Source organism: Microbacterium sp. ZW CA_36, from assembly GCF_044987475.1.
Classification (GTDB): Bacteria; Actinomycetota; Actinomycetes; order Actinomycetales; family Microbacteriaceae; genus Microbacterium.
The window spans coordinates 56,248-283,474 of sequence record NZ_JBJDRL010000001.1 but is presented as its reverse complement, the minus strand read 5'-3'; the positions used below and the strand labels follow the sequence as shown (position 1 = coordinate 283,474).

General features: G+C 68.3%; 203 protein-coding genes, 4 tRNA genes and 1 pseudogene (2 of these 208 running past the window's edge). 112 read left to right on the top strand and 96 right to left on the bottom strand.

Annotation, left to right across the window (positions count from 1 at the left end; translation table 11 throughout):
* The 3 genes in view from ACI3KX_RS01305 to ACI3KX_RS01295 are tightly spaced (each overlapping or abutting the next) and all read right to left on the bottom strand, a layout consistent with a single transcriptional unit that may run on beyond the window.
* On the bottom strand, positions 1 to 774 hold the 5' portion of the coding sequence (locus tag ACI3KX_RS01305; RefSeq protein WP_404907226.1) for an extracellular solute-binding protein. The gene continues 747 nt to the left of window position 1, outside the view; only the first 774 of its 1,521 coding nucleotides appear in the window; it begins with the start codon at positions 772 to 774; its stop codon lies off the left edge, out of view.
* Positions 771 to 1,499, bottom strand: a complete 729-nt coding sequence (locus ACI3KX_RS01300; RefSeq protein ID WP_363353446.1) for a DUF624 domain-containing protein — start codon at positions 1,497 to 1,499, stop codon at positions 771 to 773. Before ACI3KX_RS01300 ends, ACI3KX_RS01305 begins: the two co-directional genes overlap by 4 nt.
* Positions 1,499 to 2,473, bottom strand: coding sequence for an ABC transporter permease (locus ACI3KX_RS01295; protein WP_404907224.1), 975 nt, complete (start codon positions 2,471 to 2,473; stop codon positions 1,499 to 1,501). The genes ACI3KX_RS01300 and ACI3KX_RS01295 overlap by 1 nt, the downstream gene beginning before the upstream one ends.
* Before the next feature lie 346 nt (positions 2,474 to 2,819).
* On the opposite strand from ACI3KX_RS01295, the gene ACI3KX_RS01290 reads away from it, so the two are divergent.
* A complete protein-coding gene (locus tag ACI3KX_RS01290; RefSeq protein ID WP_363353442.1) occupies positions 2,820 to 3,215 on the top strand; it encodes a hypothetical protein in 396 nt (131 codons plus the stop codon).
* 24 nt (positions 3,216 to 3,239) lie between these two features.
* Here ACI3KX_RS01290 and ACI3KX_RS01285 read toward each other — a convergent pair whose 3' ends face one another.
* Positions 3,240 to 4,193, bottom strand: a complete 954-nt coding sequence (locus tag ACI3KX_RS01285; RefSeq protein ID WP_404907222.1) for an EamA family transporter — start codon at positions 4,191 to 4,193, stop codon at positions 3,240 to 3,242.
* Between the two features lie 89 nt (positions 4,194 to 4,282).
* Between ACI3KX_RS01285 and ACI3KX_RS01280 the strand changes: the two genes are divergently transcribed.
* The 5 genes from ACI3KX_RS01280 to ACI3KX_RS01260 are packed head-to-tail and all read left to right on the top strand — an operon-like array spanning position 4,283 to position 8,652.
* Complete coding sequence (locus tag ACI3KX_RS01280) at positions 4,283 to 6,619, top strand: MMPL family transporter (protein WP_404907220.1); 2,337 nt, start codon at positions 4,283 to 4,285, stop codon at positions 6,617 to 6,619.
* Complete coding sequence (locus tag ACI3KX_RS01275; RefSeq protein WP_404907218.1) at positions 6,616 to 7,206, top strand: isochorismatase family protein; 591 nt, start codon at positions 6,616 to 6,618, stop codon at positions 7,204 to 7,206. The genes ACI3KX_RS01280 and ACI3KX_RS01275 overlap by 4 nt, the downstream gene beginning before the upstream one ends.
* Positions 7,199 to 7,870: a DNA alkylation repair protein gene (locus ACI3KX_RS01270; RefSeq protein WP_404907216.1), complete on the top strand. Its 672-nt coding sequence runs from the start codon at positions 7,199 to 7,201 to the stop codon at positions 7,868 to 7,870. The genes ACI3KX_RS01275 and ACI3KX_RS01270 overlap by 8 nt, the downstream gene beginning before the upstream one ends.
* Before the next feature lie 27 nt (positions 7,871 to 7,897).
* Entirely contained in the window at positions 7,898 to 8,347 is a 450-nt protein-coding gene (locus ACI3KX_RS01265; protein ID WP_404907214.1) for a GNAT family N-acetyltransferase, read from the top strand.
* A complete protein-coding gene (locus ACI3KX_RS01260; protein ID WP_349428205.1) occupies positions 8,344 to 8,652 on the top strand; it encodes a hypothetical protein in 309 nt (102 codons plus the stop codon). The genes ACI3KX_RS01265 and ACI3KX_RS01260 overlap by 4 nt, the downstream gene beginning before the upstream one ends.
* Positions 8,653 to 8,703: 51 nt before the next feature.
* Here the strand turns inward: ACI3KX_RS01260 and ACI3KX_RS01255 are convergent.
* The 3 genes from ACI3KX_RS01255 to ACI3KX_RS01245 all read right to left on the bottom strand — a co-directional run bounded on the left by ACI3KX_RS01255 (position 8,704) and on the right by ACI3KX_RS01245 (position 11,101).
* Positions 8,704 to 8,776, bottom strand: a tRNA-Lys gene (locus ACI3KX_RS01255).
* Between the two features lie 46 nt (positions 8,777 to 8,822).
* Positions 8,823 to 10,244, bottom strand: coding sequence for a protein kinase domain-containing protein (locus ACI3KX_RS01250; RefSeq protein WP_404907212.1), 1,422 nt, complete (start codon positions 10,242 to 10,244; stop codon positions 8,823 to 8,825).
* A gap of 194 nt (positions 10,245 to 10,438) precedes the next feature.
* Entirely contained in the window at positions 10,439 to 11,101 is a 663-nt protein-coding gene (locus ACI3KX_RS01245; protein ID WP_363353427.1) for a fasciclin domain-containing protein, read from the bottom strand.
* A gap of 211 nt (positions 11,102 to 11,312) precedes the next feature.
* Between ACI3KX_RS01245 and ACI3KX_RS01240 the strand changes: the two are divergent.
* The 7 genes and pseudogenes from ACI3KX_RS01240 to ACI3KX_RS01210 all read left to right on the top strand — a co-directional run.
* Positions 11,313 to 13,025, top strand: a pseudogene (locus ACI3KX_RS01240) (cytochrome c biogenesis protein DipZ); the annotation flags it as partial.
* Between the two features lie 52 nt (positions 13,026 to 13,077).
* Positions 13,078 to 13,680 carry an ECF RNA polymerase sigma factor SigK gene (gene sigK / locus ACI3KX_RS01235; protein ID WP_363353423.1) on the top strand — a complete coding sequence of 201 codons (603 nt, stop codon included), beginning with the start codon at positions 13,078 to 13,080 and terminating at the stop codon, positions 13,678 to 13,680.
* Entirely contained in the window at positions 13,680 to 14,489 is an 810-nt protein-coding gene (locus tag ACI3KX_RS01230; RefSeq protein ID WP_363355707.1) for an anti-sigma factor, read from the top strand. The genes sigK and ACI3KX_RS01230 overlap by 1 nt, the downstream gene beginning before the upstream one ends.
* Before the next feature lie 47 nt (positions 14,490 to 14,536).
* Entirely contained in the window at positions 14,537 to 14,944 is a 408-nt protein-coding gene (locus ACI3KX_RS01225; RefSeq protein ID WP_349428198.1) for a helix-turn-helix transcriptional regulator, read from the top strand.
* 94 nt (positions 14,945 to 15,038) lie between these two features.
* Positions 15,039 to 15,446, top strand: coding sequence for a VOC family protein (locus ACI3KX_RS01220; RefSeq protein WP_349428197.1), 408 nt, complete (start codon positions 15,039 to 15,041; stop codon positions 15,444 to 15,446).
* A 79-nt stretch (positions 15,447 to 15,525) separates the two neighbouring features.
* A complete protein-coding gene (locus ACI3KX_RS01215) occupies positions 15,526 to 16,164 on the top strand; it encodes a DNA-directed RNA polymerase subunit beta (RefSeq protein WP_363353419.1) in 639 nt (212 codons plus the stop codon).
* A gap of 285 nt (positions 16,165 to 16,449) precedes the next feature.
* Positions 16,450 to 17,337, top strand: coding sequence for an aminodeoxychorismate lyase (locus ACI3KX_RS01210; protein WP_404907209.1), 888 nt, complete (start codon positions 16,450 to 16,452; stop codon positions 17,335 to 17,337).
* Between the two features lie 91 nt (positions 17,338 to 17,428).
* Here ACI3KX_RS01210 and pstB read toward each other — a convergent pair whose 3' ends face one another.
* The 7 genes from pstB to ACI3KX_RS01175 all read right to left on the bottom strand — a co-directional run bounded on the left by pstB (position 17,429) and on the right by ACI3KX_RS01175 (position 25,588).
* The gene (gene pstB / locus ACI3KX_RS01205) at positions 17,429 to 18,208 is read right to left on the bottom strand and encodes a phosphate ABC transporter ATP-binding protein PstB (RefSeq protein ID WP_331912250.1); all 780 of its coding nucleotides are present in this window, start codon (positions 18,206 to 18,208) and stop codon (positions 17,429 to 17,431) included.
* A gap of 33 nt (positions 18,209 to 18,241) precedes the next feature.
* Positions 18,242 to 19,348, bottom strand: a complete 1,107-nt coding sequence (pstA, locus tag ACI3KX_RS01200) for a phosphate ABC transporter permease PstA (RefSeq protein ID WP_404907207.1) — start codon at positions 19,346 to 19,348, stop codon at positions 18,242 to 18,244.
* A gap of 1 nt (position 19,349) precedes the next feature.
* Positions 19,350 to 20,294, bottom strand: coding sequence for a phosphate ABC transporter permease subunit PstC (pstC, locus tag ACI3KX_RS01195; RefSeq protein ID WP_363353414.1), 945 nt, complete (start codon positions 20,292 to 20,294; stop codon positions 19,350 to 19,352).
* A 75-nt stretch (positions 20,295 to 20,369) separates the two neighbouring features.
* Positions 20,370 to 21,479, bottom strand: coding sequence for a phosphate ABC transporter substrate-binding protein PstS (gene pstS / locus ACI3KX_RS01190; protein WP_349428191.1), 1,110 nt, complete (start codon positions 21,477 to 21,479; stop codon positions 20,370 to 20,372).
* A 239-nt stretch (positions 21,480 to 21,718) separates the two neighbouring features.
* Positions 21,719 to 22,657 carry an NUDIX domain-containing protein gene (locus ACI3KX_RS01185; RefSeq protein ID WP_363353412.1) on the bottom strand — a complete coding sequence of 313 codons (939 nt, stop codon included), beginning with the start codon at positions 22,655 to 22,657 and terminating at the stop codon, positions 21,719 to 21,721.
* Complete coding sequence (locus tag ACI3KX_RS01180; protein WP_404907205.1) at positions 22,654 to 24,816, bottom strand: RNA degradosome polyphosphate kinase; 2,163 nt, start codon at positions 24,814 to 24,816, stop codon at positions 22,654 to 22,656. Before ACI3KX_RS01180 ends, ACI3KX_RS01185 begins: the two co-directional genes overlap by 4 nt.
* Before the next feature lie 73 nt (positions 24,817 to 24,889).
* A complete protein-coding gene (locus ACI3KX_RS01175; protein ID WP_159842741.1) occupies positions 24,890 to 25,588 on the bottom strand; it encodes a response regulator transcription factor in 699 nt (232 codons plus the stop codon).
* Positions 25,589 to 25,725: 137 nt separating this feature from the next.
* On the opposite strand from ACI3KX_RS01175, the gene ACI3KX_RS01170 reads away from it, so the two are divergent.
* The 4 genes from ACI3KX_RS01170 to ACI3KX_RS01155 all read left to right on the top strand — a co-directional run bounded on the left by ACI3KX_RS01170 (position 25,726) and on the right by ACI3KX_RS01155 (position 29,025).
* Positions 25,726 to 26,016 carry a hypothetical protein gene (locus tag ACI3KX_RS01170; RefSeq protein ID WP_349428188.1) on the top strand — a complete coding sequence of 97 codons (291 nt, stop codon included), beginning with the start codon at positions 25,726 to 25,728 and terminating at the stop codon, positions 26,014 to 26,016.
* A gap of 135 nt (positions 26,017 to 26,151) precedes the next feature.
* Positions 26,152 to 26,754: an FABP family protein gene (locus tag ACI3KX_RS01165; RefSeq protein ID WP_404907203.1), complete on the top strand. Its 603-nt coding sequence runs from the start codon at positions 26,152 to 26,154 to the stop codon at positions 26,752 to 26,754.
* A gap of 40 nt (positions 26,755 to 26,794) precedes the next feature.
* Positions 26,795 to 27,901 (top strand): glycine cleavage T C-terminal barrel domain-containing protein, encoded by a 1,107-nt coding sequence (locus ACI3KX_RS01160; RefSeq protein WP_363353407.1) that lies wholly within the window; start codon positions 26,795 to 26,797, stop codon positions 27,899 to 27,901.
* Positions 27,902 to 27,912: 11 nt separating this feature from the next.
* A complete protein-coding gene (locus ACI3KX_RS01155) occupies positions 27,913 to 29,025 on the top strand; it encodes an FUSC family protein (RefSeq protein ID WP_404907201.1) in 1,113 nt (370 codons plus the stop codon).
* Between the two features lie 10 nt (positions 29,026 to 29,035).
* Here ACI3KX_RS01155 and ACI3KX_RS01150 read toward each other — a convergent pair whose 3' ends face one another.
* Positions 29,036 to 29,854, bottom strand: a complete 819-nt coding sequence (locus ACI3KX_RS01150; RefSeq protein WP_363353405.1) for a class I SAM-dependent methyltransferase — start codon at positions 29,852 to 29,854, stop codon at positions 29,036 to 29,038.
* Between the two features lie 99 nt (positions 29,855 to 29,953).
* On the opposite strand from ACI3KX_RS01150, the gene ACI3KX_RS01145 reads away from it, so the two are divergent.
* Positions 29,954 to 30,703 carry a phosphoglyceromutase gene (locus tag ACI3KX_RS01145; RefSeq protein ID WP_404907200.1) on the top strand — a complete coding sequence of 250 codons (750 nt, stop codon included), beginning with the start codon at positions 29,954 to 29,956 and terminating at the stop codon, positions 30,701 to 30,703.
* Positions 30,704 to 30,782: 79 nt separating this feature from the next.
* On the opposite strand, the gene phoU is transcribed toward ACI3KX_RS01145, so the two are convergent.
* The gene (gene phoU / locus ACI3KX_RS01140) at positions 30,783 to 31,460 is read right to left on the bottom strand and encodes a phosphate signaling complex protein PhoU (RefSeq protein ID WP_308869915.1); all 678 of its coding nucleotides are present in this window, start codon (positions 31,458 to 31,460) and stop codon (positions 30,783 to 30,785) included.
* A 171-nt stretch (positions 31,461 to 31,631) separates the two neighbouring features.
* Between phoU and ACI3KX_RS01135 the strand changes: the two genes are divergently transcribed.
* Positions 31,632 to 32,951: a sensor histidine kinase gene (locus ACI3KX_RS01135; protein ID WP_404907198.1), complete on the top strand. Its 1,320-nt coding sequence runs from the start codon at positions 31,632 to 31,634 to the stop codon at positions 32,949 to 32,951.
* On the top strand, positions 32,948 to 33,631 hold the full coding sequence (locus ACI3KX_RS01130) for a response regulator transcription factor (protein WP_308869912.1): 684 nt from the start codon (positions 32,948 to 32,950) through the stop codon (positions 33,629 to 33,631). The genes ACI3KX_RS01135 and ACI3KX_RS01130 overlap by 4 nt, the downstream gene beginning before the upstream one ends.
* Before the next feature lie 69 nt (positions 33,632 to 33,700).
* On the opposite strand, the gene ACI3KX_RS01125 is transcribed toward ACI3KX_RS01130, so the two are convergent.
* Positions 33,701 to 34,231, bottom strand: a complete 531-nt coding sequence (locus ACI3KX_RS01125; RefSeq protein ID WP_363353400.1) for a DNA modification methylase — start codon at positions 34,229 to 34,231, stop codon at positions 33,701 to 33,703.
* A 176-nt stretch (positions 34,232 to 34,407) separates the two neighbouring features.
* Here ACI3KX_RS01125 and ACI3KX_RS01120 point away from each other — a divergent pair, with 176 nt between their 5' ends.
* Complete coding sequence (locus ACI3KX_RS01120) at positions 34,408 to 34,890, top strand: CarD family transcriptional regulator (RefSeq protein ID WP_045298114.1); 483 nt, start codon at positions 34,408 to 34,410, stop codon at positions 34,888 to 34,890.
* 115 nt (positions 34,891 to 35,005) lie between these two features.
* Positions 35,006 to 36,208 carry a 2-C-methyl-D-erythritol 4-phosphate cytidylyltransferase gene (ispD, locus tag ACI3KX_RS01115; RefSeq protein ID WP_404907195.1) on the top strand — a complete coding sequence of 401 codons (1,203 nt, stop codon included), beginning with the start codon at positions 35,006 to 35,008 and terminating at the stop codon, positions 36,206 to 36,208.
* A 68-nt stretch (positions 36,209 to 36,276) separates the two neighbouring features.
* Here ispD and ACI3KX_RS01110 read toward each other — a convergent pair whose 3' ends face one another.
* Together ACI3KX_RS01110 and ACI3KX_RS01105 are read right to left on the bottom strand one after the other, a co-directional pair.
* Complete coding sequence (locus tag ACI3KX_RS01110; RefSeq protein WP_404907193.1) at positions 36,277 to 36,750, bottom strand: GNAT family N-acetyltransferase; 474 nt, start codon at positions 36,748 to 36,750, stop codon at positions 36,277 to 36,279.
* Positions 36,751 to 36,805: 55 nt separating this feature from the next.
* Complete coding sequence (locus ACI3KX_RS01105) at positions 36,806 to 37,756, bottom strand: DMT family transporter (RefSeq protein WP_404907191.1); 951 nt, start codon at positions 37,754 to 37,756, stop codon at positions 36,806 to 36,808.
* A gap of 92 nt (positions 37,757 to 37,848) precedes the next feature.
* Between ACI3KX_RS01105 and cysS the strand changes: the two genes are divergently transcribed.
* From cysS to ACI3KX_RS01090, 3 genes are all read left to right on the top strand, one after another.
* Positions 37,849 to 39,306, top strand: coding sequence for a cysteine--tRNA ligase (gene cysS, locus ACI3KX_RS01100; protein ID WP_404907189.1), 1,458 nt, complete (start codon positions 37,849 to 37,851; stop codon positions 39,304 to 39,306).
* 30 nt (positions 39,307 to 39,336) lie between these two features.
* The gene (rlmB, locus tag ACI3KX_RS01095; protein WP_349428174.1) at positions 39,337 to 40,329 is read left to right on the top strand and encodes a 23S rRNA (guanosine(2251)-2'-O)-methyltransferase RlmB; all 993 of its coding nucleotides are present in this window, start codon (positions 39,337 to 39,339) and stop codon (positions 40,327 to 40,329) included.
* 102 nt (positions 40,330 to 40,431) lie between these two features.
* The gene (locus ACI3KX_RS01090) at positions 40,432 to 41,073 is read left to right on the top strand and encodes an NAD(P)H-binding protein (RefSeq protein WP_349428173.1); all 642 of its coding nucleotides are present in this window, start codon (positions 40,432 to 40,434) and stop codon (positions 41,071 to 41,073) included.
* 66 nt (positions 41,074 to 41,139) lie between these two features.
* Here ACI3KX_RS01090 and ACI3KX_RS01085 read toward each other — a convergent pair whose 3' ends face one another.
* Together ACI3KX_RS01085 and ACI3KX_RS01080 are read right to left on the bottom strand one after the other, a co-directional pair.
* Positions 41,140 to 42,447, bottom strand: coding sequence for a DUF4032 domain-containing protein (locus tag ACI3KX_RS01085; RefSeq protein ID WP_308869903.1), 1,308 nt, complete (start codon positions 42,445 to 42,447; stop codon positions 41,140 to 41,142).
* A gap of 74 nt (positions 42,448 to 42,521) precedes the next feature.
* Complete coding sequence (locus ACI3KX_RS01080) at positions 42,522 to 43,625, bottom strand: sn-glycerol-3-phosphate ABC transporter ATP-binding protein UgpC (RefSeq protein WP_308869902.1); 1,104 nt, start codon at positions 43,623 to 43,625, stop codon at positions 42,522 to 42,524.
* Positions 43,626 to 43,847: 222 nt separating this feature from the next.
* Here ACI3KX_RS01080 and ACI3KX_RS01075 point away from each other — a divergent pair, with 222 nt between their 5' ends.
* The 5 genes from ACI3KX_RS01075 to bcp all read left to right on the top strand — a co-directional run bounded on the left by ACI3KX_RS01075 (position 43,848) and on the right by bcp (position 47,650).
* Positions 43,848 to 44,804 carry a thioredoxin domain-containing protein gene (locus ACI3KX_RS01075; protein ID WP_349428172.1) on the top strand — a complete coding sequence of 319 codons (957 nt, stop codon included), beginning with the start codon at positions 43,848 to 43,850 and terminating at the stop codon, positions 44,802 to 44,804.
* A 38-nt stretch (positions 44,805 to 44,842) separates the two neighbouring features.
* Positions 44,843 to 44,918 (top strand) — tRNA-Thr (locus ACI3KX_RS01070).
* 19 nt (positions 44,919 to 44,937) lie between these two features.
* The gene (locus ACI3KX_RS01065; RefSeq protein ID WP_404907186.1) at positions 44,938 to 45,894 is read left to right on the top strand and encodes a DMT family transporter; all 957 of its coding nucleotides are present in this window, start codon (positions 44,938 to 44,940) and stop codon (positions 45,892 to 45,894) included.
* Between the two features lie 392 nt (positions 45,895 to 46,286).
* Positions 46,287 to 47,138 (top strand): HpcH/HpaI aldolase/citrate lyase family protein, encoded by an 852-nt coding sequence (locus ACI3KX_RS01060; RefSeq protein ID WP_404907265.1) that lies wholly within the window; start codon positions 46,287 to 46,289, stop codon positions 47,136 to 47,138.
* Between the two features lie 38 nt (positions 47,139 to 47,176).
* Entirely contained in the window at positions 47,177 to 47,650 is a 474-nt protein-coding gene (gene bcp / locus ACI3KX_RS01055) for a thioredoxin-dependent thiol peroxidase (protein ID WP_404907184.1), read from the top strand.
* A 117-nt stretch (positions 47,651 to 47,767) separates the two neighbouring features.
* On the opposite strand, the gene ACI3KX_RS01050 is transcribed toward bcp, so the two are convergent.
* Both ACI3KX_RS01050 and msrB read right to left on the bottom strand, forming a co-directional pair.
* Positions 47,768 to 48,304: a nitroreductase family protein gene (locus ACI3KX_RS01050; RefSeq protein WP_363353382.1), complete on the bottom strand. Its 537-nt coding sequence runs from the start codon at positions 48,302 to 48,304 to the stop codon at positions 47,768 to 47,770.
* Complete coding sequence (msrB, locus tag ACI3KX_RS01045) at positions 48,304 to 48,720, bottom strand: peptide-methionine (R)-S-oxide reductase MsrB (RefSeq protein WP_363353380.1); 417 nt, start codon at positions 48,718 to 48,720, stop codon at positions 48,304 to 48,306. The genes ACI3KX_RS01050 and msrB overlap by 1 nt, the downstream gene beginning before the upstream one ends.
* A gap of 191 nt (positions 48,721 to 48,911) precedes the next feature.
* On the opposite strand from msrB, the gene ACI3KX_RS01040 reads away from it, so the two are divergent.
* The 5 genes from ACI3KX_RS01040 (at position 48,912) to groL (ending at position 52,967) form a co-directional block, all read left to right on the top strand.
* A complete protein-coding gene (locus ACI3KX_RS01040) occupies positions 48,912 to 49,931 on the top strand; it encodes a DUF2332 family protein (protein ID WP_404907182.1) in 1,020 nt (339 codons plus the stop codon).
* 9 nt (positions 49,932 to 49,940) lie between these two features.
* Complete coding sequence (locus ACI3KX_RS01035) at positions 49,941 to 50,189, top strand: DUF3263 domain-containing protein (RefSeq protein WP_404907180.1); 249 nt, start codon at positions 49,941 to 49,943, stop codon at positions 50,187 to 50,189.
* A gap of 68 nt (positions 50,190 to 50,257) precedes the next feature.
* A complete protein-coding gene (locus ACI3KX_RS01030) occupies positions 50,258 to 50,827 on the top strand; it encodes a LytR C-terminal domain-containing protein (protein ID WP_363353375.1) in 570 nt (189 codons plus the stop codon).
* 130 nt (positions 50,828 to 50,957) lie between these two features.
* A complete protein-coding gene (locus tag ACI3KX_RS01025; RefSeq protein ID WP_045298154.1) occupies positions 50,958 to 51,158 on the top strand; it encodes a cold-shock protein in 201 nt (66 codons plus the stop codon).
* 189 nt (positions 51,159 to 51,347) lie between these two features.
* Positions 51,348 to 52,967, top strand: coding sequence for a chaperonin GroEL (gene groL, locus ACI3KX_RS01020; RefSeq protein ID WP_349428163.1), 1,620 nt, complete (start codon positions 51,348 to 51,350; stop codon positions 52,965 to 52,967).
* Between the two features lie 84 nt (positions 52,968 to 53,051).
* On the opposite strand, the gene ACI3KX_RS01015 is transcribed toward groL, so the two are convergent.
* From ACI3KX_RS01015 to ACI3KX_RS01005, 3 genes are all read right to left on the bottom strand, one after another.
* Complete coding sequence (locus ACI3KX_RS01015) at positions 53,052 to 53,339, bottom strand: WXG100 family type VII secretion target (protein ID WP_349428162.1); 288 nt, start codon at positions 53,337 to 53,339, stop codon at positions 53,052 to 53,054.
* Positions 53,340 to 53,480: 141 nt separating this feature from the next.
* The gene (locus tag ACI3KX_RS01010) at positions 53,481 to 55,064 is read right to left on the bottom strand and encodes a sensor histidine kinase (RefSeq protein ID WP_404907178.1); all 1,584 of its coding nucleotides are present in this window, start codon (positions 55,062 to 55,064) and stop codon (positions 53,481 to 53,483) included.
* 188 nt (positions 55,065 to 55,252) lie between these two features.
* On the bottom strand, positions 55,253 to 55,945 hold the full coding sequence (locus tag ACI3KX_RS01005; protein ID WP_308869889.1) for a response regulator transcription factor: 693 nt from the start codon (positions 55,943 to 55,945) through the stop codon (positions 55,253 to 55,255).
* Between the two features lie 229 nt (positions 55,946 to 56,174).
* On the opposite strand from ACI3KX_RS01005, the gene ACI3KX_RS01000 reads away from it, so the two are divergent.
* Genes ACI3KX_RS01000 through ACI3KX_RS00990 form a run of 3 tightly spaced genes read left to right on the top strand, consistent with a single transcriptional unit; the run spans position 56,175 to position 59,025 of the window.
* Positions 56,175 to 57,413: an NAD(P)/FAD-dependent oxidoreductase gene (locus ACI3KX_RS01000; RefSeq protein ID WP_404907176.1), complete on the top strand. Its 1,239-nt coding sequence runs from the start codon at positions 56,175 to 56,177 to the stop codon at positions 57,411 to 57,413.
* Positions 57,410 to 58,318 carry a dihydropteroate synthase gene (gene folP / locus ACI3KX_RS00995; protein WP_404907174.1) on the top strand — a complete coding sequence of 303 codons (909 nt, stop codon included), beginning with the start codon at positions 57,410 to 57,412 and terminating at the stop codon, positions 58,316 to 58,318. The genes ACI3KX_RS01000 and folP overlap by 4 nt, the downstream gene beginning before the upstream one ends.
* Positions 58,318 to 59,025: a pyrimidine reductase family protein gene (locus tag ACI3KX_RS00990; protein ID WP_404907172.1), complete on the top strand. Its 708-nt coding sequence runs from the start codon at positions 58,318 to 58,320 to the stop codon at positions 59,023 to 59,025. The genes folP and ACI3KX_RS00990 overlap by 1 nt, the downstream gene beginning before the upstream one ends.
* Before the next feature lie 26 nt (positions 59,026 to 59,051).
* On the opposite strand, the gene ACI3KX_RS00985 is transcribed toward ACI3KX_RS00990, so the two are convergent.
* Both ACI3KX_RS00985 and ACI3KX_RS00980 read right to left on the bottom strand, forming a co-directional pair.
* Positions 59,052 to 59,600 (bottom strand): TetR/AcrR family transcriptional regulator, encoded by a 549-nt coding sequence (locus tag ACI3KX_RS00985; RefSeq protein WP_404907170.1) that lies wholly within the window; start codon positions 59,598 to 59,600, stop codon positions 59,052 to 59,054.
* Positions 59,601 to 59,660: 60 nt separating this feature from the next.
* Positions 59,661 to 60,488 carry an SDR family oxidoreductase gene (locus tag ACI3KX_RS00980; RefSeq protein ID WP_404907169.1) on the bottom strand — a complete coding sequence of 276 codons (828 nt, stop codon included), beginning with the start codon at positions 60,486 to 60,488 and terminating at the stop codon, positions 59,661 to 59,663.
* A gap of 282 nt (positions 60,489 to 60,770) precedes the next feature.
* Between ACI3KX_RS00980 and ACI3KX_RS00975 the strand changes: the two genes are divergently transcribed.
* Complete coding sequence (locus ACI3KX_RS00975) at positions 60,771 to 62,564, top strand: bifunctional metallophosphatase/5'-nucleotidase (protein ID WP_363353362.1); 1,794 nt, start codon at positions 60,771 to 60,773, stop codon at positions 62,562 to 62,564.
* Positions 62,565 to 62,624: 60 nt separating this feature from the next.
* Here ACI3KX_RS00975 and ACI3KX_RS00970 read toward each other — a convergent pair whose 3' ends face one another.
* The 3 genes from ACI3KX_RS00970 to ACI3KX_RS00960 are packed head-to-tail and all read right to left on the bottom strand — an operon-like array spanning position 62,625 to position 66,307.
* The gene (locus ACI3KX_RS00970; protein WP_363353360.1) at positions 62,625 to 64,265 is read right to left on the bottom strand and encodes a DNA repair helicase XPB; all 1,641 of its coding nucleotides are present in this window, start codon (positions 64,263 to 64,265) and stop codon (positions 62,625 to 62,627) included.
* A gap of 51 nt (positions 64,266 to 64,316) precedes the next feature.
* Entirely contained in the window at positions 64,317 to 66,038 is a 1,722-nt protein-coding gene (locus ACI3KX_RS00965; protein WP_404907166.1) for a helicase-associated domain-containing protein, read from the bottom strand.
* 5 nt (positions 66,039 to 66,043) lie between these two features.
* On the bottom strand, positions 66,044 to 66,307 hold the full coding sequence (locus ACI3KX_RS00960; RefSeq protein ID WP_331910384.1) for a multidrug ABC transporter ATPase: 264 nt from the start codon (positions 66,305 to 66,307) through the stop codon (positions 66,044 to 66,046).
* A 144-nt stretch (positions 66,308 to 66,451) separates the two neighbouring features.
* Here ACI3KX_RS00960 and ACI3KX_RS00955 point away from each other — a divergent pair, with 144 nt between their 5' ends.
* Together ACI3KX_RS00955 and ACI3KX_RS00950 are read left to right on the top strand one after the other, a co-directional pair.
* Positions 66,452 to 66,835, top strand: coding sequence for a cold-shock protein (locus tag ACI3KX_RS00955; RefSeq protein ID WP_194413393.1), 384 nt, complete (start codon positions 66,452 to 66,454; stop codon positions 66,833 to 66,835).
* Positions 66,819 to 67,715, top strand: a complete 897-nt coding sequence (locus ACI3KX_RS00950) for a DUF3027 domain-containing protein (RefSeq protein ID WP_404907164.1) — start codon at positions 66,819 to 66,821, stop codon at positions 67,713 to 67,715. Before ACI3KX_RS00955 ends, ACI3KX_RS00950 begins: the two co-directional genes overlap by 17 nt.
* Before the next feature lie 81 nt (positions 67,716 to 67,796).
* Here the strand turns inward: ACI3KX_RS00950 and ACI3KX_RS00945 are convergent, their stop codons facing one another.
* The 6 genes from ACI3KX_RS00945 to ACI3KX_RS00920 all read right to left on the bottom strand — a co-directional run bounded on the left by ACI3KX_RS00945 (position 67,797) and on the right by ACI3KX_RS00920 (position 75,625).
* Positions 67,797 to 70,139, bottom strand: a complete 2,343-nt coding sequence (locus ACI3KX_RS00945) for a glycoside hydrolase family 3 N-terminal domain-containing protein (RefSeq protein WP_404907162.1) — start codon at positions 70,137 to 70,139, stop codon at positions 67,797 to 67,799.
* Positions 70,136 to 71,188 carry an ABC transporter permease gene (locus tag ACI3KX_RS00940; protein WP_404907160.1) on the bottom strand — a complete coding sequence of 351 codons (1,053 nt, stop codon included), beginning with the start codon at positions 71,186 to 71,188 and terminating at the stop codon, positions 70,136 to 70,138. Before ACI3KX_RS00940 ends, ACI3KX_RS00945 begins: the two co-directional genes overlap by 4 nt.
* A gap of 2 nt (positions 71,189 to 71,190) precedes the next feature.
* Positions 71,191 to 72,270: an ABC transporter permease gene (locus ACI3KX_RS00935; RefSeq protein ID WP_404907158.1), complete on the bottom strand. Its 1,080-nt coding sequence runs from the start codon at positions 72,268 to 72,270 to the stop codon at positions 71,191 to 71,193.
* Entirely contained in the window at positions 72,267 to 73,076 is an 810-nt protein-coding gene (locus ACI3KX_RS00930) for an ABC transporter ATP-binding protein (RefSeq protein WP_404907157.1), read from the bottom strand. The genes ACI3KX_RS00935 and ACI3KX_RS00930 overlap by 4 nt, the downstream gene beginning before the upstream one ends.
* Positions 73,073 to 73,897: an ABC transporter ATP-binding protein gene (locus ACI3KX_RS00925; RefSeq protein WP_404907155.1), complete on the bottom strand. Its 825-nt coding sequence runs from the start codon at positions 73,895 to 73,897 to the stop codon at positions 73,073 to 73,075. Before ACI3KX_RS00925 ends, ACI3KX_RS00930 begins: the two co-directional genes overlap by 4 nt.
* Positions 73,898 to 73,972: 75 nt before the next feature.
* The gene (locus ACI3KX_RS00920) at positions 73,973 to 75,625 is read right to left on the bottom strand and encodes an ABC transporter substrate-binding protein (protein WP_404907153.1); all 1,653 of its coding nucleotides are present in this window, start codon (positions 75,623 to 75,625) and stop codon (positions 73,973 to 73,975) included.
* Between the two features lie 200 nt (positions 75,626 to 75,825).
* Here ACI3KX_RS00920 and ACI3KX_RS00915 point away from each other — a divergent pair, with 200 nt between their 5' ends.
* Positions 75,826 to 76,503 carry a TetR/AcrR family transcriptional regulator gene (locus ACI3KX_RS00915; protein WP_363353342.1) on the top strand — a complete coding sequence of 226 codons (678 nt, stop codon included), beginning with the start codon at positions 75,826 to 75,828 and terminating at the stop codon, positions 76,501 to 76,503.
* Here the strand turns inward: ACI3KX_RS00915 and serC are convergent.
* Complete coding sequence (serC, locus tag ACI3KX_RS00910) at positions 76,479 to 77,594, bottom strand: phosphoserine transaminase (protein WP_404907151.1); 1,116 nt, start codon at positions 77,592 to 77,594, stop codon at positions 76,479 to 76,481. The genes ACI3KX_RS00915 and serC overlap by 25 nt on opposite strands.
* 686 nt (positions 77,595 to 78,280) lie before the next feature.
* Between serC and ACI3KX_RS00905 the strand changes: the two genes are divergently transcribed.
* Complete coding sequence (locus ACI3KX_RS00905) at positions 78,281 to 79,114, top strand: endonuclease domain-containing protein (protein ID WP_404907149.1); 834 nt, start codon at positions 78,281 to 78,283, stop codon at positions 79,112 to 79,114.
* A 421-nt stretch (positions 79,115 to 79,535) separates the two neighbouring features.
* On the opposite strand, the gene ACI3KX_RS00900 is transcribed toward ACI3KX_RS00905, so the two are convergent.
* Entirely contained in the window at positions 79,536 to 79,898 is a 363-nt protein-coding gene (locus ACI3KX_RS00900) for a DUF5655 domain-containing protein (RefSeq protein WP_363353336.1), read from the bottom strand.
* 140 nt (positions 79,899 to 80,038) lie between these two features.
* Here ACI3KX_RS00900 and ACI3KX_RS00895 point away from each other — a divergent pair, with 140 nt between their 5' ends.
* The 3 genes from ACI3KX_RS00895 to ACI3KX_RS00885 all read left to right on the top strand — a co-directional run bounded on the left by ACI3KX_RS00895 (position 80,039) and on the right by ACI3KX_RS00885 (position 82,857).
* Entirely contained in the window at positions 80,039 to 80,740 is a 702-nt protein-coding gene (locus tag ACI3KX_RS00895) for a metal-dependent transcriptional regulator (RefSeq protein WP_308869867.1), read from the top strand.
* 453 nt (positions 80,741 to 81,193) lie between these two features.
* Entirely contained in the window at positions 81,194 to 82,000 is an 807-nt protein-coding gene (locus ACI3KX_RS00890; protein ID WP_363353334.1) for a M23 family metallopeptidase, read from the top strand.
* A gap of 359 nt (positions 82,001 to 82,359) precedes the next feature.
* On the top strand, positions 82,360 to 82,857 hold the full coding sequence (locus ACI3KX_RS00885) for an HNH endonuclease (RefSeq protein ID WP_331910360.1): 498 nt from the start codon (positions 82,360 to 82,362) through the stop codon (positions 82,855 to 82,857).
* 51 nt (positions 82,858 to 82,908) lie between these two features.
* On the opposite strand, the gene ppk2 is transcribed toward ACI3KX_RS00885, so the two are convergent.
* Entirely contained in the window at positions 82,909 to 83,715 is an 807-nt protein-coding gene (gene ppk2, locus ACI3KX_RS00880; protein ID WP_404907147.1) for a polyphosphate kinase 2, read from the bottom strand.
* 126 nt (positions 83,716 to 83,841) lie between these two features.
* Between ppk2 and ACI3KX_RS00875 the strand changes: the two genes are divergently transcribed.
* From ACI3KX_RS00875 to ACI3KX_RS00860, 4 genes are all read left to right on the top strand, one after another.
* Complete coding sequence (locus ACI3KX_RS00875; RefSeq protein ID WP_404907145.1) at positions 83,842 to 84,684, top strand: hypothetical protein; 843 nt, start codon at positions 83,842 to 83,844, stop codon at positions 84,682 to 84,684.
* Complete coding sequence (locus tag ACI3KX_RS00870; RefSeq protein WP_404907143.1) at positions 84,566 to 86,677, top strand: DNA polymerase Y family protein; 2,112 nt, start codon at positions 84,566 to 84,568, stop codon at positions 86,675 to 86,677. The genes ACI3KX_RS00875 and ACI3KX_RS00870 overlap by 119 nt, the downstream gene beginning before the upstream one ends.
* A gap of 664 nt (positions 86,678 to 87,341) precedes the next feature.
* Positions 87,342 to 91,055, top strand: coding sequence for an error-prone DNA polymerase (locus ACI3KX_RS00865; RefSeq protein ID WP_404907141.1), 3,714 nt, complete (start codon positions 87,342 to 87,344; stop codon positions 91,053 to 91,055).
* 68 nt (positions 91,056 to 91,123) lie between these two features.
* Positions 91,124 to 91,552: a VOC family protein gene (locus ACI3KX_RS00860; RefSeq protein WP_363353326.1), complete on the top strand. Its 429-nt coding sequence runs from the start codon at positions 91,124 to 91,126 to the stop codon at positions 91,550 to 91,552.
* A 114-nt stretch (positions 91,553 to 91,666) separates the two neighbouring features.
* Here the strand turns inward: ACI3KX_RS00860 and ACI3KX_RS00855 are convergent, their stop codons facing one another.
* Positions 91,667 to 92,020 carry a hypothetical protein gene (locus tag ACI3KX_RS00855; RefSeq protein ID WP_404907139.1) on the bottom strand — a complete coding sequence of 118 codons (354 nt, stop codon included), beginning with the start codon at positions 92,018 to 92,020 and terminating at the stop codon, positions 91,667 to 91,669.
* Between the two features lie 139 nt (positions 92,021 to 92,159).
* Positions 92,160 to 93,893: an L-aspartate oxidase gene (locus tag ACI3KX_RS00850; protein WP_404907137.1), complete on the bottom strand. Its 1,734-nt coding sequence runs from the start codon at positions 93,891 to 93,893 to the stop codon at positions 92,160 to 92,162.
* Positions 93,894 to 93,970: 77 nt separating this feature from the next.
* Between ACI3KX_RS00850 and ACI3KX_RS00845 the strand changes: the two genes are divergently transcribed.
* Positions 93,971 to 94,894, top strand: a complete 924-nt coding sequence (locus ACI3KX_RS00845) for a LysR family transcriptional regulator (protein ID WP_404907135.1) — start codon at positions 93,971 to 93,973, stop codon at positions 94,892 to 94,894.
* Positions 94,895 to 95,405: 511 nt separating this feature from the next.
* On the opposite strand, the gene ACI3KX_RS00840 is transcribed toward ACI3KX_RS00845, so the two are convergent.
* A complete protein-coding gene (locus tag ACI3KX_RS00840; RefSeq protein WP_404907133.1) occupies positions 95,406 to 96,431 on the bottom strand; it encodes a CPBP family intramembrane glutamic endopeptidase in 1,026 nt (341 codons plus the stop codon).
* Positions 96,432 to 96,511: 80 nt separating this feature from the next.
* Positions 96,512 to 97,036: a flavodoxin family protein gene (locus ACI3KX_RS00835; RefSeq protein WP_404907131.1), complete on the bottom strand. Its 525-nt coding sequence runs from the start codon at positions 97,034 to 97,036 to the stop codon at positions 96,512 to 96,514.
* Between the two features lie 228 nt (positions 97,037 to 97,264).
* On the opposite strand from ACI3KX_RS00835, the gene ppsA reads away from it, so the two are divergent.
* Complete coding sequence (ppsA, locus tag ACI3KX_RS00830; protein ID WP_404907129.1) at positions 97,265 to 99,649, top strand: phosphoenolpyruvate synthase; 2,385 nt, start codon at positions 97,265 to 97,267, stop codon at positions 99,647 to 99,649.
* 71 nt (positions 99,650 to 99,720) lie between these two features.
* Here ppsA and ACI3KX_RS00825 read toward each other — a convergent pair whose 3' ends face one another.
* On the bottom strand, positions 99,721 to 100,473 hold the full coding sequence (locus tag ACI3KX_RS00825; RefSeq protein WP_363353314.1) for an SDR family NAD(P)-dependent oxidoreductase: 753 nt from the start codon (positions 100,471 to 100,473) through the stop codon (positions 99,721 to 99,723).
* A gap of 178 nt (positions 100,474 to 100,651) precedes the next feature.
* Between ACI3KX_RS00825 and ACI3KX_RS00820 the strand changes: the two genes are divergently transcribed.
* Positions 100,652 to 101,551 (top strand): universal stress protein, encoded by a 900-nt coding sequence (locus ACI3KX_RS00820; protein WP_404907127.1) that lies wholly within the window; start codon positions 100,652 to 100,654, stop codon positions 101,549 to 101,551.
* A 39-nt stretch (positions 101,552 to 101,590) separates the two neighbouring features.
* On the opposite strand, the gene ACI3KX_RS00815 is transcribed toward ACI3KX_RS00820, so the two are convergent.
* Positions 101,591 to 102,226: a response regulator transcription factor gene (locus ACI3KX_RS00815; RefSeq protein WP_363353310.1), complete on the bottom strand. Its 636-nt coding sequence runs from the start codon at positions 102,224 to 102,226 to the stop codon at positions 101,591 to 101,593.
* Positions 102,223 to 103,950 (bottom strand): GAF domain-containing protein, encoded by a 1,728-nt coding sequence (locus ACI3KX_RS00810; protein ID WP_404907124.1) that lies wholly within the window; start codon positions 103,948 to 103,950, stop codon positions 102,223 to 102,225. Before ACI3KX_RS00810 ends, ACI3KX_RS00815 begins: the two co-directional genes overlap by 4 nt.
* 182 nt (positions 103,951 to 104,132) lie before the next feature.
* Here ACI3KX_RS00810 and ACI3KX_RS00805 point away from each other — a divergent pair, with 182 nt between their 5' ends.
* On the top strand, positions 104,133 to 104,672 hold the full coding sequence (locus tag ACI3KX_RS00805) for a pyridoxamine 5'-phosphate oxidase family protein (RefSeq protein ID WP_404907122.1): 540 nt from the start codon (positions 104,133 to 104,135) through the stop codon (positions 104,670 to 104,672).
* A gap of 19 nt (positions 104,673 to 104,691) precedes the next feature.
* Here ACI3KX_RS00805 and ACI3KX_RS00800 read toward each other — a convergent pair whose 3' ends face one another.
* Complete coding sequence (locus tag ACI3KX_RS00800; protein ID WP_404907121.1) at positions 104,692 to 105,144, bottom strand: pyridoxamine 5'-phosphate oxidase family protein; 453 nt, start codon at positions 105,142 to 105,144, stop codon at positions 104,692 to 104,694.
* Positions 105,145 to 105,298: 154 nt separating this feature from the next.
* On the bottom strand, positions 105,299 to 106,693 hold the full coding sequence (locus tag ACI3KX_RS00795) for a glutamate decarboxylase (protein ID WP_349428122.1): 1,395 nt from the start codon (positions 106,691 to 106,693) through the stop codon (positions 105,299 to 105,301).
* Between the two features lie 84 nt (positions 106,694 to 106,777).
* Between ACI3KX_RS00795 and ACI3KX_RS00790 the strand changes: the two genes are divergently transcribed.
* A complete protein-coding gene (locus ACI3KX_RS00790) occupies positions 106,778 to 107,671 on the top strand; it encodes a GAP family protein (RefSeq protein WP_404907119.1) in 894 nt (297 codons plus the stop codon).
* A 131-nt stretch (positions 107,672 to 107,802) separates the two neighbouring features.
* Positions 107,803 to 108,864 (top strand): alcohol dehydrogenase AdhP, encoded by a 1,062-nt coding sequence (adhP, locus tag ACI3KX_RS00785; RefSeq protein WP_404907117.1) that lies wholly within the window; start codon positions 107,803 to 107,805, stop codon positions 108,862 to 108,864.
* 59 nt (positions 108,865 to 108,923) lie between these two features.
* Here the strand turns inward: adhP and ACI3KX_RS00780 are convergent, their stop codons facing one another.
* Positions 108,924 to 109,127 carry a hypothetical protein gene (locus ACI3KX_RS00780; RefSeq protein ID WP_331910334.1) on the bottom strand — a complete coding sequence of 68 codons (204 nt, stop codon included), beginning with the start codon at positions 109,125 to 109,127 and terminating at the stop codon, positions 108,924 to 108,926.
* A gap of 1 nt (position 109,128) precedes the next feature.
* On the bottom strand, positions 109,129 to 109,587 hold the full coding sequence (locus ACI3KX_RS00775; protein WP_404907115.1) for a DUF6325 family protein: 459 nt from the start codon (positions 109,585 to 109,587) through the stop codon (positions 109,129 to 109,131).
* A gap of 190 nt (positions 109,588 to 109,777) precedes the next feature.
* Between ACI3KX_RS00775 and ACI3KX_RS00770 the strand changes: the two genes are divergently transcribed.
* The gene (locus ACI3KX_RS00770; RefSeq protein WP_404907113.1) at positions 109,778 to 110,143 is read left to right on the top strand and encodes a hypothetical protein; all 366 of its coding nucleotides are present in this window, start codon (positions 109,778 to 109,780) and stop codon (positions 110,141 to 110,143) included.
* Positions 110,144 to 110,162: 19 nt separating this feature from the next.
* Here ACI3KX_RS00770 and ACI3KX_RS00765 read toward each other — a convergent pair whose 3' ends face one another.
* The 5 genes from ACI3KX_RS00765 to ACI3KX_RS00745 form a co-directional block, all read right to left on the bottom strand.
* Positions 110,163 to 112,400: a LuxR C-terminal-related transcriptional regulator gene (locus ACI3KX_RS00765; RefSeq protein WP_404907112.1), complete on the bottom strand. Its 2,238-nt coding sequence runs from the start codon at positions 112,398 to 112,400 to the stop codon at positions 110,163 to 110,165.
* 108 nt (positions 112,401 to 112,508) lie between these two features.
* Positions 112,509 to 113,984, bottom strand: coding sequence for a DUF1254 domain-containing protein (locus tag ACI3KX_RS00760; protein ID WP_404907110.1), 1,476 nt, complete (start codon positions 113,982 to 113,984; stop codon positions 112,509 to 112,511).
* Between the two features lie 79 nt (positions 113,985 to 114,063).
* A complete protein-coding gene (locus ACI3KX_RS00755; RefSeq protein WP_404907108.1) occupies positions 114,064 to 114,669 on the bottom strand; it encodes a hypothetical protein in 606 nt (201 codons plus the stop codon).
* Positions 114,670 to 114,880: 211 nt separating this feature from the next.
* The gene (locus tag ACI3KX_RS00750; RefSeq protein ID WP_404907106.1) at positions 114,881 to 115,258 is read right to left on the bottom strand and encodes a YciI family protein; all 378 of its coding nucleotides are present in this window, start codon (positions 115,256 to 115,258) and stop codon (positions 114,881 to 114,883) included.
* 185 nt (positions 115,259 to 115,443) lie between these two features.
* A complete protein-coding gene (locus tag ACI3KX_RS00745; protein WP_404907104.1) occupies positions 115,444 to 116,247 on the bottom strand; it encodes an alpha/beta fold hydrolase in 804 nt (267 codons plus the stop codon).
* A 297-nt stretch (positions 116,248 to 116,544) separates the two neighbouring features.
* Here ACI3KX_RS00745 and ACI3KX_RS00740 point away from each other — a divergent pair, with 297 nt between their 5' ends.
* Together ACI3KX_RS00740 and ACI3KX_RS00735 are read left to right on the top strand one after the other, a co-directional pair.
* Positions 116,545 to 117,147 carry a DUF998 domain-containing protein gene (locus ACI3KX_RS00740; protein ID WP_404907102.1) on the top strand — a complete coding sequence of 201 codons (603 nt, stop codon included), beginning with the start codon at positions 116,545 to 116,547 and terminating at the stop codon, positions 117,145 to 117,147.
* Positions 117,148 to 117,521: 374 nt separating this feature from the next.
* Positions 117,522 to 119,237, top strand: coding sequence for a PKD domain-containing protein (locus ACI3KX_RS00735; RefSeq protein WP_404907100.1), 1,716 nt, complete (start codon positions 117,522 to 117,524; stop codon positions 119,235 to 119,237).
* A gap of 53 nt (positions 119,238 to 119,290) precedes the next feature.
* Here ACI3KX_RS00735 and ACI3KX_RS00730 read toward each other — a convergent pair whose 3' ends face one another.
* Complete coding sequence (locus tag ACI3KX_RS00730) at positions 119,291 to 120,331, bottom strand: LacI family DNA-binding transcriptional regulator (RefSeq protein ID WP_363353276.1); 1,041 nt, start codon at positions 120,329 to 120,331, stop codon at positions 119,291 to 119,293.
* Between the two features lie 446 nt (positions 120,332 to 120,777).
* Here ACI3KX_RS00730 and ACI3KX_RS00725 point away from each other — a divergent pair, with 446 nt between their 5' ends.
* Genes ACI3KX_RS00725 through ACI3KX_RS00695 form a run of 7 tightly spaced genes read left to right on the top strand, consistent with a single transcriptional unit; the run spans position 120,778 to position 131,920 of the window.
* Positions 120,778 to 122,169, top strand: a complete 1,392-nt coding sequence (locus tag ACI3KX_RS00725; RefSeq protein WP_404907097.1) for an ABC transporter substrate-binding protein — start codon at positions 120,778 to 120,780, stop codon at positions 122,167 to 122,169.
* A 6-nt stretch (positions 122,170 to 122,175) separates the two neighbouring features.
* Positions 122,176 to 123,129 (top strand): ABC transporter permease, encoded by a 954-nt coding sequence (locus ACI3KX_RS00720; protein ID WP_310292677.1) that lies wholly within the window; start codon positions 122,176 to 122,178, stop codon positions 123,127 to 123,129.
* Positions 123,126 to 124,922 (top strand): dipeptide/oligopeptide/nickel ABC transporter permease/ATP-binding protein, encoded by a 1,797-nt coding sequence (locus ACI3KX_RS00715; protein ID WP_363353270.1) that lies wholly within the window; start codon positions 123,126 to 123,128, stop codon positions 124,920 to 124,922. The genes ACI3KX_RS00720 and ACI3KX_RS00715 overlap by 4 nt, the downstream gene beginning before the upstream one ends.
* Entirely contained in the window at positions 124,915 to 125,769 is an 855-nt protein-coding gene (locus ACI3KX_RS00710; RefSeq protein WP_363353268.1) for an ATP-binding cassette domain-containing protein, read from the top strand. Before ACI3KX_RS00715 ends, ACI3KX_RS00710 begins: the two co-directional genes overlap by 8 nt.
* Positions 125,770 to 125,807: 38 nt before the next feature.
* Positions 125,808 to 128,663 carry a family 78 glycoside hydrolase catalytic domain gene (locus ACI3KX_RS00705; protein WP_404907096.1) on the top strand — a complete coding sequence of 952 codons (2,856 nt, stop codon included), beginning with the start codon at positions 125,808 to 125,810 and terminating at the stop codon, positions 128,661 to 128,663.
* Positions 128,656 to 130,167 carry a glycoside hydrolase family 43 protein gene (locus tag ACI3KX_RS00700; protein ID WP_404907094.1) on the top strand — a complete coding sequence of 504 codons (1,512 nt, stop codon included), beginning with the start codon at positions 128,656 to 128,658 and terminating at the stop codon, positions 130,165 to 130,167. Before ACI3KX_RS00705 ends, ACI3KX_RS00700 begins: the two co-directional genes overlap by 8 nt.
* 16 nt (positions 130,168 to 130,183) lie before the next feature.
* Positions 130,184 to 131,920 carry a DUF5605 domain-containing protein gene (locus ACI3KX_RS00695; protein WP_404907092.1) on the top strand — a complete coding sequence of 579 codons (1,737 nt, stop codon included), beginning with the start codon at positions 130,184 to 130,186 and terminating at the stop codon, positions 131,918 to 131,920.
* 33 nt (positions 131,921 to 131,953) lie between these two features.
* Here the strand turns inward: ACI3KX_RS00695 and ACI3KX_RS00690 are convergent, their stop codons facing one another.
* Positions 131,954 to 134,392 carry a glycoside hydrolase family 2 TIM barrel-domain containing protein gene (locus ACI3KX_RS00690; protein ID WP_404907091.1) on the bottom strand — a complete coding sequence of 813 codons (2,439 nt, stop codon included), beginning with the start codon at positions 134,390 to 134,392 and terminating at the stop codon, positions 131,954 to 131,956.
* Between the two features lie 278 nt (positions 134,393 to 134,670).
* Between ACI3KX_RS00690 and ACI3KX_RS00685 the strand changes: the two genes are divergently transcribed.
* The 10 genes from ACI3KX_RS00685 (at position 134,671) to ACI3KX_RS00640 (ending at position 150,421) form a co-directional block, all read left to right on the top strand.
* Positions 134,671 to 135,984: an MFS transporter gene (locus tag ACI3KX_RS00685; protein WP_363353260.1), complete on the top strand. Its 1,314-nt coding sequence runs from the start codon at positions 134,671 to 134,673 to the stop codon at positions 135,982 to 135,984.
* Positions 135,974 to 136,540 carry a glycoside hydrolase family 3 N-terminal domain-containing protein gene (locus ACI3KX_RS00680; protein ID WP_404907088.1) on the top strand — a complete coding sequence of 189 codons (567 nt, stop codon included), beginning with the start codon at positions 135,974 to 135,976 and terminating at the stop codon, positions 136,538 to 136,540. Before ACI3KX_RS00685 ends, ACI3KX_RS00680 begins: the two co-directional genes overlap by 11 nt.
* Entirely contained in the window at positions 136,446 to 138,389 is a 1,944-nt protein-coding gene (locus tag ACI3KX_RS00675) for a glycoside hydrolase family 3 C-terminal domain-containing protein (protein WP_404907263.1), read from the top strand. The genes ACI3KX_RS00680 and ACI3KX_RS00675 overlap by 95 nt, the downstream gene beginning before the upstream one ends.
* Complete coding sequence (locus ACI3KX_RS00670) at positions 138,386 to 139,921, top strand: DUF5597 domain-containing protein (protein WP_363353256.1); 1,536 nt, start codon at positions 138,386 to 138,388, stop codon at positions 139,919 to 139,921. The genes ACI3KX_RS00675 and ACI3KX_RS00670 overlap by 4 nt, the downstream gene beginning before the upstream one ends.
* 950 nt (positions 139,922 to 140,871) lie before the next feature.
* Positions 140,872 to 142,098, top strand: coding sequence for a polysaccharide pyruvyl transferase family protein (locus ACI3KX_RS00665; protein WP_404907086.1), 1,227 nt, complete (start codon positions 140,872 to 140,874; stop codon positions 142,096 to 142,098).
* Positions 142,099 to 142,142: 44 nt separating this feature from the next.
* Positions 142,143 to 143,441, top strand: coding sequence for an ABC transporter substrate-binding protein (locus ACI3KX_RS00660; protein ID WP_404907084.1), 1,299 nt, complete (start codon positions 142,143 to 142,145; stop codon positions 143,439 to 143,441).
* Positions 143,442 to 143,534: 93 nt separating this feature from the next.
* Positions 143,535 to 144,494, top strand: a complete 960-nt coding sequence (locus ACI3KX_RS00655; RefSeq protein WP_363353250.1) for a sugar ABC transporter permease — start codon at positions 143,535 to 143,537, stop codon at positions 144,492 to 144,494.
* A 73-nt stretch (positions 144,495 to 144,567) separates the two neighbouring features.
* Positions 144,568 to 145,431, top strand: coding sequence for a carbohydrate ABC transporter permease (locus ACI3KX_RS00650; protein ID WP_363355697.1), 864 nt, complete (start codon positions 144,568 to 144,570; stop codon positions 145,429 to 145,431).
* Positions 145,432 to 145,477: 46 nt separating this feature from the next.
* Positions 145,478 to 146,482 carry a LacI family DNA-binding transcriptional regulator gene (locus tag ACI3KX_RS00645; protein WP_363353248.1) on the top strand — a complete coding sequence of 335 codons (1,005 nt, stop codon included), beginning with the start codon at positions 145,478 to 145,480 and terminating at the stop codon, positions 146,480 to 146,482.
* 210 nt (positions 146,483 to 146,692) lie between these two features.
* Entirely contained in the window at positions 146,693 to 150,421 is a 3,729-nt protein-coding gene (locus ACI3KX_RS00640; RefSeq protein WP_404907082.1) for a heparinase II/III family protein, read from the top strand.
* A gap of 769 nt (positions 150,422 to 151,190) precedes the next feature.
* Here ACI3KX_RS00640 and ACI3KX_RS00635 read toward each other — a convergent pair.
* Both ACI3KX_RS00635 and ACI3KX_RS00630 read right to left on the bottom strand, forming a co-directional pair.
* A complete protein-coding gene (locus ACI3KX_RS00635) occupies positions 151,191 to 152,423 on the bottom strand; it encodes an amidohydrolase (protein WP_404907080.1) in 1,233 nt (410 codons plus the stop codon).
* Positions 152,420 to 153,886: an MFS transporter gene (locus ACI3KX_RS00630; protein ID WP_404907078.1), complete on the bottom strand. Its 1,467-nt coding sequence runs from the start codon at positions 153,884 to 153,886 to the stop codon at positions 152,420 to 152,422. The genes ACI3KX_RS00635 and ACI3KX_RS00630 overlap by 4 nt, the downstream gene beginning before the upstream one ends.
* 28 nt (positions 153,887 to 153,914) lie before the next feature.
* On the opposite strand from ACI3KX_RS00630, the gene ACI3KX_RS00625 reads away from it, so the two are divergent.
* The 3 genes from ACI3KX_RS00625 to ACI3KX_RS00615 all read left to right on the top strand — a co-directional run bounded on the left by ACI3KX_RS00625 (position 153,915) and on the right by ACI3KX_RS00615 (position 157,705).
* Positions 153,915 to 155,006, top strand: coding sequence for an Lrp/AsnC family transcriptional regulator (locus ACI3KX_RS00625; protein WP_404907076.1), 1,092 nt, complete (start codon positions 153,915 to 153,917; stop codon positions 155,004 to 155,006).
* Positions 155,007 to 155,073: 67 nt separating this feature from the next.
* On the top strand, positions 155,074 to 156,477 hold the full coding sequence (locus ACI3KX_RS00620; protein WP_404907074.1) for an L-serine ammonia-lyase: 1,404 nt from the start codon (positions 155,074 to 155,076) through the stop codon (positions 156,475 to 156,477).
* A 16-nt stretch (positions 156,478 to 156,493) separates the two neighbouring features.
* On the top strand, positions 156,494 to 157,705 hold the full coding sequence (locus tag ACI3KX_RS00615) for an amidohydrolase family protein (RefSeq protein WP_404907073.1): 1,212 nt from the start codon (positions 156,494 to 156,496) through the stop codon (positions 157,703 to 157,705).
* Positions 157,706 to 157,740: 35 nt separating this feature from the next.
* Here the strand turns inward: ACI3KX_RS00615 and ACI3KX_RS00610 are convergent, their stop codons facing one another.
* The 3 genes from ACI3KX_RS00610 to ACI3KX_RS00600 all read right to left on the bottom strand — a co-directional run bounded on the left by ACI3KX_RS00610 (position 157,741) and on the right by ACI3KX_RS00600 (position 160,130).
* The gene (locus ACI3KX_RS00610) at positions 157,741 to 158,490 is read right to left on the bottom strand and encodes an alpha/beta fold hydrolase (protein WP_404907071.1); all 750 of its coding nucleotides are present in this window, start codon (positions 158,488 to 158,490) and stop codon (positions 157,741 to 157,743) included.
* A 47-nt stretch (positions 158,491 to 158,537) separates the two neighbouring features.
* Complete coding sequence (locus ACI3KX_RS00605; RefSeq protein WP_404907070.1) at positions 158,538 to 159,392, bottom strand: enoyl-CoA hydratase/isomerase family protein; 855 nt, start codon at positions 159,390 to 159,392, stop codon at positions 158,538 to 158,540.
* Positions 159,393 to 159,503: 111 nt separating this feature from the next.
* A complete protein-coding gene (locus tag ACI3KX_RS00600; RefSeq protein ID WP_404907068.1) occupies positions 159,504 to 160,130 on the bottom strand; it encodes a TetR/AcrR family transcriptional regulator in 627 nt (208 codons plus the stop codon).
* On the opposite strand from ACI3KX_RS00600, the gene ACI3KX_RS00595 reads away from it, so the two are divergent.
* Both ACI3KX_RS00595 and ACI3KX_RS00590 read left to right on the top strand, forming a co-directional pair.
* Positions 160,114 to 161,799, top strand: a complete 1,686-nt coding sequence (locus ACI3KX_RS00595; RefSeq protein ID WP_404907066.1) for an MFS transporter — start codon at positions 160,114 to 160,116, stop codon at positions 161,797 to 161,799. The two genes, ACI3KX_RS00600 and ACI3KX_RS00595, sit on opposite strands and share 17 nt — an antisense overlap.
* A gap of 40 nt (positions 161,800 to 161,839) precedes the next feature.
* Positions 161,840 to 162,181 (top strand): ArsR/SmtB family transcription factor, encoded by a 342-nt coding sequence (locus ACI3KX_RS00590; protein WP_404907064.1) that lies wholly within the window; start codon positions 161,840 to 161,842, stop codon positions 162,179 to 162,181.
* Positions 162,182 to 162,341: 160 nt separating this feature from the next.
* Here the strand turns inward: ACI3KX_RS00590 and ACI3KX_RS00585 are convergent, their stop codons facing one another.
* A complete protein-coding gene (locus ACI3KX_RS00585) occupies positions 162,342 to 163,118 on the bottom strand; it encodes a hypothetical protein (RefSeq protein WP_404907063.1) in 777 nt (258 codons plus the stop codon).
* Here ACI3KX_RS00585 and ACI3KX_RS00580 point away from each other — a divergent pair.
* Positions 163,106 to 163,285 (top strand): helix-turn-helix domain-containing protein, encoded by a 180-nt coding sequence (locus tag ACI3KX_RS00580; RefSeq protein WP_239453273.1) that lies wholly within the window; start codon positions 163,106 to 163,108, stop codon positions 163,283 to 163,285. The genes ACI3KX_RS00585 and ACI3KX_RS00580 overlap by 13 nt on opposite strands.
* 133 nt (positions 163,286 to 163,418) lie before the next feature.
* On the opposite strand, the gene ACI3KX_RS00575 is transcribed toward ACI3KX_RS00580, so the two are convergent.
* On the bottom strand, positions 163,419 to 164,225 hold the full coding sequence (locus ACI3KX_RS00575; RefSeq protein WP_404907061.1) for a nuclease-related domain-containing protein: 807 nt from the start codon (positions 164,223 to 164,225) through the stop codon (positions 163,419 to 163,421).
* Between the two features lie 197 nt (positions 164,226 to 164,422).
* On the opposite strand from ACI3KX_RS00575, the gene ACI3KX_RS00570 reads away from it, so the two are divergent.
* Positions 164,423 to 165,613, top strand: coding sequence for a hypothetical protein (locus tag ACI3KX_RS00570; RefSeq protein WP_404907059.1), 1,191 nt, complete (start codon positions 164,423 to 164,425; stop codon positions 165,611 to 165,613).
* A gap of 93 nt (positions 165,614 to 165,706) precedes the next feature.
* Here ACI3KX_RS00570 and ACI3KX_RS00565 read toward each other — a convergent pair whose 3' ends face one another.
* Both ACI3KX_RS00565 and ACI3KX_RS00560 read right to left on the bottom strand, forming a co-directional pair.
* Positions 165,707 to 166,441, bottom strand: coding sequence for a TIGR02391 family protein (locus ACI3KX_RS00565; protein ID WP_404907057.1), 735 nt, complete (start codon positions 166,439 to 166,441; stop codon positions 165,707 to 165,709).
* A 352-nt stretch (positions 166,442 to 166,793) separates the two neighbouring features.
* Positions 166,794 to 167,897 carry a DUF2510 domain-containing protein gene (locus ACI3KX_RS00560; protein ID WP_404907055.1) on the bottom strand — a complete coding sequence of 368 codons (1,104 nt, stop codon included), beginning with the start codon at positions 167,895 to 167,897 and terminating at the stop codon, positions 166,794 to 166,796.
* Between the two features lie 439 nt (positions 167,898 to 168,336).
* Here ACI3KX_RS00560 and ACI3KX_RS00555 point away from each other — a divergent pair, with 439 nt between their 5' ends.
* The 3 genes from ACI3KX_RS00555 to ACI3KX_RS00545 are packed head-to-tail and all read left to right on the top strand — an operon-like array spanning position 168,337 to position 169,703.
* Positions 168,337 to 168,789 (top strand): hypothetical protein, encoded by a 453-nt coding sequence (locus ACI3KX_RS00555; protein ID WP_404907053.1) that lies wholly within the window; start codon positions 168,337 to 168,339, stop codon positions 168,787 to 168,789.
* Between the two features lie 5 nt (positions 168,790 to 168,794).
* Complete coding sequence (locus tag ACI3KX_RS00550) at positions 168,795 to 169,277, top strand: hypothetical protein (RefSeq protein ID WP_404907051.1); 483 nt, start codon at positions 168,795 to 168,797, stop codon at positions 169,275 to 169,277.
* An 18-nt stretch (positions 169,278 to 169,295) separates the two neighbouring features.
* Positions 169,296 to 169,703, top strand: coding sequence for a hypothetical protein (locus ACI3KX_RS00545; protein WP_404907050.1), 408 nt, complete (start codon positions 169,296 to 169,298; stop codon positions 169,701 to 169,703).
* A gap of 75 nt (positions 169,704 to 169,778) precedes the next feature.
* Here ACI3KX_RS00545 and ACI3KX_RS00540 read toward each other — a convergent pair whose 3' ends face one another.
* The 4 genes from ACI3KX_RS00540 to ACI3KX_RS00525 all read right to left on the bottom strand — a co-directional run bounded on the left by ACI3KX_RS00540 (position 169,779) and on the right by ACI3KX_RS00525 (position 173,701).
* On the bottom strand, positions 169,779 to 170,303 hold the full coding sequence (locus ACI3KX_RS00540) for a hypothetical protein (RefSeq protein WP_404907048.1): 525 nt from the start codon (positions 170,301 to 170,303) through the stop codon (positions 169,779 to 169,781).
* Positions 170,304 to 170,511: 208 nt separating this feature from the next.
* Positions 170,512 to 171,348 (bottom strand): hypothetical protein, encoded by an 837-nt coding sequence (locus ACI3KX_RS00535; RefSeq protein WP_404907046.1) that lies wholly within the window; start codon positions 171,346 to 171,348, stop codon positions 170,512 to 170,514.
* A 352-nt stretch (positions 171,349 to 171,700) separates the two neighbouring features.
* On the bottom strand, positions 171,701 to 172,417 hold the full coding sequence (locus ACI3KX_RS00530; protein WP_404907044.1) for a hypothetical protein: 717 nt from the start codon (positions 172,415 to 172,417) through the stop codon (positions 171,701 to 171,703).
* A 108-nt stretch (positions 172,418 to 172,525) separates the two neighbouring features.
* Entirely contained in the window at positions 172,526 to 173,701 is a 1,176-nt protein-coding gene (locus ACI3KX_RS00525; protein WP_404907043.1) for a hypothetical protein, read from the bottom strand.
* 536 nt (positions 173,702 to 174,237) lie between these two features.
* Here ACI3KX_RS00525 and ACI3KX_RS00520 point away from each other — a divergent pair.
* Entirely contained in the window at positions 174,238 to 174,522 is a 285-nt protein-coding gene (locus ACI3KX_RS00520; protein WP_404907041.1) for a hypothetical protein, read from the top strand.
* A 238-nt stretch (positions 174,523 to 174,760) separates the two neighbouring features.
* On the opposite strand, the gene ACI3KX_RS00515 is transcribed toward ACI3KX_RS00520, so the two are convergent.
* Positions 174,761 to 178,501, bottom strand: a complete 3,741-nt coding sequence (locus ACI3KX_RS00515) for a P-loop NTPase fold protein (RefSeq protein WP_404907039.1) — start codon at positions 178,499 to 178,501, stop codon at positions 174,761 to 174,763.
* A gap of 234 nt (positions 178,502 to 178,735) precedes the next feature.
* Positions 178,736 to 181,306 carry an AAA family ATPase gene (locus tag ACI3KX_RS00510; protein WP_404907037.1) on the bottom strand — a complete coding sequence of 857 codons (2,571 nt, stop codon included), beginning with the start codon at positions 181,304 to 181,306 and terminating at the stop codon, positions 178,736 to 178,738.
* Positions 181,307 to 182,034: 728 nt separating this feature from the next.
* Here ACI3KX_RS00510 and ACI3KX_RS00505 point away from each other — a divergent pair.
* The 3 genes from ACI3KX_RS00505 to ACI3KX_RS00495 all read left to right on the top strand — a co-directional run bounded on the left by ACI3KX_RS00505 (position 182,035) and on the right by ACI3KX_RS00495 (position 184,832).
* Entirely contained in the window at positions 182,035 to 183,060 is a 1,026-nt protein-coding gene (locus tag ACI3KX_RS00505) for a DUF3800 domain-containing protein (protein WP_404907036.1), read from the top strand.
* A gap of 70 nt (positions 183,061 to 183,130) precedes the next feature.
* The gene (locus tag ACI3KX_RS00500) at positions 183,131 to 183,874 is read left to right on the top strand and encodes a hypothetical protein (RefSeq protein ID WP_404907035.1); all 744 of its coding nucleotides are present in this window, start codon (positions 183,131 to 183,133) and stop codon (positions 183,872 to 183,874) included.
* 172 nt (positions 183,875 to 184,046) lie between these two features.
* Positions 184,047 to 184,832 (top strand): hypothetical protein, encoded by a 786-nt coding sequence (locus ACI3KX_RS00495; RefSeq protein ID WP_404907034.1) that lies wholly within the window; start codon positions 184,047 to 184,049, stop codon positions 184,830 to 184,832.
* Between the two features lie 257 nt (positions 184,833 to 185,089).
* Here ACI3KX_RS00495 and ACI3KX_RS00490 read toward each other — a convergent pair whose 3' ends face one another.
* Positions 185,090 to 185,488, bottom strand: a complete 399-nt coding sequence (locus ACI3KX_RS00490; RefSeq protein ID WP_404907032.1) for a hypothetical protein — start codon at positions 185,486 to 185,488, stop codon at positions 185,090 to 185,092.
* A gap of 170 nt (positions 185,489 to 185,658) precedes the next feature.
* Here ACI3KX_RS00490 and ACI3KX_RS00485 point away from each other — a divergent pair, with 170 nt between their 5' ends.
* The 5 genes from ACI3KX_RS00485 (at position 185,659) to ACI3KX_RS00465 (ending at position 190,175) form a co-directional block, all read left to right on the top strand.
* On the top strand, positions 185,659 to 186,033 hold the full coding sequence (locus tag ACI3KX_RS00485) for a hypothetical protein (protein WP_404907030.1): 375 nt from the start codon (positions 185,659 to 185,661) through the stop codon (positions 186,031 to 186,033).
* Positions 186,034 to 186,294: 261 nt separating this feature from the next.
* On the top strand, positions 186,295 to 187,209 hold the full coding sequence (locus ACI3KX_RS00480) for a hypothetical protein (RefSeq protein ID WP_404907028.1): 915 nt from the start codon (positions 186,295 to 186,297) through the stop codon (positions 187,207 to 187,209).
* 64 nt (positions 187,210 to 187,273) lie between these two features.
* Complete coding sequence (locus ACI3KX_RS00475; RefSeq protein ID WP_404907027.1) at positions 187,274 to 187,798, top strand: hypothetical protein; 525 nt, start codon at positions 187,274 to 187,276, stop codon at positions 187,796 to 187,798.
* 10 nt (positions 187,799 to 187,808) lie between these two features.
* Positions 187,809 to 188,318: a hypothetical protein gene (locus ACI3KX_RS00470; protein ID WP_404907025.1), complete on the top strand. Its 510-nt coding sequence runs from the start codon at positions 187,809 to 187,811 to the stop codon at positions 188,316 to 188,318.
* A 387-nt stretch (positions 188,319 to 188,705) separates the two neighbouring features.
* Positions 188,706 to 190,175, top strand: coding sequence for a HEPN domain-containing protein (locus ACI3KX_RS00465; protein WP_404907023.1), 1,470 nt, complete (start codon positions 188,706 to 188,708; stop codon positions 190,173 to 190,175).
* A 335-nt stretch (positions 190,176 to 190,510) separates the two neighbouring features.
* Here the strand turns inward: ACI3KX_RS00465 and ACI3KX_RS00460 are convergent, their stop codons facing one another.
* Positions 190,511 to 190,768: a hypothetical protein gene (locus ACI3KX_RS00460; RefSeq protein WP_404907021.1), complete on the bottom strand. Its 258-nt coding sequence runs from the start codon at positions 190,766 to 190,768 to the stop codon at positions 190,511 to 190,513.
* Positions 190,769 to 190,850: 82 nt separating this feature from the next.
* On the opposite strand from ACI3KX_RS00460, the gene ACI3KX_RS00455 reads away from it, so the two are divergent.
* From ACI3KX_RS00455 to ACI3KX_RS00445, 3 genes are all read left to right on the top strand, one after another.
* Complete coding sequence (locus ACI3KX_RS00455; protein WP_404907019.1) at positions 190,851 to 191,165, top strand: DUF6998 domain-containing protein; 315 nt, start codon at positions 190,851 to 190,853, stop codon at positions 191,163 to 191,165.
* A 236-nt stretch (positions 191,166 to 191,401) separates the two neighbouring features.
* On the top strand, positions 191,402 to 191,554 hold the full coding sequence (locus ACI3KX_RS00450; protein WP_404907018.1) for a hypothetical protein: 153 nt from the start codon (positions 191,402 to 191,404) through the stop codon (positions 191,552 to 191,554).
* A gap of 20 nt (positions 191,555 to 191,574) precedes the next feature.
* A complete protein-coding gene (locus ACI3KX_RS00445; protein ID WP_404907016.1) occupies positions 191,575 to 191,880 on the top strand; it encodes a hypothetical protein in 306 nt (101 codons plus the stop codon).
* 70 nt (positions 191,881 to 191,950) lie between these two features.
* Here the strand turns inward: ACI3KX_RS00445 and ACI3KX_RS00440 are convergent, their stop codons facing one another.
* Complete coding sequence (locus ACI3KX_RS00440; protein ID WP_404907014.1) at positions 191,951 to 192,751, bottom strand: hypothetical protein; 801 nt, start codon at positions 192,749 to 192,751, stop codon at positions 191,951 to 191,953.
* A 323-nt stretch (positions 192,752 to 193,074) separates the two neighbouring features.
* On the opposite strand from ACI3KX_RS00440, the gene ACI3KX_RS00435 reads away from it, so the two are divergent.
* Complete coding sequence (locus ACI3KX_RS00435; RefSeq protein WP_404907012.1) at positions 193,075 to 193,554, top strand: hypothetical protein; 480 nt, start codon at positions 193,075 to 193,077, stop codon at positions 193,552 to 193,554.
* Positions 193,555 to 193,676: 122 nt separating this feature from the next.
* Here the strand turns inward: ACI3KX_RS00435 and ACI3KX_RS00430 are convergent, their stop codons facing one another.
* Positions 193,677 to 194,423 (bottom strand): HNH endonuclease, encoded by a 747-nt coding sequence (locus ACI3KX_RS00430; protein ID WP_404907011.1) that lies wholly within the window; start codon positions 194,421 to 194,423, stop codon positions 193,677 to 193,679.
* Positions 194,424 to 194,662: 239 nt separating this feature from the next.
* On the opposite strand from ACI3KX_RS00430, the gene ACI3KX_RS00425 reads away from it, so the two are divergent.
* A complete protein-coding gene (locus ACI3KX_RS00425) occupies positions 194,663 to 195,322 on the top strand; it encodes an HNH endonuclease (protein WP_404907009.1) in 660 nt (219 codons plus the stop codon).
* A 98-nt stretch (positions 195,323 to 195,420) separates the two neighbouring features.
* Here the strand turns inward: ACI3KX_RS00425 and ACI3KX_RS00420 are convergent, their stop codons facing one another.
* Complete coding sequence (locus ACI3KX_RS00420; protein ID WP_404907007.1) at positions 195,421 to 197,058, bottom strand: exonuclease domain-containing protein; 1,638 nt, start codon at positions 197,056 to 197,058, stop codon at positions 195,421 to 195,423.
* A gap of 374 nt (positions 197,059 to 197,432) precedes the next feature.
* Between ACI3KX_RS00420 and ACI3KX_RS00415 the strand changes: the two genes are divergently transcribed.
* The gene (locus tag ACI3KX_RS00415; protein WP_404907005.1) at positions 197,433 to 198,962 is read left to right on the top strand and encodes an McrB family protein; all 1,530 of its coding nucleotides are present in this window, start codon (positions 197,433 to 197,435) and stop codon (positions 198,960 to 198,962) included.
* Positions 198,959 to 200,197 (top strand): 5-methylcytosine restriction system specificity protein McrC, encoded by a 1,239-nt coding sequence (locus ACI3KX_RS00410; RefSeq protein WP_404907003.1) that lies wholly within the window; start codon positions 198,959 to 198,961, stop codon positions 200,195 to 200,197. Before ACI3KX_RS00415 ends, ACI3KX_RS00410 begins: the two co-directional genes overlap by 4 nt.
* A 32-nt stretch (positions 200,198 to 200,229) precedes the next feature.
* Here the strand turns inward: ACI3KX_RS00410 and ACI3KX_RS00405 are convergent, their stop codons facing one another.
* Both ACI3KX_RS00405 and ACI3KX_RS00400 read right to left on the bottom strand, forming a co-directional pair.
* Complete coding sequence (locus tag ACI3KX_RS00405) at positions 200,230 to 201,990, bottom strand: DNA/RNA helicase domain-containing protein (RefSeq protein ID WP_404907001.1); 1,761 nt, start codon at positions 201,988 to 201,990, stop codon at positions 200,230 to 200,232.
* Positions 201,977 to 202,297: a nucleotide pyrophosphohydrolase gene (locus ACI3KX_RS00400; protein ID WP_404906999.1), complete on the bottom strand. Its 321-nt coding sequence runs from the start codon at positions 202,295 to 202,297 to the stop codon at positions 201,977 to 201,979. Before ACI3KX_RS00400 ends, ACI3KX_RS00405 begins: the two co-directional genes overlap by 14 nt.
* Before the next feature lie 320 nt (positions 202,298 to 202,617).
* Between ACI3KX_RS00400 and ACI3KX_RS00395 the strand changes: the two genes are divergently transcribed.
* A complete protein-coding gene (locus ACI3KX_RS00395) occupies positions 202,618 to 203,748 on the top strand; it encodes a tyrosine-type recombinase/integrase (RefSeq protein ID WP_404906997.1) in 1,131 nt (376 codons plus the stop codon).
* A gap of 219 nt (positions 203,749 to 203,967) precedes the next feature.
* On the opposite strand, the gene ACI3KX_RS00390 is transcribed toward ACI3KX_RS00395, so the two are convergent.
* The 8 genes from ACI3KX_RS00390 to ACI3KX_RS00355 all read right to left on the bottom strand — a co-directional run bounded on the left by ACI3KX_RS00390 (position 203,968) and on the right by ACI3KX_RS00355 (position 210,645).
* Positions 203,968 to 204,039 (bottom strand) — tRNA-Arg (locus ACI3KX_RS00390).
* A gap of 64 nt (positions 204,040 to 204,103) precedes the next feature.
* Positions 204,104 to 204,730 carry a hypothetical protein gene (locus ACI3KX_RS00385; RefSeq protein ID WP_404906995.1) on the bottom strand — a complete coding sequence of 209 codons (627 nt, stop codon included), beginning with the start codon at positions 204,728 to 204,730 and terminating at the stop codon, positions 204,104 to 204,106.
* Between the two features lie 75 nt (positions 204,731 to 204,805).
* Positions 204,806 to 205,087 (bottom strand): Fe-S cluster assembly protein HesB, encoded by a 282-nt coding sequence (locus ACI3KX_RS00380; protein WP_404906993.1) that lies wholly within the window; start codon positions 205,085 to 205,087, stop codon positions 204,806 to 204,808.
* Positions 205,088 to 205,241: 154 nt separating this feature from the next.
* Positions 205,242 to 206,993 (bottom strand): carbohydrate-binding domain-containing protein, encoded by a 1,752-nt coding sequence (locus tag ACI3KX_RS00375; RefSeq protein ID WP_404906991.1) that lies wholly within the window; start codon positions 206,991 to 206,993, stop codon positions 205,242 to 205,244.
* The gene (locus ACI3KX_RS00370; protein ID WP_404906990.1) at positions 206,960 to 207,856 is read right to left on the bottom strand and encodes a polyphosphate polymerase domain-containing protein; all 897 of its coding nucleotides are present in this window, start codon (positions 207,854 to 207,856) and stop codon (positions 206,960 to 206,962) included. Before ACI3KX_RS00370 ends, ACI3KX_RS00375 begins: the two co-directional genes overlap by 34 nt.
* Positions 207,853 to 208,494: a DUF4956 domain-containing protein gene (locus ACI3KX_RS00365; RefSeq protein ID WP_404906988.1), complete on the bottom strand. Its 642-nt coding sequence runs from the start codon at positions 208,492 to 208,494 to the stop codon at positions 207,853 to 207,855. The genes ACI3KX_RS00370 and ACI3KX_RS00365 overlap by 4 nt, the downstream gene beginning before the upstream one ends.
* On the bottom strand, positions 208,491 to 209,627 hold the full coding sequence (locus ACI3KX_RS00360) for a glycosyltransferase (RefSeq protein ID WP_404906986.1): 1,137 nt from the start codon (positions 209,625 to 209,627) through the stop codon (positions 208,491 to 208,493). Before ACI3KX_RS00360 ends, ACI3KX_RS00365 begins: the two co-directional genes overlap by 4 nt.
* A gap of 4 nt (positions 209,628 to 209,631) precedes the next feature.
* Positions 209,632 to 210,645 carry a phosphodiester glycosidase family protein gene (locus ACI3KX_RS00355; RefSeq protein WP_404906984.1) on the bottom strand — a complete coding sequence of 338 codons (1,014 nt, stop codon included), beginning with the start codon at positions 210,643 to 210,645 and terminating at the stop codon, positions 209,632 to 209,634.
* 293 nt (positions 210,646 to 210,938) lie between these two features.
* On the opposite strand from ACI3KX_RS00355, the gene ACI3KX_RS00350 reads away from it, so the two are divergent.
* On the top strand, positions 210,939 to 212,483 hold the full coding sequence (locus ACI3KX_RS00350; RefSeq protein ID WP_363353184.1) for a Re/Si-specific NAD(P)(+) transhydrogenase subunit alpha: 1,545 nt from the start codon (positions 210,939 to 210,941) through the stop codon (positions 212,481 to 212,483).
* Entirely contained in the window at positions 212,480 to 213,922 is a 1,443-nt protein-coding gene (gene pntB / locus ACI3KX_RS00345; protein ID WP_404906982.1) for a Re/Si-specific NAD(P)(+) transhydrogenase subunit beta, read from the top strand. The genes ACI3KX_RS00350 and pntB overlap by 4 nt, the downstream gene beginning before the upstream one ends.
* Before the next feature lie 28 nt (positions 213,923 to 213,950).
* Here pntB and ACI3KX_RS00340 read toward each other — a convergent pair whose 3' ends face one another.
* From ACI3KX_RS00340 to ACI3KX_RS00330, 3 genes are all read right to left on the bottom strand, one after another.
* Positions 213,951 to 214,304, bottom strand: coding sequence for an Lsr2 family protein (locus tag ACI3KX_RS00340; RefSeq protein ID WP_363353180.1), 354 nt, complete (start codon positions 214,302 to 214,304; stop codon positions 213,951 to 213,953).
* Between the two features lie 166 nt (positions 214,305 to 214,470).
* The gene (locus ACI3KX_RS00335) at positions 214,471 to 215,394 is read right to left on the bottom strand and encodes a LuxR C-terminal-related transcriptional regulator (RefSeq protein ID WP_404906980.1); all 924 of its coding nucleotides are present in this window, start codon (positions 215,392 to 215,394) and stop codon (positions 214,471 to 214,473) included.
* Between the two features lie 277 nt (positions 215,395 to 215,671).
* Positions 215,672 to 216,433, bottom strand: a complete 762-nt coding sequence (locus tag ACI3KX_RS00330) for a methylated-DNA--[protein]-cysteine S-methyltransferase (RefSeq protein WP_404906979.1) — start codon at positions 216,431 to 216,433, stop codon at positions 215,672 to 215,674.
* A 209-nt stretch (positions 216,434 to 216,642) separates the two neighbouring features.
* Between ACI3KX_RS00330 and ACI3KX_RS00325 the strand changes: the two genes are divergently transcribed.
* Positions 216,643 to 220,407: an AAA family ATPase gene (locus ACI3KX_RS00325; RefSeq protein WP_363355695.1), complete on the top strand. Its 3,765-nt coding sequence runs from the start codon at positions 216,643 to 216,645 to the stop codon at positions 220,405 to 220,407.
* Positions 220,394 to 220,594, top strand: coding sequence for a hypothetical protein (locus ACI3KX_RS00320; RefSeq protein ID WP_404906977.1), 201 nt, complete (start codon positions 220,394 to 220,396; stop codon positions 220,592 to 220,594). Before ACI3KX_RS00325 ends, ACI3KX_RS00320 begins: the two co-directional genes overlap by 14 nt.
* Positions 220,595 to 220,894: 300 nt before the next feature.
* On the opposite strand, the gene mscL is transcribed toward ACI3KX_RS00320, so the two are convergent.
* The 3 genes from mscL to ACI3KX_RS00305 are packed head-to-tail and all read right to left on the bottom strand — an operon-like array spanning position 220,895 to position 222,262.
* Entirely contained in the window at positions 220,895 to 221,305 is a 411-nt protein-coding gene (gene mscL, locus ACI3KX_RS00315; protein ID WP_404906975.1) for a large conductance mechanosensitive channel protein MscL, read from the bottom strand.
* A 43-nt stretch (positions 221,306 to 221,348) separates the two neighbouring features.
* Positions 221,349 to 221,648: an FmdB family zinc ribbon protein gene (locus ACI3KX_RS00310; protein WP_404906973.1), complete on the bottom strand. Its 300-nt coding sequence runs from the start codon at positions 221,646 to 221,648 to the stop codon at positions 221,349 to 221,351.
* Positions 221,649 to 221,665: 17 nt separating this feature from the next.
* Positions 221,666 to 222,262 (bottom strand): 5-formyltetrahydrofolate cyclo-ligase, encoded by a 597-nt coding sequence (locus ACI3KX_RS00305; protein ID WP_363353168.1) that lies wholly within the window; start codon positions 222,260 to 222,262, stop codon positions 221,666 to 221,668.
* Positions 222,263 to 222,340: 78 nt separating this feature from the next.
* Here ACI3KX_RS00305 and galU point away from each other — a divergent pair, with 78 nt between their 5' ends.
* The 5 genes from galU (at position 222,341) to ACI3KX_RS00280 (ending at position 225,158) form a co-directional block, all read left to right on the top strand.
* Complete coding sequence (galU, locus tag ACI3KX_RS00300; RefSeq protein ID WP_349428090.1) at positions 222,341 to 223,228, top strand: UTP--glucose-1-phosphate uridylyltransferase GalU; 888 nt, start codon at positions 222,341 to 222,343, stop codon at positions 223,226 to 223,228.
* A gap of 23 nt (positions 223,229 to 223,251) precedes the next feature.
* A complete protein-coding gene (locus tag ACI3KX_RS00295) occupies positions 223,252 to 223,881 on the top strand; it encodes a GNAT family protein (protein ID WP_349428089.1) in 630 nt (209 codons plus the stop codon).
* A gap of 122 nt (positions 223,882 to 224,003) precedes the next feature.
* On the top strand, positions 224,004 to 224,606 hold the full coding sequence (locus ACI3KX_RS00290) for a hypothetical protein (protein WP_404906971.1): 603 nt from the start codon (positions 224,004 to 224,006) through the stop codon (positions 224,604 to 224,606).
* Positions 224,546 to 225,016, top strand: coding sequence for a hypothetical protein (locus ACI3KX_RS00285; RefSeq protein ID WP_404906969.1), 471 nt, complete (start codon positions 224,546 to 224,548; stop codon positions 225,014 to 225,016). The genes ACI3KX_RS00290 and ACI3KX_RS00285 overlap by 61 nt, the downstream gene beginning before the upstream one ends.
* Before the next feature lie 66 nt (positions 225,017 to 225,082).
* Positions 225,083 to 225,158, top strand: a tRNA-Ala gene (locus ACI3KX_RS00280).
* Between the two features lie 87 nt (positions 225,159 to 225,245).
* On the opposite strand, the gene ACI3KX_RS00275 is transcribed toward ACI3KX_RS00280, so the two are convergent.
* Both ACI3KX_RS00275 and ACI3KX_RS00270 read right to left on the bottom strand, forming a co-directional pair.
* Complete coding sequence (locus tag ACI3KX_RS00275) at positions 225,246 to 226,160, bottom strand: macro domain-containing protein (protein WP_404906967.1); 915 nt, start codon at positions 226,158 to 226,160, stop codon at positions 225,246 to 225,248.
* A gap of 148 nt (positions 226,161 to 226,308) precedes the next feature.
* Positions 226,309 to 227,227: the 3' portion of a glutamate-1-semialdehyde 2,1-aminomutase gene (locus ACI3KX_RS00270; protein WP_404906965.1), read on the bottom strand. 608 nt of this gene lie beyond the right edge of the window; only the last 919 of its 1,527 coding nucleotides appear in the window; its start codon lies off the right edge, out of view; the stop codon is at positions 226,309 to 226,311.

Sequence of the window (227,227 nt, the reverse complement as noted above, 5' to 3'; positions counted from 1 at the left end):
GTCTCGGTACCACTCCATCGCCTCTTTGAACGCGTCCGTCTGGAAGGACGGGACCACTTGGTCATCGTCGTCGAGTTCGAAGACGTTCCCCGCACCGAAGTAGCCCGCCAGTGACTTGAAGCCGACCTGGAAGCTCTCCGCGCGATCGATGAACCCGGTGGTGTCGTTCACGCCGTTGCCATCGGGGTCGTCGTTGGTGAAGGCGAGAGCGACCTCGGACAGCTCCTCGATGGTGTGCGGTGCATCCAGTCCGAGGTTGTCGAGCCAGTCCTGCCGCACGAGGACTCCGTAGCGGGCCACCGGCTTCTGGATGGGCACGCCGTACAGCTTTCCGCCGACACGTGCCGAGGCGATCGTCTGCTCGTTGATCTCGGCGAGGTTCGGGTAATCCTCGAGATACTGCTCGACGTCCCAGAACTGCCCGGACTTCATGGCCTGACGCACCGCGGTGTTGGCCGGGTTGTTCAGGACGGTGATGTCGGCCAGCGAGTCCGACGCCAGCGCGGCACTCATCTTGTCGTCGGACGAGGCGGCCGGCACCCACTGGAAGTCCACCTCGGTGCCGGTGTACTCCTCGAGCGCTGCATGGACGGGACCACCGGCCTCCGGTGTCGTCGGCGTGTGCAGCACCGTCATCCAGGTGAGGCTGTCCGGCGTCCCGCTGGTGCCGCCGCTCGCGGTCGGTTCGTCTCCCGAACCGCCGCATCCGGTCAGCGCCAGCGATACGACGGCGACGGAAGCGACGGCGATCCCGAGCCTGGTGTGGTGCCTCATTGTGATGTTCCTCTCGCAAGGTGGATGTGGACGCGCGAGGTCTCGCGTGCCCGGGGGGATGAGGTCTGGGTCGCCGCAGTCGCGGCGGGCGCGGCATCCGCCGCTGCGCTGTCCGCGCTCGCGGCCTCGGCGGACAACCGGCCGAAGACGATCCGGGTGACGTACCCGGCGGCGGTCGCTGGGATGCCGACGCCGAAGAGAACAAGCAGCGGCGCGCCGAACGCAGCGAGCAGCCAGACGACCCCGGCGACGGCGGCACCGGCGACGATCGTCCAGTGGAGGGAACCGAAGCCGATGAGCGCCGCGGCGGCGATCTGGCGGTGGATGCCGCGCACATCGGTCGCGGCCATCACGGGGAACACGTACGAGGCGATGATCGCGATGATCACGAGTGCGAGCACGTTGGCGAACCGGAGGGTCCAGGTGGAGGCGGTGAAGATGTTCGTGATGACGATGGCAGCGGCCGCGAGCAGGATCCACCCCATCGCGGTGGCCCGCCAGTACTGTGCGCGCAGGAGCGCGATGAACGTCCGGGTCACCGGCGGGGTCTCGCCGAGCCGGAACCAGCGGTCGATGTATGCGGCGAGGGCGAAAGAAGCGGGGCCGATGCCGAAGATCACGAGCCCTAGCGCCGTCGCGGCGATCCAGAGCAGGTTCAGGTAGGCGATGCGATAGACGCCGCGAAGGAACATGCTGATGCGGACGAAGCCCTCGAAGGAGAACATCAGAAGACCCCCTCTTCGCCGAACCGCTTGGCAAGCCGGTTGGCGGCGATGACGAGGATCAGTCCGACAAGGCCCTTGAACAGGCCGACGGCCGTGGCGTAGCTCAGCTGCCCGTTCTGGATGCCGGCCGTGTAGACGTACGTGTCGAAGATCTCGCCGACCTCGCGGTTGAGGGAGTTGAGCATCAGGAACATGTGCTCGAAGCCGAGCTCGAGGAAGTCGCCGATCGCAAGGACGAACATCACGATGATGGTTGGCCGGATGGCGGGCAGGGTGATGTGCCAGCTCTGTCGCCAGCGTCCCGCGCCGTCGATCTCGGAGGCCTCGTACAGCTGCATGTCGACCGCCGTCATCGCCGCGAGGTAGATGATCGTGCCCCAGCCGGCAGTCTTCCAGATTTCCTGCATGACGTAGAGCGGGCGGAGCCAGGCGGGGTCGGTGAGGAAGGGAATCGGCTCCAGGCCCCACGAGACGAGGAGGTTGTTCACGCCTCCGCCGTCCGTGGTCAGCAGGACGTAGAACAGCGACACCACGATCACCCACGACATGAAGTGCGGGAGGTAGATCACCGTCTGGATGCTCCGCTGGAACAGCTTGAGGCGCAGCTCGTTCAGCATCAGCGCGAGGATGATGGGCACCGGGAACGAGAAGATCAGCAGCAGCAGCGAGAGGATGATCGTGTTCGTCATCAGGAGCGGGAAGGCGTCTTGGGTGAAGAACCGGATGAAGTGCTCGAATCCCACCCAGGGACTGCCGAAGATGCCCAGGAACGCCGAGTAGTCCTGGAAGGCGATCACCAGTCCGCCCATCGGCACGTACTTGAAGACGAGGAAGTACACGATGCCGGGCAACGCCATCAGATACAGCGCCCGATGTCGCCAGATGTGCTGCCACCAGGTTCGCTTCCGCTCCGCCGGGGGGAGGGACTGGACGACTTCCGTCTGCACGTGAGGCGATGCCTCGAGCGCCGTCATGAGTGCGTCCGCATCTTCGCCAGAACCATGCGCATCGGTATGTCACTTCCTGTGCTCGTCGTCGAGTTCGGGGTGGGCCTCGGGAAAACGCTTGTCGAGTAACCGGTTTCTGACCCTAGCACGGCACTTCGTCGTCGACAACAGGCGTCGAGAGACGACGCTTCACGGCGTCCACAGCCACCCGTCCGGCAGCGCAGCGGGGCCACGGGCCACTCGAATCGACGGCGGACATCGCTGCGTCGCTGGTGACGGTGCCGAGCCGTATCGGGTGATCGGGTAATGTGGCTTCACGCCGGAAACGGCCGCGGGCAGCGGCCGTTTTCCGTATGTGAAGGACGGTGGAGAGGTGTCCCAGGCGATCGACGCCCTCGCCGAGATCTTCTCGTGGATCGGGTTCGGCGTGGGCGCACTGCTCGCCGGGGTCGCGCTGATCATGTACCTGTTCGACGGCACGTGGGTGCCGGTGCGAGCCGTCGTCGAGTCATCGGCCCACGGCCGTCTGGTCCGCTGGTTCGATGAGGACGGCGGCGTGGGGGAGGCGCACCTCACCCATGAGCAGGAGCACCACATCGGCGACGCCGACATGGCCGACATCTTCGTCCGTCGCGGATCCCTCAACCGGATGCGGTTGACGCAGGGCTCGCCGGCGGTGCGGGCCGTCGCGCTCCTTGCCGGCGGGATGCTCGCACTCGGCGTGGTCGCACTGGTGACCTCGCTCGTGATGCTCTTCGCCCGCGGCTGAGCGCTCGGGCGTCCCGGCGGCCGCCTATGCGACGGCGAGCATGCCTCCGGCGGTGACGGCCAGACCGAGGCCTACCCACTGGATCGCGGCGACGCGCTCTCGCAGGACGATCGCGGCCAGCAGGATCGTGCCGGCGGGGTACAGCGCTGTGAGCGCCGAGACCACCGCGAGGTCGCCGATGCGCAGCGCGATCAGCAGGAGCGCGTTGGCGGCGGCATCCGCGATCCCGCATACGGCGGCGAGCGTCCACGCCCGCCGTGCCGTCATCGTCATGCCTCCCGGCTCCGCCGCGTGCTCCAGATCGGCGTGTCCGCTCGGCATCGCCCCGAGCGGCGGACCTGCGACGGCGAGCACGGAGCGCGCCGATGCGCCGCGGCGCATCGCCATGAGGGAGAGGATGCCGACCACGGCCATCGTGACGACGCTGCTCGTGGCGCGGCCGGTCACGAGGGGCACGAGGCCGCTGTCGGCGGAGGTCTGGTCGACGATGATGAGGAAGGCGCCGATCGCGAGTCCGGCGCCGACCGCCATTGCGAGTCCACGGGGGTTCGGCCGCACGATCTTCTCGCCCGGGATGAAGCCGACCAGGACGACGGCGACCAGGGCCACCGCCAGCCCGGCGTAGCCTATGGGCGCCAGCGCATCGCCCTTGACGAGCAGACCCCACAGCATCGGGGCGATCGCCGAGACGACCGCGGTGAGCGGCGACAGGATGCTCATCGGTCCGATCGCGAGACAGGCGTACAGCAGGGCGATGGCGACGACGCCGACGATGCCGGCGAGGACGCCCCACCCGACGTCCGCGGCCGTCCATACGCCGCCCACCAGCGGCTGCACGAGCGCGAGCGCGACGAGTCCTGACAGAGCCGCCGCGGCGGTGACGACGATGGAGCGCAGCCGCCGCGCGGCCAGGCCGCCGAGGAAGTCGGCGGAGCCGTAGATGACGGCGCCGACGAGGGCGAGGGCGGCGGAGAGCATCGCGACCCAGCATAGGAGGCGTGCCGAGACCCTCGGGGGGCATCCGGATTCCGTTTCACGAAACGCAGTTCGCTAGATAAGCTAGCGATATGTCCTCGCCTCACCACGCGAACCGCCGCCCCTCCGGGTGGCTGCGCATCGGCATCCCCGCCCTGCTCGTGCTGATCTGGCTCGCGGCAGGATCCATCGGCGGACCCTACTTCGGCAAGGTCGACGAGGTGTCGACCAACGACCGGTCCAGCTTCCTGCCAGAGGGTGCCGACGCCACGCAGGTCAACGAGCGGCTGGCCGACTTCCTCGGCGAGGACAGCATCCCCGCTGTCGTGGTCGTCACCGGCGACGGCGAACTGTCGGAGGAGGACGTCGCCGACGTCCAGGCGCTGGCCGATGACATCGCCGGCATCGAGGGCGTGCAGGAGGATGTCTCGCCGCCGATCCTGTCGGAGGACGGCGAGGCGGTGCAGATCTTCGTCCCGATCGATGCCTCCGGCGAGGTGGGCGAGACGGTGGAGGCCATCCGGACCCTGGTGGCCGACGAGCTTCCGGACGGCTTCGAGGCGTGGGTCACCGGGCCGGCCGGCTTCACGGCGGACCTCGTCGAGGGCTTCCTCGGCATCGACGGACTTCTGCTCGGCGTGGCGCTGATCGCGGTGTTCCTGATCCTCGTGATCGTCTACCGTTCGCCGCTGCTGCCGGTCCTCGTGCTCCTGACGTCGCTCTTCGCCCTCTGCGCGGCGCTGCTCACCGTGTGGTGGCTCGCCTTCGCCGGCATCGTCGTGCTCAACGGGCAGGTGCAGGGCATCCTCTTCATCCTCGTCATCGGCGCCGCGACGGACTACGCGCTGCTGTACGTCGCCCGATTCCGAGAATCCATCGCGACCGGCGCGTCGAAATGGGACGCGACGCTCTCGGCGTGGCGCGGAGCGTTCGAGCCGATCCTCGCGTCCGGCGGCACCGTGATCGCGGGCCTGTTGTGTCTGCTGCTCTCGGACCTCGCGACCAACCGCGCCCTCGGACCGATTGCGTCCATCGGCATCGCGTTCTCCGTGCTCTCCGCGCTGACGTTCCTGCCGGCGCTCCTGGCGCTCTGCGGCCGGGCGGCCTTCTGGCCCTTCATCCCGAAGCAGCCGCTCGCCATGATCCCCGACGATCTGACGCAGCCGGTCAAGGGCGTGTGGCCGCGACAGGCGCGGTTCGTGGCGCGCAATGCCCGCGTCGTGTGGATCGCGTGCACGATCGTCCTGCTCGCCGGCGCGATCGGCATCACGCAGCTCAAGGCGGACGGCGTGCCCACGAGCGACCTCGTGCTCGGAGCGTCCGAGGCCCGCGACGGCCAGGAGGTGCTCGCCGAGCACTTCCCGGCGGGGTCGGGATCGCCGGCGTACGTGATCATTCCCGAAGAGAACCTCGCCGGCACGGTCGAGGTGCTCGAGGCGTCGGACGGCATCGAATCGGTGGCCGTCGCCTCTGAGGACTCCCCGACCGGACAGGCCGCCGTCGAGGTCCAAGACGGCGAGCCGGTGCTCACGGCGGTCGGCCCGCCCGGCACGCCTGCTCCCGAGGCGACCGTCGCCGACGGCGACGTCCTCGTCGTCGGGACGCTCACGGATGCCGCCGACTCGCTCGCCGCTGAGGACACCGTCCGGCAGCTCCGCGCGGATCTCGACGACACGCTCGGCGCGGGGACCGCGGTCGTCGGCGGCGAGACGGCGACCGACATCGACACCAACGACACGTCGACGCGCGACCGGACCGTCATCATCCCGGTCATCCTGCTGGTGATCCTGCTGATCCTCATGCTGCTGCTGCGGTCGATCCTGGCGCCGGTGCTGCTCATCGCGACGGTGATCCTGTCGTTCGCGACGGCGCTCGGTGTGAGCGCGCTCGTGTTCAACGAGGTGTTCGGGTTCCCCGGCGCCGATCCCGCGGTACCGCTGTACGGGTTCGTCTTCCTGGTGGCGCTCGGTGTGGACTACAACATCTTCCTGATGTCGCGCGTGCGCGAGGAGTCCCTCGTGCACGGCACCAGGCCCGGCATCCTGCGGGGTCTGGTCGCGACCGGCGGCGTCATCACCTCGGCGGGTCTGGTGCTGGCGGCGACCTTCGCGGCTCTCGGTGTCATTCCGATCCTGTTCCTGGTGCAGCTCGCCTTCATCGTGGCCTTCGGCGTGCTGCTCGACACCTTCGTCGTACGGTCTCTTCTCGTGCCGGCGCTGTCGTACGACATCGGCCGGGCGATCTGGTGGCCGTCGAAGCTGGCGAGACGCGACGGGGCAGCATCGGCCGGCCGCGACCCCGGCTCTTCCGAGGGCTCTCCCGCTGAGCCGGTCGACGAGCCCCTGCCCGCGGAGCCGGAGGCCGCGCTTGTCGCAGACGACGGACACCCCCTCACTCGCGAGGAGTACAGGCGTACGCTCGAATCATGACCAAGGCGCTGTTCATCGTCGATGTCCAGAACGACTTCACCGAGGGCGGTGCGCTCGGCGTGGAGGGCGGGGATGCCGTCGCGCAGCGCATCACGGAGTACCTGGTCACGCACGCCGAGGAGTACGCCGTGATCGTGGCCTCGCGCGACTGGCATCACGGCGAGGGCGACAACGGTGGGCACTTCAGCGCAGAACCCGACTTCGTCGATACGTGGCCGGTGCACTGCGTGGGCGGCACCGAGGGCGCGGAGTACGACGCCGGCCTCGACACCTCGGCGGTGACGCACCACGTCAAGAAGGGCCAGGGCGCGCCGGCATACTCGCTGTTCGAGGGCACCACCGACGACGGTGTCACCGTGGCGCACCTGCTCGAAGAGCACGGGGTGGTGGACGTCGACGTCGCGGGCATCGCGACGGACTACTGCGTGCGCGCGTCGGCCCTCGACGCCATCGAGCACGGGCGGCACGTGCGGATCCTCACCGACCTCGTCGCGGGCGTCGCGCCGGAATCGAGCGACGCCGCACTGGCCGAGCTCGCGCACGCCGGAGCCGAGCTGAGCCACTCCGGTCTCTCCGGCGGTGATTGAGCCCGCAGGCACGCCACCGACGGCCGAGGGCGTCCGCGCGGCGCTCGAGGCCGCGGCATCCGCTGAAGAGCGGGCCAAGACCCAGCGGCGCATGGCAGATGCGCGCACCGAGGTGATCGGCGTGCGCATGGGCACTGTCTTCGACATCGCGAAGACGAATGCACGGATGCCGCTGGCCGAGGTCGACCGGCTCCTCGACGCGGATGCCTACGAGATGCGGATGGTGGCGGTCTCGATCCTCGACTTCCAGGCGCGCACGAAGGACGCCGACCGCGCCGCTCTGTACGAGCTCTGGATGCGGCGGATGGACCGCATCGACGCCTGGGACTTCATCGACCGGGCCGCTCCCCGCGTGCTGGGCGGGTATCTGCTCGACCGGCCGCGGGATGTGCTGTTCGACCTCGCGCGCTCTGATGACTGGCCGCGGCGTCGTACGGCGATCACCGCGGCGTTCTGGATCATCCGCGCGCGCGACCTCGAGGACCCTCTCGCGCTTTGCGAAATCCTCGCGGACGACCCGGAGCACCTGGTGCAGACGAACGTCGGCGTGGCGCTGCGCGAGATCGGGCGGGTCGATCGTGCGCGCCTGGAGGAATTCCTCGCGCGTCGCAGCGCCGATCTCAGCGCGCACGCGCGACGCACGGCGCGCACCGCACTCACCTGACGCCCGCGACCCGCTAGCGTCTGTCCTGTGACCGACATCCGCCCGCTCGCCACCGGCGACCACGACGCATGGCTGCCGCTCTGGCGCGGCTACCTGGAGTTCTACGAGTCCGAGCTCTCCGACGAGCAGACCGAGCTGACATGGAACCGCCTCCTCGATCCCCAGTTCCCGATCCACGGCGCGATCGCAATCGACGGCCGGGGCCACGCGGTCGGACTCGTCCACTGGCTGACGCATGCGGCCACGTGGTCCGCGACACCGTACGTCTACCTCGAAGACCTCTTCGTCGCCCCCGATACCCGCGGCACGGGTGCGGGTCGAGCACTCATCGACCACGTGACCGAGTGGGCGCACACGCACGATGCGGCGAAGGTCTACTGGCTCACGCATGAGACGAACGGGACGGCCCGCACGCTCTACGACCGGGTGGCGAGCCACACCGGGTTCGTGCACTACGAGATAGGACTGAACCGATGATGACGACCGACGCCGCGCCCGCCGAGCGCTCCACCGGCGACATGGTCGCCACACTGCTGCTGATCGGGTTCTCGGTCGGCGCCGCGGTGGTGTTGTTCTTCGTCTCGCTCGCCTGGGCCATCGGCAGCTACGACAACACGCTCGCCATCGTGCTGGGCGGCTACATGCCGCTTGCTCTCGCGGTCATCGGGGGAGTTGCAGGCATCATCGCGCTCTCGCGCAAGCACACGGCGTTCTGGTATCCGCTGATCGCGCTCGTGCTGAGCATCGTGGTCTGGCTCATCGCCGCCGCGATCGCCCGCTGAAGGGGAGATGGCGGGGGAACGCAGCCGCAGGCGGCACTTCGACGCTGTGAGTGGGCCCCGTGGGGCTCGAACCCACGACCCGCGGATTAAAAGTCCGATGCTCTACCGACTGAGCTAGAGGCCCTCGGATACCAGCCTACTTGCCGACAGGTGTGGTTCCGTTCTCAGGCTCAGCCCTTCCCATTCCCGTTCCCGCGCCCGCTGTTGCCGTTGCCGTTTCCGTTGCCGTTGTTGTTCCCTGGGCCGCTGTTGTCGTTGACGTCGCCTCCGCCGCCGGTGTCTGCCGGCGGCACGTCCTCGGCCGGGAGCTGCTCAGCGGGCACGTTCGCCGGCGCATCCTCGACCGGAGCCTCCTCCGTCGGTACCGGCGGAGCCTGCTCCTCTGCGGGGGGAGTGGATGCGGGGTCCGGTTCTGGGGACCAGCTGTTCGCGAGCAGCAGCGACCCGAGCGCGAGTCCGAGCACCAGCAGCGCCGCGATGACAGCACCGATCACCAGGACTCGACGGGAGGGTCGGCGCTGCTCGTCCGGAACGGATGGGACGACCACAGCCGCGCTGTCCGTGCTGGCGGAAGCTCCCGAGGCGAGCGCGGCCATGCGCGCATCGCGGCGGAGCGCGCCGCGCTCGACCGGGCCTGGGGGATGAGCCACGAGCGTCGGCCCGGGAAAGACCTGGGTAGGGCCGGTGACGGGCGCCGCGACGGGCGCCGTCGCGGGGTCGGCCCGCTCGCGGGCGATGGTGTTCTCCATCGCCGCCAGGCGGGACGCCGCCGTCACGACCTCGAGCGCGGTGGGTCGGTCGTCCGGGCGGATCGCGGTCATCCCGCGCAGCAGACCCTGCCACGACGGGTGGAGCGACTCCGGGATCTCGGGCGCCGACGTCAGACGTGCCACGACGGTTCCGATGCCTTCGGCATCGCCGAACGGGCGTTCGCCGGTCAGCGCCTCGATGAGCAGGAGACCGAACGCGTAGATGTCGGCGGCCGGCGCCGGCGGCACACCTCGCGCCTGCTCCGGAGCGACGTACGCCATCGTGCCGACGATCACTCCGGGGGTCGTCACGCGCGCCGTGTCTATCAAGTAGGCGATGCCGAAGTCCGCGAGCTTCGCCCGCCACTCCCATCCCGGCCGCGGAGATGACCACAGGAGCACGTTCGAGGGCTTGATGTCGCGATGCACGACCCCGTGCTCGTGCGCGACGTGCAGCCCCTCCGCGATGTCGATCGCGATCGATGCGACGATCCGCGGATCGACAGGCCCGCGCGCGATGAGATCGCGCAGGGTGATGCCGTCGACGTGCTCCATGACCAGATAGCTGGGCTCACCCGTGCCCACGCGGGCATCGAACACGGTGACCAGGGAATGGTGACTCAGAGAGGCGAGGAGCGTCGTCTCCGACAGCGCACGCTCGACGGAGTCGATGCCGTCGGTGGGCTCTCGGAACACCTTCACCGCCACCGAGCGCTGGAGGTGGGTGTCTTCGGCGCGATAGACGCGCGCCATTCCACCCTCGCCGATCCGCTCATGCAGGACGTAGCGATCGTCCAAGATCTCGCCGGTGGACAACTCCGCCGACTCGCGCAGGTCTGTCACGTCTCCTCCCACCCGGTGTCCGCACCCCTCCGGCACAACCCCAGGCCGAGGATAAGGCTAGACAGCACAACTGATCAGGCCCACACCCTTGACTCTCCCGCGACCGCGTGCATGTGGACACCACGAGACCGCCGGCGACCTCGCTTCGCCGGCGGCCTCGTGCCCCCCTGCGTGCCGGCCGAAGCCGGCGTCGGTCACTGTGCCGGAGGCATCAGGACCGAGTCGATGAGATACACGGTGGCGTTGGCCGTCTGCACGCCGCCGCAGATCACGTTCGCGTCGTTGACCATCCAGGCGTCGCCGCTGCCTGTCACCTCGAGATCGGCGCCCTGCACGGTGGTGTGCATGCCGGCGATGTCGGCGGGCTCGATCCGGCCGGGCACCACGTGGTAGGTGAGGATCGACGTCAGCGTCGCGGTGTCGGTCTTGAGCGACTCGATCGTGGCGGGGTCGATCGCCGCGAACGCTTCGTCGACCGGCGCGAAGACCGTGAACTCGTCACCGTTGAGAGTGTCGACGAGGTCCACCTCAGGGTTCAGCTGGGCGCTCACCGCAGCGGTGAGGGTCGTCAGCATCGGATTGTTGGATGCCGCCACCGCGACCGGGTCCGCCGACATGCCCTCGATCGAGCCGGCGCCGTCCGGCACGGCCTCGGCGTAGGCGGCGCAGCCCGGGCCGACGAGGTCTGCGGCGGGGTCGGCCGCCATCGGCTCCTCGCTCGATTCCATGGCGGGTGCGGACGGTTCGGTGGAAGGTTCGGCGGCCGAGCCGCCCATCGAACAGGCGGACAGCGCGAAGGTCGCGGCGACGGCGAGAGCGAGCCCGGCCGACAGACGCTTCCTGGTGATGCGAGACATGTCTTCCTCCTCCATGCGGTCGTGCGACCGCGGTCTGGTGGCCCCCGGTGCGGGGAGCGTGCCGCAGGAGCGGCTACACGGACTGTTCGGAGGGCTCGCCGGAACGGATTGGAAGAATCGGATGCCGATCCCGAGCACGCCCGCATGACACTCGTCCGACCAATCCGAACCGGGCTCCGGAGCGAACAACCCGCAACACCTAGGGGGACGCATGGAGCTCGTCATCATCGGTCTGCTCGGCGGACTCATCACGGGGATCTCGCCGTGCATCCTGCCGGTGCTGCCGGTCATCTTCCTGACCGGGGGCGCGCAGTCCGCCCGGCTCGACGACGCGGCAGGCCGCGCGGCGCCCGTGTCGCGATGGCGGCCCTATCTCGTGATCGCGGGTCTCATCACGAGCTTCACCCTCGTGACGCTGCTCGGCTCCCTCGTGCTCGGAGCACTCGGGCTTCCCCAGGACGTGCTGCGCTGGGCGGGTATCGCCGTGCTCGTGCTCATCGGCATCGGGCTGCTCGTGCCGCGATTCGAGCAGCTGCTCGAGAAGCCTTTCCAGAAGCTCGCTCGTCGCTCGGAGGTGCAGAACCGGGGAAGCGGGTACGGCGTGGGGCTCGCATTGGGAACCGTCTTCGTGCCGTGCGCGGGACCGGTGCTCGCGGCGATCATCGTCGCCGGATCCACGGGACGCATCGACGCCGGCACGGTCGTGCTGACGGTCTCGTTCGCGGTGGGGGTCGCCATCCCGCTCCTGTTCTTCGCACTGGCGGGCCGTGGGCTCGTCGAGCGCATCCGCGCGTTCCGCAAGCGCGAGCGCGGCCTGCGCGTCGCCGCGGGCGTCGCGATGCTCGCCCTCGCCGTGGGCCTCGTCTTCAACGTGCCGCAGGCGCTGCAGCGCCTCGTGCCCGACTACACCGCAGGCGTCCAGCGGGAGCTCACCGACAACCCCGAGGCCCGGCGGGCGCTCGACCTCGGCGGTCTCGTCACCGACGAGAATCGCGAGCTCGACCAGTGCACGAACGGCGCGTCCGAGCTCGAGTCGTGCGGTACGGCGCCGAGCATCCGCGGCATCGAGGCGTGGCTGAACACGCAGGGCGGCGCGGCGCTCGACCTCGAAGACCTTCGCGGCCAGGTCGTCCTGATCGACTTCTGGGCGTACTCCTGCATCAACTGTCAGCGCAGCATCCCGCACGTCGTCGCGTGGGACCAGGCGTACCGCGACGCGGGGCTGCAGGTGATCGGCATCCACTCTCCCGAGTACGCGTTCGAGAAGGATGCCGGCAACGTCGCCGCCGGCGCGCGCGACTTCGGCATCACCTACCCGGTGGCCCTCGACAACAGCCTGTCGACGTGGACGAACTACCGGAACCGCTATTGGCCCGCGCACTATCTGATCGACGCGGACGGCACGGTCCGGCACATCGCGCTCGGCGAGGGCAACTACGCCGCGACCGAGAAGCTCATCCGCGAGCTGCTGGAGGATGCCGATCCCGGTGTGGCGCTGCCCGATCCGACCGACGTCGCCGATGACACTCCGGACGCCGGCACCCGCACGCGCGAGACGTTCCTCGGGTCGGCGAAGGACGTCAACTACGGCGGTGAGCCCGTGTATCGGGCGGGCGAATCCGAGTACCGGCTGCCCGACGACCAGCCGGCCGATTCGTTCGCCCTGGACGGCGCGTGGCGGGTCGAGACGCAGTACGCGGCTCCGTCGGGGACCGCGGGCGGCGGCATCCGTCTGCAGTTCCATGCCGAGGAGGTGCGCATGGTGCTCGCCGGCGAGGGGGAGGTGCGCGTGCGCCTGGACAACGGCCGCGAGCAGACCCTGGCCGTGTCGGGGACGCCGCGTTCGTATGCCGTGGCGGAGACCGACGATGCGGCCGCGCACGTGCTCGACGTGCGCGTCTCGCCGGGAGTCGACGTCTACTCGTTCACGTTCGGGACACCGGGTGCGATCAGGTCCCGGGGAGGTGACGTAAGGCATGCTGGTGGACATGGTGATCGACGGGATCGACGTGCCGGAGGACGGCACGGAGCCGGTCGACCGCATCGGAGAGCTGCTGCTGCGGGTGGCGGCCGGCGATCAGGCGGCCTTCGCGCGCGTCTACGACCTGCTCTCGCCGCGCGTCTTCGGTCTGATCCTGCGGGTGCTCGTCGACCGGGCGCAGAGCGAGGAGGTGCTGCAGGAGGTCTTCCTCGAGGTGTGGCAATCCGCGTCGCGGTTCGCTCCGAACAGAGGTCAGGGGAGATCGTGGGTGCTCACGATCGCGCACCGCCGGGCTGTGGACCGTGTGCGGGCCTCGCAGTCGAGCACGGATCGCGACGTGCGCGCGGGATTCCGCGACCTCGGGGTAGCCCATGACGAGGTGGCGGAACAGGTCGAGCTGCGCATCGAGGGGGAGAGGGTGGCGACCGCGCTGTCGGCACTGCCGGACGCCCAGAAGGAAGCGCTGACCCTCGCGTATTACGGGGGCTACAGTCAGAGCGAGATCGCGGCCCTGGTGGGAGCGCCGCTGGGGACGATCAAGACGAGGATGCGGGACGGTCTGTCCCGCCTGAGAGCAGAGATGGGGGTGACCGCGTGATGAACGAGGAGGAGTTCGCCGAGCTCGCCGCAGGCGCTGCGCTGAACGCGCTGTCGCCCGCCGACCGCGAGGCGTTCGAGGCTGCGCGCCGCCGGCACCCCGAGTGGGAGGAGCGAGTGGACGCGGATGCCGCGACCGCCGCCGCCCTCGCCGACACCGTCGCCGATGCCGTGCCCCCGCTGACGCTGCGGTCCACGCTGCTGTCGCGGGTCGCCGCGACCCCTCAGCTGCCTGCCATGGACGCGTCCGCCGCCGCGGTCGCCGAACCGGTCACCGCGTGGTCCGAGAGCAGCGATCGGCCGGCCTCTGAGCCGCCGCCCGCCACCGCGGTCATCCAGGCCGTCTCCCGGCGTCGCTGGACCCGCGGCATCGTCGCGCTCGCGGCATCGTTGGTGCTGCTCGTCGCGCTGGGGCTCGGCGCGGCCATGATCAACGACTACCTGTACCGGCCGGCCGAGGTCGTCGCGCTACAGCAGATCGAGGATGCCCCCGACGCGCAGTCGGCCACGGTCGAGGTCACCGACGGCGGCACCGCGACCGCGCACTGGTCGGAATCGCTCGGCACGGTCGTGCTCGTCTCGCAAGGGCTCCCGCAGATCGCCGACGACGAGAGCTTCGAGCTGTGGTTCGTACGCGACGGAGGCGCTGTCTCGGCGGGCACTTTCGACTCCGCTGAGGGCGAGGCGACGGCACTGCTCGACGGTGCGCTGGAGCCGGGCGATGTCATCGCGGTGACGATCGAGCCGCAGGGCGGGTCGCCTACCGGCGAGCCGTCGACGGTTCCGATCGTCACGATCCCGACGGCGTGAACCTGATCCGAGGCGCGCGCAGTCGTCACCCCGGTAGCGTGAAGTCCGTGGTTTCCGCTCCGCAGACGACCCAGACGCTCGCACACCTGCGCCGCGCGCGCGACCTCATCGACCGCGACTACGCCCAGCCACTCGACGTGCCGACGATGGCGACCCGGGCCCTGATGTCGCCCGCGCACTTCTCCCGGGAGTTCAAGGCCGCCTACGGCGAGACGCCGTACGCGTACCTCATGACGCGGCGCATCGAGCGGGCGATGGCGCTGCTCCGCGAGGGTGTCTCGGTGACGGATGCCTGCACTGCCGTCGGTGCGACATCGCTCGGCTCGTTCAGCTCGACGTTCTCCGAGATCGTGGGGGAGACCCCGAGCTCATACCGCTCGCGCCCGCACGATGCCGCCGAGGCCATGCCGCTGTGCGTCGCGAAGATCCTCACGCGGCCGACCCGGTACGTCTGACGCGGAGCGGCTCGGCGCAGTGCCCGGCTCGCCGCTCGTGAACCGAGCAGGATCGGAGAAGCGCGGGTTCGCGAGGGATCGTAGCGTGGCATGCATGACGAACATCGCCCTGGCATACAGCCCCATCACCGTCGACGACGTCGACGCCGCCATCCCCTTCTACCGCGACGGTCTCGGCCTCGAGGTCGTCAACGACGTCTCGTACGACGGTCACCGCTGGGTGAGCTTCGGCTTCCCCGGCCAGCCCGGCCTCTCGCTCGTGGTGTCGGATCCGTCTGCGGGCCGTTCGCCCGACGACGGCGAGGCGCTCCAGCGTCTGATCGTGAAGGGTTCCGGCCCCGGACCCTACGTCTTCACGACCAGCGACCTCGACGCGACGTTCGAGAAGCTGCGCGCCTTCGGCGCGGAGGTGCTCCAGGAGCCCAAGGAGCAGGGGTGGGGTCCGCGCGACTGCGCCTTCCGCGACCTCGCCGGCAACCACATCCGCATCAACCAGGTCTGAGCGCCGGGTCATGTGCCTGCCCTGGGCGGCCGCGATGCAGCGCGAGCCGGTTCTCGTGGCGGCGAGTAGCCTGGACCGAATGAGCGATTCGTCCAGGGAGTTCCACAAGCCCGTCCGGCGCCCGGCCGAGGTCTTCGACCGGGCGTTCGCTGCCGAGGACCCGGCTGAGGTCTCGCGCGTCGCGCACACCACCGCGCACGCCCTGCTCGCCAGGGTCCGCGCCGACCCTGACGGCCGCGTCGTCGACCGGCTCGTCTCGTTCACCGACGAGAACGGCATCGACGACCTCGCCGAGCTGTGGTCGCGTTCGCCCGCGAAGACGCTGCCCGGCGCGCTGTGGCGGCTGTACCTCGTGCAGCTCATGATCCACGACGACCCGCGCACGGCCGCGCTCCTGTACGAGCGCGGCCGTGCCGAGCTCGCCTCCGTCGACGACGTCGTGGCCGGCGCGCCGTCGCCCGCCGGTCCCGACGAGCTCGTCGCCCTGGTCGACACCATCCTGCGCGGGCTCTTCGAGGGCGACTTCGCGGTGGCCCTCGACCGCGCCGCGGCGTTCTGCCGCGTCCAGGCATCGGGCGCGACACACCTCGCAGACGACTACGAGACGACCGAACCCGAGCGCGCGTCGGCGTTCACCACGCGGGCGCTGCGCCTCTCGGACTATGGCGCCGACCTGTCGGCCTGCGCAGCCCTCTGGCGCCGCGACGCCCTGACCTGAGATCCGCTGGCGCTTCGCTCACAGCCCTGGCGGTGAGACTGCAGCCGGCTGCCGAGACTGCGGGTGAAACCCACGGTCTCGGCGGTCAGTTGAGGTCTCACGGAGCACGGCGCGAAGGAAGCGCCCGGACGAATGCCGGGTACGAAAGTGCCGGGCCGCAGAACGCCTCTCGGCGCGGCGCCGCTCGTAGCGGCAAAAGTTGGAGCCCGGGGTTACTGCGGCCCGGCCGATCCAGTGTAACCGAGACGAGGGGCCGGGCATTCCCGAGCACTTAGGCTCGGGGACATGGCATTGCTCTTCGCGCTCGTCATCGACCCCGCGGCATCCGATGATCCTCGGTCCGATTTCGCCGGCACGTTCCGGGTCATCGACCCGTCGGCGCCGGCCCTGAGCGTCGGCGAGCTGAGCACGCAGCGCGGCGACGGCATCTTCGAGTCGATCGGGGTCGTCGACGGCCACGCGCAGGAGACGCAGGCCCACCTCGAGCGGCTCGCACACTCCGCGCGCATCTGCGACCTGGCCGCTCCGCACCTCGAGCAGTGGCGCCAGGCCGTCGACGCCGCCGCGCAGCACGCGCCGCGCCAGGGCGAGGGCGTCATCAAGCTCATCCTGAGCCGCGGCGTCGAGCACGGCCCCGCACCGACGGCGTGGGTGACGGTGGCTGCCGCCGCCGACAACACCGCCGTGCGCGAGCACGGCATCCGGGTCGTCACGCTCGATCGCGGCTACGGCATCGACACCCCTGCGAAGGCGCCGTGGCTGCTGCTCGGCGCGAAGACCCTGTCGTACGCGGTCAACATGGCTGCGATCCGCGAGGCCAAGCGCCGAGGGGCCGACGACGCCGTCTTCGTCACCTCGGACGGCTTCGTGCTCGAGGCGCCCACCGCCTCTCTCATCCTCCGCATCGACGGCCGCTTCGTCACGCCCGCGCCGAACGGCGGCATCCTCCACGGCACGACGCAGCTGAGCCTCTTCGCCCACCTCGAGGAGGAGGGGCACGAGACCGGTTACGCCACGCTGCCGACGAGCGCGCTGACGGACGCGGATGCCGCGTGGCTGGTGTCGAGCGTGCGACTGGCGGCGCCCATCACAGCCATCGACGGCGCCGCGGTGCCGAAGGATGCCGAGCTCACGGCATCCTTCAACCGCTACCTGCTGAGCCCGCGCGACTGAGCCCGACCGACTGAGTCCGCCTGCACGACTGAGCCGACCGACGACGAAGCCCCCGCCGATCGGCGAGGGCTTCGTGCAGCGATCGGGCGGTTCAGCCGAATCGACCGGAGACGTAGTCCTCGGTCGCCTGCACCGACGGAGTCGTGAAGATCGAGCGCGTGTCGTTGTACTCGATGAGCTTGCCGGGCTTGCCGGTGCCCGCGATGTTGAAGAACGCCGTCTTGTCGCTCACCCGTGACGCCTGCTGCATGTTGTGCGTCACGATGACGACCGTGTAGTCGTTCTTGAGTTCGCCGATCAGCTCCTCGATCGCGTAGGTCGAGATCGGGTCGAGGGCGGAGCAGGGCTCGTCCATGAGGATCACCTCGGGCGAGACCGCGATGGCGCGTGCGATGCACAGACGCTGCTGCTGGCCGCCCGACAGGCCCGATCCGGGCTTGTCGAGGCGGTCCTTGACCTCGTTCCACAGGTTCGCGCCACGCAGCGACTTCTCGACGAGAGCATCCGAGTCGGACTTCGACATCTTCTTGTTGTTGAGCTTGACCCCCGCCAGCACGTTCTCCTTGATCGACATCGTGGGGAACGGGTTGGGGCGCTGGAAGACCATGCCGACCTGGCGGCGCACGAGCACCGGGTCGACGTTCGCGCCGTAGAGGTTGTTGCCGTCCAGGAGCACCTCGCCCTCCACGCGCGCGCCGGGGATCACTTCGTGCATGCGGTTGAGCGTGCGCAGGAACGTCGACTTGCCGCAGCCCGACGGGCCGATGAAGGCGGTGACGCTGCGCGGCTCGATGCCGAGGGAGACGCCTTCGACGGCCTTGAAGTCGCCGTAGTAGACGTTGAGGTCGTTGACTTCGATGCTCTTGGACATGATTCCTGTCAGTGCTTTCGGGTGGAGGCTGCCTCAGCGGCCCAGCTTGGGGGAGAACACCTTCGCGACGAGGCGCGCGATGAGGTTGAGGAGCATCACGATGACGATGAGGACGAGAGCGCACGCCCACGCGCGGTCGATGTAGGCCTGGGCGGGGATGCCCTGGTTCATGTACTGCGAGTAGGCCATGACCGGCAGCGTCATCATGCGGCCCTCGAAGAGGTTGTAGTTCATCGACGTCGCGACGCCCGCCGTGAGAAGCAGCGGGGCGGTCTCGCCGATCACGCGGGAGATCGAGAGCATGACGCCCGTGGTGATGCCGGCGAGCGAGGTCGGCAGGACGATCTTCGCGATCGTGCGCCACTTGGGCACGCCGAGCGCGTACGACGCTTCGCGGAGCTCGTTGGGCACGAGGCGCAGCATCTCCTCCGTCGAACGCACGACCACCGGGATCATCAGCACCGCCAGTGCGACCGAGCCCATGATGCCCATGCGGATGCCAGGCCCGAGGAACAGCGCGAACAGGGCGTACGCGAACAGACCGGCGACGATCGACGGGATGCCGGTCATGACGTCCACGAGGAACGTGATGCCGCGGCTCAGGCGTCCGCCCTGCCCGTACTCGACGAGGTAGATGGCGGTGAAGATGCCGATCGGGATCGAGATCACGGCGGCTGCGAACGTGATGAGGACGGTGCCGACGATCGCGTGGAGCGCGCCGCCGCCTTCGCCCACGACGTTGCGCATCGAGGAGGTGAAGAACTCGGCCGAGATGCCGGCGACGCCGTTGACGACGACCGTGATCGCCACCGAGACCAGCGGGACCATGGCGATGAGGAATGCGATCGTCACGACGCCGGTCACAAGGCGATCCATGCCCTTGCGGCCGCCCTCGACGAGGGACGACGTCGTCGTGATCAGCGCGAGGTACACCAGCGCCGCCACGACCGCCCAGCCGGCGACGTTGAAGCCGTCTCCGGAGCCCATCGCGACGATCGCGAAGAGGATGGCGCTGATGACGAGGCTGCCGACGAGGATGGCCCATGGCGCCCAGGAGGGGAGGTGGCCGCTGGTAAGCCGCGGGGTCTCGCGCACGGGCGCCGACTGCGGAGCCCGGGGTGGAGCGGTCGTCACGGTCATGTCAGTTCGCTCCCGAGAATTCCTTGCGGCGGCTGACGATCCATCGGGCGATGGCGTTGACCGCGAAGGTGACGATGAAGAGGATGAGGCCGGTGGCGATGAGGACGTTGATGTTGACGCCGTACGCCTCGGGGAAGGTCAGGGCGATGTTGGCGGGGATCGTGCCGGGGTTCTCGGCCGTGAACAGCTGGAAGGTCACCACGTTCGCGACGGAGAGCACCATGGCGACCGCCATCGTCTCGCCGAGCGCGCGGCCGAGGCCCAGCATCGAGGCCGAGACGATGCCGCTGCGGCCGAACGGGAAGACGGCCATCTTGATCATCTCCCACCGCGTGGCGCCGAGCGCCAGGGCCGCCTCCTCATGCAGGACCGGGGTCTGCAGGAAGATCTCGCGGCAGATGGCGGTGATGATCGGGACGACCATCACCGCGAGGACGATCGCGGCGGTGAAGATGGTGCGGCCGGTGCTGGAGACGGTGCCCGAGAAGAGCGGGAACCATCCCATGTTGGCGTTGAGCCATGCGTAGATCGGCTGGACGGCGGGGGCGAGCACGAGGATGCCCCACAGGCCGAAGACCACCGACGGAACGGCGGCGAGCAGGTCGACGATGTAGCCGAGCCCCTGCGCGAGTCGACGCGGTGCATAGTGCGAGATGAAGAGGGCGACCGAGACCGCCAGAGGGACGGCCATCAGAAGGGCCAGGAAGGAGGCCCACACGGTGCCGAAGGCGAGCGGCCAGACGTACTCCCAGAAGTTTCCCGAAAGGATGCTGGCGGTCTCCGACGTGGCGGTCAGACCGGGCACGGACTGGATGAGGAGGAAGATGGCGACCGCGGCCAGCGTGACGAGGATCATCACGCCGGCGCCGAGCGCGGTTCCCGAGAACCAGCGGTCGCCCGGCCGCTGCTTGACCTTGCCCGAGGCGGGGGCGGTCGTCGTGGTCATGGTGTCCTTCTGGATTCGGGTTCTCTCAGGGTGATACCCGGCCCGATCGCGAGGACCGGGCCGGGCATCGGGGTCTTACGGGGTGACGATCAGGTCGATCGCGGCGTTGACCTGCTCACGCAGGGAGTCCGAGATCGGCGCGCTGCCGGCGGCGGCAGCAGCGGCATCCTGGCCCTCAGCGCTGGCCACGTACTGCAGGTAGCCCTTGACGATCGGCGCCGCGGCCGCGTCGGCGTACTCCTGGCACGCGATCATGTAGCTCACGAGCACGATCGGGTAGACGCCCGCGACATCGGAGGTGCGGTTCAGCTCGATGGCGAGATCGCCCTCGCCGCGGCCCTCCTCGAACGGCGACTCGTCGACGATGGCGGCAGCCGCCTCCGGCGAGTACTCGACGAACTCGTCGCCGACCTTCACCGCAGCGGTCGAGAGGCCCTCCTCAGCGGCACGCGACGCGTCGGCGTAGCCGATGGTGCCGTTGCCGCCCGCGACGGCGGAGACGACACCCGAGGTGCCCTGGGCGGCCTCACCGCTGGACAGCGGCCACACGCCGTCGGCCTCGTTCGTCCACACGTCGCCGGCCGCCTGGTAGAGGTAGTCGGTGAAGTTCTCGGTGGTGCCCGAGTCGTCGGCGCGGTGCACCGGCGTCACGGCCAGGTCGGGGAAGGTCACGTCGGGGTTGAGAGCGGCGATCGCCGGGTCGTTCCAGTTCGTGATCGTGCCGGCGAACAGGCCGGCCATCGTCGCCGCGTCGAGGTTGAGCGAGTCGACGCCCTCGACGTTGAAGATGACGGCGATCGGCGAGATGTACGTCGGCAGCTCGATGATGCCCGACTCCTCGACGCAGCCGTCGAACGGACCGGCCTCGACCTCTTCGATCGTGAACGCGCGGTCGGAGCCCGCGAACGGGAAGGCGCCCGCCTGGAACGACTCGCGGCCGGCGCCGGAACCCGACGGGTCGTACGTGATCGTCACGTCGGGGTTGGCGGTCTGGAAGCCGGCGGTCCACGCCTGGACGGCGACCTCCTGAGCCGAGGAGCCGCCGCCGGCGATCTCGCCGGAGAGGTTCGACTCGGGTGCGTCGGTGGTCTCGCCCGAGGGGGTCTCGTTGGAGGCGCAGCCTGCGAGGGCGAGGGCCGCGATTGCGGCGACAGCGCCCACCTGGGCGATGCGAGAGATCTTCACTGTGTGAATCCTTCACGTGTCAGGGAAAGAGGCCCGGGAAGGCCTTCGGGTTCGAACCCGGTGCGGGGTTCGTTCTGAAACGTAGGCTCGGACTCTTAAGAGAGTGCGCTGCGCGGGTGAACGGAAGGTGAACGGGATGCCGACATCCATGCGCCGGCATCGAGGTCGCACGGCGTCCCGCCGCGGGAATCCGCGGCATCCGGTGGCTGCTGTTCACTCGCCCGGCTGGGGCGCGCGGGTCAGACCTTCGGGATGTGGGTCTCGATGGCGACGATGCCCGAGCCGGGATTGTCCACCGACATGTGCACGACCGAGAACGCCGCCGGCTCGAGCGCCGACGCGCTGCCGAGGTACGACCCGCGCAGTGTTCCCGTCGCGAGTGCGAGCTCACTGAGGATGTCGGGCAGCACCGGCCCATGGCTGCACAGCACGGAGGGCTTGCGGGCGCGGACGCGTTCGCCGACGACGGTGCGCGCGTCGGAGGTGCCTTCCTCCCACGCGTCCTGGCCGATCAACCCGGTGGTGTCGATCTTGCGACCGAGAGCGGCCGACAGCGGCGCAACCGTCTTGACGCAGCGCACCGCCGGGCTCGACACGATCTTGCGGACGCCGAACGCGACCAGCGGGCCGACGATCGAGTTCGCCTGCTTGCGGCCGCGCGCCGCGAGCGGACGCGCGGCATCGCTGCCGTCCCACTCCTCGCGGGCGACCGCCTTGGCGTGCCGCAGCGCGACGATGGGGAAGGTGCGCAGCACGCCCTCGTCGATCAGCCGGACGAAGTACTCCAGGATCTCGGCGTCGACGGGATAGCTGAGCCGGCGGAGGGCCTTCTTCGGCGAGACCCACTCGATCGCGGCGATCTCCTTGTTCGGGACGAACGCGGAGGTGCGGATCGCCGTCTCCGTCGCCTCCGCCGCCCAGTAGTGCACGATCTTGGTGCGCTTGCTGGGCAGCCGGTAGCGCGAGACGCCGACGGGCACGCCGAGAGCGACACGGATGCCCGTCTCTTCGTGGATCTCGCGGACGGCGGTCTCGGCGAGCATCTCGCCGGGGTCGACCTTGCCCTTGGGCAGCGTCACATCGCGATACTTCGTGCGGTGGATCAGGAGCACGCGCAGCTTGCCGTCGACGACACGCCAGACGACGCCCCCGGCCGCGTAGACGGCCGTCTCGGTCATCGCACCGCCCGTGCCCGCCGGCGGCGCTGCACGTTGATCATGGTCCGGTCCTGGAGGTCCAGGAGCAGCTTGCCGTCCTCGCCGACGTTGTGGCGCACCCATTCGCCGTCGGGTCCCAGATGCCACGAGCTGGTGGTGTCGCTCATGGACAGCGTGAAGAGGTCGTTGAGCTCCTTGACGTGGGCGGGCATCGACACGCGCACGAGCGCCTCGACCCGGCGGTCGAGGTTGCGGTGCATCATGTCGGCGCTGCCGATGTACACCACCGGGTCGCCATCGTTGTGGAACGCGAAGATGCGCGAGTGCTCCAGGTAGCGGCCGAGGATGGAGCGAACGGTGATGTTCTCGCTCATGCCCACCACGCCCGGTTTCAGCGAGCAGATGCCCCGCACCCACACCTCGACCTTCACGCCGGCCTGGCTGGCCCGGTACAACGCGTCGATGATCTGTTCGTCGACCATGGAGTTGACCTTGATGCGTACACTCGCGGACTTGCCGGCGAGCGCATTGCGGCGCTCCTTGTCGATGAGGCGCAGCAGGCCCTTGCGCAGGTGGAGCGGTGCGACCAGGAGGCGCTTGAACTTCTTCTCGATCGCGTAGCCGCTCAGCTCGTTGAAGAGGCGGGTGAGGTCGCGGCCCACGACGTCGTCAGCCGTGAACAGGCCGAAGTCCTCGTAGACGCGGCTGGTCTTCGGGTTGTAGTTGCCGGTGCCGACGTGGCTGTAGCTGCGCAGCACGCCGTTCTCCTCGCGGATCACGAGCGCCAGCTTGCAGTGGGTCTTCAGGCCCACCAGGCCGTACACGACGTGGACGCCCGCCTTCTCGAGCTTGCGCGCCCAGACGATGTTGTTCGCCTCGTCGAAGCGCGCCTTGATCTCGACGAGGGCCAGGACCTGCTTGCCGGCCTCGGCGGCGTCGATGAGCGCCTCCACGATGGGGCTGTCACCCGACGTGCGGTAGAGGGTCTGCTTGATGGCGAGGACGTGGGGGTCCTTCGCCGCCTGCTCGAGGAAGGCCTGCACGCTGGTCGCGAAGGACTCGTAGGGGTGGTGCACGAGCACGTCGCCCTTGCGGATGGACGCGAAGATGTCGGGCCGCTCGTTGTTGTCGCCGGGCTGGAAGGCGACCGCGGTCGTCGGCAGATGCGGCGTGAAGCGCAGGTCCGGGCGATCGATGCGCAGATCGAACAGGCCGCGCAGGTCGAGCGGACCGGGGAGGCGGTAGACCTCCTGCTCGGTGACGTCGAGCTCCTTGACGAGGAGGTCGAGCGTCACGTCGTCCATGTCGTCCGTGATCTCGAGCCGGATCGGCGGGCCGAAGCGGCGCCGCAGCAGCTCCGCCTCGAGCGCCTGGATGAGGTTCTCGGTCTCGTCCTCCTCGATCGCGACGTCCTCGTTGCGTGTGAGGCGGAACGCGTGGTGGTCCAGCACCTCCATGCCCGGGAACAGATCGTCGAGGTGGTTGGAGATGAGGTCTTCGAGCGGCAGGTAGCGCACCGTGCCCGCGGCGGCGGGCAGCTCGACGAACCGGGGGAGCATCGGCGGCACCTTCAGACGCGCGAACTCCTGACGACCGGTGCGGGCGCTGCGGATGCGGATCGCGAGGTTCAGCGACAGCCCGGAGATGTAGGGGAACGGGTGTGCGGGGTCGACCGCGAGTGGCATCAGGACGGGGAAGACCTGCGCCTGGAAGTAGTCGTAGAGCCGTGCGCGTTCGTCCTCGTCGAGGGTGTCGTACGAGACGATCTGGATGCCGGCGTCGGCGAGCGCCGGTTTGACGAGCGACGTCCACGCCTCGGCGTGACGCAGCTGCAGGCGGCGCACCTCCGCCGAGATGTCGGCGAGGACGTCCGCGGGGGAGCGGCCGATGTTCGTCGGGAGCGCCAGACCGGTGACGATGCGGCGCTTGAGGCCCGCGACGCGCACCATGAAGAACTCGTCGAGGTTGTTCGCGAAGATCGCCAGGAAGTTCGCCCGCTCCAGCGTGGGCAGGTTCGGATCCTCGGCGAGTTCGAGCACGCGCTGGTTGAAGGCGAGCCAGCTGAGCTCGCGGTCCAGGTAGCGATGGTCGGGAAGCTGCGAGTCGAAGACCTCCGAGAGGTCGAAGTCGTCGTCGTCCGCATCGCCCAGGCCGGCGTCGAGCACCTCGGGTTCGATCATCCCCTCATCATTGCAGGGTCACGTGACGAGAGTGTGAACGGGGTGACGGATGCCGCGGGTCGAGCCCGGTCGCCTACGCCTCGGTGCGCTCGCGAGGAGCGGGCTCGGGCTCGTCCTCGTACACGTTGAAGCGGTAGCCCACGTTGCGGACGGTGCCGATGAGCTGCTCCATGTCGCCGAGCTTGGCCCGCAGCCGCCGGACATGCACGTCCACCGTGCGGGTGCCGCCGAAGTAGTCGTAGCCCCAGACCTCGCTCAGCAGCTGCTCGCGCGTGAACACCCGTGACGGGTGCGTGGCGAAGAAGTGCAGGAGCTGGAACTCCTTGTAGGTGAGGTCGAGCGGCCGGCCGTGCACCTTCGCGGAGTACGACGACTCGTCGATCGTGATGCCCGACGTCTGGATGCGGGTCGACACCTGCTCGGCCGACTGGCGTCCGACCGCCAGCCGGATGCGCGCGTCCACCTCGGCCGGGCCCGCGGTGAAGAGGATCACGTCGTCGACGCCCCAGTCCGGCGAGACGGCGGTGAGACCGCCCTCCGTGACGATCAGCAGGAGCGGCGCATCCAGACCCGTCGTGTTGAGGATCTTGCACAGCGACTTCGCTCCGACGAGGTCCACACGGGCGTCGACGAAGATGATGTCGGCGCTGGGGGCGTTGACCAGCTGGGCGGGCTCGGCGGGGATCAGGCGCACGCGGTGGCTCAGCAACTCGAGCGAGGGCAGCACGGGGCCGCCTCCGTGAGTGGAACTGAGAACCAGGAGCTGTGCCAATGGATCGCCTTCCCGGCGCGTGGGGGCGCGCCGCGAACCCCAGTGTAGGGCGTGGCCGGGTTGCGGTTCGCTCTCATGACTTCGTGGACGCCGTCTGGACGCGTGCGCCGAGCGACCCGATGGGCGATGATGGAGGCGTGGCCGTGCCTGAACTCGCCCCTCGTCGCACCTTCGGGGGCATCGTCGCCGTGTGGGTGCTGGCGGCGCTGATCGCGATCGTCGTCGGCGTCTTCGCGACGCCGGACTGGCGCGCGGCCTGGCTGGGCGTCGGCTTGGGCGGATGCCTCATCGTCGCGTTCGCCACCCAGCTCTGGTCGGGCCGCTCCCAGGGGTTCACCGAGCGGGTGGCGGCGAGCGTCCTCGGTGCGGCGCTGGTGATGGGGGTCATCAGTCTCGGCTTCGGTCTGGCCGCCCTCGTTCCCGGCTAGACTCGGTCTCATGGATCTCGTCGCGCTCGAACTGTTCTTCGTGGGCCTGCTCGGTCTGGCGTCGCTCGCGATCGTCTTCGTCTCCGCGGTCGTCGTCAAGAACCTGTACCGCGGCCAGCGCTGACGGGTCGCGTCGTGCTCGAGATTCCGACCGACCTTCCCGCAGAGCTCGTCCCGCTGTCGTGGCTCATCGGCGTGTGGGAGGGAACCGGCGTCATCGACTACGGTGACCACGCCTACACGGGCGAGTTCACGCACCGCGTGAGCTTCAGCCACGACGGCGGCGACTACCTGAACTACTCCGCCGAGGCATGGCTGCACGACGCCGACGATCCCGAGGCGCGCACGCGACTGGTGGCCGAGCTCGGCTACTGGCGTCTCACCCTCTCTGCGACCGACGCGGACGCCGGACCCGGCCTGCTTCCCGCCGTCTCGGCTCCGGTCACCCGCACCGCCGACGACATCGAGGGGCTGCGCAACAGCGACGGCGGGTTCGACCTCGAGGTGGCCCTCGTGCACGCCGACGGCGTGAGCGAGCTGTACCTCGGCCAGATCAAAGGCCCCCGCATCGACATCGCCACGGACGCCGTGGTGCGTCCGGCGAGCGCCAAGGCCTACGCCGCGGCGACCCGCATGTTCGGCCTCGTCGACGGCCACCTGCTGTGGGCGTGGGACATCGCCGCACTCGGCTTCGAACTCGGCGCGCATGCCTCAGCCCGCCTCGCGAAGCTGGAATGAGCGCTGGAATGAACACGTCTCGAAGTGAGCAGAGTGATCGATGACTGACCCGTTCGCCGCCGTCCCCGGCGCCGTCGTCGACGACGCCGGCCTGCAGCACGTGGGCAGCCCCCTCGTCGAGCAGCGTCGTCTCGCCGCCGGCGCCGCGATCGCGCCGCGCCGCGACCGCGCGGTCATCGCGGTTCCCGGCGAGGACCGGCTGACCTGGCTCGACTCGCTGTCGTCGCAGGCGCTGGCGCGCCTTCAGCCCGGCGTGAGCACGGAGCTTCTCATCCTCGATCCGCAAGGACACGTCGAGCATGCGGCATCCGTCCTCGATGACGGCGAGACCACGTGGCTGATCGCCGATCGCGCTGATGTCGACGGCCTCTTCGACTGGCTGCGCAAGATGCGCTTCCGGCTGCGCGTCGACCCGCGCATCGCCGACGACGAGTACGCGGTGGTCGGCGGCACCGCCGCGGCGCTCGAGCGCATCTCGCCCGCCGCGCCGTCGGGCATGCCCGTCGTGTGGCGCGACCCGTGGCCGTCCGTCACGCCCGGCGGGCACGCGTACGCCCCGGTCGACCCGCATCCCGGTGCCGATCGCGACTGGGCCGAGGCGATCGTGACGCGTGACGAGGAGCAGCGGATTGCGGATGCCGCGGCCGCCGGTGATCTCGAGCTCGCCGGGCTCGCAGCGGTCGACGCGCTCCGCGTCGCGGCATGGCGCCCCCGGTGGACCGCTGATGTCGACGAGCGCGCTCTGCCGCACGAGCTCGACTGGCTGCGCACCGCCGTCCACCTCGACAAGGGGTGCTACCGCGGCCAGGAGACCATCGCGAAGGTGCACAATCTCGGCCACCCGCCGCGACGGCTCGTCGCCCTGCAGCTCGACGGCTCGGACAGCGTCCTGCCCGAGCACGGTGCTGCGGTGCGGGTGGGCGACGACGCGGTCGGCATCGTGACGTCCGCGGCGCTTCACTACGAGGAGGGGCCCATCGCCCTGGCGGTCGTGCGCCGCACCACTCCGGTCGACGCGCCGCTCACGGTGGATACCGCCGACGGCCGCATCGCCGCGGCGCAAGAGGTCGTCGTGCCGCCCGATGCCGGCGCCACGGCGAACGTCCCCCGGATCACCCGGCTGTCGCGGCGCGCGGCAGCGCAGTAGGAGCGGCGGCGGTGAGCGGCGACGGCGACACCGCCGCGATCACCCAGACCGTGCCCACGGGCTGGCGCGCCCGGCTCGATCTGCGGCCGCAGCTGGCGCGCGTCCGCGGATCCGCGATCGCGATCGTGCAGATCACGGTGGCCGCGACCGCAGCGTGGGCCTTCGCGCACTACGTGGTGGGGCATCCGGCGCCGCTGCTCGCGGCGACCGTCACGATCTCGAGCCTCGGCCTCGTGCGCGACGCCCGTCCTCGCCGCGTGCTGGAGACCGTCGTCGGGATGCTGGTGGGCATCCTCGTCGCCGAGGGCTTCGTCGTGGTCGTCGGGCCGGGGTGGTGGCAGCTCGCGCTCGCGCTGGGTGTCACGCTGCTCGTCGCCCGGTTCCTGTCGCCGTATCCGCCGTTCGCGATCATGGCCGGGATCCAGGCGTCGATCGTGATGTCGCTGCCGGCATCGCAGCCCTTCTCCCGGCTCATCGACGGGATCGTGGGCGGTGTGGCCGCCCTCGTCGTGACCGCGCTCATCCCGCGCAACCCCCGTAGCGAAGAGGCGAGAGACGGACACGCCGTGTTCGCGGCGGCCGATGCCGCCGCGCGCACCATCGTGCAGGCGCTCCGCCGCGGCGATGCGCTGCGGGCGACACGAGGGCTCGAGAAGGCGCGGGCGATCGGCCCCCGGATCGACGAATGGCGCGCGTCGCTGGAGTCGGGACTCGCGGTGGCCGGATTCTCGCCGTGGCTGCGTCCCCAGCGCGCCGAGCTGCGGCGCCACCAGACGGTGCTGCAGGCCATGGACTTCGCCACGCGCAATCTTCGCGTGGTCGCCCGCCGGGCGGTGTACCTGTGCGACGACGGCCAGCGCCGTCCGGTGCCGGCGGAGCTCCTGGCCGAGCTGATGCGAGGCGCCGCCCTCGTCGGCGAGAGCCTCGACGACATCTCGTTCCAGCCCGCGGCCCAGGAGGCGGTGCGGGCGGTGGCGACCCGTCTCGACCCGGCGCAGATCCTGCCCGACGGCTCGCAGGGCGAGCAGTACCTCATCACGGCGCTGCGCCCTCTCGCGGTCGACCTGCTCACCGCCACCGGCATGCCGTCGGCCGAGGCGCGCGCCCTGCTGCCGCGGGTGTGAGGAGCAGGGGTCAGCGCGGCGCGACGGCCTCCCAGGGGACGGTGACCTCACCCAGGCGCCACCGCGACCGCTCGAGGACCGGCCATCCGCCCTCGACGAGCGCGGAAAGCGACGTGCGCCAGCGATGCACCGGCCCGAACGGCGAGACGCTCGCCGCGCGCTCCCACTCGGCGTCGAGGGCGGCCAGGAACGCGTGCACGCGCTCGCCGGGGACGTTCCGGTGGATGAGGGCTTTCGGAAGCCGCTCCGCGGCGACGGACGGATGCTGCAGCCCGGCCAGCCGCAGTGACACCGTGAGGGTCCGCGGTGCCGCGTCGGGGCCGATCGCGGCCCAGGTCGCGATCCGCCCGATCTCGTCGCAGGTGCCTTCGACGAGAAGCCCGTCGGAGGCGAGACGCGCGGCCATCGTCCCCCAGGCCTCGGCGACCTCGGCCTCGTCGTACTGGCGCAGGACGTTGAATGCCCGCACGACGGCCGGCCGGCGGCCGCCGGCCACGGGCACCTCGAACCCGCCGCGCGCGAACGAGACCCGCGCATCCCGTGCGAACGAGGTGCCGCCGCTGCGCACCTGCTCGAGCTGCGCGCGGGCGCGCGTCACACGCGCCGGATCGATCTCGAGACCCAGCACCTCGACGTCCGGGCGGACGCGCGCGAGCCGGGAGTGCAGCTCCAGCGCGGTGACGCCGCTCGCGCCGTAGCCGAGATCGACCACGAGCGGATCCGCGGCCCGGCGGAGAGCGGGCTGCCGCGCGATCCAGCGATCCACGCGGCGCAGCCGATTGGTCCCGGTCGTGCCGCGCGTGATCTGCCCGACCGGTCCCCGCACCATCCCCCCATGATGCCAGGCCGTCTCCCCGGTCGAGCTGACGGGTCCCGCCCGCCGACACAGCGCCGGGGCGGGCGGCATCGCCCGGATATCATGGGGCGCATGACCGCGCCCTATACGCTGATCCTCCTCCGTCACGGCCAGAGCGAGTGGAACAAGACCAACCAGTTCACGGGCTGGGTCGACGTCCGCCTCACCGACCAGGGCAAGGCCGAGGCCGCGCGCGGCGGCGAGATGCTCGCCGAGTCCGGCATCCTGCCCGACGTCCTGCACACCTCGGTGCTGAGCCGCGCCATCCAGACCGCCGACATCGCCCTCGACGCGGCCGACCGCCTCTGGATCCCGGTGAAGCGCTCCTGGCGCCTGAACGAGCGGCACTACGGCGCTCTCCAGGGCAAGGACAAGGCGCAGACCCTCGAGGAGTTCGGCAACGAGCAGTTCATGCTGTGGCGCCGCTCGTTCGACGTGCCGCCGCCGCCGCTGGCTGCCGACGACCAGTACAGCCAGGTCGGCGACCCGCGCTACGTGGGCATCGACGGCGAGGTGCCCGACACCGAGTCGCTGAAGATCGTGATCGACCGCATGCTGCCGTACTGGCACAGCGACATCGTCCCCGACCTCAAGGCCGGCAAGACCGTCCTCGTGACGGCGCACGGCAACTCCCTGCGCGGGCTGGTCAAGCACCTCGACGGCATCAGCGACGCCGACATCTCGGAGCTCAACATCCCCACCGGCATCCCGCTGGTGTACCGCCTCGACGAGAACCTCGAGCCGCTCAGCCCGAGGGAGTACCTCGACCCCGAGGCCGCCGCCGCCGGGGCCGCCGCGGTCGCCAACCAGGGCAAGGCCTGACCCCAGACGCGCAGAGAAGCGCGGATGCCTCCCCCCGAGGCATCCGCGCTTGCTGTTCCGCGTGGCGGTAGCGTCTGGGCTACTGCGGGGTCACCACGTCGATGGTGTCGGTGCTCGTCGTCCAGTCGCCCGTCGACAGGTAGGCGACCTTCTTCGCCACCGAGACGGCGTGGTCGCCGAAGCGCTCGTGGTAGCGGCTGGCGAGCGTCGCGTCGACGGTGGCCGACGGGTCGCCCTGCCAGCTGTCGCTCAGCACCTTCTCGAACACCGACACGTGCAGCTCGTCGAGCTTGTCGTCGGCGTTGCGGATCTCGTCGATGAGGTCGCCGTCCTGGGTGCGCAGCAGCTCGGTCAGCTGGCGCGCCGCCTCGACGTCGAGCTCGCCCATCTTCAGGAAGGTCGACTTCAGCCCCTTGGGGATGGCTCGCTCGGGGAAGCGCATGCGGGTGAGCTGCGCGATGTGCTCGGCGATGTCACCCATCCGCTCGAGCGATGCGCTCATGCGCAGCGCGCTCACGACGATGCGCAGGTCGCGGGCCACCGGCTGCTGACGCGCGAGGATCTCGATCGCGAGCTCGTCGAGCTCGACGGCCTTCTCGTCGATGACCGCGTCGGCCTCGATGACCTCCTCCGCCAGGGCGACGTCGCTCGTGCCGAACGCGCGCGTCGCCTTGTCGATGGCGACCGTGACGAGTTCGGCGATCTCGACGAGACGCCCCTGCACGTCCTCGAGGGACTGGTGGAAGACTTCGCGCATTCCGACGCACCTTTCATGGGTTTCGGGGGATGAGGCTCGGCCCCGCGCCCCGCCGATTGTCGCCAGGGAAGGTTAACGGATGGTGCCTCCGCGGTGAACAGTACCCGGCCGATGCGGAGTCCTTCCCGTTCGCGTCAAACCCCACCGTGAGCGTGGCTCTACGCTGGTCGCATGGACACGACGCAGCTCGCGCTGCTCGCCCTCCTCGCGGGGATCATCATCGGCGGTTCGATCTCCGCCGTCGTCGTCGCGGCGATGCGGGCGCGCGATCGTGCGCACGCGGAGATGTCTGTAGAGATTCCCGACGGCGTCCGCGGCGTGCTCCACGGCATGGATGATGCCGCGCTCGTGGTCGACGCGTCGTTCACGGTCCTGGCGGCGTCGGCGGCCGCCGCCGCCTTCGACCTCGTGGAGGGCGGCACGCTCCCGAACGACGAGCTGCGCGCCCTGGTGCGCCGTGTGCGCACGAGCGACGCGGTCGCGACCGAGACCAGTGCGACCGAGACCATGCGCATGCGCCGGGGCGCCCCGCCGGCGGAGCCTCGTCTCGTGGTGGTCCGGGCGTCGCGGATCTCGCCGCGACTGACCCTGTTCGTGCTCCGCGACATCACCGAACGCGAGCGCGTCGAAGAGATGCGCCGCGACTTCGTCGCCAACACGAGCCACGAGCTCAAGACGCCGGTGGGCGCGGTGAGCCTGCTCGCCGAAGCCATCGAGTCGGCATCCGATGACCCGCCGCAGGTCCGGATCTTCGCGACGCGGCTGCAGGCCGAGGCGAACCGGCTCGCACTGCTCACGTCGCGCATCATGAACCTCTCGCGACTGCAGGCATCCGACGAGCTGCCGCAGCGGGACGTCTCGGTCGACGAGGTCATCGCCTCCGCGTTGGACGCGCACGCCATTCAGGCCGATTCGGCCGGCGTCGAGGTGGTGCGCGGCGGCGCCCGCGGCCTCTACGTCCACGGCGACGCGCAGATCCTGAGCGAGGCCGTCGGCAACCTCATCGCGAACGCCATCGCGTACTCGCCCCGCGGCTCGAGCGTGGGGGTCGGCATCAAGGCCGCGGACCGCGTCGTCGAGATCACCGTGACCGACCGTGGGATCGGCATCGCCGAGGGCGAGCAGGACCGCGTCTTCGAGCGCTTCTACCGCGCCGATCCGGCCCGAGCGCGCCGCACCGGCGGCAGCGGCCTCGGGCTCTCCATCGTCAAGCATGCGGTCCAGCGGCACGGCGGCGAGGTGCGGCTGTGGTCGCGCCCTGGCCGCGGGTCGACGTTCACCATCCGGCTGCCGCAGATCGATGCCCCTGACATCGACCCGGCACCCAAGCGCGGGCGTAAGAAGAAGCGGCCGGCCGGGACCTCCGCAGGGGCCGCCGGCCCCGCCGTCGGTGCGACCTCCGCCGCCGGTGGCGCGACCGCCCCCCGAACCATCGTCGGCCCTGCTGCCGGCAAGAACCTCGCCTCCGGCAGGAATGGAGACCCCGCATGACCCGCGTCTTGATCGTCGAGGACGAGCCCGATCTCGCCGACCCGCTCGCCTACCTCCTGCGCCGCGAGGGGTACGACGTCGAGATCGCCGAGGACGGCCCTGCTGCCCTCGCCTCGTTCCGGGAGCGCGGCGCCGATATCGTGCTGCTCGACCTCATGCTGCCCGGGATGCCGGGGACCGAGGTGTGCCGGCAGATCCGGACCACCTCGGCGGTGCCGATCATCATGCTGACGGCCAAGGACTCCGAGGTCGACATCGTCGTGGGGCTCGAGCTCGGCGCGGACGACTACGTCACCAAGCCCTACTCGGCCCGTGAGCTGCTGGCGCGCATGCGTGCCGTGCTGCGGCGCTTCTCTCAGATCGACGCCGACCTCGAGGATCGCGTGCTCGAGGGCGGGCGGGTGGTGCTCGACATCGACCGGCACACCGTGGCGGTCGAGGGTGGCGAGATCAACATGCCGCTCAAGGAATTCGAGCTGCTCGAGGTGCTCATGCGAAACGCCGGCCGGGTGCTCACCCGTGGGCAGCTCATCGACCGGGTGTGGGGGAGCGACTACTTCGGCGACACCAAGACGCTCGACGTGCACATCAAGCGGATCCGCTCGCGCATCGAGAGGAACCCGGGATCCCCCGAGATGCTGGTCACCGTCCGCGGCCTGGGCTACCGCTTCGAGGGCTGAGCGCGGCAGACGAACGAAGAGGGCGCCCCGACCGGGGCGCCCTCTTCGTCGTGCGTGCGACGCGTCCGCTCAGGGGGCGAGCGCGGAGAGGTAGTCGAGCGAGCCGTCGAGAACCGGCACGGAGACCAGCGTGCCCTCGGCATCGCCGGACTGGAAGAAGGCTGTGACGTCGGTGCCGGGCAGCGCGTCGAGCTCTTCGATCAGCAGCGGCTCGTCCTCTTCGGAGCCGAGGCTCACCGTCGTGTTGGCGGGGACGCGCACCGTCAGGGCGACGCCGTCCTCGCCGATCTCGACGTTGAGGGTCTGCGAGTCGTCGGTGCGGTTGATGATCGCGGCGACGAAGTTGCCCTCGGAGCCGTCCTCGTTCGCCACGATGAGGGCGTTGCGCACCTCGAGGGGGCCGGAGCCGTGGACGTTCGTGCCCTCGGCGGCCGAGTAGGCGATCGTGGTCGCCTGGGGCGAGATCATGCTGCACCCGGTGGCGGTGAGGACGAGGGCGCCGCCGACGGCCAGCGACGCGATCAGCCGGCGATTGCGGGTGCCGGGGGCCGCCGCGGATCGTCCGCGCGTAGAACCGCTGCGGCGGTGTATCGAGATCACGGATCCTCCTAGACGGATGACGGTTCTCCAGCATTCTAGGGGCTCGCCGCCGAGCGCGCGGAGCACCTCCGCGGCCGATGCCCGGCGGGGATGTGCCACCGCCCGGCCGGTGGGGCGGAGAACCTTAGCGTATTTCTCCTGTGGTATCCTGGAGGTTGCCGAAAGGACATAACTCCATGCTTTTTGAGGTTGGCGAGACGGTCGTCTACCCCCACCACGGGGCGGCAACGATCATCGAGGTCAAAGACCGGATCATCAAGGGCGAGACGAAGAAGTATCTGAAGCTCAACGTCACGCAGGGTGATCTCATCATCGAAGTCCCCGCAGAGAACGTCGACCTGGTCGGCGTCCGAGATGTCATCGGCAAGGAGGGTCTCGACAAGGTCTTCGAGGTGCTGCGCGCTCCCTTCACAGAGGAGCCGACCAACTGGTCGCGCCGCTACAAGGCCAACCTCGAGAAGCTCGCCTCCGGTGACGTCATCAAGGTCAGCGAGGTCGTGCGCGACCTCTGGCGCCGCGACCAGGACCGCGGCCTGTCGGCCGGGGAGAAGCGCATGCTCGCCAAGGCGAAGCAGATCCTGATCTCCGAGCTGGCCCTCGCCGAGAAGACGGACGAGGAGAAGGCGAGCGTCCTCCTCGACGAGGTCCTCGCGAGCTGAGACTCCCAGAACGGCGCCCCGCGGGGCGCCGTTCTGCTGTGTGCGCCGACTGTTCGCCGGCGCCCGGCGCCGCGCCCGAGGCGGCGCCCGAGGCCGATCGCGATAGCGTGATCGGGTGAGGATCACCCCCGTGCCGCGCATCGGCATCGTCGTCGTGGCCGCAGGTTCCGGCACCCGCCTCGGAGCGGGTGCGCCGAAGGCCTTCGTCGGCATCGACGGCGGCAGCATCCTGCGCCACGCGCTCGAGGGCGTGTTCGCCGCCCCGGCGGCGCAGGTCGTGATCGTGGCCCCCGACGGGCGCGAGGGCGATGCGTGGAGCGAGGCGCTCGCGACCGCAGGGGATCGTCGTGACCTCGTGTCCGTGGTCCCCGGTGGCGAGACCCGCCAGGGTTCCGTGGCCGCCGGACTCGCCGCCCTCTGGGCCGACGTCGAGATCGTCCTCGTGCACGACGCGGCGCGGGCGCTGACCCCGCCCGAGGTGTTCGAACGCGTCGTCGCCGCCATCGACGCCGGGGCGTCCGGCGCGATCCCGGTGCTCCCTGTCATCGACACCATCAAGCGCGTCGTCGCGGACGAGATCGTCGCCGTCGTCGACCGGTCCGAGCTCGCCGCCGCGCAGACTCCGCAGGGCTTCCGCCGTGACGTGCTCGACGCGGCATATGCCGCGGCCAGTGCCGACTTCACGGACGACGCCGCTCTGGTCGCCGAGGCCGGTCATGCCGTTGCGGCCGTGCCGGGGCATCCGCTCGCCTTCAAGATCACGACCGCCGCCGACCTCGACCGTGCCCGCCATCTGCTCGCCCGGCCCGCCCCGCATGCTGCCGGGCACCTGGAGAACCCGCATCCGATCCCTCGCGTCGGCGTCGGCACGGACGTGCACGCGTTCGGCGGCGACGGCACGCTGTGGCTCGCCGGCCTCGAATGGCCCGGCGAGACGCCGCTGTCGGGACACTCCGATGGGGATGCCGTGGCCCATGCCATCGTCGACGCGCTGCTCTCCGCCGCCGGCCTGGGCGACATCGGCACGCACTTCGGCACCGATCATCCGGAGTACGCGGGCGCGCACGCGGACGTCTTCCTCAGCCGCACGGTCGCCCTCCTCGGCGAGGCGGGGTGGCGCGTGGGCAATGTGTCGGTGCAGGTGCAGGCGAACCGCCCCCGCTTCTCGAGCCGCCGTGCCGAGGCCGAGCGGGTGCTCGCGGCCGCCCTCGGCGGAGCACCGGTGGCGGTCTCGGCGACGACCACCGACGGACTCGGGTTCACCGGGCGCACCGAAGGCGTGTCGGTCTTCGCCGTCGCCCTCGTGCTCCCCGCCTGACCAGTTCACTTGCGCTGGATGTACGCCGCCGGGCGCAGAATGCGTACGTTCAGCGCAAGTGAACGGGATCAGGCGCTGAGAGCACGCGTCATGAAGATCGAGAACGGATCGAGCGCGTAGCCCTCGAACGGCCCGCACACCTCGAAGCCTTCGCTCTCGTACAGGCGCTGCGCCGGTGCGAAGTCGGCGGTCGTGCCGGTCTCGAGCCACAGGCTCGACATGCCTCGCCGCCGTGCCTCGTCGACGATGTGGCGCAGCACCGCCCGCCCGACGCCGCTGCCGCGGAACCGGTCGTCGACCCGCATCGACTTGATCTCGCCGCGGTCGGCATCCATCTCTTTGAGCGCACCGACACCCGCGAGCTCGCCGTCTATCCACGCCGACCACACGGAGAGCGACGGATGCCGCAGCGCGTCGATGTCGAGCGCATGCACGCTCTCCGCCGGAGAGGTGTCATGCATGCCTGCCAGGTGGAAAGCGATGAGACGCCGTGTGGCCTCGCCGCTCAGGTCGTCGGTGCGGATCTCGATGGTGCGCTGCATGTCGCGCCCAGTGTGCCACGCCGCTGTTGCCGGCGTGTTTCAAGCGCCCGGGCTGTCAGGCCTCGACCGCGAACGGCGCGGGGTCGCGCGGCGCCCGCGAACCCCAGGCGAGCAGAGCCAGGCCCGCGGCGAGCACGACCAGGCCGATGATCGCGAGCGCCGAGAGCCGCTCGCCCAGCACGACGATCCCGAGCACGCTCGCGGTCAGCGGTTCGCCCAGGGTGAGGGTCGCCGCGGTGGCGGCGGTCAGCCCGCTCAAGCCCCACGTGAACAGGACGTAGGCGATCGCGATCGTCGCGAGGCCCAGCCACAGCGCCATCGTGACGCCGGTCGGCGTTCCCAGCCAGGTCAGGTCGACGAAGGGCAGTGCGCAGGCGCAGATGAGCGCCGCGCTCGCCCCCATGGCGCCTACGACGGTGAACGGATCCCAGCCGTCGTCGAGCAGTCGGCGCTGCGCGTTGGCGATCACCGCGAACGACGCGCCGGCGCCCACGGAGCCGAGGAGCCCGAGGGGATCGGTCCCGCCCGCGGAGCCCGCTTCGCCGCCGAAGCCCAGCAGCACGACGCCGATCGTCGCGAGGGCGGTCGCCGCCATCCACGTCGAGCTCGGCATCCGTCGCGTGAGCGCCCACTCCAGGAGCCCCGCGAGGATCGGGGCGGAGCCGAGCGCGACGACGGTGCCGACCGCCACGCCGTTGCGGCCGGTGCCGAGGAAGAAGAGGGGCTGGTACACCGAGATGCAGACGCCGGTGAGCACCATGAGAGCGAGCGGGCGGATGCCGCCCTTCGAGGGGCTCAGCGACCGGAGGCTCTTAGCCGCGGCGTCCGGACGCTGGCGGGCGTGGCGGGCGGCGAGGGCGAACGCGATGAGGGCCAGACCGGCGCCGCCGATGACCATGCGCATGACACCGATCGACAGCGGGGTCGTGCCGTCGGGGCCGAGGGCCTGCGATGTCCCGGTCGTGCCGAACAGCACTGCGGCGGCGAGGACGGCGAGGACATGCACCCTCCGTTTATATCCGCATCGGCGTCCTCCGACCGACATGGCCCCACCGGGCTCCCAGGGGTCGCTGTGGCACCCGCCGGTAGGCTGGTGCGGTGACGGTTCAGTTGTATGACACCAAGGCGCAGACCCTGCGCGACTTCGTGCCCCTCGACACCGGAAACGTCACGATCTACGTCTGCGGTCCGACCGTGCAGTCGGGCCCCCACATCGGGCATCTCCGCGGCGCGTTGAGCTTCGACATCCTGCGGCGCTGGCTCACCCACCGCTACGGCCGCGTCACGTTCGTCCGCAACGTGACCGACATCGACGACAAGGTGCTCGCGAACGCGAGCGACGGCGAGCCGTGGTGGGCGCTCGCCTACCGCATGGAGCTGGAGTTCACGCGCGCCTACACGGCCATCGGCATCCTCCCTCCCACATACGAGCCGCGCGCGACCGCCTCGATCCCGCAGATGCAGGAGCTGATCGCGCGGCTGATCGACGCGGGGCACGCCTACGCCGCGCCTTCGACAGGCTCGGAGGCCGCGGATGCCGCCGGCGACGTGTACTTCGACGTCCGGTCATGGGATTCGTACGGCTCGCTCACACGGCAGAGCCTCGACGCGATGGAGCCCGCCGCGGACGCGGACCCGCGCGGCAAGCGCGACCCCCGGGACTTCGCGCTGTGGAAGGGCGCCAAGGCCGACGAGCCCGCATCGGCGACGTGGGACTCGCCCTGGGGTGCCGGACGCCCCGGCTGGCACATCGAGTGCTCGGCGATGGCGCGGCGCTACCTCGGCAGCGAGTTCGACATCCACGGCGGCGGCCTCGACCTGCGCTTCCCGCACCATGAGAACGAGCTGGCCCAGTCGACGGCCGCCGGCGACGGCTTCGCGCGGTACTGGGTGCACAACGGACTCGTGACCGTCGGCGCGCAGAAGATGTCGAAGTCGCTGTTCAACTTCGTCCTCGCCGAGGACCTGCTGCGCGAACGCGACCCGCTCGTCGTGCGCTACGCGCTCGCCGCGGCGCACTATCGCTCGAGCCTCGACATCACCGGCTCGACGTTCGACGAGGCCGAGGCGGCGCTCGACCGCATCCGCACGTTCCTCGAGCGCGCGATCCGGACGCTTCGGGGCACCGAGGACGTGCGGGTGGATGCCGCCGTCCCGGCCGCGTTCGCGGCAGCGCTCGACGACGACCTCGGCGTGCCCCAGGCGCTCGCCGTGCTGCACGAGGCCGTGCGCGACGGCAACACGGCGCTGGACGCCGGCGACCGCGACGGCGCGCTGCGCGCGTTCGCCGACGTCGCCGTGATGACCGGAGTGCTCGGCATCGACCCCCTCGACCCGCACTGGCGCTCGACGGACGTCTCAGCCGAGGCAGCCGCTCTCGACGCCCTCGTGCAGACGATGATCGCGCAGCGCGCCGACGCGCGCGCGGCGAAGGACTGGGCGGCGGCCGACCGCATCCGCGATGCGATCGCGGCGGCCGGCATCGCCCTCGAAGACGGACCCGACGGGACGCATTGGAGTGTCGCCGACACGCCTCGCCCCGCGGAGAGAAACTGACGGGGCGGCGCCCCGCATGAAGGAGAACTGATGGCCAAGCCAGGACGCCCCGGCGCGAGCAAGGGCAACAAGAAGGGCCCCACCAAGGGCACGGGCGGCAAGAACAAGCGGTCGCTCGCCGGCCGGGGGCCGACGCCCAAGGCCGAGGACCGCGCGTGGCACCCCGCCGGCAAGCGCAAGGCGGCCGCCGAGCGGTACGCCGCCGCGGGCGGCACCGGCAAGCCCGGGCAGCCGGCTCCCCGGTCGTCACGGCCCGGCAAGAAGGACGATGACACCGAGACCGTCACCGGGCGCAACTCGGTGCTCGAGGCGCTGCGGGCGAAGATCCCGGCGACCGCGTTCTACATCGCGCAGCGCGTCGAGATGGACGACCGCGTCAAGGAGATGCTGGCGATCGCCACTCACCGGGAGATCCCGGTGCTCGAGGTCACGCGGCCCGAGCTGGACCGCATGGCCGGCTTCGACGGTGTGCACCAGGGCGTCGCCCTCAAGGTGCCGCCGTACGAGTACGCCCACCCGCAGGACCTGCTGGAGCAGGTCATCGAGAAGGGCCAGACGCCGCTGTTCGTCGCCCTCGATGGCATCACCGACCCCCGCAACCTCGGGGCCATCCTGCGTTCGACCGCGGCGTTCGGCGGCCACGCCGTCATCGTGCCGCAGCGACGCTCGGCGAGCGTCAACTCGGCCGCCTGGAAGACGAGCGCCGGCGCGGCGGCACGCATCCCCGTCGCGATCGCCGCCAACCTCACCGCGATGCTCAAGGACTTCAAGAAGCAGGGCGTGTTCGTGCTCGGGCTCGACGGCGGGGGAGAGGTCTCCCTCCCCGAACTCCAGCTCGCCGATCGCCCGGTCGTGATCGTCGTCGGCTCCGAGGGCAAGGGCCTCTCGCGGCTGGTCACCGAGACGTGCGACCAGATCGTCTCGATCCCGATCTCGTCGAGCACCGAGTCGCTCAACGCGGGCATCGCGGCATCCGTCGCCCTCTATCAGGTCGCGACTCTCCGGACGGCTCCGCCCGCCTGAGTCGCCGCATGACGCATTCAGTGGAATGAACCGCCCCGTGACGCGCTTGTCTCACCCAGAGCCGGCGAGCGTTCGGCGGTACGACAGATCGAAAGGCACGACATGGCACGCATCGCCGTCATCGGAGGCTCCGGCTACGCCGGACGACACATCGTCGCCGAGGCGGTGAATCGCGGCCACAGCGTCCTTGCGATCGCGCGCCGCGTCCCGAGCGAGCGCCAGCCGGGCGCGGTGTACATCGAGGGCTCGCTCACGGACGTGCCCGACCTGCTCGCCCAGCTCGAGGGCGTCGACGTCGTCGTGTCGGCCGTCGCGCCGCGCGGCGACATGCAGGGTCTCGTGCGCCCGAACATCGCCGCGCTCGCCTCGCTCCTGCCCGAGGGCGTCCGGCTGGGCGTCATCGGCGGCGCCGGCGGCAGCCTGGTCACCGAGGACGGGCAGCGGGTCGTGGACCTGCCGTCGTTCAGCGAGGAGTACAAGGCCGAGGCCCTCGAGGCGATCGGCATCCTCGAAGACCTGCAGGCGGGGCCGGAGTCGCTCGACTGGTTCTACATCCACCCCGCCGGCGGGTTCGGCGCCTACAACCCCGGCGAGCGCACCGGCTCGTACCGCACCGGCGGCGACGTCATCGTGACCGACGCCGAGGGAGAGTCGTACATCTCGGGCGAAGACCTCGCGGTCGCCATCGTCGACGAGATCGAGAAGCCGCAGCATCCCCGCAAGCGGTTCACCGTCGGCTACTGAGCCCGGATCGCTAAGAGGCAGGTCGCCGCTCGGCGGGACCTGCCTCTCGCGCTGTTCTGGGGCGCGTCAGACCAGGTCGCGCCAGTCGATGTCGGCCTCGTCGTCGTCCACGACGGGGGTCGGCGACGTGATGACCGACAGCGACACCGTCTCTGTCGGCGGGCCCATCAGCGTCGCCTCGTCGCGGCGGTGACGCAGCACGTTGTCGATGTAGCTCGTGAGCGACTCGGCGAGAGGCACCGACTTCCCCTTGGCCTGCGACAGATACCAGCGGTGCTCGAGCAGCTGGTGGAACACCTCGGCGGGCTCGAGCTTGGACCGCAGATCCCACGGGATCGCCTTGACGACCGGCTCGAAGACGCGCGTGAGCCACTCGTGGGCGACCATCTCCTCGTCGTCGCCCAGGCGCGAGATGCGCGCGCGGAACTCGTCGAGGTCGTTGAGCAGGCGGCGGGCCTGGTTCTCCTCGACGTCGAGGCCTGTCAGGCGCAGCAGCCGCCGCTGGTGGTGTCCCGCGTCGACGACCTTGGGCTGGATCGAGACCCTGGCGCCGTCGGCCGTGGCCTGGATCGACATCTCGCCGATGTCGAACCCGAGGTCGTTGAGCCGCTGCACGCGCTCGGTCAGGCGCCAGGCCTCGTCGGCGCGGAAGCTCTCCTCGTCGGTGAGCGCCGCCCACAGCGCGTGGTACGCCGACACGATGCCGTCGGCGACCGCGATGGCGTCGACGCCGCCCTCGAGGCGCCCGCCCGCCTCGAGATCCATGATCTCGCCCGCGATGTTCGTGCGGGCCACGTCGAGGTCGTGCGCGCGCTGACCGGGCGTCAGACCGCTCTCGTGCAGCTCGCCCGTCTCGGCGTCGACGAGGTAGGCGGCGAAGGCGCCGGCGTCGCGGCGGAACAGCGTGTTCGACAGCGAGACGTCGCCCCAGAAGAAGCCGACGTTGTGCAGACGCACCAGCAGCAGGGCGAGCGCATCCACGAGGCGCGTGGCGGTGTCGGGCCGCAGCACCTGCGTGAACAGGGCCCGGTAGGGGAGTGAGAACTTCAGGTGCGCGGTCACCAGCGCGGCCGGCAGCGGCTCGCCCGCGGCATCCGTGCGTCCGGCGATCACCGCGACCCGCTCGACGCAGGGGACGTCCAGACGCGCGAGGTTGCCGAGCATGTCGTACTCGCGCTGCGCCATCGCCTGCGTCGTCTCCTTGATGGCGACGACGCGGCCCGAGAGATTGGCGAAACGCACCAGGTGGCGTGAGATGCCCTTCGGGAGGAACACGATGTGCTGCGACGGCCAGTCGCCGAGCGGTGTCGACCAGGGCAGCGTCAGCAGCCCGGGATCCACGCTGCTGGCCGTGATGTTCAGGGCGTCAGGCACGTTCCCTCCGGAGAAGACAGCGACGGCGCGGGGGAATTGCTCCCACCCGCGCCGTCGCGATATGCGAAACGGTGTTACGCCGCGGCGATCGCCCGGTCCGTGAGGCGCTCGCCCGACTCGATGTCGAAGACGTGGACGTGTCCGGGGACCGGAGCCAGCGCGACCTTGTCGCCCGCGATCGGGTGACGGCGTCCGTCGACGCGCGCGACGATGTCGGTGCGCTTGCCGTTGACGTCGGCGTGTCCGTAGAGGTAGCCGTCGGCGCCGAGCTCCTCGACGAGGTCGACCGTGACCGTGAGGCCCTTGCCGTCGGCCGGGGCGACCTGGATGTCTTCCGGACGAACGCCGATCGTGACGTCGGAGCCGTGCGCCTTGCCCAGCGTGTCGGCTTCGATGCCCACGACCGTGTCACCGAACTGGACGCCGCCCTCGGCGAGGTGCGCCGGGAACAGGTTCATGGCAGGCGAGCCGATGAAGCCGGCGACGAACACGTTGTTGGGCTTCTCGTACAGGTCGCGCGGGGTGCCGACCTGCTGCAGGAGGCCGTCCTTGAGGACCGCGATGCGGTCGCCCATGGTGAGGGCCTCGGTCTGGTCGTGCGTCACGTAGACGGTGGTGACGCCGAGGCGGCGCTGCAGCGACGCGATCTGCGTACGCGTCTGGACGCGGAGCTTGGCGTCGAGGTTCGACAGCGGCTCGTCCATGAGGAACACCTGCGGCTGGCGGACGATGGCGCGGCCCATGGCGACGCGCTGACGCTGACCACCCGAGAGGGCCTTCGGCTTGCGGGTCAGGTACTCCTCGAGGTCGAGGAGCTTCGCGGCCTCGAGCACGCGAGCGGCGCGCTCCTCCTTGCCGACGCCGGCGATCTTGAGCGCGAAGCCCATGTTCTCGGCGACGGTCATGTGCGGGTACAGCGCGTAGTTCTGGAAGACCATCGCGATGTCGCGGTCCTTCGGGGGGACGTCGGTGACGTCACGGTCGCCGATCAGGATGCGGCCCGAGTTGACCTCTTCGAGGCCGGCCAGCATGCGCAGCGACGTGGACTTGCCGCAGCCCGAGGGGCCGACGAGAACCAGGAACTCGCCATCGGCGACCTCGAGGTTGAGCTTGTCCACAGCGGGGCGAGTGCCCCCGGGGTACAGACGAGTTGCGTTGTCAAACGTGACGGACGCCATGTTCTCTTCTCCTTCACCGGCAGGTACGTGCCGGACGATCCGTAGTGATGGAATGAGCGGGGGCTTTCCCGCACGCCCTTCATCGGGCGCACGAACAGTATGACACGGCGCGCACGGAGGTTGCGTCTGGGCATTTCCCAGGGTGGCTGACTAGCATCGTGGACGGCCGTTTTCCCGTTCGGCCCCGCCGGATGCCGGCTGATTTCCGCCCCGAGAGGTTCCATGTCGAGCGACGAGTCACAGAACGCCGCGTCCAGCGAGCGCCGCGACGCCGTGCGTGAGAAGGCGCAGCAGGTGAAGGTGCGACAGTCGCGGGCGCGTCTGATCCGGCGCACTTCGCTCGCGGTGGTCGCGGTCGCGTTCGTCGCCGTCATCGCCGTCGTGGTGACGTGGACCGTGTCGTCGAGCGCGTCGAAGCCGATGATGAGCCCCGCGAACGTCGTGAACGACGGCTTCGTGGTGAGCGATGTCAGGGGCGGCGGCGTCGACTCCGTGGACCCCGACTCGAACGGCTCGCTCGAGGGCGAGGCGGCCACACCGAGCCCGACCCCCGAGCCCGAGCCGACACCGACCGCCAGCCCCACCGAGGCCCCCGCCGTCGAGATCCGTGTCTATGTCGACTACCTCTCGACCGGCTCGCGCGACTTCCAGCTCGCGAACACGAAGCAGCTGTCGGAGTGGGTCGGCGACGGCGCTGCGACTCTGACCTACTACCCGGTGGCGATGCTGACGGCGAAGTCGAACGGCACCAAGTACTCGCTGCGCGCCGCCGGCGCCGCGGCATGCGTCGCGCAGCACGCGCCCGACTACTTCTTCGCATTCAACGACGCGCTCCTTCGCCAGCAGCCCGAGGTCGACTCCGACGGCTACAGCGACAGCGAGCTCGCCGCGCTCGCCATCGCGACCGGCCTGGACGGGCCCAAGGTCGTGCGCGCGTGCATCGAGGACCAGTCGTACGCCTCGTGGGCGAAGACCGCCACCGAGCGTGCCCTGCAGGAGCTGCCTGACACAGACGGTGCAACCCTCACCGGCACGCCGATGGTGCTCGTCAACGGCACCCAGTACGTGGGCAAGCTCGACGACCCCAAGGAGTTCGCCCAGTTCGTGCTCACCGTCGCGAGCGACGCGTACTACAAGGCCACGCCGACTCCCACGCCGACGCCGACGACGGCCCCCTGATCGGGTGCCCGCGCGGGCGCCGCTAGACTGGGCGCTCTGCCGACTTGGCGCAATTGGTAGCGCACCGTACTTGTAATACGGGGGTTACGGGTTCAAGTCCCGTAGTCGGCTCCACGAACCGGCAGCGGGCAAGATGGATCGGGTGACCGCATCCCGCCCGCCCGTCTGGATCGGCCTCGGCGGCGCCGCGCTCATCGGCATCCTCACCGCGGCGCAGGCCCGCATCAACGGCCAGCTCGGAGTCCGCATCGGCGACGGGTTCGCCGCGGCCGTGATCTCGTTCGGCTCCGGCCTGATCGTGGTCCTCGTGCTCTCGGCGGCGCTGCCGCAGGGGCGCAGAGGATTCGCCGCGCTGGTCACCGGAGTCCGCGGGCGCCGCGTCCCGATCTGGATGCTGTGCGGCGGCGTCGCCGGCGCGCTGTCGGTCGCGACCCAGTCGCTTTCCGTCGCCATCATCGGCGTCGCGCTGTTCACCGTGGGAACGGTCGCCGGGCAGACGGTGAGCGGCCTGCTGCTGGACCGCGCGGGCGTGGGTCCCGCCGGCATCGTCGCGGTGACGCCCGCGCGGCTCCTGGGCGGCGCCCTCGCGATGCTCGCCGCCGGCGTGTCGCTGGCCGGGGGCGTGGACGCGCCGCCCGTGCTCGTCGTGCTGCCGTTCCTCGTCGGGGCGGGCATCGCCTGGCAGTCGGCGGTCAACGGGCGGCTGCGTCAGCGTGTCGGCACACCGCTGACCGCGACGCTCGTGAACTTCATCGGCGGCACGGCGGTGCTCGGTGTCGCCGAGCTCATCCACGTGGCGGTCGCGGGCGCGCCGACGTCGTACCCGGCGGATCCGTGGCTGTATCTCGGCGGCGTGATCGGGGTGGCGTACATCTTCCTCGCCGCAGCCCTCGTGCCCTTCACGGGGGTGCTCCTGCTCGGCCTCGGCACCGTCGTGGGGCAGGTGGTCACGTCGGTCCTGATCGATGCGATCTGGCCCGCGGCGGGCGGGCCGGCGCTCGGGGTGTCGCTGCTGATGTCGACGCTCGCGATCCTGTCGGTCGTCGTGGCGGCCGTGCCCTGGCGAGCGATGCCTCGGCCGCGGCGCTGACGCTGCGGCCCGAACGGGCAGCGCTCCCCGCGGAAGAATCGGCGGCTCTCCCCGCGGACGCACGACGCACCCGTCCGGCGCTTCCGCGGGTCCCTGCCGCCGTCACATGCGCTGTCGCGCTCGAGAAGATGATGGAATGGATGGCGGCGCGACCGTCGGACCCCCGGCGTCGTCAGCCGCACCGAGGCGTCGTGCTCCGTGTGGAACCCCCGCGAGCGCGCACCCGATGCGGTCGACCGGAGAATCCGCCGGCCGCCTGTCGCGCCCCGCGTGGCCGAGACCCCGACGGCCCGGGCCGAGCGAGACCCGAAGCACGGAAGAAGAGTGAGATGTCGGCAGATCCCTATGGCAACGGTGCAGAGGTCCTCGATCCCGAGGAGGATCTGCGCACCATGATCTCGACCCGTCCGGGGCGCCATCGCGCCGTAGACCCGTCGATCGCCCGCTCCTGGCTTCTCGTGCCCGGAACGCGCCCCCAGTCGTTCGACGATATGGCGGCCTCGCGTGCCGACGCCGTGGTCCTCGACATCGAGGACGCGGTCGATCCGAGCAACAAGCCGCAGGCCCGCCAGGACGTGGTCGACTGGCTCACCGCCGGCGGTCGCGCGTGGGTGCGCGTGAACGACGCGGCGAGCCCCTTCTGGGCCGACGATCTGGCTGCGCTCGTCGGCGCGCCCGGGCTGCTGGGCATCATGCTCGCCAAGACCGAGTCGCCCGACCAGGTCACGAGCTCGTTCGACCGCCTGCGCGCCAGCGTGCCCGTGGTGGCGCTGATCGAGTCGGCGCTGGGCATGGAGGATGCCGCGCACATCGCCCGCGCGCGCGGCGCGTTCCGGCTCGCGTTCGGCAGCGGAGACTTCCGGCGCGACACCGGCATGAGCGCGGATGCCGAGGCCATGGCCTACCCGCGCGCCCGCCTGGTCGTCGCCAGTCGCGTGGGCGACCTTCCCGGCCCCATCGACGGCCCCACCGTCGGCAACAGCATGCCGACGCTGCGCGAGCACTCCGCGATCACCGTCTCGATGGGCATGACCGGCAAGCTGTGCCTGGCCGCGGAGCAGGCGCCCGTCATCAACGAGGTGATCTGCCCGACCCCGAGCGAGGTGGAGTGGGCACTGGACTTCCTGGCCGATTTCGAGGGCCGTGGCCGCGTCATCCGCGACGGCAGCGACTTGCCTCGCCTGGGTCGGGCGCAGAAGATCGAGAAGCTTGCGATGGCGTTCGGCGTCCACCCGACGTCGTGACCGCCGCACCACCCCCGACCCTCGAAGGGACACATGACATGGCTGACGACATCCGCCCGCACGAAGGCGACCGGAACCCCGGCTTCGCTCTTCCCGACTCCACCGGCACCGTCGTGCGCCCGGAGGACTTCGCCGGGCGCCGCCTGATCGTGTACTTCTACCCGGCCGCCTTCACGCCCGGCTGCACCACCGAGGCCTGCGACTTCCGCGACAACCTCGCCTCGCTCCAGGCCGCCAGCGTGGCCGTCGTCGGCATCTCGCCCGACCCGGTCGAGCGGCTCGCGGAGTGGGCGAAGGCCGAGCAGCTGGACTTCCCGCTGCTCTCCGACGAGGACCACGCCGTCGCCGAGGCGTGGGGCGCCTGGGGCACCAAGGTCGTGGGCGGCGAGGAGCGCGTGGGTCTCATCCGCTCGACCTTCGTGCTGGCCGCCGACGGCACGGTGGAGTCCGCCGAGTACCGCGTCGACCCGCAGGGCCACGTCGACCGCCTCCGGGCACAGCTCGCCGCCTGAGCGGGGTTCGGCCCGGCCGCCGACGCCCTCCCGGCAGGGAGCGCGGAGCGCCGCATCCGTCTCGATCCGCCCGCCTCCCGGGCGCCCACGTGGCGCCAGGGCGACGATGCGCCTGCCTCAGGGCATGCGGGTGACGAACGCGCGGGCGTCGACGGCCTTGCGCCGTTCCGGCCGCGAGCGCGGCGGCTTGCCGCCGACGTAGAGCCAGCCGAGCAGCTCCTCGTTCTTCTTGAGACCGTGGGCCTTCGCGACGGCCTTCGCACGCGTGTAGTGGCCGGTGCGCCAGAAGACGCCCCAGCCGGCGTCGTCGAGCAGCAGGCTCAGCATGTGCGCGACGCCCGAGGCCACGGCCTCCTGCTCCCAGCGCGGCACCTTGTGGCTCCTGCGGTAGCTCGCCACGACCGCGATGAGCAGCGGTGCGCGCAGCGGCTTCGACGAGACGCCCTTGTCGCCCTGCGCCTTGTTGATCGCGCGGCCCAGCCGCTCGCGGTCCTCGCCGCGCAGCTCGATGAGCCGCCACGGCCGCAGCGACGAGTGGTCGGCGACTCGGCCCGCGGCCGCCACGAACTGCAGCAGTTCGGCGTGGGTCGGCGCCTCGTCGGTCACCTTCGACCACGAACGGCGCGCGAGGGCAGCCTCCAGTGCTCCGGGCATCAGACGGTCCCGGCGTCGTCGCCCGGCGTGAACTGCAGCGAGATCGAGTTCATGCAGTAGCGGTCGCCCGTCGGGGTGCCGAAGCCGTCGGGGAACACGTGGCCGAGGTGCGAGCCGCAGTTCGCGCAGCGCACTTCGGTGCGCACCATCCCGTGACTGCTGTCCTCGATCAGTTCGACCGCCTCGGGACGGATCGACTCGTAGAAGCTCGGCCACCCGCAGTGCGAGTCGAACTTCGTGCCGCTCTGGAACAGCTCGGCGCCGCACGCCGCGCACGTGTACAGGCCGGCGCGGCCCTCGTCGAGCAGCTCACCGGTCCACGGCCGCTCGGTGCCGGCTTCGCGCAGCACCGCGTACTGCTCGGCGGTCAGGTCTTCGCGCCACTGGGCGTCGCTCTTGTCGACGGCGTAGTTCATGGTCTCCTCCTGGGCACAGCATCCGGCCCGTGCACTCCAGGTTCCATTCAACCCCAGCCGGTGGCGCAGCGGGCCGTCGGGTGGCGGGGTATGGGGCGCGCCAGGAACGTTCGGGGCGCGTCGCGTGCGCCCCGAACGTTCACCGGGCGCCCCAAACCCCGGAGAGCAGGACCGTGGGGGAGGATGGCGGGATGACCCAGGACCCGGATGCCGAGACCGCGGCGGTCGTGGAGCGGTACGCGCGCTTCGCGCGCGACGAGGCCCCCGGGCGCTCGGAGCTCTACGCGGGCTGGGCCGGCGGTGTGGCGGCCGATCCGGAGGTCGCCGCGATCCTCGCGCGCATCCCGGCCACGCGCCGGCAGCCGCCGCTCGTCTTCGCGGTCACGCGCATGCTCGGCGCGCCCGAGGCAGGCTTCGCGGCGTGGGCCGCGTGGCTGCGAGCCCACGCCGACCAGACCGTGGCCGAGACATCCGTGCGGCGCCTGCAGACCAACGAGCCGATGCGGTGTGCCGTCCTGCTCCCCGCCCTGGCGACGATCCCCGGGCCGATCGCGCTGCTGGAGGTCGGCGCGAGCGCGGGACTGTGCCTTTATCCCGACCGCTACTCGTACCGCTACCGCAGCGGTGGCGGCGTGGTGGCGCTGGATCCTGCCGGCGGGCAGTCGACGGTGGTGCTGGAGTGCGAGATCACCGGCGATCCGCCCCTGCGCATGCCGGAGGTGGTGTGGCGCGGCGGGATCGACCTCGATCCGCTGGACGCCGCCGACGCCGGCGATCGCCGTTTCCTCACGAGCCTCGTGTGGCCGGGAGAGGCCGGGCGAGCCGACCGCATCGCCGCAGCCCTCGACATCGCCGCGGCGGACCCACCACTGCTGCGGGCGGGTGACGCGTCCGACCCGGACGTGCTGCACGCCGCCGCCGGGGCCGCGCCGGCCGGCGCGACGCTCGTCGTGACGACCCCCGGCGTGCTCCCGCACATCCCGCGTGCCGGACGCGAGCGCCTCATCGAGGCCGTGCGGCGACTGGACGCGGTGTGGATCACGATCGATCCGCCGGCCCTGCACGAGGGGTGGCGGTCGCCCGTGGACCCCGACGCGTGGGGCGGCTTCGTGCTCGGCCGGGACGGCGAGGCGCTCGCGGCGGTGGATCCGCTCGGCTCGTTCGTGCACTGGCGCGCGTGGCGCACCGGAGAGACGGATGCCGCGGGCTAGCGTGGACGCGTGCCTCTGACCGACCGCGACCGCGCCCTCCTCGACTTCGAGGTCGAATGGCGCCGGCACGCGGGAGCCAAGGAGGAGGCGATCCGCGCCGAGCTGGGGATCTCGCCGGCACGGTACTACCAGCTCCTCGGGCGACTCATCGACACGACCGAGGCGCAGGAGCACGATCCGATGCTCGTCAAGCGGCTGCGGCGGCTGCGTGAGGCCCGCCTCCACGAGCGCGCCGCCCGCGCCGCCGACGCGCGCTGAGTCGCGGTTCGGGCCCGGACCGGCTGTCGCAGACGGAACGCCCGGCGTTCGCCGGGTAGCATCGACGGGTGCCGACCACCAGCTTCCCTCGGGATCGTTTCGACGATGTGCCGGAGACGGACCGCGTGGGCGCCCACCGGGCGGAGAACCCGCGGATGCGCGGCTGGGTCGTGCTGCTGTGGGCGGCGCTGGCCACCGTCGTGCTCATCGTCATCGGGATCTTCGGCACGCTGCTGGCGTCCGGCCGCATCGAGCTCGTGCCGACGCCGACTCCCACGGTGGCGCCCGTCCCCGAGGTCACGCCGGTGGTCGACATGAACTACGACGTGATGATCCTCAACGCGACTCCCGAGCAGGGACTGGCCACGCAGATGAAGGACGTCGTCGTGGGCGCTGGATGGGCCGACGACAAGGTCACGGCGGGTGAAGCGGGCTCGCAGGACTTCCCGACGACCACCGTCTTCTACGTGGATCCTGCCGACGAAGCGGCTGCGGCCGGCCTCGCCGGCGTCATCGGCGGCGCGGAGATCGAGCAGAGCGAGGCCTATCCGGCCACCTCGCCCGATGTCCCTCAGCTGACGGTCGTGATCGGCCTCGACCGCACCGCCGCGGGGCAGACGCCCGCACCCACTCCCTGATCGCCGGGCGTCGTGTTTCGCGCCGGTAAACACTTGTATTCCTGCGTGTCAACAAGTGACGAATCACGCCGAGGCCGAGTTTTCGCCTGCATACGATGAAGCCCTGCACCGCCGGCTACAGGAGATTCGCATGACCCAGGGCACCGTCAAATGGTTCAACGCCGAGAAGGGATTCGGCTTCATCACCGTCGCCGACGGCCAGGACGTCTTCGTCCACTACTCGAACATCGACATGTCGGGCTTCCGCGTGCTCGAAGAGGGTCAGACCGTGGAGTTCACGGTCGGCTCCGGCCAGAAAGGCCCTCAGGCGGAGTCGGTGCGCGTCGTCTGACCAGCCGACCCAGCGCCCGGCGCTGACATGACCCAGGAGACGGGATGCCGCGAGGCATCCCGTCTCCTCGTATGTCGGCATCCGTCACCGCGGCTTGCACTCGATAGGGTCGAGTGCCAGAATGATTTAGCACTCGTGTTTGTTGAGTGCTAATACCCAAAGCCAACGTTCCGGAGGGACGACACACACATGGCAAAGATCATCGCTTTCGACGAGGAGGCCCGCCGCGGCCTCGAGCGCGGCCTCAACATCCTGGCCGACGCCGTCAAGGTGACGCTCGGCCCGCGCGGTCGCAACGTCGTGCTCGAGAAGAAGTGGGGCGCACCCACGATCACGAACGACGGTGTCTCCATCGCCAAGGAGATCGAGCTGGACGACCCGTACGAGAAGATCGGTGCGGAGCTCGTCAAGGAGGTCGCCAAGAAGACCGACGACGTCGCCGGTGACGGCACGACCACCGCGACCGTTCTCGCCCAGGCGCTCGTGCGCGAGGGCCTGCGCAACGTCGCAGCCGGCGCCGACCCCATCTCGCTCAAGAAGGGCATCGAGAAGGCCGTCGCCGCCATCACCGCCGAGCTGCTCGAGTCCGCCAAGGAGGTCGAGTCCAAGGAGCAGATCGCTGCCACGGCATCGATCTCGGCCGCTGACCCGGAGATCGGCGCGCTGATCGCCGAGGCCATCGACAAGGTGGGCAAGGAAGGCGTCGTCACCGTCGAGGAGTCGCAGACGTTCGGCACCGAGCTCGAGCTCACCGAGGGCATGCGGTTCGACAAGGGCTACATCAACCCCTACTTCGTCACGGACCCGGAGCGCCAGGAGGCGGTCTTCGAGGACCCGTACATCCTCATCGCGAACCAGAAGATCTCGAACATCAAGGACCTTCTGCCCGTCGTCGACAAGGTGATCCAGGACGGCAAGGAGCTCGTCATCATCGCCGAGGACGTCGAGGGTGAGGCTCTCGCGACCCTCGTGCTCAACAAGATCCGCGGCATCTTCAAGTCGGTCGCCGTCAAGGCTCCCGGCTTCGGCGACCGTCGCAAGGCGCAGCTGCAGGACATCGCGATCCTCACCGGCGGCCAGGTCATCACCGAGGAGGTCGGTCTCAAGCTCGAGAACGCCACCCTCGACCTGCTCGGCCGTGCGCGCAAGGTCATCGTCACCAAGGACGAGACCACGATCATCGAGGGTGCCGGCGACCCCGGACAGCTCGAAGGTCGCGTCACGCAGATCCGTCGCGAGATCGAGAACACCGACAGCGACTACGACCGCGAGAAGCTTCAGGAGCGCCTCGCCAAGCTCGCGGGTGGCGTCGCCGTCATCAAGGCGGGCGCGGCCACCGAGGTCGAGCTCAAGGAGCGCAAGCACCGCATCGAGGACGCCGTTCGCAACGCGAAGGCGGCCGTTGAGGAGGGCATCGTCCCCGGTGGTGGTGTCGCCCTTATCCAGTCCGGCCGGAAGGCGCTCGACGCCCTCGAGCTGACCGGTGACGAGGCGACCGGTGCCAACATCGTGCGTGTCGCGATCGAGGCCCCGCTGAAGCAGATCGCCCTCAACGCCGGTCTCGAGCCGGGCGTCGTGGCGAACAAGGTGTCGGAGCTCCCCGCGGGCCACGGCCTCAACGCCGCCACGGGCGAGTACGGTGACCTGTTCGCACAGGGCATCATCGACCCCGCCAAGGTGACCCGTTCGGCGCTGCAGAACGCTGCGTCGATCGCCGGCCTCTTCCTCACGACCGAGGCCGTCGTCGCCGACAAGCCGGAGAAGGTCTCGGCCCCGGCCGGCGACCCGACCGGCGGCATGGACTTCTGATCCCGCCCCTCGCGTAACGCGTACACGGAACGGCCCCTCCTCGCGGAGGGGCCGTTCTGCGTTCGGGGGATCAGCGGAACAAGATCAGCGGAACAGGCTCGTCGTCGCCAGTTCGGTGTCGGCGTACTGGCGGCCGGCGGCGGCGAGCGACGCGTTGATGCTGGCGAGGGACTCCTCGACCTGGCGCTGCGTGGCGCGCCACTGCTCGACGACACCCGCGAATGCCGCAGAGGCAGAGCCGGTCCACGAGGACTGCAGCTGGGTCAGCTGTGAGAGCATCGCGTTCGACTCCGCCTGCAGCCGGTCGATCGTGCCGCGCACCGTGGCGGTCGAGGTGAGGATGCTGTCGCTGTCGACGGTGAAGACGGCCATTCGGGACTCCTGATCAACGTGCGGCGGCCGGATGCCGAACCCGCGGTGCACGCCACGCTAGGGGCCGGGGATGCGCGGGAAACGGCATCCGTCGTCATCTGGGGACGGAGACGCGGAATCGCCGGCGGGGGAGGAGGCGCGTCACTCCGACGCGTCGGCCAGGCGCGGCATCGGCTGGGTCAGGACGTCGAGGTGCTCCGCAGCGGCGCGGGCGTCGGCCAGCGGGAACGCGACGCGGAACGTCGCGCCGCCGCCTGGGGTGTCGACGACGTCGACCGAGCCGTGCAGCGCCTCCACGATCGATGCCACGATAGACAGACCGAGCCCGGAGCCGCCCGTCTCACGCGTTCGCGACGTGTCGGCCCGCCAGAAGCGCTGGAAGATCTTGTCCTTGATCTGATCCGGCACGCCCTCGCCGTGGTCGACGATCTCGATCCAGCCCATGCGGGAGCGCGCGTCCGTCCCGACGCGCAGCTCGATGGGCGAGTCGTCGGCGGTGAACCGTCGCGCGTTGCCGAGGAGGTTCGTCACGACCTGGCGGATCCGGTTCTCGTCCCCGAGCACGATGGGCGGAAGCCCGTCCGCAGGGGCGGTGCCGTCGGGATCCGGCAGCAGCGGGGGCAGGGCGGATGCCGCCGCTCCGGTCGCCGGCACGGGCTTCGGACGCCGTCGCAGCAGCGACAGCGTCGCGCCGGCCCGGGAGATCGCCGAGGTGCTTCCGGTGCGCCGCTTCTCGTCGGCGACGCCCGCCGCTTCCTCCTCGACCGGCCGCGCAGGATGCTCGACCGTGGTGTCGATGACGGTGACCGGGCGTGCGGGGGAGGCCGCACGGACGTCGAGTGCGGCATCGCGGGCGACGGGGCGCAGGTCGACCGGACCGATGACGACGTCGCGGCGCTCGTCGAGGCGCGCGAGGGCCAGCAGGTCCTCGACCAGCAGCCCCATGCGGATCGCCTCCTTCTCGATGCGCTCCATGGACTGCGCGACGTCCTCGTCGCCGCGCACGGCTCCCATGCGGTACAGCTCGGCATAGCCGCGCACGGTCACCAGCGGGGTGCGCAGCTCATGGCTGGCGTCGCCGATGAACCGCCGCATCTGCCGCACGGTCGCATCGCGCTGCGTGATGGCGGCGTCGACGCGGTCGAGCATCGCGTTGATGGCGGTCTTGAGGCGGCCGACCTCGGTCGTCGTGGGCTCGATGTCGGTCATGCGCAGGCTGAAATCGCCCGCGGCGATCGCGTCGGCCGTCGATTCGACCTGGCCGAGGCTGCGGAAGGTGAGGGTGACGAGGTAGCGGGTGGCCACCGCCCCGCCCACGAGGATCAGGATGGCGAGGATGCTGTAGATGCCGATGTACGACGCGATCGTGCGGTTCACGGTAGCGAGGGGGACGGCGACCATCTGCGTGTAGAGCAGTCCTGTGTTGGCCAGTTCCTGCACCGTGACGGTTGCGCGGAATTCCGTGTCGCCATCCTCGGAGGATAGCGTCGCGATCCGCAGCTCCTGCGACTGCGCGACGTCCAGGGGGAACGCCGAAGGGAACGCCGGCTCCGGGCCGCCTCGCCCTCCCGCGGTCTCGAGCAGCTTGCCGTGGGTCGGTTCGTAGACCGCGACGAAATAATCCGTCGGCGGCGCGTTCGTGATCGGCTCGGCCTCGAGATTCCCCTCGTTGGCGCTCAGATCCATCAGTGGGCCTGCCGCATCCGTGCGGGCGAGCGAGTCCACCTGCGTGTCGACGCCGTCGATGAGCGAGTTGCGCAGGAAGGCCGCCGTGCCGACGCCGGCGGCGATGAGGCCGACCGCGAGGAGCGCGACGGTGACCCCGGTGACCTTCGCGCGCAGACTCGTGCCGCGCCACCACCGGGTGATCGCGTCGGGCTTCTGCGCCAGATCGTCCCCCTTGCTCGCCGCCGCTAGGCGGTCTTGCCGGCCTTCAGCATGTAGCCGAAGCCGCGCTTGGTCTGGATGAGCGGCTCCGACGAGTGCGGATCGATCTTGCGGCGGAGGTACGAGATGTAGCTCTCGACGATGCCGGCGTCGCCGTTGAAGTCGTACTCCCAGACGTGGTCCAGGATCTGCGCCTTCGACAGCACGCGGTTGGGGTTCAGCATGAGGTAGCGCAGCAGCTTGAACTCGGTGGGGCTGAGGTCGATGGAGGCCTCGCCGACCTGCACGTCGTGCGTGTCCTGGTCCATCGTGATCTCGCCTGCGCGGATCACGGACTCCTCGTCCGCCTGCATCGTGCGGCGCAGGATCGCCTGGATGCGGGCCACGATCTCGTCGAGGCTGAAGGGCTTGGTGACGTAGTCGTCACCGCCGGCGTTGAGGCCGGTGATCTTGTCCTCGGTCTCGTCCTTCGCGGTCAGGAAGAGGATGGGCGCCGTGTAGCCGGCGCCGCGGAGGCGCTTGGTGACGCTGAACCCGTTCATGTCGGGCAGCATCACGTCGAGGATGATGAGGTCCGGTTCCTCTTCGAGGACGGCCGAGATCGTCTGAGCGCCGTTGGAGACGGCCCGTACCTGGAATCCGGCGAATCGCAGGCTCGTGATCAGCAGATCGCGAATGTTCGGTTCGTCGTCCACGACGAGGATGCGCGGTGCGGTCATGCCCTCATTATGTCGGCGGAATCCATGCGGCGTCTGGATATCTGCGACGCGGCCCCGAATTCGTCCACGCGTCGGTGCGGCGGATCTCGAACCTCGAGCGGCCACTGCGGGGGCGAGGAAGGGTAGCGTCAGGGCCAGGCGAGCCGTTCGCTGTTGCGCGATGGATCGAGGTGACGTCTGCCGTCCGCGCGCTTCCCCTGACGCCCGCACGTCGACGAGAGGAGCCGTCATGAGCCACATGCTGATCATCGGAGGGGGCCTCGCCGGCGGTACGGCGGCCGAGGCCCTGCGCGACGAGGGCTTCGACGGCGACATCACGGTCGTCGCCGCAGAGCCGCATCCGCCCTACCAGCGACCCCCGCTGTCGAAGGGGTACCTCGCGGGGAGCGAGGGGACGGATGCCGTCATCCTGCACCCCGCCGAGTGGTACGCCGAGCGGGGCATCCGGCTGATCACCGGCGTGGCCGTGCGTGCGCTCGACGCCGCCGCTCACACGGCGGAGCTCGAGGACGGGACACGACTGGGCTACGACGCCGTGCTGCTGGCGACCGGTGCGACGCCGCGCATGATCCCGCTGCCCGGCCACGAGCTGCCCGGCGTCGTGACGCTGCGTCGCCTCGACGACTCGGACGCGCTCGCCGCGCAGCTGCGCGACGGGGGCCGGCGGCTGGTGGTCATCGGTGCGGGGTGGATCGGCATGGAGGTCGCCGCCACCGCGCGTGGCTTCGGCAACGACGTGGCGATCCTCGAGCGCGACGACGTGCCGCTCGCGGCCGCGCTCGGCCCCGAGATGGGGGAGGTCTTCCGGGGTCTGCACCTGGAGCACGGCGTGGACCTGCGCACGTCGGTCGCGGTGGAGCGCATCGCCGGATCCGACCGAGCGGAAGGCGTCGTCGTCGACGGTGAGACGCTCCCCGCAGATCTGGTGCTGGTCGGCGTCGGCGCCGCACCCGACACCGCGCTCGCCGAGGCGGCCGGCCTCGACATCCTGAACGGCGTCCTCACCGATGCGGCACTGCGCACCAGCGCACCCGACGTGTACGCGGCGGGGGACGTCGCCAACCCGTTCCACCCGGTGCTGCAGCGGCATCTGCGCAGCGAGCATTGGGCGAATGCGCTGAACGCCGGCAAGGTCGCGGCGCGGTCGATGCTCGGCAAGCCGGCATCCTTCGACGACATCCCGTACTTCTACACGGATCAGTTCGACCTCGGCATGGAGCTGTCCGGCTACGCGCCGCTCATGACGGATGCCGAGCTCGTCGTCCGCGGGGATCTCGCGGGCCGGGAGTTCATCGCGTTCTGGGTCGACGCCCCCGATTCCACAGGCAGGGGTCGCGTGGTCGCGGGTATGAACGTCAACGTCTGGGACGTGAACGAGACCGTGCAGGCGCTGATCCGATCGGGCGAACGGCTCGACGCGGAGCGCCTGCGGAATGCGGACGTGCCACTGACTAGCCTTCTCCCGTGACCCTCGCTCCCGATTCGGCCCCCGCGCTGCTCACGGGAGTGCTCGATCTTCCCGGCGGCCCTCTCGACCTCGCGCGGCACGTCGCGGTCATGGCGATCGTGAACCGCACGCCGGACTCCTTCTACGACCGTGGTGCGACTTTCGCCCTCGACGCCGCGGTGGCAGCCGGTGTCGCCGCCGCCGAGGCGGGAGCGGAGATCGTCGACGTCGGCGGGGTGAAGTTCGCGCCCGGACCCCCGGTGCCGGTCGAGGAGGAGATCGCACGCGTCGTGCCCGTGGTGCGCGAGCTGGCGCCGATCGCGCGCGTGAGCGTCGACACGTTCCAGCCCGAGGTGGCACGCGCCGCCATCGAGGCCGGTGCCGCGATCATCAACGACACGACGGGCCTGCACGACCCGGCGATGGCCGACGTCATCGCGGAGGGCGGCGCGGGCGTCGTCATCGCCCACAGCCTTGCCGCGCCCCGGACCCCGCATCCGCTGCCTCGCTATCACGACGTGATCGGCGACATCGCCGGCTTCCTGGCCGACCGGCGCGAGCTCGCGCGCGAACGTGGCGTGCCCGACGCGCGGATCGTGCTCGATCCGGGCCACGACCTCAACAAGAGCACGCGTCATTCGCTCGAGCTGACGCGGCGGCTCGACGAGCTGACCGCGCTGGGATCCACGCTCCTCGTCGCTCTCTCGAACAAGGACTTCGTCGGCGAGACGCTCGATCGTGACCGCGGCGACCGTCTCTCGGGTTCGCTCGCCGCGGCGGTGTACTGCGTGCTCCACGGCGCCCGGATCGTCCGCGCCCACAACGTGCGCGAGACCGTGGACGCGATGCGCATGGTCGAGGCGATCCTGGGCTGGCGCGAGCCGGTTCTCGAACTGCACAACGCCCGCGCCGAAGGGAACGCCTGATGCCGACCCGCCACGAGCTCTTCGTCGCATATGAGCTGCCCGACCGGGCCGAGCCGCGGGTGCGCATGAACTTCGTCTCGAGCGCTGACGGCGCCGTCACGCTCGGGGGGCAGAGCGGCGCCCTCGGCGGCGACACCGATCGCACGCTCATGCAGGTGCTGCGCGCGATGGCCGACGTCGTGGTGGTCGGCGCCGGGACCGTGCGCGCCGAGGGCTACGGCGGACTGCAGGTCGACGCCGACCACGTCGAGTGGCGGCGTGCGCACGGCCTCGCCGATCAGCCGGCCCTCGCCGTGGTCAGCGGCGGCCTGCACCTCGAGCCAGACGATTCCGTGTTCGCCGAGGCGACGGGGCGCCCGCTGATCGTCACGACGGATGCCGCCGCCGACGCCCGCGGCGATCTCTTCGCAGCGGTGGCCGAGGTGCTGCCGTGCGGCGCGGCGTCGGTCGATCTCGTCGCCGCGCTCGACGCCTTCGCCCGCCGGGGATGGAATCAGGTGCTGTGCGAGGGTGGCCCGCACCTCTTCGGCGCGCTGCTCGACGCCGGCCTGGTCGATGAGGTCTGCCTCACCGTGGCACCCCGATTCGTGGGCGGCGACGCGGGACGCATCGCACAGGGTGCGGCCGAGTCCGATCGCCGGTTCGCGCTCGCCGGAGTCGTGACGGACGAGGACGGATTCGTCTTCCTGCGCTACGTCGTGGTGTGACGCCGCCGGGCGGGCGCGGGCCTGCCTCAGTCGAGCGCGGCGCGCACGGCGCGCTCGATGACGGGCCGGATCTCGGCATCCGGATCCACGGTCATGCGATGGAGGACGAGCCCCTCGCCGGTTGCCATCAGCGTGCGGGCCGCGTCCCGGGGAGAGCGCGCGCCGACGGCTGTCAGCAGGGCGATGGTCCAGTCCACGAAGACGCGACGCTGGGCGAGCAGGGGAGCGAGCAGCTCGGCATCGCCGGCGCACTCGAGGAAGATCGCATAGCGCGTCTTCGTCCGCGACGCGAGCGGCCCGGTCTGGAGCGCGATCGCGCCGCTGAGCGCGTCGACGAGCTGCTCGGGCGTCTCGATCGGCGGCCTCCCGTCCGAGGCGAGGTCGGCTCGCTCGCTCTCGGCGATCCACGCCACGACCCCGGCCATGAGTGCGTCGCGCGTGCGGAACCAGTTCGAGGTAGACCCCCTCGGCAGCCCCGCCCGCTCGTCGACCCGGGCGTGCGTCAACGCCCTTATGCCCTGCTCACCCACGAGCGCGACCGCGGCTTCCAGAGCGCGATCTCTCGTTGAAGCCATGTTCTGACCATAGGCGACGGCTGGGCGCAGAGCGCCATCGCGTCGGCCGGGCTCAGTGGCTCACGTCAGACCCGCGATGCGGGCGCCGATCGCGTCTCCGGTGCGGGTCGGAAGAAGTGCGTGCATGGCGACCATCGCCCGTGCCGGAGCCCCGACCACATAGCGCGCGCGTGGCCGCCGCACGGTCAACGCAAGTTCTATGGCGCGAACGACGGCGTCGGGTGGTGCCGCAGCGGATCCCATTCGCGCAATGTTGTTCCGCAGCCCGACGACGTGCCGCGCGTAGAGGTCGCGATCCCGCGGCGACATCCGCGTCTCCATGTCGTCGATCATGGTGTCGACCTCGCGCCAGGTCTCGGTGTCGGTAGGCCCGGGTTCGACCACGGACACGGCGATGTTCCAGGGGCGCAGTTCCACCCGGAGAGCATCGGCGATCCCCTCCACGGCGCACTTCGAGGCGCAGTAGGCGCCCTCCATGGGGATGACAGACCGACTGCCGACCGACGAGACGAAGACGATCCTGCCCGCTGCCGCGCGCAGTCGGGGGAGCACCGCCCGGGTGACGGCGACCGTGCCCACGACGTTGACCTCGAACTGTCGCCGAAGATCCGCGGTGGTGAGCGTCTCGACCGGTCCCAGAACGGCGAATGCGGCGTTGTTGACGAGCGCGTCCAGACGATCGGGCAGGGCGTCGGCGAGGGCCTCGATACGCGCCTGGTCGGTGACGTCGAGGCTGACGGGGGTGATGTGCTCGTCCGCCACCGTGACGTCGTTCCAATCGGCGAGGTCGCGGACCCCCGCGAAGACCGTCCATCCCGACCCCGCGAGCCGACGGGCGACCGCTCTTCCGATCCCGCGCCTCGTTCCGGTGACGAGTGCTGTCGGCATGTCGTCCCTCCGTCCCCGTCGTGGGCGCCTGAATCATCGCCTACTACGAACGTAGTGTAGACGTACTATTTATGTAGTGCAAGAGGTTCGCCATGGCTCGATAGCTCTGCGCGCCCGTGCGATTCGGCGACTTCGCCGTGACGTCTCCGTTAACAGGTGCACGGCATCCTGGCACCGGCTCTGTCGCACCCGCGTGCTCTGTATTAGGTTCATCCTGATCGCGCCCACGAGGACGCGTGCATACGGCGGGCGGAGGCGTCCGCCAGAGAAGGGGAGGGCCCTGTGCACACGCGCACGACATCCATCTCGCGCCTGACTGGAGGAGCGGTCATCGCCGCGACTGCCGTGGCGCTCGCACTGGCCGGTCCCGGAGCCGCCAGCGCCGCTCCGGGCGAGAAGAACAAGCCGAACGGCCCGGAGATCGAGATCCAGCTGCTGTCGTTCAACGACTTCCACGGCAACCTCGAGCCCCCCGCTGGCTCCAGCGGCCGGCTGAACCTGCCCGGCGGCGTGACCACCGACACTCTCGCCCCTCCCGGGGTCGGCGGCGTCGAATACCTCGCGACCCACCTCGCGCAGGCGCGGGAGGGGCACGAGAAGACCTCCCTCACCGTCGCGGCAGGCGACCTCATCGGGGCCTCGCCGCTGCTGTCCGGCGCCTTCCACGACGAACCGTCGATCGAGGCGCTCAATGCGCTCCACCTCGACGTCTCGGCCGTCGGCAACCACGAGTTCGACGAGGGCTATGTCGAGCTGCTGCGCATGGCGAACGGCGGCTGCATCGACGACGGCGACGGCGCGAACAACCAGAACTCGTGCCCGGACGGCTCCTTCGCCGGGGCCGATTTCGACTTCCTCGCGGCGAACGTCGTCTACGACGGGACGAACGAGACGATCCTCCCCGCGTACTCCATCGAGAATGTGCGAGGAGCCAAGATCGGCTTCATCGGCATGACGCTCGAGGAGACCCCCGACATCGTCACCGCTTCCGGCGTGGCCGGCCTGGACTTCAAGGACGAGGTGGAGACCGCGAACGCCCTGGTGCCGGTGCTCCGGGCCCAAGGCGTGAACGCGATCGTCGTGCTGATCCACCAGGGCGGCACACCTCCGTCGAGCGCCGCCTACAACGCGGCCTGCGGCAACGGGGCGGAGATCGCGGCGAACAGCCCGATCATCCCCATCGCTCAGAACCTCGATCCGGCGATCGACCTGATCGTGTCGGGGCACACCCACGCGCCGTACGTCTGCAACATCCCGGACCCCGCGGGCCAGAGCCGCATGGTCACGTCCGCCTCCTCGTTCGGGCGCCTGTACACCGAGACGAATCTCTCGTACGACCGCCGCACGCAGGACATCGTGCGCACGTCTGTCACGAGCGAGAACATGCTCGTGACGCGCAACGTGGACAAGGACCCGGCCGAGACCGATCTGATCGCAAAGTACAAGGAACTGGTCGCGCCGATCGCGAGCGAGGTGATCGGTTCGATCGCCTCGGACATCAACCGCGTGCCCAACGCGGGCGGCGAGTCGGCGCTCGGAGATCTGATCGCCGACGCCCAGCTGGCCGACCCGAGCGTCATCGGGCCGTACGCCGCACCGCAGATCGCGCTGATGAACCCCGGCGGGATCCGCACCGACCTCACCTACAGCGCGTCGGCGTGGGGCGAAGCGCCGGGTGACGTCACCTACGAGGAGGCGTTCAACGTGCAGCCGTTCAACAACTACCTCGTGTCGCTGGACCTCACCGGTGCCCAGATCAAGGAGCTGCTGGTGCAGCAGTGGAGCGGCCCGAACACCGCCCAGCCGAAGATCCTGCAGGTGAGCGAGGGCTTCGCCTACACGTACTCCGGCACCACGCTCGGCACGGTCACGCTGAACGGCGAGCCGTTGGTCGACACGACGGTGTATCGCGTCGTGACGAACAACTTCCTCGCGGGCGGCGGCGACGGGTTCCCGACGTTCCTGGCGGCGGGCAACGTGTACTACGGCGGGCTCGACATCGACGCGTTCGCTGCGTACCTCAGCGCGAACAGCCCGTACGCGCCCGGAACGCTCGACCGCATCATCAAGCAGTAAACGCGGACGAACGGCCCGGCGCTGCATCGCACCGCCGGGCCGTTCGGCGTTCTCTGGGGCTCAGGCCGCGAGTGAGTGCGCGTCGAGGATCGTGTAGGCGTAGCCCTGCTCGGCGAGGAACCGCTGCCGGTTCTGAGCGAAGTCCTGATCGACGGTGTCGCGGGCGATCAGCGTATAGAAGCTGGCGGTGTGGTTCGACTGCTTGGGACGCAGCAGGCGTCCGAGCCGCTGCGCCTCCTCCTGGCGTGAGCCGAACGACCCGGACACCTGGATGGCGACGGATGCCTCGGGGAGGTCGATCGAGAAGTTCGCGACCTTCGACACCACCAGCACCGAGATCTCGCCGACGCGGAACGCCTGGTACAGCTGCTCCCGCTCGTCGATCGGGGTCTGGCCCGTGATCTTGGGGGCGTTCAGCGCCTCGGCGAGCACGTCGATCTGATCGAGGTACTGGCCGATGATCAGGATGCGCTCGCCCTCGTGGCGCGCCACCAGGTCGCGCACGACGCCGATCTTCGCGGGTGCGGTTGCTGCGAGGCGGTACCGCTCGTCGTCGGCGGCCGCGGCGTACTCGAGGCGGTCCCCGGCGGGCAGGTCGACCCGCACCTCGTAGCAGACGGCCGGCGAGATGAAGCCCTGAGCCTCGATCTCCTTCCATGGCGCGTCGAACCGCTTGGGGCCGATGAGGCTGAACACGTCGCCCTCGCGGCCGTCCTCGCGCACGAGCGTCGCGGTGAGCCCGAGCCGCCGCCGCGCCTGCAGGTCGGCGGTGAGCTTGAACACGGGCGCAGGCAGCAGGTGCACCTCGTCGTACACGATGAGGCCCCAGTCGAGGGCGTCGAGGAGGGCGAGGTGGGCGTACTGTCCCTTCCGCTTGGCGGTGAGGATCTGGTACGTCGCGATCGTGACCGGCTTGATCTCCTTGGCCTGACCGGAGTACTCGCCGATCTCCTCGGCGGTGAGCGACGTGCGCTTGAGCAGCTCGTCGCGCCACTGCCGGGCGCTGACGGTGTTCGTCACGAGGATGAGCGTCGTGGTCTTGGTGTCGGCCATCGCCGCCGCGCCGACGAGAGTCTTGCCGGCGCCACAGGGCAGCACGACGACGCCCGACCCGCCCTGCGTGAAGATGTCGACGGCCTGCCGCTGGTACGGCCGCAGGTGCCAGCCGTCCTCCGCGAGGTCGATCGGGTGCGGCGTGCCCGGCGTGTACCCCGCGAGGTCCTCGGCGGGCCAGCCGATCTTCAGCAGCTCCTGCTTGATGTGGCCGCGCGCCCACGCGTCGATGACGAAGGCGTCGGGGGAGGGGCGGCCGATCAGCAGCGGCTGGATGCGCTTGTTCTTGGACACCTCGGCCAGGACCGCGGCATCCGTCGACCGGAGGATGAGCTCGCCCTCCTCGTTGCGTTCGATCACCAAGCGCCCGTAGCGGCCCACCGTCTCGGAGATGTCGATCGACACCGACGGCGGCACCGGGAAGCGCGACCAGCGATCGAGCGTTGCGAGCATGTCTCCGGCGTCGTGACCGGCCGCCCGTGCGTTCCACAGCCCGAGCCGGGTGATGCGGTACGTGTGGATGTGCTCGGGGGCGCGTTCGAGCTCGGCGAAGATCGCGAGTTCGTGCCGCGCGCTCTCCGCATCGGGGTGCGCGACCTCGAGGAGAACCGTGCGGTCGCTCTGGACGATGAGGGGGCCGTCAGCCATAACGTGCCAGTCTACCGGGGCTCGCCGGCGACCGGCGCACCCTGGATGGACTCACGCCGCGCCGACGCTCACGATGCTCGACACCGGGAGGGTGCGCTCGATGTCCGCGGCGCGATCCCGCCCGCGCAGGCGTCCGCCGCCGAGGCCGGCCGCCTCCAGCACGAACGAGCGCTCCGAGCCGTCCGGCATCCGCACGACCACCAGGATCTCGGCGCGGGCGCGCACGGCCTGCTCGAGCTCGCGTTCGAGCCAGCCCGCCTCGCCCTGAGTGCCGTGCCCGCCCCGCAGCGTGCGGATCAGGCGGGCATACGTCGCCTCCGGAGCCGCCGGGGGCACGGACGGCGCGACCGCGGCCCGGCGGTGGACCGACTCGGCCGCACCGTCCGCGTCGAGCGCGACCACCGGGTAGCGCGCGTCGGCGAGGCTCCAGTAGACGGCGTCGCGAGCCACCCGCGACGTGAGCAGGCCGCTGTCGGCGATGAGGCCCAGCGGGCGCAGCGCCTGGTCGATCGCGATCGCGTCGAGGAGGCCGGGGTCGGAGCTCTCCACGCGCGTGCGCCCGGTGAGGTGGTCCGTGCTCACGCGCACGAGCCCGTGGCGTGCGGCCGTGCTCTCGATGAGGTAGTCGAGCGGCTGAGGGATGCCGGTCAGCGACAGTTCGGCGAGGAAGGCGCGCATCGAATCGGCGGTCTCGCCCTCGGTCATGCCAGCGCCCACCGACGCCGCGGTGAACCGGTACGTCGACGCCTGCGCGCGGGACTCGCGCACGGCGATGGAACGCAGGCGCAGGTCGAGGGCGGGCGCGAGCGGGCCCGGCGCGATCGCCGTGAGGTCGGCCTGCAGATAGACACGGTCGATCTCGGCGGGGAGGTAGGCGGCCATGGTGCCGGCATCCGCGGGCTCGCCGGCCCGCAGCGCCGTGGTCCACGCGAACTCGGCGGCGGGGTCGTCCCTGCCGAACAACCCCCAGCGCACGCCGATGCGGCGCAGCCTGTCGGCGCGTGCGGGCCACTCCGGGTCGAGCGGGTAGATGTCGGGCCACGCGTCGGGGACGAGGAAGCCGTGCGCCGGGGTGCGCAGCCCGTCGGGCAGCGCGGAGCGGAATCCCTCGGCGATGGTCTCCCAGCGCTCCGGCGTCGGGGCCTCGAGCCATTGCTCGCCCGCGTCGGTGACGGTCCACTCGCGTTCGCGGGCGTCCGCGAGTCCCGCGTCGGCGGCGGAGGCGAGCAGGTCTTCGAGGTCCTCGGCGAACTCGATGGCGCCGGCATCCGTCAGCCGCCGGCGGTCCACTGCGCTGATCGGTCCGGCCCCCGTTCGTGCGAGCGGAGCGTGCAGGCACGCCAGCAGGATGTCGGCGAGCGAGCCGGCGGTCGTGAACGCACGCTCGGCGGCGGCCGCGGCGGCGCGTGGCTCGGCCGGCACCGGGTCGGCCGGTGCGAGGGCGGGGCGGAAGGCGTTCGGAGTCGCGTCGGCGGCCGCAGCGACCCGCTCGACGACCGCCGTGTAGGCGATGCCCTCCGCATCGACGAGCGCGAGACGCGCGGGCGCGCCGTCGAGCGGACCCGCTCCGGTGTGCAGGGCGATGAGGTCGCGCCGGTCGAGATGCGTCAGCGCGCGGTCGACCGACGTGGGATCGAGGAGCCCCTCGGCCGCGTCGAAGAAGTCGTGCCAGCCGCTCTGTGCCGAGACGCCGCGCGCCGCGAGCGTCCGGGCGAGCGCGGCGTCACCGAGTTCGGCGAGCCGCGTCGCAAGAGCGCGCGCGTCGGAGACCAAGCGTGTCAGCCTCCTCGGTTGGCTCGAGCCCTCCGCACGAAGCTCATGATCAAGACCGCGAGCAGCAGTGCGAACGCCACGAGAGGAGCGACGTACACCAGCACGCCCACGAGGGGCCAGACGCCGGTGCTCATGTCGGCGCCGGCGGCGGACGCGATCATGATCGCGAAGAAGCTCAGGATCGAGAGCACGAGCAGGCCCAGCGACATGAAGGCCAGGATGCGGTCGATGCGGCGGACGGGAACGTCGCCGGCAGGGTTTGTGCTCATCCGCTCCAGCCTACTCGCTGGCGTCGGCGCCACGATCCGAATGTGCACCGGTCCGTTAGGCTGGGTACCGGGGTTGGAAGACCCCGCTTTTGTCATGCTCTGTTTCGCCGCGGTGTTCGCGGCGACCGATCCAGCGAGGTTTCGATGCCCACCGGCAAGGTCAGGTTCTACGACGAGGAGAAGGGGTTCGGCTTCATCACCTCTGAAGACGGTCAGGACGTCTTCCTGCACGCCACCGCCCTGCCTCCCGGCACGCCCGCACCCAAGGCCGGCACGCGGCTCGAGTACGGCATCGCCGACGGCAAGCGCGGCCCGCAGGCGCTGTCGGTGCGCGTGCTCGAGGCCCCGGTGAGCCTCGCCAAGCGCTCCCGCAAGCCCGCCGACGACATGGCGATCATCATCGAGGACCTCGTGAAGCTGCTCGACGGCATCGGCGGCGACCTCCGCCACGGCCGATACCCGAGCGGCGCGCACGCCAAGAAGGTCGCCGCCGTGCTGCGCAAGGTGGCTGATGAGCTCGACGCCTGATCCGGCCGATCCTGCCGACGTCGTCGCCGCAGCGGACGCCGCCTCTGACGCGCCATCTGACGAGTCCGCAGTGACGGATGCCGCATCCGCTGCCTCGGACGAGGCTGCCGTCGTCGAGCCCGACGAGGCCGACGTCGTCGAGCCGGACGAGGCTGCCGTCGTCGAGCCCGATCCGCAACTGCTCGCCGCGCACGACCTCGCGCTCGCGGCGCTGCGCGAGATCACTCCCGAGACGTCGATCGGCGAGCCCGCGGACTATCGCGTGGAAGCCGGAGGAGTCGTCTCGCTCCGGTTCGCGAACCGCCTCTCGGGCTACCCGGGGTGGTTCTGGACCGTGAGTCTCGCGCGCGTCGACGATGCCGAGCCCACCGTGCTCGAGGTCGAGCTGCTGCCGGGCGACGGCGCGCTGCTCGCGCCGGACTGGGTGCCGTGGGCCGTGCGCCTCGCCGACTACCACGCCGCGCAGGCGGCGCTGGCCGAGGCCGCCCACGCCGAGGATGACGAGGACGACGAGGACGAAGACCTCGACGACGTCGATGACCTCGATGCGTCGGACTTCGACGACGACGGATCGTCCATCCTCCACGCCGGCGACGTCGACGGGGTCGACATCGACGAGCTCGCCGAGGCCGGTGCCGACGAGGACGAGGACGCCGACGACTCCGACGAGGACGACGCCGACGAGGATGACGACTTCGACGAGGACGACGACGAGGACGACGAAGAGGACGACGACTTCGACGACGACCGCGATGATGACGACGAGTCCGACGACCTCGACGACGACGAGGAGTCCGACGAGGACGACTCGGACGACGACTCGGACGACGACTCGGACGACGAGGACTCAGAAGAGGACGACGACGCCGACGAGTCCTGAGGCCCGGCTCCTCGGAGCACGACGACAGGGTGGATCACCGCTGCCCGCAGCGCAGCGGTGATCCACCCTCTCGCGTCGGCGTCAGCGGTGCTCGACGGCGCGTCGGTCGGACGAGGTCGACGGTGCCGCGGCGTCCGCGACCTGGAATCGGGCGCTGAGGAGGGCATCGTCGCGTGAGGACGGGCCGACCAGCAGCTCGAACTCCCCGGCCTCGACGAGGCGCCTGCCGGCGGCATCCACGATCGTGCAGTCGGCCACCGGCAGCGACAGCTCGACCTTGGCGGTCTCGCCGGGCTGCAGATCGACGTGGCGATAAGCCTTGAGCTCCTTGTCGGCCCAGCTGACAGAGGCCACGCTGTCGCGCACGTAGACCTGCACGATCTCGTGCGCGGGGCGTTCGCCCCTGTTGCGCAGCTCGACCAGCGCGCGCACCGTGCCCTCGCGGTCCGGTGCGGGATCCACCATCCGCAGGCCCGAGTACTCCACCGTCGAGTACGACAGGCCCTCGCCGAACGCGAAGGCGGGACTCTGCGTCAGATCGGCGTAGCGGTCGCCGTGCTGGCCGCGGATCCGGTTGTAGTAGATCGGCAACTGGCCGGCGTGGCGGGCGAACGAGATCGGCAGGCGACCGGTCGGCTCGATGAGCCCCAGCAGCAACTCCGCCACAGCCTGACCGCCCTGCATTCCGGGGTTCGCAGCCCACATCAGGGCTGCGGCATCCATCACCGTCTGCGGCAGGACGTGCGGCTTCGATGCGAGCAGCACCACCACCAGCGGGGTGCCGGTGGCGGCGAGCGCCTCGAGCAGGGCGAGCTGGCCGCCGACGAGCTCGAGCGTCGCGGTCGATCGGCCTTCGCCGACCAGCTCGATGCGATCCCCGACCACGGCGACGACGTAGTCGGCACCCTCGGCCGCGGCCACCGCCTCCGCGATGAGCGCCGCGTCCGGCGGGCTCGGCACGATGACCTGGGGCCGAGGCTGCCCGTCGGGGAAGAACGCGCCCTCGGGGTCCTCTTCGAGGGTGAGGATGTCGGCACCGCGCGCGTGCCGGATCTCCCAGTCCGCGGGGGCATGCGCGCGCAGGCCGTCGAGCACCGTCGTGATCATCCCGCGGGGGTGGCCGTCGGGGATCCAGTCCACCTGGCCGGATGATCCGGCCCAGTCGCCCAGCTGCGTCTGCGCATCGTCGGCGAGGGAGCCGACGACAGCGATGCGGCGGGGGCCGGATGCCGCGACCCGGACGCGTCCGGATTCGTCCGCCGTCACGCCGCCGGCGAGCGGCAGCGTGCCGTCGTTGCGCAGCAGCACGAGGGATCGACGTGCCGCCTCGAGGTTGAGCGCGGTGTGCTCGGCCGAGCCGACCGCCGCCGCGATGCGCTCGCGGTCGGGCAGACGCGGGTCTTCGAAGAGGCCGAACTCGAACTTGAGCAGCAGGATGCGGGTCACCGCGCGGTCGAGGGCTTCCTCGGTCATGAGGCCGTGCCGCAGCGCATCGAGTGCGCCCTGGAAGAAGCCGGGCGTGGTCATGATCATGTCGTTGCCGGCGAGCACGGCGGCGGCGGCGGCGTGCGCGTAATCGGGCTGCACCTTCTGCTCCCACACCATGCGCCCGACGTTGTCCCAGTCGGTGATGAGGGTTCCGGTGTATCCCCACTCGCCGCGCAGCACGTCGTTGAGCAGCCAGTCGTTGACCGTGATGGGCACGCCGTCGATGCTCTGGTATCCGAGCATGAAGGTGCGGCATCCCTCTTTCGCCACCCGCTCGAATGGCGGCAGGAACCACGAGCGGAGCTTGCGCTGCGAGATGTCGGCCTCGCTCGCATCGCGGCCGCCCTGGGTCTCGGAGTAGCCGGCGAAGTGCTTGGCCGTCGCGAGGATCGCGGTGGGGTCGTCGAGGCCACCGCCCTGATAGCCGCGCACCATCGCCGATGCGAGCTCGCCGATGAGGAACGGATCCTCGCCGAATGTCTCGTCGACCCGGCCCCAGCGGAGATCCCGCGCGATGCAGAGCACCGGCGAGAAGGTCCAGTGGATGCCGGTGGCCGACACCTCGACCGCGGTCGCGCGTGCGACGCGCTCGGCCAGTCCGGCATCCCACGACGCCGCCATGCCGAGCTGGGTCGGATAGATCGTCGCGCCCTCCCAGAAGGAATGGCCGTGGATGCAGTCCTCGGCGACGAGGAGCGGGATCCGCAGGCGCGTCTGCAGGGTGAGCTCGCGGGCGCGCAGCACCTTCTCGGGCGAGGCGTGCAGGATCGACCCGGCGTGCATGCGCACGACCTGATCCTCGAGATCTTCGCGCGCGTCGAGCTGCAGCATCTGGCCGATCTTCTCCTCTGCCGTCATGCGGCCCAGGAGATCGGCGATGCGGTCGGCGACCGGGAGCGAAACGTCGAGGTACGCGGGACTGGTCGCGGTGGTCACGCGTCCTCCTGCGTCTTCATGTCGGTGCGCACGACGGTGACGGTGTCGTTCACGTTCATGCCCTTCTTCTTCATGGCGCGGGCGCGCTCACCGGCGGACCGCAGGCGCGGGTTGACGTACTCGTCGATGCCGAAGTTGATCAGCGAGAGAGCCACGCCGATGGCGGCGATGCACAGACCCGGAGGCAGGAACCACCACCACTGGCCCTGGCGGAAGGCGCCCTGCGCGCTCGCCCAGTTGAGGATCGTGCCCCAGTTGTAGGTCGTCACCGGGATGATGCCGATGTACGACAGGGTCGTGAGGCCGATGATCGCTGCGGTCACGGTGCCCACGAAGCTCGCGGCGATCAGCGCCATGAGGTTCGGGAGCATCTCGACGGCGATGATCCGTCGCAGGGGTTCGCCGTTGGCCCGGGCGGCCTGCACGAAGTCCCGACTGCGCAGCGACATCGTCTGGGCGCGCAGCACGCGCGCGCCCCAGGCCCAGCCGATGAGGCCCAGTACTCCCGCGACGAGGATGAGGGGCGGATCCTCGAACATCGACGCCACGATGATGATCAACGGGATGCCGGGGATCACGAGGAAGACGTTCGTGAGAGCTGACAGGCCCTCGCTGCGCCACCCGCGCAGGTAGCCCGACAGCACACCGACGACGATCGCGATGACCGTGGCGATGATCGCTGCCAGGAAGCCCACCACGATGACACCGCGGGTGCCGTGGATGACTTGGCTCAACACGTCCTCGCCGATGTGCGTCGTGCCCAGCCAGTGCTCCGCCGACGGCGGCTGGAAGCGCGCCGTGTTGTCGACCTTCGTGGGGGAGTACGGGGCCAGCACATCGGCGAAGATCGCGACGAGCACGAAGAACCCGAGGATCGACAGGCCCGTGATCGACTTCCTGTTGCGGAACATCGCGAATGCGGCGCCCAGCTTGGACCAGAAGGTCGGCTTGCCCGGCACCTTGCCGGCCGGGGCGGGGCTGCGGACGGTGGCCGTCGCCGGCGTGTTCGCCGGACGCTGCGCTGTCGTGTCGTTGACGATCGTGTTCATGCTCAGGCCTCCGTCTGGCGCGTGCGCGGGTCGAGGAACGCGTAGGCGACGTCGGCGAGGAGGTTCGCCAGCAGCACCGAGATCGTGAGCACGAGGAACACCCCCTGCATCAGGGCGTAGTCCTTCGCGTTGGTGGCGTCCAGCAGGAGCTTGCCGACGCCGGGATAGCTGAACACCACTTCCATCACGATCGTGCCGCCGACGATGAAGCCGAGCGCCAGCGCGAAGCTCTGGATCTGAGGGAGCACGGCGTTGCGAGCGGCATAGCGCCAGAGCACCCGGTCGTTGGGCATGCCCTTGGCCTGCGCGACGGTGACGTAGTCCTCGTCGAGCACCGTGAGCATCATGTTCCGCATGCCCAGCATCCAGCCGCCGAGCGAGGCGATGACGATCGTCGCCGCGGGGAGGAAGCCGTGATGGAGCACGTCGCCGATGAACTCCCACGACCACTCCGGCGCCACGCCGACGCCGTAGGCCTTGCCGATCGGGAACCACCCGAGCGCGACCGAGAAGACCGAGATCGCCAGCAGACCCAGCCAGAAGTAGGGGATGGTGCTGAAGAAGGTGGTGATGGGGATGAGGACGTCGAGTCGGCTGCCTCGGCGCCAGCCGACGATGGCGCCGCCGATGGTGTCGATCGCGAATGCGAGGAGCGTCGCGAAGCCGACGAGGCCGACCGTCCAGATCAGGGACTGGCCGACCACCTCGGTCACCGGCCGCATGCCGTGCAGCAGCGAGATGCCGAGGTCGCCGCGGAGAAGGAGGCCCCAGTAATCGACGTACTGCTGCCAGAGCGAGGTGTCGGTATCCATTCCGAGCAGGGCGCGCAGAGCCTCCGCCGCCTCGGGCGTGACGTTGCGGTTGCGCGCGAGGTACGCGCTCACCGCGTCGCCCTTCATCAGGCGCGGCAGGAAGAAGTTGATCGTGATGGCAGCCCAGAGCGTGAACAGGTAGAACAGGGCGCGGTTGCCGAGGAAGCGCCAGGGGACGCGGGTGCGGCCCTTGACGGCACTGGTCGCGGTCGTGCCCTCCTCGATCGCGTCGAAGCCCGGAGTCGGCAGCTGGGGGGCGACGGCGCTCACTTCTCACCTCCGAGGATGCCGGCTGCGTGCGCGAAGTAGGTGTCGGGATCGGGAGATGCGGCGCGCAGCTCTTGGGTGTACGGGTTGTCGGGACGCAGGATCACGTCGTCGGCGGGTCCGCGTTCGACGACCCGCCCCTGGTTGAGCACGAGGATCTCGTCGCTGAAGTGCCGGGCGGTGGCGAGGTCGTGCGTGATGTAGAGCACTCCCAGCCCCTCCTCGCGCTGCAGATCCGCGAGCAGGTTGAGCACCCCGAGGCGGATCGACACGTCGAGCATGGAGACGGGCTCGTCTGCCACGAGCAGCTTCGGGCGGGATGCCAGGGCCCGGGCGATCGCGACGCGCTGGCGCTGACCCCCCGAGAGCTCGTGCGGCCGGCGGTCGATCACTGCGTCGGCGTCGAGCCGCACGCGGCTGAGGAGCCGACGCACCTCGTCGTCGAGCTGGCCCTTCGGGACGACGTCGTCGAGCTGGAGGGGCCGCTGGATGGCGTAGCGGATCGAGTGGTACGGATTCAGCGACGCGAAGGGGTCCTGGAACACCATCCGCAGCTGCTGACGGTACGCGCGCAGGCCCTTGCCCCGACGGGGGATCGGCTCGCCGTCGAGACGCACCTCGCCGCTCGTAGGCGTCTCGAGCTGGGTGAGGATCTTCGCGATGGTCGACTTGCCGCTTCCGGACTGGCCGACGAGGCCGATCGTCTGGCCGGAGCGGAGCGTGAAGCTCACGTCGTCGAGCGCTTTCATCTGGCCGGCGCCGCGCACGGAGTACACCTTCGTGACGCCGTCGAACTCGAGGACGGTCATCGGTGGACCACCCCTCTCTCTCCGGTGAGTCTGGGGAACGAGGCCAGCAACGTACGGGTGTACTCGTCCTGGGGGTCGGTCCAGATCCGCTCCGCGGTGTCGAGCTCGACGATCTCGCCGTCGCGCATGATCGCGATGCGGTCGCTGATCTCGAGCAGCAACGGCAGGTCGTGGGTGATGAAGATCACCGAGAATCCGAACTCGTGACGCAGGTGCGAGATCTGACGCAGGATCTCGCGCTGCACGAGCACGTCGAGGGCGGTGGTCGGCTCGTCCATGACCATGAGCTGGGGGCGAAGCGCGAGCGCCATCGCGATCATGACGCGCTGTCGCATGCCGCCGGACAGCTCGTGCGGGTACGAGCGGTAGCGCTGCGCGCCGACCTTGACGATATCGAGCAGTTCGACGACGGCCTCGCGCCGCTGCGAGCGGGAGAGAGCGGGGCGGTGGACCTCGAAGACGTCCTCCAGCTGGGAGCCGATGGTCGCGACCGGGTTCAGCGAGTTCATCGCGCCCTGGAAGACCATCGAGATCTTGTCCCAGCGGAAGCGGCGCATCTCCTCGGCCTCGAGGCTGTTGATGTCGACGTCCTCGCCGGTCGCGTCGTGGAAGACGACGGAGCCGCTCGTGATCACGGCCGGGGGCTTGAGCAGGCGCTGGACGCCGTAGGCGAGGGTCGTCTTGCCGCATCCGCTCTCGCCGGCGAGTCCGAGGATCTCACCGCGCTGGAGTTCGAGGGTGACGTTCTTGACCGCCCGTACCGGGGGATCGACGTCGTAGACGATCGAGAAGTCGTGGACGGAGAGCAGCGATTCGCTCATCGGTGCTGGTTCGCTTTCGTGAGGGCTGACGTGCAGGCGGGACGGATGCTGCGCATCCGCCCCGCCTGCGGTGTGTCATTCGGCGGGCTGCAGCTGCGTGAGGATCTGCACGATCGCGGGCTGCGTCGGGTCGGCCGAGGCGTACTGGTCGTCCTCCGACGGCCATCCGACGTAGTTGCGCGTGTTGAACTCGCCCAGGAGCGGGTGCGCGCCGAGCGGGATCGCCGGCACGTTCTCGACGAACGCCGTCTGCATCACCGCGAGAGCGGCTTCACGATCGGCGTCCGACGACGCGTTCGCGTAGGTGTTCAGCGCGTCGGTGACCGCGGGGTCGTCGAAGCGGCCGAAGTTGAACGCAGCCTTGCCGTCGACGATCCACTTCGGGTCCATCGTGGAGGTGTACAGGCCGTACGCGTTGCCGGTGTCCTCGAGCCAGTGGATGATCGCCTGGAATGTGCCCTCCTGGCGTGCAGCATCCCAGCCGCCCCAGTCGGGCTGGTCGACCTTGACGTCGATGCCGAGGCCTTCGTTGAGCTCCTCGGCGAGGAGCGCCTGCTCGGTGTTCCAGTCGCTCCAGCCCGCGGGGACCGAGATGGAGAACGAGACCGGCTCTCCGTCCGGGTCGATGAGCGCGTCGCCGTCCCAGGTGTAGCCGGCGTCGGTGAGGATCGCGCGGGCCTTGTCGACGTCGACCGAGTAGTTCTGTCCGGCGTACTCGGGAAGGACCTCGTCATCCAGCAGCGTGCCGAGACCGGTGACGCTCCAGACCACCTCGCTCGCGCCTTCGCGCGCGATGTCGACGTAGGCTTGACGGTCGATCGTCCAGGCGAGCGCCTGACGGAGTGCCGGGTCGTTGAACGGCTTGGTCTGCAGGTTCATGAACAGCGTTCCGGCGCCCGCGGTGGGCGACGCGAGGAACTTGTTGTCGGGATCGGCCGACAGGTAGCTGTCTTCGATCTGCGGGATGAACGCCTGCGCCCAGTCCGCCTCGCCGGTGGCGAGCGCGGTCGTGAGGGCCGCGTTGTCGCCGTAGGAGACGTAGTGCAGCTCGGGCACGGCCGGCTCGCCACCCCAGTAGTCGGGGTTCGCGGTGAGGGTGACCGACTCGGTCGTCCACGAGTCGAGCACGTACGGTCCGGTGCCCACGACCTGGCCCTCGCCGGTGAGAGGGTCGGTGTTCGGGTCCTCGATCTCGCTCCAGATGTGCTCGGGCACGATCTGGAAGTGCAGCACGCGGGCCTGCTGGGTGTACTTCGAGCTGTTGAAGTCGATGGTGACGGTGTCGCCGTCGACGTTCACACTCTTGATGTCGAGTGCGTTGGTGTCGTTGAGCTTGCCGTCGAGAACCTGGTTGAAGGAGAACGCGATGTCGTCGGCGGTGAACTCCTCGCCGTCGCTCCAGGTCACGCCGCTGCGGGCGACCGCGGTGAGCTGGGTGTAGTCGTCGTTCCACGTCACGGACTCGGCCAGCCACGGTGTGGTGCCGAGGTCGCCGGTCGGGTTGACGAGTGCGAGGGATTCGAAGATGACCTTGCCGTAGGCGTACTTCGAGGCGGACGAGTCGCCCAGGTACGGGTTGTTCGACTCGGTGGTGATCGCGCCGTCGGGCTTGGCGATCGTGAGCGCCGCTCCGGCGGAGTCGGCGTCGTTGCCACCCCCACCGGCGCAGCCGGTGAGCACCAGCGCCGCGGCGACACCGACGGCGGCGAACGTTGTTCTGAGCCTCATTGCTTCTCCTTGATGTGTGAGCACGACGTCGTGTCTCCCGCAAGTGACGACGGCGTCAGGGTGATTGCCGGATCAACTTACAATCAAGTAAGTAACTTTTGCAACTAGGGTGGTCCGCAGCGCATGGGAAGGCCGTGCGTAGACTCACAGCGCCGGCGAAATCGCACTCGGGACACCGGCGAAGAAGGGGGTGCCGACCGATGGCAGGACAGCGTCGGCAGCCGCGCTCGCGGCCCGAGACACTCGCCAAGCGACGCGACATCCTCGATGCCGCCGTCGAGATCTTCGGCAGCAAGGGTTTCACCGGAGGCACGCTCCAGGAGATCGCCGACCAGGTCGGCATGACCCACGCGGGCATCCTCCACCACTTCGGCTCGAAGCACGAACTGCTCCTCGAAGTGCTGCAGCACCGGGACGAGACCGATGTCGCAGACCTCGATGAACAGCACATCCCTGACGGGCTGGCGCTCTTCCGCCACCTCGTGCGCACGGCATTCGTCAATGCGCACCGGGCCGGCATCGTGCAGGCCTACGTCGTGCTCTCGGCCGAGTCGGTGACCGACGACCACCCCGGTCGCGACTTCTTCGAGAAGCGCTACCGGACGCTGCGGGCCGAGGTCGCGCACGCGTTCGCGGTCGTGTGCGCCGAGCGCGGCATCACAGCGCCCGACACCGTCGGCTTCGCGTCGACGAGCATCCTCGCCGTCATGGACGGGCTCCAGGTGCAGTGGCTGCTCGACCCCGACGCCGTCGACCTGGCGCACGCCTCGGAGTTCGCCATCGAGGCGATCGTCTCCGCGGTGCTGTCGCCGTCACCGTCACCGCTCGCCGACGCCGCCGGCGAGGACGCGGATCAGCCCAGTCGCTCGACCGTGTAGTCGATGCAGCGGATGAGCTGACGCACGTCGTCGGGCTCGATCGACACGAACGTCGCGACGCGCAGCTGGTTGCGACCGAGCTTGCGGTAGGGCTCGGTGTCGACGATGCCGTTCGCTCGGAGGCTCTTGGCCACGGCCGCGGCATCCACCGACTCGTCGAAGTCGATGGTCACGACGACGGGGGAGCGGTCGGCCGCATCGGCGACGAACGGCGTCGCGAAGGCGGATGCCTCGGCCCAGTCGTACAGCGCCTGCGACGACTCGCGCGTGCGGGCGTCCGCCCACTGCAGGCCGCCCGACGAGAGGATCCAGTCGAGCTGCTTGTCGAGGAGGAACAGCGTCGCGAGCGCCGGGGTGTTGAGGGTCTGGTTGAGGCGCGAGTTGTCGAGGGCGTTCTTGAGGCTCAGGAACTCGGGGATGTAGCGGCCCGACGCCGCGATGCGCTCGATGCGCTCGATCGCCGCCGGCGAGACGAGCGCGAACCACAGGCCGCCGTCGGAGCCGAGGTTCTTCTGCGGCGCGAAGTAGTACACGTCGGCCTCGTGCACCGAGAAGTCGATGCCGCCCGCGGCGCTGGTCGCGTCGATGACGGTGAGGGCGCCCTCGTCGCCGTGCACGCGCGTGACCGGGGTCGAGACGCCGGTGGAGGTCTCATTGTGCGGCCAGGCGTAGACGTCGACGCCCTCGACCGCCTCAGCGACGGTGCGGGTGCCCGGCTCGGCCTTGCGGACGTCGGGAGCATCGAGCCACGGCGTCTTCGCCGCGGCGGCGAACTTCCCGCCGAACTCGCCGAACACGAGGTTCTGGCTGCGCTTTTCGATCAGGCCGAAGGCCGCGGCATCCCAGAATGCGGTCGAGCCGCCGTTGCCGAGGATGACCTCGTAGCCGTGCGGCAGACGGAACAGCTGGCTCAGCTCGGCGCGCACCTGGCCCACCAGGTCCTTGACGGGCGCCTGACGGTGCGACGTGCCCAGCAGCGCCGCTCCGGGTCCTGCGAGCGCCTCGATGTGGGCGGGCGCGATCTTCGACGGGCCGCACCCGAAGCGTCCATCGGTGGGAAGGATCTCGCGGGGCAGGAGGACGTGGGCCATGCGTCGATTCTAGAGAGCCGCGCGCCGGGGCCCCGCCCCCGTGACAGCCTGTGACGCTGCGGCTCGGGATCGCGCGGCGCCCGCCGGGCCTCCGCCACGTCTTCAACAGGTCAACCGGCCCTCCACAGGAGAACCGGGGGCGCGGATCTCCTGCGGAAGCGCGGTTGACCTGTTGAACGGCGAGCGGGAGGTGTCGCCAGTCGCGGCGAGGGGGCGGGTTGCGGAGCGGTGTCGGCATCTCGTCGCGGGTGTCGGCATCCGTCGTCGAGCGTGTCGGCATCCGTCGTCGCGGGTGTCGGCATCCGTGGTCGAGCGTTTCGGCATCCGTCGTCGCGGGTGTTGTCGGCACCCGTCGTCCCACAGGTCAACCGGCCTTCTCCAGGAGAACCGGGGCCGCAGATGTCCTGTGGACGCGCGGTTGACCTGTCGAACGGGGTTGCGTTGTCGCCACTCACGTGTGAACCGGCGGCATCTGGCGCGGCGCGACCTCCGAGGGCCCGGCACCTGCGTGCAGCAGGCCAACCGGCCCGCGACAGGAGAACTGCGCCGCAGACCTCCTGTGGAAGCGCGGTTGACCTGTTCGCCGCCGCCTCCACAGAGGGGCGAAAGGATGCTGTCGGGCCGAGTTGTCCCGAGAACAGCCGTGGCCGACGGTCGAGCCTTTGAGGATCCGAGAATCTGCGGGGATGGCAGATCTCCGGGACGAAGTGAAAGACCTCGGCGGGGTCGTCCGCACGACCGCGCTCGTGGACGCAGGGACGAGCCGGTACGCGATCGCCGCGGCGCTGGCTGACGGACGGCTCACGAGTCCTCGGCGCGGATGGGTGGCAGTGGGGGATGCCGACCCGTATCTCCTCGCGGCGGCCCGAGCAGGTGTCGTGCTGACGTGTGTCACCCGCGCGAAGCGGCTCGGTCTCTGGGTGCTGGGGGAGCTCGGGGCGCACGTCGGTGCTCCTCCCACCGCGTCGCGGCTGAACCTGCCTGACGGCAAGGCCACGGTGCACTGGTCGGTTCCCGCCGAGCCACGCGCCCCGGGTGCGCTGGAGGACAGCATCCTGAACACGCTCGTCATCGTGGCGAGCTGTCAGCCATTCGAGCGGGCACTGGCAGTGTGGGAGTCCGCGCTCAACAACGGGCTGGTGGCGAAGGGCGAACTCGCGCGCGTGAGCCTGCGACCCGCGGCGCGCCGGGTGCTCAATGCGGCGGGCCCGTTCTCGGACTCGGGGCTGGAGACGCTCTTCGCCGTGCGTCTCAGATGGCTGCGGCATCCGGTTCGCTGCCAGATCTGGATCCAGGGGCACCACGTCGACTTCCTGATCGGTGACCGTCTCGTCGTGCAGATCGACGGCGGGCACCACGTCGGTCTGCAGCGAGCCGAGGATGTCGCGCACGACGCTGCGCTGATGCTGCTCGGCTATCACGTGATCCGAGTGACCTACGTGCAGGTGATCGAACGCTGGCATGAGGTGCAGGACCTCATCATGCGTGCGGTCGCGCAGGGGCTTCATCGGGCGGTGTGAGGCACGCACGACCGAGCTCCGTCATCCGCCGCAGGCAGGTCAACCGCGCCTTTACACGAGGCGGGTGCGCGAGTTTCCTGTAGAAGCGTGATCGACCTGTTTCGCGGGATCAAGTGGGACGCTGCACCTGCTTCGCGTCTGGATTGACCCGATGGCAGCGAACGGGGGCGTGTGCGTGCTTCCGTCAACAGGTCAACCGCGCCTCTACAGGAGAACGGACGGCTGAACCTCCTGTGGAAGGGCGGTTGACCTGTGGAAGGGCGGTTGACCTGTGGAAGGGCGGTTGACCTGTGGAAGGGCGTGGGGACCGGACGGGGACTGGATGCCGCGACGAGTGCGTCCGGCCGCGGCGGCGCGCTCACGCATCGCCCAACAGGCCCGCCGCGGTGCGGGTGTCGATCAGTGGAGATGCGCAAGAACGCTAGCGAGCCTCTTCATAGGCGCGCTCGATCCAGGTGATCAGCTCGCGATCGACATCCTTCACCATGCGCAGTTCCAGATGGTGCATCCACGTCGACGACGGATGAGAGACCTCCTTGAATCGAGGCGAGCGCAGTTCCTCCCCAAGCGCGATGGACACGACTACTGGCACGTCACTCTTCACGTAACGTCCGGGTGCCCACGCGTAGGCGAACCCTCGACGGGCTCGGAATGCCACCTGACTCTTCGACACCACGACCTCGACGCCTTCGAGTCCGACGAGCGGCCGGGCGAGCGCGCGGTAGATCGAGACCGCCTTCTCGTCGGGGGCGAAGAACTCTTCCCCGGGCATCGGCTGAGTCATGGCGCAACACTATTCCGACGGTCCCGGTTCTCCAGCGCTGGCAGCTCGAGCTCGGCGGAGGACTCCCCGGGGGCCGGCCTGAGCGTCGGGGGCAGAGGATAGGCTGTCCTCAGCCCCTTGACAACACTGAGGACACCGCGATGACCGATCTGATCGACACCACTGAGATGTACCTGCGCACGATCCTCGAGCTCGAAGAGGAGAACATCGTGCCGTTGCGGGCACGAATCTCGGAGCGCCTCGGGCACTCGGGCCCCACGGTGTCGCAGACCATCGGCCGTATGGAGCGCGACGGGCTCGTCGTCGTCTCTGAGGACCGTTCCCTTGAGCTCACCGCTGCCGGCCGGCAGAAGGCCGTCGACGTCATGCGCAAGCATCGGCTCGCCGAGCGCCTGCTGTCCGATGTCATCGGGCTGGACTGGGCCTACGTGCACGAAGAGGCCTGCCGCTGGGAGCACGTCATGAGCGAGCAGGTGGAGCGCCGGCTCGTCGAGCTGCTCGGCCACCCCACCGAGTCGCCGTACGGCAACCCCATCCCCGGGCTCGACCAGCTCGGCGATGTGCCGACGAACGGCTTCGAGCAGGGTGTTGTGGGCCTGGTGCGCCGGCTGAATGACGCCGGCGAGCCGATCACCGGCACGGTGCGCCGCCTCGCCGAGCCCGCGCAGGTCGACCCCGAGCTGCTGCAGCAGCTCAAGGGTGCCGGCGTCGTGCCGGGCGCCGTGGGCGACTACCGTTACAACGAGGGCTACGTGCTCGTGCAGATGCAGGGCAACGACGAGGGCCTCGAGCTTCCGGTCGAGATCGCGTCGCACATCTTCCTCGTCGACGAGACCCGCTGAGGAAAGCGGATGCCGGGCCGAGCGCCTCGCTGAGGGAAAGCGGATGCCGGACCGAGCACCCTGCTGACGGAAAACGGATGCCGGGCCGAGCCCCTTGCGGAATGACGGCGCTTCCTGGCCCGCGGCATCCGTAAACGCACTGTGCGGAGATTGCCAGGCGTGGAGCGTGACATAAACGTGACCTTCGGGTAGCCTCAAGAAGTCCACCAGGCGAGAAGCCCGCCGACCGGACCCCGCATGGATTGCCTCACCGGCTCGTCGTCCACGCGGTGCAGCCCGCACATCGTGCCCCGACATCGAGTGCTGACGAGCCAGGCGCCTCGGCGCAGAGGCGCCGGAGGACCAAGTTTGGCTGAAGAGATAGATTCGCACGCGATCGTGCCCGAGCATGCGGCGACGGACCCCAACCGTCGTGAGCGCAACCGGAAGACCCCCGTGCGACGCTCCCGAGCCGTGCCACCCGCGAAGTCCAAGCCGACGACCGCGCGCGCGACCTCATCGTCCGCACCGTCGACCAAGGGCCGCGTGGCCAAGCCGCTGCGCAGCCTTGTCGTGCTGACGATGGTGGGCGGACTCGTCGCGACGGTGGCCATCCCCGCGTTCGCCGCGACTGCCGGAGCCGGCCCTGAAGAGGCCGTCACCCTTCAGCAGATGGCGGTCGATGACGCGCAGACGTTCGTCGCGGCATCCGATGCGAACGCGAGCGAGCTGTCGCGCGAGAGCTACGCGGCCACCACCGCCGAAGAGATCGACAAGAAGAAGGCCGAAGAGGCTGCGGCCGAACGCGCCCGCCAGGTCGCGAAGCTCGCGTCGACCTCATCGCGCTCGTCCGTTCCGATCAACATCGCCCTCACCTCGCCCGGAACCGGCGAAGTGCGCTGGCCGATCCTCAACTTCACCAAGGGTCGCGGCCTTTGGGACTCGGGCTACCACCAGGGCGTCGACCTGCTCGCGCCCCAGGGCACCCCGATCTATGCGGCTGCTGCCGGCGTCGTCAAGGTGTCGCAGGAGAGCTACGGCGGCTACGGCGTCGGAATCTCGATCGACCACGTCATCGGCGGTCAGCAGGTGAACACCCTCTACGGGCACATGACGTACGGCAGCCGTCAGGTCTCGGTCGGCCAGACCGTCGAAGCGGGCCAGCTGATCGGCCTCGTCGGCAGCACCGGAAGCTCCACGGCGAACCACCTGCACTTCGAGGTCCACATCAACGGCTCGGTCGTCGATCCCTGGGCGTGGCTGCAGGCCAACGCCGGCTGACGCTGATCCCTGCGGTCGCATCACCGCGAATGCCCACTGCCCTTCAGGGGAGTGGGCATTCGTTGTTCGACACGCCCGCCATCGTTCACCGGCTTCACCGCCCCGGTGTCCGCTGGGTGCGTTAGCCTGAATCCCGACGCTGAGAGAGCGGAGGGAGCCGATGGGCTGCACACCACGCATCCGAACCATGGATGCGCTTGGACGCCTCGTCCTTCGGCATTGCACGAGTGGATGCCGCGGCATTGCCGTGGCGCCAAGGCGCTGTCTATAAGACAGCGCCTTTTTTCATGCCCCTGCGCCCTTGATCGTCGCATGTCGAATAACCGAGAAGCCGTCCCGGCCATTCGAGAGGATGATCAATGCGCACTCTGGTGCTGAATGCGGGCTACGAACCGCTCGCGGTCGTGTCGTTCAAACGGGCGCTCGTGCTCGTGATGAACGAGAAGGCCACCGTCGTGGAACACACCGAGACAGATCCGGTGTGGGGCACCAGACGCTCGTACGAGCGCCCCGCCGTGATCATCCTGACCCGCTATGTGCGGGTACCAGGAGGTCGCCATGTGCCGGTGACGCGGCGCGGCGTGCTGCGGCGTGACAACCACCGCTGCGGCTACTGCGGCAAGGCGGCGTCGACGATCGACCACGTGCTTCCGCGCTCGCGCGGCGGAGCGGACTCGTGGGAGAACCTCGTCGCATGCTGCCTGCGCTGCAACAACGTCAAGGGCGATCGCACACCGCAGGAGATGAACTGGGAGCTGCGCTTCCTCCCGCGCCCGCCGCGTGGAGGGCAGTGGACCGTGCGGGGCACCGAGCGGACCGATCCGCGGTGGGAGCCGTATCTCGCACTGGCGGCGTGATCCTAGGGCGGAGCGCGCGGGCAAGAGCGCGCCGCTGGATGCCCCGGCGGGTCAACTCTCGTCGAGGAGTGTGGACGCGACGTCGGGAACGTAGTTCTCGAGATTGCGCGGCGGTCGTTCGTATCCGTGCGAGGGGGCCTGCGGCGGGATGATGACCTCGTCGCGCTCGACGACCTCGTACGGTATGCGCGAGAGCAGATGCGACATCATGTTGATCCGGCTGCGGCGCTTGTCCACCGATGGCACTTCGTGCCAGGGCGCCTCCGGGATGTCGGTGTGCACGAACATGCTGTCTTTCGCGCGGGAGTAGTCCTCCCATTTCGTGATCGACAGCACGTCGTTGGGGCTGAGTTTCCACCGTCGTGTCGGGTCGTCGGCGCGAGAGCGGAACCGTCGCAGCTGTTCGGCGGCCGACACGCTGAACCAGTACTTGAGGAGAAGGATGCCGTCTTCGACGAGCATGCGCTCGAAGATGGGCGCCTGGTGGAGGAAGCGGTGGTACTCGGCGTTCGTGCAGTAGCCCATGACGTGTTCCACGCCGGCGCGGTTGTACCAGGAGCGATCCATCAGCACGATCTCGCCAGCGGCCGGCAGGTGAGGCACATAGCGCTGGAAGTACCACTGGGTTCGCTCGCGTTCGGTCGGCGTCGGCAGAGCGACGATGCGGGTGACGCGCGGGTTGAGATACTCCGATACGCGTTTGATCGTGGATCCCTTGCCGGCGGCATCGCGCCCCTCGAAGATCACCACGATGCGCGCTCCGCTGGATTGCACCCATGCCTGCATGTCGACCAGTCGAGCCTGCAGGCGACGGAGCTCTTGTTCGTAGGCCTTCCGTGGGATCCTCGGTTCGCTCATGGCCCTGAGGCTACACGCTGCATTCGCGGTGGAACGGGTGGTGGAATCGAACATAACTGTCGGAAGTGGAAGGTACGCTCGTTCCCAGCGGTTGAATGACTAGAACATCTGTTCTAGAATGTGGGAATGGGGGCGATCGTGCAGCTCACGGCACAGCACGTGCACGAGACCGTCGGGCATGAGCCGACGGCCCCCGAACCTGCCGCCCTCCGCGCGGGGAGAACGGCTTCGGCAGACGCGGGCATGGGCCAAGGATCGACCAACACCGTCGCACAGCTGCGCGCTCAGCTCGAGCGGGTGCAGGGACGCCGGCTCGACGCGCCGGTGCTGCCGGTGCATCCCGCCCTCGCCTCGCTGCTTCCCGGGGGCGGCCTGCGTCCCGGATCGGCCTACTCCCTCCCGCGGTCGACGTCGGTGCTGCTGGCGCTGCTCGCCCAGCCGTCGCAGTCCGGGTCCTGGTGCGGTGTGGTCGGGATGCCGCGGCTCGGCGCCGAGGCGGCCGAGGGGCTGGGGGTCGATCTGTCGCGGCTCGTGCTCATCCCCGATCCGGGGGCGCGCTGGCTCGCGGTGACCTCGACCGTCGCCGAGGTGCTGCCGGTGGTCGCGGTGCGTCCGTCCGGGCGCGCCGCCGACGGCGAGATCTCCCGCTTGGCGGCGCGGCTGCGCGATCGCGGTGCGGTGCTGCTCGTGCAGGGGCCGTGGCCGCAGGCAGAGGCCGTGATCGAGGTGGGTGAGCCGGCATGGGAGGGCGTCGGCCGCGGGTACGGCTATCTCTCGGGTCGCGAGGTGACGCTCACCTCCTCGAGCCGCCGCTGGCCGCGATCCCGGCGAGCTCGCGTGATGCTCCCGGATGCGGCGGGCCACGTCTCCGCCGCGCCCGAGCGGATGCGTCCTGTCGAGTCGCTGCATCCGGCCGCCGCCTCGGCGTACGAGGTCTCGCTCGGTCATCGGGTCAGGGCGGTGGGGTGACATGACGCCGGGAACGCCCGTTCGGAGCCTCGTGCTGTGGTTTCCCGACTGGCCGGTCACGGCTCTCGAGCGGGAGGCGGGTGCGGCCGCGCAGCGGCCGGGCACGCAGTCGGCCGCGTCCGGGAAGCGTCCGGGCTCCGAGTCGGACGAGGTCGCGGAGCAGCGCGACACGGGGGATCGGCCGGGCGCGGGTCCGGAGGCGCGGGCAGGTACAAGGCGGGGCGCTCGGTCCGGCAGGTCGCCGTCGGGCGGGGCGCTGTCTGGCGCGGCGCTGCCTGGCGCGGCGTCGTCTGGCGCGGCGTCGTCTGGGCGGGCAGTGTCTGGCGCGGCGCTGCCGGGCGCGGCCGGTTCTGGAGCGGCCGCGTCTGGTGGGTCGCCGTCGGGTGCGGCCGGTTCTGGAGCGGCCGCGTCTGGCGGGTCGCCGTCGGGTGCGGAGCACAGGTCGCGGCATCCGATCGCCGTCGTTGAGCGCAATCTCGTCGTCGCATGCTCGGCGTCCGCGCGTGCCGAGGGGGTGCGCCGGGGGCAGCGACGGCGCGACGCGCAGGCGCGATGCCCGGGGCTGACGCTGGTGGACGCGGATGCCGCGCGCGATCACCGCGCGTTCGCGCCCATCGTGTCGCTGATCGAGGAGCGGGCGCCCGGCGTCCAGCTGGTGCGGCCGGGGCTGTGCGCACTGCGCGCCCGCGGCCCGGCGCGGTACTACGGCGGCGAGACCGAGGCCGCCCGCATGCTGATCGGCGCGCTGCGCGATGCCGGCCTCGACGGAGTCCGGGCGGGGATCGCCGACGGCCCGTTCACCGCGGAGCAGGCGGCGCGCGGCGGCACGAGCGCCGACGACCCGGTCTTCGTCGTGCCCGCCGGTGGGGCGGCGGGGTTCCTCGCGCCGCTGTCGGTCGCCGTGCTCGACGCGTCGGCGATGATCGGTGCGGGCGCAGCCGGGACGAAGGATGCAGCGGACCTCGTGGGACTCCTCGCGCGGCTGGGCGTGCAGACGCTCGGCGGGTTCGCCGCGATGGAGCCTGACCGCGTGCGCGAGCGGTTCGGCGAGCGGGGCGTCCGGCTGCACGCCCTCGCCGCGGGGCACGACTCGCGGCCGGTGCAGCCGCGCACGCCGCCGCCCGAGCTGCAGCGCGAGGTCGCGTTCGAGCCGCCGCTCGAGATCGCCGATCAGGTGGCGTTCGCCATGCGCGTCACCGCCGACGACTTCATCGCAGGTCTGGGCGCGGTGGACCTCGTGTGCACCGAGCTGCGGGTCGAACTCGTCGGCGACCGCGGGGAGCGCAGCGAGCGGGTGTGGCTGCATCCCGGCTCGTTCGATGCCGCCGCGGTCGTCGACCGCGTGCGGTGGCAGCTCGCCGAAGACGTCGGCACCGGGGACGCCGCGGGGCGCGGGCTGCGCAGCGGGGTCGCCCTGGTGCGGATCTCGCCCGAGACTGTGGACGCGGCATCCCATCACGCCCCCGCGCTGTTCGGGGGCGGCCCCGAGGAGCGGGTGCACCATGCGCTGTCGCGCGTGCAGGCGATGCTCGGGCACCGGGGTGTGCTGACCCCCGCGATCGGCGGCGGGCGATGGCTGGCGGAGCGCCAGGTGCTCGTGCCCTGGGGCGACCGCGACGAGCGCGACCGGCAGGCGACAGGCGCCGGCGGCCTCGCGGCGCAGCGTGCGCGACCATGGCCGGGGAGCCTGCCCGATCCGCTGCCGACGACGGTGTTCGCCGATCCGGTGCCGGTCGACGTGCGCGCGCTCGGGGGCGAGCTGGTCGATGTCGACGAGCGGGGCAACGTCGCAGCCGTCCCCGCGTTCTTCATCGAGAGCGGGCGCCGGCGGGCGATCGAGGCCTGGGCGGGGCCGTGGCCCGTGGTCGAGCGGGGATGGGATGCCGCGCGCTCGCGGCGTGCGTACCGGTTCCAGGTCGTCGACGCCGACGGATCGGCGTGGCTGCTGGTGTGCGACGGCGACGCGTGGACCGCGGAGGCCACCTATGACTAGGGAGCTTGGCTCCCGGTCGTTGAGCGAGCTTGCGAGTCGAAACGCAGAGACGAAAGGCTCCGGGCCGGGCGTCGCAGTGAGGCTTGAGGCGTTTCGTCTCGGTCGCTGGCGCTCCCTCGCTCAACGACCGGTGCCGGGCCCTCGGTCGTTGAGCGAGCTTGCGAGTCGAAACGCAGAGACGAAACGCTCCGGGCCGGGTGTGGCGGTGGGGCTCGAGGCGTTTCGTCTCGGTCGCTGGCGCTCCCTCGCTCAACGACCGAGATCGTTGTCCCGGTCGTTGAGCGAGCTTGCGAGTCGAAACGCAGAGACGAAACGCTCCGGGCCGGGCGTCGCAGTGAGGCTCGAGGCGTTTCGTCTCGGTTGCTGGCGCTCCCTCGCTCAACGACCGAGATCGTTGTCCCGGTCGTTGAGCGAGCTTGCGAGTCGAAACGCCGAGACGAAAGGCTCCGGACCGGGCGTGGCAGTGAGGCTCGAGGCGTTTCGTCTCGGTCGCTGGCGCTCCCTCGCTCAACGACCGGTGCCGGGCCCTCGGTCGTTGAGCGAGCTTGCGAGTCGAAACGCAGAGACGAAACGCTCCGGGCCGGGTGTGGCGGTGGGGCTCGAGGCGTTTCGTCTCGGTCGCTGGCGCTCCCTCGCTCAACGACCGGGATCGTGGTGAGGGCTGATGGGCTTCAACAACCCGGGCGTTCCGTGGTCCGAGATGGAGCGCGTGCTGAGCGGCCGTCGCAGGCCCGAGGCACCGCCGGTCGGTGCGGACGGCGGTGACAGCCCGGCGTGGTCGCATAAGCGCGGGCCGTATGTCGCACCCGAGATCGAGCGTCCGGCGGACGCCATCCCGTACGCCGAGCTGCACGCGCACTCGTCGTACTCGTTCCTCGATGGCGCCTCCTCTCCGGAGGAGCTCGCCGAAGAGGCTGAGCGCCTGGGACTGCACGCCCTCGCGATCACCGACCACGACGGCTTCTACGGCATCGTCCGGTTCGCCGAGGCCGCCGAGGCGCTGCAGCTGAAGACCGTGTTCGGCGCCGAGCTGTCGCTCGAGCTGCCGAAGCCGCAGAACGGTGAGCCCGACCCGGCCGGCGCGCATCTGCTCGTGCTCGCCCGCGGCGAGGAGGGCTACCACCGGCTGGCCGGCGCGATCACGCACGCCCAGCTGCAGGGGGCCGAGAAGGGGCGTCCGGTCTACGGCCTCGACGAGCTCGCCGCGCAGGCGGCGGGGGAGTGGGCGGTGCTCACCGGCTGTCGCAAGGGCGCCGTGCGCCGCGCGCTGGCATCCGCGCCGGGGAAGGCGGGGGCGGATGCCGCGGCTCACGAGCTCGACCGCCTCGTGACGCTGTTCGGGCGCGACGCCGTCCACGTCGAGCTCATCGACCACGGCAACCCGCTCGACTCCCGCGACAATGACGTGCTCGCGGGGCTCGCGCGCGAGCGCGGGCTGCCGCTGCTGGCGACGAACAACGTGCACTACGCCGTCCCGAAGCGGCAGCTGCTCGCCGCGGCCGTCGCGGCGGTGCGTGCCAACCGCGGACTCGACGAGCTCGACGGCTGGCTTCCGGCCCACGCCGGGGCGCACCTGCGGTCGGGCGCCGAGATGGCGGAGCGGTTCGTGAGGTTCCCGGATGCCGTCGCCCGCACCGTGACGCTCGCCGACGAGCTCGCCTTTCCGCTGCGCAAGGCCAAGCCCGCGCTGCCGAAGCAGAAGGTGCCCGAGGGGCACACGCCGATGTCGTGGCTGCGCAAGCTCGTGTGGGATGCCGTGCCGCGCAAGTACCCCCACCTGACCGAGGAGAACCGGGCGCGAATCGAGAAGGAGCTCGGTGTCATCGAGCTGAAGGACTTCCCCGGTTACTTCCTGATCGTGCACGGCATCGTCCAGGAGGCGCGGCGCCGCGGCATCCTGTGTCAAGGGCGGGGATCGGCGGCCAACAGTGCGATCTGCTATCTGCTCGACATCACGGCGGTCGACGCGATCGGCTACGACCTGCCCTTCGAGCGGTTCCTGTCGAGCCTGCGCGAGGAGGAGCCCGACATCGACGTCGACTTCGACTCCGATCGTCGGGAAGAGATCATCCAGTGGGTCTACCAGGAGTACGGGCGCGACCGCGCCGCGCAGGTCGCGAACGTCATCCAGTACCGGCCCAAGAACGCCGTGCGCGACATGGCCAAGGCGCTGGGGCATTCGCCGGGGCAGCAGGACGCCTGGTCGAAGCAGATCGAAGGGTGGGGGGCACTCCTGGAGACGGGCGCCGGCCACGACATCCCCGATCAGGTGCTCGAGTTCGCGTCCGAGCTCCTCAAGGCGCCGCGGCATCTCGGCATCCACTCCGGTGGCATGGTGCTCACCGACCGGCCGGTGGGCGAGGTCGTGCCGATCGAGCACGCCCGCATGGAGAACCGCACGGTGATCCAGTGGGACAAGGACGACGCCGCCTGGATGGGTCTCGTGAAGTTCGACCTGCTGGGGCTCGGGATGCTGGCGGCCCTGCAGTACTGCTTCGACATGATCCGCGCCTCGACGGGGGAGGACTGGGAGCTGTCGACGATCCCGAAGGAGGAGAAGGCGGTCTACGACATGCTGTGCCGCGCCGACTCGATCGGCGTCTTCCAGGTCGAGTCGCGTGCGCAGATGGGACTCCTGCCGCGCCTGCAGCCGCGGCGGTTCTACGACCTCGTCATCGAGATCGCGCTCATCCGCCCCGGGCCCATCCAGGGCGGGGCCGTGCATCCGTTCGTCAAGCGCAAGCTCGGGCAGGAGAAGGTGACCTACGCCCACCCCAAGCTCGTGCCGGTGCTCGAGCGCACGCTCGGCATCCCGGTGTTCCAGGAGCAGCTCATGCAGATGGGCATGGCCGTCGGCGGGCTCACCGGCGAGGACGCCGACCTGCTGCGACGGGCTATGGGATCGAAGCGCGGAGTGGAGCGCATCGATTCGCTGAAAGAGAAGCTGTACGCGGGCATGGCCGAGAACGGACTCGTGGGGGAGGAGGCCGACGCGATCTACGCCAAGATCCAGGCGTTCGCGAACTTCGGATTCGCCGAGTCGCACTCGCTGTCGTTCGCGCTGCTCGTGTACGCCAGCTCGTGGATCAAGCTGCACTACCCGGCGGCGTTCCTCGCCGGGCTGCTGCGGGCGCAGCCGATGGGCTTCTACTCGCCGGCGACCCTCGTGGGCGACGCACGCCACCACGGGGTCGAGGTGCGTCGCCCCGACCTGCACCTGTCGGGCGCCGAGGCCGTGCTCGAGGGCGTGGAGCCCGCCTCCCGGTCGTTGAGCGATGGAGCGCCACCCTCCTCCCGGTCGTCGAGCGAAGGAGCGCCACCCTCCCCCCGGTCGTCGAGCCAAGGAGCGCCATCCTCCCCCCGGTCGTTGAGCGAGCGAGGAACGAGCGAGACGAAACGCAGCGAGCACGCGGACGACCTCGACCCGAGGTCTGCGGGTGTCCAGGGCGTTTCGTCTGCGGGCGCCAGAGCGCCCTTCGCTCAACGACCGGAATCCACCGACCCGAGGTCTGCGGATGCCCGGGGCGCTTCGTCTGCGGGCGCTAGAGCGCCCTCCGCTCAACGAGCGGAGCCCACCGGCCTGGACTCCTGCCTCGAACGCGACCAGCCGCCGGTCGGGCTCTTCGACCTCGACGCGCCCGACGAGTCGGCGGCGCATCGGCGCGACGGCGGGTACGCGGTGCGACTCGGCCTCGCCGGGGTCAAGGGGATCGGCGCGACCGTCGCGCAGCGTATCGTCGCGGCGCGCGAGGCCGGTGGCCTGTTCCGCGACCAGCGCGACCTGGTGCGGCGCACCAGTATCACGGCGACGCAGGTCGAGGCGCTCGCCACCGCGGGGGCGTTCGAGTGCCTCGGTCTCAGCCGGCGCGAGGCGATCTGGCTGGCCGGATCCGCAGCGCAGGATCGCCCGGAGTTCCTGCCGGACTCCCTCATCGCGGTGCAGCCGCCGCTGTTCACCGATCCCACCAGCTACGAGCGGCTGGCCGCCGACCTCTGGGCCACCGGCATCTCGACCGACGACCACCCGCTGACGCACTACCGGTCCGGCCTCGACGGTCGCGGCGTCCTGACGTCTCGCGAACTGCGCAGCCACGAGGTCGGTCGCCGCGTCGAGGTCGCCGGACTCGTGACCCACCGGCAGCGGCCGGCCACGGCATCCGGAATCACCTTCCTCAACCTCGAGGACGAGCATGGCCTTGTGAACGTCGTGTGCTCGCTCGGGGTCTGGAACAGGTATCGCCGGGTCGTGCGCGATTCGCCGGCGCTCATCGCCCGCGGCATTCTGGAGCGTTCGGCCGAGGGGGTGACGAACCTCATCGCCGACCGGTTCGAAGACCTCCGTGTGGGCGTGCAGCACCGCGCGAGGGACTTCCGCTGAGGCGTGTCAGCGGGGAGGTCTAGGGTGACGGATGTCGCGGCGCCGACGCCGCGGGAGAGAAGGTCGTCATGGCCGGCAAACTCGGGAACATCACGTTCTACGCCGACGATCCTCCGGCGCTCGCCCGCTTCTGGGCCGCCGTGTTCGGCTATCCCGAGGCCACCTGGGACGACCCGCTGAAGGACGAGCTGCTCGCCGCCGGACTGACGGAGACGGACCTCGCCAAGCGCGGCTTGGCCGAGGATCCCGAAGGTGTGGGACCGAGGCTGTTCTTCCACCACGCCGACGACGCGAAACGCGGGCGCAACCGGCTGCATCTCGACATCAGTGCCACACCCGGCCGGCATCCGACGCGCGAAGAGCTCGACGCCGAGAAGGATCGACTCGTCGCCCTGGGGGCCGAGGTCGTGCGCCTTGTCGACCAGACCTGGGGTCCGTGGCCCGAGACCTACTTCCAGATGAGGGACCCCGAGGGCAACGAATTCTGTCTGCAGTAGCGTGTGGTCGACGGCGCACCACAACGTCCGTGCCTTCGCACGCGTCGGCATCCCGCTCGCTGCGGGAGCGGGATGCTCAAGCCGTCAGATCTCCGGTCGTCAGATCTCCGGTCGTCAGATCTCGCCGTCCCAGGCCTGACCGCGACTGTCGCCGTCCCAGCCGTCACTCCGGCCGTCGACGTCGAAGGCCGCGACCGGCCTCAGACGGCGCTCGATCGCGTTCAACCGCGCTATGGCGGTGGCGTCGACGAGTTCATCTGCGTCGACATGGGCGTCCTGGACGACGATCTGGCTCGCCGGGCCGATGAGCACCATCACCCCGGTGATCGTGCCGTCCTGCTCCCATGACGGAACTGTCACGGCCTCGGCCTCGCCGGCCTCCGCCAGCGCCCGGCCGCAGCTGATCAGTGCCGACGCGATGTCATCCCCGGTCACGAACTCGCTTCCCGCGTACGTCACTCTCTTCACTCTGCCTTTCTACTCGCATGCCCCCCAGACGCCTCTGGGGGTTGCAGCATGTCGGCGAACGGGCTACAGCTGACCGAGAGTTCCCCTGACCCTGCGGGTGTGAAGAGTGGAGGCGTGCCGCGGTGGCCGCCGTACGGCGCTACTCGACGAGCTTCCCGGCGACCGACACCTCGCGCATGAGCGCCGCGATCTCGGCCGGGATCGGGGGAATCGGCTCGCGGACGACACCGGTCGTCGGCGACCAGACGAGGTTGACCTGCAGCTCCGGGTCGATGTCGGGGTAGTCACTGCGGTTGTGGCAGCCGCGGGTCTCCCGGCGTTCGAGCGCCGCTTCGAGGGTCGCGCGTGCGGCGAGAGCCGCCGACTTCAGGTCGAACGCGTGGGCGAGGTCGTGGTAGCCCGCGATGTCGGGGTGCACGCCGATGTCGGCCATGCGTGCCTCGATGGCGTCGAGTTCCGCGAGACCGGTCAGAAGGCCCTGCTCGTCACGCACCACCCCGGCGTGCTCGGTCATCGTGTCGCGGATGGCACGCTGCAGCGCCCGCACGTTCTCGGTCCCCGACGCGGCGAGCAGGTCGGCGATCTCCGAGCGAGCCGCGGCGACCGCGGACGCGGAACGACGCTGTGCCGGCAGCGACGCGGAGTAGTCCGCGGCGGCCTGCCCGACGATGCGCCCGAACACGAGAAGCTCGATGAGCGAGTTGCCGCCCAGGCGGTTCGCGCCGTGCAGGCCCGAGGAGGCCTCGCCGATGGCGTAGAGACCGGGGACGTCGGTGGAGTGATCCGAGGACCGCACCCAGACGCCGCCCATCGAGTAGTGGGCGGTCGGCGCGATCTCGATCGGCTCCTGGGTGATGTCGAGCATCTGCAGCTCGAGCATCGTCTGGTACACGCGAGGCAGACGGGTCATGATCGTCTCGCGCGGCAGGTGCGAGACATCCAGCCACACGCCGCCGTTCGGGGTGCCGCGCCCCTCCTTGATCTCGGTGTAGCAGGCCAGTGCGACACGGTCGCGTGTGGAGAGCTCGAGCCGCTCCGGGTCGTAGCGGTGCATGAAGCGCTCGCCGAGGCCGTTGCGCAGGATGCCGCCCTCGCCGCGTGCCGCCTCCGAGATGAGGGTGCCCGCCGCGTTCTCGGGTTCGATGATGCCGCTCGGGTGGAACTGGACGAGCTCCGGGTCGCGCAGGCGGCCGCCGGCTTCGACGGCGAGACGGAACGAGTCGCCGGTGTTCTCGTCGCGTCGCGAGGAGGTGCGCCGCCAGATCCGGTTGTGTCCCCCCGCCGCGAGGATCACGGCATCCGCGTGGATGAGGTAGCGCGTGCCGTCCTCGAGGTCGAACCCGTATGCGCCGAAGACGGCGCCGTCGTCGTTGACGAGGATGCGCGTGACGTACACGGTGTCGAGGATGGGCACCTGCAGCTGAGCCGCCCGGTTGATCAGGGTGCGCTGGATCTCCAGTCCGGTGTAGTCGCCCGCGAAGGCGGTGCGACGGTACGTGTGCGCGCCGAAGAATCGCTGCGAGATGCGTCCGTCGTCCTCGCGGGCGAACGGCATGCCGTACCGCTCGAGGTCTTCGATGCCGCGGGCGGCGCCCGAGGTGACGACCTCGACGGTGTGGGGGTTGGCGAGCAGATAGCTCTCCTTCAGGGTGTCGGCCGCATGCTGCTGCCAGCTGTCGTCGGCATCCATGGTGCCGAGGGCGGCGTTGATGCCACCGGCGGCCAGCGAGGTGTGGGCGTCCGATTTGGGACGCTTGCCGAGGGTGATGATGTCGACGCCTGCCTCGGCGAGTTCGATGGCAGCGCGGAGTCCGGAGCCCCCGGTGCCGATGACGAGGACGGTGGTGGAAAGCTGGCGCTCTGAAGTACTCACCCCTCCACGGTAAGAACATCGCGACGATTACTCCAATGCATCTTTCTGCTCATATCAATAGCGGTATGCTATGAACTGTGAATCTCGAGCAGCTCCGCGCCTTCGTCACCGTGGCCCAGCTCGGCAACTTCACGCGGGCCGCCGAGCAGCTGCACCTTGCTCAGCCGTCCCTCAGCCGTCAGATCGGCACGCTCGAGCAGGATCTCGGCGCGGAGCTGTTCCACCGTGCGCGTGCGGGCAGCACGCTCACCTCGGCCGGTGAGTCGCTCCTGCCGTTGGCGCGCCGCATGCTCGCCGACGCGGATTCCGTCCGCCGGGAGCTCAATGCGCTGGCCGGGCTGCGGCGCGGGCGCGTGCGCCTCGGCGCCACGCCGACGCTCTGCATCAGCCTGGTCGCCGAGGTGCTGGGGGCGTTCCACGCCGCGCACCCCGCGATCGAGCTGCACATCACCGAACGGGGTTCGCGCGGGCTGCTCGACGCTCTCGCCGGCGGCGAGCTGGACCTCGCGCTGGTCACGACGTCGGGTGGTGCATCCACCGAGAGATTCACCGTGACCCCCCTTCTGCTCGAGGAGCTCGTCGTCATCTCGTCCGGCGACGCACCGCCGCTGACCGCGCGCGACAGCATCACGCTCCGTGAGGTCGCCGATCTGCCGCAGGTCGCTTTCAGCTCGACGTACGATCTCCGCAGCACCACCGATGCCGCCTTCGAGGCGGCGGGACTGTCGCCCCGCGCGGTCATCGAGGGCGCGGAGATGGATGCCGTGCTCCGGTTCGTGGAGCGCGGGATCGGCGTCGCGATCGTCCCGGCGATGGTGATGATCGAGCGCAAGGGGCTGCGGGCGGTGCGTCTCGCGGAGCCGACGCTGACGCGCACGATCAGCATCGCGCGTGTCACCGACATCGCCCCCACGCCGGCCGTCGATGTCATGCAGCAGACGATCGTCCGCACCGCCGCCGCCCTCGCAGCGCGGCCAGAGGCGACCACCCGCCTGGCGTGACGCGATCGGCCGGCGTCCTCAGCGGCCGCCAGTACAGCCGGGTCGCCTCAGCCGCGCGTTCATGCCGGAGTTGCGACCTGTGCGGCATCCCCCCGGATGCCGCACAGGTCGTCGAGGTGCGCATAGCGCCGCGTCCAGGACACCGAAGCCCTCGACGCCCTCGGAGAGAACGGGGGAGGTCGCGCATGGCGTCCACCTCTGACCCCGCTCCACACCGTGCTTGTCGTCTGTCGACCTGTCCAACCTCGTTCCGTCGATCCCATTCCACTCCCGGATCCCGCCGGCGAACAGGGTCGAAGGTCCCGATCCTCCGAGCCGCCATCCGCCCGATCCCACAACGCGATCCTGGCCGGTCGAACCTCGCGGGCCGCATGCTCGGGCCTGCCGTGGGTGAGTCGACGTCAGCGCGCGCACGGCGATCGCGTCTGCGCAGCGCGAGTCCGGCCTCGCCGCGTCGAAGCCTCCGCCGCAGGCCTTCGCCCTTCGTGAGGGCCGTGATGCTCGTGCCCGGTCATGCCGGGATCCAGGTGCTGCGGCGTTGCGACGCCTGCGGGGGACGGACGTACATCCGGTCGGTGACCACCATGAGGGTGGCGATGACGAGCAGCACGGCTGTAAGACCGATATTCACCGGCAGCCAGTATCCCGAGGTGTTGTTCACCGAGGTGTGCAGCAGGATCACGACGAGCAGGCCGCCGCGCGACCGGTTGTACAGCCAGGTGAAGATCACAGCGAGCAGGCAGCTGCTGGCGACGCGGAGGGCGAAGCCTGCCGGACCTGTGCCCATGCCGGCGTCGTACACGCCTCGCAGGTGAAGCGGTAGGTGCCAGAGTCCCCAGACGACACCCACGATCAGGCTGGCGAGGAGCGGGCTCAGGCGCGCCTGCAACGTCGGAAGCAACCATCCGCGCCATCCGATCTCCTCGCCGAGCGGCCCGCCGAAGAGCAGAGTGACACCGAAGACGATCAGGATGCCGGTCCACGACCCCTCCGCGAGCACCAGCGGCTGCGAGCCGACGTCCGCGCCGAGCAGGGTGACCAGGCCACTGCCCAGCGCGCTCGCCACGGGGAACAGCAGGATGGCGACGAGGTATGTCCACCACGGCGAACGCGGCGACAGGATGCTGGACAGCAGCTTCGCGAAACGAGGGTTGCGGCTTCCCGAGATCCAGACCAGCGCTGCGGGAATCGTGATCAGCACGACCAGCAGCGCGGCCGCCATCGGGGATGACACATCCGCCCATCGCGGGGCGAGGAGCAGCACGGTGACGGTCAGGGTTGCGAGCGCCGCGACGACGACGCGTACTCGCGGGGGCTGATCGTCCGTGCCGCGGGTGGCGGCCGAGCGGCCTGCCACCAGCAGTGCCGCGACCGCCGGCCCGAAGGTCGCGAGCTGGTCCAGAGTGAGTGCGAGGCTCTGGTCGTGAGCGACGACCGGATGCAGGAACCACAGGCTCCACGAGATCCCGAACGCGATGGTCACGAATGCGACCGTTCGCGCGGCCGCACCGCGCTCGATCGTGCCGTACGCGCTCATCCGGCGTCCCTCACCGCGTGGGGAGGGCAGGGGGACGCAGGATGCCGAGTGCACGCAGGGTGCTCATGATGGCGCCGCCGCTATGCGCTGGGGACGGCGACCAGTCCGCCGGCCCACTCGCTCGCCCGACTCTCCTCGCCCTCGAGGAGCCGGTTGTCCAGACCGACGAGGAAGTCGGCGTGGGCGTCGGCGTCGGCGAGACGGCGGCGGAGCCCCTTCGTGATCGCCGCGGTCGCATCCCCCGAGAAGATCCGAGGTAAGTCGGCTCGCGTCGAGAACACGGCGAATCGGGGGTTGCCGACGAGCATGATCCCTTCGAGCCACTCGCGCACTCCCGTTGAGCGGGCCGTTTCCTCGAGGCTCAGCTTCTTCGTCGGATCGACCGCCCACTCCACGGCCTCGGCACGAGACTTCGGCCGGGGGAGGCTGTGCGCGTGGGTGGGGGCTCCGACGATGACCAGCGTGTAGTCGCTCAGGTCGGCCGGTGCCTCGCAGGCGGGTGAGACGGTGACGTCGGCCCCCGTCGTCTCCAGCGCCCCTGCCATCGCCTCCGCGAGCTTGCGCGTGTTCCCGAACATCGACTCGTACACGATCAGTGCGTTCACCGTCCGCTCCTTCCGTCGTTGATGCACCCAGACTCCGGGATCGGCTCGGCGATGACTGGGCCGAACGTCCCGCCGTCCGCGGCGGGACCTTCGACCCTGCGCTGCCGTGCACGCGTGAAGAGCATGGCCTCAGGAGCGCACACGCTGTGATCGCGCCGCGGTCGGGTTCGGCTTCGGGCCGCCCCTCCCGCGCTCGGCTCACGGCTCTAGTCATAGGAGACGCACGACATGTCCAATCTGCTCTGGTTCCGAGACATCACGATGTCGGACCTGCCACGCGTCGGCGGCAAGAACGCATCGCTCGGCGAGATGGTCTCGCGTATCCACAGTGCGGGCGTCCGTGTCCCAGGGGGCTTTGCGACCACTGCTGACGCGTACCGCGCCTTCCTCGCGCACGGCGACCTCTCGGCACGGATCCGCACCCAGCTGGCGGACCTGGATACCAGCGACGTGCGTGAACTCGCGGTGGTGGCGGCGCGCATCCGCACCTGGATCGAGGGTCAGCCGTTCCCGGCCGGCCTGAACGACGACATCCGCGCGGCGTACGCGACGCTGGTCGCCGAGCAGGCCCATCCCGACCAGGTCACCTGGGCGGTGCGATCCTCTGCGACGGCGGAAGACCTGCCCGACGCCTCCTTCGCAGGACAGCAGGAGACGTTCCTCAACATCGACGGCATCGAGAACGTGCTCGAGGCCATCCGAGGCGTCTTCGCCTCGCTCTACACCGATCGTGCGCTGGTCTATCGGGCGCAACGGGGATTCGACGAGGACGACATCGCGATCTCCGCCGGCGTGCAGCTCATGGTTCGATCCGATGTCGGGGCTTCGGGCGTGATGTTCACGATCGACACCGAGTCCGGCTTCGACGATGTCGTCTTCATCACGGGCGCCTACGGTCTGGGCGAGACCGTGGTGCAGGGGGCCGTGAATCCCGACGAGTTCTACGTCTACAAGCCGGCTCTCCGCGCGGCGCGGCCGTCGATCCTCCGCCGTGAGCTGGGGACCAAGGCGGTCGCGCTCCGATATGCGGCAGGCACGCGAGTCGGCGACAGCACGGTCCTCACCGACGTCGCCGCCGGCGACCGTTCGCGATTCAGCCTCACGGACGAGCAGGTCGAGGAGCTGGCGCGCGGCGCCCTCGCCATCGAATCCCACTATGGCCACCCGATGGATATCGAATGGGCGCTCGACGGCGTGGACGGCTCGCTGTACATCGTTCAGGCCCGGCCTGAGACCGTCGTCACCCGGAGAGACAGCAGTGTGCTGCGCCGCTACGTGTTGCGAGCGCGTGGCGATGTGCTCGCATCCGGTCGTGCCGTCGGTGAGAAGATCGGCCACGGCCCGGTGCGGGTGATGCACGACCTCAGCCTGATGCATCTCTTCCAAACCGGCGACGTGCTGGTGGCCGACCGCACCGACCCCGACTGGGAGCCGATCATGAGGATGGCTTCGGCGATCGTCACCGACAGCGGCGGCCGGACCTGTCACGCCGCCATCGTCGCGCGCGAGCTGGGGATCCCCGCCGTCGTGGGAACGGGGACGGGAACCGAGACGCTGACCGACGGGACCGGCGTGACCGTGGCCTGTTCGGAGGGCGATGACGGGCTCGTGTACCGAGGCATCCTCGATTACGCCATCGAAGAGACCCCGCTGGATCGGATCCCAGAGCTCGCGGTGGACCTCATGCTGAACGTCGGCGTGCCCGACCAGGCGTTCACTCTCGCGCAGCTGCCCAACCGCGGCGTCGGCCTCGCGCGGCTGGAGTTCATCATCAACCGCGCGATCGGCATCCACCCGCGCGCGCTCGCCGAGTTCGATTCGCTGGCGGAGCCGCTGAAGAGCGAGGTCGCGCAGCGGACGGCTGCCTACCCCTCACCCCGTGACTTCTTCGTCCAGAGGGTGGCGGAGGGCGTCTCGACCATCACCGCCGCCTTCGCGCCCAAGCCTGTCATCGTCCGGATGAGCGACTTCAAGACCAACGAGTACGCCGGTCTTCTCGGCGGTGACCTCTTCGAACCCCATGAAGAGAATCCGATGCTCGGATGGCGCGGGGCCTCCCGCTACACCACCCCGAGCTTCCGGGCCTGCTTCGACATGGAATGCGAGGCGCTGCGCCACGTCCGCGATCGGATGGGGCTCACGAATCTCAAGATCATGATCCCGTTCGTCCGCACCGTCGACGAGGCTGCGGCGACCGTCGCCCTCCTCGCGGAGAACGGCCTTCGCCGTGGCGAGAACGGGCTCGAGGTCGTGATGATGTGCGAGATCCCCTCCAACGCGCTGCTGGCGGATGCCTTCCTCGATCACTTCGACGGGTTCTCCATCGGCTCGAACGACCTGACCCAGCTGACCCTCGGCGTCGACCGTGACTCCGCCCTGGTCGCCGCGTCCTTCGACGAGCGCGACCCGGCGGTGCTCGATCTGCTGGAACGCGCCATCGAAGCGTGCACACGGCGGGGCAAGTACATCGGGATCTGCGGCCAAGGTCCCTCGGACCACCCCGACCTGGCCGAGTGGCTGCTGGCACGCGGCATCGATTCGATGTCGCTCAACGCCGACGCCATCGTCGAGACATGGCTGCGGCTGGCGGAACTCTCCGCGGTCAAGGTCTGACACGCAGCCGACCACGACCACGGCCGCACTCGTGGTCGTGGTCGTGGTCGTGATCGCCCGGAGGCGGGTGGTCAGATCGAGGCCCAGCCGCCGTCGACCGAGAGGATGGCGCCCGACACATTCGACGCGTCGTCGCTCAGCAGCCAGGTGATGGCGGCGGCGAGCTCCTCAGGACGAGCGACGCGCGGGATATTGGTCTGGAACAGCGGTCCGAGACGCTCCCCGGCCCACTCGGAGTGGAACGGCGCCTCGATGCTGGTCGCGACGGGTCCGGGCGCGACGGCGTTGCAGCGGATGCCCTTCGGCGTGTAGAAGAAAGCGGTGCTCTTGGTGAATCCGTTCACGGCGTGCTTCGACGTCGTGTACGGCGTGCCGGCGGCGGAGCCGCGCTGACCCGCCTCGGAGCCGACGTTGACGATGCTTCCCATGCCCCGCACGAGCATCGGAGGGAGCACGGCGCGCGTCAGCCGCATCATGGCCGTCAGATTCACGGCCAGCACACGATCCCATGTCGCGTCGGCGATCTCGGCGGTCGGTTCGAAGCCGTCCATGATCCCCGCGACGTTCGCAAGCCCGTCGATCCTCGGTCCGGCGGCATCCAGGATCCGAGCGGTCGACGCCGGATCGGTGATGTCGGCGGCGACGGTCGTGACGTCGCCCTGGACCTCGTCGGTCAGGGCGGTCAGGCGGTCCGCCGACACGTCGACCGCGACGACTCGACCACCCTCTGCGACGAGTCGCTCGACCGTGGCCCTGCCGATGCCCGCCCCTCCGCCCGTGACGATGATGGTGCATCCGGTGAAACGGTTCGCCACATGAGACATGATGTCGTCCTCTCCCTGTCCCCACAGTCGACCGCGTCCGCAGGACCATTCGCGGGGCTTTGGTCCTGCGTGGCGGCGGCGGGCGTCCGCACGGCGGGACCTACGTCCCGGCCCCGCGAGATCGGCCTGGCTACGTTCAAGAGAGGAGCCACTCCGGCACCGGGGAAGGGAGACTCCCATGGAACGCATCGTCCTCGGCTATGACGGCAGCCCCGCGGCGGTCTCGGCGCTCAACTGGACGGCGGCGCGTTCGGCTCGCGGGATGACCAAGGTCGATGTCGTCCTGGTGGCCTCGCCTTCGACGAAGGACCGCACTCCGGGCGTCGAGCGCCTCGCGGAGGCGGAGGCCGCCCTGCGAGAGCGCATTCCCGGCCTCGAGGTCGAACTGCATCGCCTCGACGGGGAGGTGACCGCGTCGCTCGCGGAGGCCGCGCAAGGAGCGGACCTCGTCGTGATCGGGATCCACACCGGGCACCCGATACGAGCCGCCGCGAACGGCTGGACACCGCTGCGTCTGAGCCTGCGTGTCCAGACGCCGGTGTGCATCGTTCCTGCCGGGTGGACCGAGGGCGGTGATCCCGTGACGGTGGGCATCGCGGACGACTATTCCTCGGACGCTGCACTGGACTTCGGCATCGGGGAAGCGAGCACGACAGGGACGGGGCTGCGCCTGGTGCATTCGTGGCTGATGCCCAGCCCCACCTTCGACTACGGCACCGCGCTCACGGTGGACCCGGCGGTGGTGATCGATGGACACCGTCGGATACTCGACGACACCGCCCGAGAGGTGGCGCGCCGGCGCCCCACCCTCTCGGTCACGAAGGAGCTGATCCGCGACAGCCGATCTGCCGCCCTTCTCAGATTCGCCTCGAGATCGTCTCTGCTGCTCATCGGAACGCATCGCAGAGGAGTGCTGGCCGGAACGCTGCTCGGCTCGGTCGCGCAGGAGGTGCTGTGGAGGGCGGACTGCCCGGTGTGCGTCGTGCCGCCGGTGCGGGCGGGGAGGATCGAGCGGGATCTCACGCCGTCTGCCGCCTCGGCGGACGGTCCGGGCTCAGGATCGCAACAGGCGCTCTAAGCTCATCGCGGTGTCCGGCACACGGGGCGGAATACGGCGCTAGTCCGGATCGGGGTGCTCGAGCTGGAAGATCGCGGCCTGGGTCCTGCGCTCCAGACCGAGCTTGCTCAGCATCGACGAGACGTAGTTCTTCACCGTCTTCTCCGCGATGCCGAGCCGTTCGCCGATCTGCCGGTTCGTCAGACCGTCGGCGATCAGCTTGAGCGTCTGCCGCTCCCGCAGCCCCAGTGAGCCCAGACGCGGATCCTCGTCCGCTCGATCATGCATGCCGGCCTTCGCACGGGTCACGGCGTCCGGGTCGAGCAGAGTGCGCCCGCCGGCCACCGCGCGGATCGCATCCACCAGGCCGGATCCGCCGATGTTCTTCAGTACATAGCCGGCTGCACCCGCCAGCACCGCGGCCGAGACGGCGGTGTCGTCGTCGTAGGCCGTAAGGATCAGGCACGCCACCGACGGCAGGCGCGAGCGCACGTCCCGGCAGACGTCGATGCCGCTGCCGTCGGGCAGCCGCACATCGAGCACCGCCACGTCGGGCTGGGTCGCTTCGATCCTGCCCAGGGATTGACGCGCGGTGCCGGCTTCGCCGATCACTTCCATGTCGGGCTGCGCGCCGACGAGCCCCGCAAGTCCGCGGCGGACGATCTCGTGGTCGTCGACGAGGAAGACGGTGATCATCCGCTCTCCTTCAGGCTGGTGCCGGATGCCGCCCCGGTCGGGGCGATCCAGCGAACCGTCGTACCCACGGGCGAGGACTCCACGGCGAAGGCGCCCCGCCGCTGCTCTGCGCGCTGGCGGAGGTTGTCCAGTCCGCTGAGTGCGGCGTCCGCGGGGATTCCTCCACCGTCGTCTTCGACGACGACGGTGACCTTGTCGTCGGACGCCGTGACGTCGAGCGAAACGTGGTCCGCCTGAGCATGGCGGATCGAGTTGCAGAGGAGCTCGCGGGCGACGGCGACGACGTCGGTTGCCAGCTCGTCGCGGACGAGGAGGTCGACCGGACCGTTGAATCGGATGGCGGGCGGCCGGCGCGCCCCGCTCGAGACCTCGCCGACCACATCGAGGACGCGATGGCGAACGGACGTGTCGTCGCGGTGCGAGAGCGCGAAGATGACGGTTCTGATCTGGGCGATCGCGTCGTCCAACTGGTCGATCGTGTCGCTGATTCCGTCCGCCGCTGGGCCCGGACCGACGCTGCTGGCGAGGGCCTGTAGGCCGAGTCCGGCACCGAAGAGCTGCTGGATGACGTGATCGTGCAGGTCGCGCGCGATCCGCCGTCGATCGTCGGCGAGGAGCGCGCGCTGGGCCTCCTCGCCGGCGCGCGCGAGCTCGAGCGCGAGGATCGCTCGCGAGCTGAGGTCGACGGCCCCCTCTGTCTCAGCCGGTGAGAACCGGCTGTCGTCGGGACTGCGAGAGATGCACATCACTCCCCAGAACAGCGGCCCGTTCTGCAACGGGATCGCCATCACCGGACCACTCACTCCCTCCCGGACGATGAGAAGCGGGTCGTCTGCGTCGATGGGCCGTCGCGGCTGCGTGTGCGGCCGAGGGTCGTCGAGCACCCGGCCGGCGAACACCGTGCTGGGGTCGATCTCCGTGGCGCGCAGGACGGCTTCCGCCTCGCCGTTCGTCGCGGCGACACGGAACCGGCCATCGTCCTCACTCGGCAGGAGGATGGTGACCTGCTCGGCCCCGGAGACCTCGCGCACCCGTGTCACGAGGAGATCCAGAGCGGTGGTTGTCGAGGTCGACAGGATGGCGGCGGACAGCTCGGCCGCCGCCGTCATCCAGTGCGCGCGGACTTTTGCTTCCGCGAGGAGCCGCGCGTTCCCGATCGCGAACCCCGCCGTCGCTGCGAGTGCTTCCAGCAGCTGTTCATCCTCTTCGCTGAAGCCGCCGTCGCGGTGATTCGTCAGGTAGAGATTTCCGAAGACCTCGTCGCCGACGCGGACGGCCACACCGAGGAACGAATGCATCGGGGGATGATGGGGAGGGAAGCCGGCGGCTCGGGGATCGCCCTCCATCTCGGCCAGAAGGATCGGCCGGGAGTCGGTGATCAGCGCACCGAGGAGGCCGCGCCCCTCAGGCAGATGCCCGATCGCCGCGGCATCCTCATCAGGCAGGCCGACATAGATGAACTGCTCCAGCGCGTCGCGCTCGGGATTGATGACGCCCATCGCTCCGTACTGCGCATCGACCAGCTCGACGGCGGCCTCGACGATGCTGCGGAGCACGAGCGTGAGGTCGCTCTGCTCGACGACGGCTTGATTGGCGCGCAGCAGGGCCCGCAGGCGGCCCTGCGTCCTCATCACCTTCGCGCTCTGCGCGACCAAGGCGCTGATCGCGCCTTCGAGCTCAGTGCGGGGTCCGTCGGGAAATGACAGCGAGCCGGGCTCGGCCACCGTGGTCCTCCTCCACTGCCGTTACGGCCAACGTAGGGCCGGGCGCGCCAGGCCGCCAGTGCCCGTGCGCGCGACCAGGAGGATCTGCGTCGACGGGACCATACGCGTGCCCGGGACCTTCGGCCCTGTGGGAGCGCGTGGGCCGCGATTCACTGGAGACAGAATCAGGAAGGACCGACACTATGGTCGGCAATGAGCCCCCGGTCATCGATCCCCGCGCGCCCGGGCATGCGCGCCATGTCCAGCCGCCCGCGGACGGCCCGGAGGGGCCCGGCTCCGGTGTCCCCAATCCGTACCTCGCCAGCCGGCCGGCGGAGCCGGCGAGCGGTGCGGAGAAGGTGGAGCATCTTGAGGCCGCGCACTGCTGGCGACTGCTGGAGACGACGCAGATCGGCAGGCTCGCGATCGAAGGCCGTGACGGACGTCCGGACGTCTTCCCCGTGAACTACCTCGTCCATGACGGCAGTGTCTTCATCAGGTCCGCGCCCGGATCGAAGCTCAGAAGCATCGCGAAGCATCCCTCGGTCGCCTTCGAGATCGACGGCGAGACGGCGAGTGCCCATTGGAGTGTGGTCGTTCATGCCGACGCCCACCGGATGGACACGGATGCCGACATCGAGGCGAGCGGTGTTCTCGAGCTCGCCTCCAACAGTCCGACGGAGAAGGACGACTTCATCCGGCTCGTGCCGGAGTCCGTGAGCGGTCGAAGCTTCCCTCGGTGATCTCAGCCGCTCTCCAGCGTCAGGTCCAGGCGTCGCCCGCTGACGCGGCGTAGCGGTCCGGCTCGGGTCCGCGATCGAAACGTCGACCTGTGATCGAGACCGGCGTGATCCGCACCCAGCGGTACTTGAGCGTAGGCGTCCAGGGGGTGAGGGGGAGAGCATCGGCGAGGTCGATCTCACGCTGCAGCTCGAGTCGCGTGGCGACGCCCTTCAGCACGACGCTCGCGCCGAAGGTGTCGTCGTGCTCGTCGACTTCGAACGCGACGCGAGGGTTGGCCGAGAGCTCGGCGAGCTTCGAGCCGGGAGCAGTGCGAAAAAGCACGCGGGGCCCGTCGACCACATAGTTGATGGGGAAGATGTCCGGCTCGCTGTTCACCGCCACGGCAAGCCGGCCCAGTTCGTGCCGTGCCAGCAGGTCCCAGCACTCCTCTTCGGTCAGCGTCGAAATCGCGTCGTTGCTCGTCCCGCCCATGACGTCACCTCCACCGGTCTGATCGCCGCATCGCGGCCCCAGCCCCAGCGAATCCCATGCCGCCGCGGACGAGGGGGCCCAAGGTCCCGCGGATTGTGGAGTCGGGGTGGTCGCCTGGCGGACGCGCTCGGGCGTCCGCCAGGCACGACGTCCGTCAGTGGTGGAAGCTGCCGGCTTCCTCTTCGGTCATGGAGTTGACGATCGGGTGCTTGTCGAAGTGCTCGATCGCCGCACGGTAGTCGGCCATGAGAAGCGACGCCTCATCACGCCCGAAGCCCTGCCGCACCAGGATCCGCTGCACGGGAAGGTCCTGTCGATCGGCCGGCATGGTGTACGCGGGCACCTGCCAGCCGCGCGTGCGCAGCCGGTCGGCGAGGTCGAACAGCGTGAACGGATGATCGACGCCCTCCTTGAGCTTCCACGACACGGCCGGGATACCGGACTCGGCGCCGCCGTTGTTGATGATGTCGAAGTGGCCGAGCTTGCGGATCTCCTCCGCGAGGTACATCGACGTGTCGTGGCACGACTCGTGCACCTTGCGGTAGCCCTCGCGTCCGAGCCGCAGGAAGTTGTAGTACTGCGCGACGATCTGACCGCCGGGACGCGAGAAGTTCAGGGCGAACGTCGGCATGTTGCCACCGAGGTAGTTGACGTTGAAGATCAGGTCCTCGGGCAGCTCCGCGGCATCCCGCCAGACGATCCATCCCACTCCGAGCGGGGCCAGGCCGAACTTGTGTCCCGACGTGTTGATGGACTTCACCCGCGGCAGGCGGAAGTCCCACACCAGCTCGGGCACGGTGAACGGGGCGATGAAGCCCCCGCTCGCGCCGTCGACGTGGATCGGGATGTCGAGCCCGGTGTCCGCCTGCAGCTTGTCGAGTGCGTCGCTCACGTCGTGCACGGGCTCGTACTGGCCGGTGAACGTGACGCCGAGCGTCGGGACGACGCCGATGGTGTTCTCGTCGACCCGCTTGATCACCTCGTCGGCGTTCATGATGAAGCGGTCGCCCTCCATGGGGATCTCCCGCAGCTCGACATCCCAGTACCGGGCGAACTTGTGCCAGCAGACCTGCACCGGTCCGCAGATGAGGTTGGGCTTGTCGGTCGGCTTGCCGGCCTCGCGCCGCCGGGCGCGCCAATTCCACAGCAGCGCCATGCCGCCGAGCATCGCGGCCTCGCTCGAGCCGGTGGTCGACGTGCCGAGCGTGTTCTGCGCCTCGGGCGAGTTCCAGAGATCGGCGAGGATGTGGACGCAGCGCGCCTCGATCTCGGCCGTCTGCGGATACTCGTCCTTGTCGACCATGTTCTTGTCGAGGGTGTCGGCCATGATCGACCGGATCTCGGGCTCGAGCCAGGTCTGGCAGAACGTCGCGAGGTTCTGACGCGAGTTCCCGTCGAGCATCAGTTCGTCGACGACGACCTGGTACGCGTGGCGTGCGAGGTGCTCCTTCTCGGGCATCCGATACTTCGGCAGCGACACCGAGAGGTCTCCTGAGGCGAAGACCTCGTCGAGCAGCTCGTCGCGGACGTCATCCTTCTTATGCAGCATCTTCGTGCTCTCCGCCGTTAGCCATCTTCAGGTTCCCCTGCCGTCGTGGACCCCCCAGGGTCCGATTCAGTCGGCGGCGGACTCTTGGCGAGGTTCGTCGACGACGGTACGGACCATGCCTATCCCGGCTTTGATCCGCTGTCAATGAAACTGCGCGAGGCAATTCGGGGCGATGAGAAATGCTCTCGGATAGTCGTGACACTTCACCACGAACGGGTGATGACAATTCCCAGGCGGCATTTCATTGTCCATCTGTGCTTCACTTCGGTGAGGGGCCTGTCTCACGGACCAGGGCTGGGAAGGGCGGTCGTGTCGACTATCGGTCACCTGCTGATCATCGCGACCGCGGTCGCCATCAGCTCCGTCCCCATCGTGACGACGATCCTCATCCTGCTGTCTCCGAACCGGTCCCGCGCGGCGGTGCCGTTTCTCATCGGCTGGGTCGTCGGCATCGTGCTGACGGTCTCCATTGCGGCGCTGTTCGCGAGCGTGCTCCCCACCTCGCGCACCGACCGGCAGCCCGACACCGCCGTCGCCATCGTGGAGATCGTGCTGGGGGTCGCGGCGATGCTGCTCGGCGTGCTCTCGTGGTTCCGTCGGCGCCGGAGCGGGGTGGCGGCGACGACTCCGAAGTGGATGCGCGCCGAGGCGAAGATGGGCGCCTGGTCGGCGCTGGGGCTGGGCTTCATCCTCAATCTCCGCCCCAAGGGCGTCGTGCTCGCCCTGGCCGCCGGCCTGACCCTTTATGCCGACGCCGGCTCGGTCCGTGTCGCGATCATCCCGGTGATCATCTACACCGTGGTCGCGGCATCCACCGTCGCCTTTCCGATCATCGTGACGGCCGCCTCACCGACCCGGATGCAGCCGCGCCTGGTTGCGGCGCATCTGTGGATGGAGACCAACGGCGGCCTGCTGACCAGCGCCATCCTCGTCGTGATCGGCCTTCTCATCGTCGGGATGGGCATCTCCCGGCTGTAGCTCGTCGTCGGCCACGCATCGTGGTGCTTGTCGCCTCTCGCGCCTGGCGAGCCTGCGGGACTTACGTCCCGGCAGCGTCCGATGCGGCGGCGAAGACTGGAGGACGTACCGATTCGATGGAGGAGACAGTCATGAGGGCAGCAGTCGTCCGAGAGTTCGGAGCAGCCGCGCAGATCGAGGAGCGGCCGATTCCCGAGCCAGGGCACGGACAGGTCCTGGTGCGGCTCGAGGCCTGCGGGCTCTGCCACACCGACATCCATGCGATGCATGGAGACTGGCCGGTCAAGCCGCCGCTGCCGCTCGTGCCGGGGCACGAGGGCGTGGGCATCATCGAGCAGCTCGGTGACGGCGTCACCAGTCGAACGCTCGGACAGCGCGTGGCGATGCCGTGGCTCGGTCACGCGTGCGGCGAGTGCCGCTACTGCATCGACGGTCGCGAGAACCTCTGCGAGCAGCAGTACAACAACGGCTACGGCGTGGACGGCGGCTATGCCGAGTACATGCTGGCCGATGCGCGCTTCGCGGTTCCGGTTCCCGATGCCGTCACTCCACTGGATGCCGCTCCGCTGACGTGCGCGGGCGTCACGACGTATGCGGCGATCAAGAACGCCCGGATCATTCCGGGAGAGACCGTCGCGGTCTTCGGTGTCGGCGGCCTCGGTCATCTCGCCGTGCAGTACGCGCGCCTCGTCGGCGCGAAGGTGATCGCGGTCGATGTCACCGAGGAGAAGCTCGCGCTCGCGTCCGAGCTGGGCGCCGACCACGTCGTGAATGCGAAGACCACCGATCCAGTGCAGGCGATCCGTGACCTCGGCGGAGCAGACGCCGCCGTGATGCTTGCGGTCGCACCGACCGTCTTCCGGCAGGCGTTCGACGCCCTCAACCGCGGCGGCCGATTGGTGCTGGTGTCGCTGCCGGCCGACGGCACGTTGACGATTCCGATCTTCGACACGGTGCTCAAGGGCATCAGCGTGATCGGCTCCATCGTGGGAACGCGACAGGACCTCGTCGAGGTGTTCGACCTCCACGCGGCCGGTCGCACGCGTGTGATCACGCAGACACGCGAGCTCGACGAGGTCAACGCGTCCGTCGACGAGGTCCTTGCCGGCACCGTTCCGGCGCGGCTCGTCTTCACCTACGACACGGCGGATGTCGCTGCCGGCGCCGCTCACGCCCACATCGCGGAGCGGTGACGGCGACGCTCAGCATCGGGGTGAGCCCGGGCGTCTCGCTACGAGGCGCCCGGGTTGTTTCAGATCCGGCGTCGCCGGGGCGTCGCGACGGCGCCCACGACAGCCGCCGTGGCGACGGGCGAGCGGCCGGGAGTGACGGCCGCCCCGACGACCGCGGCCTTCGCGACCGGCGAGGGACCGGGCGTGACAGCCGCGCCGACGACGGCCGCCTTGGCGACCGGAGCCCCGATGACTCCCACGCGTCCTACTCTTCGTCCGAGCATGTCAGGCTCCTATCTGGATGGCGGTATCGTCGGCCTCGATCGAGGCGATGATGGACTGGATCGGGATGCGGCCGTCGGCGATGAGCTGGCCGCCCGCGCGGCGGGCGGCCGACGCGAAGCCCGCGCTCCACAGGTTCTCGTAGACGAGTACGCCGGCGACCGTGCCCGGGTCCATGGCGGCCGCGAGATGCGCGACGTCGTCCGCGGCGAGGAGTTCGGCGAGTTCCGCCTCGAGGCGCACCAGTGGTCCGAGATCGTCGAGCTCCGACAGCTCCAGCGCTTCGATGGAGCCGTCGGCGTCCTTCGTGAGCACGAGGATGTCGATGACGCGGATGGTTCCGGCGTCGACGAGGGCGAGCAGCTCCGCCGCCATCTCGCCGGTGAAGCTGGCATGTCCGGGTGGGAACTCGACGACGATGAAGTCGACGGGGCCGAGTTCATCGAGGGTGCGGTCGGTCATGGGATGTCCTTCCTCTGGAGTCTCCACGGTGACGGATGCCGCGGCCGACCGACTCACCCACGGTGAGTGATCTTCGGCAGGCGCGGTCGCGCGACGGCGGTGACCGGCGCGGCGACGACGCCTTACGGCATCCGTCAGAGATCACACGGATCGTGTGACGCCGTGCCGACCGCCCGTTGCTTCACTGGACATGGATGCCGCGCCGCTCCACGGCGGCGGCACGAAGGACGCGACCGAGAGGGTCGATATGGACTACGCGGAGCACCTCCGGCGACTGAGCATCGATGCCCCCGGTCCGGAGGATCGCGCCGCGACCAGTGATTCCCTGGTGGACGCGAAGACCCGGGCGCTCGTGCGGCTCGGTGCGCTCATCGCCGTGTCGGCGGCCGAGGCATCGATCCACCGCGAAGTCGATGAGGCCATCGCGGCCGGCGCGCAGGCATCGGAGGTCGTCGGAGTGCTGGACAGCGTCATGCCGCTCGTCGGGCGTGCATGCATCGTCAAGGCGTCGTCGAAGGTCGCCTCGGCGCTGGGCGTCGAGTTGGACCTCTACTGAGCGGGCACGCGTGTCCTGATCAGCCGCCCAGCAGCCCCAGCTCGATCGCGCGCTCCACGGCCGCCGAACGTGTGGTCGCGCCGAGCTTGCGGTAGATCGACTTCACCTCGGTGCTGGCCGTGTTCCGCGAGATGAAGAGGCGCTGGCCGATCTCGGCGATCATGAGGTGCGTCTGCAGGTAGGGGAGGAGCCGCATCTCCGCGGGCGTGAGCGGGAGTCCCAGCACGGTGCCGGAGCCGTCGCCCAGGGACTGCCGGAACTCCGTCACCTCGGCGCCGAGTGCCGCGACCTGCGGGCAGCGCTGCAGCAGGTCGTCGGCCTCTTTGAGCAGCTGGCGCGCCGCAGCAGCATCGCCCAGCCCTGCGAACACCTTGGCCAGCTGCAGCCGGGCACGTACGGCGACGAACGGCATCACATGGTTGCAGTGGATGCGCGCCCGCATCGCGCGGGCGAGCAGGCGATGGGATGCCGCGGCATCGCCCCGCCGCAGCGCGACACGTGCACTGACCGCCAGGGCGAGGGTCGCGGTCGGATAGCCGTCGAGGTGGTTGTCGTCGACCACGCTCATCGCGGCGCGGGCATGGTGCGCAGCATCCTCGATCGTCCCGCCGTCCAGGGCGATCACCGCCAGCTCCGATTCGCTGAGAAGGTGGGCGGCGGTGTTGCCCGCCTGCGCCGCCCGCTCGACGGATGCCGTGAACGCGCGCTCCGCGCCGGGCGTGTCGCCGACGAGCACGAGCGCCGTGCCGAGCAGGTACAGCGCCGGCGCCCGCCACGGGCTCCACAGGGGCTCACTGGCCACGGCGAGCTCGGCATCCGTGAGAAGCCGAGAGGGACCGCTGAGACACATCGCGATCCGGATCATCGCGCGCGACGACTCGAACGCGAGCGCCTCGTCCGCGGTAGCGAAATCCAGCCGCGCGCGTTCGAGCGTGCCAGCGCGCTCCTCGGCGGCGGGGGACTGACCGGCAAGGAGGGCCGTCCACGCGGCGATGCCCATCAGGCCCGACGAGGCTTCGATCGTCGCCGGCCCGAGCGCGGCGAGCCATCGGTCGAGCACGGCGATGCGGCCGCTCTGGTAGGCCGGCATCGCCAGCTGGGCGACCAGCACGCCGGCGCGCGTGCGTTCACCGGCGGCCAGCAGGTGCTCGATGGCACGCTCGGGCAGTCCCGCCTGTTCGAACCACTCCGCCGCGCGGAGGTGCAGCCCGACGATGCGGGATGCCTCGACCCGAGACAGCTCCGTCAGCAGGAACTCGCGGAACAGCGCGTGATAGCGGAACCAGCGGCGCTCGCCGTCGAGCGCGACGAGGAAGACGCCCCGGGCCTCGAGATCGCGCAGGAGAGCGTGCGAGTCATCTGTCTGCAGCATCGCATCGCACAGCCGGCCCGACATCTGGTCGAGCACCGCCGTGCGCCGGAGGAAGTCCCGCAGCTCGTCGGAGAGGCCGGCGAGACCCTCGCCGTACAGGTAGTCCGCCACGAAGCGCTCGCCGCCGGTGATCGCCACGACATCCGAGCCGGCCCGTGTCGCCAGCGCACAGAGGTAGAGGCCGGTCGCCCATCCCTCACAGCGATCGACGGCGACAGCCAGCGCCTCGTCGGACACGGTGACGCTCGCGCCCTTGAAGATGCGACGAGCGCCCTCCTCATCGATGCGGAGGTCGTCGGAGCCGAGCTCGAACATCGCGCCGTCTGCGCGAAGCCGCGCCAGGTACGGCTGCTCGCGCCGGCTCGCGAGCACGATCTGCGATCCCGCCGGGATGCCGGCCAGCACGAGTTCGAGCGCATCATGGCACGCGTCGGATGACGCGGCATGCACGTCGTCGACGAACAGCACGAACGGTGCCGGCGCCTGGGCGAGCGCCTCCGCCAGCATTGGCGCGGACCGGCCGAGAACCCCTACGCCCATGGCGCCCATCGCCTCCGAGACCTCGCGCGCTCGCGGGGAGATCTGGCCGCCCGCCGTGGCGAGCAGCGTGAGCAGCGCCACCGGGTCGTCGTCGAAGTCGTCGACGGTCGCCCAGGCCACGGGCCGGCTCTCGACGGCCGCCCATTCCGCGAGCATCGTCGACTTGCCATAGCCGGCCGGTGCGGTGACGGCGACGACGCTCGCGCCGCTCTCGCGCGCGCGGTCGATCACGTCGCGCCGGCTGACCGCGCCCGCGCGTCGCGGTCTGATCGATGTCTTCGTCGACAGCAGGTGGCTGCTGAGGCTTCGCACGGATGACGGGGCCTCAAGGCTCGATTCGGACACGGGTGCATCCTAGCCAGGGCGTGTGGTGGGCAGCCGTCCCGCTCGCGATATGTGACGGCCGAGCGTCGTGTCGCGAGCGGGACGGGTCAGGTGGGAGCGGCGACCGCCTCAGCCCTGCACGCGGGTGATCTCGGGCAAGCGCCACGTCATGTCGAACCACGGCTCGAGCGGGCCGTAGAGCCGCAGGAGCGGCCACCACGACTTGCCCGGCAGTGTCGGGATCCAGTTGGACTCCTTGCCCTCCGGAGCCGTCGGCCCGAACCAGAGCACGTGGGATCCGTCATCCTCCGCCTGGATGTCCTCCGCCAGGCTCGAGACGGCCGGGTAGGCGGTGGACTGCAGCAGCGACCGGGTCTGGGTGTCGTACGCGTCGATCGCCCAGAAGTTCTTGGCCGGCGCGTTCGCCGGGATGGTCAGCGTGTAGGTCGCGCCGCCATCGAGCAGGGCGCCGTCGGCGTCTTCGGCGGTGTAGATGTAGGCCGAGCCCGCGCCGACCTGCGCGTGCGCCATAGCCGGTGTGATCACCGTGGCGGCGTAGTGGAAGAGCGTGCGGGCGTTGAGGTTGCGGGCGCCGTCGTTCAGGAACTCGTAACTGCCGCCCACGAAGCCCTCCTTCCACGACGACCCCTCCCAGCGGAACGACTGGGGGTCGCGGGCCGCGTAGAGAGTGGCTCGCGCCATCGCCGCGCCGATCTGGGCCGCGTTGTCGAGGATGCCGCGAAGACGGTCGTCGGGTGCGAACGGCGTGCCGTGATGGATGCCGAGCGAGGCGAGCGTGCCCGCGCGCTCCGGGTCGAGTGCCGTCGTCGGCTCTTCGGCGACGAGCTGGGCGACCTCTTCGAAGAAAGAGAAGTCGTTGGCGTGGACCGTGTTGATGGCCTGCTCGCCGATGTTCACGAACGTGTTCTCGGGCGCAGCCGCGGCGTCGCTGAGCCGGTAGATGCGGGACTGCTTGATGGCCGGCACCCCGCCGAGCGCGCGGATCACGACGAAGTTCGTGAACGTCGGCGACTCGTACGTGTAGTAGCCGTCGGGTCGCTCGCCGTCGTAGCCCGGGGGCAGGAAGAGGAACTTGCCGCCCGCGCCCCGGTCGGGGCCGGCGATCCCCATGTCGGCGACGTACCGGAACCAGAAGTCGTCGACGACGCACAGCGACTGCGGCGGTGCTTCGATGACCGTCGGCCCCCACGCCTTCAGGTCGAGGAATGTGACGCCGTACGTGGTCTCGGTGTTCGGGGTGAGGAAGATCGGCGTAGAAGTGCACCGCGGATCGGTGTAGCCGATCTTGTCGGGGGAGTCGACCCCGGCCGTGCGCAGTCCGCGCCGCATCGCCACCAGCGATGCGCCGGGAACGGTGTTCAGGAATGCGGTGATGCCGCGGACGAGGTCGAGTCCGTCGAAGATCGATTGCACCGATTGGGGTTTCGGAACCCCGTCGAAGAACTCGAATTCTCCGAAGGGCGTCGAAAGCACGTCGGGCGTGGAGACGTGCGCCAATTCCTCCGCGAGTTCTTCCGTCGTCAGGCCCAGTCCTGTTGTCGCCTCGATCGTCATGCTCGCCAAATCCCCCTCGTGAGTCGTCATGCCGCGAGTGTGGCAGGACGAATGCGAAAGGCCATCACCCTTTTCGCGTGACGCGTGGCAGCTCGATTGCGGAACGTGGCTAGCTCAGGAGGGCATCGACTTTGTGATGGAGGGTGTCCGTCTCCGGGCCGGGAGGAAACACCGGAATGGACAGAAAATCGTGGAGGTCAGCGCGCGAGAAGTCCCCGAGCCGGTCGGCGTGGCCGTCGCGGATGGCTTCGAAGATGTCCAGGCCCCGGACGAAGACAGGATCGGTGACGCGAAGCTGACCGTCGAGGGTCTGCAGGATGTTCGCGGGTCGGATGTCTGCACCTCCCCAGAGACGAAAGCGACGGTCGCCCTCGGCGACGAGCTCCTCGACGCGAGTCCGGAGAGCAATGACGTCCGAGTCGGCAGCAAGCCCGGCGTCCGAAGTCGCCGGCTGCGCCGATGGGCCCTCCTGATCGATGGTCAGAGCCGCCGCGAGTCGTTGCGCGCGATCTTCGTCCGCCGCGTGAAGCCGCTCCATGACCACGACGTACCCCTTGTGGCGAAGCGGAACCAGTTCGTCCACGCGGACGAGGAACGGGTTCGTCCACCCTTCCAGGCAGGCCTCCGCGAAGAGGTGGAAGGCCGGGTCGAAGGGGGTCACTCGTGCAACCACACTGTCGTCGGGCGAGGCGTGCACCCACGCCCAGTCGCCCACGCCGACCTCGTTCCAGCCGGCAGCGAGGAGTATTGCCCGCGCCTCGTCCGCCGTGGCGCCATCGGAGAAGTGGGGGAGCATCGCCCCAGTATTCTCAACCATCCAGCGCACTCACAAGCCGGTCGAGGGCTGTGCTCGCCGAACGCGAAGGGTCCGCCGCCTCCGGTTCGGAGGTGGCGGACCGCGACGTGTCAGGGCTGCCGACCGGGCTCTACGCGTCGGGTGCCTCCTGAAGTGCTCGCACCTCGATGCGGGACTGCAAGGCGGTCGCGGCCTTCGTCGCCCATTCGACGGCGGCGGCGTCGTCGGCTGCGTCGATCACCCAGAACCCGCCGACATACGACGGCGCCACGACGAACGGCTCGTCGAGTACCCGCGGCTCGCCTGAGCTCACGTCGACGGTCTTCGCAGTGGATGGCGGGTTGAGTCCGCCGGCGAACAAGAGCGCGCCCGCGTCTTTCAGTGCGGTGTTGAAGCCGTCGACCGCCACCATGACGGCGGCGAGCTCAGCAGGATCGAACTCCTGCATCGACTCCATCGTCGGCTCGCTCGCCGAGTCGTGGGGCACGGTCAGGAAGTACTGCGTCATGCTGGATCCTTTCGTCGTGGGCGGCTTCAGCGCCGCCTTCACTTCGTGCGTCGAACGGGCGGGCTCGAGATCGACATCGGCTCCGAAATCGACGGTGCCCTTTCGGCGAGGGATGCTGCCGCCGCTGGCGCCGTCGGCATGTATCCGCGCTCGGCGCGCGCTGACTCTGTCTGCTCGGCCTGTGATCAGCCGTTGGGCGGGTCCGCCGTTGCATGCGCCTCCTGCGACGCCCTCACCAGCACCGCATCGAGCTCAGGACCGGTGCAGTCGTGCCCGGCTCCGGCGACCTCCACGAGTCGGGCTTCGGGAAGGAGTTCGCACAACTCCAATGAGGCACTCCGAGGACTGCGGGCGTCGGCAGTGCCGCGCACGATGACCGTCGGCGTTCGGATCTTCGCCAGACCCGGCCGCAGGTCTTGCGTCATCACGGGAAGCAGTGCCGCAGTGGTGGCGGGCCGCCAGTCCTCGAGGAGGCTGCGAGCGTGGGCGCGATGCTCCGGGCCCGCGTCGGGCGCGAGGACGGAATCGAGGAACTCGTCTGCCCACTCCGCGGCGGGGTGCTCCATTGTGAATCGCACCGCCGCGATGCGCTCCGCAAGCGCGTCGGGGGCGAGGGACCCGCCCCACCCCGCGTAGGCGCCGACGAGCACGAGCCGGCCCACAGAGGTGGGATGGTCGCGTGCGAGAAGCAGCGCGATCACCGACCCGAGAGAGAAGCCCGCGACTGCGGGCGTTGTCAGTCCCAGAGCCGTGATGAACCCGGAAGCGGCGTCTGCCCAGTCCCCGGCATGCCACGTGGTGGGGATATCTCCAGATGCTCCGCACCCCGGTGCATCCCACGCAATCACGTCAAGTTGTAGGCTGAGCCGCTTGAGTTCCTCGTCCCACATCCGCGAGTCCTCGAACGCCCCGTGGAATATGACGAGCGGTGCCCCGCGACCGCGGCGCTGATAAGCGATGTGCACCCCGCCGACCACGACCTCCGGCATACGGCGACAGTACGCCGTCATCCGTCAGCTCGTCCACGATGTTGCTTGCGTCACGGAGAACGAGCCAGCCAGGAAATGGCACTCCGGTCTCGCGCGTGACCAGATCGCCGACCTCACGGCCACCTGACGTTCCGAACCGGCCGTAAGCGCGGGGTCGCACTCGGCACACAGTCCGTCGTCATCCCAGATTGATCCGGAGGTCCAAGCGGGCTTTGCCGGGGACCGCGAGACACCTGCCGGGATAGAGTGCCGCGCAGGGAGGGTGCCCGTGGTCGCTGCAGGTATGGCTGTCGCATAGTGAGTGTCGCTGTCATCGCCGCCGTGACGGCGCTCGTCGCCGGCGGGATCACGGTGGGGCTGATCGCGGTGCTTCATGTCCTCGAGCCCGAGTACGACCCGTCCTGGCGGATGATCAGCGAGTACTCCGTCGGGCGATACGGGTGGGTCATGCGCCTCGCCTTCGTCACGATGGCGATCAGCCCTGCCGCGACGTGCGTCGCCTTGTGGCCGTTCGGCGGCGCGTGGACCATCGGCCTTGCCGCTGTCGCACTGGGCGCGCTCGGTGCAGCGTTCATCGACGCCGATCCGATCATGACTCCGCGTGCTCAGGCCACGCCCGTGGGCAGGGCGCACACGGTACTGGGCATCATCCTCCTCGCCGGCTTTCCCCCTGCCGCACTGTTCGCGGGCGTTGGGGTGGTGACCGAGCTCGGATGGATGCTGGCGATCGCGTCCGTTGTTCCGTTGGCCGGTCTGGTGTGGTTCCTCAGTGCCGCTGCCCCCGCGCACGGGCAGGGCGGTTCGCCTGAGATCCGAATCGGATGGCCGGACAGGTTCTGCCTCCTCGCCTACCTGGCATGGGTGGTGCTCGCCGCTATCGGCGTTCTGTCCGTCGTGTGATGCTGAGCGCCGTCGGGAAGGCCGACGGGACTGCTGCACGGTTAGGTGGGGCAGGTCAACCTGTCACCTGCTCGTGCAGCAGTCCCCACCTTGCGCAATAGTCGCGTGCTCTGTTGTGTCCGTCGTGCTGCCCGGCTTAGCGTCGGTCGCTGTTCGCATCCCTCAGAGGTGATGGAGGTGCGAGCTCTGCCGCCACGACGGTCGTGAAGGCAGCCATCGAAGACGCTGGAGGAGCCACCGTGCCCAGACCATCTCTTGCTCGCCGTGCGCCGTTGGGGCTCGGTGCCGCGATCGCGCTGACCGCAGTGCTACTGCCCGCGGTGCCGGCCGCCGCCGAACCAGCGCCGTGCGTTCAGCCGGCGCCGAGTGCGCCCATGCAGGTAACCGCCGACTGCATCGACCAGACCTACGCATATCCAGTCATCGACGCCGAGACCGACGAGACCGTGCCAGTGCCGCACCACCGGGTGTCCGGCCACTTCGAGGGAACCAACATCCAGTTCACGATCTACCTCCACGCAGATGCGGACAAGGCTCAGTGGGACGGACGGTTCTTCCAGTACACGTACCCGACGACGTTTGCGGCAGACCAGAGCACGGCTCGTGCGAGCGATCGCGCCATTGGGTTCGCTCTGGCGAGTGGCGGCTACGCTGTGCAGGCCGGGAACGGTTCCGTTTCTCTGGGCTATCGACACGCGGCCGCGGCAGCGAAGTTCGCAGAGACCGTTGCGGCCGCCTACTACGGCAGCGACCGCGAGATCTTCGGCTACCTCTACGGCCCGAGCGGCGGGTCGTTCCAGACCGTGGGCGCTGCGGAGAACACTGACGGGGTGTGGCAGGGATTCGTTCCGATGGTGCAGGCGGTGCCGACACCGACCAGCTACAACTTCAACGGACGCTCGGCGGCAGAGCTGATACTCGGCGACAAGGCCGCTGCGATCCGCGACGCGCTCCTGCCCGGGGGCAGCGGCAATCCGTACGCGACGCTGGACGCGGCGGAGAGCGCGATGCTCACTGAGCTGCACAAGCTCGGCATTCCGTGGAAGGCGTGGGAGAACCCCGACTACCTGCTCGGCCGAGACCCGCAGTACTACGGCGCCGGACTCGCCTCTGATAGCCCGCTCGCCTACGACCCCACGTACGTCGACGACTTCTGGAACTTGTCCGGGTACCTCGGCGCCGAGAACAGCCCGTTTGGAGAGCGCGTCCGGGCTGAATTGGCCGAGATGGGTGACACCGTCGGGCACCGCTGGAACATCGCCAAGCGCTTCGCGTACCGCTACCAGCTCCCCGCTGCGAACACCGGCTGGATCGCGCTCGATCAGTTCCGCAAGCCCGACGGCACACCGCTGTACCCGCAGCGTGCGGTCGGGGAGCCCGGATTCTCCGGTGCCGTCTCAGGCAACGCTGCCTTCGACGGGACGATCAACGGCAAGGTCATCGTGGTGTCCAACCTGTATGACAGCGACGCCCTGCCGCTGCACACGGACTGGTATCGCAAGCGCGTCGAGGCGGCCCTGGGGTCTGCCGCATCTGGGAACTACCGGGTCTACTTCACCGACCACGCCGACCACCAGGATGCTGCACCGACCGGCACTCGAGCAGCCACACTCGTGGACTGGTACGGCGAAGTCGAGCAGGCTCTGCGCGACGTCGCCCGCTGGGCCGAGGACGGCGTGCCGGCACCCGCATCGACACGCTATTCCATCAAGGACTCGCAGATCGAAGTGTCGCCGCTCGCGGTCGTTCGCGGCGGGATCCAGCCCACCGTCGACTTCGTGTCGCTCGGCGACGGGATCATCAAGGCGAAGGTCGGCAAGCCGGTGAGTCTCGTCGCAGCCGCACGCGCCCCGCTCGGCGGCGGCAAGATCGTCGCCGCCGATTGGGATTTCGAAGGCGACGGCACCTATGTCCCCGGCGTCGTGCGGACGCCGCGGCAGATCGTGGCACTCGCGACCACCCACACGTTCACCCAACCCGGTACCTACTTCGTGAGCGTCCGGGTCACGGCGGAGCGCGACGGCAACGTTGGCGCGAAGTACGCGCTGTTGCAGAACATCGACCGCGTGCGCGTGCTCGTCACTCAGTAGAGGTCCGCGGATGGATGCCCGACGCCAGGGCATCCATCCGCGCCCGAGCCGCTTCACCGTTCCGCGGGATTGTCCTTCCCCAGAACAACCCTCGTGGATCTGCGCACGATGAGTTCGCTCGGGAGCTCGATCCGCTCGAAGGAATCATCCTCATGTCGGCGCAGCTCGGCGACGAGTTCGACCGCTCGCGCCGCCATCTCCCGTAGTGGCTGGCGTACAGAGGTCAGCGGGGGATGGGCATGCGCGGCACGGGGTTCGTCGTTGAAGCCCACGACACCGATGTCGTCCGGGATGCTTCGGCCGAGCTGTGCCGCTGCTCGATAGACAGCGAAGGCCATTTCGTCGTTGCAGGCGAACACGCCTACCGACCGTCGATCCTCAGCGATCGCGCGCAGCATCCCCTCGGTGAGGGGTGCGTCTGTCCACTCTGAATTGATTCGGGTCACTTCCTTTCCGGTGGCGTCCGCGATCGCCTGCCGGAACCCTTCCTCTCGAGCCCGCCCGAATCGGTACCTCGGTTCACCCGTGACGATGACGTAGCGGTCGTAGCCCGCACCGGCCAGGTGCGCTCCAGCGTCATAGCCGCCTTGCCAATCGGTCGTCCCCACACTCGCGAGGGCACCCTCGGGATCAGATCGAGGCTCGAGAAGAACGATGGGAATCCGCAGACCCCGCAATTCGTCCAGCTGGCGCGTTGTGGGCCGGATGATCCCGATGATCACTCCGGATGGCCGGCGTGTTGCGACCCGTGTTGGCCAGTCGTCCGTCGGGTCGGCGCGTTCCAGGGTGAGTACGAGATCGAATCCGAGCCGGAAGGCTGCTTCACGCGCGCCCGTCGTCATCGCATTCGTCCACGCGTCGTCGAAGCTGCCCAGCACGAATTCGATGAGGCGCGGATCGAGAGTCGTCGGGCGACCGCGCGTCGCGTCGGCTCGGTCGTATCCCAACTCGCGGGCGGCAACAGCGACCCGCTCCCGCGTACGCCGGGAGAGGTCGCCGCGTCCCGTCAGGGCGCGAGACGCGGTGGCGACAGACACGCCGGCGGCTTCCGCCACGTCCCGGAGAGTGACCGCCTGGCCTCGCTTGTCGTCCACGATTCCCCTATTTTGCGCAACTGCATGTCGCGGCCGATCGTAACGCATGCGACCTCGGCGGACGCAAGGCAGCGACGCCCGGATGCCGGTCGGCGAGCGGCTTGCACGACCGACTGCCGGACCGGAAGGCTCGGAGTCGGTAGCGCGGGGTGTGAAATCTACCGTCCACCGCGTTGCGCAATAATCGGCGGCGCGATTGCTGCGCTGCATGGCCGGGCCTAACGTCGCTGGCGGACGATCCGAACGTCATGGTCTTCCGTCAGACGGGCAGCACCGCCCGGGCCAAGAGATTCAACAAAGGAGTTGCAATGCGATTCACACGTCGACGCGCAGCCGTAGCCGTCGCGGTCCCCGCGCTGGTTGCGGCACTCGCGCTCACAGCCTGCGCCCCCGGAGGCGGTGGGGGTTCCGCCACTGGTGGGGCGGGCGACACGCTCACCCTCGGCATGACCTCCGATATCCCCGGCCTCAGCGTCGGTATCCAGCCCACCTATCAGGGCTGGTTCGCCGACGCCGCGTGGGACACCCTGCTGATCTGCGACGAGTTCGGCAAGCCGTCCGCTCAGATCGCCGAGGAGTGGGAGTACAACGAGGACAAGAGTGCCGCCACCATCACCCTCCGTGACGACATCACCTTCTCGGATGGCAGCGACCTCACGACCGAGGACGTTCAGGCGGCCTACGAGTTCGCGGGTGAGAACAACGCCCGTTTCGCCGACCTCACCTTCGACGTCGTCGACGACTACAACATGACTATCACCTGGCCGCAGCCGACCCCGACGCTCGACCTGATCCTGTGCGAAGCCCAGATCTCCTCTGCCGAGTACTACGCCGGTGATGAGCAGGACACCACCGTGGTCGGCAGCGGGCCGTACATCTACGAGCCCAGCAAGAGCACACAGGGATCGTCGTACACACTGACGAAGAACCCGGACTACTTCGACAGCGACACCTATCCGTACGAGACGCTCGTGCTGAAGGTGTTCACGGATGCCACTGCCGGCCTGAACGCGCTGAAGACCGGCCAGATCGACGGCATCCTGGGCAGCGCGGCGACCATCGACGAGGCGAAGAAGTCGGGGCTGGAGGCGGTCACGCTTCGCGGCACGACCACCCGACTCCTCATCACGGATCACCTGGGGCAGAGCATCCCTGCGCTCGGGGACGTCCGGGTGCGCCAGGCCATGAACATGGTCTTCGATCGCGACTCGATCGCGAACGATCTGTACCGGGGCTACGCCGACCCGGCATATCAGATCTTCCGGCCGGGCAGCAGCGCCTACCTCGAGGACCTCACCGAGGACCCGTACCCCTACGATGTCGAGGCCGCAAAGGCGCTCATGGCGGAGGCGGGATATGCCGACGGATTCACTCTTCAGATCCCGTTCTTCGAAGGGCAGAACCACGACCTGCTGTTCCCGTACGTGACGGAGCAGCTCGCGCAGCTCAACATCACGGTCGAGCAGGTCAACCTGACCGGTCCCGACGCGATCACGGAACTGCTGAGCGGGACGTACCCGGTGCCGCTCTGGCAGCTCGGCAACTATGGCGAGTCGCTGCAGGACATCAAGGACTACATCCTGCCCGACGGCATCTGGAACGTGTCGCACCAGCCGGACGAGACCATTGATGGCCTCTGGCAGACCATCCTGACGGGCTCGGACGAAGAGCGTGTCGCAGCGCAGAAGGAGATCAACCAGTACGTCATCGACCAGGCCTGGTTCGTGCCGATGGCATACCCGGACGGGTTCTACCTGTACAGCTCGGACATCAGCATCCCGACGATGTCGGACTTCTCCGCCCTGCACCCGCTGCTGCGGGACTTCCAGAAGAACTAGGAGACGGTGAGCCCCAGCATGCTTCGCTACATCGCCATCAACCTCGTCCGCGCCGCCGGACTGTTCGTCATCGTCGGTTTCATCACCTTCACGGTCACGTTCACCGACGGCATCGGAATCGCTCGCTCGGTTCTCGGGCTCAGCGCCTCCGATGAGCAGGTTGCGGCCAAGGCGGAACAGCTGGGGCTCACGCGTCCCCTTATCGTCCAGTACCTCGACTACTTGTCCGGGGTAGTGCGGGGCGATCTCGGGGCATCCTTCCTCACCGGGCAGTCGGTGACGGATGCTCTCTCGACGCGCATCCCGGTCACGCTGTCACTCATCGTCATCACGATGATCCTGACGGCCATCCTCAGCGTGGTGCTCGGTGTCACCGCCGCTCTCTACGGTGGCTGGGTCGACCGCGTCGTGCAGTTCCTCTCCGTGCTGGGTGCTGCCGTTCCGGGTTTCATCCTCGCGATCGGCCTCGTGTTCGCATTCGCCATCGCGATTCCGCTCTATCCGGCGACCGGGTACATACCGATCGCAGACGGTGTTCAAGGGTGGCTGTGGTCGCTCACCCTGCCGGTCACCGCGCTCCTCGTCGGCACGATCGCCTCGTCGGCGCAGCAGTTCCGTGGGTCCGTTCTCGACGCGCTGTCGCAGGACTACGTGCGCACGCTGCGATCGCGGGGCATCAAGGAAGGACCGCTTCTGTTCCGCCACGTCCTTCGCAATGCCGCCGGGCCCGGCCTCGTGGTCCTCAGCCTCACAACGCTCGGACTTCTCGGCGCTGCGCTGTTCATCGAGCAGGTCTTCGCCCTCCCCGGCATCGGCCAGCTCATCGTGTCGTCAGCTCAGGCCGGCGACGTCCCCATGGTGATGGGCACGGTGGTCTTCACAATGATCCTCGTCCTCGTCATCAACTTCCTCGCCGACCTGCTCATCGGCGTTCTCAACCCGAAGTCGAGGATCCGATGACCGTCGACCAGCACGAAATCGACCCGGCCGCCGACGGCACGGCGGTGCTCGCACGCAAAGGCGTTCGGCGCAACACGTTCCGTTCGCTGCTCAAGAACCCGTTCGCGGTGTTCGGCTACGTGGTCCTGGCGATCCTCGTCTTCGTGGCAGTGACGGTTCCGTGGCTCGCACCATACCCGCCCAATGCCACCGATCTGGCTGCGGCGAACGTGCCACCCTTCACCGAGGGACATCTCTTCGGTACGGACCAGTCCGGCCGGGACATCCTGTCGCGGCTGATGTGGGGCACCCAGGCGACGCTTCTCGCCTGCGTGCTCGTGCTGGGCGTCTCGCTCGTCCTCGGCCTCACGTCAGGGCTCGTCGCCGGTTTTTACCGGGGCAAGACGGAAGCGGTCGCCAACTTCATCTCGGACTTGATCATGTCGCTTCCCGGGATCGCGGTGATCATCTCGCTCTACTCGCTCACCGGCCCGAACATCCCCGCGGCAATGACGGCGTTCGGCGTCATCGTCACCCCCAGCTTCTACCGACTGGTGCGATCCGTTGTGATCAGCGTGCGGTCGGAGCTCTACGTGGATGCGGCCAAGGTCGTCGGGCTCTCCGACTTACGCATCGTCGGACGCCACGTCCTCTCGGCCGTGCGCGCGCCGGTCATCGTGCAGAGCTCGTTCGTTCTCGCCACGGCCGTCGCCCTTCTCGCGGGAGTCGACTTCATCGGCCTCGGCAGCCCCAACGAGCCATCCTGGGGCCGCGTCCTTCAGGAGGCATTCGAGAACATCTACCTGGTGCCGGCGAACATCTTCTTCCCTGCCGTAATCATCAGTGTGACGATCCTCGCGTTCGTACTCCTGGGCAACGCGCTGCGTGACACGCTGCAAGCCTCCAACCGCAGCGCCTCGCTCAAGCCGTCGCGGCGTCGTTCCCTGGCGCGCGTCGCACAGGACGAGCGCGTGGCTGGCGTGAACGACCTGACACCGCCTCAGGATGTCGTCCTCGCGGTGCGCGGACTCCGGGTCGGATACCCCGTCTCTGCGGACGACGTGGGTGCGGTAGTTCATGGAGTCGATCTGGATGTCAGGCGCGGCGAGATCCACGGACTGGTCGGCGAGTCCGGCTCCGGCAAGTCCCAGATCGCGTTCTCGGTGGTCGGCATCCTGCCACGCGAAGCGGTCGTCCTCGGCGGCAGCGTCTTCTTCCAGGGCAAGGATCTGCTCGCCGACAAAGCTCGCATCCGAAAAGCCCGAGGACGGCAGATCGCCTATGTGCCGCAAGAGCCCATGTCGAATCTCGACCCGTCCTTCACGATCGGCGCGCAGCTCATCTACGGTCTGCGCGCGGCCACGGGCGTCTCCAAGTCCCGCGCGCGTACGGCGCTCGTGGACCTGCTCACACGCGTCGGCATCGACGACCCCGACCGCGTGATGCGGCTGTATCCGCACGAGATCTCGGGTGGAATGGCGCAGCGCGTGCTGATCTGCGGCGCCGTGGCTTCGTCTCCCGAACTGATCGTGGCGGACGAACCGACCACCGCGCTCGATGTCACCGTGCAGGCGGAGGTACTCGAGCTGCTGCGCGAGCTGAGCCTGGAGCGGGGCCTCGCCATGATCATCGTCACGCACAATCTCGGGGTGGTGGCAGACATCTGCGACCGGGTGAGCGTCATGAAGGATGGGCGGATCGTCGAGAGCAACGACGTCGACACGCTCTTCGCCGCCCCCGCACACCCCTACACACGCGACCTCCTGGAATCGTCGCGCAAGGTCGAGCTGATGGAGGTGACCGGTGATGAGTGAGTCGCTGCTCGAGATCAACAATCTGGTCGTCCGCTACGGCGGCCGGCGCGGCGGGAAGACGGTGATCGAGGACGTCTCGCTGGCCCTCAATGCCGGAGAGACGGTGAGCCTCGTCGGGGAGTCCGGATCGGGGAAGACGACGATCGGCCGAGCGATCCTGGGCCTGGCCCCTGTCACGGAGGGCACGATCTCCTTCCGCGGGCAGGAGATCAGCAACATCTCCCGGGCGCGGCGTCGCCAGGTCGCCCGCGACATCCAGGTCATCTTCCAGGACCCCTACTCGTCACTGAATCCCTCGATGACGGTGGAGACCATCCTCGTCGAGCCGCTCCGCGCCGCCGGAGTCGCCCAGGGCCGTACGCGGGTTCGTGAGCTGCTGGATGCCGTCGGACTTCCGTCCGATGCCGGTTCTCGGTATCCGCGCGAGTTCTCCGGCGGCCAACGTCAGCGCATCGCGATCGCACGGGCGCTCGCGCTCGATCCATCCGTGATCGTGTGCGATGAACCCACCAGCGCGCTCGACGTGACGACACAGGCTCGGGTGCTGGCGCTCCTCGATGAACTGCAGAAGGAGACGGGAGTCGCCTACCTGTTCATCAGTCACGACCTCGGCGTCGTCCATGCCATCAGCGACCGCATCGCTGTGCTGCAGGGCGGCCGCATCGTGGAGATCGGGGACGCACACCAGGTCGCGACCAAACCTCAGCATCCGTACACACGTCGGCTGCAGATGTCGGCACCCATCGCCGACCCGCCGCGGCAACGAGCGCGCCGCGATGAGCGCCTCCGGCTATTCGGCCCGGCGCTGTCCTCCGATGCGGCCGGCAGCTCGGCCGCTTCCGCCTGATCACGGCGGACACCTCTCTCACACACCTCAGGACACACATGACTCCCCTCTCGGCGCCGACCGCACCTCGATTCGAGCACCGCACCGACGGCGGTCCGGCTCTCGGCCTCACGACGGTCCGGCCTCGGCTGAGCTGGACCGTGCCGCACGCGCCCGAGGACTACCGGCAGACCGCATACGAGGTCGAGATCCACCGACGCGATGACGACACCGAACGATGGGTGGTGGAATCGACGGATCAGGTGCTGGTGCCCTGGCCGTCCGCTCCGCTCGACGCCCGCGAATCGGTGACGCTGCGGCTCCGTGTGCGGGGCAGCGACTGGAGTCCCTGGAGTGAGCCGGCACAGGCGGAGGCCGGCCTGATCGCGCCGACCGACTGGAAGGCTCGGTTCATCAGCCCGGTCGGGCTCGGCGGGCTCCGGCAACCCGCTCCGCAGTTGCGGGGCGCGCTCCAGGTCTCTGGGCGCGTGGTGAAGGCGCGGCTCTTCGCCACCGCACACGGCCTGCTCTCCGCGCGCCTGAACGGGAACCCCATCGACGACACCGTGCTCGCCCCCGGATGGACGTCATACGAGCACCGGCTTCGCGTCCGCGCCTATGACGTGACGTCGCTCATCAGAGAGGGCGAGAACACGATCGACGTGACCCTCGGCAACGGCTGGTGGCGCGGCCGGTTGGGCTTCCTCGGCCAGCGAGCGCACTACGGCCATCGGCTCGCTTTCCTCGGGCAGCTGGAAGTGACCACCGACGACGGCAACGTCCACGTGCTCGCCACCGATGAATCGTGGGGTGCTCGAGCGTCCGGGACTCTGATGGACGACATCTACGACGGGCAGACGACCGACCTCCGACATGACCCTGCCGCACCCTTCGACCACGCCGTCGAGATCGTCGACGCGGACCTCGCCGTGCTCGTGGGCGAAGACGGACCACCGATGCGGGTCACAGAGTCCGTTCCCGCGCAACAGATCTGGCGATCTCCCAGCGGCAAGCTTCTGATCGACTTCGGCCAGAACCTCGTCGGCTGGGTGCGGCTGCGCGTGCCGTCATCGAAGCCCGGCGATGAGGTCGTCATCCGGCACGCCGAGGTGCTCGACGCCGGCGAACTCGGCGTGGGCCCGCTTCGCAGCGCCAAAGCGACGGACACGTACTACCTGGCGGGGACCGGTCACGAGATCCTCGAACCATCGCTCACCTTTCATGGCTTCCGCTATGCCGAAGTCGACGGGCTCGACGAGATCCGGCGTGAAGACGTCGAGGCGATCGTCATCGGCAGTGACCTGACTCGCATCGGCTGGTTCGAGTCGAGTCACGAGATGCTGAACCACCTGCATCGCAACGTGGTCTGGGGCATGAGAGGGAACTTCCTCGACGTTCCGACCGATTGCCCGCAAAGAGACGAACGCCTCGGGTGGACGGGCGACATCCAAGTCTTCTCACCCACTGCCACCTACCTCTTCGATACCGGCGGGTTCCTGACATCCTGGCTCGCAGATCTCGCGGCAGAACAGGATGCTTCAGGACGAGTACCGCACGTCGTGCCAGACATCCTTCGATCCGAGGTGACGACCATTCCGACGGCGGCCTGGGGTGATGCAGCGACGGTGGTGCCGTGGGTGCTGTGGCAGCAGGCCGGCGACCGCGGGATTCTCGGGCGGCAGTTCGCGAGCATGCGCGCATGGGTCGACCATGTCGCCTCTATCGCCGGGGATGATCTGATCTGGCGGGGAGGGGTGCAGTACGGCGACTGGCTCGACCCCGCCGCCCCCGCCGACGACCCGTTCAACGCGAAGTCAGATGCGGATATCGTTGCGACTGCGCACTTCGCCCGCTCGGCCGACATCGTCGCGCAAGCTGCCGAGGCGTTGGGTGACGCGGATGCGGCGCAGTGCTACGGCCGCCTCGCCGAGCGGGTACGCGCTGCGTTCAATGCCGAGTTCGTCGCTCCGTCGGGCCGAATCGTCTCGGACGCTCAGACCGTCTACGCAATGGCGCTGGAGTGGGACCTGCTGCCCGACGCACGACAGCGTGCGACTGCCGGCGAGCGACTGGCGGACCTGGTGCGGGCGAGCAGCTTCCGGATCGCGACCGGATTCGTCGGAACGCCGCTCATCTGCGACGCGCTGACGAACGCGGGATTCGAGGATCTGGCGGTCCGTCTCCTCTTGCAAACACAGTCACCGTCCTGGCTGTATCCGATCACCGTCGGCGCGACGACCATCTGGGAGCGCTGGGACAGCCTGCTTCCCGACGGCACGATCAATTCGAACGGGATGACCTCGTTCAATCACTACGCACTCGGAAGCGTGGTGGACTGGGTCCACCGCCGCGTCGCGGGGCTGGCCGCGGCAGCCCCCGGCTACCGGGCTATCTCGGTTCGCCCCATCTTCCCGTCAGCACTGGATCATTGCTCAGCGCGTCACCGCACGCCGTACGGCGATGCCGCAGTGAGTTGGTCGCGAGCGGATGGCGTCGTCACGCTCGATCTGGAAGTCCCAGTGGGCGCCCGTGCGGAGGTCGAGCTTCCGGGAGACGCCACAGTCAGGACGGTCGGGCACGGCCGTCACCGTTGGCAGTTCACGGAACCGTCCGCGGGGGAGAAGGCGCTCAACACGGTGAGGGACTTCCTGGATGACGAGGACGCGTGGGAGGAGTTGACGCGCTTCGCGGTCGACAACAGGCTCGTCACGTCGGAGACGCAGCTCGCGCGATTGCTCGCGCCGTTCCGTGATCGGCCCGTCGCGGAGATCGCTGATGCGGTTTGGACGCGCATCTGGCCGTCCGAGTCGACGAAGGCGGCGCTCGCCGGGCTCGTCGCGAACTATGCGGCAGCCGCCCCTGCGCCCATCCGGCCGCTGTCCGCCCAGCTCGAAGACGCTGCCCTTCATGTCTGAACGAGTGGCCGCATCGACTTCGCTGACGAAGAGTCTCAGCGCGGAACTGCATCCGATCATCCCGGGGTTTCATCCCGATCCCACGATCTGCCGCGTGGGTGACGACTATTACCTCGCGCACTCGAGCTTCGAATACTTCCCGGGTGCCCCGATCTTTCACAGCCGGGACCTGGTGACCTGGAGCCAGATCGGCAACATCCTCACGCGACGATCGCAGTTCCGGGCCGGCACCTCCGGACCCTCCACGGGAATCTATGGTTCGACGCTTCGTCACCGTGACGGGCGCTTCTGGTTCATCACCACGAACGTCAGCGACTTCGAGTCAGGACAGTTGATCGTCCACGCGACCGATCCCGCAGGGCCGTGGAGTGACCCCGTGTTCGTTCCTGAGGCCATCGGCATCGATCCCGATCTGTGCTGGGACGATGACGACGCCTGCTACCTCACCTGGCATGTTCTCGACTTCACGGTCGGTGGCCAAGGGATCCGCCAGGCGCCGATCGACCTGGAGACGGGTCGCCTCCTCGAGCCGCACTATGCGGTGTGGCAGGGGAGTGGGATGCCGATGGCAGAGGGTCCTCACCTCTACCGCATCGGCGACTATTGGTACATCATGCTCGCCGAGGGCGGCACTGAGCGGGGGCACTGCGTGACCATCGCGCGGGGACCGAGTCCGCGCGGCCCCTTCGAATCCTGCAGCCTGAATCCGGTCTTCACCCACCGAAGCAGCTCCCATCCGGTGCAGAACGTCGGTCATGCCGACCTCGTTCAGACTCCGGACGGTGGATGGGCAGCCGTCTATCTGGGTGCGCGCCCGCGCGGGTCCACGCCGGGCTTTCATGTGCTCGGCCGTGAGACGTTCCTGGCCGGCGTCGACTGGGTCGACGGGTGGCCAGTGTTCGATGAGGCACGATTCGAGATCCCGGACAAGCCCTCCGGCTTCGTGGAGCACTTCATCGGCGCCGACCTCGACCCTCGATGGGTCGCGGCGGGCAGCGAACCCGACGCCGTCGTCGAACGGGCTCCGGAGGGCGGCCTCAGATTCCGTCGGTGGGGATCGGCGGCCGATGTGCTGTGCACACGCGTCGCGGACTTCGCGTGGCAGGCCGACGCCATCGTGGAGCGGTCCGGCACGGTCGGGCTGCGGCTGGACGACCGCCACTGGTGCGGGGTCATCTTCGAGAACGACCGCGCTCAGGCGATCGTGCAGATCGGCGACATCCGTCAGCGGGTCGGCGCAGTCGAGATCACCGGCGACACGGCGACCTTGCGCGTCTCGACGACGCCTCCACAGACGGCACCGGTGCCATTCGGCTACGCCGGCCCCGACGACGTCGTGCTCTCCGTCGTTCGCGACGGCGAAGCGATCGAGATCGCCCGACTCGACGGCCGCTACTTCTCCACCGAGGTCGCCGCCGGTTTCACCGGCCGGATGCTCGCACTCGGCGCGCCGTCGCGTGACGGGCGTGTCGTGTCCGTGACCTACCAACCACTGCCCGATTGACTCGCTTCGAGGAACCATGCGCTACATCGACCCACAGACCCCAGCTTCCGCGGTTCTCGAGCAGCCTGACGCGAAACACGCCATCGGGGTGATCGCTCCCGATCTGCTGGCATCGCCGATGCTCACACAGCTTGCTGATTTTCCCTTCGGCTCGCTGGCAACGTTGATCCTCGGCGAGGGTGATCCACGCAGGGCAGCGGTCCTCGAGGCCGTCGCCCAGTTCGAGGACCTCAGTCCCCTCCCGCCACAGGACCCTGCGATCACCGCTTCCCTCGACTATGAGGGTGCGAACGTCGCACGGGGATCCGCCACGGTGGAGATGCCGAATGCCGCGGCCAGGAACGAGCGGGTCGAAATCGTTCTGCGAGGTCCGTCGCACGGCAATCCGTTCGTCGACGTCGAACTCGCCGCGACATTCACGCTCGATGACACCACCGCCTTCCACATCGGGGGCTTTTACGACGGCGACGGCGTGTACCGACTGCGCTTCCTGCCCCCACGTGCCGGCCGCTGGACTTTCACGACGCAGTCGACGGCGCGCTCGCTCGATGGTGTGCGCGGCGTGGTCGATGTCGACGAATCAGTTGCCGCGGGGCCGGTCCGCGTGAGTGGACGCGGGTTCGTGCGGGCCGATGGCACGCCGTTCGTCCCCGTCGGCACAACGTCGTACGCCTGGACGCACCAGCCGACGGCGCTGCAGGAGCAGACGCTGCGCTCGCTGGCGACCGCGCCGTTCAACAAGCTGCGAATGGGGCTGTTTCCCAAGTCGTTCCTGTTCAACTCGAACGAACCCGAGCGGTTCGTGTTCCCGCGTGCCGAGGGTGGCGCCTTCGACACGACTCGCTTCGATCTGGAGTACTTCAGTCATCTCGAACGGCGCATCGACGAACTCGCGGATCTCGGGATCGACGCGGACGTGATTCTCTTCCACCCCTATGACCGGTGGGGATTCGCCAGGCTCGGCGCCGCCGCCGACGACCGATACGTGTCGTACGTGGTACGCCGCCTGTCGGCATTCCCGAACGTCTGGTGGTCGATGGCGAACGAGTACGACCTCCTCACCGCGATGCGTCGCGAGGACTGGGACCGGCTCGCCGGGCTGGTGGTCGCCAACGACCCGGTGGGGCATCCGCTGTCGATCCACAACTGGGTGGAGATCTTCGACTACACGGCCGAGTGGGCCACGCATGCCAGCATCCAAGGCGGCGGGCGGGAGATGGCGCAGTCGGTGGCGAAGTGGCGCAACCGATGGGACAAGCCGATCGTCGTCGACGAGTTCGGCTACGAGGGCGACATCGACCAGGGGTGGGGGAACCTCACCGCCGAGGAGGTAGTCCGCAGGTTCTGGGAGGCGACGCTGCAGGGCGCGTTCCTCACGCACGGCGAGACCTTCTGGTCAGACGACGAGGTGATCTTCTGGGCGAAGGGAGGCACGCTCCGGGGTGAGAGCCTTCCTCGACTCGCGTTCCTGCGCGAGCTGATCGAGGCCGCCCCGGATGGACGGATCGCGCCGCTGCCGAGCGACTGGGACTTCGCCACCGGCGGGGGAGACGGCTACGCGCTGACGTACTTCAGCGACGCCCGGCCGAAGTTTCGCACCGTGCGGGTGCCTCAGGGGATGCGGGCGAAGATCGACATCATCGACACCTGGGGTATGACGATAGAGGAGTTGCCCGGCATCCACGAAAGCGACGTGCGCGTCGATCTCCCCGCCCGCCCTTACGTCGCTGTGCGGGTGCGAGCAGCCGACTGACCGGCAGCGGATCCACGCTCGGATCCGCTGCCGTCACATCTCCCCGACGGCGACCGCGGCATGCGCATCGGCCAGGCCGGGGGAGCGTACCGTGACCGTAATCTGGCCCTCGCCGGTCGGCCGTACGATGGCGAGCGCGCGCCCATCGAAGGTGGTGCAGCTGGTCGAGTCGAATCGGTCCTCCGTCGCCGGCCGCGCCGAGCCGAGGGCGACGAGCTCGCCCGGGCCGTCCACCGACACGTGGACGAGGGCGTCTTCGGAGCTGTTCAAGACATCGCGCCCGTCGCGGAACTCGATGCTGATGTAGGCCAGGTCGCCTGGGTCGGCTTGGATGCGGGACCGATCTGCGGACGCGACGAGCACTCGGTCGGATGCCGTCACCAGCGAGGTGCGCTCGCTCGGGATGCCGTCACGGTAGGCGATCGCGACGAGTTCTCCCGGCTCGTACCCGACATCGAAGCGGGCGCGGAAGTCGGCCGCCGGCCCCGTAGCCGACCGTCCGAGGGAACGCCCGTTCAACACAAGCTCCACCTCATCCGCGTCGCTGTAGACCTCGACCTCAGCACGCGCTCCGCCCGGAAGCTCCCAGGTCCAGCTCGCCACGGCGTCGCTCCAGGCCCACTGCATCTCGAGCCTTCGACGGCCGTAGTGCTGCGGTCTCAGCACCGCGATGAAGGGCTCGCGACGCAGTCCGTAGACGATCTCCCGGTAGTAGGACTGGGGCCGCCGGAAGCCCGTGATGTCGAGATCTCCCGCCCACGCGGTGAGCCAGGGGAAATCGGGGTCGCCGCCGCCGCGAACCTCGGGATCGTCGGTGTAGTCGGTGCGCCCGAGCCCGACCTCCCCGAGGTAGTCCCAACCCGTCCAGGTGAACCCGCCGATCACGTGATCGTGCGCGACCGTATCCGCCCACGACTGGGCGGTCACGCGTGGGTTGGTCTCGGTGCCGAGCACGACTCGATTCGGAAAGACGACGGCGTCTGGCGCGTAGCGTGCCTCGGCGTAGTTCAGGCCGGCGATGTCCGCCGCGGCGTGCGCCTCTGCAGTGCGGACCGTGACGACATCGGACACGGTGACCTCGTCGAAGAACTCCGTCATCTCGTTCATGACGTCGTTGACGCCGCGGGCCGTCGCGTCCGCGAGGCGGTTCTTCAGGTCGTCGATGACCTCACCCGCCACGGCCCAGAAGCTGCTCACAGCGGTGGTGATGAAGCGGGTCTCATCGCTGAGGCGGATCCGCTCGGCGATGTCGCGCGCCAGCGAACCCCCGAAACCCGACCCGTACTCGTGGATCTCATTGCCGATGCAATACAGGATCACGCTCGGGTGGTTGAAGTCCTTCTTGATCATCGCGTCGACGTCGCGTTCCCACCACTCCGGGAAATCGAGTGTGTAATCGTAGGGCTTGTTCATCTCGGCCCACGCATCGAATGTCTCGTCGAACACGAGCACGCCGAGCCGGTCACATGCATCGAGCATCGCTGGACTCGCGGGGCAGTGCGAGCTGCGGATGGCGTTGAACCCGGCCGCCTTCAGAAGTTCGATGCGACGCTCCTCCGCCCGCCGGATGGTGGCGGCACCCAATGGGCCGTTGTCGTGATGGATGCACGCGCCGCGGAGCTTGATCGGCTCGTCGTTGATCCGGAGTCCATGGCGCGGGTCGATACGGATCGTGCGGATGCCGAACGACGTGTTCACGTCATGCGCGTCGTCGCTCTCTTCATCGCGCAGCCGTGCGCGGAAGTCGTAGAGGTGCGGGTGATCGACGCCCCACCGCTGGGGGGCGTCGACGTAGAGCCGATTGCGAATCGTCGTCGTCGCATTCGGGCGGATCGTGACAGGTCCGCGATCACGCGCCACGATAGCCCCGGTGTCGTCGCGCACCTCGACCTCGAGCGACAGTCGGCGAGTGACCACGCTCTCGTTGCGCACCAGGATGGCGGATTCGACGACGGCACGCTCGTCGTCGACATCCGGCGTGGTGATGCGGATCTCGTCATCGACGATGTGAGCCAGCGGCGTGACCACGAGATGGACGTCGCGGTAGATGCCGAGACCGGTGTACCACCGGGAGTCCTGGTTCGCTCGCGCCTCGACCCGGACGACGTTCTCCTGCCCGTAGCGGAGGTGGGCATCGAGGGAGACGCGGAAGACGCTGTACCCGTACTTCCATTGGCCCGCGAACTCGCCGTTCACGTAGACCATGGCGTCGCGGTACACGCCTTCGAACTCGATGGTCACCCGTCGCTCGCGCCACTCGACCGGAACGTCAAAGCGCTTTGTGTATTCGACCTCGCCGCCGGGAAAGAACGCCGATGATGGGCCGCCGGGGACATCGGAGGACCGGGTGAATCCGATCATGGCGTCGTGGGGGAGCGTGACCTTCTGGGAAGCCGCACCGCCCATGAGGTCTACGAAACCGCTCACCTTTGGGCGGACCGACCAGTCGTCGTTGAACAGGTACTTGTTCATGCTGCTCCGTTCGCGCGTCACGTGCGGGAGCGACCCCTGCCGCACGCTACAACTGTCAGGATCGGCGGGAAACGCGGCCGTGCGTCTGGATCGATCCTCACGTCCTGCCTACTGCGTGCCCGCCCGACCGGCAACATCAGCCGTGCCAGGTTGCGCAATAGTCGCCACGAGCAAGGCTCGGACAGCCGTCTCCTCGTAGTCTCGAGATCCCCACCGTTCGCGGCGTTGGTGCGCCTGGGATATCCGGCAGCGCGCAAGGGTCTGAGAAGGCATCAGCCATGTCGCACGACAGTCGTGCCACGAAACGGGCAGCGAGCCGGCGGTATCGCCGCCACCCCGTACCCCGTCCGACACACAGAACTCCTGGTTCGCCGTTTCCGCGGCTCGGGCTCCTGGTTCTCGCGGCCGCCATTTTCGTCTCGATGTCGACCGAGTTCCTGCCCGGCGGCCTCGTGCCGAACATCGCCGAGACGTTCGACCGCCCGGTCACCGATGTCGGGCAGCTCATCACCGTGTTCGCCGGAGCCGTGATCCTCACCACGACCCCGCTCGCCGTCCTCACTCGACGGATGCCGCGCAAGCCGCTCGCGATCATCGCCCTCGTCGGGATCGCAGCGGCGACGAGCCTGACCGCCCTGGCACCCACGTTCGAGATGCTCCTCATCGCTCGCGGGGCAGGCGGGGTGGCGCACGGGCTGTTCTGGTCGGTGGCTGCGGCATACGCGGCGGATCTCGTGCCCTCGTCGCAACTGGGACGCGCGACGGCGATCACGGCGGCGGGTGGTTCGGTCGCCGGCGTGCTGGGAGTGCCGCTCGGCAATGCGCTGGGTCAGGCGTTCGGGTGGCGAGTCGCCTTTGGAAGCCTTGCGGCTGTTGCAGTGCTCGTCGTAGTCCTGGTCGCGCTGCTGCTACCCGCCGTGACACCGCGTCCGCCGGCACCGCGCGGTGCGTCAGCGCAAGAGTCCTCGACGCAGTCGGCACTCCGGGGCATCCTGCTCGTGTGCGCGATCATCCTGCTCGTCGTGATCGGACAGACCACATACGGCACTTACTCGGTCGTGTGGCTCGGCGAAGTCGCCGCCGTCCCGTCGGCGGCGATCCCTGCCTTCCTCTTCGGCACGGGCCTCGCGGCATTTGTCGCGGTGTCTGCCGTGGGCAGGATCGCCGACAGATTCCCGAACGGCGCGGTGCCGGTGGCGGTCGGGTTGTTCGCGGTTCTGAGCGCGCTGTTCCCGCTCGCGGCCGCGTGGGGGATCGGTGCTCTCGTCGTCACCGCACTCCTGCAGGCGATGGCGTTCGCTGTCGTCCCCATCCTGCTGCAGGCCCGAATGATGAGAATCGCACCACCCAACCAGCGTGCGACCGCAGCCGCACTGCAGACCACCGCGTTCAACGTCGCGATCGGCGGCGGCGCCGCCCTCGGCGCGCTCGTGGTCGGAGCATGGGGGCTCGGTGCCCTGCCCTGGGTGGCTGCCGTGCTCCCCGTGGCGGGACTGATCCTGCTGCTCCTCACGCCCCGAGCCTCGACATCGCACGCAGGTACCGACCCACACCCGTCCCCGAGCCACACGGAGGTTCACAGTGTCTCCTGAGTCAGCCCACCTCGACACCGCGCTCAGCGCCCCGGAGCGTGCCGACCGCCTCCTCGCCGAGATGACGTTGCGTGATAAGGCGCATCAGCTCGTCTCCGTGCCGCCCTGGTACCTGGTGCTCGCCGACGGCTCCGCTCCGGCGGTGCGCGACGAGTGGCTGGAGAAGGCGCCCGGCCACATCTCCAACTTCGGGGTCGACGACCCCGCGACGATGGCGCGCATCGTCGGGGACCTGCAGCGCACCGCCATCGAGGGCACGCGTCTCGGCATCCCGCTGCTCCTGCACATCGAGGCGCTGAACGGACTGCTCGCCGGTGGACATATGGTCTTCCCCACATCGATCGGGCTCGCGGCCACCTGGAGCCCGGACCTCGTGCAGGAGATGGCCGACACGATCCGAAAGCAGATGCTCCGGGTCGGCGTGCGGCAGGCGTTGTCGCCCAACATGGACATCGCCCTGGATCCGCGTTGGGGGCGGGTGCACGAGACCTACGGCGAGGATCCGTACCTCGTGGCAGCGCTCAGCGTCGCATACACCCCGCGGTCTTCAGGGTGAGGATCTCCGCACGGGCGCCATCGCCACCGCGAAGCACTTCGTCGGCTACGGCCTGCCGACAGGCGGCATGAACCTCTCCTCGTACGAGGGGGGTCCCCGGCGCACGCGTGACCTCTTCGCGTACCCGTTCGAGGCTGCGATCCAGTTGGCCGGCCTCGGGTCGGTCATGAACTCTTACTCCGACGTGGACAGTGTTCCGGCCGCGGCGAACCCGGACGTGCTCACCACCTTGTTGCGCGACACGCTCGGCTTCGACGGGTTCGTCTCGAGCGACTACATGACGCTGGAGCACATCCACACCCGCCAGCGGGCCGCTGCCTCGCCCGCCGATGCAGGTCGCCTGACGATCGCCGCCGGACTCGACACCGAGTTCCCCGTTCCGTATGGCTACGGCGACGCGCTCGTCGGCGAGGTCGAAGCCGGTCGCGTCGACATCGCATACGTCGACCGCTCGGTGCGACGCATCCTCACCGCGAAGTTCCGGCTCGGGCTGTTCGAGAACCCTTACCCCGCGGAGCGCATCGAGATTGCCGAGGTGGCAGCCGAAGGCCGCAGGCTCTCGCGCGAGCTCGCGCGCCGCTCGGTCGTCCTCGTCAAGAACGACGGGTTGCTGCCTCTTGCATCCGGTGCCACGAACGTGGCGGTGATCGGTCCCCACGCCGATGCCGTGAAGCTGCAGTTCCCTACGTACAGCTACCCCGCGTTCCGCGACATGACCACCTTCATGTCGGGCGGCGGCATGGGCAACATGGTCGGGATCGATCCGGGCATGGCCGCATGGAACAACAGCCTGTTCCCGTCGATGCCGATCGAGGACTTCGTGCGCGACAGGCTGGACGCGACCTCGCTCATCGACGAGGTCGACCGTCACGCGCTCGCCACCCACGTCGCGGCGGGCAGCACTCTGACGACCGACCTCGGAGAGGATGCGATCGCGGATGCCGTGGCCGCGGCGGCGGCATCCGATGTCGTCGTGCTCGCGCTCGGCGGTGCGAGTCTCTGGTTCAATGGCGAGCGCACCGAGGGCGAGGCGAGCGACTCCGCTGACATCGCGCTGCCCCCGGCACAGGTGCGCCTCGCTGAGGCCGTCGCCGCGACAGGCAAACCCGTCGTGGTCGTACTCGTGCAGGGTCGCGCATACACGCTGCCCCAGGTGATCCAGGATGCCGCTGCGATCGTGGTGGCGTCATACGGCGGCCCCTTCGGTCCGGCGGCTGTAGCCGACGTGCTGTTCGGAGAGGTGAACCCGAGCGGAAATCTGCCGTACAGCATCCCGCGTCATACGGGTCAGATCCCCGTCTACCACCACCAGCGCGCCGGCACCGGGTACCGCAACCCGCTGCCGCCCGATGTCGACCGCCACTACCTCGACATGTCGGCGACACCTCTCTATACGTTCGGACATGGACTCAGTTACACCGAGTTCGTGCTGTCAGACCTGGTGGCGGATGCCGAGATGACGACCACCGGATCGGTGCGGATCGCGGCGACCGTGGAGAATGCGGGCGTGCGCAGCGGAGACACGGTCGTGCAGCTCTACGCGCGCGTGAACACCGTCGGGGCCACGCGCCCCGCTCAGCAGCTCGCGGGATTCGCGCGGGTCTCGCTCGATGCGGGGGAGGCGCGGCGGGTGACGTTCACGCTGGATGCCGCGCAACTCGGGTACACGGACATCGGAGGCGAGTTCGTCGTCGAGCCGTCGCCGGTGAACGTATGGGTGAGCTTTGACGCCGAGTCGCGACCGCTCGAGACGGTGGTGGACGTCACCGGACCCCGCCGTCGGCTGAGGAGCTCCGAACGGACCTTCCTGTCGGAATCGGCGGTCGTGAACGACGGAGGCTCTCTATGACTGCATCGCGACAGCTTTTCCTCGGTGGAGAAGTACACAACTCAAGCGCAAGCAGCCCTGCTTCGATCCGCGAGGCATTCCGCCGTGTCCGCGATATCGGCGCCGACTCCGTGCTCGCGCCGATCTCGTGGGAGACGGTCGAGCCGCGCGAGGGTGACTTCGATCTCTCGCTCGTCGACACTGCACTGGAAGCGGCCGAGACGGAGGGGCTGCGATGGATCCCGCTGTGGTTCGGTGCCTGGAAGAACGGGGCGTCTACGTACGTCCCGGGCTGGGTCAAGCGAGATGGCGCGCGTTTTCCACGCGCGCGATCGGCGGAGCGGGCGATGCACCACATCTCGCCGTTCGGTGGGGCGATCGCGGCGGCCGATGCCACCGCGTTCGCACGGGTCCTCGCGCATATACGCGAATCCGGAGTGGCGCACGTTGTCCCCTTCGTGCAAGTCGAGAACGAACCGGGGCTTCTGGGTGCTCGTCGCGACGAGAGCGATGTGGCCGAGACGCACTGGAACCGGGACGTGCCTGATGCCGTGATTGCCGCTGCGCGCGACGGGGGCGGGCGCCTGCTCTCGGCGTGGGAGGCAGAAGGCTCGCGAACGGCGGGCTCTTGGAGGGAAGTCTTCGGATCCGAGGCGGATGAGGTTCTCATGGCGTGGGGGTACGCAACGCATATCGAGGAGGTCGCAGCACGCGGACGTGCGGAACTGGACGTTCCCCTCTACGTCAACGCTTGGCTCGACGCGGTGAATCCGATGACACCGGCCGACCAGCTTGTCGCCGGCGGTATGGAGCCCGGCGGCTACCCGAGCGGCGGGCCGGTCCCTCACCTGCTTTCCCTCTGGCGGGCGCTTGCGCCATCCATCGACTTCTTCTCGCCGGACATCTACTTCGGCGACTTCGACGCGACGTGCCGCGCATACGCCGCAGCTTCCGATCGCCTGGTCATACCTGAGATGAGGCGGGATCAGCTGGGCATCGCTCACATGTTCCGAGCGATTGGTGAACACGGCGCCGAGCTCGTTGCACCTTTCGGTCTCGACTCCTTGCACCCGGGCGCGCCGGACTACGACGAGATTGTGGACGCATACGGGCTGCTGTCGGCGATGCGGCCCACAATCGCCATCGCTCACTCCGATGACATCCGCGGGTTCTTCGTCGATCGCGCCCATCCCGTCTCGCACATGACGATCGGAGGCTTTGATCTCGTCGCGTCGCTGGATGATCCTCACGGCATGCTCGATGACGGCGAGATCGGTTACGGCATCGCCGTTGGCATCGAGGGCTCGGTGCGAGTGGCAGGCCGGGGGTTTGTGCTGCAGCCCGCTGAGACGACGACCGGTTCCGTAGGGCTGGCCTCGGTGATCGAGCGAACCCGACAGCTCGAGGTCCACCGAGTACTCAACGGCGACGAGGTCGGCGGCGGCAGCGGGGTGCGCTTCCATCGCCTGTACTCCGGTCGCGGACAGGGTGTCGTTCCCTTCGACACGCGATTCACCGGCATCGTGGACCTGGAGTTCTACCGCTTCGAGTGAACGTCCTGGTCAGGCGCGAAACGAACGGTGCCGTGGAGGGATCGAATCCATGGGGCGGAAATGAGAAGGATCCGTCTCGGTCCAACTTCCGCGTAGTTCCGCGGTTCTTCGGGGCTTCAGCTTTCGGTTCGATCAGCCCGAATCAGGCCGTTTTGAACGAAGTGTGGGCGAACTGTGGGCAAGCCGCGTTGCGTCGGGACGCACGCAGCTTGTGATGCATCAGGACATCGCTGACGTTTCTGCATCAGGACATCTCTGACACTCCATGTATCAGGACATCTCTGACAGTCCGGTGGTGGGGGTGCTGCGGCCGCGGGGTCGGCGGTTGCTGACGTAGGTTGTGCCGGGTTTGGCCAGGGGGTGTTCGATGATGAGGGTGTCGGCGAGGCCGAACACCTGAACCGACTTCCCGGCGTCCAGGACGCAGAACCGCTGACCGCCGAGGGCGCGGGCGCGTCCGATCTTGATGCCATCCCAACTGTCGACAACCTCGGTCGGATTCGGATCGCGAAAGCAAGGCGTTACGCCCCCGCGGTCGCGGCACGCTCGGAGATAAGGGTGATGCATCGGACTCGGCAACCGACGAAGCCCATGAGGTGAAAGCCCGCGGACCCCGACGCAGCCCCGGTTGCCGATGAATCGCATCGGGCAATTTGGTGATTGTCGCGCGTGGCCGAGATCAGCGGAAATTCGCGGAATCCCGGTGGTACGAGATGCCTGGGGCAATGCTGAATCGGGGATTCTGGCGATCAATCGAGCGCTGCATTGTTGACTGCGTCGGCGGGCGATGTTAGCGTGACGCAACGATACGTCATCGAGGTCGTTCGAATCAGTCGGCGTTGGGGCCGCAAGGGAGAGTGTGCATGGGTTCCCCGAACTCGCGGAGGGTGCTACTTCGCTCGTCTTGGCAGGATGTCAACATCGGCGATGTCGCTCACTCGCCTGGAGCGATGGCGGCATTGCTCGAGGCGGATCCGGGCGCGGAGATCACTTTGTGGCCGGTTGCGCTCGGCGCGAGAGAAGAAGCGCTGGTGCGCCGGGCGTTTCCTCAGGTGGCGATCGCCCGCGGCGAATGCACCAGCAGTGGCGAGCTCACGACGCCTGAACTCGAAAGGGCGTGGAACTCTGCCGACGTGCTGGTGCACGGTTCGGCGGCTGATGTGGTGAATCGCCAAGCAGAGTTCGCGCATTGGTCGCGCAGCTCGGGAAGGCCGCACGGATACGCCGGCGTGACGGTCGATCTGGTGTCCCCTCCGACCTGGGGCACACTGACTGAATTGCAGGCAGTGGCCGAGCTCCTTCCCGAAGGCTTCCTCGATGAGGCGGGGCGGGAGCCTCTCGACTCCGCCGAGTTCATCTTCGCCAGGGATTCGATTTCGCTGACTTACCTGCGTGGTCAGCGGATTCAGGCTGAGACGCTGGAGTTCGGCCCCGACTGCACCTTCGCCTATGACTATGCCGATCGCAGCACGATCGACCCATTCCGCGAGGAGCTGGGTCTAGGCGATGACGACTTCGCATGCTTCGTGCCGCGCCTGCGTTACGCGCCGTACGCTCAGATGCGCGGCGAGGCGGCTACGCCGGAGAGCCTGCGTCGGGATGCGATCAACGCGGCGACGTCTCAGGCCGACTTGGGCGCCATCGTTGCAGCCATCGTGGCCTGGGTTCGTCGCACCAACTCGATCGCCGTCGTCGTCCCGGAGATGTCCTACGTCCCCGCCTACTCACGCACTGATCTCCTTCCCCTACTGCCCGCGGATGTCGCGCCTCGCGTGAGAGTCCTGGACCGATTTTGGTCCCTCGCGGAAGCGAGCGCCGTGTATTCCATTAGTCGGGCGGTGATCAGCATGGAATGCCATTCGCCGATCATCGCGTCGGCACATGCAGTACCGACCGTGTATCTGCGCCAGCCCACTGAGACGGTCAAGGGGCGCATGTATGACGACCTGGGCGGCTCGGACTTGCTCATCGAAGTACGTCCCGGCGCTGAGGTGGCGGCGGAAGCTACCGTCGTCAGCATCATTGACGACCCGCAGCGGTGGAGTGACACCTCCGCGAGGGTGAATGCCGTTGCTCGCAGACGACTTCGGCAGATGGCCAAGACAATCCTGTTCGGCGAGCCGACCCCACCCTTTGAGTCGGCACTCGTTGGCGAACTGACCGGAGGTACACGATGAGAAACCCAATGAGGCCGCGCGGGGCAGAGCGTCTACGCCGTGGCATGACGATTGTCGCCGCGAGCTCAGCAGTGCTGCTGACCCTTGCCGCGTGCGGTCAAGCGGAGAACCTGGCCCAGGGCGAAGATACGGCAGCGCCGGCAGGGCCCGTGGAAATCCGCGTTGCCTGGTGGGGTGCGGAAGGGCGCCACGAGCAGACTCAAGCTGCTCTGAAGGTGTGTGAATCGGCCCTCGGCAATGTCACCACCTCAGCGGAGTTCGCAAGCCAGGGTTATGACGACCGTCTCGCCACCCAGTTCGCCGCCAGCGATGCGCCCGACATCATTCAGGTGACGAGTGGACACGTCACGTCCTACGGCCAGCGCGGGGGGCTGGTGGACATCGCCACCGTCAAGGAGCACATCGACACCTCGGCCATCGCACCTGGCGTGCTGAACCAGGACTCGGTCGATGGTAAGAACTACGCGGTTCCGATCACAGTCAACGCCTCGGGGATCGTGCTCAACGTCGGGCTCATGGAGCAATACGGACTCGAGCGCCCGGACGACGAAAACTGGACGTGGGAGGACTTGTTCGAGTACGCCAGCAGCGTCTACAAAGCATCCGACGGCGCGATCTGGGGACTGCAGCAGCCGAGCGAGGACATCCGCCTGCTGGGCATCTGGGCACGACAGCTCGGGCACTCGGACGGACTCTTCAGCGAGACCGGAGTGGGAGTGGACACCGAAGTGATCTCCTCGTTCCTGGAGTACGGCTATGACCTGCAGGAATCCGAGGGGTCTGCGCCTGCCTCCGTCTCGATCGAGCACCAGGGCGGAGGTGTTGAGCAGACCATGATCGGCACCGGCAAGGCATTGATGGCGGTGCGGCCGATCAACGAGATCACCGCTCTCGTCGCAGCCACCGGGTCTGAATTCGAGTTGCTCCAGTTGCCAGTCCACGACGACGGCGAAACGGGCCAGACTTTCCGTTCGATGAGCTGGGCGATCACCTCCAATTCTGAGCACCCGGTGGAGGCGGCGCAGATGCTGAACTGTCTTCAAGGCAACCTGGATGCCGCTGACATCCTGCAGGCCGAGCGTGGCCTTCCGGCGAACCAGGAGGTCGTGGAGCACATCAGGTCCAACCTCTCACCCGAGCAGCAGATGATGGCGGACTTCGTGGCCATCGTCCAGGAGAACGCATCAGAGGCTGCGCCGATGGCACCCCCGCCTGGCGCCGACACCGCCGAGCAGATGCTACGGCGTTATGCCGAGGACATGCTCTTCGATCGGATCTCGCCCGTCGAGGCTGCCGAGCAGTTCACGGCCGAGCTCAACCAGAGTGTCTCCGACGCCGGCTGACGAAGCGCGATCCCGCGACTCATCCACGACAGCAAATGACTCAGGGTGCTAGGGGAATGACAATGTTCGACGCGACATCGAAGGAGGTGTGACATGGCAGTCGTACGTGGGTCCTCGAAACTCCGCAAGGCAGCCGCGACGGCCGCCAAGGCACCCCGCAGCCGAGGAGATGGCAAGGCCGCGGCCGTGTTCCTTTTGCCCTGGTTCATCGGTCTGGCGGTGATCGTCGTCGGCCCGTTGCTGGCATCGCTGTACCTGTCCTTCACGAACTACGACCTGTTCCAGGATCCGAAATTCATCGGGCTGGAGAACTACACGCGCCTATTCCAGGATCAGCGGCTGGCGCAGTCGCTTCAGGTCACCTTCACGTATGTGCTCGTCTCGGTACCGTTGCAACTCGCAGCCGCGCTCGGGCTGGCGATGGTGCTGGACAGGGGCGTGCGCGGTCTGTCGTTCTATCGTTCGGTCTTCTATCTGCCATCGCTGCTCGGTGCTTCGGTGGCGATCGCGATCCTGTGGCGGCAGCTGTTCGGCACCGACGGCGTGCTCAATCAAGCGATTGCGTGGTTCAACGGTATTCAGCCACTTATACAGATCGGCACGCAGGGCTGGGTGTCCGACCCCGACTACGCGCTTGGCACCCTGATGGTCCTGAATGTCTGGACGTTCGGCTCGCCCATGGTGATTTTCCTCGCCGGACTTCGCCAGATTCCGGAGATGTACTACGAGGCGGCGAGCCTTGACGGTGCGTCCAAGTTCCGCCAGTTCATCAGCATCACATTCCCCATGCTGACTCCGGTGGTCTTCTTCAACCTCGTTCTTCAAACCATCAATGCCTTCCAGTCCTTCACTCAAGCATTCATTGTCTCTGGGGGAACTGGCGGACCCGTTGATTCGACCCTGTTCTACACGCTGTACCTCTACCTCCAGGGTTTCGCCAACTTCAATATGGGTTACGCCTCGGCGATGGCGTGGCTCTTGGTGCTCATCATCGGGGCTATGACTGCGCTCAACTTCTTCGCCTCAAAGTATTGGGTCTTCCACGATGACTGAACTCATGTCTCCTGCAACCGTGAGCGATTCCGCTGCAACCGTGACTGATTCCCCTGCAACCGTGACCGGCTCCATGGTGCAGCGGCGCCATGGCCGTGCTCGGCAGGGATGGGTGCGGCTGCGGGCGCTGACAAAGCATGCCGTCCTCATCACGGTTGGCCTATTGATGATCTATCCGCTGCTGTGGATGCTGGCCTCGTCGTTCAAGCCTGATGCGCTCATCTTCAGCGAGCCCGGCCTGATTCCCACCGATTTCACGACGGAGAATTACGAACAGGGTTGGAACGCCCTGAGCCACCCGTTCAGCCACTATCTGATCAATTCCTTTTTGGTAGTGGCGGGCTCGATCGTGGGCAATCTGGTGTCCTGCTCGTTGGCGGCCTATGCCTTCGCGAGGCTGAACTTCCCGCTCCGGAGGTTGTGGTTCGCGGTCATGCTGATCACGATCATGCTGCCGATCCACGTGATCATCGTGCCCCAGTACGTGCTCTTCTCTCAGTTGGGATGGCTTAACACCTTCCTGCCCTTGATCGTCCCGAAGCTACTGGCCACCGATTCCTTCTTCATCTTCCTGATGGTTCAGTTCTTCCGTGGTGTCCCCAAGGAACTCGACGAGGCTGCCCGAATCGACGGCGCGGGCCATGCACGGATCTTCGTCAACATCATGCTTCCGCTGGCAGCCCCTGCGCTCGCGACGACGGCGATCTTCACGTTCATCTGGACGTGGAACGACTTCTTCTCTCAGCTGATCTTCCTCACCGATCCGGACCTCTACACCGTCCCCATCGCCCTGCGTGCCTTCCTCGACTCCACAGGCGAATCGTCGTGGGGCGCGATGTTCGCGATGTCGATCCTTTCGCTTGTCCCTCTCTTCGTGATGTTCCTCCTGGGCCAGCGATTCCTCGTACGCGGGATCGCCACGACCGGTCTGAAGTAGCCGTCCTTGCCAAAAGTGACCTCCTATCGCCGCTAGAGTGAGCAAGATGGCGACGCAGAAGGACATCGCCCGCCTAGCCGGGGTATCTGTATCCACGGTCTCTGCGGTGCTCAACGGAACCACTCACACCCGAATGAGTGCCGACACTCGAACCCGCGTCGAAGCAGCGGTTGCCGAGTTGGCGTATGTGCCCAACGATGCCGCCCGTGCGTTGCGCCGTCGGCACGCCGGGACGATCGCAGTCGTCGTGGAGAACCTCGAGAATCCGGTGTACAAGGAACTGCTGGAGGGGATCTACGAAGCCGCCGAGGAACGTGGATGGGCGATCATGCTCGGCGACACGATGTGGATGAAGTCCGGCAGCCGTTTCCTCGCGCGACTGCTGGGCCAGGGCTCTGTCGATGCGATCGTGCTGCGGACAGGCGAATTGCTCGATGAGGCGGTGATGAGTTCGCTCCGTTCACACCCGACTCCGGTCGTGCTGGTGGAGTATCAGTCAAACCACGATGGCGCGTGGGTCTCCGCGGACGAGACAGCGGCGGGACGAGTGGCGACTGAGCACCTCATCGAGGCTGGACACACGAACATCGCGTTCGTCGGGGGTCAAGACATCCATCCGGTGAACCCACGGCATGACGGGTATGTCAGCGCCTTGACGCGCGCGGGGTTGGTCCCTCGTCCCCCTCTGTTCACCGGCTACGGCGCTCAGGCCGGAGCTGCAGGACTGGCGATGCTTCAATCTGGCGATGCGATGCCGACGGCGATCGTGGTCAACAACGTCGTCTCGGCGCTGGGGTTGCTGGCAGCCGCAGCCGATGGAGGAATCGATGTTCCCCGGGAACTCTCGGTGGTCGGAGTGCACGACGCCGAGATCGCTGAGTTGGTTCGGCCACGGCTGACGACAGTCCACCTGCCGATGCGAGAGGTGGGGATTCGGGCCGTCGAGCAGGTGTCCGCCCTGCTCTCGGGAGAGGCTCCACAACGTGGAGTCATCTCCGAACCGCCGCCGTACGTCATTCCGCGCGAGAGTGTGAAGCCTCCGACCGGTTGACGTCTCCGGGTGCTCGCTGAGCGCTGGGCCGGCGGGTTCTGCGGCAGTGGCGCGACTTCCTGACCGCGCCGACCATGCCTCTTGGTTGTGGGCAATCCGTAGCTTGCATGTTGACGTAACGATACGTCAGCGACTATGTTCGCTCACGAGCTGAAGCGACGGCCCGCCCGCCTGGGGCCACGCCCGCCGATTGACAGAGGAGTCACGGAGATGCAGCAGTCCTTGTCCCGCCGACGGAGCCCCAGCCGTCGCGCCCAGGCGGCCACCGTTGCGGCAGTCACGCTGGCCCTGGCGTTGACCGGCGTGTCGTCGGTGCCGGCTGCCGCGTCGGACGCGTCGGAACTCGGCCAGCTCCTGGACCTCACGCGTCCGGAGCTGGCCGGCGTCGCGGCGGAGCTGGCGGCCGGCGACGACGCCGGCGCTGCCGATGCGCTGAAGGAGTACTACGCGACGCGGACGGGCGTCGAGTTCCCGTCTTCGGGGGGCGGAGGCGGCGACGCCACCGCCGACGAGCTCGTGGCCGGCATCTTCCGGTTCGGCGACGAGACCCGCGACTTCTACGACGCGTCCGAGCACAGGATCGACGTTGACTGGGCGGACCTGTGGGGTGGGACCGACGCGGCCCCCGGCGGCGCGCAGACCCTGATGAGCGACTTCACGTTCATGCCGACGCTGGCGAGCGCATACCTGCGGGAGAGCGACCCCGACAAGCGCGCGGCGTACGCGGCGGCGTGGATGGACATCTCGCTGGACTTCGTCGCGGACAACCCGAGCTGGCCTCAGAACCGCAACCTGTCGGCCGCCAAGCGGCTCGCCCAGCTCGTCAGCTCGTTCTCCGTGTTCCGCGCCGAGCCGAGCATCGACGCGGCCGACCTCGTGGCCTACCTGACAGCGGTTCATGCGACGAGCGGCTTCCTTGCATCCGTGCTGCAGACGCACGTCGGGAACAACTGGTATGTGTCGATGGCGCGGTCGATGTTCGCCGCTGGGGTGTACCTGCCCGAGTTCAAGGACGCCCTCGGCTGGGAGACGTTCGCGGTGAGGGCCGTCGAGCGGTTCCTCCGCGCGTACCTCCAGGGCGACGGCGTCTACCGCGAGCCGACGTTCAACTACCAGGCCTACGTGGCGGACCTCATCAACACCATGATCCGCATCGCCGATGCCAACGGGCGGAAGCTTCCCGAGGCGCTGATCCAGGCTGCGGACTGGATCGCGGACGTGCTGTTCGCGACCCGGCAGCCGGACCTCAACGCCGCGCTGATCGGCGACACCCCGAACGTCGACGCCGGTGCGAGCGCCATCCGGGCGACCGGTGCGCGAAACGCCTGGCCCGACTTCACGTGGGTCGCCTCGGGCCGGGCCCAGGGGACCACACCGACTCTGGGGTCGACGCTCTACCCCATCAGCTTCGCCGTGCAGCGCTCGGGGTGGGACGCAGACGCCCGCTATCTGCTGATCAACAACCACAACAGCAGTTACACAGCTTCGCACCGGCACCCGGACGACCTCAGCATCGTCATGGCGGCGTATGGGCGTCCGCTGATCGTCGACCCAGGCGCTGCCGATTACAGCGCGACTCCGACGAACGACTGGATGCGCCGCACGACCGAGGCGCACAACACGATCGAGGTCGACCGGGAACCGCAGGCCGCGGGAGCCACCCGTGCGATGTCGCTCTGGCGGTCCAATGCGGGCCTCGACGTCTACCGCGGCCGGGCTATGGGCTACCAGCCGGTCGCGCACGACCGGGTCGTCTACTTCGTCAAGCCCGGGTTCTGGGTGGTCTCCGACGACCTCACCGGAGACACGGCCGCGCACGACTACCGCCAACTCTGGCACTTCCCGGGTGATCCGGTCTCTGTCGACCCGGACACGAACGTCGCGACCGTCGGTTTCGACACCACGGCCGGTGTCGCGCCGGTCTCGGGCGTGCAACTCATGCCTGTGCCCGCGTCCGGTGCCGACCTCTCGCCGAGCGTCCACGACAACGGCGCTGTGCGCGTGGGCGAGGACATCCTCACGGAGGTCGAATACCTGTCGTACGACTGGTCCGCTACCGGCTCCACCGGGCTGGACACTGTCCTGTTCCCGGGACCGGCCGGCGCTGCCCCATCGGTGGCGGCGACTCGCATCGCTCTACCCGGCGTCGACCACTCCGTCGCGACCGCGCTCGAGATCGCCCTGCCGGACGGTACCGGCCGGTTCTACCTCTCGCGCGAGGAGACGCCGTCGTCCCGGGCGTTCGGGGCTGCCACGACCGACGCCGAGACCGCGTACCTCGAGCGTGCCGAGGGCGGCGGGCTCACGCGGGTTGCGCTCACCCGCGGGACGTCGTTGGTCGATGACGGGGATATCGTCGTCGACGCGTCCGGGGTCGTGTCCGACGTCAGCGTGGAGCTGCATGGCGGGACCGCCAGGGTGTCGCTCGGAGACCCTTTCACAGGGACCCTCACGTTCGCCGCGCCGGACGCGGCGCTGGTGACCGTGAACAACATCCCAACCGCATTCACCCGCGCGGGCGATCTCGTCACGGTGGCGCTCGAGCCGACGGTCGCCACGATGCCGGTGCTCGACGAGCACTTCGACGACGCGACCCTGGACCGCGCGGTCTACGGCTTCGAGAACGGGCTCGGGGGCTGGGTGCCGCTGCAGGGCATTTGGGAGCTCGGCGGCGAGCCGTCGAATGCGCACCTCGCACTGACCGCGACTGGGGACACCGAGGCGCTTGCGGTGCAGCAGGACGTACCGAACGACGTGACCGTGTCGGCGGACATTGCGCCTGGGCCTGAGGAGCAGTCGGCCGGTCGAACCGGCCTGGCGTTCCGCTACCAGTCGCCGCTCAACCACTACCGCGCTGACGTCGTGCCGACTTCGACCGGTTCGATGCTGCGGCTCGTCAAGGTCTACAACGGGACCACGACCCTGCTCGCGGAGGCCGCCCTGGAGCTCGCCCCCGGCGCGGCGTACACAATGGCGGTGTCCGCCGTCGGACGGCACGTGTCGGCCGGCGTCGGTGACGTGTCAGTTTCGGCGAACGACACCCAGCTCCCGAACGGCGGAGCCGCCCTCGTGGCGAACGGTCGGGCCGCGACGTTCGACGACGTCACGATCGCGGAGGCGCTCGACCAGTCGAACTGGCGGGGAATCGGAGGCGATGTGTCCGTCGGCAACGGCCGCCTCACCCTGTCACCGGTCGACGGTCGGGCACATGTCCTCGCCGCGTCGACCCTGCCGGATCGGTTCTCGGAGGCGTGCGACTTCGTCGTCGAGTCCGAGCTCACGCTCTCCGGCGTCGGCACCGCCGGCGTCTCGCTGCGCGACACCACGGACGCCTACGGGTACCGCATCCACGTCGGTCGGACAAACCAGGGCACCCAGTACGCGAGCATCATCCGCGAGGCGCACCGGTCGGGACCCGTCACCGTGGCGACCACCGCGCTCAGCGACCGGCTTACCGGACCGGTCCGCCTGGGCGCGGCCGTCCACGGGGACCGCATCACGGTGACGCTGAACGGCGAGCAGATCATGGAAGGGCGCGACACCGTCGTCCGCAGCGGTGGCGTCGGACTCTATGCCTCGACGGAGGCGGAGTTCGAGGACCTCACGGTCGCGCGGTCGTGCGGCAGCGACCCCATCGACGCCGTGCCGACGCCCCCGCAGTGGGACGCTTCCACCGAGTACCGGGAGGGCGACCTGGTCACCAAGGGCGGTTCGTGGTGGTTCGCCTCCTGGCGAACGCAGAACCAGGAACCGGGCGACCCGTACGGCCCGTGGCAGGAGATCGGCATCTCGGCCGACGGCACGGATTTGTGGCGGCCCTCCAGAATCTTCATCGCCGGTGATGTCGTGGAGTATCACGACCACCGTTACGAGGCGAAGTGGTGGACCAGAAACCAGGCGCCGGGCGACTCCGACGGGCCGTGGCAGCAGATCGGGTGACGCCTCGACGAGTTGACACCACGAGGACTCGTCTCGTGGAGACGCGACGAAAGTTGAACCACAAGGAGGCGATCACCATCGGTCGCACGGGCGCGGCATCGCGCGAGCACTTCGTAACCACGGTGCTCCGCGGTAGCACTGAGGTTACGATCTACGACTCAGTCCGAGCTTCCCAGACAGAGCTACAGCGTGCGGCGCGCGAACAGCGCGTGCAGTCGGCAGTCCCTGAACGTGCGCTACGCGTCCTCGCAGTTCCGTCGCACCGCGGCGTGTACCTGGCGCCAGCAATATCGCGCTAGGTCGGGACGGGCTGCGCGCCGGTGCCGCGCGACGCAGCAAAGGCGTGAATAGTCGTTCATTGCGCAGTCGGTTCACATCCAAAAGCGCAATGCCCCTGGAGGGACTCGAACACGACTGAGCATAATGCTCAATGCGACGTGAACCTGCGAAAACCGCGGAATCACGCGGATCTAGGAGGAGCCGACCTACATCGTGCAACCGCCGAAAACAGGGTGCGGCAAACGGTTTGCGGGCAAAATGCGGGCAAGAATCGTTGAAAAATCAAGCATGTAGGCCATCCAAGATGCGAGCTGGGCGCGCGTCGAAATCGAACCTGCGGCCATGAAGCCTAAATGAGCAGAATGCTGAACAACAGTCGGATGAGGCCGCCAAGGGTGAGCATTATGCTCTGCGGCCCTATCTACGGGTTCCGGTCCCGCGCCTGCTTGAAGTTCGCTGGTGTGTGCGGCTCGGTCTGAGGTACCGCCCGCTACCGACGAGTGTGTCGCTTGCTGTCATCGGTGGCATCCCCCGCAGACAGCACCTCACCTGCGCGCATATGCGCTACGGCATCAGCGGCGGTGAGTGCCAGCGCGAGCGCACCGTCGACGACCGCGCCCTCGGCTGCGGGGCCGATCGCATCGCCGGTGAATTGAGGTGTGTGCGGAGCCGAGGAGCACCCCTCGATGGCGATGAGCGCATGGATCGAGGGGACGACGTGAGAGACATTGCCCATGTCCGTCGAGCCGCCTGGTGCCCCCGCATACGGTTGCGGCGAGCGCCCGAGGAACGCGAGGTTGCGGTCCCACGCGTCGGCGAGCACGGGGTGCTGCATGACATCGGCATACGTAGGCTCGGCGTCTTCCCAGCTCCACGAGCAGCCGGTCGCCACGGCGCCCCCCTCGAAGCAGGCGAGGATGCGACGCCGTGCGGTCTCCACAGCCTCCAGGGTGTCGGCACGCACCTCGGCACGCACGCGGGTCGACGACGGGATGATGTTAGTCGCCTCCCCTCCTTCGGCCACGAAGGCGTTGGCGCGCACGCCGTCGGGCAGATGTTGCCTGAGGAGCCCCATCGCGACGAGCCCGATCGTCGCGGCGTTCGCCGCGTTGACTCCCTCCGGGCTGGGGGCGCCTGCATGGCCGGGCAGACCCTGGAACGACACATCGAATCGCGCCACAGCCTGCGTCCGTACGTCGGCGCAGCGCAGATCCTGGCCGGGTCCGCCATGCACCATGAGGGAGAAGTCGACGTCGTCCCACGCGCCCGCCTTCAGCATGAGGATCTTGCCACCGCCGTGCTCCTCGGCCGGTGTCCCCAGTAGTTTCACCCGGATGCCGAGGGTATCGGCGACACTCGCCAGTGCGATCGCTGCACCGACGCCTGCCGCGGCGATGATGTTGTGTCCACACGCGTGACCGATGCCAGGAAGGGCGTCGTACTCCGCGCAGATCGCGACCGTGATGTCGCCGTCGCCATAGCTGCCCTCGACTGCGGTGTCGAGGCCGAAGGCGCCCACGCGCACCGCGAATCCCGCAGCGCGAAGCGCGTCGGCGACGCAAGCGGATGCGTGGTGCTCGGCGAAGGCGAGCTCCGGATGCGCGTGTATCTCGGTGCTCAAGGCGAGGACGGGCTCTGCCCAGCCCGCGCGCGAGGCGAGCAGGACGTCACGGATCTCGTGGCTCGCGGGCTGACACGACTGCTTCAGTGCGGCGATGGTCATCGTTCCTCGATCGGTTGGGCGGCGGGGCGGTCGGAGACGTCGTGCGCCGGTTCGGCGGGGGCTGCCACCCGGATGCGCAGCCCAACCACGGCCAGGAAGAGAGCGATTACCAGGCAGATGGCCCACACGGCGAAGAAGGACGGTGGAGTGGAACGGGCGTCGGCCGCTCCCTCGCCTGGGCTCGTGGCCACGAATAGCGCCATCACGAGGGCAAATACCGCGCCGGCGGCTGCTCCCGCCGCAGTGCGCGCAGTGTTGAAGAGCGCGGATGCGATGCCTACGGAATCCGCGGGGGCGTTGCGCACGACGACTGCGGGCAGTACGGCGAGGAGCACTCCGGCGGAGATGCCGCCGAGCGACATGGCGGCGATGAAGAGCGCAGCCGACTCCGCCAGGCCGATCATCAGTGCGAAACTCGCGGCGCCGACCACTCCCGCCAGCGCGATGGCCCGCGCAGCCGAGATCCTTCGGGCGAGACGGTCGCCGAGGAGGGTGCCGAGGAAGGCGGCGAGCGCGTACAGCACGATGATTGCGCCGGCGCCGGCGGGCGCGATTCCGAGACCGTATCCGTCGCGCGTGGGATCGCCGAGGAGCCAGAGGAAGCTCGCTGTCTGGCCGCCGTAGGTCTGTGCGCCGAACAGCAGCGAGGCGACGATCGGCAATCCGATGCCCCCGTGCGTCAGCATCGTCAGGTCGACAAGCGGATGGGAGGTCCTGCGCTCGACGAAAACCCACAGTGTCAGAAGCGCGGCACCGCCCAGGATGAGCGCGATGATGCGGGGGTCGCCCCATCCCCAGGCGGCCGCGTTTGAGATTCCCGTCAGCACTGCGAGCAGACCGGCTGTGAGCAGAATCGCCCCGATGAGATCGACGCGGCCCGGGCTGCGCACGACGGTCTCCGGCACGAGAAACACGACGACCGGCACGCACAGTGCGATGAAGATCGCGGGGATCAGCAGCACGATGGTGAGGTTGCCGATCGCGCCGAACAGCAGCCCGGACAGCAAGGCTCCGACGGCGGCGCCGAGGGTGAGTGCGCCGACGAGCACTCCGATGCTCTTGCTCGCCGAGCGCGGGTCGCGGGCGCGGACGATCGCGAACTCCAGGGGGAGGAACGCCGCGAGCGGCGCCTGTAGCGCCCTACCGAGGAGGAAGGTCTCGAAGGTCGGCGCGAACGCGACGACCACGGAGCCCACCGCGACGAGGGCCGATGCCACGACGAGGAGACGCTTGTGGCCGAACATGTCGCCGAGCTTGGCGAGGATGGGGACGCACGCGACCGTCATCAGCATGTACATCGCGTTCACCCAGTTCAGCGCGCCCGCACCGACCTCGAACTGCTGGCCGATCGCGGCGAGCAGTGGCGAGAACCAGCCTTGCAGCGCACCACTGCCAAACTCCATGACGACCAGGAAGCCGACGACGCCGAACGTCGAACGCGCTCGAGACACTCTTCGCTGCACGGAGTACTCCTCACTCGATTCTCAAGGGATGAGCCATGCTGATCCGCAACAGCCCGCTCGCTGGCTACAATGCAGGTTCATGAGTGATGACGACCCCTCGACGCAGGTTGTGAGTCTCGATGAGACGGATCGGCGACTGATCCAAGCACTTCAGATCAATCCCAGAGCTCGCTGGGCCGCCATCGCTCCCGTCATCGGTGTCGACTCGGTCACGCTCGCGCGTCGATGGGAGCGGCTCTCCGAACAGGGCCTGGCGTGGGTGGCGGGGCATCCCGGTGCTGGAGCGCGCGGACCGTCGGCCATTCTCGAGGTCGAGACCGAGCCCGGCGCAACACGAGAGATAGCGAGCGCGCTCGCTGCCGACCCGGAGGCATTCACGATCGATCACACCGCCGGAGGACGCGACCTGCTGGTTATCGTCGGCGCATCCGACCTGGACGCACTGAGCGAGTACATCATGGGCAGGATGCGGCGGCTCACCGGTGTGCGGGCGACGCGCACGCTCATCCTCTCCTCTCCCTTCACCGATGCCGGCCAGTGGCGCCTGAGGTCTCTGTCGGCGGAAGAGGTGGCGTCGGTCGAGCGCACGGTCGTCGCACCGAAGGCTGAGGGCGGACAGGTGGAACCGCAGTTCGAACACGATCTGCTGCAGGTTCTCGGTCATGACGGACGCGCGACCGTGACGACCATCGCGAGAGAGTTGGGCGTCGGGCAACGCCGGGTTCGTGAGGCGTTCGCGACACTCACCGCGCAGGGACGCTTGGTGGTGCGCACCGAGGTCGCCCGCAGCCATTCGGGATGGCCCGTGCACGCCTGGTACTTCCTGCGGGTTCCTGCAGTCATGACCGACCGGTTGGGCTCGGCCGTCACCCGACTCAGCGAGGTTCGGATGGCAGTATCGACGATCGGCCCCTACAACCTCGTTCTGTCGGTATGGATGAGGACGCTGGCCGATGTACAGCGACTGGAAGCCGCCATCGAAGAGAGCGTTCCGGGCGTGTCGATCGCCGATCGATCGGTGGTGCTGCGCAGCCTGAAGAAGGAGGGGCGTTACTTGAAGGCGCGGGGTCTGGCAACGGGCGTCGTCGTGCCGCTTCAGGCCTCATTACTGCGGCAATAGCCGCATTCGGGCGCTGAAACGGCGTATCGCCGAGTGCTTGGGATGTCGCCGCCTAACGTGTCGCGACATGACGAATGCACAGTCGACCGTCGGGGTCTTCGATCTGTTCACGGTCGGGATCGGCCCATCGAGTTCGCACACGGTCGGCCCGATGAAGGCCGCCGCTGCGTTCGCCGACTCTCTTGAGGTGCATGGCGCCACGGAGCGGGTGGCGAGACTGCGCATCGAGATCTTCGGCTCTCTCGCCGCCACGGGCGCGGGGCACGGCACGTTCACGGCCGTGCTGCTCGGGTTGTCGGGAGCGCGCTCCGACGAGATCACCCCGGAGCAGGTCACCGCACAGCTCGACGAGATCACGCGGACGGGGCAGGTCGAGCTGAGCGGACGGCACATCGTTCCCTGCCGGATCGAGGACTTCGTCCTTCGGCCGCTGACCGTCCACCCTCGCCACCCCAACGCTCTGTCGTTCACGGCTGTGGATTCCGCCGGCGATGACCTCGTGGCACAGACGTATTTCTCGGTCGGCGGCGGGTTCATTCTGCGCGAGGGCGCTGAGCAATCCTCCGCTCCGGACGGCCTGCCGCCCGCGCCCCTTCCGTTCCGCTCAGGAGCCGAGCTGCTCGCCAGGTGCGAGGAGACCGGGCTCTCCGTGAGCGAGGTGATGCGCGAGAACGAGCGCGCCCGCCGTGCGGATCACGAGATCCGGTCGGGCCTTCGGCACATCTGGGACGTGATGGAGTCGAGCGTGCGCTCCTCGCTCGGGCGGTCAGGGGTGCTTCCGGGCGGCCTGGGGGTGCGGCGTCGCGCGGCTGCGTGGGCGGCGCGACTGGATGCCGAGGACCCGGACCACGACCGCGAGCACTGGCAACAGCGGGTGAATCTCATCGCGCTCGCCGTGAACGAGGAGAACGCCAGCGGCGGGCGCGTGGTGACGGCCCCGACCAACGGGGCAGCGGGGATCGTTCCCGCGGTGCTCTACTACGCATTGCACTACACCCCTGCGGCCCAGTCCGCCCGCGAGGGCGTAGGGGAGGAGATCATCGAGAGGTTCCTCCTCGCCGCGGCGGCGATCGGCACCCTGTACAAGGCGAACGCCTCGATCTCGGGTGCCGAAGTGGGGTGCCAGGGCGAGGTCGGGTCGGCGTCATCGATGGCAGCAGCAGGACTGGCCGAGATCCTCGGCGGCAGCCCCCGTCAGGTTGAGAACGCCGCCGAGATCGCGATGGAACACAATCTGGGTCTCACCTGCGACCCCATCGGCGGTCTGGTGCAAGTCCCTTGCATCGAACGCAACGCGATCGCTGCGTCGAAGGCCATCAATGCCGCACGGATGGCCCTGTGGGGCGACGGCAACCACCGTGTCTCGCTCGATCAGGTGATCGCGACGATGCGCGAAACGGGGGCGGACATGAGCAGCAAGTACAAAGAGACGGCGCTGGGGGGCCTCGCCGTCAACGTGGTCGAGTGCTGAGGCGAGGGGAGAAGGCATGCTGAGACGCACAGTGTTCACGGGAGGGCACGTGTTCGACGGCGCGTCGACCTCACGCGCCGACGTCGCGGTGGCCGGCGACCGCATCGTCGATGTGGGCCTAGGCCTGGACGGTGACGACGCCGTCGACTGCACGGGGATGTCGATCGTCCCAGGTCTGTTCGACTGCCATGTCCACGTCATGGTCCGCGACCTCGATGTCGCCCGCAGCGAGCAGGAACCGTTCTCCCTCGCGTACTACGAGGCGCTGCGCAATCTGTCGCTCCTGCTCGATCAGGGCATCACATCCGCGCGCGACGCGGCCGGAGCAGATGCAGGCGTCAAACGAGCGATCGAGCAGAACCTCATCGAGGGGCCTCGCCTACAGCTGGCTCTCGTCATGCTCTCTCAGACCGGTGGTCACGGCGATCTGCATCTCCCCTCCGGCGGCAGCCGCTCGATGTCGATGATGATGCCGCATCCGGGGCGGCCTCGAGCGGTGCGCGATGGACCGGATGACGTGCGGCGCGGCGTGCGCGAGGTACTGCGGGCGGGGGCCGACGTGATCAAGGTGGCGACGACGGGCGGCGTCATGTCGGCGGGCGACGATCCGCGGCACGCGCACTTCCGTGACGACGAACTTGCGGTGATCGCCGCCGAGGTGGCCGCGGCGGGAACCTACTTCTTCGCCCACGCCCAGGGCACAGAGGGCATCAAGGCGGCCTTGCGCCACGGGGCGCGCTCGATCGAGCACGGGTACCACCTCGACGACGAGGCCATAGACCTGCTGCTGTTGAGGGACGCCTGGCTCGTGCCGACCCTCTCAGCGACCCAGGCGATCGTGGACGCCGCCGACCGCGGCGTACCGATCCCGGCGGAGAGTCTTGCCCTCGCCCGCGAGGCGCTCGACGCGCACCGTGCGAGCTTCGCTCGTGCGGTCGATGCGGGCGTGAAAATCGCCATGGGCACCGATTCGCCGCCATACGGGCATCCCTCGGCAAGCAACCTCGACGAGCTGCTGCTGATGACGCAGGCATCGTCGATGACACCAGGAGAGGCGTGGCGATCTGCCACCGCGGATGCCGCGGCGCTGCTTCGGCAGGACGATCTCGGCACCATCGCGCCCGGGAAGATTGCCGACCTGGTCGTCGTGGACGGAGGACTCGACGACCTGCGAGAGCTCCGGAACCGTATCCGATATGTCACGATCGGTGGCCGGCGCGTGCGGTGACACGAAGACCGGGCGCAGGCCGGTGCCGGCTCTCCTCAGCGCGCGTCGGCGAGGAAGCAGGTGATTGCCGCGGCCGCACGAGCGGGCCGCTCGTTCTCCCAGGTATGACCGCACCCGGCAAGCACCAGCACTTCGGCCCGTGGCACCTCACCCGCCATCGACAACGCATCGACGACGGGCACCACGGCGTCGTGACGCCCGTGCACGACGAGCGTCTCGGCGGTGATGTCCCCGAGATGGCCGCGCGTGTCGAACGAGCGCGCCGCGGCAAAACGTCGGATGAGTCCTTCGTTGCGGTCCGGTGACCGCGGTGCGCCGCTGTCCGCCGACGTGGACGTCGCGGCCGGCGCCATTCGTGCAAGGAGAGCCCTGGCGTGCTCCTCATTGCCGTTCTCGAGCGCGCGCAGCAGTTCAGCCACAGGGGCGGCCACCCGCTCCGGGCGGAACGGCGCCTGTGACGTCGCGCCGAGAACGAGACCGTCCAGAAGGTCGGCATGGCGCAACGCGAAGGCCTGCGCCACCATCCCTCCGAACGAGGCTCCCAGCACGTGTGCCCGCGAGAGGCCGAGCGCCTCGAGCAGCAGGGCGAGATCGTCGGCGAGGTCGTCGGTCGTGTACGCGGACGGTTCGAACCGGGTATTCCCGCGATCGCGCTGATCGTAGGTGATCACGGTGAAGGCGGACTCCAGGTGCAGACGAAGCTGATTAAAGAGCTCCTGCCCCACCTGCAGCCCGTGGAGGAGGACGAGGGGAGGCCCGGTGCCCTCGGCGCGGTACGACGTCACGCCCGAGCCGGTGCGGACGAGCGACGCCGTGCCTCCCGTCATCCGTGTCACCAGATCCTGCGCTCGCGTGCGTCGGCGACGAGCTCGGGATCGGGAATGAGCGCCTTCGAAGCCACGGTCGCCAGCGACTGCTGCGAGAAGTGGAAGCCGAAGTCCTCTGTCACGAGCTTCCGCCATGGCCGGTTGAGGATGTTATGCGTCGACCAACGCGCGAACCGCGGTCGCTTCATGATGTCCCGTGCGAGCTGCCAGGCCTTGGGGAGCAGTTCCTCGCGAGGCAGCACGTCGCTGACGAGACCGTACTCGAGTGCCTTCCGGGCAGGGATCCCGGTTGCGCCATAGACGGCGTACGCGGCGCGCTTCGTGCCCATGAGATGCTGCAGCGCAAGTGCGAGGCCATCACCGGGCGAGGTACCGACCATGAAATGCGGGTCCATGAAGTCGGCGTCCTCAGCGGCGAGCGTCACGTCGCACATGAGCGCGAACTCGGTATGGATGCCCGGGCCGTTCACAGCTGCGATCGTGGGGATGTCGATGTTGTTCACGAAGTTCTCGATCAGCTTCCAGGCATCGATCGTCTGCTGGAAGATGTAGTCCGGTGACTCTTCCACCAGCGGCTTCGGCCAGGTCTGACGCGGGTCTCCCTGGAACCAGGTGTCGCCCGTTCCCGTGATGATCAGCACGTGGTTCTCGGGGTCGTTACCGACGTCCTGCCACACCCGACTCCAGGCGTTGTGCGCAGCCCAGTTGTGCACATACGGGCCGCCATCCGTATGCAAGCGCAGCTCGAGGATGCCGCCCTCCCGGCGCATCTCGAAGAAGTCGGCATAGCGCTTCGAGTACTCCGCCAGCGGCGTGGGCGCGACATGGCCATCCCATCCGAAGCTCGACGTGTCCACCATTGTGAGTCCCTTCGCCGGAGCGAGCCGTTCTCGCCCATTAATGAGACAACGTATCTCTCTAAGGCGCTGCAGGGATCAATGCTCAGACGGATCGCAGGGAATATGCGCGGATCAGTCGAGCGGTGAAGATTCAGGGAGCAGATCGGGGTGCGCTCGCCACAAACCAGCCAGCACGACGTCGACGACCTCGCGCGCGTCGCTCTGCGTGAAGGGCCGCGTCCGGCGCAGGACGAACCACTGCACAGGCCCCGCGAGCATCATGTTGACGAAGGGCGCCTCCACCGGGGGCAGCTGTCCTGCCTCGGTCGCCCGGTCGAGGCGGCGCTGCAGATCGTCGGTGCGACGATCCAGGAGCTCCGACCCCATGCGGTGCAGACCATCGGTTTCGTCGCGCCGGCGCAGCAGGATCTGCAGCGCCGCCCGACCCGCCGGAGTTGCGGATGCCTCCGCGAACGAGTGCAGGAAAACCACGAGATCGCGCCCGACGTCACCCGTGTCGTCGATCGGCACAGACGTCTCGGCGAATCGCGCGAGCACATCACGGAACAGATCCTCGCGATTCGGCCACCGTCGATAGACGGTGGCGCGACCCACGTGCGCACGGGAAGCCAGCTCCTCGTACTGCAGGCCCTCGACCCCCTGTTCAGCGAGGATGTCGATCGCCGCCGCCCAGAGCCGCTCCGTGACCTGACGCGTGCGGCCGCCCGGGCGCCGTGCTCGCGTGGGGTTCACCGACATGCGCCCAGCCCTCTCCTTGGCGGCTCCACCCATCGCAGTGCTGCGGATGTGGGCCCTCGTCCAGCCGATGATAGTTGTTTCGCTCACTGGTACCGCAATGGGCGAGATTTACTGCGCTGAGGGGCGAGACAGCGCTCATTTTCTGCACATGCCGAGATCCGCTGCATCCCGGCTCAAGAATGACCGCACCTTCGACGCAGATGACGTCGTACCCGATCCCTGGAAGCGAACCATGACTCAGAACCCTGTGCGGACACATCGATCTGCGACCCTGAAGGCCGGCGGCTGGCGGGCGCAACTCGTCTGGTGGGTCCTGATCCTCATCGTCGCGAACACCCTCGTCGACACGGTCATCGTCGCGCCTCTGCTCGTGCTGCCGCAGATGGCCGAGTTCTTCGGCACCGATCAGAGCGCCTGGCTCAACGCCAGTGCGCTCCTCGCGGGCGCGATGTGGGCACCGTTGCTGGGTAAGAGCGCGGATGTCTACGGCAAGCGCCGCATTCTCGTGCTTGCCCTGCTCGGCGGCGGTGTCGGCGCGCTCATCTGCCTCATCGCCCCCAACATCGGCGTGTTCCTGCTCGGCCGGGTCATCCAGGGGGCCGCCGTGGGTTCGGTCTTCCTCACCGTCGTCTACATTCGGCAGATGTTCCCTGCCGGCGTGGGGATGACCTCGGTGGGCATCGTCACCTCGGGCTCAGCGATCCTCGGGATCGCGTCACCGTTCCTCTTCGAGGCGGTGGTCGACGCGTTCGGGTTCCGCGCCGTTTTCGTGGTGTCGGCCGCGCTCGCCCTGTCCGCGGCAATCGCCGTGCGCGCGTTTCTCCCCGAATCACCCGTTCACGCACGGGGTCGGGTTGACGTCGCCGGCGCGGTGCTGCTGGGGCTTGGCCTCGCCGGCGTCCTCGCGTACATCAGCCTGGCGCCCGCCGCGGGGTGGACCGACGTCGGGCTGCTCGTTCTCCTCCTGTGCGGCGTCGTGCTGCTGGCGGCCTGGGTGTTCACCGCTTTGAAGACCGCCGAGCCCGTCGTCGATCTACGCATGCTGACGCGCCCGGTGGTCGCCACCCTGCTGGTGGTGGTCCTTGGCGCTGGTGCCTATCAAGCGCTGCTGCAACTGGTCGGCATCATCGGACAGACTCCTCCCGAGCAGGGCCTCGGATACGGCCTGGCAGGCGAGTCCAGCTCGCTCGGCCTCATGTTCGCGCTGCCGGCTCTCGGCGCCGCAACGGGAGGGGTCTTCGCGGGATGGCTCGGCGGTCGCATCGGCCCCGCCCGCACGCTCGCGGGCGGTGTATTCATCGGCATCGTTGCGTCGATCGGGCTCATGTTGTCGACCTCGTCATTCCTCCCCGCAGCGATCTGCGCGGGCTTCCTTGGACTGACCGCGGGGGCGGTCGTCACATCGGGCTTCAACCTCTCGACGACGCTCGTCAGCGAGGAGAAGCAGGGTGTTGTTGCGTCGCTGGTGCAGGTGATGCTCGGCGTCGGCGCTGTCGTGTTGAACATCGTCGGAGGGAGCGTCCTGAGTGCCACCGCGACCCCAGGTTCTTCGATCCCATCCGCACAGGGCGTCAATCTCTACATCGTGGTGATGCTCGCCGCGTTCATCGTCGCCGCCGTCATCGCCGTGTGGCTCTCGCGCCGCGTCCGTCGAGCGTCCGCGGCATGAGGGGCGCCGCTGTAGCGGGGCGAGCGGCGGGAGCGGTGCCATGACCGACCAGCAAGACGTCGGAGAGTTCGCGTCCGATGGGCTGGAGATCCTCTTCGCTGCCCTTGCCAGCCGGGACAGACTGTCACTGATGAGTGTCTTGCTGAGGGAAGCGAAGGTTGATGGCCTTCGCGGATCGTCGATCTCGATGCTCGCATCGGAAGCAGAGATCTCGCGGTTCTCAGCGTCGAGGCATCTGTCCATATTGAGACGAGCCGGCCTTGTGGAGGCAAACTACTCCGGTCGCCGCACCCTTCATCACTTGAACGTCGCGCGACTCGAGGCGATGGAGGACTGGCTCTATCCGTTCGTTCTCGAAGGCGCGGCAGGACAAGACCGCTAGAGTGCGGCTCAGGTGCGACCCACGGCACGGGTCCTCGCATCGCGTCGCGCGATCGTCGACTCAAACGCGTCCGGCTCGGATGGCAGGCGCAAAGTGCTCAAACGGCCCGATGGCTCCAAACCGCTAGGAAGCGGCCCGGACAGCACCCGCCGGTGTGTGCTCATCGCCCGATCGACGGCCCCCCGGGCCCAGACGGGCCGTAGTGCGGCGCTGTGGGGTCGTACGGCCTGCCGGGGTTGTACGGGTCCACCGCCGGCGCGCGGCGTGGCTCCTGGATACGCACTTCGGGCGCCAGACCTGAATCGCGCGCGCGATTCATGAGGCGCGTCGCGGTGCTCTGGCTGGTCCTGAGGGTGTCGGCGACGAGCTTGAGCGGCGGATAGCTGATCGCCATCGCGACGCGATAGACGGCGATCGCGGCGTGAAGGGTTTCCAAGGGCGCGCGCTCCTCTTGCGCCAGCACGCGGCTGAGAAACTCTCGCACGGGGATGCGGTGAGGCTCGCCCCCGTGCTCAGCGCCGACATCGACCGTGACGACCTCAAGGGCTGACCGGGTCATGATCCAGTGCGTGCGCACCTCGCGGAGCACTTGGCTGGTGATGTCGCCGCCCTCTCCTTCGCGCTCGAGGGCGGCGAACGCGACCGCAGTTCGGCCGAGCGCAGCATCCCACTCCACGCGCACGGTGATGGTGCCGGGCACGTCCTGCTCTCCAGACACCCGCGCGTGCCACGACTTCGGCAGCGTCACGCCGCTGCCGAGATCGATGCGTTCGTCGCTGAAGTCATACGCCTCGACGTCTGCCATGGAGCCCACTATTCCAGTTTGGCGACGATTCGCGAAGAAGACTGTCGATCTTGGCTCAAGCTTGTGGTAGCTTGCGACGAAGGGAGACTGACACTGCTGGCTCACAGGAAGGAAGGGCGATGAACCGGTCACAGGACTGCCTGGCTTTGACCATGAAGGATGCCGCCAAGCTCGTCGGCGTTGACTACCGCACGATCAAGCTCGGCATCGAGAGCGGGACGATCCCCACGGTCCAGCTCGGCCCGCGCCGGATGATCCCTCGCGTCCCGTTGCTGCGCGCATTCGGCGTCGACGCCTGATAGCGGCGCGACGGGCGAAGCTCGCCGACTCTAAGCAGTCGACGCGCCTGCGTGATTCCCAAGCGCGCCGCGAGCGGGAGGCGCTCCCTCGTCGGGCCTTGCTCAAGGCGCTGGCTCTAGCCCAGTGGCCGCACTATGCGCTGGGAAAGGCGCGGGCAAGTCGGGTGTGGATGAGGTCGACGTCGACGAGCTGCGGCGGGGCGTCCGTGACGCGTTGGACTAGCAGGCGCGGCCACAGAACATGGATATCGTCGACGCTGAAGGAGCCGCCGATCAATGGCCAGTCGGCTTCGAGAAAGCACAGCACGCCGGTCACCGGAGGCGCAGCTTCTCCGAGCGCCGCAGTCACTCGTTCGACCTGGGACTGCACTCCCTGGAGCAGCTTGGTGCCGTCGCGTCCGCCGATACGCAGAGACTCGACACGCGGCCGGATGATGCCGCCTTCCACCCGCAGCGCGGGACGCTTGCCCACGTATCGCTTCGCGTCGATAACCCAGACGCCCGTCGGGCCGATCGCGATGTGGTCGATGTTCGCTCGGGTACCACGGGTACGGCGGTCATGCAGGACGCGGAAGGTGTCAGGCAGGTCGGCCAGACGGCGCGCCAGGAGCTCTTCACCGACGGCGCCGCGTTCCCACGCTTTCGTGCTCTGCGGGTCATCGGTGAGCGCGAGGATCAGCCCGCTGAGCTTCGGATGGTCGGTACGGATCCGCTGTTCCCGGTTGTCTCGGCGGCGCTCGTATTCGCGTCGCGCGGACGCCCCCGCCTCGCTTCGGTCCACACCCGTGACCTCGACCGCGCAGTCGACACAGCGCACAGTCTTCGAGCCGCGCTCGTAGACCGCTTCCTCGCCGGCGGAGATCTGCCATGTGCAGAGCCGGCACGTCCCCCCGTACCGCAGCCGCATGCGTTTGTCGTCTGGCCCCAGTTCCGGCGTCACGACGTGAACGTACCAGCCCGGTTCGCCGGAAGTGCGTTATCGCCCGTCGAGGATCGACTCACTCGTGGCGGGTTGGGTAGGGGCCGCGCGCTTATCGGTTATTCCTGAGCAGCCAGAGGCGAGTGACGGTTCGGGAGTCGTAGGCCGCATACCCGACCTGCGCGCAGGAGGTCTCCGAAGCCTGAGATGATGCAGAAATGCCCTCCACGCGCGAATTGCTACTGGACCGTCTTCTCGCCGAGGCGGAGCTGCTGGCACGCGGCGCAAAGGGCTTCCGCGACGGGGAGTGGTCGGATGACCTGATCCTGCGAGTGAGGGAGAGCGCCGACCGGCGCGTGCGCCTGACGGATTGGTCGAAGTGGCCGGCGGAGTTCGGTGCGGAAGCGCGACACCGGGACGTGTGGGTTCACCACACCCTGTGTTTCTACGTGCAGCAGCACGTGGACCGCGGACGTGCCCCGTCCCGGACCGAGCATGTCTCGGTGTGGGCAGCGCGTGACCTTGCCTCCGCTCAGGCTCGGCAGGAGGTCGTGCAGCGAGAGCGGGCCGCGCAGTTCGCGAAGCTGGAAGCCGAGGCTGCCGAGCGAAAGAGGAAAGCGCTCGCGCGCGAGCGCAGGCCGCTCGAGGTCCGGTTCCTGCGACTCGCGAAGCTCGCGATCGCGCGAGCGGAAAAGAAGCAGAGCGAGGCCGAGGCGGAAGCGTCAAGGCGGCGCGCCGCGCACGAAGCTGGGGTTGAGCGACAGCGGAGGGCGGCAGCAGAGGCCATTGAGCGTCAGCGGGCAGCGATGGCCGCTGAAATCGAGCGTCAACGCGCAGCGATTGAAGCGGCCGAGGAGGAACGGCGCCGGACAGCGCGAGTGCACCGCGAAGTCATCGAACGGCGACTTGCGGCGCACCGCATGGACGTGGAGCGACATCGAGCTGCCAAAGCTCGCCTCGCTGACGAGAAGCAGGAAGCTGAGGTGCGACGCGTGCGGTGGTTGAACCGGCGTACGCCGGCGCCGGATCCACAGATCTTCGGTGTCTCCCACGAGGGCGCAGAGCATCTGACGGCGATGTGGATGCGCCACCTGGGTGTCCTCGACGCCGAGGTCACGCGCTACTCTGGCGACGGCGGCGTGGATGTGGCGAGCGCCGAATACGTAGTGCAGCTGAGGGAGAAGGGGACCGGTCGCAAGGTCGAGGTCAGCGGGACAGCGTCCGACGGTGAAGAGCTCAAGAGATTCCTGGCCGGCCCGCGAGTACATGGACTGGCCGCCACAATTCCGAATGTGTACGAAGCGAGCGGTTACGACGACTACGTGCTCGTTTCTGGGAACACGGAGGTCGACACTGCCGACGTTATTCGCCCCACAAACGACGACCGATTCACCATCGCTTTCGGCTAGGGTTTACCATCCCCATTCAGGCAGCGCACGTGAGCGCGCCCGGGGACGTGGACACGCACGACTTGCATCTGCCCGCGCGATCATGGCTTGATATCAACGCAACCCGGCTGCAGGTGTGGTCATGTCGGCGTGCTCGTAACGGATTTGGGTCAGCAGCAAGCTGGCGAGGCCAAGTACTCCGAGGGCATACTGCTTGGCGTCGGCTCTTTCCTGAATGTTGTGACGATCGACGTTGCTGATCGCCGCGACCATTCCGGTGCCAAGGCTGCGCCAACCTTCGGTCTCGTTGCGTTGGCTCCCCAATGAGAGCGCGCCGTCCGAACCAAGCGCCTTGGCAAACAGAGTCTGACCTATAAGCTTGCCGCCGTCTTGGTTGGTCGGGTTGCCTGCCCATCGCCGAACCTTGTCCTCAACGTAGATCGCAGCCGCGCTTGCGACTTGCTCCCACCGCTCTTCTTCGACTGAATGCTTGACGTGGTCCCACAGGCCCGAATCGTAACTACCGCCTTCGATCGCGGGGGCGCCGACGGACAACTCAAGCTCAAATATGGCCGCCTCCATCAGCCCGGCGGCATCCTGCACGCGAGCACGAAAGTATCGAGCATCTTCTTCGGCCTCGCCTGGTGCGCCACTGTATATGCCGATGTGATAGCCCAGCTTTCTGAACTGCTGCACGGTTGACGATTCGGCGCCGAGGCTGCGTTCGAGCACAGCGACAACCTTGGCCTTCCATTCCTTGTGCTGCGGCGTGGAAGCTTGCACGAGCGAGTCCTCGATCGCCTGCTGTTTCAGCTTCCGCAATTCACCGATGGCAATCTCCGGCTTCATCGTCGCACTCCCCAATCTCGATCTGACGCTATCGGCCCAGTCCGACAAGGCGGCCGAGTCCGATCCTCTAGCGTGCGGTGCACGAGTGCGGCACGGCCGGCGGGCACGTGACCACTTCGAGGTCTAAAGCGATGCGCACCACCGCGCCGGCGAGAACGTCACCTTCGATCGTCACCCGGCGCGCACGAATGACCTTGTTCGGTGTGATCCGCCAGCGGGCACGGGCACGATGAGGGGCGCCGGTCGCGCTTCACTGTGTTGTGTGTACCAGGGCCGCAAACGATAGGGGAGCGCCCGGAGGCGCCCCCTTGTGGTCGCGACCTTGGTTAGGTCGCGCAGTTGGTTTAGATGATCAGAGGTGAGGGTAGGCCCCGACCTTGCTGTCCAACGGCACCTTCCAGAACTCGACGTTCCACGCCGCCGTGCCGCCGGCGGGCACGCGGTCGGTGTAGGTGTAGTCGACGCCGACGATCTTCCCGCCGCCGTCGCGGGCAATCAGGTCGATGCGAATCATGTCCTGGTCCTCGGAGAAGTTACTAGTGACGGTGCCGTTGACGGTCATGTAGTCGTACTCGGAGCCTGTCTTCACCTCGCCGAGGGTGAAGGATCCCGTCTCGGCGGCAGGCGAGTGAGTGGCCGCGTCCGCGGTAGGCCCGCGCACCTCAATGTGGTCGATCTGCGCCGACCCGATGTCAAAGAAGTCCCCGACGTACCACGAGGTGCCCGACAGGATGGTGCCGTACGTGCTGTCGGTGTCAATCAGCACGCCGTTCGCGTCGTAGGCCTCCACGTCGATGCCGGCGCCGGCGAAGATGTAGTCCTTGTTCGGGTTGGTAACCTCCACGGCGTACCAGCCCATGCCGTTCTCGGTGTCCACGCCGAACGCGGTTTCCCCCAGCACCAGATCCTCGGCGTCGGCGACCACCGGTTCCTCGTCGACCGCCGGTTCCTCGTCGGCCGACGTCTCCTCGTCGGCGACGTCGGAGGTGCCGACCTCCTCGGTGACGGAGTCGTCGATGGCGTCGCTGACGGCGCCGGCGGCCAGCGCCATGAACACGATCACGCCGACGATCGTGCCGACCACGGAGACGATGATTGCGGTCAGGCCCTGCCATTTGGGCTTGTCCTTCTGGAACAGGGCGATGATGCCGAGGATGAAGCCGATCGGCAGGAGAATCCACCCGACAATCAGAGCGCCGGGAATGCAGGCGAAGATGAATCCGACGGCGGCCACTGCCAGGGCGACGATTCCCAGGATGTTGCGAGGCTTCTTCTCGGGTGCGGGTGCGGGTGCGGGTGCGGTCGGCGGGGCAGGAACGGCGCCGGTCGCGGTGGCGATGCCCCCGACAGGACGAACCTGGTCGGTCCACGAGGTGCCGTCCCAGTAGCGCTGCTGGCCTTCAACGCCTGCAGGGAACCATCCTGCGGGTGCGGATGTAGGGGTCGAATCGGTCAAGGTATTCCTTCCACGGAAAGGCCACGTCCGACGCCGTGACCCCAGTACACGAGTGCTCGCCGGGCAAAGGCGAGCTCGCGAGAGTTTATGAGAAGGTCCTCATCAAACCCGCGACTTTCGCTCAGGTTTCAGCCAGATCCGCGGCGAGTGAGTTGAGGGATCGCCTACGTCGTCCGCGGTCAAGTCTGAGTCCTGGCGCCGGTAATTGGCTGTCACCACACGCGGGCAGCTCATCGAGGAGCGCCGCGTCAGGCCATCGATCTCGCGGCGGCGGGAGACTTCCGGCGACATAGACGCGACGAGGGCGGAGGAGATGGATTCCCCGGGGATTGCTTCATGTCAGTGGACGCGAGTTGCGGGATTGCCGATGCTCGTGGACATCGGCTGCGGCTCCGCAGCGGGATGTCCGACGTGTCGACCGTGTCGATACAGTGTGGCCATGAAGAGCGCCACCTTCGTTCTCGCCCTGGCATTGGCCCTCACCGGGTGTGCGGCCTCGCCCGCCGCCGAGGAGGAAGGGCCGACGACGACGCCGGCCGCCGAGGAAGAGAAGCCCACGCCCACGCCGACCGCGGAGGCTGACGCGCTCGTGCTGTGCGAGCTGATGTCGCAGAAGCTCTTGGAGTACCCCGACTACGTCCTGGCTATCGCTAACGGCGAGTTCGATCAGGCCACCCACGACGACTTCTACGCGTGGGCGGAGGAGATGAAGGCAGTCGCGCCAGCGGACGCGAACGTGCCGCTGGCGAAGTTCACCGACCCCATCTACCAGGTGCAGGAGGTTGTCGAAATCGGTGGCGGGTCGCTGACGTTCAGCACCGACGACTACAAGGCGGGCAACCTCGAGATCATGGAGTACTGCGTGGACGCGGGCTTCAACGTCGACAACTGAGCCCGATGCGTCCGACGCTGACCGGCCTGCTGATCGGCAAGACTCACCTGTCCCAGTACATGGCGGAGACGTACCCGAACACCCTTCCGTTGCGCCGCAGCATCCGTGACGCGTGTGGCCCCATCCGCTTCACACCGGGCACCAGCAGGGACGGCGGTCCGGCGGGGTCCGCGTTCGACATGCTGGTCACCCTGACCGTCCAACCGGACCGCGTGCCGCTCGACCCGGCGCCGTCGTTGCCGTGGCGTCGCGAACAGGCCGAGCTTGCCGCTGTCGTCATCGAGCGTGCCGCGGCCGGTGTGAAGTCCGGGGACCGCAGCGACGACATCCTCCGCGCGCTGTGGATCCTCGGGCTGCTCGTGAATTCCATCCGGTCCGTTCAGTCGTATCTGTACAGCCCCGTGACCGCCGCCGTCCAGGACTCGTCCGGCGTCGAGGAGACGCTGGCGCGTCTGCACGAGGTCATCCCGCAGGCAGGACTCGACTAGGTCCGGCAGGTCGACTCCATGGCAGCCGTCGAGCTGTACCCGCGGCTGGGTCAGACTGTGCACCTGCACCCCTCGCTCAGCAACGACACCCTCATGGCCGAAGCGGACATCATCACGGACGGGCTGCTCCTGGACCTCAAGTCGTCCCGAGGCAAGGCGAACTCCGCTGGGTTGTTCGCGCTGTTACCCACCGCCCGCGACATCTACCAAATCGTCCTCTACGGGCTCCTCAGCCGAGGCGGGCCGGAGGAGCGCTACGGCCGCGTCACCGACGTCGGCATCTACGCCGCGAGATACGGGAGGCTCGTCGCCTGGCCGCTGGAGCAGCTGATGCTCGTTCTCGCCGGCGAGACACTCGACCCCGACGCGGAGCTGCAGCACATCCTCGCGCTTGCGCACCAGGCGGACTACGACCCGTTCACATAATCCAACGATCCGCATACGGCGGCGCACGGCAGTGGTGCGTCGCGGGCGTTGGCACCGGCGCCCGGTTGACCCCCGCTAAGGAGCAACTCTCTTGGTCACGCCCGCCTTCCGAGTGGCCGCGTGAGTGAGCGTCGGCGGACTTGGCAGCGAACGGACGAGGCTATGAAGTCGAACAGACCGTATTGGCCATCGCTTGGTCGCGCGTTCAAGTTCGCCGTCGATCTGCTCGATCCATGCCCGAGCGCGTTTCCCCGTCGCCGAGCCGGGAAGGAACGAGTCCTCGCCCTCGAACAGACATTCCGTCGCCTTCGACCACCAGGTAGCGATCCGGGGATCGACCTCCGCAAGCGCCATCTGCACAGCGGGGCGACGAGGGGCGGTCCGACCGTAGGCCACAGCTCGCGCAATTGTGACGCCGAGGCCGTTCTCGTAGATTCGCGCCATCGCGTGTCCCCAGTGGCGAGCAAGCCAGAACGCTGCGGCGTCCTGCCGACGTCGCTCGACAGCGCGCTCCAACGCAAAGGCCAAGAACACACCGAACGCCGTCGCAAGGGTGGTGAAAAACACGCCGAGCCAGAACGCGGGATCTTCCAGAGACATGGCCCGAGCCTATGGGGCCGGCGTTACCCTCCCGATAGTCGTCGGGCTTCTCTATATCGCTGGAGCCGTCGCGGCGGTTGTGATCCTCATTCGCGCCGTCCGTTGGAAGCGCCGCGCAAGCCCCCATAGCGGCTGACGATATGTCGACCAGGCGGGGTCTCGTGAAACGGCGGTCGCGCGCGCCAGGTTCCGCAGCCCGCGCCCTCGATCACGCTCGATCTGGCGGCTCCAGAAGAGGAGGACGAGGTTGACGTTGCGCGCCCGAGAGCCGAACTTTCGAATCCCCATCTGCTCGCTCGAATGTCGCGGTGCGCCATTCGACGCCACCGGTTGATTCGTTCCCAACCAAATGCGACCCGGCGAAATAGCGTTGATTGCCGTGGACCACTCCGAGGAGCCTCGCGGGTCCAACTCGATAGATGCTGGCGAGCTGGGGGGCACCGCCCGATTGCCTATCAACACCGCTCACAATCGCATCGACGAAGCCACTGAAGACGGCTCGGCTCGTGTTCGCCGCATCGCTCGTCTGCCAGCGGCCGATGTGACGCTTGACGGCGCTGGCGCCCGAGCCAACGATTCTGATCGCGGTGGATCCGGGCGGAATGTTCACGTCTTGGATAGACCAGCCGTCATCAGCACGTGAGGAAGCGTGTCGACAAGAAAGTTGCCGCAGCCCGAACTCGCCTTGCATGCCGGCTCCATCGCGTGAGGCGATGAGAACTTCGATCTCCTGACTTTCACGTCGAGGGGGCCGGTAAGAGGACCAGGCGTGACGGAGGGCAGACGTCACTACGTCCTGGAGGCGGCTGCCGTTCGGAGCGAGACCGCGATCGATGCGCTCGATGATGCTCGGCAACACAGTCGAGGGGAATTCGAGCGTCCCCGCGAATCCCACCGCGAGCGGATGCACGGATGAGGCGAATACTTTCTGTGCCTCGTTCCACTCGCTGCTTGTTCCCGGCCACGAGATCTTGCTGTCCGCGGCGAGGTTCAGGGACGAGGGTCCTCGCGAGTCCGCAGCTGTCCACGCGATTAGGGACGTCACGTCAATTACGGTACTCCCGAGATGTGCCAAACTATCGGAGCGTCTCCGACGCCGCCTTATTCCGTTAGGTCGGGTGAGGCACGCAACTCCTGGGACCGCCCCCAACCATGGCGGTACGAGGTGTCACTGCGGGATTTCGATCCCGCACCCAGGTCTTCGCCCCGGCAGCGGTCGCGTTGTCGGGGCACTCCTGCTTCGGCGGAGGCGGGTCTAGCGGTTCCGGTCGGGCGGCGGGTGGTGGCAGACGGGAATTGCATGCGGGCACCGGTGCGAATGCGGAGCCGTCTGCGCACGCTGGAATCACTGCGGCGGAGCCGGTGCTCAAGCAGCGCTGGCCGTCGGGGTCGCTCCGCTACTCCCCGTTGGGCGCATCTGAGCCGTACTTCCGCATGAACTCCATCCCAACCCGTATCGCCTCCTCAATCCGTATCCTCTCGAATCTGGTCAGCCAGTCGCGCATAGCTTGAAGTTCCTCAGGGTTGGGATACTCGCTTGGCTCGCGCGCCCACTTCTCGACAGTCGGGATAAGGTTCCTTTCAAGGTCGCCGCGCGTCATGAGTTCGATGAACGACATGCCTTCGGTGTCGGTCTTCTTGACAAGATCTTCCGGCGCGCTCGCCTGCTCTACTCGTATGTTCGCGTACTCGTACATCTCCGACGCGTTAGGGAGTCCCGAAGTCTCGAACGCGATCCGCAGGGCAGCCCACTCAGCCTCGGCGCCTAGTCGCTCAGCTGACTTCGGTTCTTTCGACTGTGAAGCGTTCAGCTGGTGCGCCACCCGGACCATCGAGCCCGCCAAGCGGGTACGTTGCTCACGGTCTTCAACCACTTGCCGCCGAGCTGTTTCGCTTTGGCGCTCACGCCGCTCATCATCGGCCGCCTTACGTGCGGCCTCCAGTTGCTTGGCGGTCGCGTCGCGGGATGCTTTAACGCTGTAGTAGATGGTGAGCACCGTGACGACCCCCGTAGCAACTACGGTCGCGAGAAACTCCCAGAAGGCGAAGGTCGCGCTCCACAAGACGCAAACGTCGTCGCTGAGAACGAAGCATGCCTTGCCTAGATGTGCCACGCCCGCCCTCTCGTCGACTAGTCAATCTGCCTGCTCTTCGGAACACGCGGCAACGGGGCCGCAGAACCCGCAACCAGAACAATAGTCAGCGGGCCACTCGGCCCGCAGCTACTTCGGATCGTTCCTCGGGGCGCCCGGCAACGCCGCCTCGGCCGACGCCGAACGCTTCTTGCGGATGCGAATCACCTGAGACTCCCATGCGTCAGCCCGAAGCGTCGCGTCCATCATTCGGTCAACGGCGTCAGAGATCTCCTTGGCCGGTCGCCGCAGGAGTTTGCTCATCGATGACATAGAGTCGATCGCCATCTTGAACTGGCTAAAGTTCTCCATCGATTCGCGGGACGAGCGCGCGAGGTTAGGAATGGCGTCGAGGAACGAATCGATCTCATCTCCGGCTGCCGATGGATTGCTTTCTAGATAGTCCAAGATCCCGGTGAGCTGCTGATCCACGGCTGACATGTCGCGGGCGAACCCAACGGTCAATTCAGTCAGTTCGCTCGCTTTCGGCTGGAGTGCGCTTGCAAACTTGGCGACTAGTGTCAGCCGTTGCTGTGCAGAAGGGTTCAGCGCGTTCGCCGCCTGAATCGTCGCAGTGGAGTCGACGGCTATTGCTCCCATCTCTTCGACGACACCACTGATCCGGTCCGTAGTCTCGGAAAGCCCGGGCATCGTGGCCTCGAAGCCGGCGAGCTGATCTAGAAGCCCCTCGGGCTCTTCTAGTTCGGCAGACGCTTCGTGCTGCTCGACGGGTTCCAGATCGTTTGGCTGGGCCGACGGCTCGGCGTCCTCGTTCCAGACCCGCGTCGCCGATACCGGCACGCCCGATTCTGCTAGACCAGCGCTCAAAGCCCTTTGGAGCTCTTTCCTGGCGTCGATGAGGCCCCGTTCGGATCGCGAGAACTGAATAGTTCTGATCGCGGACACGTCGAACGGGAGCTGACCGTACTCGCCGATCTGGATCGTCAACAGTGGGCGGGTGTGACGCAAGCCAAGCTCATACATCACGTTCGGGTTTCCTCCGCTAACGTCAGCAATGACCACTTCGTCGTCTCGGAGGCGTCGGAACACTTGTTCCGTGATCTCACCTGTCGCGGCGATCTGGTCTGCACGCACCGGGTCCAGACCGAACGCGTGGCAGGCCGGCTGAACTACCTTCTCGAAGACGTCGAGAGCATCCTCATATATGTCCCGTGCCGGGTCACCGATAGGGGCGAACTTGCTCCCGATCGGCCCGACAACGAAGCAACGGAGGGGAGCGTCGCTGCTGAGGGGTTCATCAGACATGTGTAATCTTGCTCTTTTCGATCAGTCGCGCAGATTGCACGAAGAGTCTCTTCCGCGTTTGAACGCGTACACCGCTGTAGCGAGTATTGCGCCTTATGCTTCACCGCCAGCACACGTATCAATTGCGAGGCGGCAACCGAGTCGACTCTCCTTAAGGTTCTGGCCGACTGGTGATGGTCGGATGAGTTGGGAACAACCCCGCCACCCGCGAGGATGATTGCATCCGACGCGTTGATTCCCGCCGAGACAGCGAGACTCACCGCGGCGTCGTAGGCGTTGATCTCCAGCGCCAGTTCCGCGACCAACATGAACTCCTCAGCTTTTGCGATCTTGGTCCGAACCGCGAATTGTTGCTCGGCTGACAGCACGTCCCTACGTTATAGGGCACGTACCCCGCTCCATGGGGCGATCGCGCGATCCAGGGCTACCGGTAAGGGGAAGCTGCTCTTCACCACCCCCAACACAAACGGCGGCGAGTCGATCAAGTACACGTCACGAAACGGCCGGCGACCCAGCTCCCGTGTCGAAATGTCGACTTGAACGGCGTCGTTCGTCCCGGCGCATCGCGCGTCGATCGCATTCCGGATCGCGACCTGGCCGAGCACCGCGACGCACTCATGGGCATCGCATGGGGACTATCCATGTATTCGCCCGCCTTCGCCGAACGCAACGCCGAGCTACGCGCAGGCGGCATGGCTCCCATCCAGGCGCGTGTCGCGCTGGCTCGTAACGCCTGCCGCCTCATCTATCGGATGCTCGTGACTCAACAACCCTTTGATGAACAGGCCTACCGTCAAGGGAGGCTCAGCCGCGGACGGTGACGGCCACGATTGCTATGCCGCTCGACGGCGCAACTTAGCTTCCCGCCCGTCCGCGCTGAGCCGCCTCTGACGGCGAACACGAAAGCCTGCCGCACCACGGCGCCTGATCAGCCTGCCGAACCTCCGGCGGCTCAGCCTTCTACCCGGAACGCACTTCATCACCCAACAGCCCGGACGCACCATCACGCCCGGGCTGATCACGCACGCCCGAACCACACCTTGACTCATGACGCGAAAGCTAAGCGCTGGTGTCGACTTCCTTACGATGACCGAAGAATCCCGTCCGCCTAACGGCGTATCCAAGCGACTCCAGTGCAGCCGTGGCCCGCGCCTCGAGCGCGGGCCGACCAGCGCAGCCGGCGACCACCGCATCGCCGAGTTCCTTCTTCACTGACCGCGGCACCGGCCGGGCGAGGTTGGGAAGATGCGACAGGGCGGGCTCCACAGCGGTGACGCCCTGGCGGAAGATCGGAATCATGATCTGCTTGATCAGTTGCGCTCGCGAACTCGACTCGGAGATGTTGGCTAGCCTCCAAAGTCTTAGGGCTTCGACGCGGGCGGGATTGGTGGAGGATGCCTGGTATCGGGTGATCAGCATGGCTGTCGCCTCTTGGTCAGGTAGTTCGCGAAAGCCAATTGACAGTAGACGATCGTCAGCAAGATAGCGGGCGGGGTTCTCAAGGTAAGGACGGACGAGGTCCGCCCTTTGTGCCTCCCCTGCTCGGCCTCTCCACGACTTCATAGCTTTTGCGAACTCGGGCGGCGGCGGCGTCGCCGCGCGCAACGTCGTGTCAAACACGGACAGCACTGCTCCAGCTTCCTCGTCCGTGGCACTCAACCAATGAAGAGTCATGCTGTTGTATGCATCGGAGCTCAGGTCGGCTTTGTAGGAGAGCAGTGTCCTGGCATCGGGCGCGCGCACGCCGCACGACGCAGCAACGTCTGGGGCGAGGTCGGCGACAGTAGCCCGAAGGCGAGCATCATCGAACTCCGACAGCCACGTGCAGTCGCGCAGCGCAGAGACCAGTTCGAGGTAGTCGTTGCCTTCGACCTCATTGCCCAACACCGACTCGACGCGGGCCGTTACGAATGTCGCCATCGGGGACTCTACCTGCTCTTCCTCATGGTCCAGCTTGAGCACGTGGACAAGCGTGGTGATCTCGTTGTGGTCCACGCGACGAGCGTCGGCCACTCCGGCGTGGGCGAGGACTTCCGCCACCTCCCTTCGCCTGAGCCAACCGTCAAGGTCCGCGGAGTCCTCCACCAATTGGCCCAGGTCCGAGGCAGCATCCTGCAGGGTCTCGAGGGTCTTGTCATCCACCGCATGAAAGAGCGGTTCGATCCGTTCGGCAACGAGCCGGAGTCGAGGCATCTGCTCCTCGTCGGCCAGCGCTGTACCACGCGCAGACACCACGAGGCGCTTGAGCTCCAGCGCGGAGGCGGCTGCCAGAGGGACACTCGGGTCTATGACCGCCAGCCATTGAGCCCAGACGGCTAGTTCGCGCCGCTGTAGTTGGTTGAGAATCAGCCGGCTCAGCTCCGCTTCCGCGACCGGAGCGAGGACTGGTAGGAGTCCTTCAACAGCATCGCGACCGATCTTGACGTCGGCGCTGAGTAGGACGCTGGCGAGGCGCTCTGCACCGCCCTGATCTACCGCTCGACGTGTGCGGATCAGTTCGGCAAGGGCGTCGACGGTGGAGGCGGGGTCAAATGGCTCGATCAGTTCGTCGTCGTCGGCGGAAGCTGGCGGGGGAGCGCCTCGACGCACCCCATTGACCGCCGCCGCAGCCGACGCGGCCGCGGCCTTTGTCGCACGTTCCCACTCCTCACGAGCCGCGGCCGCTTCGCGTGTCCCTGCCGCCAACTCGGGCCCGACAGCCGAGACAACTTCGGAAAACTGGTCGTTCTCGAGGTCGGCGAGCGACGCTGTGAGCTTCTCTACGTCATCGCTCAACAGGCGTCGGTGCAGGATCTCGGAGAATCGGTCGGAATCGACTGACCGCGCAAAGCTTGAACTGCGCAGCACGACGCCAAGTAGTTTGTCATCGGTTTCGACGGCATGCGTCGCGAGGACATCCGCGCCGAGCCGAGTGGCCTCCTGTCGATCGCTCGCGAGCGCCAACGTCCAGGCGCCGAGCGCGGTCGCTTCGCCGATAATGTCGGAGTTCTCTTCGACGAGCTGCCCCACTACATGGACGCAAGCGTCCGCAACGCTCGACGGAACTTCGCCTTCCCCGATCGCCGCGAGGATTGCACGGGCGACATTCTGAGACTCGTAACCGATGCCGGTGCGTGCTTGTTGGATCAGCAGGCGAAGCGCCGCCAAACGACCGTCTTGGTCAAGCTCCGCATAGCGTGTTCGCACAGATGAGAGCGAGCCATTTTGAGCGTCCCTCTCGAGCTGGGCGGCTAAAGGAGCCGGCAATCCGTAGAGCGGCCCGCTGTCCTGGAGGTGGATCAAAGCGCGGGTGGGACCGGTGATGAGCCTGGTGCGGGACAGGTAGTCGATGAGTTGTTGACCATGAGCGGACACGACGTCATGGTCGGGCCCACTCGCGTCCTCTTCTGCGTCTACATCGAGTAGCAGGCGGTCAACCTGCCGACGCCTCTGAGCGTATGCTTCCGCGATCCGCCTGATCTGGGGTGTGACGTGGGGAAAGTTCTTCCAAACGGCTTGTCGCGACGCGTCCGGCTCGGTTTCGGCGAGCGCCAGCACATAGGTGGCCAACTCTGGATCTGAGACCAGGTCCCGGGCGAAGATCGGGAACTCGACGCGCAAACACACGAGTCGCGCGAGTTCGTCGGCGGCGCCCGGCAGGTCGATATCCAACAGCCCGCTCGAGCGCCGAGCCTCGGCCAAACGGTACGCGAGCGCGAAGGAGTTCAGTAGGTTCTTGACCCGTCGAGGACTCCTCACGTGTGTCGGGATGAGGATGGACGCGATCACCCCCGTATCGACGCTCTGCCAAACGCCAGTCCTTCCTTGAACGAGCTCGGCGGCGAACGATGTCACGCTCTGGGGCATGAGCGGCGGAATTGAGATCTGATACTGGAAAACCTTGTCGAGGTATCCGCTGCCCGCGGAGTAGTACGGGTTGACGTCGTCCGCAGGAGTCGCCTGAGTGGAGCCCTCAGTGAGCGCCTGCTCGATAGATTGCGGATCAGCAGCGACGATGAAGATGCACTTGTCCACGCCTAAGAAGGTGCGCACAGCATCCAGCGTTTCGATGACCTCGTCTGGAGCGCATCGATCGATCTCGTCCACAAAGATCACGAGGCGTTCCGCTTTGCAATCGGCAACAAGCTGTCGAAACAGGTTTTCGAACTCTTCGTCGCTCTCTGCCTTCTCGATCCGCTTCTCCTGAACGAACGTCCTTCCGATGAGGGCAATCACGGCGGTCAGCAAAGTCGCAGGCACCAGAGAAGCCGGAACGGCGCTTGAGAACACGGCGATCAAAGCCGCCCAGACGTCTTGCTGCTGAATGATCGCAAACAGAGCGACCACGGCGAGGACCACCGTCACGCAGATGAGCGCGATGACGGCGAACGTGAGCAGCAGGCTCCCCACCTTTTTGGCAGGGACCTTGAAGTCAGTGTCGACTCGACCGCTGTACAAGTCCGAGTGGTACTTGGGGCTCTTCTGCCCTAGTTCTGTTGCAACTACAGAGACGAAATTGCGACGTAGCGGATTCTGGGCGTACTTGAACGCGTCGAACCGCGCGAAACGCATCGACCTCTCATTCGCAATTGCCGCGGCTAGCATCCGTCCCACACCGCTCTTACCGGAGCCCCAGGCGCCGTACAGCGCGATGTTGGATGGCGTAGGAACGGTTCGAGCGAGCTCGACCAGTTGATCTACAACGTCCTTATGACCCAGTCGGTCCTCATCGAAGCGCGCCACTTCGCGATCGTCGATGAGTTCACCTGGTTGATAGTTCGCCGCCACCTGATCCCCAAATCGTTCGTGAGCCTTCCCCATGCCAGACCGAGAATATCCACTTGTACAAGAACGTCGGGGCCGTCATGGGGGCGAGTTGGGTTCGCAGATGCAGTTCTTGAACCGGAGCTCGGCGTCGAAATCGATGGTGAGCGCTGAACCTCGGCTGGGACGCCACTGGAACGCACGGCCGACCCATCCACGAACGGCTGGCTCGCCCGCCGCCCGCCGCCCGCCGGCGCCCGCACAGGGACTCTCAATCGCAGTCGGTGGGCTCTACATCCCCAGCCTGCGCCCCGCACTCGGCGCCCCAGCCACCGGCCCCGTGACCACGGCCGCCTCCCGGGCCCTCGCCGCACGCCGCACCTCCGCCGCGGCCGCGCGCACAGCATCCTGCATCGTCAACTCCGGAGTGCCGCGCTGCATCGACTCGGCGAGACACTCGCGGGCCGCGGCATCCGTCCGCGCCACGACGATTGCGACGTTGTGCACCCGCCCCCGCGTGAGGCCGACGTAGAGCCCCGCGGCATCGACATCTGGCCCGACCACTGAGGCGTCGGCGGTGTCGCCCTGCACGCCGTGCACGGTGGACGCGTACGCGAGCTGCAAGTGCTCGCGCGCATACTCGGCAGACACGCGCCTCACCTCGCCGCTGTCGCTCACGGAGACAAGAGACACGTAATCATCGCGGATGCCTCGCACGATCCACTGCGCTCGATTCTCGACTCTCGTGAGCCGATCGTTGCGACGGGTCTGGACGGTGTCGCCGACGAGGATGCGCTGCTGCCCGATTCCCCACCCGGCGACGCGGACGTCGAGCTCGCCCTTATCGACTCGCCGCTGCTGGATGGCGTCGTTGATCGTATCCGCCTCAGCATTCGTGCCAGATACCAGCGTCACCCGCTTGCCGCGTGCGTGCCAGTCGAAGTACGCGTCGATCATCCGCTCACGCGCCGCGTCGTGATGATCGACCCGGTCGACGTGACCGTGTTCGGCAAGCTCGCCCGCAACCACCAGCGCACGCTCGCGATCACCTCCATCTCGGAGCCGCAGCGTGAGCGCCGCGTACTCGGGATCGCGGAACCGGTGCACCGTGTCGAGCTCGACCGCAGCGTTCGCGTGCCGGATCGCAGAACCCATCGCGCCCGCATGCCCGACCGGCAACGCCTGATGCGTGTCACCCACGAACGCCAGCCCCACACCCTGCTCGATCGCGAGCTCGACGAGGACGTTCGCCGTTTGCAGGTCGACCATGCCGGCTTCGTCGACGACGATCCGATCGCGAGAACGCAACACGTACTGCGTGGGTCCGCCGTACTCGGCGCCCGTGCTGGGATCGACCTCTCCCACTCGCAGCCTGGTCCACACCTTCGCGCCGGCCTCGTCGGTGCCCCATCGGTAGCCATGATCCGAGAGCAGTGCATGAATACTGGATGCCGCGGCCCCGACCTCCCGAGATGCCACCGACGCCGCCTTCCGCGTGGGGGCAACGACGAGCATCCGCCGCCGTTGCGACGTGAGCGCCGCGAACGCAGCGCGCAGCATCGTCGTCTTGCCCGTGCCGGCGGGGCCGGTCACCGTGACGAGCCCGTCGGTGCCGGCGATGGCGCACGCGGCAACGCTTTGCGACGCATCCAGTGCCGACAGATCCTCGTTCGGTGTGAACCGCTGCAACTCACCCGGCAGAATAGAACGCCCCGGTTGGGCGAGGACGTCCAAGCGGCCCGCGAGACGCACCTTGGCGCGGACGGTCTCAGTCGCCATGAACGCCTTGGCGTGCGCCGGAGGATCGTCCGCAATGAGCCGATAGACGGCACCCGTGGCGCGCTCCGTGATCTCGGCGATCGCACCATTGAGCCGGTCGCGCTCCGCAACGACGCCCGTGCGCGAGAGCGCGCGTATTGCGCCCGCGCGGATGTCGAACATGCTGAACCTCCCGCCGCAGGAGGTGGACCGTTCGTCGGCGTCGACCACTGCCTTCGCCGCGAGCAGATCCAGGTCGATGGCGTGCGGGTCTGTTGCAGCGACGGGAATGGGTGGGCGCGGGGTGGTCAGGCTCGGGTCGATCGCTGCGATCTCGTCGCGGACGCGCGCCTCCCACGACGCCTCATCGAGATGGGCCGGCTTGTTCGGACGCGACACCGCCCACGCGTGCCGGTCGATCTGCTGCAGCACCTCCACGCTTGGCGCAGATCCTCCGTGCGTCGTCGACCAGTCCTCGATCAGGCGCGCGCGGTTGGCTTCGATTTGCGACGACCGACGCGAGACGGGTCGGACGGCGCCAGCGAGTTCGGCGATCTCGCCAGTGTCCTCGAGCGTGTAGCCACGCCGGGCGAGCGCGGCGATCCAGGCGGGATCGGTGCGCGCGGCCAGCTCGCCCTCGGCGTTGACGACGGTGTGCAGTTTCATCGCGACGCGCGAGTCGAGGTTCGACCACTTGCCGTCCGCGCCGAGGACCTTGATGTTCAGCCAGAGGTGACGGTGGATGTGCGGGTCGAGCGCGCGCGAGCGCCGATGCTGCAGTTCGACGACCTCGATGCGGGTGATCTCCTCGCGCATGAGCCCTCCGTGCCCGCGCCGCGCGTTGAGCTCCGTCTGCCACGTGAGCAAGATGCGTTCCCGTAGCCGGTCCTGGAGCGCCTCGAACTCGGCGGCGAGTTCGGGATGCAGCAGCGCGGCGATGCTGTAGGACTTCGGGTGGTTGAGCGTTCCGTCGAGCAGCAGGTCGGCGTCGGGGCTCAGCCGCTGATGGCCGCGCTCTTCGCCGGTGACCGGGTCGTGTCCAGTGAGCCAGACACGAAGGCCGCCGGCGGTGAGCCCGTCGGAGGTGATGACGCCGTTGTCCACGATGAATCGTGAGACGGTCGAACCGGATGCGGCACTGTACGCTTCGAGCGCGTCAACGCCGGGGGAATGCGGAATGTGAGCATCGCAGGTGCCCTCCAGCGCGTACGAGATCGCCTGTCGAACCCCTCTGGATTCGACACCTCGCTTCCATCGCTCGAGGCCTCCTCGCATGCCGCCAGGATAGGTCGTGTTTTGCCCATTATCCAGGGGATTTTTCTAGTGTGCAGCTACGGGTAGGGGAGTGCTTCTAAACGGTGTCGCTCACCCACGGTGCCTGCGTGCATTGCTGGTTTTCCTTCTCTCTTCTTGGCTCGGTTCTTCCTCCTCCCTTCGTGGCTCGGTTCGTCTTGGGTCTTGGGTCTTGGGTCTGTGTGATCTCGGTGCGTCGCTTGTGGTTCTCTCGGCTGCCGGGAGCTGTCCGGCTATGGCCCCGCTATCGCCCATAGCATCGACCCGGCTATTCGAACCGGCACCACCTCATGCCGCACAGTCGTCAGAATCGGCACTGGATCCGTGCGGTGATCAACCCTCTCCCGTACGTTTGTGAAGTGACTTTGCAGGTCGGAGACCCGGGCGCGGCGAACTTCGTTCTCGCTCCACTCGACGTGGTTGGCAGACTCCTTTGGTCGCTCCCGGCTAGCGTCGCTCGATAGCTCTGGGTCGCGCCCTCCACTGACGGGAATTTGGGGCTGATGTTGTCAGCTACCGTGTCGGAAACGAAAGTTGGGATGGTCGTGCCGACGGAATACATCGAGGTGGCCTGCGACGAATCGGGCAACGAAGGAGAGAACCTCACCCGGGCAGGCAGCAGAGTGTTCACCCACGCCGGCGTGACCATCTCTGTCGATGACGCCGAGGACCTAATGAGTCAGCTGCGCGTCGATCTTGGTACTCAAGCCACAGAGATCAAGAGCAGCGTCCTCCTGAAGCCGGCAAACCGCGACGTGTTGGAGTGGCTCCTCACTGAACCTCGGCTGGAAGGCAAGGCAGACATCCATCTGACCGACAAGCGCTATTTCGTCGTCGGGAAGATTGTCGATCTGATCGTCGAGCAGGTACTGCACGAGGCGGGCCAGGACATATACAGCAATGGAGTCGCGGGCGACATGGCACGACTTCTATTCGTCGAGGGCCCCGCGCAACTTGGCACGGATTGGGAGACGGCTGTCGATCAGTTCAACACCATGCTCCGCACGACTGTCCGCAAGGGAGCTCCCGCTACTCTGTCCGACTTCTACGCGTCAATTGGCGCGCTCAGGCTCCGAGCGACGGGGATGCTCGCAGACCTTCTGCGGTTTGTCGACGCGGGTCGCGGTGAGGCGGCTGACCTCGTCGCCAACAAGACCAAAACTGCGGAAGACTATCTCGCGCTTGACCCCACCTTTGCCGCGTTGGCTACCGTCGTGCGTACGTGGCATGAGAGGACCGGCCAGCCGGTTCGCGTTGTTCATGACGAGACTTCGCTCCTAACCCCTCAGCGCATTCAGGCCTTGAAGAGTGGTCTAGCGGAGCCTGGCGTGCCCGAGGCGGGGCTCGGACCGGTGCCGTTGCTGAGCGTCACACTCGTTGATTCGAAGTCTGATCCCCGAATACAGATCGCGGATCTTCTGGCAGGCGCAGCCCGCCTCGTCGCTAGTGAGGCACTCGCAGGGCGCGTGAGTCCGTTGATTACCCAGTTGCGCCCCTTCTTCGATCCGAACGGTCTTTGGGGTGACCCGGTGTCATGGCGCACGCTAGTGAGCAGCGCGACCTAGCGCCCCGGCCCTCAGATATTCCGCCGGCGCCTAGGCGGCATTGACCGACTGCGCCGATAGGCTCCTGCCCATGAACCCGGCTCGCGAACTCCACAAGCTCCTATTCGAGTGGCGGACAGTGCCGGGAGGATCGAGCATTCTGAACGTGCGCACGGCGGTGCCGGATGAGCTTGCGCCAATGAACGGCTATACACGGCTGGTGAGTGCGAGTTGGTACCTAGGTGAGGTGGGGCGATCTCTCGACACCCTAGAAGCTGCTGGCGAGGACGTGGAAGCCTATCGCGCCTTTCTTCCCGCGTGGTGGGACGCTCTCTATGTATCCAATCAGCCCTGGAACGCAGGGACGAATGGTGAGACCGACACAGTGCCGTGGGACTCTCTGGCGACCCTGAACATGTACGCCGGCTACCTTGACAAGACGCGCATCCAGCCGTATCTCGGCGACGTCGGCGGCTTCGTCGCGGCACGAAACGCCACTGACCAGATTGTGACGACTCTCAGAGCACAGGGCGACATCGACCCAGACACGAAGACCTATGTCTTCGAACTACTCGATCAGATTCGCGGCATGCTCGACGCGGAAGATCTTCGCGTCCACCGCGACCTCATTCGAAAGGTCAACGAGCTGCGGGGATGGCTAGCCGTTTACGAGGACTTTCTGGAGGCTAAGGCGCCGGGGAACCCGATCATCAAGAAGCTGAAGAAGGCCGCCAAGACTCTCGTACCACCGAGCAAGCTTCTATTCGGTGCTGGAGGGTTCGCGCTTGGAGCCGCGGCTGATCTAGTGCAGATAACGCAGGGCGCCGGAAGCTAGACGCCACTCATCTCGCTGCCGAGAGGCGTCGCTTGCGCCTACGAGGTGCTCGGGAATGGACCCTCATGGGGGCGTGTCTGGCGCCGCGCTACGCCGAGCCAATGGGATGATGCCGCAGTGGTGGTGCGCGTCCACCACGAGATAGAGGGGCGCTCGCCAATATGATTCGCGAGTGGATTACACCTTCTTCACCGACGTGCTGAGCGCCCTAACACCCCTTGTGATCCTGGTCGTCGCTGTGCTTGGCCTCACGGTTTGGCGAGCCGACCGAAGGAGACAGGCTCGCCTGGAAGAGGCGCGGCTGCGGCTTGAACATGATCGTCTCGCATACGAAAGTGAGCGCGATGATCGAGCGCAGTCGGAGCAGGAGCATCTGCGCGCGGAGGAAGCGGCCTTCAGGCGGGCAACTTGGATTCCTGAAGGAGATCCCGACGGGGTGTTCATTCTTCACATCTCGTCCGCCGACCCGGTCGGCGTAACCCGCCTCGTCGCAGCGGCCCAGGCGATGTACGCGGCGCACGGCTTCGAACGGCCGGAAATCGTCGACGTCGAGCGCGGATCAGTGAAGGTGAAGTTCCGTACCCGGATTGCCAACCTCTTCCGAGATGAGCGGACTCGCGAACTCCTTTCGGAACTGCGCATCGCTGCCGAAGAGGCGTCCATCGGACGTGTCGTTTCCGAGAACAACGAGCGAAACGCCAATGCAGCCTCTCAACTCATCCGAGAGATGCGTGAAATCGACGGAAGCGCAGAGTACATCTCGCCAACGATGGCGGTAGTGAAGACGATTGATGAGGAAGGCCGGCCGCGGATTCAAGTGCGTATCCCGACCGCTCGCGAATTGGTGGAGCTCCGTGAGGCCGATACGCCAAACCAGGAACGAGTGATCACACAGCGGGCGCCGCGCGCGATTCAAGCCTCGACAGAATCCCCACTATCTGTCGACGACCCCGCCTGAGGCAAATCGGCCGGGGTTGTTCAGCGGTTGACATCGAGTTGTACGGCGCGATGCTCCATGCCCAGTGACCTCAGTTGCAGTCGTCGTGACCGTAGGGTGACCGCAACCGGCGATAGCTTCGTCTCGTGACCCCCTCATCTGGACCGACGCCACCGGTAGCGCTCGCAAGCAGTGAGATCGCCATGCTCACAGAAACGATGCGCGACCTCCAGATGTCCGTCGCCGAGTACTACGCCGACTCGGCCGGTGCCGGCGACCTAGGCCGGCGCATCCGCGGATTCCTGACTGCAACGCAGACTTTGAACGACCTCCTCGCGAACCAGGTCGCGCAGGCGCCGGCCTACACGAGCCTGTTTACGAACGATCGCCACCCGGCTGCAGGACTTATCGAAGCCGTCAAGTTCGCTAGGAACATCCAGCAACACGTCCTTCACATCGTGCGTCCGAGCGACAACATGACGCTGATCGGCGGCACTCTTGGGTTCCGCTTCTACGCCGTGTGGGATGAAGTCCCGGCGGATGTCGTCGCTCGCCTCCGCCGAGGTACCCAAGCGCTCGAGCCGCAGTACCAGGCCGAGCTGAAGGGCAGGGAGGTCACGGGGACGATGATCGCGGTGCTCCGATTCTTCGCCGAGGTGGTGCCTCAAATCATCCACGAGACGAGCGCGGCGAGTGGACGGGATTTCTTCTTCTCAGCCAGCCGGGCGTCAATTCCGCCATCCACCCCGAAGAGCCCGAAGACCAGGCCCGCGCACGGGCGTGGATGGATGGTCGCCGCCCGGGCGGAGACTGCCGGGTTGTTTGTGGGCAGGTCACCATCGACGACGTGCCGTACGTGTACGGTCACACGTTCGTCGGGCGACTTTCCTTCGCACCGTTCGTCGAGACTGTCGAGCAGGCGAACTTCGACATCAGTCTCGGCTACCCATATCTCGAAGGTAACCTCGCCGCGAACTTCGACGACGTAACCGACCGATTCGACAACGTCCACCAGGGCGCCGTACTCCAAAGTCGAGGCGACGTCTCAACCTGGGCCACCCAGATAGGCTCATTCCCCGACCGCCTCGACTGGACTGCACCAGGAGTCCTCGCTGCATCGTGGGAGCAGGTGGTCAAGCTGGAGATCGACACGAGGATTCCGGGATTCAGCTATGGTCCGAGACGCGCGCGCCGTCTCAACGCGCTCGTGCCGCCTCGTTGAAGGCGTAGGGAGACCCTCACGCGAACAGGTGAACGGGCTGAGGGCTCGCTCGGTCAGAGGCGGAAGTGAGTGATGGATCGCGCAACGCATGCCCGCCCGGCACTCAGGAGCCGCGATGTCGGGCGCGGCTTTTCGGCCTTCGCTGGCGTAGCCAGCAATCCAAACAGATGAGGCCAGTTCCCTTGTCGTCAGCCCCTCGAAATCGCTAGAGCAAGCGCGTCTCAAGCTGCCCGCGTCGGTGGGGTCGGCCAGGATGGTCCCATGCCTTGGAAGCCCCGCGCCCCGGACCCTACGACCTGGGACGTTCTGCATCCGGGAGTGCCGTCCTGGCTCGAAGCGCCACTGTTTGATTGGGTGCAGAGAACCGTGCTTTCGGTCGCGATACCTCAAACGACGCTTGTGCCCATGCCTGTGCTCGGCACGACCCAAGATCCGATCACGAAGATGCTCCAAGAGTTCGATCTTGCGACGCGACGAGATACACCACTTCAAGTAAGCAGAAATCGTGATGGCATGCGAGGCGTGCGGACAGACATGACTGTCGATGAATGGCTGGAGTTCGTTGGCTTTCTCGTCTACTACGCGAACGGGAACTGGCTTGGCGATCAGCGAATTGAAGAGTTGTCGGTTCTGCTTGCCCGTGCCGGTTCTGAGTGGACCGTCGGTGAGCACGACGGCGGGCGTGGCCTTGTGAAGCGCGTCCCGGAGGGAGTCGCGGTCGCGGCGCGGGCGACTGTTGAGAGTTCGACTTCCGCAGGGATGCTGCTCGGCGAAGCATGGCACGCAGTGTTCGGCCGTAACCCCGATCCTGAAGAGGCCTACGAGAAAGCGATCAAGGCTGTCGAGGAAGCGGGCGCAGGCGTCGTGGCTCCGAAGAACGTCCGGGCCACGCTTGGCACAATGGTGCGTGACATGAAGGCGCAGTCCGATTGGAGTTTGCCGCTCGACACAGAGGAATCAGGCGCCCCAGTGCGCATGGCAGAGACCCTATGGCAGGGACAAGAGAGCCGGCACGGCGGGAACGGATACCGAAAGCCCACCCCGGAGGAGGCTGAGTCTGCTGTGTTGCTCGCTGTCCCGCTCGTTCAGTGGTTCACGTCGGGGCTTCTCGCGCGAAGGAAGCCGTCAGTTCGGCGCTCCTCGGCGCAGGACGTCCCCATGGCGTCGTCGCCTTAGGGTTCGCCAACCGCGTTCGCGTTGCTGACGGACTCCCATGAGCCTGGTCGATATGCTCAGGGCCATGACGACCGGTGAGTCCAACGACAAGCGGCCGGTCATCCGCTTCCGGAAGTCCGAGCTCGTCCTCGGCCCGAAGGTCTGGGCAGGATGCCTGATCGCAGCAATCCTGATCGGTCTGGGCATCTGGGTTTCACCGACCAACGGCTGGGCAGGCGTGGGCATTGGCGTCGCGGGCGTGCTCGGCGCAGCGCTCGGAGCGTTGTTCCAAACGACGCCGCGCGAGCGAGATTTCACCGCCAACGGAGCCAGCGCGGTTCGCGGCCTACTAGTCATTGCCGAGGATCTGGAGAATGCTCAGCTGCTTGCCACGCAACTCGCGCAGGCAGCCAACCCGAAGAATGGGCGTGTCTCTCTGGGTTTAGTCGATGTACAAGATCGGTTGCAGGCGGTGCGAGTGGCGCTGTTCACCTCCATGGCGGAGTGGAACACAGTGGCGCCCGGTTCTCTGGACGAGGTGAACCGGCTGCGCGACGAAGGACAGAAGGCGTTCGCTCTTCTGGCTAAGCAGGCTGAAGAGAATGATTGAGGAGCAGCCCATGGACGACGCGATCGAACTGGCGGAGGTCGTCGATCCGGACGAGCGCATCTACGGCAAGGTCGCGGAGGTCGTAAGCGATCGCGAAGTTATTCTGAATCGCGGTAGTGAGCACGGAGTGCATGTCGGAATGTACTTCGCGATCCTGGACCCGTCCGCGGTTGGAATTACGGACCCGGACACCGGGGAGCCGCTCGGTGATATCAAGATGGTCAAGATCGTTGTCCGAGCCATTGAGGTTGCCCCTAAGCTCACGCTCGCCAGAACCTTCCGCACGCGGCGCGTAAACGTCGGTGGGACAGGAGTCTTGGGTATCGGTGCTATCGCGAGAGGTATGCAGGAGCCTGAGTACGTCGAGAAGGTTGAGAAGCTGACTCTGGACAAGAACTCGCCTCGCAAGATAGATCCCAAGGATTCTGTCGTTGGGCGTGGAGACCCGTTCGAGTCAGCCTCGCCTGAAGAAGTCGAGGACGTCCGATCCATAACTGTTTGGGAGGAGCCGACATACTGAGTGGTGTCGGCGTGACCAAGAGCGAGATTTCGGCCGTGACCGGGCCTGCGAAGGAGGTTAAGGGTTCGACGATCAAGCACATCGCGAGCAAAAGTTCGCTAGGACCGGCCAAAGCGACCCCGAGCCTCGCCGAGTCATGGAAGTTTGATCGAACCAACGCTCCCAAGCGCGAAGGTTGAGAAGGCGCTTGGCTCAAATGGCCTCGGGCCCGTCAAGCTCCTGGCGGCACAGGTCCACACTGTCTCGTCGTTCGGAGAGTTGCGCAACAAGGTCGGTAGAGACCACGGAAAGTCCGTGCACCGGACGCGACTCGACGGTGCATGCGTTGTTTGCGATCGACACAGCACACACGCTGACTCCCTACATAGTTTCCTGATCGGGAGCGCGATGGACAAGTACCTGCTCAGCGAGGCCCACGAGTGGTCAGGGCACTGGTGGCTGCCATCCGCGCCGGATGATCGAGTGGCGGGTGTTCTGACATTCGACCCGGATGCCGGACTCATCCTCCGGCTAATTGGTGGGTGGAATATCGACCACAGGGATCCAACCGCGTCGGTGATCGTGACGGACAACCGCATGCCCCAGGCCAATTTGGTCTATGGGATGTCGGGCGGGCAGTTGATCACACTCGCGGAGGTGCAATTTACCAAGCTGGATCGATTCCGCGTCGGACATCGAGGTCCCGCGGACGCGACCACCGCGCACGTGGAGACGGCGCTGATCGGGTGCCACATCGAGGACGCGGACTCAGCTGTGTTCGAGGGAGCGATCGGAACGATCGAGAATCTCTCTTCGTGGTCACGCCTGAGCGGAATGCAGTTCGAGGGAGTCCGGGACGACAATGGTCGACGCGGAAGCAGCATAGTTAGCACCGCGATCGCGCCGCTGGTCGCGGAGGCGGGCGACCTTAAGATCACGCTCTTCGACATGCCGTGGGCGCCCCAGAGCGAGTTCACCCGCTGGGGATCACGAGCGAGCATTCGTGAGACTGCCTCACTCCAGTTCGTCTCCAATCGGCCGAGAAGCTTTGCCGGCTGGACCGAGGAATTGAGGACTGCAGGGGATCTAGTTTCCCTTTGCGGACTGACCGCGTGCGGGCTCATGTCGATCCGGCTGTTGCTGCCCGCCAATCCTGAGCGGTACCGCGAGGGTGATCCCCGAGCCAAGGTCAGGAACGAGGTGTACGTCGTTCAGCGACGGATCACCCGCCCAGACCCGTTAGCACCGGCGCTGGAAGCTCGGCATTTCGTGGTTACCCTCGACGACTTCGACTTCCAAGCGCTCATGCAGCGCTGGTTGGACGTCCGTGAGACCTTCTCAGCGGCGCGCGGCATGATCCTTGGGCTCAAGTACGTCCCGGGAGGATATGTCGAGACCCAGTTGATCGCCGCCGTGGCCGCTGCGGAATCGATGCACCGAGCACTTGACCCGGCTGGACCGATCGAGGATGGGCAGTACCGTCAACTCCGCCAACAGCTTCTGGATGCGATCCCGCCCGAGCATGTGACGTGGGTGCGCGACCGACTCCCGCGAAACGAGCCGTCGTTGAAGGAACGACTTCTCGACCTCGCGCGACGACCCGGCGAGTTCATGCGCGAGTTGGTCCCTGATGCAGAGAAGTGGGCGAAGGAGACTCGAACAGCGCGAGATCAGCTAGCGCACACAGGTGAGACAAAAGCGCAGAGCATCGAGCAGATGGCCGCTATCTCCGAAGTAACTGCAGCCGTGGTCGCCCTGAACCTGCTGTTCGAGCTCGGGGCGCCGGTTGACGCACTTGCAGACGCGCTGAGTCGGCAACCGGACCTTCGCCTTGCGGTCGACTTTGGCCAGGCGGCCTTCACGTCTCACGCCGGCTGAAGTGCGGGGCCGAGGCAGCGACGGCCGCACCTGGACCGCCCAGCAGGATCATTGGAGTCAGCGTGGCCGCTGCGAACCTCCCGCGGCGGCGGGAGATCCGCGAGTGAGCAAAGGACGACCGAGGGTGTCGGACGGCGTGCTCCCTGTCGATGTGCCCACAGGTCTGACGCAATGACTCCCGGACCGTGCAGGGCCAATCACTGACGTCGAGCCGAATGAACACTAACGTCCCCAAATCGTTCGTCGCCCGCAAGGGGATCGTTCGCCTATACGTTGAGACAGACCGTATGCGGGCGATCAGCTCGCGCGAGCCGCAGGCGCGCTCCACGATTCCATTACGTAGAGAACAGCCGGACGAGATGCACCCGGAGTGCGGTCTCCGCAGCGTTGCCGGCCGCGTGCTTCGACGGGAATACGCCATCGACTTTGAGAATGGTGTGGCCGAAGAGCGTCACCTCTGCTCGCCAGCTCTCAGGCTGCAACTGCTCCATTGTCGCGATCAGCTCGAACTTGGGCGTCGACGAATTGTGCTGAACAACTCGACGGACGCCCGGCTCCAAGCGGCCATGCTCATCGGAGTACTCGGTGTGCATGTCTAAACGGTATGCGCTCTTCGAGCAGGTGCCCTCGCTTCGACACGCCGCCCACCCTCGCCGCTGCGCTACGTTCTCAGGAGTGACCGACGTCGATCTCTCCAGCAAGTCGCTTCCGGAACTGCTCGCGATCTACGCGGACATCCAGGCAGAGTTTCAGCGCCGCGGAGTCTCGCGCACCGCGGGCAGCATTCAGGGCGAGGTCGGCGAGAAGCTAGCGCTCATGATCTACGGCGGCGCGCTGCCGCCACCTGGCACAAAGGCGTATGACCTCATCGACCCGGCTGGCCGCCGTATCCAGGTAAAGACGCGCACGCTCCCGCGCGGTGACGACCGCATGTTCCAGTTTCCACAGCCTCGACATCGACACCGCTGTCTGCATTCGATTCGAACGTGAGACCGGCCGCCTCGACTGGGCGCGCGAGTACTCCGTGGCCGAGCTGTGCACCCTCGTCAGCCCCCACGCCTCGGGACCGCGGCTGCCGATGGCGCGCGCGAAGGCGAGCGGGAGGGACGTCACGGCGGAGTTCCGATCGGCATACGAGGTGTTGAAGGCCTAAGTTCTAGGACGAGCTGGTCGGGTGAGCCGCGCGTCTCCGCCGGTGACGAGGCCGCCCCGCCTATCGTCGTCGCATGTTGGTGTGGGCGGCGTCGCTGGCGCTTGTTGGGCTGAGCCTGCAGCTGTTCGGCCTGCTGTGGGTCGCGATCCGCACAGGGGCGCTGTGGCAGAAGCGCAACCCCGGGTGTCTCTGTTCCCGTGGTGGCATCGGCTGCTGTACCGACTGAATCTGCGCAGGACCGGCGCGGTGCTTTCGGTGTCTGGGGTCGCGCGCCTGAAGACCGAGAAAGAGCCGCGGCCCCCTGGGTGGCTGTTGCGCCCGCGCGTGTCGACGCTGGAAGGCGACGTCGACGCACTGCAGGAGCTAGCCAGCGACCTCGGGTACACGATCACCGTCGCTGAGGCGAACGCGAAGGCGCAGCAGACCGAGTCCGACCACGTGCGGGCGCGTGACGCGCTGGGGCTATCGGCCGTGCTCGTTATCGTCGGCGCAGCGGCGCAGGTTGTCGCGGCACTGCTGGTGCTAATCGAGGCCTTGCAGAGCGCGGCCTAATTCAGCGTCCGCCGCCGGTGTCAGCTGGCGCGCTGTCGTAGGCGGCGCGGCGCGTCGGGCCCACCGCGTCTCACGCGTAGGAGCGAACCAACCAGCCGACAATCGCGCTGATTGCGTAGACGCGATGGTGCGCATCCTCCTCGTCGCTGAGCCCGGGGTGCGAACCTCCAGTGTGACTCAGCTTCCAGAGCCCCCGAACGTACTCGTTTGGCCCGAACGGCAGATCCCCGTTGGATCTTAAGGCATCGATGGCTGGGCCGCCGCCACCTGCCGCCATCCCTGTGCGCCGCACCGCGAGTTCGAGCAGAACCGACTCGAAGGTCGTTCGCAGCTGGCTGTTAGATGCTGCCCAGTTGCGAGCATGGAAGGCGTTGAGCGCCTGGTCGTAGTGGCCAGCCGCCGTCGTGAAGCCCTCTGTACTGAGCTGGTCGGCTAGATCCGAAGCTAGCGAAGCGACGGGTAGCCCGGTGTAGCCCAACGGTGTGATTGTCCAGCGGGTCTCGGAAGTGCTCTGCGACCACGGCGACGATTGCGGCACGACGGTTGTCATCGCGGTACACGTGAACCCATCGGAACGGAGCGACGCTACGAGCTCCTCTACCCACTCCGGCGCCGCAGCACCATCTTGGTGGTTGCGCAGAGCCGTCGCAGCGAGACTAATGAGCTCGTCTTCCTTGCCGCTCTTGAAGGCGGCGCCCAGCGCCTTGTCGGCTCGCTTAGCCTTGCTCATTGTTGAGAACGGGCGATCATCAGGGCCCGGGTCAGCATCGCCCAGGTTGTGTCGCTTCAATTCGCCGCCCAAACTCGCCTGCGAGGTGTTCGCGGTGAGGTAATCGATGAGCAACCCCACCGTTCGCTGTGTGACACGCATAGACGGAAGGCTACGTGCTTCGTAGGTGCTTCGTGGGAGACCCGGCGGCGTACGCACACGGTTCGGGTCCCATCGCCTCAACCACGTCGCCGGATGCGCGGGCGCGTCCCAATTCGGCTCCCTGACTTCGCACGACGGCGTGCCCGTTCATCCCGGCTGCTCACTTTGACGCGCCCGCATGGTCCGATCTGCGTGCGATGCCCGCATGTGGATCGCCACGAATCACATCCCGTGGTGTGAAGTCGACCATACGTCGAGCTCGAAACTGAGGCGGGCGTGTATCCTCACGACTCTATGCTGACCGTGTGAATGACTAGATCGCCGTGGCTCTAATCGCAGGCCTCTCAGCTCTTGCGGCAGCCGTCGTGGGACTTGTGGGCGTGCTGGCGCCGCGGAACGAACCACGCGCGGCAAAGGAACTCCTGGCGCTGAACTCGATTCTTGAGACTTTCCCCGCCGGCAAAGCTCGTGAGTCTCTCGAAGCCCGGCGTATCCGAGTCGCGGCTAACTATGGCGCTCAACGAGAACCAATGGGCGTTTTCGGTGCCGCGTATCTGTTCACAGTCGGCGGGTTCGTACTCGCGATCGTCGCGATCCTCATCCTTGGAGGCGACGCCGGCGCGTGGCTATCCCTGTTCCAAAGCAATCTGATCGGGCTAGCTCTCGGCGGGCTCCTCCTTGCGCTCGTGGGGATCGGGCTCGTCGCCATCGGCGTTGGCTTCCGCATCCGCGACTGGCGGCGGGCGCGCCTCGACAGAACCGTTCGATGGAACGGCATCCGGAAGTACGCCCGCGAGTGCTGAGTTGACCTGAGCCGGCCAAATCGGCCCTCGTCCGGATCAATCCGCTGGATAAATTGCTCGTAGCCCTGGCCTTCAGCACACCCGCGATGTACACGGCCTCCGGGTACCCGCACTGGGATGGCTTAGACGCGACGCATGAGATCGTCGAAGAAGGTGTCCGTACCGACAGCGCTCCGCACCTCGGCCGCACGTTCGAGGTCGCGCTCGGCCTGCCTTTCGCTCACAGCCAAATCGCTCGCGAGGTCGATGCGGCTGCGACTACGTCCGCGAATGCCCGCGGCGTCAAGGCGCGCAATGAATCGGGCCTTTCGCGCTGCTTGCAGCCCCTTCCAGACATCCGCCCACTGCGTCTCGTCATCTGCAAGCAGCCGAGGCTCGTCAGGCGCAACGCGCGATAGGAACAATGCCTGCAGAAGTGCGACGCGCTCGGGTGTCGCCTCGGTCATCTGCTCGGCCGTCTTGGCACGATGGCAGTCGCCGCAGAGCAGTTGCAGATTGCCCAGCGCATCCGAGCTACCGCTGACGTGATCGATGTCGGTGCCGGGGTTGCCGCACTCTTGGCACAGACCGGCATCGCGCTTCTTGACCTCTTCGCGACGTGCTGCGCTGACTGTTCGACCCAGCGAGCGGTATCCGCCAATCAGGAGGAACGCACCCCTGGTCTGGATGGCGGTTCTCACGAGTGGGTCCTCGATGCGCCCGTCACGGAGAACTGCTCGCATGTAGCGCACATGCCCGGACACCTCAGCGCACCAGGTCGAGCAATACGGCCCGACCACGGCGTCCGGCAGGTTCGTCAGGCAGTTCGCGCAATGGTCTTCCATGAAGTACCGCGGCTCGGGCGTCTTGACGAGAAAGGGCGGCTCCATGCGGCCACCATAGCGTCGTCTGCCTCCGCGACTCGCGTCAGTCATACACCCCTTCGCGCAACTGAGCTTGAGGTGTGGACTACCCGCGCTGTCGGGCTGAGAGGCGGTCATATCCGAGATGAGCGAGGGGAATTCCGCTAGACCGATGCGTGCAGAGGGGTGGCCACCGAACTCGCTCAGACCCGCTCGCGACCGACCGTTTCCACCAGTGCCCGTGCGCGGATCGATACAGTGGCGCCGTGACCGCCGCCCTCACGATCGATCCCGCAGATGTCGACAGATACGCTGACGCACTCAGCGCAGCAGCCAGAGCGATCGTGACTGGCAACGTCGTCGAAGCGCGCGAAGTCATTGGACCGATCGCTTTCGAACGTTGGGATGGGCGTCTCCGCTACGCGGCGAAGGCCGGCCCGTCCTCGGATACCGTCGAGCGCCGCGCCCGTGACGTCACCGACCGACTGCGCGCGCAGGTCTTCCTGCGGGATGAGATGACCTGCACGTATTGCGGCGGGCGATGTATCCCGAGGAACATCCTCGTCGCGTTCAGCGACCTGTTCCCTGACGAACTGCCATACCACCCCAACTACCGTCGGGGCGCGATCCACCCGATGTACTGGGCGCTCGCTCCGGAGGCGGACCACACGTTCGCGCACGCGCGCGGAGGTGCCGGCGACATCGCGAATCTCACGACCCTCCACACCATGTGTAACGCACGCAAGTCGGACTCGCTCGTCACTGACCTGCCCCCGGTCGACAGGCCGGAACATGTCGTCGGCTGGGACGGCCTCCTCGAGGCCTACCGAAGCATCGTCGCGCTTGGCAACTCTCAGGGCCGGCGACACGCAGCCGCCGACTATCACACCCGATGGTTGCGGCACTTCTCACAAGCACCGGCGTAAGCGTCGTCGCTCGCTGCAGCTTCGCGATGCGCGTTCGGCAGCCTCAATCGAGCACCCCGTAGCCTGCCCGCGACCCACCACTCTCGCGGATTGCCCGTCTACAGACCGGCTTGCGGACCTGCGGGCTCCTTCTGCGCATCGAGCAGCGCAAGCTCGTATGCCTGAACAAGCTCCGTCGAGAGCCTGCCGCGAACTCCGACGGTGTATCCGTTCTCGATGCCCCATGCGCGGATCTCACCGGGAGAGGTGGTCGTTTGAACCGTGACGGGCGTGCTCCCAGCGACGGCGGTCGTGGTCGCTGCTGCGGCACGTCTCGTCTTGGGTGCCGCGGCCTGGGCGGGTTGGAGGTGCTTGAGCAGCATGGCGTACGTCTCGGGGTCAATGATCCGGGTCCCCAGTTCTTGTGCTCGCGCGAGCTTGCCCCCTGCGAAGGAGCCGTCACTCACGAGCATCGCGGTGAGGCCGGAAACAGCTCCGATCACGCGGACGCCGAGTTCCTGGGTTCGCTGCTCCAGCCGTGCTCGTTCACGCTCGCGCCCATCGAAGCCGGTGAAGACGACCTTGTCGCCGACGCGTAGCGGCTCCCCGAGTGCCCAGTCGGCAGGAAGGGGACAGAGTTCCGCGCTCAACTGTGATGCACGTGCGGCGTCTGCCTCGGCGATCAGCTTCGGGACGAGCTCGCCCGACAGCCGCAGCGAGGATGCGATGGATTCCAGTTCGGCCCGCTCGTCGCGGGAGACATGGCCGTCGTCGAGCGCCTTGTGTGCGAGAGCGAGCACGAGGGCCTGGTGTGCGTCAGCGACATCGGCGTCACTGAGCTCGTAGACCTCGACGAGGTCCTGCAGAGCGGCGGCTTCATCTTCGGAGATGACGCCGTCCTCGAGCGCGTCGAGGAGGGTTTCAACGTACGTCAGCGATCCGACGGGCGCCCCCTCGTCGAGCACTTCGACGAGGCTGAGTTTCGACAGTTGTGTGATGAGCGCTGGCTGCTTCGGCATCGCGCTGGTGACCCTGATGGGACGCGACCGCGCCGAGACCTGCTCGTCTGGCACGAATGCAAGTAATGCACGGCTCGGTCCTGCCGGCCACACCACGCCTCGTGCGTCGTCTTGCACCGAGACGAGTGCCGGGTGCGGACGCACTCGACCCTGCGCCTGCAGGTAGTGACGAAGAAGGCCGGCGGTCGCACGAGCATCGCCCAGGGCTGAGTGAGCGTCGTTCAGCGGGATGCGAGCGCTCCAGCAGCAGTCGACCAGGCGGCGACGGTCCAAATTCGGCAAGTAGTGGTGGCTGCCGTCGAGCGTGCAGTATGCCGGCAGCCAGGGAACGTCCCAGCCGGCGCGGCGGAACTCCGCGCGGAGGAACGCGAGATCGAAGCGCGCGTTGTGCGCGGCGATGGGAAGTCCCGCGATGTACGGCACGACAGAAGCGGCGACATCGCGAAATAGAGGCGCGTGCGCGACATCGGCCTGCGTGATGCCGTGGATGTGTGTTGCGCCGACGGGCCCCTCGGGGTTGAACCGGGTTGACCACTCGTCGACGACGTTCCCGTCTTGATCCACTCGGACGACCGCGAGCTCTAGCACGCGGTCCTTCTTCGGGGATAGGCCTGTCGTCTCCACGTCGATGATGGCGAAGTAGGGCGGGCGCGAAGGCGGGGGCGGCGTGGCCACCCGCGGTGCCGCCGTTTCCTTCTTGGCGTTACCGCCGCCGAACAGCCAATCGAGCCAGCCCATGCTTCTCCCCATGTCCCTGCGCTGCCGATTGGGGAGCGCACTCGACCCATCATGCCGCGGCGCGCCGACCTGGCATGTACGTGCGCGATGACACACGGGTACGTCGCCGAGTGAGTAACGGGTTCTGGTCCCGTCAGTCACCTCGACGTCCGCGCTTTGACGACCGGGCATCGGGCGATCCTCTACTAGTGGAGGTCTCCGAGGCCGCCACAACTCGCTACCGCGGTTTCCAGCCGCTCAGTGCAGCGATGCGCCCGTGGTCGGTCCCAGTGTCGGACGATCGGCAAGCGCGGACTTGGATCGGGTGTTCTCCTTCCCCGCGGGGCCCGGGATGGCGCGGCCCACCGGATTCGCGCCTGCAATAGGTTGGCGAGATGACAGACGAACTCCAAAGCCTCCCGCGTGGCCTTGGCGAATTGATCCAGGGAGTGCTCGAGCTCCAAGTCCACTTCACACCCCTGACTTCACCCGCGATGTCGCGCCGCCGCGAACTGATCAACGCAATCGCAGCTGAGTTCGCCTCACTTCTCGCCGCGTCAGATGATCATGTTTCGCAGGTGAAGGGAAGTAACGGGGCCGGCAACAATGCAAAGGTGCCCTGGGTCCGGGTCTTCGACCCTGCTCAATCGCCCCGACCAACGCTCGGGTGGTACGTAGTGCTATTGTTCGCCGCGGACGGATCTGCGGCCTATCTGTCGCTCAACCAGGGCGTGACCAAGCTGGATCCGGCTGGCATCGAAGTCAACGTTTCAGATGGATGGGGCCGAGTCTCGGAGTCGCCGGCCTCGAGGACTCCATTGATGGACGAAGCAACTCGCAATGTCGACCTCCGCGACCCGGGTCTCGGCGCCCAGTACGCTCGCGGCAACTTGCTGGCCTTCAGATACAGCCGAGACGGGATCCCAAGTGACGGCGACATCAAGCGGCACCTTCGCTGGCTATCAGAGCTCTTGACGATTCTTCCGACTACTGACGCCCTACCCAGTCAGAATCGCGCCGCGGCGGAACCGGGAGTCCTCGACGTTCCGGCGTTCCAAGACGTGGGGCAGGCGGAACTCAGCACGATCAGAAACGCGATCCACTGGCCTGAGGACGAGGTCCTGAACACGGTTGAGAGCCTTCGGGACGCGAGTCCGCAGATTGTATTGGCGGGACCTCCGGGCACGGGCAAGACCTTCGTTGCTCGCCACCTTGCGGCCTACCTCCTGGGGCAAGCCGGATACGTCGACAACAATCCGCAGATCGAAGTCGTGCAGTTCCATCCGACGTACGGGTATGAAGAGTTCGTCGAGGGTCTCCGCCCCACGATTGGCCCCACCGGCGCGTTCGAGTTCGCTCCAGTTGCCGGGACGATCGTTCAACTGGCCGACGCCATCGCAGAGGACGGCCAGCCGCGCGTGCTGATCATCGACGAAATGAATCGGGCGAATCTTCCCCGTGTATTCGGCGAGCTGTACTACCTGCTTGAGTACCGCGAACAGGAAGTCCGACTCATGTACCGGCCTAGATTCGCGTTGCCCGAACAGCTGTTCATCATCGGGACCATGAACACCGCGGACCGGAGTATCAGAAGCGTGGACTTTGCGCTACGAAGGCGTTTCGACTTCTTCGATGTCACGCCATCATCGGAGATTCTGAAGGCGCACTACTCCGAGGGTGGCCACTTGAATGAGTTGGGACCGTCGCTTTACTCCGGATTCGATGCCCTGAATGAAGCAGTCTTCTCCCTCATGGGTGACCGTCACCATGGCATCGGCCACAGCTACTTCATGCTGGATCGAATGAGTCGGGCCACTCTGCGGGCCGTGTGGGAACGACAGGTGCAGCCGCTACTGGAGGACTACGTCGGCGGGAACGTCGCCAGCCTTGATGGTCTGAGCGTTGAGAGCCTCTTCGGCGAATGAAAACACTCCGGCTCGCGGAGGCGCGAACAGCCACACATACGCTCACCGACGATCAAGCGGGGAGGCTGGCACTGCTTGGCAAGAAACTCGCGGGCGAGCGCCGGTGGTGGGGAAGCAACGGGGCGCACAGCGGCGATTCCCGATCCGTCTTCCGGCTGACCAAACTCTTCGGGGGCAGCTGGCGTATCGAGGTTGGCAACGTAGTTGGCGTTGTCGGACTTCCCGACTTGACGATAGTCGTCGAACCGAAGATCGGCATGCAGCACTTCATGCATCTACTCGCCCGGTCAAACGGCATGCCTCGCGTCGACTCGTCAATGACGTCGCTCGAGGCTGCATCGGCTCTCCAGCGACTAGTAATCGAGTGGTTTGTGGGAGAGCTCGACACGCTGTTCCGTCGAGGCCTTGTGAAGGACTACGTGCATTCGTCGGAACGTCTTCCGCATGTGCGAGGCCATGTCAACTTGGTGACAACATCCCGCCAGTGGCTGCAGGGCCGTGTTCTTGTCGACTGCGAGTTCGACGACTTCACCGAAGCCACACCGTTCAACCAGTACCTCGCAGCGGCTGTTTCCCAGTCCATTCGCTCCCCGGCGGTTGACGATCGCCTTCGGATGAGGCTGGCCTACTTTGCACGCGAACTGCCCCCCGTGTCCCGTGAAGCGCGGGACGACGTTGATCTCGACCGACTCCCCGCGCGATATCGCCACTACCAGCCGGCTCTGAAGTACGCGATCGACATTTTGGCCGGGGTCGGCCGCTCTCTCGAGTCCGGCGACCACGCCTCGGGGACGTTCCTCTTTAACTCGGCAGCCGTTGCCGAGGATGCGATCCGCGAGGTGCTCGCCGAAGCACTCGCCCCGATGCGCGTCGTCAAGACTGGTGGACGCCACCTGCTACCCGCGTTTGTGTCGGTGAATCCAGACCTCGAGATTGGACCGCCTCCATTCACGGGAGACGTCAAGTACAAGATTGGTGATCGAAGCTGGAATCGCCAGGACCTCGCCCAAGCCGTCCTGTTCGCGGCGGCGTACAAGAGTCCGCACGCGGTTATCGCGGACTTCGCTCAGATGGAGGTACTTCACCCTTCGCTGAAGGTCGGCGACATCCACGTTTCGCGTCTCCGCTGGGCAATTGGCGACGGGACTGATCCCGAAGACTCTGAGCGCCGCTTCGCAGAGTCTGCTCGCACGCATATAGAGGGGGCCGCTCCTAGGTTCTTCGCCACCGCCTGAGAGGAGGAGAAGTCCAACACCTCCGCTGTGTTTCACAAAGCTTGCTCGGAACCGACGTTCGCGATCTTTCCGCGCACGTACTCGCGTAGATCTGGGTCGCACACGTAGACGTACGTTCCCAAGATTCCTCGCGTGAGCAGCACGCCGTAGATGTTCTGAATGAGTGTCAGGAGATCCCCGTCGGTCGTCTCCCTTCCCAGCTTCGCGAGGTTCTCCTTGCCCTTCTTGTCGCGGTAGGCGTCACGGTCGACCACCACCTGTCGGGTGAGCTCGTCGTATCGGAGGTCGCCGCCGATGATCACCCCGGCGTAGTTGAGGTCGTAGCCCTGCACCGTGTGAATCGAGCCGACCTCGTCGATCGATCCGGGGGAGTTGATCCAGTCCTTGTCTGTGCGGTTCCAGACGAACCCAGTTCCCTCGAGTTCGAAGTCGAAGCCGGGTCTGTTGCCGCGGGTCTTCCAGTCCCAGGCGTAGCCGGCCACGAGCCGGGCCAGCCCCACCTCGCGGTTACGGTCGAGGATGGCCTGCCGCATCTCTCCGACACTCTCGAAGAATCGCAGGTCGTACTCACCGAAGTCCGGGCGGTCGCCGGTGCGAAGTTCACCCCGAAGCAACTGGCGGACGAATCCCACGTAGTCTGCGTCCGCCCTCACCCGCATCTGCCTCGCCAACGGAAACCACCGATGCGCTCGCTTTGCATCAACGATCTCAGCGGCAAGAACCTCGCTCGGGAGGTCTGCCGGCCGCACACCCTGCTGCTCGTCGATGAGGAGGATCTGGTGCGTGCTCTGGGCGCGGATCCAGTCGAGTTGCGTCCTGCTGAGGTCATCTGATCCGAAGAGTCGTTCGTTGATGTCCGCGAAGTCGCGGTTGCGCATACCCGAGGATTGGTTAGCGCGGCGATTGAGCCGGTGCGTCTCGTCGACGATGAGCAGGTCGAACGGCATAGACGACTTGCCAACGTCGAACGGGTTCAACACCAGGTCCTCACTGACCTTCGGCGTCTTCTTGAACACCTTCTTGATCGAGTCTCGAAGCGACTGCTGGGGTACGACCAGTCCGACGCGGACGCTCTTCAGTAGCTCGCGGTTCTCAGGGACGAAGAACTCGGAGAAGAGGGAGTCCTGCTCGATCTCATCTGTGTCTTCGTAGTCGCGGATGTCGGCCAGCAGCTTCATGAGGAAGATCGCCACGATCGTCTTGCCCGTACCCGGATTGCCCTGGATGACGCTGGTCGATCGTGTGCCCGTCGCGAGGTCCGCGAGCAGCGATTCAACGATCTGCTCGACGGCGATGGCCTGCTCTCGGGTTAGGACCTTGAAAGGCGAGAGTTTGAAGAGATCGCTGTTCTCGATCTCGGGGATGCTGCGCTGAAAGATCCCGTCCGATCGCAGCTGCTCGAAGATGTCACGGAAGCTCTCGCGGTACTGGTCGCGCTCGTAGTACCGCGCGTCGATGATGCCCTCGTTTCCGTTGAGCACTGTGAAGTGCCCGTCGCCGGCGAGCCAACGGATGAGGTGCGACTCGAGGTCGAGACAGGCCGACTTGTTGAATGTCTCGTCTATGACGACACGCACCCGGCGGAACCCTGTCTTTGATGGATTCTGGATGTGCTGACGCATGCGTGACACAGCACTGACCGTCTCGCCGACATAGACAGATGGCGCATCTGGGGACCCGGCGCTGTCGAGAACGTAGACGACGGGCCAGTTCGTTCGCCGTTCATCGCCGGACGCCCAAGTTGAGATCGCGGGTGTGGTGAAGTCGAGCCGTTCGATCTCAAAGGGCGTCATACTTCGTGCTCCGCCCTCTCGATAGATCGGCGGGGTACTTCGAGCCAGTTGCCGCGAGCTTCTGCAGGACGATCTCGTCCAGGTCGACTCCCAGTTGAGCGGCGAGCAGTGTGCAGTAAGTCACGACGTCGGCGAGTTCATCGCGAACGCGAACCTCGTCTGCATCGTCGCTCCACTGGAAGCACTCGAGCAGTTCGCCAGCCTCGATCGAAATGCTCTTCGCGAGGTTTGCCGGCGTATGAAACTGAGCCCAGTCGCGCTCGCGCACGAACTCCGACAAGGCTTCACGAACTCGCTCACTCGTCACGGTGTGACGGTATCGCACAGCGGCCTCCCCTCCGACAATCAGCCGTCCCAGCGCTCGGGCGCGGCGTAGTGCTCGTCGTCGAACGGCTGCTAAGCGGAGCGCGCCAGCGCGGAGTCTGCAAGGAGTGAGCGGCGAGAACGGAGGCGCGCCCGAGCGCTACGCTCTCGGCGTCGGTGGGTGGCGCCCCTCGACCCCAGCACCAATTGACGACGTCTTCCGCCAGCTATCCACATCTTTCATCGGGCGCGTTGACGGCGTCCAAGCAGTGTCCGACACTAGGCCGATACTGACCATCGAGCCGGCACGAGCGGAGGTCCGAGATGGGCACCATCACCCCGTACGAAACGGCGAAGGGCCGCCGCTACCGCGTGCGCTACCGCAAGCCTGATCGGACCGAGGCGCAGAAGCGCGGCTTCACGACGATGCGCGAAGCGAAGCTGTACCTGTCGATGGTCACCGTGTCCAAGTCGAAGGGCGAGTACATCGATCCCGTGGCGTCGCGGGTGCCGGTCCGGATGTTCGCCGACAGCTGGCTGCTGTCGAAGCATCCGCCGATGTCGAAGCCTTCGTACTACATGACGCTCGAGCGTGCGTGGAAGAACCACGTCGCTCCCGTCTGGGCAGACAGGGAGATCTGGTCGATCCGGCGGTCTGAGGTTCAGGACTGGGTCTCAGAGCTCGCGACCGAGAAGTCGCGCACGGTCGTTCTTCGCGCGCTGGGAGTCCTCGCAGGCATCCTCGATGTCGCCATCGATGATCGTCGCCTTGCGAACAATCCGGCGCGACACATCCGTAATCTCCCTCGGAGCGGACCGGGCAAGCGCCGCGTCTATCTCTCGCACGACCAGGTGGCGACGTTGGCGGCATGCTCGGCGCATCCGACAATGGTCCTGACCTTGGCCTACACCGGGCTGCGTTGGGGCGAGGCGACCGGGCTGCGCGTGCGGAGTGTGAATCGACTGCGTCGACGCTTCGTGATCGAGGAGAACGCGGTGATGATCGCCTACGAGATCCACGTCGGCACGCCCAAGACGCACGAGAAGCGCTCGGTGCCCTACCCCGAGCGGCTCGCTCCGATGATCGAACAGGCCTGCGCCGGCAAGGGCCCGGAAGGGCTGCTCTTCGGTGACGGCGTCAACCATATGCGTAACTCAGGCGCACAGGGGTGGTTCGCGAACGCGGTCCGCCGCGCGCAGGCTGTGGACCCGTCGATCCCGCGGCTGACGCCTCACGACCTCCGCCACACCGCCGCATCGCTCGCGATCAGCTCCGGCGCCAACGTGAAGGCCGTGCAGCGGATGCTCGGGCACGCGTCGGCGGCCATGACGCTCGACACCTACGCCGACCTCTTCGACGACGATCTGGATGCCGTCGCATCGCGCCTCAACGAGGCCATGCCGCTCGTGGCGCTGCCGGCGGGTCCGCAGACCCGCTACGCCCGACCGACGTAACGCCGGAGCGCAGACTGCTCAACTTTTCGACGAGGCTCAGGACGCCAGAAATGCGCGTTTTCGTCGTTCTGAGGCATCGAACGAGGCTCCGTGAAGGGCGTCGAATCTGCGTCGGTTTCGGCTCATAGCTTTCTCAAATGCGGCCAAAAAGCGGCCAAAAACGCATTCTGAGTGGTCTGACCACAGAAGAAAAACCTGGTCAGAGGCAAAAAGAGACTGTGCCCCTGGAGGGACTCGAACCCCCAACCGTTTCCTTAGGACGGAACTGCTCTTCCATTGAGCTACAGAGGCTGGCCCCCACAGTCTACGGGCTTGCTCGCGACGCCCCGTCAGCGGCCGAACTCGCGACGGCCCGTCAGCGGCCGAAGTCGGGGCGCACCTCGGCGATGCCGTCGAGCTCGGCCTGCAGAAGGCCGTACAGCGCCCATCCCTCGTCGTGCCAGCCCACGGGGAGTGGCCCTTCGAGGCCGCCGTCCTGCCACCGGTCGTTCCAGGCGGCCAGCTCCGCGGCGAGTGAGTCCGATAGGCCGAGGGCCGCGGCATCCATCGGGTAATTGTCGGTGAAGGACTCCCAGAGCGGCCAGGTCACACCCCACTCGGGGAACATGCGGACCACGCGCAGACCGTTCGGCAGCATGACGGCCTCGTGGCGGCGGCCGCGCGCCGACAGGTAGCGGTCCTGCATCTCGGCGCGCAGGCGCCATTCGAATGCGGATGCCGGAGCACGGTGATAGTCCATCCCCGACAGCCAGACCAGCCCGCGACCGCGAGGCTCGGCCGCATCCATCACGAGGGCGAGGGACCACATGTTCCGGTCGTTGTCGGCCAGCGCCCGCGTCGAGTCCATCACCTCGTGGAGGGAGGCGTCCACGATGTCGATCGCCTTCACCGCGGCTTCGGGGCCTGTGTACACGAATACCCGGTAGCGCGCATCGCAGCTCTCCCACGCCGTGTCGGCCTCATCGACGGGTTCGCCTCTCATAGCTCCGACAGTAGCGAGGCGCATGCGAAGAGCCCCGGCATCCATGAACGGATGCCGGGGCTCTTCGTGAGATCGTCAGCCCTGGGTTGCGAGGGCGAAGCGCACGGCGCCGTCGTTCGACAGCTCCGCGTCGAGAACGCGGTTCTCGAGAACCGAGGCCGCCGTCTCGTCGAGGAAGACGCGGGCGCCGCCCTCGCGCACGACGGTGTCGGTCGCCTCGGGAGCCGGAACGACGCTCAGTTCGAATCCTTCGGAGGTTCCCGTGTCGCGGATACGCACACCTCCGTCTTCGGCGAGCGGGACGCGGGAGATGAGTTCTTCGACGGCCTCGGCGGCGGTCTGGGTCAGCGTGAGCATGCTTTTCCTTTCCTCGTGCGGTTCCGAGTCGGCCACGATTCCGAGATCCCAGCGCGGATGCAACCCCTACGCGCCGAGAGCCGCGCATTCGGAGGGAGTTCCCACGTTCGGTCGCCGCCGGGTGACGATGCCCGGCGGCGACCGAGAACGGGCATCAGGGGCGGCGTCCGCCCCCGCCGCCGGCTCCGCCCATGCCACCCGACACGTTGACGCCCTCGGTCACGGTGGCGGCCGCGACGCCGTTGACGGCGATCGCGTACGACGCGCCGTCCGACACAGCGGGACCGCTGTAGAACACCGCGCCGAAGCTCTGGTCGGCCGCGAAGGTGGCGATCACGGTGCCGGCGGCATCCGACACCTCCACGGTGTCGCCCGCCGACCCGCTGGCCGTCGCCGCGACCCACTGCTGCGCACCGGTCGGCGTCACCAGCACCGAACCGGCGACGAAGAGCTCGCCGCCGTCGAGCGCGATGGCGCCGTTGGAGTCGACGGCGCCCTGACCGCCGGCCGAGCTCGGGCCGCTGACGACGGTCGAGCCGCCGGTGATCGCGATCGAGCCGTTGGAGTCGAGCCCGTCGCCGGCCGCGGCGACGCGCACGGCGCCGCCCGAGATCGCGAGGGTCTCGCCGGTGTCCTGCTCGCCGCCGCCGCCCATGCCACCGCCCTGCGTGTCGGACGCCGTTCCGCTGGCGGCGTTGATGCCGTCGTCGCTCGAGGTCACGTCGACCGTGCCGCCCGAGATGGCGACATCGTTCGCCTCGAGGCCCTCGACCGACTCGGCGACGGTCACGCCGCCGTCGCGGATCTCCAGACGCTGCTCGGCGTGGATGCCGTCATCGCCCGAAGCGACGGTGACGGTGCCGCCGCCGATGCCGACCGAGCCGTCGGAGTGGACCGCGTCGTCCACCGCGTCGACGCTGACCTCGCCGCCGTCGAGCGCGACGACGACCGCGGCCGAGATGCCCTTCGGGGAGTCGTCGGCGGTCGAGGCATCCGATCCTGCGGTGAGGGTCACGGTGCCGCCGGTGACGACGGCATCCGTCGCCGCGGCGATCCCGTCATCGCCGCTGGTGGCGTCGACCGTGCCGCCGGTGATCGCGACGAAGCCCTGCGTGGCGTCGTCGGTCTGGTCGCTCTTGAGCGCATCGCCGCCGGCGGTGACCTCGACCGTGCCGCCGGCGACGGAGAGCGAGTCCTTGCCGCGCAGGCCGTCGTCGACGGCGGCGACCGTGATCGTGCCCGACAGGATGACGAGATCGTCGGTGCTCGCGATGCCGTCGTTGCCGTTGCCGGACACATCGAGGGTTCCGGTGCCCGAGATCGTGAGGTCGGCGTCGGCGTAGATCGCGGCGTTCGCCTCGGCGTCGTCGGCGTACGACGAGGCGTCCGAAACGCTGTTGTCGCTGCCGTCCGCGAGGAAGATCGCGACATCGTCGGCGCTGGTGACGGTGATCGCGGACGAATCGGATGCCGAGATCTCGGCGTCGTCGAGGATCAGCACCACCTGCGCGTCCTCGGGCGCCGCGACCACGACCTGGCCGTCGAGCGAGCCGGAGAGCCGGAACACCCCCGCGTCGGTGATCGTCACGGTGGACCCGTCGACCGTCACGGCGTCGGAGTCGCTCGACGCGGTCGTGTCGTCGAGCGAGATGTCTGCGGCACCCGCTTCGCTCCACTCGTCGTCCTCGACGACGGTGACGTCGGCATTGGCGGCGAGCACCGCCGTCGCGCTGAGGTCGGGATCGACGACGGTCGCCGTCTCGGTGGTGGTGTCGTCGGTCGATGTGGTCGAGGTCGTCGACGCGGCCGAGCTCTGTACGGCGCAGCCGGCGAGCACGAGACCCATGAGTGCGAGCGGCGCGGTGGCCAGGATCAGGTGGCGGCGGAGCGAGAGGTGACGGGACATGTGGCGTCCTCCTTCGGGGTGGCGCTGGTGGGCTTCTGAGCAGGGGTCGGGTGAGTCGAGGTGACGGAGGTCCGGGTCGAGGGCTGGCTGCGGGAAGGCAACGTGCGGTGTGTGGCGTCGAAGGGGCCGCGCAGCAGGCGCGCCCAGCGGTTGCGGGGGAGCGCGGGGTGGAGGGCGGCGAGTCCGGTGGCGTACTTGCTGACGGTGGCCGGGCGGTGACCCGCCCGCCACAGCGCGCGGTCGACCCCCGACGGCTGCGCGCCCGACTTCGTCTCGACGATCGCCGTGCCGGGGAGGGCGAAGCCGTGCCCGTCGGGCTCGATCCATTCGAGCGCGGTGTCGACGGTGGCGCGGCCGCAGCCGTCCGGAGCGAGGAGGGTCGCGCGGCGATAGCGCGTCAGCAGGGTCGCACCGAGCTCGTCGGCGCGTTCGGCGGCGACCCCGATCGTCGCGAAGGCGTCGGCGACGTCGTCGCGGGCATCATCCGTGAGCCGGTCGCGGTCACGCAGGTCGTACTCGTCGCGCTCCTTCACCGTCGTGCCGCGGGCGCCGCGCGTCTTGATCTCGAGGTACGACGTGCCGGTGTCGAGGTAGCTGCGCGTGCGCAGCTTGAACCGGCGCCGGCGCGGCTGCGCGGCCATGCGGAAGCTCAGCAGGTCGGGGGTGTCGAAGTAGACCGACTCGTACGCGAAGTCGCGGGCGCCGTCGATCTCGAGCACGCGGGTGCGGGCGTCGAGCGCCGCGATCACCCGCTCGAGGTCGGCCCGCGGCACGACGTACTTGCGGTCGACGCGGGTGAGAAGGGATGCCTCGGCCACGAGCGCGTCGAGGGCCACGGCGTCGAAGCGGTCGAAGGTCGTCATCGCCGGGCTCCTTCCAGGGCGGGCGTCGTGGCTGCACCCGTGCCGCGGCCGAGGGTGAGGCCACGCCCGCGCGCCGATCGCACCCCGCGGCGCGGGACGCGGTAGCGGACGTCGACGAGGGTCGTGTCATTGACCAGGTCGAGCTCCTGCACGGTGGTGGAGGCGACCGTGCCGCCCAGGCGCGTCTCGAGCTCGGCCCGCAGCTCGCCCTCGTCGGCGACGGCGCGGTCGAGCCGCACCACCTGGTGGCGCGAACGGGAGAGGAACGCGGGGTGATCCGCGGCCCACAGCACCACGAGGATGAGCGCGACCAGCGCGGCGACCGGCCAGGGATCGGTCTGCGGCAGCCCGGTGAGAAGCCCGATCGCGAGCGCTGCGAAGTAGTACGCGACTTCGCGCTGGGTGATCTCGGACGAGCGCAGCCGGATGATCGACAGCACGCCGAACAGGCCCAGACCCAGCCCCATCGCGACGTCGGCGGTGCCGAGCACGGCAGCGACGGCCATCACCCCGACGTTCACCCCCAGGAACGCGACGACGAGGTCGCGGCGGTGGTGCCGGCGGTAGTACAGGCCGAGGCTCAGCACGAGCGCGGCCGCCAGATCGATGCCGATGAGGATCAGCGCACTGGTGGTCATGGGTTCCTCCCGATGGGGTGTTCGTTCGCATCCAGTCGACTCGGCGCCGCTATGCGGTTGCTATGACGGGCGTCAGCCCCGCTCCTGAGTTCCGCACGATCCTGCTGAGCGCCGAACACGAAGCTGCGCTGCACGCCGTAGCTCGTCACGAAAAGCACGGCCTCGGTCGCGATCTTGGCGACGACCAGCGGCAGCCCGTACCGCGTGAGCGCGTCGAGCCACACGACGTTGGAGACCAGCAGCGCGAGAGCCAGCACCGCATAGCGCAGCGCCTGGCGCGGCATCCGTCTGCCGTTGCCGGCACGGAAGACCACCTGACGGTTGACGGCGAAGTTCACCGTTGCACTGACCACACGGGCCGCGATGATCGACGGCACGAGCATTCCCGTGAGCGCGTTGAGCGCCAGCAGCAGGACGGTGTCGAGGGCGAAGGCGAGCAGCGACGAGCCCGCGAACAGCAGGAGCGGCAGCATGATGCGCAGCGAATCGATGACCGGGCGGAAGTGACTGGACGCATTGCCGTCGAGGTACACGGTCTCGATGGGCACCTCGCGCGTCGCGACACCGTCGCGCCGGCAGCGCAGCAGCACGTTCTGCTCGAGGGCGAAGCGCTCGCCGGGCTGGTCGCGCACCCAGGCGATGAGTCCGGATGGGATGCCGCGCAGCCCGGTCTGCGTGTCGCTCAGCGCCCATCCGGCCGCGAGCCGGAACGCCCCGCGCGCCACCGCGTTGCCGGCGCGCGAACGCAGCGGCACGCGGCCCGAGAAGGCGCGGCAGCCGAGGATCAGCGTCGGGGTCGCGGCCGCCGCGTCTTCGCGGAGGGCGTCGGCGACGCGGAGGATGTCGCGCACGGTGTGCTGTCCGTCGGCGTCGGCGGTGACGACGTCGTCGCCGGGGTGCGTATCGAGCGCGTGGTCGAGCCCCGTGCGCAACGCAGCCGCCTTGCCGCGGTTCGCGTCGTGGCGCAGCACCGTCGCGCCTGCCGCGGCGACGCGCGCGAACGTGGGCGCGAACGCCGGCCCGCTGCCGTCGTCGACGACCACCACCTCGACGTCGGGATCGGCTGCGAACAGGCCCACGACGACGGGCTCGAGGCGGTGGCCCGGCTCGTACGCGGGGATGAGGACGATCACGGCGTCACTCCGCGGTGGACGCGGAGGCGTCGGCGATGTAGAGGATGTCGCTCGTGGCGCGCTCGCCACCGTTGGAGGGCGAGTTGATGACCTCGCCGTTGAAGTACATCGTCGACGAGCCGCCGCCGTCGAGGTTGTACGCGGTGGTGGCGCCCAGGTCGATCATGATGTCGGCGAGCTCCGTGAGGGTGACACCCTCGCTGTAGCCGGACTGGCGGCCGTCGACCACGACGAAGACGAGGTGATTCTCGTCGATGACACCGACCGCCGTGCGCGGCTGATCGCCCTGGATCGAGTGATTGCCGAAGTTCGTGTCGATCTCGATGTCTTCGATGCCGTCGACGACGGCGCCGTCCGCGACGATCGCCGGGCCGAAGCTGAGGGTGTTCCACGCGCCGTCGGCGAGCAGCTCGTCGGCACTCGTCGTGGTCTCGTCGTAGATCTCGACGGTGCCGTCTGTGTAGAAGACGAGGCCATCGCGGGCGGGCTCGTCGCGGAAGACGACGCCGTTGCGGATGACGATGCCGGTGTCGCGGAACCCGTAGTAGTCGCCGTTGATGGCGAAGATCGCGTCGTTGTCCGCGGCGATCTCGCTCGTGAGCTCGGTGATGTTCTCGCCGAACTGGTCCTTCGCGAAGGCGCTCTGCAGCGCCGTGGCGTCCGACAGCGTCACGTCGGCGACGTAGTACGTCACGGTGTCGGAGCCCGATCCCTCGGTGACCGTCGAGATCGTGATGGCTGTTCCGGCGTCGGTGTACGAGGTCGCTGTGACGACCGCGTCGGCGCCGTCTGCGGCATCCGTCCCCTCCGTCGTCGCGTCGGTGGTCGCGCTCGTCGAGGAGTTCTGCGCCTCGTACTCCGACACGTCGGCGATCTCGACGTGCTCGACGAGGAAGCGGTCGGCGGCCCACACGGCACCGGCGCCGCCGGAGAGGGCGACGACCAGGCCGGAGGCGATGACGGTGTTGCGAAGCCGGCGCCTGCCGGCCCTCGTGCGGTCGCTGCTCTTGTTGTCCATGCGTTCATGGATAGGCGGCCGACTTACGACGACCTTCGCGGCCGGCTATGAAAATTCTCGGTGTGGATGCCGCGGGGCCGGGCTGCGGGAGCGTCGAAGAAGCCGGATTGTGGTGCGCGGACAGCAAGATCTGTGATTCTTGTCATCGTGTCGGACACAACGCGGGCTCCATCCGCGCCGCGGTCTGACATGGTGGAGGCGACGTCGCGAGCACCGGGAGGCGCTCGCCGATTCCGAGTCTCGGCGGCAGCGCGCTGCCCACCCGACCGTCCCACCCGAACCGTGAGGAACGCATGACCCGCATTGGCATCGTCGCCGAAGCGCCCGGAGAGAACCGGGTGTCGGCGACCCCGAACACCGTCCCCAAACTCATCGCGCTGGGCTACGACGTCGTCGTCGAAGCTGGCGCCGGCGCCGGCTCGTCGTTCCCCGACTCCGCGTTCGCGCAGGCGGGAGCAACCGTCGTCGACGGCGCGACCGCGTGGGCGTCGCCGATCGTGCTCAAGGTCGTCGCGCCGACACCGGCCGAGATCGACCGGCTCGCAGACGGCGCGACGATCGTCGCGACGCTGAGCCCGGCGCTGCGGCCCGACCTCGTCGAGGCGCTCGCCACCCGGGGGATCACGGCCATCGCGCTCGACGCGGTGCCGCGGATCTCCCGCGCGCAGTCGATGGACGTGCTGAGCTCGATGGCCAACATCGCCGGCTATCGCGCCGTCGTCGAGGCCGCGCACGAGTTCGGCCGCTTCTTCACCGGGCAGGTGACGGCGGCGGGCAAGGTGCCCCCGGCGAAGGTGCTCGTGGCGGGTGCCGGTGTGGCCGGACTCGCCGCGATCGGCGCGGCGTCCAGCCTCGGCGCGATCGTCCGCGCCACTGACCCGCGGCCCGAGGTGGCCGACCAGGTCGCCTCGATCGGCGGCGAGTTCCTCGAGGTGGTCGTGCCCGACGAGGCGAAGCAGGTCTCCGCCGACGGCTACGCCAAGGCCACCAGTGAGGCGTACGACCGGCGTGCCGCCGAGATCTACTCGGAGCAGGCCGCCGACGTCGACATCATCATCACGACGGCACTGATCCCGGGCCGTCCCGCGCCGCGCCTCATCACCGCCGCCGACGTCGCCTCGATGCGGCCGGGCAGCGTCATCGTCGACATGGCCGCGGGGCAGGGCGGCAACGTCGAGGGGTCGGTCGCGGGGGAGCGGACCGTGACAGCGAACGGCGTCGTGATCCTCGGCTACACGGATCTGCCCGGCCGCCTGCCGCAGCAGGCGTCACAGCTGTTCGCGACGAACCTCGTCAACCTGCTGAAACTGCTCACCCCCGGCAAGGACGGCGTTCTCGCGCTGGACTTCGACGACGTCGTGCAGCGCACAGTCACCGTCGTGCAGGACGGCGAGATCACGTGGCCGCCACCTCCTGTTCAGGTCTCGGCCGCCCCGGCGCCCGCGAAGGCGGCAGCGGCGCCGGTCGCGGCGAAGAAGCCGATGTCGACGGGCGCCCGCACCGGCCTCGTGGCCGCCGGCATCGCCGCACTGTTCGCGATCTGCGCGTTCGCGCCGCCCCCGCTGCCGCAGCACTTCCTCGTGCTGACTCTCGCCATCGTCGTCGGCTTCTACGTCATCGGCCACGTCACCCATGCGCTGCACACGCCGCTGATGAGCGTCACCAACGCGATCTCGGGCATCATCGTGGTCGGCGCGATGGTGCAGATCACGCTGCCCGATCTGACCGTTCAGATCCTCGCTGCGGTGGCCGTGCTGCTCGCCAGCATCAACATCTTCGGCGGCTTCGCCGTCACGCGGCGCATGCTCGCGATGTTCCAGAAGGGCGAGACCCGATGACCGCGATCGCCGGCCAGGTGGCAGGCGCCGCCTACATCGTCGCCGCGCTGCTGTTCATCCTCAGCCTCGCGGGGCTCAGCAAGCACGAGACCAGTCGCCGCGGGGTGACGTTCGGCATCGTCGGCATGGCCATCGCGCTCGTCGCCACCGTGTGGGTGACGGCCGCCGGCGCGGCTTCGACAGGCTCAGCAACCGGGAGCGCGGCGTTCACCGGGCTCGTGCTGCTCGTGGTCGCGGTCGTGGTCGGCGGCGCGATCGGGCTCTGGCGCGCACGGGTGGTGGAGATGACCGGGATGCCGGAGCTCATCGCCCTGCTGCACTCCTTCGTGGGTCTCGCCGCCGTGCTCGTCGGGTGGAACGGCGCGCTCTACGACACGGGGCTCGAGGGCGCGCTCGCCGACATCCACCACGCCGAGGTGTTCATCGGCGTCTTCATCGGGGGCGTGACCTTCACCGGATCGATCGTCGCGTTCCTGAAGCTGTCGGCCCGCATCTCGTCGAAGCCGCTCATGCTGCCCGGCAAGAACGCGCTCAACATCGGCGCGCTCGTCGCATTCCTCGTCCTCACCGTCTGGTACGTCATCACGCCCGAGCTGTGGCTGCTCGTCGCCGTGACCCTGCTCGCGCTGGCCCTCGGCTGGCACCTCGTCGCCTCGATCGGCGGCGGCGACATGCCTGTCGTCGTCTCGATGCTCAACAGCTACTCCGGGTGGGCGGCCGCCGCGGCGGGCTTCCTGCTGAACAACGACCTGCTGATCGTCACGGGCGCGCTGGTCGGATCGTCGGGTGCCTACCTGAGCTACATCATGTGCAAGGCCATGAACCGTTCGTTCCTCTCGGTGATCGCCGGCGGCTTCGGCATCGAAGCGCCGACCGGCGGCGACGCGGAGTACGGCGAGCATCGCGAGATCGATGCGGAGAGTGCGGCCGACATGCTCGTGGGCGCGTCGACCGTCGTGATCACACCGGGCTACGGCATGGCCGTCGCGCAGGCGCAGCACGGGGTCGCCGACCTCGTGCAGAAGCTGCGCGAGCACGGCGTCGACGTGCGGTTCGGCATCCATCCGGTCGCCGGCCGCCTGCCCGGGCACATGAACGTGCTGCTGGCGGAGGCCAAGGTGCCCTACGACATCGTCCTCTCGATGGACGAGATCAACGACGACCTCTCAGCCGCCGACGTCGTGCTCGTCATCGGCGCGAACGACACCGTCAATCCGGCCGCCGCCGAGGATCCGGGCAGCCCCATCGCCGGGATGCCGGTGCTGCGTGTTTGGGAGGCCCGCAATGTCATCGTCTTCAAGAGGTCGATGGCATCCGGATATGCGGGCGTGCAGAATCCGCTCTTCTATCGCGAGAACACGCAGATGCTCTTCGGAGACGCGAAGGAGAAAGTCGAGGAGATTCTCTTCCAGCTCTCACGCACGTCGGAACTGCGCTGAATCGTGAATAGCCGCGCGGCGGCGTGTGTCAGTGCGCCGCCTCGTAGGCCTCGAGAACGGATGCCGGAACCCGGCCCCGCTCCGACACCTGATAGCCGTTCTGCTTCGCCCATTCGCGGACGGCGCTGAAATCCTGCTGCCCGCTGCGGCGGCGCTTTCGCCCGGCCGACGCGGCGCTGGATGTCGCACGGGAGGAGGAGACGGCGCGAGCCGCCTTGGTGTACCGCTCGAGAGCGCTGCGCAGAGCGCTGGCATTCTCTTCGGTGAGGTCGATCTCGTAAGCGACGCCGTCGAGCGAGAACAGTACTGTTTCGCCTTCGCCGGCTTCCAAAAGGGTACCGTCGATGTCATCGACGAGCTGGTGAACGATTCTTCGGGCCATGGTGGCACAATACGCTCAATTGTCGCTCCCGACCATCGGGTATTTTCGCGGTCTGGAGAACTTTTATCCGGGGTAATTCGGACCGTCGGTCGTATGCCGATGATTCACCCCTGACAGCAGCGGATTTCGCGACATGTCGCGTGGGACGCCGAACGAGAGTTCGAGGTCAGGGGAGAAGGCCGGCGCGACGAGCCGTGACGACCGCGGCGTGCCGGGTCGAGGCATCCAGTTTCGCCATCGCCGACTGCAGATACGACTTGACGGTGCCCTCTTTGAGGTCGAGCGTCGAGGCGATCTCGGCGTTCGTCGCGCCGAGCGCGGCGCACGCCAGCACGTCGATCTCGCGCGGCGACAGCCTGACGTCGAGGTCGAGCGACGGCTCCGTCGCATCATGGGAGAGCGCGGCGAGGCGCTTCTCGAGGCGGTCCAGTCGCGCGCGCAGCGCGGGGTCGTCGACGACGGCGGCGATGCTGCGCAGTTCGGCGTAGGTCTCGCGCAGCTCTTCGCGCGTGGCGGCCGGCATCGTGACCTGGCCGGCGGGCGCGGGGGAGAGGGTCAGCCTGCGCTGCACCTCCTCACGGATGCGCAGCTCGGCCGAGAGCTCCTCGGCGACCGCGAACGCGGGGCGGGCGACGACATCGCCGACCGGCGACTCGGCCCACGACCCGCAGTAGATGACGCCGCGCGCGCGGTTGCCCACCATCACCGGAACGGCGAACAGCGTGGCGATGCCTTCGCCGAGGACGGCGCGGTCGTAGTCGTGCGTGATGCTGTGCGACGACCCGTAGTCCAGCGCGAGCCGAGGGCGCTTCTCAACGAGTGCGCGCCCGCCGAGTCCGCGTGATGCCTCGACCACGAGGCCCTCGAGCCGGCGCGTGCGAGCGCCGTGGATCGAGGTGACATGGATCGCGTCGCCTTGCGCGAGTCCGCCGAACCCGACCGGGAACCGCGTGCGGCGCACGAGTTCGGCGACGGCGTGATCGAGCGCCCGTGCATCGCCGCTGTCGCCGTCGAGTGCAGCGGCAGCGACACCGGCTCCCGCGCGAGTGCGATCGGGGTTCGGTGCATGTGGTGGGAGGGACGCGCCCACGACTACCTGCTTCCGAGGGGTGACGGCGTCCTCGCCGCCTTTCGTAGCGCCGACTTTACCACCCGGGGCACCGCGCACATGTGGTCCGGGTCTCCCCGGTGGGCGCGATGAAGCGCCCCGGACACGATCATCGCACCCGGCCTCCGCGTGGCGCCGACCGTGGGATCTGCTCGCCCGCCATCGCGCCCGTGCTCGGAGACGGCGGCCTGCTCCACATCGATCAGGAATGCGAGGCCCGGGCGGACGCTCCGCCCGGGCCTCGCGGCGTGCGGGCGGCCTACACGCCCGCCGCCGGCTTCGCTCCGACAGGCGCGGCGGGGGCCGCAGCGCCGGTCGCCTCGGCCCGGCTCGACGCGTCCGCATCGGTCGCGTCGGCCCCGCTCGACGCGTCCGCATCGGTCGCGTCGGCCCCGCTCGACGCGTCGGCCGCCGCTTCCGCCTCGGTCGCGTCGGCACCGCTCGGCGCGGGGGGAATGCCTGGCCCCTGCTCGAGCTCGATGAGGAACCGCTTCAGGTCGGGCCGCCCGCCGTACTCGCCGAGCGATCCGTCGGCACGAACCACCCGATGCACCGGGACCACGATCGAGAACGGAGTGGTCGCACACGCCGTGCCGACGGCCCGGGCCGCGCGAGCGGTGCCCGCCATGACGGCCACTTCGCCGTAGCTCGCCGTCTCGCCATAGGAGATGTCGCACACCGCCTCGAGCGCCGCGCGCGTGAAGCCGCGGACCAGCCGCCAGTCCAGCGGCAGCTCGAACCCGCGGCGTTCGCCCTCGAAGTACTCGTCGAGCTGCGCGATCGCGACATCGAAGACGCTGTCGGCGGCGACGCGTGTGCGGCGCGAGGAACGAGAGGATGCATCCGTCCCCTCGTCAGGAACCGGCACTGCGCGCAGCTGCAGCGCGACGCGTTCGATCTCGGTGCGCAGGGGGCCGTCGAAGGGATGGAGGGTCACGATGCCGTCGGCGGTCGTGACGATGAGGATGTCGCCGATCGGCGACGGGTGGACGCGGAAGCGGGGCGGTTCCTCAGGGGTCATGCGACCATCCTGGCCCCGTGCGTCGACGAGGCGGAGGCGTCGGAGCGGGATCTGTGGGATGCCGCGTCGCGCCGCATCCTGGGGAGGAGGGGGAGCTCGATGCCCGATCGCGCCGCGTCCAATACCGCGAAACTCAGGTCCATTGCAAGTGACCGGCGGACGTCGCCTTTAGGGTGGCACGTGTGTGGCGAGCAGAACGGAGCGCCGTGCTGGGCCCAGCAGACGCCGAGCGCGGGTATGACGTGACCCCGGGTGATCTGGGTCTCGCCGAACCCGACGTCACGGTCGTGCACGTCGCCGAGTCCGAGCGCGACCGGCTCCGCCTGCAGTCCGCCGCCCTCGGCGGCAGGTCGACGCTGCTGCACTTCACGGACGTCCAGGACGCGTCCATCGAGATCACGAAGGCGCACCCCGGCAGCCTGCCCCAGTTCATCACCGGGCGCTCGACACTGCTGTCGAACCTCTTCCGCGACGAGGTCGCGCTGCGCAACGCACGGCTGGCCGCTGAGCGCATCACCGCGAAGGACCAGGAGCTCCGGACGACGCGCGGGCTGGATGCCGTGCGCCTGGCCGTCGGCCTCGCGACCTGGCGTGTCGGCGGGATCAGCTGGAGCGCGCCGGTGCTGTTGCGGCCGCTCGCGATCCGCCGTCATCACGGCGACTTCGAGCTCAAGCTGCACGGCACGTTCTCGGTCAACCCCGAACTGGTCCGCGCGATGCGCACCCACTTCGGCATCATGATCGACGCCGGCGGTCTCGCCGCCCTCGCCTACGAGAACGGCGTCTTCAAGCCGCAGCCGGTCATCGACCACATCCGTGCGCTGACGGCATCCATCGACAGCTTCGCGGTGAAGCCGCGCCTGCTCGTGTCGAGCTTCGCCGACGTCGGCGGTGACATGGCGCTCGATGCATCGAACCTCGATCACCGTGTGCTCAACGCGCTGGCCGGCCACGTCGCCGATCGCGAGTCGCTCACGCTCCACCGCCGCGGACCCGTGCCCACGAGCCCCGACGAGCGCCCGCCCGCCGCCGACATGCTGCTGCTGGATGCCGACTCCGAGCAGGAGCGCGTGCTCGCCCGGGTGACCGACGGGCAGTCGCTCGTCGTCCACACGCTCCCCGGCACCGGTGGCACCCAGACCGTGATCAACGCCGTCGGCGCCCTCGTGCGCGACGGCAAGCGCGTGCTGGTCGTGAGTGCCCGGCGCTCGACGCTCGACGGCGTGCGCCATCGGCTCGCCGGCATCGGGCTCCCGGGGCTGGCGGTCTCGCCGGACCGTCTGCAGCGCGATCTCATCCGTGCCATCGGCCGCAACGAGAAGGCCCAGGCGCCGAAGGTCTCCGACATCGACGACGCGCTCGTGCGCCTGCGCGGCGTGCTCCGCGACTATCGCTCGGCGGTGACCGCGCAGCATCCCGCGTTCGGGGTGTCGGTCCTCGACATCCTCCGCGAGCTCGCGCAGCTGGCAGAGGGCGGCGTCGCACCGGTGACCGAGGCCCGCTTCGATGCCGAGGCGCTCGCCAACCTCGCCACGACCCGACAGGATGCCGCGGCCAAGCTCGCCGCCGCCGCACGGCTCGGCGAGTTCCGGTTCGGTCCTGACGACTCGCCCTGGTACGGCGTGACCTTCGCGACCGTGGAAGAGGCCCGCGGCGCTCACGGGCTCGCCGGCAAGCTGCACCGCAGCGATGTGCCCACCCTGCTCGAGCGCGGCTACGAGCTCATCGCCCAGACGCGCATGCGTCCGTTCCGGACGATCGCAGAACTCGGTGTGTACCTGCGCCTGCTGCGCGGCATCCGCGACTCCCTCGACCGGTTCAGCCTCACCGTCTTCGAGCGGCCGCTGGGCGAGCTGATCCAGGCGCATGCGCCGCGGCGCGACGCGCCCGACATGACCGGCGCCAACCGTCGCCGGCTGCGCCGGCTGTCGCGAGAGTACCTGCGCCCGGGTGTCCACGTGCCCGACATGTACGAGGCGCTCGTGCGCATCCAGCAGCAGCGCACCGAGTGGCAGCGGTACGTCGACACGGGCGTGACGCCCGAGCTGCCGCTCGGCCTCGCCGATGTGCAGGTCGCATGGCAGCGGGTGGATGCCGAGCTCGCCGAGCTCGACGCCGCTCTCGGCCGCAGCGAGGCCGACCGGCTCGCGACGCTCCCCGTCAAGCAGCTGGTGCGCACGCTCGCCGGTCTTGCCGCCGACTCCGACGTGTTCGACAACCTCAAGGAGCGCGCGACGCTGCGCACTGAGCTCGCCGCGATGGGCCTCGAGCCCCTCCTGCTGGAGCTGTCGGTGCGCCACGTTCCCGAAGATCAGGTGGCCGCCGAGCTCGAGTACGCCTGGTGGCAGTCCGCGCTCGAGCTGCTGCTGCGCACCGACCGCGCCGTCCTCGGCGCGAACACCGCCGTCGTCGACCGTCTCGAGCGCGACTTCCGGCTCGTCGACGAAGCCCATGCCTCGGCATCCGGCCCCCTCCTGGCCGCCCACCTCGCCACGCAGTGGCGCATCGGGATCGTCGATCACAAGAACGAGGCCGACGGGCTGAAGCAGGCGCTCAAGCGCGGGGCGATCACCCCCGCCGAGCTCGCGACGGTCGCTCCGGTGCTCTCGCGCACGCTGGCACCGGTGTGGCTGGCGTCGCCGTACGAGGTGCCGCGCATCCCCGACGCGGTGGGGTTCGACGTCGTGATTCTGGCGGATGCCGGAGCCCTCTGCCTCGCCGAGGCCGCGCCGGCGCTCCGCCGGGCCGGGCAGGTCGTCGCGTTCGGCGATCCGGTCACGCAGAAGCCCACGCCGTTCCGCGTCGCCGCCGGATCCGCGGTGTCGGGCGCCACCACGCCGCCTCAGACCAACGGGACCGTTGCCACCACTGCAGCGGCCTCGGCCGACCGGCCGGAGGACGACGAGGTCCCCTTCGATTCGACGAGCGTGTTCGAGCGCCTCGCCGAACTGCTGCCGGTCGAGACGCTCACCCGCAGCTACCGCGCCGGCGGCGAAGACCTGGCGGCGCTCGTGAACGACGCGTTCTACGGCGGCGAGCTCGTGTCGCTGCCCTGGGCGGGTTCGTACCTCGGACGCGGCAGCCTCGCGGTGGACTACGTGGAGGGCGGTCACGGCACGCCCGATCCCGTCACCGGGGCCGTCGAGAGTCCCGACTCCGAGGTCGCCCGCGTCGTGACTCTCGTGGTCGAGCACGCAGTCAACCGGGGGAGCGAGTCGCTCATGGTCGTGACCGCGAGCGCGCGGCATGCCGAGCGGATCCGCGCCGCCGTCGAGGCAGCCTTCGCCGGGCGCTCGGACGTCGCCGACTTCGTCTCGCGCGACACCGCCGAGCCGTTCGCCGTGCTGACTCTCGAGGAGTCGGTCGCCGAGAGCCGGGACCGCGTCGTCTTCTCCCTTGGCTTCGGCCTCACCAAGCACGGCCGTGTGCTGAGCGACTTCGGCGACCTCTCGTCGCCGGACGGGGAGCGGCTGCTGACCGTCGGCATGACCCGCGCCCGCCGGTCGATGGTGATCGTGTCGTCGATCCGGCCGTCGGCCTTCGACGACGGACGCCTCGAGTACGGTGCCGCGACGCTCATGACGATCCTCGGCGGCATCGCCGCGCGGTCACGCGAAGCGCGCCTCGAAGACCTCGCCGATCCGCTGACCCGCGGCCTCGCCCGCGAACTGCGCCGCGCCGGACTCTCGGTCGACGTGCACTACCGCGGCCTGCTGCCGCTGGTCGCGCAGTACGACGGCAAGGCGGTCGTGGTCGAGAGCGACCCCGAGACGATCGGGGAGTCGCTGCGCGAGTCGCTGCGCCTGCGCCCGCAGATCCTGCGGCGCCTCGGCTGGCACTACGTGCGCGTGCACTCGTTCGACCTGTACCGCGACCCCGCCGACGTCGCGCAGCGCATCGCCGCGATGCTCGGCGTGCCGCCCGACGCGCCGCGGGTCGACAACGAGACCCAGCCGATCGATGTCGTCGAGTGACCGCCAGCGCATCGAGCGGGTCAAGGGCTCCCGGCGGGCGAAGCTGACGCCCGCGCCCGGAACGAGCGCCGAGCCCCTCCCGGGCGACGACGAGACGGATGCCGCCACCGCGGCGCCCGACGCGGCCCCCGGGTCAGCGGGGCCGAACGACGAGCGCCTGCGGCGCGACGTCCCGCCGCACTACTAGGACCGGGTGCGTTTCGTCTCGCTCGTTCCTCGCTCGCTCAACGACCGGGTGCGAAGTCCGGTCGTTGAGCGAGGGAGCGCCAGCGACCGAGACGAAACGCGTCGGGCCGATCTGGTGCGCCGCGCGCAGGGTGATGCGGGCGCGTTTCGTCTCGCTCGTTCCTCGCTCGCTCAACGACCGGGGAGCGTTTCGTCTCGCTCGTTCCTCGCTCGCTCAACGACCGGGTGCGGGGTGTGCTGGAAGTCCGGTCGTTGAGCGAGGGAGCGCCAGCGACCGAGACGAAACGCGCCGCGGAGAAGCTCAGGACTTCTGCTTCTCCAGGATGTCGCGGATCTGCACCAGGATCTCCTGCTCGGTCGGCAGCTTCGGCTCCTCATCGGCCTCGGTGAGGCCGGCCTTGGCGGCTGCCCGCTCCTTGAGCACATTCATCGGGTGCACGAACACGAAGTAGACCACGATCGCGACCGCGAGGAAGGCGATGATGGCGTTGATCAGGTCGCTGATCGGGAACGTCACGGGTCCCCATAGGCCGTTCACAGTGATGCCGATGTTGCCGTTCTCGTCCGGCTTCCAGACGAGGGCGATGATCGGATTGATGATGCTCGACACGATCGCGTTCACCACTGCGGTGAACGCCGCGCCGATGACGACGGCGACCGCGAGGTCGATGACGTTGCCGCGCAGGATGAATTCTTTGAAGCCCTTGATCACGCGTACCCCCTGGGTGTCCGCCCGCGCCGGGGGCTCCGGACGATCAGGATCCGGACGACGCGGGTGAGGCCTTCGCCTCGGACTTCGATGATGTCGAAGTCGACGAGGAGGCGCCACTCGACGCATCCGCGCCGCCGGTCGCCGGGGCTCCACCGCTCTTCGCGCCGGCGCGCGAGTCGGTGCGGTAGAAGCCCGAGCCGTTGAAGGTCACGCCGATCGAGCCGTACTCCTTGCGCAGCGCGCCGCCGCACTCGGGGCATTCGGTGAGGGTGGGGTCGGCGAAGGACTGCACCGCGTCGAAGCGGTGGCCGCACTGCTTGCAGGCGTAGGCGTAGGTGGGCATGGCTCTCTCGGTGGGTGTCAGCGCCGGCTGGGCGCGAGGGTGATGGTGCGCGTGGGCGTGACGACGCCGGTCACGGGCTGGTCGAGTTCGTCGCTCGGAACCTCGTCGACGAACTCGGAGTCGAAGACGACGGCGTACACGGGCGGGCAGCGCTCCATCGACCCGAGGGTCTTGTCGTAGAAGCCGCGGCCCCATCCGAGCCGCATGCCGTTGCGGTCGACCGAGGCCGCCGGGATGACGAGCAGGTCGACGTCGTTGACCGCGATCGGTCCGAGCAGCTCGCCGACCGGCTCGGGGAGTCCGAACATGCCCTCGGCGATGTCGCCGTCGGCGGTCGCGACCGCCCAGTCGAGGAGGCCGTCGGTGCGCGTCACCGGAAGGAGGACGCGGATGCCGCGGGCCACGGCATCCGTCACGAAGGAACGCGTGCCCGGCTCGGTGGTGGTCGACAGGAAGCACGAGATCGATCGCGCACCGTGCTCGGCGACGAGGGCGTCGAGCTGAGCGTGGACGCCGGCCTCGGCGTACTCGCGCGCCTGCGGTGTGATCAGCTGGCGGCGCTCGCGCAGCTCGGCGCGCAGTGCGCGCTTCGCATCGGCGATGGCGTCGGACATGCAGTCGATTCTACGGCGCGCGCGTCACACGGGTCGGTGCGCCCGTGCCGGGTGGTCCGTGCCACCTAGACTCGGGGGATGCCCCACACCTCCATCAAAGCTGTCATCCCGGCCGCAGGTCTCGGCACGCGCTTCCTCCCCGCCACCAAGGCCATGCCCAAAGAGATGCTCCCCGTTGTGGACAAGCCGGCGATCCAGTACGTCGTCGAAGAGGCGGCGCAGGCCGGCATCGAGGACATCCTGGTCATCATCGGACGCAACAAGAACGCGATCTCGAACCACTTCGACTCGGTTCCCGAGCTCGAGGAGAAGCTCAAGGACAAGGGCGACACCGACCGCCTGCACCGCGTGCTGGAGTCGAGCGACCTCGCCGACATCCACTTCGTGCGCCAGGGCGAGCCGAAGGGTCTGGGCCACGCTGTGCTGCGCGCCAAGGCGCACGTCGGCGACTCGTCGTTCGCGGTCATGCTCGGCGACGACCTGATCGACGAGCGCGACCCGCTCTTGACCACGATGATCGCGGAGCACGAGCGTACCGGCGCGGCGATCATCGCGCTCATGGAGGTCGACCCCGAGCACATCCACCTGTACGGCGTCGCCTCGGTCGAGTCGACCGACGGCAACGGCGTGGTCAAGGTGAACGGCCTGGTCGAGAAGCCCAGCGCCGAGGACGCACCGTCGAATCTCGCGGTGATCGGCCGCTACGTGCTGTCGCCGAGCGTGTTCGAGATCCTCGAGCGCACCGAGCCCGGCAAGGGCGGCGAGATCCAGCTCACCGACGCGCTGCAGGAGCTCGCGGCGGACCCCGACGGCCCCGGCGTGTACGGGGTGGTTTTCCGTGGCCGCCGCTATGACACCGGCGATAGGGTGGACTACATCAAGGCCATCGTGCAGCTCGCGGCGGATCGTGACGATCTGGGCCCCGCGCTGCGTCCCTGGTTCAAGGATTTCGCGGCGAATCTCTGACGCCGCCCGTTCGAGGGAGTCACGTGGATCTGTCGGCTCCTCGTCGGCACGGGTCGGTGGCGATCCGCCTCGTGAAGCAGCGCGACGCGCGCGTGCTGCAGAACGAACTGCTGTCCAATCGGGGCTGGCTTCGGCCGTGGGAGGCGACCAGCCCCGATGGGCCGGTGTCGTTCGACATGCGGATGGGTGTGCGCCGGCTGCTCCAGCAGTACCGCGACGGCGCCGGCGTGCCGTTCGTCATGGAGTACGACGGTGAGGTCGCGGGCCAGCTGAACGTCTGGGGCATCGCGCGCGGCTCGCTCGCATCGGCCACGATCGGCTATTGGGTGAGCGAGCGGTTCGCGGGCCGGGGCATCACGCCGACTGCCGTCGCGCTCGCCACCGACATCTGCTTCTCCGAGTTGCGGCTGCACCGCATGGAGATCTGCATCCGACCCGAGAACCGTGCGAGCCTGCGCGTCGTCGAGAAGCTGGGCTTCCGCTACGAGGGGCTCCGCCGCCGGTTCATCCACATCGACGGCGACTGGCGCGACCATTACGCGTTCGCCCTCGTGCGGGAGGACGTCCCCGAGGGCGTCCTGCAGCGCTGGATCTCGGGCCGGGCGCCTCAGGACGCCGCGACCGTCCCGCCCACGGATCGCTTGCACGCGTAGGCGATACGGGTCTCGGGACGCCCTTTCCCAGGTGAGCGCGTCGATTCGGGCCGCCGGCTGGTGTTGAGGGACACGCCAGCGGATGCCGGGGCGACCGGCATCCGTCGCATACCGTGGTCTGCATGGGTGGGCAGGTGTGGGGCGGGGGAGTCATCGTTCTCGTCGCCGTGGGCTTGTGGCTCGTCTATCTGCTGCCGACGTGGCACAGCCGCCGCCAGTTCGACGCGGCAGAGCGCAACGCCGTCCGCCTGAACCAGGCGCTGCGCGTTCTCGCCGAGACGAGCGAGACGCCGGAGGAAGTGCGCCTCGAGCTGAACGCCCGGACCGCGGCCGCACAGCAGCGGCTCGCGAAGCGAGCACTCGCCGAGCGCGAGCATGCCGCCCTCGAAGAGGCGCGGGTCGACCTCGAGCGTGCACGCACCGAGCGCGAGGTGGCCGAGGCCACCGCACGTCTCGAGCGCGAGCGGGCTCGCACCGAGCGCGTCGCCGCCGAGGCAGCTGCCCGCGTCGACCTCGAGCGCGCTCGCGCCGAACGCGCGTCGGCCGAGGCGGCCAGTTCGGCGCGCGGGCGATTCCCGCTGCGCGCCGCGCGCGCGTGCGTCGCGCCTTCCGTCTTGTCGCCACCCTCGTCGGGCTCGGCGGCCTCGCCCTCGCCGGCTGGGGCGTGTTCGAGACGCTCACCGCGGGGGCGCAGACGCTGCTGTGGCTGGGCGTCGGTCTCGTGATGGCGTCGAGCATCACGCTTCATCGCCTGTCCCGCGTTGCGGCGCGTGCCGTGGCGCGGGAGACGGATGCCGCGCCGCGCCGTGCCGCCGAGCTGCAGGATGTCGCGCTCGAACGCGAGCAGCGCGCCTGGGCACCGCGCGACCTGCCGCGGCCGCTCACGGCGTCGGCGGGATCGCGTGCCGCGGCCGTACTGGATGCCGAAGCTGCTCGCGCGGCCCTGCGCCAGGCCGCGCTCGAGCAGGCCATGCTGGCCCGCGCAGAAGCCCAGAAGCCGCCGTCGATCGACACCGCGCGGACGGCCCGCACGGCCTCGGCCGACTCCGAATACGCCCGCATGGGGTACGTCGACGACGCCGAGATCGAGGCCCACGTGCGGCAGCTTCTCACCCGTCGCGCAGCCGGAGAATAGGCCCTCCGCGAGGCCCCCGTCGATTCGGGAAGGCCCTCGAACCGTGATAGTGTTTCTGAGGTTCACGGGCCTGTAGCGCAGTTGGTAGCGCGCCTCGTTCGCATCGAGGAGGTCAGGGGTTCGATTCCCCTCAGGTCCACCAGAAGAAGGCTCCCGTCACGTCGGGGGCCTTCTGCTTTTCCCCGATCGGCCGCGCTTTTCGCAGCGCCGCGTTCGGCTGCGAGCTGGGTCAGCGCGGCGGCGCCGGATATCGCAGGCCGCTGCCCCAGCCGATCTCCCAGCCGGCGCTGTCGTCGAAGTAGTCCGCGAATGAGACCGGCAGCGCGTGCTCCGGTTCGACCGCTGCGAGCAGGCCTGCGAACCATGCGGCGTACTCGGTTGCGTCGTGCGTCGCAGCGAGGCGGGGGAGAGCCCGCAGGATGAGCTCGGCGACATCGTCCGGCGTCGACATCGCGTCGACGGTGCCGCCGGCGAACTCGGTCTCGGCGCCCGACGTGTAGTGGATCGTCGCGTCCGGGTCGGCGGCATCCATCAGCACGATCCGGTGGTACATGCCGGAGGGGGCGACGCCCGGCGACACCCGGAGCCGGTGGAAGCCCCGTCGGTGCAGTTCGCGCACGCCCTGCAGGATGCGCACCGAGGTCGTCATGAGCAGCGCCGACGCGATCTCGTGGTGCGCGGACTCGTCGTGCGCGACGAGCCGCACCTCGTCCACGGTGGGGTGCGCGGCGGCGATCGCGTCGATGGCGGTGGTGATGGCGGCGCGTCGAGGCCACGCGTAGACGCCGGCGCTGATGAGCGGGAAGGAGACGCTTCGCGCGCCCACCTCGGCGGCGACCGCGAGCGAGCGGCGGTAGCAGGACTCCAGGAGTCCGCGATCGCGCTGCCCGGCGCCGAAGTTCGGACCCACCGTGTGCACGACCCAGCGTGCCGGCAGGGCGCCGGCGGTGGTCCAGCCCGCATCGCCGGTGCCGAGCCCGTCCGGGAAGCGGGCGATGCAGTCCCGCAGGATCTCGGGTCCGCCGGCCCGGTGGATCGCTCCGTCGACCCCGCCACCGCCGCGCATGGCGTTGTTCGCGGCATTGACGACGGCATCCGTCGTCTGGGCGGTGATGTCTCCATGGACGGCGACGAGCGTGGTCATGGCTCCATCATGCGTCAGCGGCTCGGACGCTCTGCCCTGCTGCCCAGATCAGGCGATCCGTCGCATACCGGAGGTCTCGGCGCCGACCATCCTGTGTCCGCCGGATCACCTGTTCCCGGCAAGCGACGATGTCAGCCTCCCGACGGCGTCAGTCGGGTCGAGCCTCGGCAGCGGCCCGGGCGGCGGCCGGCAGCGCGTCGATGATCCGTGCCACCGCGGCGTCGTCGTGGGCGGACGAGACGAACCACGCCTCGAACACCGACGGCGGCAGCGAGACGCCCTGCGCGAGCATGGCGCGGAAGAACGGCGCGTAGCGGTACGCCTCCTGCGCCTTCACGGTGTCGTAGTCGACGGGCGGCGTCGCCGCGAACTGGATCGAGAACAGGTTGCCCGAGCGCTGCACCACGTGCGTCACGCCGGCTTCGGAGAGGGCGGATGCCGCGGCATCCGCGATCGTCGTCGCAGCGGCGTCGATGCGGGCGTAAGCGTCCGCGTCGAGGTGGTCGAGGGTGGCGCGGCCAGCCGCCACGGCGAGCGGATTGCCGCTCAGCGTGCCGGCCTGGTAGACGGGGCCGAGCGGGGCCAGCAGCTCCATGAGCGCCGCCGAGCCGCCGAGCGCGGCCAGCGGCAGCCCGCCGCCGACGACCTTGCCGAACGTGATGAGGTCGGGGGAGAAGGGCACGGGGTCGATACCGTACCAGCCGGCGGGTCCCACGCGGAAGCCGGTCAGCACCTCGTCGAGGATCAGTAGCGCGCCGTGCGCGTGGGCGATGTCGGCGAGGGCGGCGTTGAAGCCGTGCGCCGGCGGCACGATGCCCATGTTCGCGGGTGCGGCCTCGACGATCACGGCGGCGATGTCGTCCCCGCGGGCGGCGAACACCTCGCGCACCGCGTCGAGGTCGTTGTAGCGGATCACGAGCGTCTGCGCCGCGATGGGGGCGGGAACGCCCGCCGAGCCGGGCATCGCCAACGTGGCGACGCCCGATCCGGCCTCGGCCAGGAGGCCGTCGGAGTGGCCGTGGTAGTGCCCGGCGAACTTCACGATCAGGTCGCGCCCGGTCGCGCCG

Excerpts from the sequence above, each read along its gene's own strand:
- ACI3KX_RS01300 (WP_363353446.1), bottom strand. The coding sequence starts at position 1,499 with ATGTTCTCCTTCGAGGGCTTCGTCCGCATCAGCATGTTCCTTCGCGGC.
- ACI3KX_RS01295 (WP_404907224.1), bottom strand. The coding sequence starts at position 2,473 with ATGACGGCGCTCGAGGCATCGCCTCACGTGCAGACGGAAGTCGTCCAG.
- ACI3KX_RS01285 (WP_404907222.1), bottom strand. The coding sequence starts at position 4,193 with ATGCTCTCCGCCGCCCTCGCCCTCGTCGGCGCCGTCATCTACGGCTCC.
- ACI3KX_RS01280 (WP_404907220.1), top strand. The coding sequence starts at position 4,283 with ATGTCCTCGCCTCACCACGCGAACCGCCGCCCCTCCGGGTGGCTGCGC.
- ACI3KX_RS01275 (WP_404907218.1), top strand. The coding sequence starts at position 6,616 with ATGACCAAGGCGCTGTTCATCGTCGATGTCCAGAACGACTTCACCGAG.
- ACI3KX_RS01260 (WP_349428205.1), top strand. The coding sequence starts at position 8,344 with ATGATGACGACCGACGCCGCGCCCGCCGAGCGCTCCACCGGCGACATG.
- ACI3KX_RS01245 (WP_363353427.1), bottom strand. The coding sequence starts at position 11,101 with ATGTCTCGCATCACCAGGAAGCGTCTGTCGGCCGGGCTCGCTCTCGCC.
- sigK (WP_363353423.1), top strand. The coding sequence starts at position 13,078 with ATGCTGGTGGACATGGTGATCGACGGGATCGACGTGCCGGAGGACGGC.
- ACI3KX_RS01230 (WP_363355707.1), top strand. The coding sequence starts at position 13,680 with ATGAACGAGGAGGAGTTCGCCGAGCTCGCCGCAGGCGCTGCGCTGAAC.
- ACI3KX_RS01220 (WP_349428197.1), top strand. The coding sequence starts at position 15,039 with ATGACGAACATCGCCCTGGCATACAGCCCCATCACCGTCGACGACGTC.
- ACI3KX_RS01215 (WP_363353419.1), top strand. The coding sequence starts at position 15,526 with ATGAGCGATTCGTCCAGGGAGTTCCACAAGCCCGTCCGGCGCCCGGCC.
- ACI3KX_RS01210 (WP_404907209.1), top strand. The coding sequence starts at position 16,450 with ATGGCATTGCTCTTCGCGCTCGTCATCGACCCCGCGGCATCCGATGAT.
- pstB (WP_331912250.1), bottom strand. The coding sequence starts at position 18,208 with ATGTCCAAGAGCATCGAAGTCAACGACCTCAACGTCTACTACGGCGAC.
- pstA (WP_404907207.1), bottom strand. The coding sequence starts at position 19,348 with ATGACCGTGACGACCGCTCCACCCCGGGCTCCGCAGTCGGCGCCCGTG.
- pstC (WP_363353414.1), bottom strand. The coding sequence starts at position 20,294 with ATGACCACGACGACCGCCCCCGCCTCGGGCAAGGTCAAGCAGCGGCCG.
- ACI3KX_RS01185 (WP_363353412.1), bottom strand. The coding sequence starts at position 22,657 with ATGACCGAGACGGCCGTCTACGCGGCCGGGGGCGTCGTCTGGCGTGTC.
- ACI3KX_RS01180 (WP_404907205.1), bottom strand. The coding sequence starts at position 24,816 with ATGATCGAACCCGAGGTGCTCGACGCCGGCCTGGGCGATGCGGACGAC.
- ACI3KX_RS01160 (WP_363353407.1), top strand. The coding sequence starts at position 26,795 with ATGACTGACCCGTTCGCCGCCGTCCCCGGCGCCGTCGTCGACGACGCC.
- ACI3KX_RS01150 (WP_363353405.1), bottom strand. The coding sequence starts at position 29,854 with ATGGTGCGGGGACCGGTCGGGCAGATCACGCGCGGCACGACCGGGACC.
- ACI3KX_RS01145 (WP_404907200.1), top strand. The coding sequence starts at position 29,954 with ATGACCGCGCCCTATACGCTGATCCTCCTCCGTCACGGCCAGAGCGAG.
- phoU (WP_308869915.1), bottom strand. The coding sequence starts at position 31,460 with ATGCGCGAAGTCTTCCACCAGTCCCTCGAGGACGTGCAGGGGCGTCTC.
- ACI3KX_RS01135 (WP_404907198.1), top strand. The coding sequence starts at position 31,632 with ATGGACACGACGCAGCTCGCGCTGCTCGCCCTCCTCGCGGGGATCATC.
- ACI3KX_RS01130 (WP_308869912.1), top strand. The coding sequence starts at position 32,948 with ATGACCCGCGTCTTGATCGTCGAGGACGAGCCCGATCTCGCCGACCCG.
- ACI3KX_RS01120 (WP_045298114.1), top strand. The coding sequence starts at position 34,408 with ATGCTTTTTGAGGTTGGCGAGACGGTCGTCTACCCCCACCACGGGGCG.
- ACI3KX_RS01110 (WP_404907193.1), bottom strand. The coding sequence starts at position 36,750 with ATGCAGCGCACCATCGAGATCCGCACCGACGACCTGAGCGGCGAGGCC.
- rlmB (WP_349428174.1), top strand. The coding sequence starts at position 39,337 with ATGGCCAAGCCAGGACGCCCCGGCGCGAGCAAGGGCAACAAGAAGGGC.
- ACI3KX_RS01090 (WP_349428173.1), top strand. The coding sequence starts at position 40,432 with ATGGCACGCATCGCCGTCATCGGAGGCTCCGGCTACGCCGGACGACAC.
- ACI3KX_RS01080 (WP_308869902.1), bottom strand. The coding sequence starts at position 43,625 with ATGGCGTCCGTCACGTTTGACAACGCAACTCGTCTGTACCCCGGGGGC.
- ACI3KX_RS01075 (WP_349428172.1), top strand. The coding sequence starts at position 43,848 with ATGTCGAGCGACGAGTCACAGAACGCCGCGTCCAGCGAGCGCCGCGAC.
- ACI3KX_RS01065 (WP_404907186.1), top strand. The coding sequence starts at position 44,938 with ATGGATCGGGTGACCGCATCCCGCCCGCCCGTCTGGATCGGCCTCGGC.
- ACI3KX_RS01060 (WP_404907265.1), top strand. The coding sequence starts at position 46,287 with ATGATCTCGACCCGTCCGGGGCGCCATCGCGCCGTAGACCCGTCGATC.
- bcp (WP_404907184.1), top strand. The coding sequence starts at position 47,177 with ATGGCTGACGACATCCGCCCGCACGAAGGCGACCGGAACCCCGGCTTC.
- ACI3KX_RS01050 (WP_363353382.1), bottom strand. The coding sequence starts at position 48,304 with ATGCCCGGAGCACTGGAGGCTGCCCTCGCGCGCCGTTCGTGGTCGAAG.
- msrB (WP_363353380.1), bottom strand. The coding sequence starts at position 48,720 with ATGAACTACGCCGTCGACAAGAGCGACGCCCAGTGGCGCGAAGACCTG.
- ACI3KX_RS01040 (WP_404907182.1), top strand. The coding sequence starts at position 48,912 with ATGACCCAGGACCCGGATGCCGAGACCGCGGCGGTCGTGGAGCGGTAC.
- ACI3KX_RS01025 (WP_045298154.1), top strand. The coding sequence starts at position 50,958 with ATGACCCAGGGCACCGTCAAATGGTTCAACGCCGAGAAGGGATTCGGC.
- groL (WP_349428163.1), top strand. The coding sequence starts at position 51,348 with ATGGCAAAGATCATCGCTTTCGACGAGGAGGCCCGCCGCGGCCTCGAG.
- ACI3KX_RS01015 (WP_349428162.1), bottom strand. The coding sequence starts at position 53,339 with ATGGCCGTCTTCACCGTCGACAGCGACAGCATCCTCACCTCGACCGCC.
- ACI3KX_RS01005 (WP_308869889.1), bottom strand. The coding sequence starts at position 55,945 with ATGACCGCACCGCGCATCCTCGTCGTGGACGACGAACCGAACATTCGC.
- ACI3KX_RS01000 (WP_404907176.1), top strand. The coding sequence starts at position 56,175 with ATGAGCCACATGCTGATCATCGGAGGGGGCCTCGCCGGCGGTACGGCG.
- ACI3KX_RS00990 (WP_404907172.1), top strand. The coding sequence starts at position 58,318 with ATGCCGACCCGCCACGAGCTCTTCGTCGCATATGAGCTGCCCGACCGG.
- ACI3KX_RS00985 (WP_404907170.1), bottom strand. The coding sequence starts at position 59,600 with ATGGCTTCAACGAGAGATCGCGCTCTGGAAGCCGCGGTCGCGCTCGTG.
- ACI3KX_RS00980 (WP_404907169.1), bottom strand. The coding sequence starts at position 60,488 with ATGCCGACAGCACTCGTCACCGGAACGAGGCGCGGGATCGGAAGAGCG.
- ACI3KX_RS00970 (WP_363353360.1), bottom strand. The coding sequence starts at position 64,265 with ATGGCTGACGGCCCCCTCATCGTCCAGAGCGACCGCACGGTTCTCCTC.
- ACI3KX_RS00960 (WP_331910384.1), bottom strand. The coding sequence starts at position 66,307 with ATGAGCACAAACCCTGCCGGCGACGTTCCCGTCCGCCGCATCGACCGC.
- ACI3KX_RS00955 (WP_194413393.1), top strand. The coding sequence starts at position 66,452 with ATGCCCACCGGCAAGGTCAGGTTCTACGACGAGGAGAAGGGGTTCGGC.
- ACI3KX_RS00950 (WP_404907164.1), top strand. The coding sequence starts at position 66,819 with ATGAGCTCGACGCCTGATCCGGCCGATCCTGCCGACGTCGTCGCCGCA.
- ACI3KX_RS00940 (WP_404907160.1), bottom strand. The coding sequence starts at position 71,188 with ATGAACACGATCGTCAACGACACGACAGCGCAGCGTCCGGCGAACACG.
- ACI3KX_RS00930 (WP_404907157.1), bottom strand. The coding sequence starts at position 73,076 with ATGACCGTCCTCGAGTTCGACGGCGTCACGAAGGTGTACTCCGTGCGC.
- ACI3KX_RS00925 (WP_404907155.1), bottom strand. The coding sequence starts at position 73,897 with ATGAGCGAATCGCTGCTCTCCGTCCACGACTTCTCGATCGTCTACGAC.
- ACI3KX_RS00920 (WP_404907153.1), bottom strand. The coding sequence starts at position 75,625 with ATGAGGCTCAGAACAACGTTCGCCGCCGTCGGTGTCGCCGCGGCGCTG.
- ACI3KX_RS00915 (WP_363353342.1), top strand. The coding sequence starts at position 75,826 with ATGGCAGGACAGCGTCGGCAGCCGCGCTCGCGGCCCGAGACACTCGCC.
- serC (WP_404907151.1), bottom strand. The coding sequence starts at position 77,594 with ATGGCCCACGTCCTCCTGCCCCGCGAGATCCTTCCCACCGATGGACGC.
- ACI3KX_RS00905 (WP_404907149.1), top strand. The coding sequence starts at position 78,281 with ATGGCAGATCTCCGGGACGAAGTGAAAGACCTCGGCGGGGTCGTCCGC.
- ACI3KX_RS00900 (WP_363353336.1), bottom strand. The coding sequence starts at position 79,898 with ATGACTCAGCCGATGCCCGGGGAAGAGTTCTTCGCCCCCGACGAGAAG.
- ACI3KX_RS00895 (WP_308869867.1), top strand. The coding sequence starts at position 80,039 with ATGACCGATCTGATCGACACCACTGAGATGTACCTGCGCACGATCCTC.
- ACI3KX_RS00885 (WP_331910360.1), top strand. The coding sequence starts at position 82,360 with ATGCGCACTCTGGTGCTGAATGCGGGCTACGAACCGCTCGCGGTCGTG.
- ppk2 (WP_404907147.1), bottom strand. The coding sequence starts at position 83,715 with ATGAGCGAACCGAGGATCCCACGGAAGGCCTACGAACAAGAGCTCCGT.
- ACI3KX_RS00875 (WP_404907145.1), top strand. The coding sequence starts at position 83,842 with ATGGGGGCGATCGTGCAGCTCACGGCACAGCACGTGCACGAGACCGTC.
- ACI3KX_RS00870 (WP_404907143.1), top strand. The coding sequence starts at position 84,566 with ATGCGGCGGGCCACGTCTCCGCCGCGCCCGAGCGGATGCGTCCTGTCG.
- ACI3KX_RS00865 (WP_404907141.1), top strand. The coding sequence starts at position 87,342 with ATGGGCTTCAACAACCCGGGCGTTCCGTGGTCCGAGATGGAGCGCGTG.
- ACI3KX_RS00860 (WP_363353326.1), top strand. The coding sequence starts at position 91,124 with ATGGCCGGCAAACTCGGGAACATCACGTTCTACGCCGACGATCCTCCG.
- ACI3KX_RS00840 (WP_404907133.1), bottom strand. The coding sequence starts at position 96,431 with ATGAGCGCGTACGGCACGATCGAGCGCGGTGCGGCCGCGCGAACGGTC.
- ppsA (WP_404907129.1), top strand. The coding sequence starts at position 97,265 with ATGTCCAATCTGCTCTGGTTCCGAGACATCACGATGTCGGACCTGCCA.
- ACI3KX_RS00825 (WP_363353314.1), bottom strand. The coding sequence starts at position 100,473 with ATGTCTCATGTGGCGAACCGTTTCACCGGATGCACCATCATCGTCACG.
- ACI3KX_RS00820 (WP_404907127.1), top strand. The coding sequence starts at position 100,652 with ATGGAACGCATCGTCCTCGGCTATGACGGCAGCCCCGCGGCGGTCTCG.
- ACI3KX_RS00815 (WP_363353310.1), bottom strand. The coding sequence starts at position 102,226 with ATGATCACCGTCTTCCTCGTCGACGACCACGAGATCGTCCGCCGCGGA.
- ACI3KX_RS00805 (WP_404907122.1), top strand. The coding sequence starts at position 104,133 with ATGGTCGGCAATGAGCCCCCGGTCATCGATCCCCGCGCGCCCGGGCAT.
- ACI3KX_RS00800 (WP_404907121.1), bottom strand. The coding sequence starts at position 105,144 with ATGGGCGGGACGAGCAACGACGCGATTTCGACGCTGACCGAAGAGGAG.
- ACI3KX_RS00795 (WP_349428122.1), bottom strand. The coding sequence starts at position 106,693 with ATGCTGCATAAGAAGGATGACGTCCGCGACGAGCTGCTCGACGAGGTC.
- adhP (WP_404907117.1), top strand. The coding sequence starts at position 107,803 with ATGAGGGCAGCAGTCGTCCGAGAGTTCGGAGCAGCCGCGCAGATCGAG.
- ACI3KX_RS00780 (WP_331910334.1), bottom strand. The coding sequence starts at position 109,127 with ATGCTCGGACGAAGAGTAGGACGCGTGGGAGTCATCGGGGCTCCGGTC.
- ACI3KX_RS00775 (WP_404907115.1), bottom strand. The coding sequence starts at position 109,587 with ATGACCGACCGCACCCTCGATGAACTCGGCCCCGTCGACTTCATCGTC.
- ACI3KX_RS00770 (WP_404907113.1), top strand. The coding sequence starts at position 109,778 with ATGGATGCCGCGCCGCTCCACGGCGGCGGCACGAAGGACGCGACCGAG.
- ACI3KX_RS00760 (WP_404907110.1), bottom strand. The coding sequence starts at position 113,984 with ATGACGACTCACGAGGGGGATTTGGCGAGCATGACGATCGAGGCGACA.
- ACI3KX_RS00750 (WP_404907106.1), bottom strand. The coding sequence starts at position 115,258 with ATGACGCAGTACTTCCTGACCGTGCCCCACGACTCGGCGAGCGAGCCG.
- ACI3KX_RS00745 (WP_404907104.1), bottom strand. The coding sequence starts at position 116,247 with ATGCCGGAGGTCGTGGTCGGCGGGGTGCACATCGCTTATCAGCGCCGC.
- ACI3KX_RS00735 (WP_404907100.1), top strand. The coding sequence starts at position 117,522 with ATGCAGGTAACCGCCGACTGCATCGACCAGACCTACGCATATCCAGTC.
- ACI3KX_RS00725 (WP_404907097.1), top strand. The coding sequence starts at position 120,778 with ATGACCTCCGATATCCCCGGCCTCAGCGTCGGTATCCAGCCCACCTAT.
- ACI3KX_RS00715 (WP_363353270.1), top strand. The coding sequence starts at position 123,126 with ATGACCGTCGACCAGCACGAAATCGACCCGGCCGCCGACGGCACGGCG.
- ACI3KX_RS00710 (WP_363353268.1), top strand. The coding sequence starts at position 124,915 with ATGAGTGAGTCGCTGCTCGAGATCAACAATCTGGTCGTCCGCTACGGC.
- ACI3KX_RS00705 (WP_404907096.1), top strand. The coding sequence starts at position 125,808 with ATGACTCCCCTCTCGGCGCCGACCGCACCTCGATTCGAGCACCGCACC.
- ACI3KX_RS00700 (WP_404907094.1), top strand. The coding sequence starts at position 128,656 with ATGTCTGAACGAGTGGCCGCATCGACTTCGCTGACGAAGAGTCTCAGC.
- ACI3KX_RS00695 (WP_404907092.1), top strand. The coding sequence starts at position 130,184 with ATGCGCTACATCGACCCACAGACCCCAGCTTCCGCGGTTCTCGAGCAG.
- ACI3KX_RS00690 (WP_404907091.1), bottom strand. The coding sequence starts at position 134,392 with ATGAACAAGTACCTGTTCAACGACGACTGGTCGGTCCGCCCAAAGGTG.
- ACI3KX_RS00685 (WP_363353260.1), top strand. The coding sequence starts at position 134,671 with ATGTCGCACGACAGTCGTGCCACGAAACGGGCAGCGAGCCGGCGGTAT.
- ACI3KX_RS00670 (WP_363353256.1), top strand. The coding sequence starts at position 138,386 with ATGACTGCATCGCGACAGCTTTTCCTCGGTGGAGAAGTACACAACTCA.
- ACI3KX_RS00665 (WP_404907086.1), top strand. The coding sequence starts at position 140,872 with ATGGCGGCATTGCTCGAGGCGGATCCGGGCGCGGAGATCACTTTGTGG.
- ACI3KX_RS00660 (WP_404907084.1), top strand. The coding sequence starts at position 142,143 with ATGACGATTGTCGCCGCGAGCTCAGCAGTGCTGCTGACCCTTGCCGCG.
- ACI3KX_RS00655 (WP_363353250.1), top strand. The coding sequence starts at position 143,535 with ATGGCAGTCGTACGTGGGTCCTCGAAACTCCGCAAGGCAGCCGCGACG.
- ACI3KX_RS00650 (WP_363355697.1), top strand. The coding sequence starts at position 144,568 with ATGGTGCAGCGGCGCCATGGCCGTGCTCGGCAGGGATGGGTGCGGCTG.
- ACI3KX_RS00645 (WP_363353248.1), top strand. The coding sequence starts at position 145,478 with ATGGCGACGCAGAAGGACATCGCCCGCCTAGCCGGGGTATCTGTATCC.
- ACI3KX_RS00640 (WP_404907082.1), top strand. The coding sequence starts at position 146,693 with ATGCAGCAGTCCTTGTCCCGCCGACGGAGCCCCAGCCGTCGCGCCCAG.
- ACI3KX_RS00635 (WP_404907080.1), bottom strand. The coding sequence starts at position 152,423 with ATGACCATCGCCGCACTGAAGCAGTCGTGTCAGCCCGCGAGCCACGAG.
- ACI3KX_RS00625 (WP_404907076.1), top strand. The coding sequence starts at position 153,915 with ATGAGCCATGCTGATCCGCAACAGCCCGCTCGCTGGCTACAATGCAGG.
- ACI3KX_RS00620 (WP_404907074.1), top strand. The coding sequence starts at position 155,074 with ATGACGAATGCACAGTCGACCGTCGGGGTCTTCGATCTGTTCACGGTC.
- ACI3KX_RS00615 (WP_404907073.1), top strand. The coding sequence starts at position 156,494 with ATGCTGAGACGCACAGTGTTCACGGGAGGGCACGTGTTCGACGGCGCG.
- ACI3KX_RS00605 (WP_404907070.1), bottom strand. The coding sequence starts at position 159,392 with ATGGTGGACACGTCGAGCTTCGGATGGGATGGCCATGTCGCGCCCACG.
- ACI3KX_RS00600 (WP_404907068.1), bottom strand. The coding sequence starts at position 160,130 with ATGTCGGTGAACCCCACGCGAGCACGGCGCCCGGGCGGCCGCACGCGT.
- ACI3KX_RS00590 (WP_404907064.1), top strand. The coding sequence starts at position 161,840 with ATGACCGACCAGCAAGACGTCGGAGAGTTCGCGTCCGATGGGCTGGAG.
- ACI3KX_RS00580 (WP_239453273.1), top strand. The coding sequence starts at position 163,106 with ATGAACCGGTCACAGGACTGCCTGGCTTTGACCATGAAGGATGCCGCC.
- ACI3KX_RS00570 (WP_404907059.1), top strand. The coding sequence starts at position 164,423 with ATGCCCTCCACGCGCGAATTGCTACTGGACCGTCTTCTCGCCGAGGCG.
- ACI3KX_RS00565 (WP_404907057.1), bottom strand. The coding sequence starts at position 166,441 with ATGAAGCCGGAGATTGCCATCGGTGAATTGCGGAAGCTGAAACAGCAG.
- ACI3KX_RS00555 (WP_404907053.1), top strand. The coding sequence starts at position 168,337 with ATGAAGAGCGCCACCTTCGTTCTCGCCCTGGCATTGGCCCTCACCGGG.
- ACI3KX_RS00550 (WP_404907051.1), top strand. The coding sequence starts at position 168,795 with ATGCGTCCGACGCTGACCGGCCTGCTGATCGGCAAGACTCACCTGTCC.
- ACI3KX_RS00545 (WP_404907050.1), top strand. The coding sequence starts at position 169,296 with ATGGCAGCCGTCGAGCTGTACCCGCGGCTGGGTCAGACTGTGCACCTG.
- ACI3KX_RS00540 (WP_404907048.1), bottom strand. The coding sequence starts at position 170,303 with ATGTCTCTGGAAGATCCCGCGTTCTGGCTCGGCGTGTTTTTCACCACC.
- ACI3KX_RS00525 (WP_404907043.1), bottom strand. The coding sequence starts at position 173,701 with ATGTCTGATGAACCCCTCAGCAGCGACGCTCCCCTCCGTTGCTTCGTT.
- ACI3KX_RS00515 (WP_404907039.1), bottom strand. The coding sequence starts at position 178,501 with ATGGGGAAGGCTCACGAACGATTTGGGGATCAGGTGGCGGCGAACTAT.
- ACI3KX_RS00505 (WP_404907036.1), top strand. The coding sequence starts at position 182,035 with ATGGTCGTGCCGACGGAATACATCGAGGTGGCCTGCGACGAATCGGGC.
- ACI3KX_RS00500 (WP_404907035.1), top strand. The coding sequence starts at position 183,131 with ATGAACCCGGCTCGCGAACTCCACAAGCTCCTATTCGAGTGGCGGACA.
- ACI3KX_RS00480 (WP_404907028.1), top strand. The coding sequence starts at position 186,295 with ATGCCTTGGAAGCCCCGCGCCCCGGACCCTACGACCTGGGACGTTCTG.
- ACI3KX_RS00475 (WP_404907027.1), top strand. The coding sequence starts at position 187,274 with ATGACGACCGGTGAGTCCAACGACAAGCGGCCGGTCATCCGCTTCCGG.
- ACI3KX_RS00470 (WP_404907025.1), top strand. The coding sequence starts at position 187,809 with ATGGACGACGCGATCGAACTGGCGGAGGTCGTCGATCCGGACGAGCGC.
- ACI3KX_RS00465 (WP_404907023.1), top strand. The coding sequence starts at position 188,706 with ATGGACAAGTACCTGCTCAGCGAGGCCCACGAGTGGTCAGGGCACTGG.
- ACI3KX_RS00460 (WP_404907021.1), bottom strand. The coding sequence starts at position 190,768 with ATGCACACCGAGTACTCCGATGAGCATGGCCGCTTGGAGCCGGGCGTC.
- ACI3KX_RS00450 (WP_404907018.1), top strand. The coding sequence starts at position 191,402 with ATGTTGGTGTGGGCGGCGTCGCTGGCGCTTGTTGGGCTGAGCCTGCAG.
- ACI3KX_RS00440 (WP_404907014.1), bottom strand. The coding sequence starts at position 192,751 with ATGCGTGTCACACAGCGAACGGTGGGGTTGCTCATCGATTACCTCACC.
- ACI3KX_RS00430 (WP_404907011.1), bottom strand. The coding sequence starts at position 194,423 with ATGGAGCCGCCCTTTCTCGTCAAGACGCCCGAGCCGCGGTACTTCATG.
- ACI3KX_RS00420 (WP_404907007.1), bottom strand. The coding sequence starts at position 197,058 with ATGGGCTGGCTCGATTGGCTGTTCGGCGGCGGTAACGCCAAGAAGGAA.
- ACI3KX_RS00415 (WP_404907005.1), top strand. The coding sequence starts at position 197,433 with ATGACAGACGAACTCCAAAGCCTCCCGCGTGGCCTTGGCGAATTGATC.
- ACI3KX_RS00410 (WP_404907003.1), top strand. The coding sequence starts at position 198,959 with ATGAAAACACTCCGGCTCGCGGAGGCGCGAACAGCCACACATACGCTC.
- ACI3KX_RS00405 (WP_404907001.1), bottom strand. The coding sequence starts at position 201,990 with ATGACGCCCTTTGAGATCGAACGGCTCGACTTCACCACACCCGCGATC.
- ACI3KX_RS00395 (WP_404906997.1), top strand. The coding sequence starts at position 202,618 with ATGGGCACCATCACCCCGTACGAAACGGCGAAGGGCCGCCGCTACCGC.
- ACI3KX_RS00385 (WP_404906995.1), bottom strand. The coding sequence starts at position 204,730 with ATGAGAGGCGAACCCGTCGATGAGGCCGACACGGCGTGGGAGAGCTGC.
- ACI3KX_RS00380 (WP_404906993.1), bottom strand. The coding sequence starts at position 205,087 with ATGCTCACGCTGACCCAGACCGCCGCCGAGGCCGTCGAAGAACTCATC.
- ACI3KX_RS00375 (WP_404906991.1), bottom strand. The coding sequence starts at position 206,993 with ATGTCCCGTCACCTCTCGCTCCGCCGCCACCTGATCCTGGCCACCGCG.
- ACI3KX_RS00370 (WP_404906990.1), bottom strand. The coding sequence starts at position 207,856 with ATGACGACCTTCGACCGCTTCGACGCCGTGGCCCTCGACGCGCTCGTG.
- ACI3KX_RS00365 (WP_404906988.1), bottom strand. The coding sequence starts at position 208,494 with ATGACCACCAGTGCGCTGATCCTCATCGGCATCGATCTGGCGGCCGCG.
- ACI3KX_RS00355 (WP_404906984.1), bottom strand. The coding sequence starts at position 210,645 with ATGGACAACAAGAGCAGCGACCGCACGAGGGCCGGCAGGCGCCGGCTT.
- ACI3KX_RS00350 (WP_363353184.1), top strand. The coding sequence starts at position 210,939 with ATGACCCGCATTGGCATCGTCGCCGAAGCGCCCGGAGAGAACCGGGTG.
- pntB (WP_404906982.1), top strand. The coding sequence starts at position 212,480 with ATGACCGCGATCGCCGGCCAGGTGGCAGGCGCCGCCTACATCGTCGCC.
- ACI3KX_RS00340 (WP_363353180.1), bottom strand. The coding sequence starts at position 214,304 with ATGGCCCGAAGAATCGTTCACCAGCTCGTCGATGACATCGACGGTACC.
- ACI3KX_RS00330 (WP_404906979.1), bottom strand. The coding sequence starts at position 216,433 with ATGACCCCTGAGGAACCGCCCCGCTTCCGCGTCCACCCGTCGCCGATC.
- ACI3KX_RS00320 (WP_404906977.1), top strand. The coding sequence starts at position 220,394 with ATGTCGTCGAGTGACCGCCAGCGCATCGAGCGGGTCAAGGGCTCCCGG.
- ACI3KX_RS00310 (WP_404906973.1), bottom strand. The coding sequence starts at position 221,648 with ATGCCCACCTACGCCTACGCCTGCAAGCAGTGCGGCCACCGCTTCGAC.
- ACI3KX_RS00305 (WP_363353168.1), bottom strand. The coding sequence starts at position 222,262 with ATGTCCGACGCCATCGCCGATGCGAAGCGCGCACTGCGCGCCGAGCTG.
- galU (WP_349428090.1), top strand. The coding sequence starts at position 222,341 with ATGCCCCACACCTCCATCAAAGCTGTCATCCCGGCCGCAGGTCTCGGC.
- ACI3KX_RS00290 (WP_404906971.1), top strand. The coding sequence starts at position 224,004 with ATGGGTGGGCAGGTGTGGGGCGGGGGAGTCATCGTTCTCGTCGCCGTG.
- ACI3KX_RS00275 (WP_404906967.1), bottom strand. The coding sequence starts at position 226,160 with ATGACCACGCTCGTCGCCGTCCATGGAGACATCACCGCCCAGACGACG.